This window comes from Pseudoalteromonas sp. HL-AS1 (assembly GCF_031198785.1).
Classification (GTDB): domain Bacteria; phylum Pseudomonadota; class Gammaproteobacteria; order Enterobacterales; family Alteromonadaceae; genus Pseudoalteromonas; species Pseudoalteromonas distincta.
This window is the reverse complement of record NZ_CP133570.1, coordinates 173,015-403,700: the sequence shown is the minus strand read 5'-3', so window position 1 is coordinate 403,700 and position 230,686 is coordinate 173,015. Positions and strand designations below refer to the sequence as shown.

Sequence of the window (230,686 nt, the reverse complement as noted above, 5' to 3'; positions counted from 1 at the left end):
TATTACCGCGCTCATAAATGCAAAGCAAACCATTGGCAGTGCAGCACATCGCGAAATAGAAGCGCAGCTTGCTGTAGAGGCAATAACGCAGGTTAAAAATAATAACAGTACTTTGCCACTTAATTTTAAAGCAGGAAGTAATGTTCATATTATTATGCCCGACACGCGTAAATGTATGGCAATGCAGCAAGCGATTGAGGCTATTAGCCAGAACAAACTAAACTATACCTGTAGCAGCCTACAAGGGTTTAACCCTGCACACGCAAAAGCACAGATACACGCCGCTGATGTAGTTATCGCCGGTAATGCAACACCTAATCAAAGTGCGGTCGAAATTGGCGGTATGGATGATTTAAAAGATGATTCAAATTTTGCACTTAATAATGCAGAGCAGCCCAAAGCACTTGAGTCATTATTAAATATGGCAAAGCAGAGTAATAAAAGCACTGTTTTTATAAGCCTGAGAGCCCCTTATGACATTGCTAAATTTGGCGATTATGCAAATGCCGTACTGGCATCGTATGCATATAATATTGATGTAGATAAAAACGATATTGTATCTGGCCCTGCTTTTACCGCACTTGCAAAAGTGTTATTAGGAGAAGCACCGGCTAACGGCGTATTACCTGTCACAATAAAACCGCAAAAGGCGCACTAATTTGAAACTCAATTGTGATTTAGGCGAAAGCTTTGGCGCGTGGAAAATGGGGCTAGACGATGACGTTATGCCACATATTGATATGGCTAACATTGCGTGTGGGTTCCATGCAGGTGATGCCGACGTAATGGCAAACACTCTTGTACTTGCCAAGCAACATAACGTACAAATTGGTGCTCACCCAAGCTACCCAGACAAGCAGGGCTTTGGTAGACGCTCAATGACACTTAGTGAAAAAGAGCTTACAAATTGCCTGCACTATCAAATAGCCGCTATTGAGGGCATGGCAAAAGTACAAGGTTTAACACTTAGCTACGTAAAGCCGCACGGCGCACTTTATAACGACATGATGGCTGATGAGCAAATATTACAAACCGTTATAAATGCAATTGCCAGTTACCCAATAGATTTAAAGCTAATGGTTTTGGCGACTAAAAATGCCAATAAGCACATTCAAATAGCTAAAGATTCAGGAGTTGAGGTAATACTCGAGGCATTTGCCGACAGACAGTACACCGACGACGGGCATTTAGTTTCACGACAGCTTGAGGGTAGCGTTCACAACAAAGCTGCATTACTAAAACAAGTAACTCAGCTTTTATCCGATGGCAGCGTGACAACACGAACTGGAAAAAAACTAACGCTCAACGCCCATAGCTTATGCGTACATGGCGACAACGCTGATGGCATAGCGCTTATAAAAGATATAAAAGCCCTTTGTAACTCAGCTAACTAAACTTTTACACAACCTCAAATAGAAGCTGTAAACCCCCTTTACAGCTTTAACTCATAGAGTTAAATAAGAGCTTCATCGCATCCTACTGTTAATTTAATAATCCCTAACATATAACTACTCAGCAAATTAAAAAAGTAACAACAGGGATTAAAATGAAAAAGCTTTTAACACTTAGCCTCATTTTAGGCTGTAGCAATTTAGCCTACGCTGAAACAAATACACTACAACTGCAAGACGTGTTTAATTTAGAATATGCCAATCAAATAGATATAACCGAAGACGGTAAAACTGTTTATTTTGTGCGTAACCGCATGGATATAAAAACAGATCGCAAAGTTGGTAATATTTGGTCTGTTGATTACAAAACCAAACAAATGCAACCGCTAACCTCTGGCGTGCATATGGATTATTCGCCAGTCCTCTCTCCTGATGGTCAACGCCTTGCGTTTATATCAACTCGCGATGGCAGCAGCCAAATATATATAAAATGGCTTAAAACAGGTGCTATGGCAAAAATTAGTAACTTAACGAGTAGTCCACGTTCGATTACATGGAGCCCTGATTCTAACCAATTAATATTTAGCATGTTTGTTCCAAGCGCTAATTCAGCGCCAGTGAGCTTACCAGGCAAACCAAAAGGCGCAACCTGGGCAGAGCCCGCAAAATTTATTGATGATGTGTATTACCGTTCAGATGGTGGCGGTTACACGCAAAAAGGTTTTAGCCAATTATTTTCCATAGATGCTAACGGTGGTAATGCCAAACAACTCACTGATGATGAATTTGATAACGCAGGCGATGTAAGTTTTAGTAACGATGGTAAATCACTTTATTTTTCTGCGAACAGGCACACAAACAACCAGCTAAAACCCACAAACAGTGAAATCTATCAACTCGAGTTAGCCACACAAAATATAACTAAAGTTACTGACCGAAACGGACCTGATGAGCAGCCTAAAGTATCTCCCGATGGTCGTTACTTAGCGTACACAGGTTACGATGATAAACGCACTAACTACGAAAACGCTCAGCTTTATATTCATGATTTAAAAACAGGCAACACAACTAGCTTAACGCCAGATTTTGATCGTAGCGTAGGTCAAATAAAATGGAGTGCAAACTCAAAAGGCATATACTTTAGCTATGCAGATAAAGGTCAAACCGCCCTCGCCTATCAACCACGCAGCGGCAAGCGTAAAATAATAACAACTCAAATTGGCAGTGTTGCCTTTGGTCGCCCTTATTCTGGTGGTGACTTTGATGTAAGCGAAGATGGCGAAGTAGCCTTTACCCTTGCCGATACTCAGCGCCCTGCTGATATAGCAACAATTAAACGCGGTATAGCGCAGCGTTTAACTACCCTTAATGCTGATGCTCTAGGTGATAAAGCTTTGGCTAAAGTGGAAGAAATTTGGATTAAATCAAGTCACGATGAGTTACCTATTCAAGGATGGATTGCTTACCCACCCGAATTTGATAGCAGTAAAAAATATCCGCTAATACTAGAAATACATGGCGGTCCAGTAGCTAATTATGGCCCACATTTTAGCGCTGAAATTCAACTGTTTGCAGCCAAAGGTAATGTCGTTTTATACATGAACCCACGTGGTAGTGATTCATACGGTAAAGAGTTTGCACAAACTATTCATCACAATTACCCAAGTAACGATTTTGACGACTTAATGACGGGCGTTGATGCGCTAATAGAGAAAGGGTTTATTGATGAGTCTAAATTGTTTGTAACTGGCGGTTCTGGCGGCGGCGTGCTAACAGCTTGGATTGTAGGTCATACCGATCGTTTTACTGCGGCTGTAGTTGCCAAACCGGTTATTAATTGGATCAGCTTTGTACTAACTGCCGATTTTTACCCGTTTTTTGCTAATTACTGGTTTCCGGGTAAACCGTGGGATCACATTGAGCACTACATGAAACGCTCGCCCATTAGCTACGTAGGAAACGTTAAAACTCCTACTATGTTGCTCACTGGCGAATCTGACTACCGTACACCAATATCAGAAACTGAGCAGTTTTATCAGGCATTAAAGTTACAAGGTGTTGATACTGCAATGGTGCGAATACCTGATGCATCGCATGGTATTACAGCCCGCCCATCAAACTTAATGACTAAAGTTGCTTATATTCAATGGTGGTTTGATAAACACACTAAATAATAAACTTATAACTCAAATAAAAGCCACTTTAAATAAGTGGCTTTTATATTTACCGCCGTAGCATTCGAACTGTAAACCCCCTTTACACTTCTGTGACAGTTAAATATCGGACTTAGCTAAAACTTCAGTTAGTAAAATTTCGGTTTATAGCATTTTTTGTAACTTGAGTTGGTAAAAAATCGGTTTGAGTCACTGTTTATAGTCTCTCAGTTAGTAAAATTTTGTTTTATCGCACGGAGAAGTTAGTAAAAAATCGGTTTATAAATTCGCTAAGTTTGTCTATTAAAGCAAAAATCAGTCACTTACCTGCCTTTTAAAGTTGTTGTAAACGCTTTTTACAGCAAAATCACCCCAAATATGCCGTTTTATGAAAGGTTAGTTAAACTCTGATCTGTAAATTCACTCAGGTAGTTAAATAGTGATCCAACATGATTTGGCAAGGGCGTGTTGAACTTTGGTGGGTTAATTTGCAGCAGTATGTTTGGTTTTTAGGCAAGGCGGAGCTTATGTAGTGTGGTTATTCCCCATGAATAGGCGATAACGTAGTATAAATACCAAACATGCGCTGCCCTTTGGGTTCTTTCTAGGGACGATAAACTCTTTGTTGCTCGGTTTTTACTTAGCCCACTAGGTTACAAACCTCGCGCCGCGATTTAATCGCCCCTAGATTGAACAAATTTCAATCCACAAAGATCAACACGCCCTAGTTAAAGTCTGATCTGTAATTGTGCTTCAATGTTTAAACTTTGTTTAAAACAATAAAAAAGGGCCTATTGGCCCTTGAGTAACACTATCTAGTTAGGAATTAAAACTGGTTCATGGTGTTGTCTTCACCACCGGCTTTTAGCGCGTTATCACCAGAGAAGTATTCTTTGTGTGTATCGCCCATGTTAGACCCTGCTAGGTCTTGGTGCTTAACAGAAGCTTGCTCGCGGCGAATTTCTTGGCGTTGTACATCACGTGCATAAGCCAGCATACCCATATCGCCAAAGTAACCTTCTGATAAAATATCAGTGCTTAGCGCAGCTGTATGGTACGTAGGCAGAGTAATTAAGTGATGGAAAATACCTGCTTCACGTGCGCCATCGCGCTGGAAGTTTTGCACTAGTAAATCGGCTGCTTGTGCAAGCTCTGTTGCATCCATTTCTGGTGCCATAAGGCCTTTATTATCGCCAAGGCTTGGGTAAGCACTAAGGTCACGGCCTGCTTCTTCCCACTCTTGATACACTTGCTCACGAAACTTAAGCGTCCAGTTAAATGAAGGCGAGTTGTTGTATACCAGTTTTGCATTTGGCACGTGTTCTTTTACACGATTTACCAGTTCTGCAATTTGCTTAACATGAGGTTTTTCTGTTTCAATCCACAGTAAATCAGCGCCCGACTGCAAGCTAGTAATACAATCTAATACTACGCGGTCTTTTTCAGTGCCTTCGCGGAACTGGTATAAACCGTTATCTAGGCGAGTTGGTTTACATAACTGGCCATTAATTTTCATTGCCGTATCGCCTTCATTTAAATCATCAACACCGTTAATTGGCGTAGTTTCTAAAAATGCATTGTATTGGCTTGCTAAGTCACCTGGTGTTTGCGACACAGGTACTTTTTGAGTAAGGCTGGCGCCTAATGAATCTGTACGTGCCACAATAATGCCGTTATCAATACCTAGCTCTAAAAAGGCGTAACGTACTGCGTTAATTTTTGCTAAAAAGTCTTCGTGTGGAACGGTCACTTTACCCGCTTGGTGACCACATTGTTTGGCGTCAGATACTTGGTTTTCTATTTGAATGGCACATGCACCGGCTTCAATCATTTTTTTAGCCAGTAAGTAAGTTGCTTCTTCGTTACCAAAACCTGCGTCAATATCAGCAATAATTGGCACAACATGGGTTTCAAAGTTGTCTATTTTATCAATAACAGCTTGAACATCGCCTCCGTTCGCTTTTGCTTCATCTAGGTCGTTAAACAAGTGATCGAGTTCACGTGCATCTGCTTGCTTTAAAAATGTGTAAATTTCTTCAATTAATGCAGGTACCGATGTTTTTTCGTGCATGCTTTGATCTGGCAGCGGACCAAATGCAGAGCGAAGCGCTGCAACCATCCAGCCACTTAAGTATACATAGCTGCGTTTAGTTGTTTTTTGATGGCGCTTAATAGCCATCATCATTTGTTGGGCAGTAAAGCCATGCCAACACCCTAAAGATTGCGTGTATTGGCTTGTGTCGGCGTCATATGCAGCCATATCTTCACGCATTACGTCTGCTGTGTATTGCGCAATTTCAATCCCAGTACGGAAACGGTTTTGTAAACGCATGCGGCTTGCGTATTCAGGGTTAATAGCTTTCCATGCGCTGCCTTGTGTTTGGCAAAGAGTAGAGAGTGTGTCTGTTTCGCGTTGATATGTTGTCATAATAAAATCCTTCGAACGAGTGTGTAAATTATTTTAATGTTGTGAGAGTGGCTAGGAGTGTGTTCCGTAGCGCTTAATTCAACATTAGGCTCATTTTTTAGATTTAGTAAATTTATAGTTGTTATTGTGGCTATACATTTTGTGAATGGCTAAAAAGCACTCAACATTGCTTTTTTGAGTTATTGTTGCCTTACGCACAAGCACACAACAACATCGCGACCGTTTAAAGGAAGGCAACTATGTCCCACACTCTCACACATTCAGGACTCAGCGTAGATACACAACTCGCTGATTTCGTTAAAAATCAATTACTCCCTGGCACTCACTTAAGTGAGTCACAATTTTGGCAAAGTTTTGCACATATCGTTCAAACACTTACCCCTATTAATAAGGCACTGCTTGAAAAGCGAGAGCTGCTTCAACAGCAAATAGACGACTACCATCTTGCTAATAAAACCTGGGATAGCGCTAAATACCAAGCCTTTTTGAAAGATATTGGCTATTTAGTTAAAGAGCCTGCCAACTTTACAATTGAAACCCAAAATGTAGAGCCCGAAGTGGCCCTTACAGCAGGCCCTCAGCTGGTTGTGCCTGTAAGTAATGCACGCTTTGCACTTAATGCCGCTAACGCACGTTGGGGTTCGTTATACGACGCTTTATACGGTACAGATGTGTTAAGCGAAGACGATGGAGCCGAAAAAGGCAATACCTACAATCCTGTTCGTGGTTTTAAGGTAATGGCCTACGCTCGCCAGTTTTTAGATAAAGCATTGCCGCTGACCAATGGCTCGCATATAGAAAGCACTAATTATTCAGTAGTAGATGGCGCACTTTTAATTACGTTACGTGATAGCTCTCAAACCACATTAGCTGACCCATCTCAGCTTATTGGCTATCAAGGTGAAGCACAAAACCCAACCGTAGTGTTATTAAAAAACAATGATTTACACATAGAGCTACATATCGATCACCACCACATTATTGGCCAAGCAGATAAAGCAGGCTTAAAAGATGTAGTGTTAGAGGCCGCGCTTACAACCATTATGGATTGTGAAGATTCTGTAGCTGCGGTAGATGCAGAAGATAAAGTACAAGTTTATAAAAATTGGCTTGGTTTGATGCAAGGTAACTTAGTTGAATCGTTCAAAAAAGGCGATAAAACTGTAGAGCGTACTCTGCAAAGTGATAAAACATACACCGCACTTGATGGCGGCACCGTTACTTTAAAAGGCCGTAGCATGATGTTTGTAAGAAACGTTGGCCATTTAATGACGAACCCTGCTATTACCGATGTGTTTAATCAACCGGTGTTTGAAGGCATTATGGATGCGATGTTTACTGCCACCGCTGCCCTGCACGACCTAAATAAAAAAACAGGTATCAAAAATTCAAGCGCGCAAAGTATTAATATAGTAAAACCAAAAATGCATGGCCCTGAAGAGGTAGCGTTTACTAACACTTTATTTAGCTTAGTAGAGGAAGCGCTAAGCTTACCTAAAAACACGCTTAAAATGGGTATTATGGATGAAGAACGCCGTACTTCTGTAAACCTAAAAGCCTGTATTTATGCAGCTAAAGAGCGTGTTGTATTTATAAATACTGGATTTTTAGACCGCACAGGCGATGAAATTCATACCTCTATGCAAGCGGGCGTTGTGCTTCCAAAAGCACAGATTAAGCAGCAATCATGGATACAAGCTTATGAGGATCGCAACGTCGATATTGGCCTTGCTTGTGGCTTAAGTCATAAAGCACAAATAGGTAAAGGCATGTGGCCAATGCCAGATAAAATGGCATTAATGATGGAGCAAAAACAAGCTCACCCTAAATCAGGCGCTAATACAGCATGGGTGCCCTCCCCTACAGCCGCTACTCTGCATGCAATGCATTATCACGATATAAACGTATTTACCGAGCAGCAAAGTATAGCTAAACGTGCTATTGCGAGCCTTAATGACCTGCTTACACCGCCGCTAATGACAGATGCTAAAACGCTTTCAAAAGAAGATATTCAAAGTGAGCTAGAAAACAACGCACAAGGTATTTTAGGTTACGTTGTACGTTGGATTGATCAAGGCGTTGGTTGCTCAAAAGTACCCGACATTAACCATATCGGGCTAATGGAAGATAGAGCAACACTGCGTATTTCAAGCCAGCATATGGCTAATTGGTTGCTAAATGGCGTGTGTTCACAGGCGCAAATAAAATCAACAATGGCTAAAATGGCCAAAGTAGTTGATGGTCAAAACGAGCACGACACTGCGTATACACCCATGGCAATAAACGAAGAAACCCTTAATAACAGCATTGCGTTTCAAGCTGCACTTGCACTGGTTTTGGAGGGTGTAACACAACCTAGTGGTTACACTGAACCACTACTACATAGCTACCGTATAAAATATAAAGCACAAAAAACGAATACGCTTTAACCGCTTAAGCAAAGTTCAGATTAAGTGCTAAACCAGCTTTTAAGCTGGTTTTTTATCGCCTAAAATTAGAATAACATCACTTTTAAGGCATTTTAAAGGTATATAGATAATACACATGAATATCTAACATTTATTCAAACGTAAAAAAGCGTGTTTTGCATACACAAAACACGCTTTTTAAATCTTTTAGCTAGGGCGTGTTGATCTTTGTGGTATGAAAAACAAACAGCATGAAGATAAGGTATAATTGAATTCGCCAGAAAACTTTACACCGAACCTACATGCCAAGATTAATGTTAACAGACGGGACATGGAATGTCTTATCAAAAGTAATGTACTTAAGTGGTCGAATTTATAATAAGCCCGACCATAGAAAAACGCTCGAAGGCATACTGTATAAGATGCGCACAGGTATTCCATGGCGAGATTTACCTTCTGATTTTGGCCGTTGGAGTGCTATCTACAGACGGTTTAATTTATGGTCCAAAAAAGGGATTTTGAATGAACTGTTTCTCGCATTATCTCGTGATGCGGACATGGATTGGGTCTTCATTGATGGCAGTATTGTCAGGGCTCATCAACATAGTTGCGGTGCAAGAACTGCTGACAATGAATCAATTGGAAAGAGCCGAGGTGGAAATTCTACGAAAATTCATCTTGCAGTCGATAGCGGAGGGTTGCCTGTTTATTATGAATTATCCTGTGGAAATACGCATGATATCGTCCATGCAGAGTCACTCGTAGCTAATTGCCCAACAAGTAATATGGTTGTCGCAGATAAAGGCTACGACAGTGAAAAACTGAGAGCGTTTGTTCGTGATAATAACGCTACACCCGTTATTCCACGTAAGGGCAACAGTTTAGTAGGCAATGAAGATATTGACTGGTGCATGTACAAATATCGGCACTTGGTTGAGAATGCATTTGGCCGTATTAAGCAATATAGAGGGATAGCCACGCGGTATGAAAAGCTTGAACGAAATTATCATTCAATGCTCGCTTTAGCATTTACTATGATGTGGCTACCAATGTGGGCTGATTGATATATGTACTACAAAGATCAACAGCCCCTAATTAAATCTAATTTTTTACAATAGCATTGTGATAAATATTTTGTACATCGTCACAATCTTCAAGCATATTTATAAATTTATCAAAGTTAGCAATAACTTCTTCGTCTTCAATTTCAATATTAACTTGAGGAATAAACGTAATTTCGTCTACTTCAAAGTTAATGCCTTCAAATGCGTCTTCAAGGGCTGTTTTAGCTTTAAAGTATTCTGTTGGCGGTGCAAATACCGATATTTTACCGTCCTCGGCTTCAACATCGCTAACATCAACATCAGCCATCATTAATGCTTCTAATACTATTTCGTCGTCATCACCCGCAAAGCCAAGTACCGCATAATGATCAAACATATGTGCTACACAGCCAGGAGTACCAATTTTTGAGTCTGTTTTAGTAAATGGCAAACGTACATCTTTAATTGTACGGTTCGGATTGTCAGTTAAACAGTCAACAATAACCATGCAATTACCTGGGCCATAGCCTTCGTAACGGGCAACAGAGTAATCTTCCCCTGCACCACCGGCTGCTTTTTCAATTGCTTTATCGATAACGTGCGCTGGTACTTGGTCTTTTTTAGCTTTTTCGATTAGACGGCGTAGTGTTTGATTTACTTCGGGATCGGGATCGCCACTTTTTGCTGCAACGTAAATCTCTTTACCATACTTTGAGTTTACTTTTGTTTTTGCATTGGCTGTTTTGATCATAGAACTTTGACGAACTACAAATGCTCTGCCCATTTTGTGCCCCTAATGAATACGTTACGTTTTGCGGTATTTTACCAATTCAAAACGTATTGGGCTAGGAACAAACGTTATTTTGTAATTTAAATAACATAGCACTTATTCTTAAATAAATTTAATAGCACCCTATTTAACATAACTCTATTTTTTCAGAATAACTCTCAACTAATGTCACTAATTCAACAAAGTCATGTAAAACGTAATCTGCCTGATCGGCATAAGCAGGCGTTGACTCTGGAGCGTATAAACACGCGCGCATATTTGCATTGTGCGCAGCTTGAATGTCGTAAAGGTAATCGCCTACATAAAGTAAATTTCTGGCGTTAATGTTCCAAAGTGTAGCAATGGCATTTAAAGCGCTGGGATCTGGCTTTGCTGGGGCATCGCTTCGCGTTAAAACTGTGCTGATAGGGAGTGGATTATTTTGTAATTTAATTGCCGCTGCTTTATCAAAATTGCGAGTAACAATCGCCATCGGAATATTTTTAGACTTTAAAGCATGAATAGCTTCACTCACACCAGGTAATATACTGGCATGTTGTGCATCTATTAATTCGTGTTGGTGAACTATATTCATTGCCTCTTCACGCATATACGGTGAGGGCAACTGAGCAATGTAATCAAGTAAGTCTTGCTCGCAAGGGCAACCTATTTGGGCCTTTATTAATGCAAAATCTAATTTAGATGAAACCAATGTTCCATCTAAATCAAAAATCACTCCAAAAATAGCCTCAACCTGAGTAGTCATATCATTCCCTGAATTTAGTTATTACTAAATGAAATTTAAACATAAAATTCTCTACTGCTTATGCCCTAGGCCGGTAAATACAAAGGGATAAATGAAACTAACTATATTTAAATATTAATACGCACCATTATCAATCTATTGATAACAAAGTAATTTAAGTGCTTGATATATCATGCGCAAAAAAAGGTAAATATACAAATTGAACTCACAAATTTTACGTAAATTTACAAATAACAGATCAAACATGAACGCAGTTTAAACGTATGAAGAAAACGCGCACATAAACAACTGCTGTGCGCGTCGGTTGGGGAAGTTTTAAATATTAATTTTGCTCAAAGCGGGCTTCGAGCCAAGTATCATCTTGAGCAAAGTTTAAAGTTTTAATCTTACCTTTGCCCTCAACGTTTACCATATTTACCTGAGATGGCCATAAATCACGAAGTGCGCCATTACTCATTTTAATTCCTTCAATTCCTGCAGGAATTGGTGCTTCTTGGTAAACCCAAAAAAACTTACCATCAACTTGTGCCCCTACAAAGCTAAGTGGTAAAGGTTCGCCACTTAACGTTTGTAGAGCAACATGCGATTCAACATACTTAGCAAAACGTTGTTGGTCGGCTTTATTACTAATAATATCAATTTTGCCTTTAAACAATGTTCCTACGGCGTGTTCAGTATCATGTAAATAAAAGCGATGCATTAATTCAACATTATGCGTTCGTTTATTAAAAAGTACGGTTGTAACTGACGACTTTAGTTGATGCGCCATACTTGGCGCAGCAACTAAAAGGCAAACAATAATAAGCAAAAAGCGCATTATTGCTGCTCCTCACCGTCATCCTTTTCGTCTTTCTTCTCATCAGTTTTAAGCTCAGTTTTAATATCTTGCATGATATCGCGACTTACTTTAGCTTTACTCTTTTCCTTTTTAAACACTTCAATACGTGAAGGAATAATACGACGAGGGTAGTTATTGTTTTCAACATCTACGTCAGCTGTTTCCCAGCCTGGGTCAACAGTAACTGATACAAGCGGTTTGTTTTTATCGGTAACAATCAGCTTTTGAACGTTTTTATAATTACGACGCCAAATTTCAGCAGGAATATAGCGCTCTTCTTTAGTGCCATCTTCATATGTTAGCTCTAATAAAATAGGCATTACCAAACCACCAAGGTTTGAAAATTCCATAACGTAATAGTTTTTATCTTCTTCTAAAGCACGCTCAAGCGTTTTACGCTCCCACGGCTCTAAGCCTTTTAAAAACTTATTGTACGAGTTACGTTCTTTATTGGTTACAGTAAAACGGTCGTTTTCGTCATAAAAATCGGTAACATCAGAGTTTTTCTCAACCCATGTTTTTTTACCCTGTGCGCGGTTACGCTCAACAAATAATGAAGTAGGTTTGTCTGCTTCAATATCACGTAAACGGCTGTAATCAATATCAGGGTTTTTAGTGTCTAAACGTAGTTGATATACTTTATCTAAAGAGATATCTACATGGTCTGTGGTGTAAAACCAGCCACGCCAAAACCAATCTAAATCAACACCAGAGGCTTCTTCCATTGTACGGAAAAAATCAGCTGGAGTAGGGCGCTTGTATTTCCAGCGCTGAGCATACTCTTTAAATGCAAAGTCGAATAAGTCACGACCTAAAATTACTTCACGTAAAATATTAAGGGCTGCTGCAGGTTTAGTATAAGCATTAGGACCTAAGCGTAATACACTGTCTGACTGAGTCATAACAGGTACTTGGTTTTCAGACTTCATGTAGCTCACTATATCGCGAGGCTCAACACCCCAAGGAATAGTAGGATCCCATTCACGACCAGCAACGCCATCTAAAAAGCTATTTAAGCCTTCATCCATCCACGTCCATTGGCGCTCATCTGAGTTAACAATCATTGGAAAGTAAATATGACCCACTTCATGAATAACTACGCCAAGTAAAAAGCGTTTTTCAGCTTGAGAATAAGTACGTGTACCATCATCTTGTAACTTAGTACGCGGGCCGTTAAAGGTAATCATTGGGTATTCCATACCGCCAACAGGGCCATTTACCGATTGCGCAGTTGGGTATGGGTAGTCAAAAGAATACTTAGAGTACACTTCCATTGTGTGTACTACCGCTTCAGTTGAGTACTTCTCCCATAAGTCACCACCTTCTTTAGGGAAGAACGACATTGCCATAACTAAAGGTTGAACGTCACCACCTTGCTGATAACCCTTTGCATCCCACATAAACTTACGAGACGACGCCCAAGCAAAGTCACGTACGTTTTGCGCTTTAAAGTGCCACGTTTTAGTTTTGTCGGTGCCTTCTTTTTCGTTTTCTAGCGCTTCTTCTGCGTTAACAATAAACACAGGACGCTTAGATGTTTCGGCTTGCTTTAAACGTTTACGCTGAGTACTTGTAAGTACTTTGCTCGCGTTATCAAGTTTACCTGTTGCCGATACAATGTGATCTGCCGGAACAGTAATCTCAACATCGTAATCACCAAACTCAAGCGTAAACTCACCAGAGCCTAAAAACGGCTTGTTTGTCCACGCTTCGTAATCGGTATAAGCCGCTAAACGAGGAAACCACTGAGCAATTAAGAATATGTCGTTGCCGTCTTCTTCAAAGTGCTCGTAACCAGAACGTGCACCCACTGCATCTTCTTCAACAATGTTGAAGGCAAAGTTCATGCTAAATTCGACTTCTTTACCTGGTTTTAATGGCTCGTTTAAATCGATGCGCATTAAGGTATCAACTACAGTTACGCGTAGCTCTTTACCATCGTCATCTTTTACGCCACTGATTGTATAACCCAGTTCGTTGTCGCTCATAAATTGCTGACGACGTAATTCACCTAAACTTAATTTAGCGGGCTTTTGAGCTGGTAGGATTTCTAAAGTGCTTTTAAATGTTTTAGTTGTTTCGGCAATAGAGTCACTTTTAAAAATATTTTGATCTAACTGTAACCATAAATATTTAAGCGTATGTGGTGAGTTATTTTTATATTCAATGCTTTGGCTACCGGTAATGCGGTGCTTTTGTTCATCTAGCTTCACATCAATATCGTAATTTACACGTTGCTGCCAGTATTTTTCACCTGGTTCGCCAGCGGCACTACGATAAACATTGGGTGTAGGAAGTGCTTCGTCTAATTGACGAAATTTATCAACAAAAGAACCTTTTGTTTGTTCAACCGAAGACGCCATAGCTGCACTCGATATTGCGAATGGCAATACAAAAGCACTTAGCGTAAGACTTATTTTTTTCATTGTTAGTCCTAATATAATTTTGTGAGCGTACTTTGACAAATATACCAGTTAGCTTCAATAAATTAGCGACCAAGTACCGTATTTTTAGGGTGATGTTCACTTAGTTTTTTAGATTGAAAAATACAATTATTTTGTAACAAAATACGAATAGATAAAAACTGTAAAGGGGGTTTACAAAATTGGGTTTTAATAATGGTTTTGATCGGTTAAATACAAAGTCCCAGAACTTAAAAAAATATCATTCATTTTATATATATTGCTAAAAAAGTATTGCTTTGACATTACCAGGTAAACCATTAATCCTACGTATAAGTATTACTAATTCGCAACAAGTAAAATGGCCTAAAAGCCCTTTCTACTGAACAAAAACACAGTGAAACGAGTAAATAATTGGCTCAAATATTGCCGAACTTCATTAATATTCGCTATTTGTACGATAAATGACAAATAGTGTAATTTTAGGTTGATCTTTAGCGCTGTTTATATTTAAAATCGCCAACCTTTTTATTTGAGGCAAATAAATTCGTCACATTTATCCTCAAATTAATATCGATTACTAGCAAGAAATGCGGTGGGCTTATGGATTTTTACATCCTAAAAAAACAACAAGAACTAATTGCGATTCCAGCAAGTGAGAATAACTGTAAGCAGTATCTCGATTCGGGTTATTTTTATATCGATAAAGTAGCAGCGTGCAACGAAACTAATGCACTAAAGGCGCTACACGCAAAACAAACTAAAACGTTAAAAATTCCATTATTAATGGCTCTTTTAGCATTACCGGTTGTTTTTTCAGCTTGGTACAGTTTAACCTAACGTAATGCATGTCTTAGGCTTGCATCTTTAACAGCCTTGGGTATATTGGCGCTCTTACGGTTTTATTAAGAGCGCGACATGAAAGTCCTCCACACCTCAGATTGGCACCTTGGCCAACAATTTTACGAACACGATCGCCGTGTTGAACATCAAGCTTTTTTTACATGGTTATTAGCCACTCTTGTTGAACAACAAATAGACTTACTTCTAGTTGCTGGCGACATTTATCATACAGCGACTCCAAGTGCTAGCGCCGAAAATCAGCTTTATCAATTTATTAAAGACGCCAAAAAAGCATGCCCATTATTACATGTAGTGATTATTGCGGGTAACCACGACTCTGCAAATCGTATTTTGGCAGCTCAGCCATTACTTGCACAGTTTGATACGCACGTAGTAGGGCGCTTTGATGTCGCAACACACGATGAAACTGTTATTACCATAAATACCAATGGTAAACGCGCTGTAATCGTCGCTATGCCATTTTTACGTGCAAGCGATGTAAGTTTACTTAGCCAAACCGAAAGCGGCCCTAGTTATGCTCAAGGCGTTGCAAAAGCTTATGAACTTGCATTAGAGCAAGCTACTAATATAAACGAGCAAAACTCACCATTAATAGTTATGGGGCATTTACACGCAAAAGGCGGGGATATCTCAAGTGATTCTGAGCGTAACTTAGTAATAGGTGGTGAGGAGTCTATTTCAGCCAATGTATTTGGTAAACAAGCCAACTATGTTGCCCTTGGGCACTTACACAAAGCGCAACAAGTCGCTAAAAGCGATATTATTCGCTACAGCGGCACACCTATACCTATGTCGTTTTCAGAACGTAACTACACGCACCAAGTAAATGTTGTTGAGTTTATTATTGATGAAAAACAACACATTAGTACAACTGTAAACCCCCTTTACATTCCGCGCTCTGCCGATGTAATTATTTTACCAAAAGGGGAGTGCGTGCCATTAAGCGAACTATGCGAGCAAATTAAAGCGCTCGACACCGCACAAAATACAATAGCGCCTTATTTACGGGTAAAGCTTAAATCAAGCGATACCGACACCACCTTTAGAGAACAAATAGAACAAGCACTTGAAGGCAAGCATATTAAATTTTGTGGTATTGAACGTGTACGTGAGCAATCGACTCAAAATGACGACAACACCGTATTTGAAGATTTAAGCGAAGTTGAAATGCTCAACCCGCTTAACTTATTAGAACAAGCATTTGCAAACGATAAAGATATGGCAGGGCAAAGCGTACCCGATGAGCTAAAAGCACTTTTAAGTGACGTGATAAACGAGCTTACGGAGCAAGAGCAACTATGAAAATAACCGCAGTTCGTATTCATAATTTAGCTTCAATAGTTGATGCTGAAATAGACTTTACTCAAGCCCCATTAAAAGATGCAGGCTTATTTGCAATAACAGGCGATACCGGCGCTGGTAAAAGTACCTTTTTAGATGCGATTTGTTTAGCCCTTTATACAAAAACAGCGAGGCTACGCGGCGATAAAGGTAACTTAATTGAGTTTAATGGCGACAGCATTAAGCTTAATGATGCGCGAAACCTACTACGCAGAGGTACATGGGAAGGCCACGCCGAGGTTGACTTTTTAGGGCAAGATAAACAGCTTTACCGTGCGCGTTATACAATTGCACGGACCCTTAAAAAAGTAACTGGCAAACTTAAAGTAGCAGAGCACACATTAGTAACCCTGCCAGACGAAACCCTTATAGCTGACAAAAGCCACACAATAAAAGAAGTTGAGAGCAAAATAGGGCTTAACTTTGAGCAGTTCTCCCGTGCCGTACTTTTAGCGCAACATGAGTTTGCTGCATTTTTAAAAGCCACTGGCGATGAGCGAGCGCAGCTTTTAGAGTGTTTAACAGGCACCGATAAATTTAGCCGTATTGGCGTGCGTATTTTTGAGCGCCATAAAGAGCAAGTGGCAAAGCTTGAAGCGCTTAAAGCAGGCCTTGAAAGCTATACCTTATTAACGACCGATGAACTTGAGTTACAACAAACCAAGTTAACCGATTTAAAAGCGCAAACCGAACACACTAAAAAAGAGCTAACCAAAACCGAAAAAGCACTTAACTGGTATCAGCAAGCTACAGTGCTTGAGCAAAGCTTACTGCAGGCACAGCAAACCCAGCAACAAGCAAGCTCAGCGCTTGAAAGTATCGTTGATCAAAGCGAGCAAGCAAAACAAGCCAAGCAGGCGCTTGAAATAAAAGATAACCGCAGCCGTTTTACTCAATTAACCGATCAAAATACGGCGTTAGATCAGCAAATAACATCACTTAAAAGTGTTGATCACTTAGCGGTAATTAACGAGCGTAACACCGCGCTTGCTAAGCATACTGAGCTACTTAATAACGCCAATGAGCAAAAACAAAATGCAGCGCCCGTTATAGCAAAAGCGAGAGAGCTCGACAGCAGCATTGCTTTGCAAACTCAAGCTGTAAAAGGCGCAGAGTCGCAAATAACCAAAGAGCAAACTCAACTTGATGAGCTCACGCAGCAGCTTAAACAAAGCAATAACGAGCTAGAACTCGCTAATACCGACTCAACTAAAAGCCAGCAATGGCTTAGTGAGCATGCACAGCTGCACGTTTTAGCAAAAGACTGGAGCTACTATCAGCAAAGCTTTAATACCTACTTAAATGCACAACAGCAATTAACTGCAAACCTTGCACAAAGCCAAACTCTTAATACCGAGCTTGCAGGTCAGAGCAAGCATTTAAATACACAAAGTAATAAAGTGCAGGAGTGCGAGGCGTTACTTACGAGCGAGCAGTCAGCTTTGCAGGTTTTAAACACTCAGCTTAATGAATTTAATGCAGAGCACTGCGACGCGCAGCTAAAAAGTATTGATTACTTAAAAGAGCAGCGAGAGCGCTATAAGCAATTTAATGCGGACCTAAAACAAAGCACTCAACGCCAGCAAGTGCTCAATCAGCAGCTAAATGAAAGCCAGCAAGTCCATGTTTTACTTAATCAGCATTTAATAACCAGCGAGCAAGCACTTAAAGGCAGCGAGTACGCACTTAACCAAGCGCGCTTAAGAGCCAGCGAAAACGTAGAGCATTTACGCACTGAGCTTCGCCCTAATGAGCCTTGTTTAGTGTGCGGCGCAACGGAGCATCCGTATGCGGTAAACCAAAATCAGCAATTAAATAACTTAATTACCGATTTTGAAAACGCTTTTAATGCCGCTAAAAAGCAATTTGACCATGCACAAAGTGAGCTGCATAAGCATCAAACTCAACATGCTGTATTAACTGCTGAAAACGGACAACTTGAGCAAGTAATTCAAACGGCAAAAACCAAACAGCTCGACATTAGAAATACCATGCTAGGCGCACGTAGTGAGCTTAACGACTTAACGCCTGATCAGCTTGAAGTAACTTATAAGCAACTAACGCAGCAAAAAGCGCAATACTTTGAGCAACAAAAACGTCAACGTACACTGCAAACTAAAGTAAATGAGCTACAAGCAGCACTTAAAGCAGAGCAGCAAGTACAGCAGCAACTGAGTAATAAACACCTTGAGCTTACACACCAGCAAAACCAGTTAACGAGTAAGCATAGCGAACTAAGCGCGCAAATTAACGAGCTGGGTACAACGCTTAATAGCCAATTTGAAAACAGTGATTTTTGGCAGCAACTACAAGCCAATACGCTTGAACTTACCGAGCTGCACGAGCAGGTTTCGCAGTATCAGCAAACTCAAACGCAACTTGAGCAAAGCCAAAAGCGCCAAGACACAGCTAGTGAGCAAATAAAGCAGCTCACACCGCTTGTTAGTAAAAGCGAGCAATCGTTAAAAGCACTTAATGAAGAGCTTGTTAAAGCTAAAAATTTACTAAGCACTGTGCAAAGTGAGCGCTTAGCTTTATTTAATAACGAGCAAATAAGCGCAGACGACTACCAAGCAAAACTTACAAGTGCGCAAGAGCAAATGCAATCGCAGGTTCAAGCGAGTCAAAAAGCCTATGACGACGCTATAAAACAACGAGATGAGCACGCTATAACGCTTAAAAATGTGGAGCAACGCTTACTTGAAAACAGCCAAGAACTAGCAACACTTGAGGCACGTTATAACCAGTGGTTTACTGACTTTAAAGCGCAATACAGCGATGTAACGCACGAACAGGTCAAAATTTTACTAACGCTCAGTAGCGATACTATTAAAGCACATTTAAATCAACACGAGCAGTTAACTCAAGCGTTAACAGATGCAAATGCCGCATTAAAACAGCAGCAACTTACGCTTGAAAAACACAACAGTAGCGATAAACCAACTCAAAGTGCAGAGGCTTTAAGTACGCAATTAAGTAGCTTAAATGAGCAACAAACGCAGCTGCAAAATTCATTACTAGCAACTAATACCGCTATTGAGCAACACAACCAAAACGCAAAGGCGCTTGAAGGCAAACAAGCCGAGTTAACTACGCTTAAAACACAGGTAGAGCAGTGGCACTTGCTTAATAAAGTATTGGGCGATGCAACGGGTAAAACCATGCGTAACTTAGCGCAAACACAAACGTTAAAAATATTACTGCACTATGCCAACAGCCACTTAAAAACACTCAACAAACGCTACGAATTAACCGCCATAGCGCAAACGCTCGACATTGCAATTATCGACCGCGACATGGCCGACGAGCAACGCTCTGTTAATACGCTCTCGGGCGGTGAGTCATTTTTAGTATCGCTAGCGCTTGCACTTGGTTTAGCATCGCTTTCGTCTAACAAAGTACAAATCAATTCTTTGTTTATTGACGAAGGGTTTGGTACGTTAGACAGCGAAACCCTAAGCATTGCAATGGACGCTTTGGATTCTTTGCAAGCACAAGGCAGAAAAGTAGGCGTTATATCGCACGTAACACAAATGAGCGAGCGTGTAGCCACTCAAGTGCATGTAGCCAAAAAGCCAGGTGGATATTCCACAGTTGAAGTTTTATAAGCAACATTACTGAAAACAAGGAGATACAATGCCAACGTTTACAGGCGAGCAAGCAACACAATACGATAGCCGCATAACCCGTTTAGTGCCTGGTTATGAATTATTACATCAGCTCACTAATGCGCAATTACAAGCAACGCTAAGCGACAATGCGCATATTTTGGTAGTAGGGGCAGGCACAGGCAAAGAAGTACTTGCACTGGCTGCACTAAACCCTACATGGCAATTTACTGCGCAAGATACATCAGCCGATATGCTTGCTATCGCACAGCAGCAATTTGATGAACAAGGCATAACAAGCCGCGTAGATGTACATAATGGCCCAGTTGATAAGTTATCGGTTAAAGCCGATGCCGTTTTATGTTTATTAGTAATGCATTTTTTAGAAGATAACGGCGATAAAAAAGAGTTATTAAAAGCAATTAAAGGAAGTCTTAAAAAAGACGCAAACCTTTTTATTGCAGATTTAATGCGCCCCGAAACTTCATTTGAGCGCGAAGCCCAGCTCACAACGTGCGCGCAATTGGGTTTAACCGAAACAGGTAAAACACAAACAGGGCACGACTTAGAAAATGAGTTTTACCCGCTTGATAGAATGCGCTTTAGCGAATTGCTAAATGAGTGCAAATTTGGCATTCCGAAGCTGTATTTTAAAGCCCTAGGTTTTAGCGGATATGTAGTTTAAGTTTCACAAGCTAAACAAGCACCCGCTATTTAGCACCAATAAAAACACCGAGTGAACAAACTCGGTGTTTTTATATAACCCTCTCTACACCCCGAAGTTTCTCTAAGCGTAGGTCGGATAAGTGAAGCGCCACCCGACGCTCTAATATCCACATCACTCAGATCATTACTGTGCCAGCAATCCTAACCAATCTCTCCAAGCGCTTTCATCGCGGCTTGTGCTTTGTCTGTTTGTACAAAAATATGGTCGTGATAAAACGCAGCTACCACATTAGCGCTAATGCCATGCTCAGTTAGCTTTGCAGATACCGCAGCTGTTAACCCAACGGCCTCTAAGCTTGAATGTACATTAAGAGTAATTAAATTATATTTACCCTCGTAAGTAATACCTGCTTTATCGGCGGTTTCAGCTTTTAAAATAAGGGTTAGGCCTTCCTCTTCAACGTAAGTGGCAAGTGGCTCTAAGTGAACATAATCAGCCAATTTCCCTGCCAAACAGCAAAATATGTATTCACCTTGTTTAAGCACAGGCTGCATTGATTTTAATAATTCGTTTAACTCTAAAATTCCGGCCATGGTCGTTCCTTACAATGTGTTATTTAGTGCCTTTTAGCTGCGCGACTAGCTCGCTTAATCTCGCAATTTTTATATTACTTAATTGCCTGTAATCAAAATACGGGCACACAATAATGTTGTTACTGGTGTCTATTGCAAACTCGTCGTCGAGCCAATCAAATTGTGCATGCAACTTACCTTGTTGTAATAAGTTTTTAGCGTGCGTACGCCCAGCAATTATGTGTAGCTGATTTTGATTGCTAGTAGCTTTATCTGCGCAAGTAATAGTAGTGTCAGGCGCGCTAAATAGCAGGGCGGTTTTACTACTTTTTTGTAGTAAAAACTCATCACGATAATGCTGCCAAGTAGGGGCTTGTTTAGCAAATGAGTAATGCTCACTTGGTAGGGAAAATAGCACTTTGGCGTATACGTTAAACACTTTGCGCCAACCATTACCACAGTGCTGGTTTATGGTATTTATTTGCTCATTTATAACAGGCTCAAGGCATTCAAGTGTTTCAAAAAAAGGCATTGGCGGCGCTTTTGCTACGTATACCGCCACGCTAAATTGCGTATCACCTAAGCCAACTAATTGGGTATTCAAGTTAGTTAGCCTTGTTTTGCGCTAAAATACGGTCGAGGTTATTTGCAAAGTTTTGGCGATCAGTTTGACTAAGTGGCGGCGGCCCACCACTCATTTCTACGCCACTTGAGCGCATGGTATCCATAAAGTCGCGCACGTTAAGTATTGAACGGATATTCTCGGTGGTATAAAGCTCGCCACGCGGATTGAGCGCTTGCCCGCCGTTATCAATTACTTCACTTGCTAGCGGAATATCGCCCGTAATAACTAAATCGCCTTTTTCAACACGTTTTACTATTTCGTCGTCGGCTACATCAAATCCCGACGATACTTGAACGCGGCTTATGTATTTTGACGGCGGAATACGCATTGCGTGATTCGCTACTAAAATAGTCTCGATTTTCATACGCTCTGCAGCTCTAAAAAGTATTTCTTTTATAACAACAGGACACGCGTCTGCATCTACCCAAATTTTCATGCTATGGTCATTTTTATTGCTTTAGAATTAATATGATCCTATAGCAAATTTTTTTAATCGGCTAGCAAACTTTATATCCATCTATATTTAGATAATACGTACGATTTATGTAATTAAAAAAGGAGCTTACATGAAGGCTATTAAATACGGTTTACTTATTACAGGGTTATTTTTTCTTAGTGCCTGCACCAGCCCTCCTGAGGGAATAACACCCGTTAAAAACTTTGATATACAAAAATATAAAGGCAAATGGTTTGAAATAGCGCGTCTTAATCACTCATTCGAAGAAGGGATGGAGCAAGTTACCGCGACTTATTCAATTAACGACGACGGCACAGTAAAGGTCCTTAACAAAGGGTATTTAACGGATGATAAAAAATGGGATGACGCCGAAGGCTTAGCCAAGTTTGTTGAGGGCACCGACACAGGGCATTTTAAAGTCTCGTTTTTTGGTCCATTTTATGGCGCTTACGTGATTTTTGAACTTGACCAACCCGATTATCAATATGCATTTATAACCAGTTACAACAAAGATTACTTGTGGTTTTTGTCGCGTACACCAACGGTTAGCAAAGAGCTTAAAGAACATTTTTTAACTAAAGCTAAAGAGTTAGGCTTTGCTACCGATGAAATAATTTGGGTAAACCAAGAGACTATGTAAAGGGGGTTTACAGTTAGTTATATACGTTTTTAAAGTAGTAATAAAAGAGTAATTGAACTGTAAAGTAACTTAAATATATTATGGTTATATTGTGTGTACTTGCCGTGAGACAGCAAGTATTGGAAACACTGAATATCCCCTATTGTTGGCAAGCTATATAGCTTGCCATTTTTGTTTGCCCAGCGAAGCTGGCAAACCCGATAGGCTGAAAGATGCCTTATCACCCTGACTAAGGGGAAGATAATCTGAATGGCAAGGGCGTCACTGGCCAACGGTGGGGTCTGAAGGAAGCCATAAGAAGTTAGAGGTACACAACTAACCGTAACCTGTTTCGGCAGTATTGGTGGGTCAGCGTGCAAAATAGCGCAACGCCCTATACTTAGTCAGACCAATACTGTGCTTGAGGGTGGGATTTCTAACAGGGAGCCAGTGCAGTAACTGGGGAAGCCTGGCATCTAAACTTAATGAGAGTAAGTGGCCTAAATACAAGGTGAAAGCCAAGATTTAGTGTCGGTGTGAGGTGGCAGATGAACCCGTAGTAGTGAGTAAGGCTAGGCCGATGAAAGCCAGTAATGGTGTGGAGGGGAAAACCAAGCCGACCATCAACATTATGTTTGATGGGGTCAATTTTAGCCAAAAGCTTTAATTGATTGCGAAGGGGGGAAGTATTCTTTAAGCGTATGAAAGACGAAGACTTTTGTTTATTGGCTCACAAGTATTTCGACGGAAATAGCCAAGACATGACGGCCAAGCAGGAATGTAGACGCTGAGAATTGAAGGGCGAGCAATGGAGTAATGGCTGACCACTTAGGCAGATTGCCAAAAAAAAGGCTAGCACACCTAATGTCATCATGAAGATTCAGCGATAAGTAGAATGACACGAGCAGACATACCGCAAGCAAAGGCAGAAAATGACAGTTTACTACAGCTTGTACGGACAATTATTAGACATTAATAACCTGTACAAGGGATTCAAAAAAGTGAAAGCAGCTAAAGGAGCGGCCGGAATAGATAGGCAGTCCATAGCCGCGTTCGCCTTGAATTTAGAAGAAAACTTGAAACAACTGCAAGGTGAACTGCAAAGCAAGCAGTATCGCGCACAGCCAGTCAAACGGATAGAAATACCGAAAGATGATGGTGGTGTGAGACTGCTGGGAATTCCAACAGTTCGCGACCGCATAGTACAACAAACACTATTGAACATTCTCCAACCGCTCTTCGACATCGACTTTCACCCATCAAGTTATGGGTACAGGCCGAAACGAAGTTGTCATGACGCCATCAGCAAAGCCACGGTATTTATTCGTAAATATCACCGTGAGTGGGTGGTTGATATGGATCTGTCGAAGTGTTTTGACCTGCTTGATCATGCTTTGATAATTAGCAGTGTTAGACGCAAAGTGACGGACAGTAGTATTTTAAAGCTGATTAATCAGTTCTTAAAAAGCGGGGTAATGATAGGCGAACACTGGGAGGCTAGTACGATAGGAAGCCCACAAGGTGGCGTAATTAGCCCGTTATTGGCGAATATCTACCTAGATGCTTTCGATCAAGAAATGAAAAAGCGTAATCACCGAATAGTGAGGTATGCAGATGATATCTTGATTTTGTGCAGCACAGAAAAAGCAGCGCAAGAAGCACTTAAGGCATCCACCCAAATACTAGAGCGAGACTTGAAATTAACCGTGAACCAAAAGAAAACCCATATTGCTCATAGCAGCAAAGGTGTGAAGTTTTTGGGAGTAGAGATAGGTAGCCAGTGGACACGGATACAAGCATCAAAACTCATCGTGTTTAAACAAAAAGTGAAGCAATTAACAAAACGTAACGGCGGCATAAATTTAGCAGAAGTAATAAAGCGGCTAAATCCAGTTGTGCGCGGTTTTGTAAATTATTTTAGTATAGCCAATTGTAAGCGAGAGCTAAAAGCCTTGGCAGGTTGGATCAGACGAAGACTAAGGGCAATACAGCTGAGGTTGTGGAAGAAGCCATCAAGGCTACATCGACGACTAAAGCAGTTAGGGAAAAAGCCACCGTTTAAGTTCATAAAGATGAACTCGTGGCGTAACTCACTAAGCCCTTTATCTTGTGTATCGATGCCAAACCAATGGTTTGAGGAGCTTGGTTTATATCCAATAGAAAAAGTGAATACGGGATGGCTTGCTTTATCAGCGTTTAGGAAATAAGTTGATAAAATGTGAAGGGTACAGGAGCCGTATACGAGGTCCGTACGTACGGTTCTGTGAGAGGGATGAGGCATAAGCCTCACCCTACTCGATTTTGCCTAGGGCGTGTTGATCTTTGTGGATTGAAATCTGTTCAATCTAGGGGCGATTAAATCGCGGCGCGAGGTTTGTAACCTAGTGGGCTAAGTAAAAACCGAGCAACAAAGAGTTAATCGTCCCTAGAAAGAACCCAAAGGGCAGCGCATGTTTGGTATTTATGCTGCGTTATCGCCTATTTATGGGGAATAACCACACTACATAGGCTCTGCCTTGCCTAAATACCAAACAGTCTGCTGCAAATTCACCCACCAAAGATCAACACGCCCTAATCTATGAGAAAGTAACGGATCACGTTTTTACTAACTAAGGCTAGTTTAATGCTAAAAACAACCCACTTAGTACAACTAACACGCTATTTAAAACACTAAACCACTTCACGTAGCCTACTAAAAAATTATAAAAAACCATTATAATTAAGATACTTAGGCTCATAAAACCGCAAAATAGTAATGTGCCATACCCACCTTGAGTAACTATACAAAGCACCAAGCTTAGTAAAATACTGATCCAAGCAGCTAATAGCAGCTTTTTACGTTGGGATTCTGTAGGGCGTTTTTTAAATACATCTTTAAAATGATTATACTTAGCCAGCGCAAAACAGTTAAAACTGAGCAGGCATAGGCTAAACCCAAGTAAATCAATCATGGTTTTTGCCTTTTAAGGTTATTAGATTGACTAGGGCTGATTATTTTTGAGTTGTTTTTAGCAGTACGTAATTTTTCGGTTTGCATAAAAAACAATATACTAAATAACAAAAACAGTGCATCAAAAGTAAATAAAGCCCACTGTTTGTGCATCAAATAGCTAATTAGATTACCGTTAGTTGTAAGTGCATTAATAACCGGTACGCTTAAACATGCAACAGCATTTATAGCTGCCATAACTCGCCATTGCAGTGTGTCGCGCTTTATAAGTGCTAAAAGAGCAACCGCTAGCCATGTTAAAAAGAACGCGAGTATTTCTTTATCGGCGCGCTCTGCGGTAGTTGGGCTAAGTAGTCTGTTAGCAATAAAAAATGCACACGTTGCCAGTGGAAGTCCCATTATAGTGGCTAGGTTTAACCCCTCAACTAGTTTTAAACCAAACGAAGGTTTAACGTTATTTTTAGTTCGCTCGCGAATTCGCTTAGCCCACATAATACAGCCAGAGCCAATCATTACACAGCCTGCAATACCGCCTAATACGTATAACCAACGCAGTAACCACGTAGCTAAACGCCCTGTATGCATTGAATTAAGTGATTCGTAAAGCGCTTTGCTGCTAGTTAGCTCGTCATCAGTTTTAGCGACCATTTGCCCTGTAGCACCACTAAATATTAAGCGTGGTGCTTGGTCACGCAGTGTTTTACCTGCGCTTACCAATATGGTAATTGTTGAAGCTGCCATATTTGGTTGGTTAACTTGTACGCGAGTAATATCTGCATGAGGCCACTTAGTATAAACCTGATCCAAAATGCTTTGAATCGGCACCATTGACGATTCGCCTTGGGCTTTATCGGTCATGGTGTTGCGAGGGGTTACATCGTTAAAAAAGCCACGCATGCCGTTATCGTAAGACGTTTGCGCAGGGTAGGGAAACAACATAAATATAAGTGTAATTATACCCGTGTAAGTAATCATTAAATGAAAAGGAAGGGCAAGCACAGAGCTTAAGTTATGGGCATCTAACCATGTACGGCTACCTTTGTTACGCCTAAAGCTAAACATATCTTTAAAAATACGCTTATGAATAACCACCCCCGATATAATGGCAATCAGCATAAAAAAGCTAGCAAAGCACACAATCCAGCGTGCGGTTATTGCATCCATGTAATGTAAATCATAGTGCAGCCGATAAAAAAAGTTACCGCCTTTAGTATCTACAAAGGGCTCAAGCTCTTGCATGGTATTAGGGTTTAGCTGTGTGTTTTCAAACCGGCTGCGGCGCTGACCTGGCTCTTTTGGTTTTGCATAACCATAAATTAAATAAGGAATGCGTGGCTCGGGTAATGTAATACGCCAGCTTGATGAGTGAGCTCCATGGTTAGCTAAGTAATCAAATCCGGTAATTATTTGTTGTTTTTGCGCTTCTATACGCTGTGTTTGGGCTTGCACATTATGAATGGCTGGTTGATTCCACAACGTTATTTCGTCTCTAAAAAAGCTAAGAGTCCCTGCAAAAAATATTAAATATAATAACCAACAAACGAGTAACCCTACCCAAGTGTGCAACCAAGTCATCGATCTGAAAAAGCTGTCTTTCATACCGAACCCTTCAGTAATGCAAGCAATCCAATGAACGCTCCTGTACTTAGTAAAATACTGATCCATGCTGTTTTTAATGATTTAACGCTAAAAGCATAAATAAATACAACGGCATAAATTAAAATGCTGATTGAAACACTAAACAGCACAGCGTCTTGTTTAGCTATTGGCAATACAAAACTTAATAACGCAGTGCTTGCAGAGGTAAAAGCATAGCCACCAATTATGGCAATAAAAAAACGTAAAAATACCAAAACTCGATAACTGCTTACGCTTTTTACTATAAGCGCAATCACGTTAACCTTATCGAATGGCGCACTGTGCAAAGGTGCCTGCATAGTTAATTAATCCCTTTATTTAAAGCTGAGGATAAAACAAAGGCGCTATTATATATGTTACAAATACAAAAGATAGTTATTCTCATTTGTGATATTTAATTTTTAAGTAAGTTATGCTTACTTAATTACTTAGTAAAATACTGATCTGATATTGTTTAATGATATTGCACTGGCTCTATGTAAAGCTTAAGGTTAATAAACTGAGTAAAAATAAAGAGTGAATAACGATGAGCGATCACGAAAAACTAAACTACGTTGAGTTTCCTGCATGCGACTTATCCGCAACTAAGGCCTTTTTTAGTCGTGTATTTAATTGGCAGTTTACTGACTACGGCCCAGAATACATGGCGTTTAGTGGCCAAGGGCTCGATGGTGGCTTTTTTAATGCGCCGCTTAAATCGCTAACTCAAAATGGTGCTGCGTTATTGGTTTTTTATAGTAACGACATTCACGCTACGTATAAAAAAGTACAACTCCATGGTGGCACAATATTAAAACCTATTTTTGAATTTCCGGGTGGTTGCCGGTTTCATTTTGCAGAGCCGAGCGGCAATGAATTTGCTGTATGGGCAGAGCAACACTAGGTTTTACAAGGCTTGTAGCGCGAATGAGCTTAAAGATCACGATTTTACTAACTAACGCTCGTTTTAATTAAAATAAACCGATTTTTTACCAACTCATTTATCCTAAATGGCCATTTAGGATAAATATTAAGCATTTAAGGCCAAATAAGCATGAATAGTCACCAATTAATAGAGCAAGTTAGTAAATGCGTGATCTGTGAACCTCATTTACCTTTAGGGGCTCGCCCTGTTATACAATTTAACCAAAACGCACGTATTTTAATTGCAGGGCAAGCACCTGGAATCAAAGTTCACGAAACAGGTGTGCCGTTTAACGATGCAAGCGGAAACCGCCTGCGAGAATGGCTTGGGCTAACACGTGATGAATTTTACGACGCTAATAATATAGCCATTTTACCTATGGGCTTTTGCTACCCGGGTAGGGGGAAGTCGGGTGATTTACCACCGAGAAAAGAATGTGCGCCTGCATGGCGCGAGCAATTATTGGCTGCACTACCAAATATTGAGCTGACAATAGTGCTTGGTAAATACGCGCAGGCGTATCATTTACCAGAGGCTAAAAAAATGCCACTTACGGAGTTAGTAAAATCGTGGCGTGAGTATTGGCCAAATTATTTAGTGCTTCCACATCCGAGTCCGCGTAATAATATATGGCTTAAAAAGAACCCATGGTTTGAACAAGATGTACTTCCAGAACTAGATAAGCACGTGGCTGCTATTTTAAATAAGTAATACTTCTAGTTATTGTAAAGGGGCGTTACAGTTAACTTAAAAATTAACACTCTAATTAAAAACAATAACAAACGAGGCTGTCTAATTTGAATGCATCTATATTAACCGAGGTAATACTTCCGCTCGCTCTTGCACTTATTATGTTTGGTATGGGTCTTGGGCTCACAACAACCGATTTTACTCGTTTATTTAAAAGCCCGCTTGGCATTGTCATTGGTTTAATAGGCCAACTTGTAGCAATGCCTTTATTAGCATTAGGGCTGTGTTATTTACTAAACCTACCAACGCCTATCGCTATTGGTTTAATGATATTAGCTGCTTGCCCCGGCGGTACTATGTCAAATGTAGTAAGCCAGCTTGCTAAAGCTAATTTAGCGCTTTCGGTAAGTTTAACCGCTGCCTCTACTGCAATTAGTATAATAACCACACCGTTTATTATTGGCTTTGCTATGAGTCAGTTTGCCCCAGCAGACGATGCTACTTTTTCTATTTTAACTACTTCATTAGGGCTATTTTTTTTACCTTAGTGCCAGTTGCTATAGGCATTTGGTTACGTCACTTTAAAAGTGATTTTGCCATTAAAGCAGAGCCGTTTTTTAGACGCTTCTCGTTGTTTTTTATGCTTATGATGATTGCCGCACTAGTAATAAAAGAGCGCGATTTATTAGTTAGCTCATTTAACGATGTATTTTGGGCGTGCATAGTGCTTAATATTGGCTCAATGGTTGTTGGTTGGTTAATTGCTAAGTGTTCAAAATTAAATTTAACTGATTCGCTGACGCTTTCAATTGAGGTTGGAATTCAAAATGCATCGTTAGCTATTTTAATTGCTATTAGCTTTTTGAATAAACCAGAATACGCGGTTACCAGTGGCGTGTATGGCCTTGCTATGTTTATAGGGCCACTGCTATTAATTGGCGGGTTAAAGCTTAAAAATAAACGTACCGCTAGGGCTGTTAACTAGGACTTTTAATTAGGGCATGTTGACCAAGTTACTTTAATTTATGGCTGCGGATAACGTAGCCGTAAACTCCAGTCTAAAAATACCACCTGTTAAATGTATGCTCAGCACCCATCGCGTCAACAAGTTGTAGGCTTACAAAAGACTCTCAAGCTTGAATATTGCACTAGGCGCTGAGCTTGTTTGCGTGAGGAGTGAAGCTTCTAATTACTAAGGCGCATTTTAGGATGGGATAAGAGTGTAAGTAATACGGTGAAAAACAGCGCCTCAAATATGAGGCGCTACTTTAAAACTTACTATTTGGTTTGCATGTTTTTAGCGCGTTCTTCTGCATCTATTAATGCTTGCGATTTAGGCGCGCGTTTTTTCTCTTCTATTTTGGGCTTTTCAGCCGAGTCAGGATCCCAGCTTGAGTCTAACGATAAGTTAGCAAATGGATTGTTACTGTCTGCTTTTTTAGGCTCAATTACTGGCTCATCAACTAGCGGTGTTGTTTGTGCTTGCTCAGGTATCGCGTCTTCTTTTTTAGGCATCGGCTTTTCACCAGGTAATGGTGCATCTGGGTTAAATGTACGCACTTCTGGTTCTTTAAAGTCTTGCTCTGTTGTATATGTAGTCGATTGAGCGTCAGCTATTTGCTCTGGTGCGTGTAAATCTACAACAGGCTCACTCGCTGTTACTGGCTCAGGAGTACTAATAACCGGCTCTACAGTGTTATGTTCGGCTTCTATTGGCGCAGGTTCCATTACTTGCGCTGTGTGGTGCTTACGTTGTTTTTTTACAGGCTTTGCATCTGGATCAAAGTCGCGTACTTCTGGCTCATTAAAGCTGCTGGCATTTTTAATACGCTCTAAGGTTGTTTTGGCGGCGGCTTCAAATTCGGCTGTATTAGGCTCTGGTTTTTGTTTTACTTCGTTAAATGTAGCGGTACTTGTTTGCTCTAAAGTATCTGCTGGCTCTATTTGTGCAGGCTCAATTTCTCTTGTTTGCGATGGTATAACTACGTTGTTTTGCTCATCTGAAATTTGCGGTGGTGTATGTTCAATATCAGCATTTTGTGCAGTGTTCGTAGGCTCTAAAGGCTCTTCATTTGCCTCTACGCTGCTCTCAACTGGTTTATTATCTTGAGTTACTTCGTTGATGACAACAGGCTCAATCTCTGGCTCTTTTGTTGTTTTAGTTTCAGGTTTCACTGGCGTAGCAATTTTTTCTGATTCAACTTCAGGTGGAGCCGCCATAGTAGGTTCTGCCATCGCTTTACTTTGTTTTGCACGGCGCAGGCGCACGACGACCATAGCGCCAATAAGTACCACTATAACAAGTATTAAAGTGGGTAAAAGTAACGAGCTTGGGCTCTGCGCTACAGGTTGCGGCGCAATTACTGGCGCTGGTTTAGTTAACACAGGTGCTGGTTTTACAGGTACAGGCTTTTCAGGCGTAGGTTGAACGCTTTGCTTTGGCGTTGCCGGTTGTACTTGCTCTATTGCGGCTTCGCTTTTTTGTTCTGTAACTACTTGCTCAGGTACTGTTTTTGTTGGCTCTGCATCAATTACTATTTCGTTACTGTTGGTATTTAGCTGATCGTTTATTTGTTGTTTTTGATCATTAGTTAAATTAAGTGTTTGCTCGTTGATGCTTTCTTTAACAGCTTCTTCAGTGGGTTTAATTACAGGGGCAGGTTCAACAATTTTAGGTTGTGGCTGAGTAATAATAGTCGGCTCAGGCTCTATTATTTGGGGCTTAGGTTGTGCTTGAATTTCTTTTGGCTTATTACAGTTATTTTTGTAATCACGCGCAGCTTTACGATATTTTTGACTCGCTTTATTATTACTATTTTGCTGCATTTCTTGTTTAATTAAAATGCACATAGCTTCGTTGTATGCAGCACTTTGCGCACTATAAAATAAGGCAAAGCAAAGGGTAAATCTAATTAGTTTTGATATCATGAAGTTATGCGCGCTTAAATATTAATAGTTTGATTTTAAGCGCAAAATTAAAAATTATCCAGAGTAATACAACTAATCAATAACCATAAGGCTGCGATATTCATCGTAAGCAAATTGGTCGGTCATACCGCTTATATAATCTTGGATTAATCTACAACGATAATAAAACTCGTATGCCGCAAAGTGATCGGGCTCTTCTTGCATCGCATCTATTGCGTGTTGGTAACTATTTAAGTGCTTTTTAGAGAGCTTTTTAACAAGTCGCGACTCTATTAATAAACGTGAATCGCCATTTAGTGCACGCTTAAAGTCATCCTTGTTTAGTAGCAGTAATGGTTTATAGCAATCGAGCAAACCATTAATTATACGATACCCTTGCAGCTCTAGTTTTTCGACTTCTTTGTTTGAAAATACATGTTCAAGCGCTACTTGCTTTAGTGTTTTAGTTACTGCATGCAAGTGGCTTCTATCTTCTAAAAGCGCTTGGTTAAAGTCGCCATGATAAATAGGTTCTATGTTTTCAATAAAGCGTTTTGCGGCGTGGTTTACTAGCGGATGTAGCAATGCAACTCGCAGGTATATAAAAAATTCACTATTAAAATTATACGGTTGTGCTTGTGCACGCTCTAGTGCGTAGTCTACGGCTTTGTCTACAAAATTTTGATGTTGAGCGTCGTCGATTAACAGATTTATTAATACTTTTTTGTAACTACTTTTAAGTTTTTCGCACAGTAGCTCGGTGCTTATTATGTCTTTCTCTACGGCGTCTTCTATGTCGGCTAGGCAATAAGAAATATCGTCAGCGGCTTCCATTATATAACTTGCGGGATGGCGGCAGTAAGGCTCAATAGTGAGCTCTTTTTGTAGTGCCTCAACAAAGTTTTTTTCGCTGTAGTAGTAACCTACTTTTTTCATTAAGTAGTTTTTATTTTGCGGAATGTCTTTTACATCAAGCCCAGCAGGGCGAGTGTATTTTAAAATACCGGCGCTTTGGCTATAAGTTAAATTAAGCGTTAGCAACGAATGAATTATACGTATGCCTTGAGCGTTGCCTTCAAAGTTACAAATATCAAGTGCAAGGTGTTTAAAAACAACACCTATACCGGTGTTTGGCTCTTTACAGCGCTCGGGTGTTACGCTTGCTAGGTTATTATTAAACCAGTGGTTAATAGCCGCTTCGCCAAAATGCCCAAATGGTGGGTTGCCAATGTCGTGCATTAGGCAGGCCATTTCTACTAAGCTTTCTAGGGGGCGTTCTAGGTCGGTTAAGCCGTGATCTTTTTGTTGCTCGTAACTTAAATTAGCAAAAATACGTTGCACTATAAAACGACCAACTTGTTGAACTTCAAGCGAATGGGTAAGACGAGACCGTACCGCAGCGTTGCGCTCAAGCGGAAACACTTGTGTTTTTTGCTGTAAACGACGAATAGCGGCACTATTTATTATTCGACCACGATCGCTTTCTAGCGCCATTTGTAAGTTTGCTGTGGTGCGATACATTCGTGCTGGCGTTATTTTTTTACTAAAATCTATGGTCATCTTTAAACTTGTCCTTTTTACAATTGATGACTGGCATAGTTTTTAGCACATAGTCATTTGTCTTTAATATACAGGGTTTAATCTATCAGTTTGTATCATAAAGTAACAACTTGCTTTAAAATAATTTTTTGAGTAATTGTTGTGCATTTATAGGTGTTTATAATGAAACAGTGGATTTTAAAGGCAGTATCAATTTGCCTAATGTTAGGAATGAACAGCGCGTTTGCTGCAAAAGAGCAAACTGTGGTGCTTGTATCAATCGATGGCCTGCGTTGGGATTATATTGAAAAACACGGCGCGCCAAATTTAAAAGCAATGGCCGAGCGCGGTGTTCGCGCACAAAAACTAATACCTGTTTATCCGACTAAAACGTTTCCTAATCATATTTCTATTATTACGGGCTTACTGCCAGTAAACCATGGCATTGTTGATAATAGCTTTTGTGATAAAGCGCGTAAAAACGATTGTTACAGCATGGGCAAAGCATTGGGCGATAGCACATGGGTAAAGGGTATTCCGCTTTGGAATTTAGCAAAAATGCAGGGACTTAAATCGGCTACATATTTTTGGCCTGAGTCAGATGCACTATTTAACGGCATGACACCAGATTACTTTTATCACTATTCTAAATACAGCGATTACCAGAGCCGTGTTGATCAAATTATTCAGTGGTTAAGTTTACCAAAAGCACAGCGCCCACGTTTTATTGCGAGTTACTTTTCGCTAGTTGATAGCATGGGCCATGAATTTGGGCCAGACGCACCACAAACGCGTGATGCAGTTAAACAGCTTGATGAATTAATGGGGCAATTACAAACTCGCTTAAGTAAATTAGAGCAAGAGGTAAACTTAGTTATTGTCTCGGATCACGGTATGACGAGTATAGATCCAGATAAAAGCATTGATGTAACCACACTACCTAAAGATGAAAACTTTTTAGTTAAAAATACGGGCCCACGTTTACTTATATATACTCAGCCTGATGCTAAAAACGCTGATATTGAAGGTTACAAAGCACGTTTACGAGATGCGTCAAACGGTCGCTATATAGTATTAACAGACGAGCAATTAGCAGCGTACCATTATAATAAAGGCACTCGCGTCGGCGATATTGTGGTGCAAACTACAGCGCCAGCGGTATTTAGCAATGGTAAAAAACCAACCTATTTAGGGACTCACGGTTATGCATATACAGAGGATATGGCAGCATCATTTATTGCTGTAGGCCCTGCATTTAAACAAGGTGTAAGCCTTAAAGAAGTAAATAACCTTGATATTTACCCAGTACTTGCAAAAGTGATGGGACTTAAATTGTTAAACAAAGTAGATGGCAATGGTAAAACATTAATGCCAGCAATTAAGCAAAAAGTGGTTGTGCATTAGCTTAATTTATAAGAGCGCGTAAGCGCTCTGCAGGGAAGAACATGTTAATGGTTAAAAGTGACTTTTTGACGTTAATTACAATGAAAAATAAAAAGTGAATTTATTTCACCTTTTGTAAACCAATCGCTAATTGCAATGTAATTATTGGGCACGTATGTTGTGTGCTGCATAAATGCATTACGAGGAATTTATGAAGGTGTCTGATCAGTTGCTTAACCGAATTACAGCAGGACTTGTGGCGGTAATTATTGGTTTTTCGAGTTCTATTGCATTAATTTATCAGGTAGTAATAACCCTTGGTGGTACGCCCGATTTAGTAGCTAGTTGGATTTTAATGCTCGGTTTAGTGATGGGCACAACGTCAATTGGTTTATCGTACTATTACAAAGTACCTGTTTTAATTGCGTGGTCTACCACGGGAGCTGCATTACTTATTTCAAGTGCCCAAGGGTATAACTTAAACGAGGCTATTGGCGCGTTTATGCTCAGTGCATTGCTCGTGTTTTTGTCGGGGGTTACGGGCTGGTTTGAAAAAATAATGAACCGTATTCCAAGTGAGCTTGCATGCGCCATGTTGGCCGGCGTGCTTGTTACCTTTGGTATCGATGTGTTTAATTTTATGAACGACATGCCTTTAGTAATTGGCTTAATGGTCGTTATGTACTTTATTGGTAAACGCTTTTTTGCCCGCTTTGCTATGTTAAGCGTGCTTATTATAGGTGTATTACTCGCTTGGCAAATGGGCCATATTGATACCAGCGCACTGCACTGGAAAATGAGCGAATTTGCTTATATTGAACCCGCTTTTCACTTGCAAGCATGTATTAGCATAGGTTTACCACTTTATATAGTTACCATGACTTCGCAAAATTTACCGGGCATTGCTGTTTTAAAAGCGCACAAATATAAAGCGCCTATATCTGCATCTCTTAATGTGACTGGTTTTGTAAATATGCTTAGTGCCCCGTTTGGAGCCTACTCTATTAATTTAGCCGCTATTACCGCTGCTATTTGTATGAGTGATGAAGCGGATGAAAATCATGATAAACGTTATTGGGCAAGTATTGCCGGTGGTGTATTTTATATTTTAATGGCGCTGTGCGCGGCTACATTGGTTGGGTTGGTAGCAAGTTTACCGCAGGCACTTATTTTAGCTTTGGCGGGCATTGCGCTATTTGGCACTATTGCTAATAGTTTGCAGCAAGCCCTTAGTAGTACTAAATATACGGAGGCCGCAATTGTTACTTTTTTAGTAACAGCATCTAACTTAACATTGCTATCAGTGGGGTCTGCTTTTTGGGGAATTATAGCGGGTGTACTTACGCTCCTTATCACCCAAAAAGACTAAAAGCTTTATTGTGTACAAAGAGCTGCTGGTGAGCATTTAAAACAAAATTATAGTTTATTTATATCATTAAAATAGTTTAACCAAGCTTATTAAAAAGGCTGCAATTGCAGCCTTTAGTTTTACATAACAGGGTTTATCAATCATAAGTATGATGGCGAGTTACGCTAAACCGATTAAGTATATGGTGCATAACATACACAACACATAAGCTTGAGATTATAGCCACAGATACCGAACTAAACCGGTACATTGCACTATAAACAAGATCTTGGCCTGGCCCGAGTGAATTTCCAAACAAAATACCAAATGTAGTCAATACACCAAAACCAATGCCAGGTATGCCTCCGCCTAAAATATGAAAGCGCGCAAAAACAAACGAAAGTATCCATAAAATAGCCATCGGAAAAAGTAAAAAATCAGAGTGACTATACAAAAATAGTTGCGATAGTAACGCTGCATTACAGCCTATAAGCGTTCCAATTGCTCGCTGCCAACCGGCCATACCTGCAGCTTTCCAGCACAACGAAAATAAAATAAGCACAGAAGCTGCCTGCGCAGATATTGAGTCCTGTAAATCAAGAACCTGAAAAACAACAAAAGAGAGCGTAGCCACGGTTGAGCATAACAATACCTCATGGCGAATACTTTCTTTTGCTTTAGCTGGCATTACTCGCCCGGGCCTTGCGGTTACATCAGGGAATAGGCCATGCATTAATGCTCCAATAATAACGGTTAAAAATATAGCCAAACCATTAGTTAAGATTAACGGATAAATACTGCTTCCTTGATCAACATAGCTGGAAAAATGTAGCTGAATAGAAAGACTAATCACGCCTAAAGCGCCGAATAAAAAGGCACTACCGCTACTCATTTTATGAAATAAAAAGCAGAAAACACCAAACACTAACAATGTCATAACGACTGGCAAGTGAGAAAACAATCCCTGCATTATCAGCACTATAAGTGCGCTAAATGCAGCAGATGCTATAAATTGATTTATAAGCCCACGACTTAACGTAGGTACCATGCCCAATATCAACATAGGATAAACGGTAAAAAATATACCATTGGGCCAGTTCATTAATTTACTAATAGTAAAGCCAAGGGTACAGCCACCTGCAATGCGCAGTGCTTGGCGAAGGCCGTTGGAGTCTAATTGTGGGCCTTGGCTAACAATTTGAGTCATAAAGCCTCCATTAATAAATGTAGTGTAACCAGCTAATAAACCTGATTTGTGCAGAGCCAAACCATTGCCCAATTGTTGATTCTGGTAATAATTGTACTGTTGCACGTGAGCCACTAGGCATGTTTGCTATTAAGTCTTGATGATTTATCAGCTTTAAGTGAATGCGTTGACGCTGTGCATCACGCACCCAACGATTACTGGTTTCTGTTGTACTTAGTAAACCATTAGCACTAAGTTGACCACTGCTAACGCCTGCTTCAAATGTTTCAAGTATTGCGTCGTAAATTTCACCTGGACGGCTATCAAATACTACGCGCGCTTGGGTGCCTTGCTTCATATTTGAGAGTGACTTTTCTCTAAAGTCGGCAACTAAATCTGCCTTTTTAGCAACAATAGCTAATAATGGGCTGCCTGCAACTGCGTATGCGCCGTCTAATAATTGTAAGTTAGCAACTACGCCGTCACTTAATGCGCGCACTTTTGTGTAGGATAAATTTAGCTCAGCTTGCGCTAACTGGTTTGCAGCGTGGCGCATGGCTAAGTTTTTGTTACCTGAGTCACCTCTAGCTAAAACCGCTTCAGCTAACTGCGCTTCAAGGGCTGCAACATTTGCTTTACTCGCTTCAAAATTAGCACGAATGCTTTCAAGTTCTTGCTCCGATATAGACTTTTGCTTATAGAGCTTTTCGCCTCTGCTTTTTAATAGTTTTTGCTCATGCTGTTTAGCGTTTGCTGCACTTATTTGTGCCTCAAGCGCTTTAACATTGGTATCAAGGCGTTTATTTTGTAATTTGGCATCATCAAGGGCGAGTTGAGCTTGTTCTTTAGCTAAATTATATGGGCCTTCATCGATACTAAATAATATATCGCCTGCTTTAACTGATTGGTTATTACTAACTTGCACACTAGTGACTCGGCCACTAATTTGCGGTGATATTTGCACAACAGGGTGATAAACACGTGCTTGTGGTGTCACAGGCAAAACCATATCGGCCACTAAATAGTAAATAAATACTAAGATAAACCCTATGAGAGAAAACCTTACATAGCGTGCAAACTTTTGATCCGGTGTCATTTTTAGCCTTACTTATTAACTTGAATACATTTAAGGGCGTTTTGCTCCATTTTGATCAAACCAAATGCAATCGCATCTAGTTGCTCAACAGATAAACCGCTGTATAACTGATTTTTTATATCGGAAATAGTCTCTTGCAATGAATGTAAAATGGCATCACTTTGCTCAGTAAAATAGAGTCTTTTACTGCGCTTATCATGTTTGTCTACACGGCGAACAATTAACGATTGCTCCTCTAATTGCTTAAGCGTACGAGTCAATGAAGGCATTTCTATCCCTAAGCTATTAGCAAGCTCAAGTTGTGTTAGTCCCTCACCACGCATACTAATATGCATTAGTGCAGTCCAGCGCGATTGAGTAAGCCCTAAAGGCTCAACCGCAATGGTTACCGCTTCGCGGCATAAGCGATGAACTCGGCCCATATTACCGATAACAGTTAAATCGAGCGTTTCGTGAAAAGGTTTGTGTGTAGGCATAGCCATCCCAACATAGTTAGCAAGCTAACTATTTTATCATTACTTAGCTTGCTAAGTAAATATATGAAAGAGAGGGAAATGGTAAAATATTTGCCAAACCTCACTTGTAAAAATGGTGAGGTTTAGCAGGAGTTTAAAAGTTAAGTAAATTAGCAGGGGAGTATTGATCGGTAAGTACTTTTGTATCTGCGGGCCAATCTTGGTCGTTTTTAGTAAATTGCATAAATTGGCTAATCGCTTTTATGTCTATACCGTATTTTACTAATTTAGGGGCGAGAGCATTTACACGCGTGTTAATTTGCGCTTCGCTCGGCATTGATTTAAGTCCCGCTAAAATAATACGATTACTACGATTTTCGCGGCTTACATTTATAAAGTCGCCAAATACAGCGTGGTAAGTTGCCGACTCATGTTCATAAAGTTTACTACTTGAAAACGTATTTGCAGCTATAACACCGCCTTCGGCTAATACGCTTTGTACTTCTTCAAAAAACTCTTTAGTAAGCAAATGCTCCGGAATATAGTCGCCGTTAAATGCATCCAAAATAATCCAATCATACTTTTGCTTTTTAATAGCGGCACGTTTTATAAAAATACGGCCATCTTGCACGCTTGATGTCACTAAATCGTTTTCTATAAAGTTAAAGTAATCGCGTGCAACTTTAGTTACTGCAGGATCTATTTCAACATTATGAATATTTGCAGTGGGGTATAGCTCATGAATAACGTTAGAAAGTGTACCGCCACCCAATCCTATAATAAGTACACTTTTAGGGTTGTCGGCTACTAAAAGGCTCGCAAACGTCAATTTTGTGTAATTAAAAACAAGTTTGTCGGGATTGCTTTTATACATGCAACTTTGGCTTGTTTGGCTACTTTTAGTATTAAATTTAAGGCAACGTAAGTCGCTCGTTTCTTCAACAATAATATTGCGATAAAGCGAGCGTTCTTCATGAATAACCTTACTAAACGCAGAACCTGACAACACAATTAATGGCAGTAGCAAATATTTAAGCATGAGCAAGCCCCTTATTATTAACCAAGGTATTAATAACAATCGCGACTAAACCCAGTGCCCCAAGTGTTAAAGCAAAGGCGCTAATAATTGTATTCACGTCAAACGCGAGTACAAAGTAAAAAGAAGTAATAATAGTACCCAGGGCACTGCCAAGCGTACTTACAAAGTATAAACGCCCAGCCACTTGGCCGCTTTTATCGCTATCTGTTACCAGTAAGCGCACAGAGTAGGGCGAGATCATGCCTAAAATAACGGTAGGTATAAAAAATAAAGCAGTTGACGCTAAGAGTGAGCCGTAGCGGCTATCTTCAATATGGGTAAATATAAATTCCATTATAGGCTGCGAAAATAATGTAATAGGCACAACCATAATGCTGGCAATTAAAAATATTAAACCATATTTGGTAAGGGATGCATTTTTAGTGCTGAGTTTACCACCAAGTAAATACCCAAAAGATAAACTAAGCATAAACACAGTAATTATACTGCCCCAAATATGCACGCTACTGCCAAAAAAGGGGGCAAGAATTCTCCCACCTAAAAGCTCAATGCCCATTATGCAAAAGCCGCTGCAAAAAGCTAAAAAGTAAATTAACGCGTTTGTTTTTATGCTCATGTAATTATCGTTATGTAACTTAAGTAGAACACTATACTAACGTGATGCATACAAAGCTGCTAGGGCCTTATATGGACTCCCCGTAAATGTCAAAAAGAAAAAGTTAAAATAAATTTAGATGCTAGCTTATATACGGGCTCAAATGAGGGGCTACCTCTGGCCTCTTATGTATTCGCACCTTCATGACTATTCTGTTGAGCAGTTTATGAAACTTCAGACCCTAACAGTCTATTGAAGGTTGGTCTTACCTATTTTAAGCGCTCTTATTGACAAATTTTAAGCCGCAAGTAATTGTGGCTGGTATTCTTTATTATGCTTTTGCATTGCAAAAGCCGTTCTTATCGTTTTATTCGCTAAAGCAATTGCTGCGACTTTCTTTCCTCGACGCGCGGTTAATGCTTTTAACCATACATCTTTTTCACTGCGACTTTCTCTTTTTTCTAGTTGGGAAACAACAGCTAATGCACCTTTAAACAAAGCACTTCGCAGCTTCTTATTTCCTATCACTTTAGATATCGAGCCTATTTTTTCTTTACCACCACTGCTATGTTGTACAGGTGTTAGACCAAAGCAAGCGGCGGCTTCTCGACCACTTTTGAAATGTGTCGCATTACCTAGCGCTATTTTTATCAAGATTGCACAGACTGGGCCGACTCCCTCTAAGGCTTGTAAGCGATTGCAGGCTTTATCTTCTTTAACTATTTCATGCAGTTGTTTTTCAATCAGCTTTGCTTCTTCAATTGTCTCCTTAAAGCGTTGAAAAAGGAGGTGAATTGAAAAGCGAAATGAGGATGTTAAACTATTTTCTGCGTCTTCTAGTATCTCTGGTATAGCGTGAATTAATGGGGTATCACCTTGAGCTATTGGGTACCCTAACTCCAAAAGCAAGCCTCTGAGTTGATTACTTAAACTTACTTTTTGTTTGACCAATAAATCACGCATACATTCAATGCCTTGCAGGCATTGGTCCTGCACTGAAAGTAATCGGCTTTCTTTAATATGAGGCTGACGAGCGGCAACAGAAATAGCCAGTGCATCATTAGCATCTGTTTTTTGTCCTTGACGAAATGCTTTTACTTGTCGTGCATTAATTGCTTTTACTTGATGACCAGCTTGTTTAGCAAAGCGTGCCCAATAATGTGTTCCGCCACACGACTCCATAGCAACTAAAGATTGCTTCTCTTTAATTAACAACTCTTTAAGTTTAGCTCTTGTGATTGCTTTGTTATAAATAACGTTTCCATTTTTATCTGTTTTGCAGACCTGGAATAAATTTTTTGCTAAATCAATTGCGATTACATTACAATCAAACATGTATGGGCTCCTTGGTAAAAGTTTGGTCGCTTATTACGTTACTCCTGAGGGAAGTGGGAGTCCATACATCTGTTGACCTTTCAGGATTAAAATTTGTTCTATCTAGGGGCGATTTAATCGCGGCGCGAGGTTTGTAACCTAGTGGGCTAAGTAAAAACCGAGCAACAAAGAGTTAATCGTCCCTAGAAAGAACCCTGAGGGCAGCGCATGTTTGGTCTTTATGCTGCGTTATCGCCCATTAATGGGGAATAACCACACTACATAGGCTCTGCCTTGCCTAAAAACCAAACATACTGCTGCAAACTCAACCTCGAAAGATAAATAGGCCCTGGGGTAATAATTAACCTAAGTTTAATTTTAAAAAAGAAGTTTTGTTATAGCAATTTGTTAGTTAGTTGAATTCTGATCTATTTAGCTTGCCTAGGCCCTCGCGATTTAACACTTAAGACGCTTTTTCATTTAAATTAATTTTCTTAAGTTTTCTTTAAGTTTCACTCGTTAAGTTTAAACCCTGAAATATAAACAGGTTTAAATGAGCGAGCTTATGCAATTAGCCCACACTTCTACATCATTAGGTTTAACACAAAATAACAGTCAATTTATTAGTGCTCGTATTGATGATGTGCATCGAAAAAATCTCGAAAACACAGTGAAAGAAGGTTTTTTAGTTGCGTATAACGCTAAGCTTACTTCTTTTATGCCACTACTTTGCCAATACGTTACCGAGCAAGGAAAGTGCACGTTAGGGCTAAGGCAAGCAACTTCGCCATTGTTTATTGAGCAATATTTAGCATCACCCGTTGAAGATTTTTTAGATGAGAGCATTTCTCGCAATAAGATTTTTGAACTTGGTAATCTCTGCTCTACAAACCGAAGAGCAACACTTGCACATTTTATTATTGTTAACGAAGCTCTGCAAAGTGTGGGGGCAAAACATTTAGTGTTTTGTGCAACCAACAAAGTGCGTGCTTTATTGCGCTTACTTGGTGTTACGTGTACTGAAATTGCACTTGCGAGCAGTTTTGTAGTTGAGAACCCATTAAAGTGGGGCAGCTATTACGCCAACCAACCAACAGTATGCATTGTGAGCCTAGAGCAAGCTCACCAACAAGTATTAAATACCCCAATGCTTTATAGTTTGACGCAGCAAAACCACTCAAATATCAATTCTTTGGTAAATGCATTGGTGAACGTATGAATTACTATAATACACATTCAGTACCGCCATTAATTATTGCCCATAATAAAGAGCAAATACTTGAAATTAACGGTGATGAGTTTAACCAGCAAATACAAAAAGTAGTAAAAATACTATATAGCTTTAACGGCAAATGTGTTGCTTATAAGCTCGATAATACGCCAGCTTGGCTTGTTATTGATGCCGCTGCTGCAGTTTCTAATAAAGTGGCTGTGCCAATTGCTCACTTTTTTAGTGAACAACAAACTCAATATGTACTAGCTCAATGTGGCGCTAATGTATTTATGAGCGACACACTAAACCCTTTATTTGGGGAGCCGGCTGCATCAATTACTTTATTTGAGTGTTACACATTATATATTTACGAAATCGTTGTAGCTAAACCCGTCAGTTATTTCCCAGAAACTCAAAAAGTAACATTTACATCAGGATCAACCGGGCAACCAAAGGGCGTGTGTTTATCTGCAAAGAGTCAAATGCAGGTAGCGCAATCTCTGTGCGATAAAATTAACATTAAAAAGCCTGTTCATTTGTCTTTATTACCACTTGCTGTATTGCTTGAAAATATAGCCGGTGTGTATGCCCCTTTAAAAAGTGGCGGTACAGTGCATTTAATGCCGTTAAATGAATTAGGCTTTGTTGGTACTGCATTAAAACAGCCCGCACAGCTTATAGCTGCTATTGATAAAGTTAAGCCAAATACGCTTATTTTAGTGCCTGAACTATTAGCATGCTTAGTTACTTTTGCAGAAGATGGGTGGCAACCGCCTAGTTCGTTACAGTTTATTGCCGTAGGTGGTGCGCTTGTCAGCGAAATGCTATTAACCAAAGCGCGTAGCTTAAATTTACCAGTATACCAAGGTTATGGACTTTCTGAGGCGGCATCTGTCGTTAGTTTAAATACGTCCACAAACGATAACCTTCACAGTGCAGGCTCTGTGTTACCTCATATTCAAACCAAAATTGAAAATGACCAGCTTTTTATAAAAGGCGATTTGTTTTTAGGTTACTTAAACCATCAACCTCACAATAAAAACCAGTGGTATGCAACCGGCGATCTAGTCGAGCAGCATCAAAATACTTTATTTATTAAAGGCCGATTAAAAAACCTAATTATTACCAGCATGGGTCGCAACATCAGTGCCGAGTGGCCTGAATCACTATTACTCAGTCAAAGCGGTATTTTACAAGCGGTTGTGTTTGGTGAGGGGCGACCTTTTCTCAGTGCCATTATTTACGCCGATACAAAGCTAAGTAACCCAGTGTTAGCGCAGTACATTAGCGAAATTAATAAACAACTACCCGACTATGCTCGAATTCAAAAGTGGCATCGTTTAGCTGCCCCATTAAGTGTGCAACAAGGATTATTAACAACAAATAATCGCCCAAAACGAGATGCCATAAGTAAGCAGTACCATGCTGTGTTTGAGCAATTTTACCGACTTGGAGAAGTAATTAATGAGTGATTTTTTTAACACCCTTAAAGAGCAAACTAAACAAGAGCAAAACTACCTGCTTGCAGCGCCGATTATCCAGCGTGTTTTTAAAGGCGAAGCATCACTTGAAGAATACGCCTCGTTTTTAGCGCAAGCGTATCACCATGTTAAGCACACTGTGCCATTAATGATGTCGGTTGGTGCACGATTAACCGACGAACAAGAATGGCTGCGCGAAGCAGTCGCAGAATATATTGAAGAAGAGATTGGTCATCAAGAGTGGGTACTTAATGACATTGCAGCCTGTGGTTTTGACAAAGAAACAGTACGGTGTAGTCAGCCGCAATTTGCTACCGAAATGATGGTGTCGTATGCGTACGACTCCATTGCACGTAAAAATCCGTTGAGCTTTTTTGGCATGGTGCATGTGCTTGAAGGCACTTCTATAGCGCTTGCGGATGGCGCGGCTTCAAATATTGCAAATGCTGTGGGTTTACCTAAAAAAGCATTTAGTTATTTAACCTCTCACGGCGCGCTTGATATAGAGCATGTAAAGTTTTTTGAAAACCTAATGAACCAAATAACAGACGAGGCGGATCAGCAAGCCATACTTCATGGTGCAAAGCGCTTTTATCGTTTATACGGCGATATATTTCGTGGACTCGATGACGAACCATTTTTTAAAGCAAGTGCACAAGGCAAATTGGCATGAGTAGTTCTTTGTGTGTGCTCACTGGTGCAACAGGCGGAATAGGGCAAGCGATTGCTAAAGCCCTATATGCAAAAGGGTGGAAGTTACTACTTGTAGGGCGAAATACCCAAGCTCTTGAAAAACTGAGCCGTGCATGCCCAGACAGTGAAATATTTACGGGCGATTTAACCGACGATACAGCACGTATTAACCTAGCAATAAAAGCCAAGCAACTCGGCGGCGTTAAATTACTTATTAATAACGCAGGTATAAATACGATGCAAAGCATTGAGCACACAAGTAATGAGCAAATAGATAATATGCTCATTACTAATCTGTCGGTGCCTATTAAATTATGCCAGCTATTTTTAGGACAGTTAGCGTATACCAAAGGCACCATTGTTAACGTCGGATCATCGTTTGGCAGTATTGGCTACCCGTTTCAAACGCTTTATTGCGCCAGTAAATTTGGTTTACGTGGCTTTACAGAAGCGCTCTCGCGTGAGCTTAACGGCTCAGGCATTAAAGTGACCTATTTAGCACCAAGAGCAACAGATACATCTATTAATAGCAGTAAAGCGAGGGCAATGAATAAAGAGCTCGGTAATAAAATGGACTCGCCAGAATTAGTTGCTCAAGAGTTATTAGCACTTATAAGTTCAAACCAAACAAGGCGCTTTATTGGTTTTCCTGAAAAATTATTTGCACGCATAAATGGCGTATTCCCAAGCGTTGTTGATAACGCTATTGCAAAGCAACTTCCTAAAATTAAACGTTTTTTAAGTTAACAAACACACAAGGGCAAAATTATGTATAAATTTACACTCGCATTTTATTTAATACTAACCTCTGTATTTGCAACTGCAGTACACGCAGATGAAGCGCAAGACTTAACCGATATTCAACAAAAGTGGGCAATTGCTAATTACGAACTTGAAGGCGATGCGCAAATAGACGCGTTTACGCAACTAAGTGAGCAAAGCGCATTATTTGTTAAAAACTATCCAAGCTCAGCGCAAACACATATTTGGAATGGTATTGTGTTAGCCAGCTTTGCTGGCGCAAAAGGGGGCTTGGGCGCACTTGGTTTAGCAAAAGAAGCAAAAGCGTCACTCGAAAATGCACTCTCGATTGATGGCACTGCATTAAATGGCTCAGCTTACGCAAGCCTTGCAACGCTTTATAGCAAAGTACCTGGTTGGCCAATTGGTTTTGGTGATGACGACAAAGCTGAAAAATTATTTAAACAAGCGCTCGCTTTTAATCTCGAAGGCATTGATACTAATTACTTATACGGTGAATACTTGTATGACGAAGGCGATTATAAACAAGCTAAAGTGCGACTAGTTGTAGCACAAGCTGCTGGGATTCGTGATACTCGGGCAAAAGCAGATAAATATCGTCAACAAGCAATAAGTCAGCTATTGGCAAAAGTAGATAAAAAATTAAAAAGATAAACAGATAATGCATTTATTACTCGTTGAGGACGATCATTTAGTGGCGCAAGGGCTTATTCGCTCTTTGCGCCAAGAGGGCTACAGCGTAGAGCACAGTGGCACAGTAAAGCACGCCTTAGAGTGCCTTTCTAGTGGTGAGATTGAGCTTGTTATTCTCGATTTAGGATTGCCTGATGGCGACGGTTCGCAAGTTTTAAAGTATATTAAAGCACAAAAAAAAGTAATACCGGTGGTTATTTTAACTGCTCGCGGCAGTATTGACGACAAAGTCCAAGGGCTCGATATGGGGGCAGATGATTACCTTGCAAAGCCGTTTGACCCCGCTGAGCTATTTGCCCGTTTACGTGTAGCAAGTCGGCGTATTAACCAAACACAATCAAGCTTATTACGCTGTGGTGATGTAGTAATGGATACTTCTGCTCATACAGTTAAACTAAGTGGGCAGTCACTTACACTACCGCGAAAAGAATACATGCTTTTAAAAGCGCTAATGGAAAATCAGGGAAGGGTACAGTCAAAACAACAACTCGAAAACAAACTTTACCAATGGGGTGAAGAAGTCGGCTCTAATGCCATAGAGGTGCATATTCATCATCTTCGTAAAAAATTCCCTAGTGATTTTATTAAAACCTTACGTGGCATTGGCTACGTGGTTGGTAAGCGTTAGAGTGTATTTGTTTTTCGAGGTTGAAAATGTCAATTCGTAAACGTCTGACCTTAATTTTACTTTCAATGATGGTGCTAACTTGCTTTTTAGCATTAGTAAAAGGCTATCAAAAAAGTATGCACCACGGCGAAAGTTTGCTTGATGATGAACTTAAAATAGTGGCTGGCGTTTTAATTGAGCAACCATTGGCACTAAGCACAGATGCAGTACAAGTAAATAATAATAGCGCTCAGTTGTTGTATCAAATTTGGCAAAATAATAATTTACTTAGTGGCTCATCGAGTTTAACGAATAACCAAATTAGTTTTAGCGAGGGCTTTCAAACGGCCAATCTAGCAGGGCAGCGTATGCGGGTATTTGTGATGAGTAAAAACACCCGTAAAGTCATCGTTGCTGAACCTATGGCAAAGCGTTTTGAATTAGCTGAAGCCGTTATTTTATCTGCAATGTTACCTATGCTATGGGCAGTCCCTCTGCTTGCTATTTTTATTAGCTTTTTTGTTAAATACGCATTAGCCCCTCTTACTCGATTATCTAAGCAGTTGGCGTCTCGCCAAGCGAACGACTTTACGCCAATTAACTGGCAAGTAACCGACGAGGAAATTAAACCGGTTATTAATCGTTTAAACGACTTATTTAAACGCGTAGAAACTGCCTACTTACGGGAGCGCTTTTTTGCCTCAGATGCAGCTCACGAATTACGTACCCCGCTTAGTAGTTTAAAAATTAATGTACATAATTTGGCTAATAAACAAAGTAATCTGCAAGACCATCAAGAATTACAAGCTATGTCGCAGGGCATTAATCGCTTAAGTAATATTGTTGAGCAAATGCTAATTTTAGGACGCACTCAGCCTGAACAATGGCAAAAGCAGTTTAGTGAACAGTCATTGCTAACGATTACTCAGCAAGTCGTATCGGAGCAATATGACAAAATAGATGAAAAAAACCAAACAATTAGTCTTGAAGGCGATGATTTTATTATTAATGGTGATGAGTTTACATTAACCACACTCATCGCTAATTTACTTAGCAACGCCATAAAGTACACACCTAATAATGGTCAAATTATAATTAAATTAGTATCAAGTAATAACGGCTTTAGTTGGCAAATTGATGATTCTGGTGCGGGTATGACTGAAGAGCAAAAAGAGCGAATATTCAATCGCTTTTATCGCGTAGGTGGCGATCAGCATCCATCAGGCGAGCAAGGTGCCGGTTTAGGTATGGCGATTGTTCAACATATAATTGCTATTTATGGCGCAAGTATTCATTTAGCGAATAGCCCTTTAGGCGGACTAACCGTTAAGGTTACTTTTACAGGAGTAAAAAGTGACTAAACGTTTATTTAATTGGTGCCTTTGTTGTTTGCTATTTTTGTCGTTTAACGCGGCGAGTAAAGAGTACCTTATTATTTTAAAAGATCATTTGTTTTATCCCTCGCAAATTACCATTCCCGCGAATAAAAAAGTAAAACTATTGATAGAAAACCAAGATAGCACACCAGAAGAGTTTGATAGCTTTGATCTAAACAGAGAAAAAGTACTCTACCCAAACCGTAAAAGCATTATTTATATAGGGCCGCTTAGTAAAGGGTATTACGAATTTTTTGGTGAGTTTTCGCCCAATACAGCAAGGGGCGTTGTTATAGTTAGCGATGAAGGGGCGCAGCATGCTAATAACTAGTTTAGTCATGAGTCTTAATCAATTGCTACCTGTGGCTATTTTATTAGTGCTACTACAAGTGGTTAAAAAACAAAGCGCTTTAAAAATAGGATCTGCTTTACTAATTGGCGCGCTCATGTCGTTTATGTACATGCAAAGTGCATCATGGGTGAGCCAGTGGTTTGAACACCAAGGGCTAGAGTACTCACAAATAGGGCTATGTATTACTATATTTATAGCCGTATTAGTATTTGCAATAAAGCAACAATCAGCGGCTTTTTATATTGCTGTTATAAGCACAATAACAATGTATTTAAGCCACTATATTATTTACCTCACCAGTTTTTGGCAAAGTAATGATGCAGGGCAAAGCTTATTTATTGGCACTTTATTAGGTGTTGGAATTTGTTTAAGTTTTAGCGTATTGCTGTACTTTTTAATGAATGCAATTAAGCACCGCTTTGGTATGTATCCGCTTTTTACTTTGCTTGCTTTTAACAGCGCGGCTAAGTTATTAGTTGCACTGGATTTGGCAAGCCAAATAGACTTAATTACCAACACCGCAACCGTGTGGGATTTACGCGACGTATTAAGCGAAAACTCTGAGCTAGGCCGCGTATTGCGTGCCCTTGTTGGTTACGAGGCCACTCCTGATTTAATGAGTGTACTTATATATAGTACAAGTAGCGTGATATTTTTATCACTTTGTTATGTTATTTTGGCTTCAATATCTAAGGAACGTGTATGAAAGCACTCAACCTATATTTAGCGCTTAGCTTTACCGTTTTTTGTTTGTTGGTACTTTCAATCCCAGCAAAGGCCGATGGAATTGTTGTTGATAAGGTATATCACCCCTATGTTTTACCTTTTGAGCGAGAGTTTGAATGGCGGTTAGTGTCGCACCAAACAGATAGTGGCAACATACTAGCGCAGCGTTTGGGTGGTGGTGGAGCTATTAACGATACAATGGCACTAGAAGGTTACATAGTTGGTGAGCGAGATGACAACGGCGACTTTGGTTTAGAAGCTTATGAGCTTGAACTACGCTGGCAATTAATTGAGCAAGGTAAATTATGGGCTGATTGGGGGGCATTATTTGAGCTTGAAAAAAAACATAATGAAAATGTGTATGAAGCAACTTCGGGTTTTGTGATAGAAAAAGAGTTTGGCAAAACAAGCTTAACTATGAATGCCTTTTTAGTGTACGAGTGGGGGCAGGGTATTCAAAATGAATGGGAAAGTGAGTTTAGAGCGCAATATCGCTATCGCTACCGTTCTGCTTTTCAGCCATCTATTGAGGTGTACGTAGGAGAAGACTTTGTAGGCATAGGGCCTGGGTTTATAGGTTTGCAGCGTTTCGATGGACAAAAGCAGTTAAAATGGGAAGCGGGTTTCATCACTGAGATAAGCCAATCAGAAAAAAATCATAGTTTTAGGCTCGCATTAGAATTTGAATTTTAATAACCAAGGAAAGCGGTTTTGGTTGTTTATCACTCTGATTATAGATAGGTACTTGACATATTTTAAAAAATCTATATAGTGGGCTTCAGCTAGAAAGAAAGCATGTAAGCTATAAATCTCCATTTCGATGTTGTATAAGTAATACTTGTAGTACCGTCCTGAAGTTTTTAAAGTACCATCTCATTTTTTGCTACACCCGCTCTTATGAGCATATTTTTTATTTTATATCAGGATATTACAATGTCTAACATCGTATCAGGTACAGTTAAGTGGTTCAACGAGTCTAAAGGTTTTGGTTTCATCGAGCAAGAAAATGGCCCAGACGTTTTCGCACATTTCTCAGCAATCAAAAGCGAAGGTTTCAAAACTTTAGCTGAAGGCCAACGTGTAGAGTTCACTCTTTCACAAGGTCAAAAAGGTCCACAAGCTGATAACATCACAGCTGTATAATTTTACTTTTTAAGTAAAATGAAAAAAAGCGCTTAAGGCGCTTTTTTTGTGTCTGAAATTTGACATAAACCAAGCAACGCCTGTTATTAGCCCCTCCTAGTATTTGTTTTTCTATTCTTCTAAGCCATTCTTTTAAGCAATTGTGTTAATGCAAGTGAGTTTAAGCTTGTGATTAATACCGCCCATTTCTCTTCTTATAATTTTTTAAAAAGAAAATAGATCTAATTCTTGGCTCATATTTACAGTAATGCATTAGCTGGGACCTTTGACTATAAAGTGGGAAAGGTGCTGTAAGGCTGCAAAAATTACCTATTTGTGCGCATGCTAAATTGCATCGTATTTAATAAGTAAGTAGTTGTGTGTCATAAAGCGATTTAACAAAGAATATAAAAAGTTAAAAATGAAAGATGATTTTGTCGCCCATAAGCATACTTACCTTCAATGATTTATCTTTCATAAGGGAGCCCTTTTATTTGCTTTATTTTTAAAAATGCAGCTTGCAGTGCTTCTATTAAATGCATATCTGTTTTTTTATTCGCAGCTAAATAAGCATCAATTGTTAGCTCATCTATTTTATAAATAAACTTTAAGTGTGCTGGTTTGAGCTTTAGATAATCACTCATCTGCTGCATGAACAAAGGATCATCTACAATTAAATCTACTTTTTTAGCTAGTAGTAAAGAGTATGACTTTTGAATATCAGAGGTTAAAACAACTTCAAACCCCAGTTTTGCGAGGGTTTGTGTTGAAAAGTCATTGCGCTGCATAGCAATTTTGTACACTTTGGCTTGTTCAGTAGTGTTTATAATAAGATCATCTCGCTCTGATAGGCCAATAAAGCCTAGTTCAAAACGTCCGACAGGTCCTATCCAATAAAATTTGTCTTCTCGCTCTAGAGTGCGTGCAAGGCTGTATATAAAGGTATTTTTAAGCTCATCTGCAATTTTATAAGCACGTGCCCAAGGGTACATTTGAATGTTAGGTGTTAGATCAGCCTCAGCAAATATATCTCTGATAAATTGAGTACCTTCACCTGCTACCTCACCATTAATCAACACCTGATTTGGCGGTGCTAACTCTGTAACAACAAGGATGGGCTCCTTTGCTTGAACATATACAGAACAAATTAAAAAAAGAGAATAAAGAATATATTTCACAATAGCGGATCGTTAATCGGTTAGCTTAAGTGATATAAGTGTGGCTGAAAATACGAAAAACACAAAAAATATTTATGTGAATTTGTTACTAAGATATTGGTTTATTTAAGTTATGTATAACCATAAATAAGGTTAAATAGCTTGAAGGTTGTGGAGTGTATTAATATGGAAGGCTTAAAACGATAAAAGGGCCTTGCGGCCCTTGGTGAAGTATCGTTCAAGTCAGATAGAGCTTTAACCCCTTAAAGCGCTATCCTCTTGTTTTGCAACACCGGTGTTCATCTCAATAAGTTTCTAAGCTAGCGAGAGGAAAAACCCAGCAATTGCTGCGCTCATAAGGTTAGCCATAGATCCTGCTAACACTGCTCTGAGCCCTAAGCGTGCGATATCCTTCCGCCGACTAGGCGCCATACCGCCTAACCCACCTAGTAAAATGGCTATCGATGATAAGTTAGCAAAGCCACATAGAGCAAAAGTAACAATTGCTTGTGTGTGCGCGCTTAACGTATCGCGATAATTTATAAAGTCTAAGTAAGCAACAAACTCGTTCACTACTATCTTTTGACCAATAAAGCTGCCGGCTATAATTGCTTCATCCCACGGTACACCGAGTAACCATGCAACAGGAGCAAATAAATAGCCTAATATTTCTTGAAGCGTTAATGTTGGGTAATCAAACCACCCGCCAATACCACCTAATAAACCGTTTAGTAGTGCAATTAGCGCTACAAAAGCAAGTAACATTGCACCTACATTAAGTGCTAAATGCATACCGTTTGCTGCACCTGATGCAGCTGCATCAATTACATTTACAGGCTTATCTTCGTCATCTAAATCTAAATCAGCTAAGTTATCTTTAGGCGTTTCAGTTTCTGGCACAATCATCTTGGCCATTAAAAAACCACCTGGAGCAGCCATAAAGCTCGCTGCTATTAAATACTTAAGATCTACGCCAATAATAACGTAACCGGCCATTACAGAGCCTGCCACAGTGGCTAAGCCACCTACCATTACTGCGAACAATTCCGATTTAGTCATTGTTGCTATAAATGGCTTAACTATCAGCGGTGCTTCAGTTTGGCCAACAAAAATATTTGCCGTCGCTGAAAGCGATTCTGTGCGAGAGGTTTTCAATAACTTTTGTAAACCGCCACCTAAAATCCTAATTATCCAATCCATAATGCCAAGGTGATACAACACAGCAACAAGTGCTGAGAAAAACACGATAACGGGCAAAACTTGAATCGCAAAAATAAAACCTAATGTGTCTTGTGAGGCAAGTGGGCCAAACAAAAAACCAATACCGTCGTTTGCATAACCAATAACCGACGATACGGCTGCTGACATGCTCGTTAACACATTTTTTCCTGCTTCAAAAAACAGGACAAAACCGCCAATAACTACTTGCATCGCAAATGCTATACCAACGGTTCTTAAATTAATTGCCTTGCGATTAGTTGATGCCGCAAAGGCAATGCTTAGCAGCACACACATGCCCACTAAGCTCATAAATGTTGTCATACAAATGTTTCCCGTTGTTATTCTTGTAGTAAATATTTTATCTTACTTTTTATTATATCAATCGCAACGCGGTTCATACCGCCTCGAGTCACAACTAAATCTGCGTTATGCTTAGAAGGCTCAATAAATTGATAAAACATCGGTCTAACAGTTGCTTGGTACTGCTCAACAACAGATTGTAATGTTCTGCCTCGTTGCTCCATATCACGTTGCATACGACGCATTAAGCAAATATCTAAAGGCGTATCTATAAACACCTTAATATCAAATTCTTTATTAAGCGCTTTGTCACTCAATAATAAAATACCTTCAACAATGAGTATTTTAGCAGCAGGCACTCGGCGGGTTTTCTCGCTACGTGTATGCTGTGCATAATCATACGTTGGTACTTCAACTGAATTTCCACTACGAAGCTGTGTTAAATGCTCAAGCATTAACGCATGTTCAAATGCATCAGGATGGTCGTAATTCGTTTGCGTACGATGCGCCATTGGTAAATGCGACTGATCTTTGTAGTAAGCATCTTCTTCAATAATGGCGATAGCGCCTGGTTCAAGCTCATTAACCAATTCATTGTATATAGTTTGGCTAAAAAGAGATTTGCCCGACGCAGACGCGCCTGCAATAGCTATAATAGTAGTTCGTGTCACTAAAGTTCTCACCCACACAGAAGGATATATTGTTGGTAGATCACAATAGCAAAAAAGACACGATTAATCTCTTTTGCTTCGCTTAAGAATGCAAATTTATAATGTTTAGGTTTTATGAAACAGGACTTTTGTCCTGTACGGAAAAATCGATCAGCGGATAAAGTAACCACCTAGAATCAAAGTGAGGTCAAAATGGCAAGAGCAATTATCTTAATGGCAGATAGCCTAGGAATCGGTGCAGCACCAGATGCAGATAAATTCGGCGATCTTGGGGCTAATACATTCGCTCACTTACTAAAAGCATATTACGACGAAACAGGCGCTGCATTATCGCTTCCTAACCTATCAAAACTTGGGTTAGTGGATGCATGTGAAGCTGCCGGTGGAGAACCGTGTTTAATTTCAGACCGCCAAGCTTCTCAAGGAGCATGGGGTTACGCTAAAGAATTATCTAGCGGAAAAGACACGCCATCAGGTCATTGGGAAATGGCAGGAGTACCTGTGTTATTTGATTGGGGATATTTCCCAAAAACACAGCCAAGTTTCCCACAAGAATTTATAGACGAGTTTATAGCTCGTACTGGTATTCCTGGCATTTTAGGCAACTGCCATGCATCGGGAACAACCATTTTAGAACAGCTAGGTGAAGAGCACGTAAAAACAGGTAAACCAATCTGTTACACCTCAGCTGATAGCGTGTTTCAAATAGCCGCGCATGAAGAGTCATTCGGCCTAGAGAAGCTTTATCAAGTTTGCGAAATCGCACGGGCGCTACTTGATGAAATGAATATAGGGCGAGTGATTGCGCGGCCATTTTTGGGTTCAAATAGCCAAGACTTTGCCCGCACAGGTAATCGTCGCGACTATTCAGTGCTTCCGCCAGCACCAACATTGCTAGATGTGTTAGCAAAAGACGGCGGCGAAGTAATTAGTATTGGTAAAATTTCAGATATTTACGCGCATCAGGGCATAACCCAAAAGCATAAAGCACCTGGGCTTATGAACTTGCTAGAAAAAACCAGCGAAGTAATGAAAAGCGCACCAGAGCATAGCTTAATCTTTACTAACCTAGTTGATTTTGATGAAAAATTTGGTCATCGCCGTAACCCAGTAGGTTATGCAAAAGCATTAAAAGAATTTGATGACTATTTACCAACTATACTAAAACAGTTAAACGCAGATGATATATTAATGATCACTGCAGATCACGGTTGTGACCCAACCTTTCCAGGTTCTGAGCACACTCGCGAATACGTACCGGTTATTGCATATAAACCAGGTATGAGTAACACACCACTAGGTGAACGCAACAGCTTTGCAGATATCGGTCAAACACTGGCACAGTGGTTTAACTTATCTGCGCTTGATTACGGCGACAGCTTTTTAAATGAGCTAACAACGCCAAATAAAAAGGAAAACAATTAATGAGTACTCCGCATATCAGTGCAAACGTTGGTGATTTCGCCGAAACAGTATTAATGCCAGGCGATCCGCTACGTGCGCAATATATTGCTGAAAACTTTTTAGATGATGCAGTACAAGTTACAGGTGTTCGTAACATGTACGGTTTCACTGGTACTTACAAAGGTAAGCCAGTAAGCATCATGGGTTCAGGCATGGGCATTCCATCAATGTCTATTTATGCACGTGAGCTAATTGTAAGCTTTGGCGTTAAAAATATTATACGTATTGGTACGTGTGGCGGTATTGGCACAGATATCAAAATCCGTGACGTAATTTTTGCACAAGGTGCAAGCACAGATTCAAACGTAAACCGTGCACGTGTTCGTGGCTACGATTTTGCTGCTATTGCTAACTTTGACTTACTTTTAAACGGTGTAAACGCCGCTAAAGAGCTAGGAATAGAAGCAAAAGTAGGTAACGTATTTACAACCGACACTTTCTACCAAGCAGACGACTCGTTCTATAAAGACTTAGACAAGTTAGGCATGCTAGCTGTGGATATGGAAACTGCCGGTTTATATGGCGTTGCAGCTGAATACGGCGCAAATGCAATGGCATTATTTACAGTAAGTGACCACGTAATCACCGGTGAAGCAACACCTGCTGATGAGCGTCAAAGCACGTTTAACGAAATGGTTAAAATTGCATTAGAGTCAATAGCTTAAATAATACATAACAGTTCCTTGGTAACGTATTCACTAAGTTTTGGAGACACGCCCAAAGTGAAGTGAGACTAACCTCCAAAGCCGCATTTTATGCGGCTTTTTTTATGCCTGAAGAAAATGGGTAGCAGCTTCTAATTACTTATACCAATTCGCTTAATTAAGTGATCTATTTTGAGGATGGAAAAACGTGTTGATAGCTAGGCAAAAAATTCGCTATTTAGTTGTTCTAAATGAGAATTTTTTAACGCAGGTAGCGACACGTTTAGCCCCTAAAAATGATTAAGTATTATTGCGGGTTGGTATTAATTCAACCATCTAAAAACTGCGTTTTTAAACGCCTGCAAGCAGCGCGCCTTGTATCTCTCATTGATAAATGATTAGCTATCATTTATCACATCGAAGTCAGTGAGCTTGCCTGTGCGCCTAGTATTTAATACTGCTCGGTAGATCAAGCCCTGACTTTCTATTCTCAGAAACTGAATGGTATCCAAGCACACTTTTATTTAAGTAGATGCTGTATGTACAAGGGGAGTAAGTAGAGATGATGTTTATCGGCATTGATATTAGTAAAGAGAAGATTGATTTATCGTGGTTGAGAGACCAGCTTACAAACAAAATTAAAACAAAAGTCTTTAAAAACAAGCATCAAGACTTTTTAGCAATAGAAAAATGGCTTTTAAATACAACTAAAAGCGCTGCTAGTGAGCTCGTTATCACCCTCGAACCAACGGGTGTTTATCATGAAGCTCTGATGTATTTTTTACACGAGCAAGGCTTTAATATTATTTTAGCGAATCCCGGTAAAGCTAAAAAGTATGCAGACGCTTTAAACATAATTCATAAAACAGACAAATCTGATGCAACGATGCTTGCGCATTACGGCTGTGCTAAGCACGCAGTCGTTAGTTATTGGCAACCTGAAGCGTTAGAAATTAGAGAGCTTAAAGCCCTTATTCGTCGTTTAGATGCGCTTGAGAGTAACCGACAACGAGAAGCTAACCGATTAGAAGCAAGTGAATTCAGCAACGTTTCCGCGCGTGTTTGCCAATCGATAAAAGTGACAATCGCGTTTTTAGATGATGAAATTAAACAGCTTAAATCTGACATTGATAACCACATAGATAATGAACCTGATTTAAAAAGAAACAGGAAACTACTTGAGTCTATCCCTGGCATTGGGCCCGTATTATCGAGAGAGCTGACGTATTTGTTTGCGGCTAAAAAATTTAATAAAGCCAAAGAAGCGGCAGCTTATTGTGGATTAATTCCACGGCACAATGAATCGGGTAAATTAAAAGGGCGAACATCAATCAGTAAACTTGGGCCAGCCAGAATTCGATGCAAACTTTATATGGCAGCCATTGTCGCCGGGCAATGGAATAAAACAATAAAACGACACAAGTTAACGTTAATAAATAATGGTAAAACACCGATGCAAGCTGTGTGTGCAAATATGCGAAAGCTAATTCATATATGTTTTGGTGTAATAAAAAACCAAGAAGCGTTTAAGCTCCAAGAAAGTTAAATACGACCTTGAAGCTTAAAATGAGAGATGGTATCTACAGGTAAATTAAACTGCTGAGTGTAAGTTTTCCACGTAGGCGCTAAGCTTGCTCGCGCGAGAAGCACTTAAGCTAACTACTCTAAAAGCGCAGCGTCTCTAAACCTCTTTGTGTATAACAGCCCTAAAAAGCAATATGCACGCAGAGAAGAAAAGGAGGAGCAAATGAGAAGAGCAAAACCAATGCTGACTCGCGGTGTTTTTCAAGTTAGTTGTCGCATCAAATTAAATTTTATGCCGCCCGCACTTCTTCTTTTTTCTCTGGATTTAAATTTACTTCATTGATCATCGTCCAATCTCGAGACTTTCCTGACCAACGAATTGGATTTTGTAATTTCGCCATCTCATTTACCTGATGACGTTTCGCTAGTATCGCTTCATCTAATCCTAAATGACGCTGGTTTGGCGTGACAAATTTAATACCGCTGTGCAAGTGCTCATCGTTGTACCAATCAACAAATCCGCTAACCCACTTTCTTGCGCTACTCATGCTTTCAAAGGTTTTCTCAGGGTATTCCGGGCGATACTTTAACGTCTTAAATAGCGATTCAGAATAAGGATTATCATTACTCACAGACGGTCGGCTAAATGAAGGAACAATACCTAACTCCTGCAATGTCGCTAATAACGTTGCCCCTTTCATTGGACTACCATTATCCGAGTGCAGCGTGACTTGCTCAGGCTTTACCTGCTCTCGCCTGCAAATATCTACCATTAAATCAGCCGCCAGTGTGCTTAGTTGTATGTCATGAACCTGCCAACCAACTATTTTTCGACTATAAATATCCATCACTAAATATAAGTATAAAAACTGACCTTTAACAGCTGTTGGCAAATACGTGATATCCCATGTATAAATTTCGTTTACACGTGTTGCCCTGAGTGCTTTTGGCTTTTTTATCTTTTTATTTGGTTTAACTTTTTCTCTGTGTGTTAATAATTTATGTGATTTCATAACGCGATAAAACGAGCTCTCTGATGCTATCCACACACCTTTATCCAATAGTTTAGGGACTATCTTGCTGGGTGGTAAATGTCCATATTCTATTGAATTAACAGTCTTAATTATACGCTGTTGCTCTAATTCAGTTAGCCTGTTAGGTGGTCGCTTTATCGTACTTGTTCGCTTATCTGTCATATCATCAGCTTCAATCCAGCGTTGAATTGTTCTTGCCGTTAGACCAAGTAACTCACATGCTTTTTCTTGCCTTGCCCCTGATTTCTGCGCGTCGGTAATGAGCTTTATCAATTCATGACGCTCAGTTGAGCTGGTTAATCGTCCTCGTTGAAACCCCAAAGCGCATCTGCTTTTTTTTTGAGTACGAGTAAGGCGGCTGTTTCTGCTAACGCTTTGTCTTTACGATTAAGCTCTTTTTGAAGCTGCCTAATTTCTTGTTTGAGCTGTTTGCTGTCTGATTTTACGGGCTTCGTTGAAGGCCCTTTAGCAAAATCTTGCTTCCATTGTTTAATATGATGCGGGTAAAGCCCCTTAGCACGGCAATATTCATTAAGAGCTGCTTCATCTAAACTCGCACATTCAATAATGGCGTTAAGCCTTTCTTCTAAGCTCCAGTCATGAGGGCGTTTTTCTGTTGTCATGTGACTACCATTATTTTTAGTTTCAAGTTCATGGTTTTTAGCAAGCGCGATCCATCGTTGCAAGGTTGAATAACCGATGCCTAAATCAAGCGCAATATCTTCTAGGCGAACATCATCACATTGAGATAATGCTTTTTCAACAGCTTGAACTTTAAATTCTTGTGTAAATCGACGTCTCATTTTATCTGCCTCTATTAAAAGTTAGAGGCGACAACTATCCTGACACAGGGGGACAATGAGAAGTAAAAGAGGGGTAAATGAGAAAAGTCAAAACCAGTATTGTTATGTTTTATCACTCACTCTAAAAGCGCTGCGCCTCTTAACCTCTTTGTGAATTAATTAACTAAATATTTTAAAAGCATTAAAAACAAAAAAGCGGTGTTAATTTTAACACCGCTTAATGCGTAATATATTTAGCTTTAGTAAGCTTGGATTACAACATAGGTTTTATAACATCAAACACAGCTTCTATATGGTCGTCTCTGTCGTTTAGTGCCGCTATGTAACGGTATTTTTCGCCGCCTGCGTTTTCGAATATTTCACGGTTTTCACCTTCTAGCTCTTCAAGTGTTTCTAGGCAGTCGGCGCTAAAGGCAGGACTTATAATAGCTACATCGGTAATACCTTCATCAGGTAAGGCTGCAAGGGTTGCGTCGGTATAGGGCTTTAACCACTCTGCTTTACCAAATCGACTTTGAAAAGTACTAATTACTTTGTCTTTATCAAGGCCTAGTTTTTCGACAACTAAACGCGTGGTTTGTAAACATAGGCAATGGTACGGATCGCCGCGCTCTAAAAACAATTTAGGCATACCGTGATACGAAAAAACAATTTTTTGTGGCATACCATTCGCTTCTAAATCCTCACTAATACTATTAGCAAGCGACTCAATGTAACGGGTGTTTTTATGATAGCCATTTATAAAATGTAGTTCTGGCACCCAGCGCCATTTACGCAGTACGCTCGATACAGCATCAAACGTAGAACCCGTAGTTGGGCTAGAATATTGCGGGTACATTGGTAAAATAATTATACGCGTTAAGCCTTTATCACGAAGCTCTTCAAGGCCTGCCTCTATTGAAGGGTTGCCATAACGCATTGCCATTACTACTTCAGTATTGGTATAACCTTGCTCTTTTAATAAGGTATTTAACTTTACACTTTGCTGGCGAGTAATGTGGGTCAGTGGTGAGCCGTTTTCGGTCCATATACTCTCGTATAATTTAGCCGAACGTTTTGGGCGTACCCGTAAAATAATGCCATGTAAAATTATCATCCATACCAAGCGTGGTATTTCTACAATGCGTGGATCTGATAAAAATTCGCGTAAATATGTACGAAGCGCAGCCGCTGTTGGTGCATCAGGGCTACCTAAGTTAGTTAGCAGTATTCCCGTTTTTTGGTTAAAACGCCCATCATGGGGGTTGTCAGTAACCGCAGAAAATCGCGACACAGAGTGCTCCTTCAAGCAAATTCAATAATCTATTTTATGCACATTGTAACGAAAAAAACTGCGGTTTAGATCAATCATTTAGCAGTTTTCACCATTATTCTGAACGGAGTTGGTTTTTTCGATTCTAGCTGTTGGAGTTTTTCTATCGATTTACTGCCAAATACATGACCTTTGGGCAGCAACATTATGCCCGTATGGCTGTGTAGAGCATGGCCCAGTACCATTTGCTCTTTGAGTTCATGGGCGTTACAAATTAGCACTGATCCTGCTGAACTTTTTTGTTCGTGTAGTTTTGCATGGCTTGCTTCAAGTGCACGTACAATTTTAGGATGGTAAAACGATCCACTATAAAGTTTTACACTTTCAAGTGCGTCATCGTGGCGCTGCTTTTCATCACTTGCATTGCTCTGCTCAAACGCATCCCAATAGTCGCGCGCTAAACCTAGCACCATAGCGCCTATTGGTATGTCGTTTCCGGCAAGGCCTTTGGGCATTCCGTTTCCGTTAAAGCGCTCAAACTGATAATAAATAGCATCCGATAAGTCATGTAAATGTATTGCTGGCATTAACATTAATTGTGCAGTACTTGGGTGAGTATAAAAGGTTTTGCGTTGTTGCTCATTTAAGCGGTTAACTGGTTTTTTATAAAGATCAGGATCCATAGCAAGCAAGCCTATTTGCGCCAAGTAACCAGCCATAGGGGCAAGATCAATGCTTTTTTGCGACAAGTTTAAATAAAGTGCTATTTGTGTACAGGTATTTGCAATATTTTGTGCTTTGTTGCCATCTAGGTAAGGGTTTGCGTTAACAAAATTATATAGCAGCTCTACGGTCGATTTATGCTCTTGCTTTTCGCGCTCGTTGGCGTCTTCAAGCTTTTTTAAAACCTGTTTGATTTGTAAGGTGCGTTTTTCTACCCGTTGCTCAAGCGAATTATTAAGCTCTAGCAACTCTTGGTTTTGCGCTTTAACTTGTGCCTCTAATTTTTGATTTTGTTTTTTTAGTGCAAATTTTTCTAGGCTATCTCTAATGCTACGAAGTAATAAATCGTTTTGCCAAGGCTTTTGAATATAACCATTTATTTGGCCCTGGTTAACAGCCGCTAAGGTGGTTTGTATGTCGGCGTAACCGGTTAATAAAATGCGTTGGGTGTCGGGCGCCAGCGCACGTGCTTTTTCTAAAAACTCGGCACCGTTCATTACCGGCATACGCATATCGCTAATAATTAAACCAAACTCATGATTTTTAAAAAGCGTTAGTGCACTTTGCGGGTTATCGCAAACAATAACCGACAGGCCATTTACTTCAAGTAGCCGTGTTAACGTGCGTAGTACTATCTCATCATCATCAATGCAAAGTACATCAACCTGATTTATTGGTGTGCTTGGTGTTACTTGAGTCATTGAGTCGCCTTTAAATTACTTCTGGTTAAATAATAGCTTAAAAAAATATTCTATGGTGTGTTTGTGACTACCTTTTATATTAAGTGGTATTTATATAATGGGGTTATTAGCAATAAGTGGATAATTACTCATACATAAAATTAGGCCTTGGCCACACTAAAGTTGCAAATTTGCATGCAGACGACTAAACGTTAAGTATAAAGTTATCTATATGGATGAAGGGAATGGATGGATCAGATGGTAATTTTGAACGTGCTTTTTTAAACGAACAAAAGCTGCGCTTAGCTGCAGAGCAATTACTCAAAGATAAAAGTAGCGTTTTAGTTGCCATAAATAATGAACTACAAAAAAAAGTAGCCGACTTAGAACACCAACAAATGCTGTTTGTGCAAACAGAAAAAATGGCAACCTTAGGTACACTGAGCGCAGGCGTTGCCCACGAAATAAATACCCCACTTGCCTATGCAATGAGTAACGTAGAGAGCCTACAAAACGCAAGCCCTTTACTTGTAGCGCTGCTAAAACTTAACGAACAATATTTAAATAACGAAATTAAAGAGAGCCGTTTTAAACACGAAATCGACATACTCAATTTACAGTATCCGTATGCGTGGATTTATAACAATTTGCAGGGGCAAATTAACGACAGCGTTGAAGGACTTAAACGTATAAAACAAATAGTGCATGACTTATTAAACTTTGCCCACCCCACCTCTTCTCAAGATAAACAATTAGCCGATGTAACAACGGGTGCTAATAATGCTTTAAGGTTATTGAGTAGCAAACTTAAATTATGCGAAATAAAAACGCGGTTTGAACCCCTACCACTCATTTGGTGCAATTTATCGTCAATTAATCAGATTTTTGTAAACCTTTTAATGAATGCTTGGCAAGCTTGCGAGTTAGATTTAGAAAAAGGCTGCATTATCGAAGTGAATATTTTTGAACTAAACACAAATATTTGTATTGAAATAAAAGATAACGGTTGTGGAATGAATGAAGACACAATAGCGCATATGTTTGATCCTTTTTACACAACAAAAGAAGTCGGAAAAGGCACCGGTATGGGTATGACACTTGTATACGCTATGGTGAGCGATCACGGTGGAAAAATAGAAGTTAACAGTACATTAGGCACAGGTACGACCATTCGCTGCCTATTACCTTTAAAAGTGTAAAATAACGAGCAAAACCACATTGTAAATAAAGCGTTAAACGCTCTGCCTTTTGATGTTTAACCCTTTCTTAGCACGTATTTTAACCAATTTGATATGGTTTTTTCTTATCTTGAAGTTTATTTGCATACTTAGACCAAATATTTCGTTTTTTTCATTTCTTTTTGCTTGCATATGTTGCTAGGATGTTTACAAAAGGTTATGAGCATCATAACCACACACATATTATTAAGAATATAAAAAAACAGGGTCGTCACTATGTCAACATACCGTTTAAACACACTTGCTGTAGCCGTTGCTTTCGCGTTTAGCGCACCAAGCATTGTTAACGCTGAAGAAGCACCAGTGCAAGCTGCTAAAAACATAGAGCAAATATCTGTATTAGGATCGCGTGTATCTAACCGTACCTCTACAGAGTCTTCTTCTCCTATTGATTTAATTGACGCGGATGATTTAACTAAAGGTGGTTTTACCGAATTAGGCCAAAGCCTTCAAGCGACAGCGCCTTCATTTAACTTTTCGCGTACACAAGTATCAGACGGTTCTGATTTATTTAGACCAGCAACACTTCGCGGCTTACAACCAGATCAAACTCTTGTATTAGTAAATGGTAAACGTCGTCATAACCAATCAATTTTTGGCCTTAACGGTACAGTAGGCGCAGGCGCTGCGGGTACCGATATGAATGCCATTCCGCTAACAGCGCTTAAAGGCGTTGAAGTATTGCGCGATGGCGCAGCGGCGCAGTATGGCTCTGACGCGATTGCAGGTGTTATTAATTTATCTCTTAATAACTCAACCGGTATTACAACGGGTTTTGTACAATACGGCGGCACAAGTGAAGGTGACGGCGACACTATTTCAGCAGGTTTAAACCGTGGTTTTGAATTAGGTAACGAAGGCGGCTTTATTAACCTATCGCTTGAGTACCGTGATGCCGACGGCACTAATCGTGCAGAGCGCGATACGGGGGGGTCGCTTAATGTTGAACCAGGTACGCTAAGTGAAGATGTACGCTGGGGCCAAGGTAACTCAGAAAGTGAATTTACGTCGTTATTTTACAACATGGCATTACCAATGGGCGATGGCGAGCTTTACTCGTTTGGTGGCTACTCTGAGCGCACGGCGCTGGGTAATGGTTTTTACCGTAACTTTAACGAAGCCTCTAAAAACGTAACCCAAGTATACAGCGATGGTTTTTTACCGCGCATATATAACGAAGCACAAGATATTTCAGTCGCGCTTGGGTTTAAAGGCGATATAAATACAGATTGGACTTACGATGTATCGGCCGTTTATGGTGAAAACCAATACGATTTTACATCACGCAATACATTAAATGCTTCTTACGCGGCTGAGTATTTATTTAATAACCCAGATGCAAGCGATGCCGACATTGCAGCAAACTCAGGGCCTACTGGCGGTTACTCAGGTGGTTTTAGATTCGATCAAACAACGGTTAACCTTGATGTAAACGGTATTGTAGATATTGGCCGTAGTGAACCTTTATATGTAACAGTAGGCGCCGAATACCGTAAAGAAAACTACGAAATAGTGCCTGGCGATGAAGCATCATACGCGTGTGGACTAGCAAATATGGATACCTCGTACCCATCAGTAAACGATCCGGATCAATTTGCACAGTGTGGTTTTCAGGCTTATAACGGCCTACGCCCTGAAGCGGCTAACGACAGCGACCGTAACAGCTACGCAGTTTATGTAGACGTAGAAACTATGATCACCGACGCATGGAACGTAAGTGGTGCGCTACGTTATGAAGATTTCTCAGATGCTGGGGATGATTTAATTGGTAAATTAGCAACACGTTATGAATTTTCAGATGACTTTGCAGTACGTGGTGCACTATCTACTGGTTTTAGAGCGCCATCACTTCAACAAAGTGGTTATACAGCCTTTACAACTAACTTAGGCTCAGATGGCACGTTAACGCAGTCGTTCACGGCAAACACTGGGACCGCTTTCCCAAGTGCGCTAGGCGTAGATAGCTTAGAGCTTGAAACATCAACAAACTACAGTGCAGGTTTTGTTTACGATGTAACAAGCGAGCTTTCGTTAACGGTTGATTTTTACCGTGTAGAAATTGAAGACCGTATTACACTTGGCAGCTTACTTTCGGTTGACGATGTATCGTTTAGCTCAGAAGCGGTTGCAGCGCTACAAGCAACGGGTGCAGTGCAAGCTAACTACTTCTCAAACTCGGTTGATTCTACTACGCAAGGTGTTGATATTATTGCATCGTACCGCACTGAAGTTGAAGGCGGTAATTTAGGAGTAACCTTTGCAGGTAACCTAAACGATACTAAAATTGACAGCGTAAATGCAGAAAACGGTATTCCTGAAGCGGTTGCTTTTGACGATTTACAACGCAGCTTTTTTACCGACGGACAACCAAGTGAACGTGCAACGCTTACGTTTGACTACGAACGCGATGCCTACACATCAACCATTCGCTTTAACTACTTTGGCGAAACAGATGTAAAATACTTTGGTAACGACCATATTTCATTACCAGGTGAGCTTTCGCCTACGGGTTCATTTAAACCAACAAGTACGGTTGAGTCTGCTGTGTTAGTTGATTTAAATGTTAGTTACCAAATTAATGACATGTTTGCGCTTTCGGTGGGTGCCGATAACGTATTTGACGAAACACCAGATGAATTAGGCGACGACGAAGTACTTAACTTTATCACCAACGGCGCATTTAAATACCCAGTACGTGCATTGCCATACGGTTTTGACGGCAGAACGTATTACGCAAAAGTAAGCTTTAGTTTTTAATTTATAAAGTAAACTAAGTAATTATAAGCGCAGTTATTAACTGCGCTTTTTTATGCTTTTTTATTATTAAAAAACTACCAAATGGATGTTAAAAATACTTGCGCGGTTGAAAATTAAGCCTACAATCGCCATCTCTTAAATAGGCCAATATAAAAGCCTCTTTATTATTTAACTTAAAATAACATTGGGACCTGTTTATCTTTCGAGGTTAAATTTGCAGCAGTATGTTTGGTATTTAGGCAAGGCAGAGCCTGTGTAGTGTGGTTATTCCCCATAAATAGGCGATAACGAAGCAAAAATGCCAAACATGCGCTGCCCGAAGGGTTCTGCCCAGGGGCTATTTACTCTTTGTTGCTCGGTTTTTACTTAGCCCACTAGGTTACAAACCTCGCGCCGCGATTAAACAGCCCCTAGATTGAACAAATTTTAATCCTGAAAGGTCAACAGGCCCTAGTTGATAGGAAATATATGACTAAAAAATCTAAAACAAAAACCGCAAACACCAGCGCGGTAGACACAGGACGAGGCGTTATAAACCACAATGCACTAGCAGCGTTGGTAACCTCTAAATTATTTAAACCACAAGTAGTTAAAGCTAAAAAAGGCAAAGGCTCGTTTAAACGCAACAACAAGCATTCAGGACAAGAGTCCTATTTAATCGCGGCTTAAATAGCACCGATCAAATAGGGCTTTTGAATATAGTAAGCGAGGTTTTATACCTCGCTTTTACTTTAAAGCATTTAAGCCACGTTACATGAGCGCGAAGTAAATTCGCACCTACGGGTTTGGTGTTTGCACGATGTAGGTGAGGTTTTATACCTCGCTTTTACTTTAAAGCATACAAGCCCCGTTACATAAGCGCGAAATAAATTCGCACCTACGGGTTCGGTGTTTACACGGTGTAGGTGAGGTTTTATACCTCGCTTTCACTTTTAGTTCTTTATTATTTTAACTCCCAAGCAATCCTCTAAAAGCGCAGCGACTCTAAACCTCTTTGTGAATAACAGCCCTTAAAAATATGAATGCACAAAGAGAAGAAAAAGAGGAGTAAATGAGCAGACAAAGTCCATTTGTTTAAGTTATATGATATTTCACCACCGAGCTCACCTAGGCGCTGTGCGCTACACAAAGAAAACACGAGTAATGGTTAGTCACTGGTCCTTGTTTTCTCCTTCATTTCTCGGTGATGATTAAGTTACTTGTTTACTTATGCATCCAACTAAATGTAAAAGCGGTGTTTTTAAACGCCAGCAAGCTGCGCGTCTACAGGTGCTTATACTCAGGTTAGAGTATGATCTGTAGAAAGTGATTTGTTTACTAATGCATCCGACTAAATGTAAAAGCGGTGCTTTTAAACGCCAGCAAGCTGCGCGTCTACAGGTGTTTTCACTCACGTTAGAAGTGTAGTTTTTAACCTTTAAAACTATTATTTTTAACTGTTTGTGATGGGTTTTCACGATGTAGGTGAGGTTTTATACCTCGCTTTCATTTTTAGTTCTTTATTTTTTTAACTTCCAAGCTGTCCTCTAAAAGCGCAGCGCCTCTAAACCTCTTTGTGAATAACAGCCCTTAAAATATGAACGCACAAAGAGAAGAAAAAGAGGAGTAAATGAGCAGACAAAGTCCATTTGTTTAAGTTATATGATATTTCACCACTGAGGCGCTGTGCGCTGCACAAAGAAAGCACGAGTAATGGTTAGTCACTGCTCCTTGTTTTCTCCTTTACTTCTCGGTGGTGATTTAATTACTTGTTTACTAATGCATCCGACTAAATGTAAAAGCGATGCTTTTAAACGCCAGCAAGCTGCGCGTCTACAGGTGCTTATACTCAAGTTAGAGTATGGTCTGTAGAAGGTAACTTGTTTACTAATGCATCCGACAAAATGTAAAAGCGGTGCTTTTAAACGCCAGCAAGCTGCGCGTCTACAAGTGTTTATACTCAAGTTAGAAGTGTAGTTTTTAACCTTTAAAACTATTATTTTTAACTGTCTGTGATGGGTTTTCACCAAATAGTTGCGTGTAATCTTTAGCAAATTGTCCCGCATGCCAAAATCCCCAATTGGCTGCTATTACTGAAATGGGCTTATCTTGGTTTGGTTTTTTTAGTTCCCGCCTTACATTATTTAAGCGGGTTAAACGTAAAAACCGCAAAGGGTTAATTCCTAAAATACTCTCAAAGCTATACTGAAGTGTGCGCCTACTTACAAAGGAAAGCTCGCACAGCTCAGTTATGGTTATTGGGTTTTGTGGATTTGTGGCCACGTAATCTTTTACCTTATCTACTACGGCTTTTCGGTGTTTATAACTTGGTGCAATATTTTGCTGCGGATTGTCTGCTTGTAATAAGTGTAGTGCCAACATGTTTAGCATATCTTGCTGTGATTCGGTTCTAAGTCCAAAGCCCTTGCCTATAACCATGCTATTAATTATTTGTCTTGCCGTTTGCAAAGATGAGTTGCTCACCGATAAACGAGCTGATTGTGCAGATGCCAGGTTTTTCAATGTTACGCCTTGAAGCTGCGCCATATATTCAATTGAGTTCCAATCGATTACCAAACCATAAATATTAAATTGCTCAGGGGTTATCAACTCAAAGTCGTTATCACTTGTACGGCACATAAATTGATTACTTGCCACACTTAAACCATTAATTTTACTTTGCTGTGACTGACAAGGAATGCCAAGCCAAACCGAATTAGGGGCTATGTTACATTGCTGACGAAGCGCTCGCTCAGTGTATTCTTTAAACACATGAATATTGGCGTAATCCGTTTCTTCAATACAACCATAAAAGCTGCCGTCGCTCATTTGATCGTATTTTTGCTGCCATTGAGTAAGGCTATGCGCTTGCTCGTCTATATCGTGTGTTTGCACCTTGCTCTTTAGTGGTGCGTTAAAGCTACTTTGCTGCGCCATATCGGGGATGCTCTTTTTCGTTACACTTTCATTATGCTTAAGTTAACACCGCTTTGCGTGTGTAACCAATTGAATTGGATTAATAAATAATCTTTTGCCGAAATTCGATAGTTACTTGGTACAAAATAAGCTGTCTTGTAACTATTCAATATTGATTTATAGCTAAAGATGCAGCAAAACCTATACCAAGGTTGATCATATTAGTTATGTGGAGTAAATCATGGGGCAAGCGTACAGTTACACTTTAGGTACACATACTTATAAATTCAAGAACTTAGCCCAGTTAATGGCTAAAGCTACACCGCAGCGTTCGGGTGATCGCTTAGCGGGCGTAATTGCACAATCAGCACAAGAACGTGCTGTGGCACAAATGACATTGGCCGATGTACCTCTTAAAACATTTTTAAATGAGGTACTTATTCCCTACGAAGATGACGAAATTACACGCTTAATTATTGACGAGCACGATGCAAATGCCTTTATGGCTATTGCACATTTAACCGTAGGCGATTTTCGTAATTGGCTTTTAAGTGACTTTGCAACACCTGCTGTACTTGCAAGTATAAGGCAAGGTATTACGCCCGAAATGGCTGCTGCTGTTAGCAAAATAATGCGCAATCAAGATCTCATATTAATTGCTAAAAAGTGCCATGTTACGAGTGCTTTTAGAAATACTATTGGCCTCCCCGGGCATTTATCTACACGTTTACAACCAAATCACCCAACTGACGATATTAATGGTATTGCTGCGTGCATGCTTGATGGTTTGCTATACGGTAATGGCGATGCAGTAATAGGTATAAACCCTGCAACCGATAACGTTGCCCAAGCCATTAAATTAATGACGTTAATGGATGATGTTATTCAAAAGTACGCCATACCAACCCAAAGTTGCGTGCTCACCCATGTTACTAACACCATTGAATGTATAGAAGCTGGCGCACCGGTTGATTTGGTATTTCAGTCGATTGGTGGCACAGAGGCTACTAATTCAAGTTTTGGTTTTAATTTAAATACCTTAGCTGAAGCGCAAGATGCGGCTTTGAGTTTAAAGCGTGGCACTGTTGGCAATAATGTGATGTATTTTGAAACTGGGCAAGGCAGTTCGCTTTCAGCAAATGCGCATCATGAGCTTGATCAGCAAACGTGTGAAGCTCGCGCTTATGCAGTTGCGCGTAAGTTTAACCCGTTACTGGTAAATACCGTGGTGGGGTTTATTGGCCCTGAATATTTGTTTGATGGAAAAGAAATTACCCGAGCAGGACTTGAGGATCATTTTTGCGCTAAGTTACTAGGCATACCGATGGGATGCGATGTGTGTTACACCAATCATGCAGAGGCTGATCAAAACGATATGGATAACTTGCTTACGCTATTAGGTGTTGCTGGTTGCTCGTTTGTAATGGGAATACCTGGCTCTGACGATATTATGCTTAATTACCAAACTACGTCGTTTCATGATGCATTATATGTTCGCCGTGTACTTGGCTCTAGACCTGCCCCTGAGTTTGAAGCATGGCTAAGCAAAATGAAAATAATGCAAAGCACTACCGATATTACACTTTCAGATACCTTGCCTCCCGCTTTTGCTAAACCTCTGGGTGCAATTACTGGAGGTGGCTCATGAAATCACGTTCAAAACAGAGCACTCCTTTAGATGACTCAGTAAACGAGCATAAAAATAACGGTAATGTAGTGCATAACCCTTGGAGTGATTTACGCCGTTTTACCGACGCCCGTATTGGGCTTGGTCGTGCGGGTATAAGTTTGCCAACCTCAGAAATGCTGGCTTTTCAGCTATCTCATGCACAAGCGCGCGATGCAGTGAGTTTTCCGCTTGATATTAACGAAATGACTGAGCAACTAGGCAGTATTAGCGTATTAAAAGAGGTTGCCCCTCCCCTGCATTTACAAAGCCAAGCAGTTGACAGGGTTACTTACCTTCAGCGACCCGATTTAGGCCGCAAGCTTGATGAAAATGGTAGGCAAATACTTCTCAGCTATATGAATAAACAAAAGCACACTACACAGGCTAAATACGATTTAGCGATTGTAGTGGTTGATGGACTCTCCTCGTTGGCGGTACAAAAAAATGCATGCCCATTTATAACAGAGCTATTAGCGCACCTTACAACAGACAAGCAATTTAAAATTGCCCCCATTACTTTGGTTGAGCAAGGGCGAGTAGCTATTGGCGACGATATAGGTGAGTTGCTAAATGCGCAGGTGGTTATGGTGTTAATAGGAGAGCGCCCAGGACTTAGTTCGCCAGATAGCCTTGGCTTGTATTTAACATGGGAGCCTAAAATAGGACTTAACGATGCATGTCGTAATTGCATATCAAATATTCGCCCAGCAGGCCTACCTTATACAGAAGCGGCTAGGCGTGCGCTGTACTTATTACGTGAAGCTAAAAAACTAAAACTAACTGGGGTTAATTTAAAAGACCGTACACAAGATGATGTAATTGAGCATCAGGTTTCAACCACTAACTTTTTAATTGCTGAGTAATTTTAATTAAAAACACGTGAAATAAAACAATAAAAACTAAACATCAACGGAGAAGGGTTATGTCTACTAATAATACAGAGTACCTTGCTAAAAGACAGTTAAAACGGGGTACTGCGGGGTGGTTATTACTCGCAGGTTTGGGTGTGTCGTATGTAATATCGGGTGACTTTGCAGGTTGGAACTTTGGTATTGCCGAAGCGGGTTGGGGTGGCTTTGCCATTGCTGCAGTGTTAATGGCAGTTATGTATTTGGCGCTGGTATTGTCGCTTGCTGAAATGTCAGCTGCAATACCTGCAGCAGGCGGTGGTTATAGTTTTGCGCGCCAAGCTATGGGACCAGCAGGAGGCTATTTAACCGGGCTTGCGGTATTAATTGAATACGCTTTAGCGCCCGCTGCTATTGTTATTTTTATAGGCTCTGCAGTTGAAGCCCTCACTGGGTTTAATGGACCATGGGTATATGCATTATTTTACTTACTATTTGTGGGAATTCATTTAGCAGGCGTAGGAGAAGCACTTAAAGTAATGATGGTAATAAGTGGTTTAGCAGTATTAGCTATTATTGCAACGGCTTTTGTTTTAATTACAAATTTTGATGCATCACGCTTATTTGACGTCCCCGTAACTGATGCAGTGGGAGCCAGTGAGTTTTTACCTTTAGGTTGGTACGGGGTTTGGGCTGCATTACCGTTTGCCATGTGGTTATTTTTAGCGGTAGAAGGTGTACCGCTTGCTGCAGAAGAGGCAAAAGATCCCGCTAAAGATGTGCCAAAAGGCATTATTGGTGCAATGATCTTTTTGTTATTTACTGCTTTTTTAGTTGTTGTTTTAGTGCCTGGCGCTGGCGGTGCTGCTGCAATGGGCGCAAGTGCTGTACCTTTGGTTGATGCATTAAATGCATCGGGTAGTGAGGGCTTAGCAACTGTAGTAAATATATTAGGGCTTGCGGGTTTAGTTGCTTCGTTTTTCTCTATTATTTATGGTTATAGTCGCTTAGTGTTTGCTTTATCTAGAGCCGGATATTTATCGCGTTCGTTGTCGATTACGACTAATCGCAAAGTGCCAGCACGTGCGTTGATTGTACCTGCCGTATTTGGTTTTTTAGTATCACTTAGTGGCGAGGGTGATTTAATACTTGCAATGGCTGTAGTAGGTGCAACGGTATCGTATGCATTAATGGCACTGAGCCATATTTTGCTACGCGTTAAACAACCTGATTTACCTCGTCCGTATAAAACCCCTGGTGGTGTAATAACTTCAAGTATTGCTTTAGTGCTTTCGCTTATAGCATTAACCGGTGTGTATGCGTTCGACCCTCGTGCATTTTTATACACTATGATGCTGTTTATTGTGGGCGCCGTATATTACTTTGGCTACAGCTCCAAACACTTAGTTGCTAAAAGCGCTGATGAAGAGTTTGCAATGTTGGCAGATGCAGAATCTGATTTAGAAATGGCTAAGTAAATATTAATAGTTATTATAAGTGAGGCTAGCCCTCACTTATATTTTTATACAAGCAACACGGTGTAAAAATAGTGCCTGCATGTAAACATCAAGCCCCTTCTCTACTTTATTAATACCATTTAAAGCTAAAACTTTATGCTGCCGCGTAGTGCTTTGTTTTGCCCATGTTTGGTTTTTTTGTCCATGCGCTTTCGCTGTGAATTACGGCTGGGCTTGGTGGCTCGACGCGCTTTATTAACTACCGTAGCACTAAGAATTAAATCCTTTAAACGCTTAAGGGCATCTTCTCGATTTAGCTCTTGGGTACGGTGGCTTTGCGCTTTAATGATTAAGACGCCGTCTTTGGTAATTCTTGTATCATTTAAGGCAAGTAAGCGTTCTTTGTAGAAGTCAGGTAATTTAGAGCGGTTAATGTCAAAACGTAAATGAATTGCACTTGCGACTTTATTAACATTTTGACCACCGGCACCTTGCGAACGAATAGCTGTGAGCTCTAGTTCCCATTCATCGATAGTGACAGTATTTGAAATTGTTAACATTGTGTTCAGCTCTATTTGTCAAAAATACATTATATCATCAGTACATTAGCTTGTGGTGAATCAACTAAATTCTTAGAACTTAAATAAATTCTCATAAATTGTACTATAAATCAGCCAATATTTTATTTTGTGTTGGCAAGTGTTGCTTATTAGTTTCTAATTGGCACTACTTTAATACTAGGAAATGCTCAATGAAAAAAATACTTGTATCACTTAGCTTATTAGCGATGAGTTTCTCAAGCCTTGCAGAGGATATTAACGAAGGTCAACTTCAAAGCTATATGAAAGCACTGCCAGCTGTAACGAGCTGGGCAAGCAGCCAAGAGTCGTTAAAAGACTTAGATTTAGCAAGTATGCTAGGTGGTTCTGCAGATCAAAGTGTTGGCGAACAAAGCTCTTTAGCTAACAGTGCATTAAGCATGATTAAAGAACAAGACCTATACAAAAGCTTTGCGAGTGTGACAAACCGTTACGGTTTTACGCCAGAGCAGCTAGTAACTGTAGGTTCTGAAGTATCAATGGCTTATATCGAAAATCTTAAGTCGGGCCTTTCGGCTGATAATCAAGAAACTGCTAATAAAGTAATGGCCGGTTTTCAAAGTATGAAAAGTGCTAAAGATAAAGGCGCTAGCTCATTAATGGGTTCGTTTGGTAAATCATCAAGCGCAGCTGAGGAGTCTACAGAATCTTTAGTAAGCGAAAACAACCTTGAACTTGTGAGCGAATATATGCCACAACTACAAAAGCTTTTTGCACTTTTATAAGTTTTATTGCTTTAAAAAAAGCGGGCTTATCTAGCCGTGAAATTAAAACGCATAAAAAATGGGGGAGTATTCAATACTCCCCCGTTTTTATTTAGCGTACAGATTATTTAAGATCGAACCTGTCTGCGTTCATTACTTTTACCCATGCATTTACAAAGTCATGTACAAAACGTTCTTTATTATCGTCTTGTGCATAAAACTCACTTAGCGCACGTAAAATAGAGTTTGAACCAAACACTAAATCTACGCGTGTGGCAGTCCATTTAATGGTGCCTGTTTTGCGCTCAACAATATTATATATACCTGGCTCTAGTGGCTTCCAGTTGTTGGCCATGTCGGTTAGGTTTACAAAAAAGTCGGTAGATAGCGTGCCTACATTATCGGTAAATACACCATGTTTAGTGCCTGCGTAGTTTGTGCCTAGTACACGCATGCCGCCCATAAGTGCAGTCATTTCTGGTGCTGTTAAGCCCATTAATTGGCTGCGCTCTAGTAATAACTCTTCGGCTGATACTGCGTAATCTTTTTTCAGCCAGTTTCTAAAGCCATCGTGAATTGGTTCTAGTACATCAAACGATTCTGCATCAGTCATTTCGTCTGTTGCGTCTCCTCGTCCTGGTGCAAATGGTACTGTTACATTAACACCGGCTTGTTTTGCAGCTTGCTCTACAGCCGCTGTGCCACCTAATACGATTAAATCGGCCATGCTTACTGGTTTAGATAAACCCGCTTGTACTTTTTCAAGGGCACCAAGCACACTTGCTAAGCGCTCTGGTTCATTACCTTGCCAATCTTTTTGTGGTGCTAGACGAATACGTGCGCCATTTGCGCCACCGCGTTTATCAGAACCACGATACGTACGCGCACTATCCCACGCTGTATTTATTAAATCACTTGCGCTTACACCGCAATCAAGTAGCTGTGCTTTTAAGCTTGTGATTTCATCGTCTGATAATGTGTAATCAACTGCTGGAATTGGATCTTGCCAAATTAGGCCTTCGCTTGGTACATCTTTACCTAAGTAACATGCTTTAGGACCTAAATCGCGGTGAGTTAGCTTAAACCATGCGCGTGCAAATACATCAGAGAAGTATTCAAAGTCGTTATAAAAACGCTCAATAATTTTACGGTACGCAGGGTCCACTTTCATGGCCATATCGGCATCGGTCATCATTGGGTTTAAACGAATTGATGAATCTTCTACATCTACTGGTTTGTCTTCTTCTTTAATATTTACAGGTTCCCACTGATGAGCGCCAGCTGGGCTTTTTGTTAATTCCCATTCGTAATTTAAAAGTAAATGGCAGTATCCGTTATCCCATGTTGTTGGGTGTGTGGTCCATGCGCCTTCAAGGCCTGAAGTTACAGTATGACGACCAAAGCCGCCTTCTTTGGTACTGTTCCAACCTAAACCTTGCTCGTGTACGTCTGCAGCTTCTGGCTCTGGGCCTAAATGCTCTGCTTTACCATTACCATGAGTTTTACCCACTGTATGGCCGCCCACTGTTAATGCTGCTGTTTCTTCGTCATCCATTGCCATGCGAGCAAATGTTTCACGTACATGAGCCGCTGTTTTAAGAGGATCTGGTATACCATTAACACCTTCAGGATTAACGTAAATTAGGCCCATTTGTACTGCGGCTAATGGATTTTCCATTGTGTCTGGTTTTTCTACATTGTCGTAGCGCTCATCACTTGGTGCTAACCATTCTTTTTCAGCTCCCCAGTAAATATCTTTTTCTGGATGCCAAATGTCTTCACGGCCGCCCGCAAAGCCATAAATTTTTAGGCCCATTGATTCGTATGCCATGTTACCTGCAAGAATAAATAAATCGGCCCATGAGAGTTTGTTACCGTATTTTTTCTTAAGTGGCCATAAAAGTCTGCGTGCTTTATCTAAGCTTGCGTTATCTGGCCATGAATTTAAAGGCGAGAAACGTTGGTTACCCGTACTTGCGCCACCACGACCATCAGATAAACGGTACGTACCCGCTGAGTGCCATGCCATACGAATCATTAAACCACCGTAATGACCCCAATCGGCAGGCCACCAATCTTGGCTGTCGGTCATAAAGGTTTTTAAGTCGGCTTTAACTTCGTCTAAATCTAGAGATTCAAATGCTTCTGCGTAGTTAAAATTAGTACCATATGGATTTGATTTAGTATCGTGTTGATGAAGAATGTCTAAGTTGAGTGTGTTTGGCCACCAATCGGTGTTTACTTTAGAAACAACTGAATTACTACCGTGCATAACAGGGCATTTACCCGCTGTTGGCTTGCTCATTGTGAAATCCTTAAAATAGAAAAGTAAAATACTTAATCAATCAGTATTATTGCTTATGTGTTTATAACTTTTAAAAAGTAACGGTTATTTTTATTTAATAGGCTTACTTTTTACTCAGCGTGCCTACCCAAGTGCTTACGTATCCTTAATATAGGCGTATAAATTATGCTAAGCCAGCCTCAACATACTATTTAAAACGATTGCTCCAATTTATATTTTTGATTGCCCTTACGTTAATGATGTATTTAACAATAGGCTTAAAGTCGCGTTTAAAATAATAGTAAAAAAGTCAGATGGCGCTCATATAAAGCATTACGCAAAATAAAAATTTAAATATCGGTGAATTAACCTTAATCTTTTTACTAGACCTGTGATCGAATTGAAAAATTTCGGCGTAATGGTATGTGAAGGGTTTGAAAGTGGCTTTAGTTTACTAAAGCGCACATTGGAATACCCCCCTTCACCATGAAATTGTAGTTAGATAGTTATAATGATAAAGGTGCATTACTTAAGCCCAATGCACCTTTCTTTATTTTTAACTAATTGAATTAAGTTAAGTAATTGTTCAGATAAATTCAGTTAGTATGAAGTTGTTCTCCTGTGAACCCTTACGACATATTGTTGTTTTAAGCAGTTTTTGCCAGCTCTCCTTGAGCTGGCTTTTTTTTGCCTATTTTTACTCAAATTACCTGAGCATGGGTAATATGCTCACGCTTTACCCTATTATTGCTAAGCTCACTAGGCTAAAAAAAATTTACAACTATTGCTCCTATCTAAATTAGGTCAATTTTAATCCACAAAGAACAACACGCCCTAGTGCCATTAAGCCCTGCATGCTAAAGTTATTACAGTAATTAATTTAATTAGGCGTACCAATGCGTTATTACCTATCTGTACTTTTTGTTTGTTTAACTTTGTTTTCGGGCATAGTGAACTCTGCTGAAAAGCAACCAGCTTCACCTACAGCACAACAAGAGCAACAAGCTCTTCAACAACTCAAAGAGCCTATGTATAAGCCGCTAATGGAGCGTTACATATTAGATGAGCTAAAAGCAGTTAGGCAAGATCAGCAAAAGCTTCGTGAAGATGTAACTAAGCAGGTTACTCATGCGCAACTTGATACTGCAGATCGCGCATTAACGTACACTACAGATACCATTAATAATGTGTTTTTTATAATTACCGCTACGGCGTCGATTTTAGTTTTAGTGGGTTGGAACTCGTTGCGCGATGTTAAAAATAAAGTAGAAGATATTGTAAATACGCGTGTGAGTGTAATTACAGACGAGTATGAAGACCGATTAAAAATTCTTGAAGAAAAACTACGCGTTCGCTCAGAAGAAATACTCAGCAACCAAGAACGCATATCGGTGACTAACGAAGTTCATTCGTTGTGGATGCGCGCAAACTTAGAAAGTGATTTTGCAAATAAAATTGAAATTTTTGATGAAATACTCAATCGCAAACCAGAAGATGTGGAAGCCATTGCTTATAAAGCCGATGCACTACTAGAAATTAATGAAACAGCACAAGCCATTGAGCTGTGTAACCAAGCAATTGATATAGATAGTGACTATGGTTATGCCTATTGGCAACGAGCCTGTGCTTATGCATTAACACATAAGCATGCTGATGCATTAGCCGATATTAAAATGGCACTTGAATACTCTCCAAACTTACGTAATGAATTATTACATGAGAGCGCTTTTGCAAGCCTGCATGACAACGACAGCTTTAATACGATAGTGGCTGGTGAAGTTGTTTAAGCACTCAGAATTTGGCCTGTTTGATTAGGCGCAACATCATAAAAAAGGGCCTTGGCCCTTTTTTTGTTTTTAATGGTAAAGTTTGTTGTGTAATTAGAAGCTTAACTGCGCTCTACAAACTCAGCTCTAGCGTAGAGCTAAGATCAAAAATGATTAATTCACAAAGAGGTTTAGAGACGCTGCGCTTTTAGAGAAGAGCTTAGAAGTTAAAATAATAAAAACAATCAGAAACTGTGCTTCTAACATGAGCAACAAGTCATACTCTCTAAACTTGGTATAAACACAGCTATTCGCGCAGGTTACAAGCTTTTAAAGCAACGCTTGTACTTTTATAATGCCGAGCCCCCTGTGTCAGGATAGTTGTCGCCTCTAACTTTTAATAGAGGCAGATAAAATGAGACGTCGATTTACACAAGAATTTAAAGTTCAAGCTGTTGAAAAAGCATTATCTCAATGTGATGATGTTCGCCTAGAAGATATTGCGCTTGATTTAGGCATCGGTTATTCAACCTTGCAACGATGGATCGCGCTTGCTAAAAACCATGAACTTGAAACTAAAAATAATGGTAGTCACATGACAACAGAAAAACGCCCTCATGACTGGAGCTTAGAAGAAAGGCTTAACGCCATTATTGAATGTGCGAGTTTAGATGAAGCAGCTCTTAATGAATATTGCCGCGCTAAGGGGCTTTACCCGCATCATATTAAACAATGGAAGCAAGATTTTGCTAAAGGGCCCTCAACGAAGCCCGTAAAATCAGACAGTAAACAGCTCAAACAAGAAATTAAGCAGCTTCAAAAAGAGCTTAATCGTAAAGACAAAGCGTTAGCAGAAACAGCCGCCTTACTTGTACTCAAAAAAAAAGCCGATGCGCTCTGGGGTTTCAACGAGGACGATTAACCAGCTCAACTGAGCGTCATGAATTGATAAAGCTCATTACCGACGCGCAGAAATCAGGGGCAAGGCAAGAGAAAGCATGTGAGTTACTTGGTCTAACGGCAAGAACAATTCAACGCTGGATTGAAGCTGATGATATGACAGATAAGCGAACAAGTACGATAAAGCGACCACCAAACAGGCTAACTGAATTAGAGCAACAGCGTATAATTAAGACTGTTAATTCAATAGGATATGGGCATTTACCACCCAGCAAGATAGTCCCTAAACTATTGGGTAAAGGTGTGTGGATAGCATCAGAAAGCTCGTTTTATCGCGTTATGAAATCACATGAATTATTAACACACAGAGAAAAAGTTAAACCAAATAAAAAGATAAAAAAGCCAAAAGCGCTCAAGGCAATACGTGTAAACGAAATTTATACATGGGATATCACGTATTTGCCAACAGCTGTTAAAGGTCAGTTTTTATACTTATATTTAGTGATGGATATTTATAGTCGAAAAATAGTTGGTTGGCAGGTTCATGACACACAACTAAGCACACTGGCGGCTGATTTAATGGTAGATATTTGCAGGCGAGAGCAGGTAAAGCCTGAGCAAGTCACGTTGCACTCGGATAATGGCAGTCCAATGAAAGGGGCAACGTTATTAGCGACATTGCAGGAGTTAGGTATTGTTCCTTCATTTAGCCGACCGTCTGTGAGTAATGATAACCCTTATTCTGAATCGTTATTCAAGACGTTAAAGTATCGCCCGGAATACCCTGAAAAAGCCTTCGAAGATATCGCGAGCGCAAGGAAATGGGTTAACGGGTTTGTAAATTGGTACAACGATGAACACTTACACAGCGGTATTAAGTTTGTCACGCCAAATCAGCGTCATTTAGGGTTAGATAAAGCGATACTAGCGAAACGTCATCAGGTAAATGAAATGGCGAAATTACAGAATCCAAGTCGTTGGTCAGGAAAGTCTAGAGATTGGACAATGATCAATGAAGTAAATTTAAATCCGGAGAAAAAAGAAGAAGTGCGGGCGGCATAAAATTTAACTTGATGCGACAACTAACTTGAAAAACTCCGTTTTAGAGTAGTGATAAAACATTACAATACTGGTTTTGACTTTTCTCATTTACCCCTCTTTTACTTCTCATTGTGCAAATAAAGGCTTTTAAAGAGCTAATTATTCACAAAGAGGTTAAGAGGCGCTGCGCTTTTAGAGTAAATGATACATATTGGCTGATCTGGTTTTTCTCAGTTATTACTGATTACCTTATCTTTGTGAAAGAAATTATTTATATTTTTAATAGTAATTAAAATAAATAAAAATGTACGTTTGAGGGGAGGTAATACCTAAGCTACAGCAATTAAACGCTATCGCTTAAAGTATAAATCAATCGCTTTTGTGAGGAGCTCGTCGAGTTGTTCTTCAAATTCTTCAATATTAATATCAAAGTGCTTTAAGTAAGCCCGAGCTTGAGCAAGTGATAAATTGCGGCTGTTAACGCTGTATTGTCGCTCGTCTATGGTTTTATCGTAACGTGGTAAAAATACAAATTGGCCATAAAAGGGGGATTTAATATGCTTGTTTGCAAAACGACAAAAATCTTCAATATGCTCAGCACCCTTAGGTCCAAGGCAACCTGGCTCAATGCGATACATTAAGCGAATTTTTTTGTCGTCATTTATTTGCATTTAAAGCCTTTATCTAAAAAATAGTACGCGTACTATTTTCCCATCTTTAATTTGATAACTCGAAATAAGTTCTGAGCGTTTATCAACTACGTTTTCGTCAGTTGAACAAGTTTCTGAAAGTTCGTGATCAATCACTATATCACCGTGCACTATGCGCTTAATTGGTGATGAGTGAATACACTTTAACTTTTTAAACATTAGCCCGTAACGTTCTATTAGTTTTTCTTTACCTTTAAATAATAGCTCATTAGGGAAAATATAAAACTCAACATCTTCGGCATATACACGAAGAAACTCTTCAATGTTACGTGCGTTATATGCTTTAACTAGCTGCTCTACCACAGCAAGTGATTCGCGCGATTGTTTAGCTTTAGTTTGCTGCTTAACTGTAAGTGCTTCTTTTGCTTGCGTTACTGCTTTTTCAGCTTCCGCTACAGCCACTGCTTTTTCTATTTTATTTTTAGGCTTTTCAGCAGGTTTAATTTGCTCGTTACCTAATACTTTTGAATCGTCTGGTTTAGTCGCATCAATTGTTGGCTTTTTAAGCTCTGGCGCTTTGTATTCTAGCGTATTTACTTTGTCGTCAGTGTTGGTTTGAGTTACTGATTGCTCATTTTCAACTTTTGGCTTTTCAACGCTTGTTTGAGCTTCAACTTGCGGCTCTTTTTGCTCAGGCTCGCTTTGCTCTGCGGCATAAGTAATTAGCGCAACGGTAGTGACTAATGAGGCTAAAATAATAGATAACGGTTTCATAACTTTCCTAAAATGAACACTAAATACGTGTAATACCAATTACATTAAATAGGCGATCTATTATAGCGTTAAAAAATAGCGCAATAACAACGCAAAAATTGTGACATATAGTTGTTCTATATGAATAACCTTTAACGCAGTTAGTGAGTTATCTAATGCGATAGAATGATCATATTTTTGATAAAATTGGTATAAGGGTGCAACATAGCAAATTTTAACGTTATCGGGTAGTTAATACCACCACTGAAGCCTACCAGTACTGCTCTACCGTAATGTTGCCGGGGTTTTTACGGCGGTTACGCGTAAAGTTTTTATCGAGAAGTAGCGCGGTTGTGTCTTTTACCATTTGTGGATTTCCGCAAATCATAAATTGCGCGTTACTAGGCTCAGGGTTTAATTTTACATATTCAAACAAGCGGTTGCTCTCAATTGCGTTAGTAATTCGCCCACTTAAGCCTTGTAATGGCTCCTCTCTACTTACAACAGGAATATAGTTGAGTTGTGCTGGGTACACTCTTAATAGCTCGTTAATAAGTGCCTGATAGCTTAAGTCGTTATTAAAACGTACGCCATGCACTAAATTTATAGTTTTGTATTTTTTCCATACATCGGGCTGTTGTAAAATCGATAAAAAAGGGCCTATGGCAGTGCCAGTCCCTAACATCCAAAGCTGATCACTTTGTGGTATTTCATCAAGGGTAAAAAAGCCGGTTGCATGTTGTTCTATTAATACTGTGTCGCCAGGTTGTAATGTAGCTAAACGAGGAGAAAGCAAACCGTCAATTACGTTAATAAGATAAAACTCGAGATCGGGGTTTTCAGGGGCATTCACATATGAATAAGCCCGAGCAATACGTTTGTCGCCATCCATTATTGAAAGCTTTGTAAATTGGCCAGCTTTAAACGGCTCTACATTAGCATTAACGGTTAAGCTAAAGAGCGTTTCGCTCCACCATGTTACGCTTTTTACTGTTGCTTCAACCCAATTAGACATAGTTACCTCTTGGTTTAGCCATTAAAGTTTTAAATAACTCACTCCATAAACATTAGCATTAAGCGACAAAGACTTACAGGAGAATATGACTAGGTTTAAAGCAATGGTGTATGCAGTATTTACCAATAAAATAATGTGAATAATTAGCTCTACGATAAGAGCCATTAATTGCATAAGGGAAAGCGAAGCTGCAGTAACTAAGAAAAATTAAGTCAAAAAACAGTGTTTTTTATTTTATCACTTACTTTAAAAGCGCTGCGTCTTATATCACCATTAGTGAACTATTTACTTGAAAAACTATTGCACTAGGAGAAGCCAAAGAGGAGTAAATGAGAAGAACCAAGCCAGAAACGAGTATTTTATCACTGACTTGTACTAGCGCCTCTTAACCTCTTAGTGAATTATTTATTTAAGCCTTTATTAGGGTCTGTTGATCTTTGCGGATTAAAATTTGTTCAAACTAGGGGCTATTTAATCGCGGCGCGAGGTTTGTAACCTAGTGGGCTAAGTAAAAACCGAGCAACAAAGAGTAAATAGCCCCTAGGAAGAACCCCTTGGGCAGCGCCTGTTTGGCATTAATGCTACGTTATCGCCCATTTATGGGGAATAACCACACTACATAGGCTCTGCCTTGCCTAAATACCAAACAGACTGCTGCAAATTCAACCTTGAAAGATCAACAGACCCTAATTAATTTTATAGTTAAACTCAAATTCCACACATAAAAAAACGGCGCTAAATTTAGCACCGTTTTTATAAGCAATAAGAAAAAGTTTACGCTTTTTTCTCTTCACAACTTGCTAGGTATTCGTCAAACGTACCTTGGAAGTCGATTACTTTTTTATCTTTAATATCAATGATACGTGTAGCTAATGACGAAACAAACTCACGGTCATGGCTTACAAAAATAAGCGTACCTTGGAAATCTTTTAACGCATTATTAAGCGCTTCAATGGCTTCCATATCCATGTGGTTAGTTGGTTCGTCCATAACAAGCACGTTAACGTCTTGCATCATTAACTTACCAAATAACAGGCGATTTTTTTCACCACCAGAACAGTTACGCGCTTTTTTGTTTGAATCGTCAGCTGTAAACAACAAACGGCCTAACATGCCACGAACCATTAAATCGTTGTGCTTAGCTGTACGCCATTGCGACATCCAATCAAACAACGTCAAATCGTTATCAAAATCTTTAGTGCTGTCTTGCGGGCAATAACCAAAGCTCGCATTTTCAGACCATTTAATTTCGCCTTCATTACTTTTAAGCTCGTCTACTAAACAGCGTAAAAATGTAGTTTTACCCACACCATTTTCGCCAATTACAGCAAGCTTAGCGCCAGCTTCAAGTAAAAAGTCGCCGCCGCTAAATAACGTTTCGCCATCAAAACCATGGCCAAGCTTATTAACTTCAAGCGCCTGACGATACATTTTTTTACCTTCGTCAAACGAAAGCGATGGGCTCATACGGCTTGAAGATTTAACTTCATCAAGCTTAATTTTATCCATTTTTTTAGCGCGCGAACTTGCTTGCTTAGCTTTTGAAGCGTTAGCACCAAAACGGTTAACAAAGTCTTGTAGCTCGTCAATTTCAGCGCTCTTTTTAGCGTTTTCAGCTAAAAGTTGCTCGCGTTGTAAGCCCGCAGCTTCTAAAAATTTCTCATAGTTACCAGGGTAAATACGCAGCTCACCGTAATCAATATCGGCCATGTGTGTACATACCGAGTTTAAAAAGTGACGGTCATGCGAAATAATAATCATCGTACATTTACGTTTGTTAAGCTCGTTAGCTAACCACGTAATGGTATGAATATCCAAGTTATTGGTAGGCTCATCAAGTAGCAAAATGTCAGGGTTTGCAAATAACGCCTGTGCTAAAAGCACACGTAGTTTCCAACCTGGGGCAACGTTTGCCATTAAACCGTAATGAAATTCTTTATCGATACCCGCTTCAAGCAAAATTTCTTCAGCGCGGCTTTCTGCCGTGTAACCGTCCATTTCAGCAAATACACTTTCAAGATCGGCAACTTTCATACCGTCTTCTTCGCTCATTTCTGGTAACGAGTAAATTCGTTCGCGTTCTTGCTTTACTTTCCAAAGCTCCACGTCGCCCATAATTACCGCGTCTACAACGCTGTATTGCTCAAAAGCAAACTGGTCTTGGCTTAGGTTACCTACTTTTAACCCTGGAGTAATAGATACATTACCCGCACTTGGAACAAGCGCACCGCTTAAAATTTTCATGAAAGTCGACTTGCCGCAGCCGTTAGCGCCAATTAAACCGTAACGGTTACCGTTACCAAATTTAGCTGAAATGTTTTCAAACAACGGCTCTGCGCCAAACTGCATCGTAATATTTGCGGTGGAGATCAAAAAGGGTAATCCTAGATTAGTACTGACAGGAGTACGCTGCAGCAATACGCCACAAACAAGAACCAGACAATAGGGTAAATTAGCTGGCGAATTATACAGATCAGCCACAACGAATGAAAGATAAAAGGCAGCTAATTTATAACCAAGCGAAAATAACGGCAATTCTCAATTTTAAGCCACTATTTTTAGCGTGAGCGGTGGTGCTTAGTTACAGCGGGGAATGTAAATAAGCACTAACGCCAGGCAATATTAAATAAGTGTTGCAGTCAAAGAGCTAAGTTATTACCCATGCTTTAATGCACAGGTTGATAAATTGACTTTATAGCCGCCTTATTTTTGGTAATTAACTGATTAACAGTCGCCACGTCATCGAGTGTTAGCGACTCCTTGCTTAGCATAAAGTGCACATTGTTAACGTTAATCGATGTAATAGTTTTTACCTGCGAAATTGAGGAGTGTTTTTTCACAAAGTACTGCGCAACCACAGAGTCTTCAACAACATAGTCGATTCGTTTTTTATCTAACATGCTAAATCGATTATTTGCTTGAGCAGTAAGTACGACCTGTTTTGAATATTTGGTTTTGAGTTGTTCAAGCTCGTTACCAAAAAAGCTTCCTCGGTTAATACCTGCTGTAAAATCTTGACTAAAAAGCTCAGGTAAGCTTGTTACATCAGCCGAATCTTTGTGTTTATAAAGCAGCATTATTTCTTCGCGATAAGGCAAACTAAAGTGCGCATATTGAGCACGTTGTTCTGTGTAACTTGCAGCGTAGGTTATATCTACTCGGCCATTTTTAAGCTCAGCCTGAACACGCGAAAAACTCGGAAAATAAGTCCATTTAATACAAAATTTTGAATCTTTAAAAATAGCGTTTACAGCATCCACTTCTGTGCCTAAAAATGTATCACCTTGCTTAACAAGGTAAGGCGGCCAATTAGTTTCGTTAGTGCCCATCACTAATGTTTTTGAACACGCAAGGGCGTTAAACTGAGTAAATAGCAGTGTAGTAAATGTTAAAAATAAAGTTTTTAGTATTCAAACAGCGCTTTTAATGCTGTTTTGTTTTTGTTTATGTGCTCATTAATTATTGCAAGCTCAGTAGCCGACACCGTTTTTTTGCTAAACATTAAATAAATATCGTCTTTATTTACATACTCAATGTTGGTTACTAATTTTATACTTGAGCCTTTTTGACCAAAATAAGCCCCCACCAACTCGTCTTCAATAGCAAAATCAATACGTTGTTTATTAAGCATTTCAAAGCGTTTACTGGTTGCACTCGTGTATTCAATCTGCTTTTTATATTTGGTTTTATATTGCTCAAACTCCTCACCGTAATAGCTTCCAAAGTTAGCGCCAACAGTAAAGCCTTGTTTAAAAATATCTTCGAGGTTTTTAACGCTATGCTGATTATTTTTGTTTTCGTATAAGCGCATAACTTCAGTTCGGTAGTTATCACTAAAGTGCACGTATTTAGCGCGTCCGTCTGTATAACTTGCAGCCCATCCTAAATCAATACGGCCGTATTTAAGCTCAATAAAAGCCCGCTTAGAATTTGGCAGTAACTTAACTTCAAAACAAAAAGGGGAGTCAGCAAATATAATGTTGAGTGCATCAACCTCTGAGCCTTGCAGCTTACCGTTAATGCCCATTACATAAGGCGGCCAAAAAGCATCGTGCGATGCCACGCTAAAGGTTCTTTCACAAGCAAATACATTAAATGGAGCCGTAAACAGCAAACATAAAAATACGGTAATTAATTTATTCATTACGCCTCATAGTTATTATTTTGCTCATTATTACAACAGTATAAACCAGCTTTTGTATTTTAGCGGCACGGGGTTGTTTGAATTTGTAAATAAATCGTTAAAAAATAATTTAAGGATAAAACAACCAAACTAGCGTTGTTGGTAACCTTATCTATGGGTACACTAATAATAAATTTATATATAGCAGGGCACGTTATGTCGCCAACTAAAATTCGCAACAATGTTATAAAGCTTAGTGAATTAAGTACTAAACAACCAAACTACTATTTTATACAAGGTTATTTAATGGGGTTAGGTGTATTACCTCAACTGCTTCCCCCAAGCGAGTGGCAACCTGATTTATTTGGAGATATTAACCTTCAAAAAGAGAGCGAGATAAAATACCTCGAAAGCTTAATGGCGTTGTATAACCAAAGCATGGATAAAGTAATTCAAAACGAATTAAAAATGCCAGCAAAATGCAGCCTATCTAAGCAAGACTATCGGGATTCGCTAAAGCCGAACATGCCCCTACCAAGTTACTGTAAAGGGGTTTTACAGGCGCTTAAAAATATAAATAAACGTATGCTCAATACAGAACAAAAACGTTCTATAAACAGCTTTACTACAGTGTTAAAAGCATTTACAAGCCCCAAAATCGCCGCAAAAGAGTTTGGTGAATTTGCCCAATACAACGCCCAAGAATATAAACGTAATTATGTTTATTTTATGGCCGACGCTATTTTTGAATTGCGTTTTAGTAACGAGCGAGCAGTATTTGATGAAAACGAAGCCGAATTTAACAACCACTTTTTAGACGAAGAGCCAAATGAATTAGATGAATTTGATGAACTACTTGAACTAGTACTTGCCGATACCGAGCTAAAAGCACTTGAGCCAATACAAATGTTGCTAGACATAATGGAAAGTGGGCTCATAACAAAGCAATTTATTAAAGACAACACCGGGTACTTTTGGGGCTTGCACGAAACCCGCCCTTATATGATGCTTCGCGCGCATCGAGCAAAAATACATGCGCTGCATGGTTATACCCAAAAAGCGCAGTCAGAACTCGAAGAGTTATTAACGCTAAACCCAAACGACAATCAAGCAAACCGCTTTTTATTAATGAACTGCCTAATCATCAATAAACAATGGGACAAGTTGGATGCTCTATTGGCCGACTTTGATTTTCAAGAACTACATGCAACAGCCAGCCGAGCGCTAAGTGCTTTTGTAAAGCATGGTGATTCAAAACCCGCTAACGCATATAAAAAAATGCTCCAGCAGCAAAATAAACACTTTAGCAAAATACTTACAGGGCAAGAAAAACTAAAAGAACAACAGCCGCCATACTTCAGCCCAGGCAGTAAAGAAGAAGTCGCTGTTTACCTTGATTCGTTAGGTAAACAAGCATGGATTTCGGTTCCCGCGAGTCTTTTTTGGCTAAGAAAAAGGTAACAAAAAACGTTTAGCGTGATTTATATCGCGCTCAGTGCTCAACATAAGCACTTAATAATAACAGCGTATTAATTTAAAAATTTCTACTTATTAAGCCTATATTTAATGCGCTTGTTCCTGTAGATTAAATAAATAATGAATGCAGTATTAACAGTATCTTAGCTGTTAAACGATTAGCCAAGGAGCGGTGAGTCTCGTGTCAAACACCACACTTACTTATTACAACCAAAATGCCAAAGCTTTTAGCGACTCAACACTTAACGTTGATATGTCGGCGCTTTATGCTGAGTTTTTACCGCACGTTGCACAATATGGGCGTATTTTAGATGCCGGTTGTGGCAGCGCTCGCGATGCCGCATTTTTTAAAGCGCAGGGTTTCACTGTAAATGCGTTTGATGCAAGCCCAGAGCTGGCAGAGTTGGCAAGCAGTTACTTACAACAACCTGTAGCGGTTAAAACATTCCAAGAGCTAAATTGTGTAAATCAATACGACGGGATTTGGTGCTGCGCTAGTTTATTACACGTTCCAAAAGCTGAGTTACCGCAGGTATTTTTAAACCTACAAAATGCACTTAAACCAAATGGTGTTTTGTATGTATCGTTTAAATATGGCGATACAGAGCGTGTGCATAATGGTCGTGAATTTACCGATTTAAACGAAAATGCTTTAACGCATTTACTTAGCCATACGCAGTTAAAAGCTATTAAACAATGGCAAAGTGTTGACAAGCGCCCAGAGCGCGAAAGCGAAGTATGGCTAAATGCGCTTATAAAAGTAGTGCACGTTTTATGATTGGAGCAATGCAGCAACAGCTCGACTTTATTGCATATATTCAGCGAATGTTAGTTGAAGGTGAATTCACAGCTACTTATAAATATGCATTGTTACATGCAATTGCTGATGTGTGTGTAGAGCATAAAAATAGTAATCCCGAAGCTCCAATGGAAATTGAAATCGACACTCTGGTTGATAAGTTTATTCAACTGTATTGGAATCATTCAGTGCCCTATGCGTTGGGCACAACAGATATAATAACCAATGCCGAAGATATGTTACTTAAGCAAAATAGCTTAGGCCAAGCAAAGTTCATTACCGAGATATTTAAGCTGCAAAATGCAGGTATTAAAAGTTATAACGCATTCAAAAATCATCAGCAATACAGCAAAGTAATAAGCTCATTACGGCGTACATTTATTGATGGGCCTCTTTGGCGCTTGCAGTTACTTTCGGGAAAAGAAGAGTGCTTTTTATATCCTCATACACTTTTAGGTAAAGGCAGAGAGCCAAAGCGAATTGTTTTAAATGTAGGTATTGCTCAGTGCTTTAGGCGTTTTTACGATTTGGTTGTGCATCTTAGTGTTACTGAATGGGTAGAAAAAGTACAAACAATAAAAGCGAATCAAACGTTATTGGGATCGCAAAGCCAGCTACAAGAATTTTTGTTCGGTACTAATAGAACTGCTTTAAAAGTAGTTGCGCCGCTGCTTATTGATATTCAAAAAGGGCTTTGCTTTTATTGCCAAAAGCCAATGAATCTAAAAAACGAAAAAGAAACTAAAAAAACACCAGAGATCGATCATTTTATCCCGTTTAAGCGTTATCCAAACGACTTAGCACATAACTTTGTTGCTGCGCATGCTGATTGTAATAACAATAAGCGAGACCACCTCGCAGCATTCGCTCACCGCGACCGCTGGCTAGAACAAAACCTCGATACTCATAAAGCCGAAATCGCCAATAAACTCCAACCTTACTTTTATTGTGATTCAGATAAGTCACTGGCAGTCAGTAATTGGGCATATCAGGTGGCACAGGCTAACAGTGCAAAGTTATGGGTAAAGAAAGGTTATTTTGAAGAGGCGGCTGGTTTTAAATATCAGCAACCAAGTACTGGGCTGGATTTAGTAGCGGAAGAAAAGCCAAGGTATGACGTGTAATACAGAATTTGTAGTTCGTGCTGTAGGCGTGAGTTTATCTCGCGCTTTTGGGTTGTAGGCGCAGAGCTTGCTCGCGCGAAAAGCGAAGCTTTTAAACTTCGGTGTAATTAATGTGTAGATGCGATTTTATATTGCGCTTATAAGTTGTTTTTTGCGTGGAATTCAACGGATTCAATGGATTAAAAACCTCTATTCGAGGTTATATCGCGTTGGCGATGGCAACCAAAGGGCGGCTGCCGCCGACCGCCCTTTGGAATCCCACGGCGCACCCGAGGATCACACTGTATCTTCAACTTACGTTAATAATGTGAACGTAACCAGCGTAGATAGGCCATCCATGGCCAAGCTACGCTTTGTACAGCATTGCCTAAAGGGATTTAGGTACTTGGAATTTGTCGGGAACAAAATTCCGCCATGCTGTAAATTACTCATCATTAACTAAGTTTCAGGTGTGAACACGGGGAATTGGTGTGTGTTGGTAGATTGGTGTTTTATTCTAATCTAAATATTTGAGTATGGAGTTGATATATGGACGCTGAAACGAATAATAAATACCCAGTGGCATTTTTGAATTGGGCAGGCTCTAAGCAAGGTGGTGTTAGAAATCCATTTAAAAATAACTCCGGTAGGCCTGCTGGGAAGAAAATAGAAACGCCGTTAACAATGAAACTTAAAAGCTGGGTTGATGAAATTGTAAGTGCTGAATCAGAAAATACGCCTAAAGCAATTTTATTAATAGGTGGCCCCGGTAATGGTAAGACAGATGCTGTTGAAGGTTGTATAGAAGATTTTGATAAAGCTATCCAAGCTAATGGCGAATTGGTTAAACGTTTCGCCAAGCAATACGCGATTCAAGAAGGTACCTTACCCCCTCGTAAGTCAACAGTTAACTTCCCCGATTTATGGAGTTCAAAAATAGGTATTAAACCTGAAATTCATTTAGTGCAAGATGCTACTGAAAAAGACACCGAACAAAGTAATTCTAGCCCTGAAAAGCTTTTAAATAATGAACTCGATAGTATTGTAAAGGGTGCTTATAAAGGCATTTATATTTGTTGTATCAACCGAGGGGTTTTAGCAAATGCATCTTCACTTGCACATAAAGAAAATAACTTCCCATTAATTCACTTAATTAATGAATTAGTAAAAGCTGCCAGCGGAGGACCTAACTCACCTAATTGTTGGCCTTTAGAAGGGCAAAGTATTGCAATTTGGCCAATGGATGTTGAATCGCTAGTATCTCCAACACCTGAAAAACCAGATACTGTTATGCATAAAATTCTAAATCAAGCTCTGAAAGATAATTTATGGCAAACCCCCTGTGAAAATAGTTCAATGTGCCCTTTTTGCCAAAATAAAGTGCTGCTTGGGGAAAAAGATGCTCAAAGTAATCTAGTTAAACTTTTACATTATTACGAATTATGTGCCGGTAAACGATGGACGTTTCGTGATTTATATTCACTCATATCCTATTTGTTTATAGGTGATCTTGAAGAGTTGACTATCGGGAAAAAACTGTATACGCCATGTGATTGGACAGCCAAGCAATTGGAGTACATAAATAAAGAAAGAGATGATTTAAACTTCGCTAAAGCCCCGTATTTACTAATGAGTAAACTGTACCATCATCGTTTGTTTTCCTTATGGCCAAAACTGAATAGAGGAGATCATCGTAAAGCTAAACAATCAGCACTTAAAAAACCAAAATCGAATCAATTTTATAAAGAGTATACAAGCACAGTTAATCACTTTAAAACTCTTGCTAATTTAACCAACAACGATAGTAATTATATTCGCAAGATTCTTGCAGAAAGCTTCTCTCAAAGCCTAGATCCTGCACTATTAAGTGGAGAGGCAATATTCTTTGAGGGTACTGTAAATAACGAAAAGATTAATATTACGGCTGGTTTGATTGATGAACGTTTTGGATTATCAATTAATGATGGTCTTAAACTAGTATCCAGACGATTACCTGAAGCTGAAAAAAGAATTTTAAAGAACTTAATATTAGCGGATGATTTTTTAATGGAGCATAACCATAGCCCATTGATTTATAAAGATGTTCGTTTCTTGCAAGCTTCTATTAGGCAATTTTCCTCACGATTAGTTAAACGCAGTTTAGGTGTTAAATATGGTGTATGTAAAAATATTGATGCTTTGATTAATTATTCAAAATTCCATGATGACAAAAAGCAAATTAAAAAAACAGAGAGTCAAATTCGTGGGTTGATTAATGAAAATGAGAAGTTTTCAATTCCACTATCTACTACTTTTGGCCAACCTGTAGCCCATAGAGATAGAGATATCTCATTACTTGTATCCGAAATTAAGCCTCGAATGGTTAAGTTCTATCAAGGAACAGCTAAACCACGAGAACACTTACCATATATATCAATCCACAAAGATCGTTGTTTACCTGTTACTTTTAACTTATTTCAATCACTAAGAGAAATAGATAAAGGGTTAAATGAAGCTTCATTACCGGAAGAGATATTTGCAATGCTTGATGAAGTTAAATCAATTGTTGCTGGTGAAATAGTTAGGGATGATGATTATCTTGACGTTAGCGCTAAGATAAAAATCGGCTCTAATATATTTGAGATTGATACAGATGAAGAACTAGCATTTACGGGAGCAAAATCATGAGTCAGTTATTAGACTTCATTGAAGCACCTTGGAAATCAGAAAAATTACGTAAAAAATATACTAAAAGTTTTATTCATTTAAGTCCATTGCCAGAAGTAGCAACGGGAGAGGTTTTACTCGCTTCACTATACAGAAATGTAGGATTTAATGGCGTAATTTCTGAAAAACAAACCCCTATATTAGGAAGAAAACTAACCAAACATTTAGATAAAAGAAAGCGGCCAAATAATGCTGAAAGTGCAATAGGTGTAGATGATGATTTATGGGTTCAAATTGTCACTAGGTCAATTACTAGCCCCAAGCAAACGAACCAATCTAAAAAGCAGTTCTTACAATTGAGTCCTTTAGTACCTGACTCAACTATTTATTCTATGTCAGCTAGATTAGCTGGAAATCCTTGGAATCCAGGTCGCCTAATCGCAAAAATGATAAGTATGGGGTCCGAGACTAAAGCAGATGCTCTGGCTCTCTGGCAGAATATATTTGAAAAATTATCAGTGACAGAAGATGATGATGTATGGGCACGCTTAATTCAGAAAGAATTAATGACTTGGCGAGAAAAAGAGTTTCTAGGGAGTTGGTCTAAACCTGAAAAGCTACCTTTGAAAGAAGATGAGTTATTTGACAGTCTTACTTTAAAAAGCCCAGCATTACGATTTGTGAAAGACTTAAAATCAGTTTTAGCATTGAAAGGTACTCTCACTCGAAGACAGTGGATTTCGATGATGGAGTCTTTGTGTAGAATAGCAGCATGCTCACACGTAATGTGGTTGTGTACTATAAATAAAAAATTATCTGAAATGTTCGAGCAAGCGTTAAAAAATGGTAAACATTTTACAGATGAAGAAGTCAGTGATGAATTATCACAAACGGATTGTTTTTGGTCTTTAGATCAACCAACGAATAAAACAATTGAAGAAACTGTACGTGGTTATATTTTAGGGAGGTGTGCTCTTAATTTAATATTAAGTGACATTGCAGAGAATAATTTTTTTGATGATGAAGAAATCAATTTAACCTCACCTAAAAGGATCACTAAAACGTTAAATCACCTTTCACAACAAAAAGAGTATTTTGATTATTCCAAGTACAGGGAAAACTTGCGAACAATTCTAGAAATGGAACCTAAAATTACAGCATGTAAAAAAGGTACATCTAAAAATATTCTAGAATTTATTAGTTATGTTGTTAGACAAAGACAAACCTCTGAAGCAGGGTTAGAAAGTTATGATCAAGGCTATTACCTTAGAAAAAGAGGCGCTTATTCAAGTGCGCCTTGGATTGTAGGACTCGGGCCAACTGCATTATTACTCATGGTACATTGCACTGCAGTCCAATCAAATGGCCCTTGTACTATTGCAGACCTTATCAAGCAACTTTCTTTTTATGGTTTAGAAGCCGAAATCCAACAAGATAGTAATAGTATATTTTACAAGTTATTAAGAAGTTTAGGTCTTGTAATTGAAAGTCCTGATGCCGAAGGTGGCATGGTTATTAATTCTCCGTTCAAAACATAGCTCTCAGTTTAGGAAACAGCAATGAATACTTTTTATGAATTTGTAATAAAAGAAATTAGAAATGATATTAGTACGCTTCTAATTGATGAAAAGGCTCCTATTCGAATACTATTTTCTGGGCTACCCAAGCTAATGCTTAATTCAGTATTTACTTATCTTTGTGATGGAGAAAAACAGTTACAAATAACTAGAGATGGATTAACTAAATATATTCCCATTCTCCTTGTTGATTCATGTATTGATATTGATCCCGTAAATTTGAATTCAGGTCGATGTACTAATAATCATCTAGTGACTGTTAGGAATACAGAAGAGGGGTCCTATTTTGCACTTCATGCTATTGATGATGCAACACACTTGTCTTCTGAAACAGCGGCAGAACGAAGAGGAATATCAACTCAACATCATAAAAGTATTATTGAATGGTTAGAAGAACCATTTGTATCTAATATTTTAAACTCCATAATTTCAAACTTTCACATTAATGAACAAGAAAGTGTGAGGGGGGGCTATTAACGAGGCTTTGGCGCAAGCATGGGATGGAGATCAAAGGCATCGTGATAGACGGGCAGTTTGGAAAATTATTGAAGATGTTTATGTTCTAACGTCAAAGAATCAGAACAGTACTTACTTATATGAAAGTCTAGGAATACCTAGCATCGAAGATGGAGATATTACAGAGGCACTTAAATTACCACAAAAGATTGCAAGTTATTTTGTAGAGCATGGCTTTGATAATGGCTCAGATCTAATGGTTAATGAATTAACGGATGAGGAATCGGATATAAAAGAAGCCTTAAAGACCTTTATAAGTGCTATATCGGTAAATTGCTTAATGCCCTCAGAATTCCTTGATAACCCAATGGCCAATTATGCCAGAGCAAATGAGTATGAAGAGTTCATCTGGTGGCATACTTTAACAAATAAAATTTGGGTTAAATTACTCGGAGGGTATTCCGAGCCACAGGAATATTCAATTTTAAAAATTGTATGCCAAGATACTCTTTATAATCCTGTTTCGAAAAGTCATCCGGAGGTAATTCAAAAAGGAGCTTCATTTATTATTACTCCGGCAGAAGGTCAAGGTGAAGTAGAGCTTGAAATCAGTAAAGCTTCTGGTAACAAAACCTTACAAGGCGTAGAAAAAATAATCATAAAAGATGAAGAAATAACTTGGACAGATAATGTTGGTTATTTAGAACATGATTTTTTTATTAAATATCAATTTTCGTCAGAGTCACTGGCCAAACCGATTGTTCACAAAGTCATTGAGTTAGAGTCGTTTAAACCTCAAATTACAACTAATTGTCGCTCAGCAACAAAAATAACACCCTTTAAGTTTAAAGCGAAAAAAGGGAAGAAAGCGAAACAAAACAATGAAGGTCATTACGAATGCCAAATTGAATTAAATGGTATTGGCTCCCACACTTTAGATTTATACCACGTTAATGGTCTTACATTAGATTCAACCATGACTGGTTTTTTCTATAACGATTCAGATATTGACGGTATTCAAAAAAATATAACTCCTTCTTCAGATGGTCATGCGGTTTGTTTAATCGAGGCTGACGAAGATTGTACCTATGAATTCGAACTAGATGATAAAGATAGTAATGTTACTCAAAGTTATAAAATCAATATCACGGTTAGTGAATTTATCCCAAAAGGTGTTTCTAGTGAGTTTCGTAAACTGGTAATTGCAAGTTGCGGAGGTAGAACGGCATTAAAAGTTGATGTCAGACAAACCATGCTGTCCAATTTTGAGCACTGGATATTGAATGACTCTGAATCTTATTGTCCAGTTGCACTTGGTCCTGGAGTTAAAAATAAATGGACAAAACCATCTTGGAACACTAATCCTGTCATATCTGAGATGAAATTATTTTTAGATCCTAGACCAACATATGAAACTCTAAATGCTAACATTCCTCAGACCTATGTTGAAAGCCGAGAACATTTACGTATTTTGATAAAAGGCTTATGCGATAAAGATGGAGATTCAATAGAGTCTTTAAATTTTGGTTTGCTTTATTTAGAAGATAAATTTAAATTAGCTTTTAATTCGTATATAAATGAATATTTCAAGTGGTTGAAAAGTGATTATGAGACGGCTATTTGGAGTGACATATTAACGGTACATGGAGAAGAGTCTAGTAACAACTGTTTGAAATCAATACCCGATGCAGTGTTACTATCTCCTTTTCATCCAGTAAGAATAGCTTGGCATTGTAATGCACAAAGTTTACTTGAAGATGCTAGAAAACATGATCTTTGTGCGCCTTCGACAGGAGTAATTGATCCATCGGTATTTCCGGATTGTCTTGCGCTCCCTTGCTTAAATGCCAATTCAACACCTGAGTATAAAGGTTACGCAGTAGTTCGAGCATCATCAGATTATTGGAGCGTTCTGTGGAGCACAGATAGTATATCGAATGTAAACAATGAAAATTACGATTCAATTTTCGGTGATGAGTTTGGAATTACTATAGATGGAATGGCACAAGGCTTTAGTATTCAACAAGTAAAAAGATCACTAGACGATGTGCGTCAACTAGCTTGTGCAAAATCGACATTGTCTATCTCTCTTACTAGTGATACATCAGGTCAAAGCTCTTGTAATGCTGGAGTGGAAGAATGGTGTGAAGAAAACCTCGGTTTTGAACAGGATGAATGGTCCACAGCAGGAGCTAATTCTCTGAGGGTATATGATACTAGGCCTACAAGATCTCAGCCAGAACCTGCTATTCTAGCTGCATTAACTGCCCGTTCAGGAACTAACGTTCGATGGTATACGAAAGAAAATAATGAAGACATTGAAAAAAGAGATCTTGCCATAATAGATCATTTACAGACCATGAGTAACACCTTTGAAAAACATCATTTTTATTCAGCTGTTGATCCAACTTGTTTATACCGAAAAAGTATTAAACATAGCTTTTCAAAACAGAACAAGTTTTTAGCTGAGTCTAGAGTTGGTCACTTTATTACACCAGCGTTCCAAGCCGATGAGACGATAAGAAATTCCTTAGTAAGCTCTTTGCAGCTAATGGAAAATTCATGTAAAGAATATGACCTATTCGATAGCTTAGTATTCGCTCCTAATTTAAAAACACTAGAAGACTCTCTTAAAAATACAGACTTTTGTGCTGTTTCATCATCTACAGTTGATGCTTCATGTTTTCATATGCCTGAGCAAACATCATTATTATGGGATTATGAACTACCTAAATATTCTGCCGAACAAGGGCAATCAAGTGGATTTTATTTATTAGCACGTGAATCAGAAAATATGCACGAAGCACTTAAAAATGCATTGATCGAATTTCAAGACAAAACACCAGTAAGTAAAGAGCAAAGCAAAGGTTTATTACAAGAAATATCTTTAAGGGGTATGCCTACATTAAAGAAAATAACGAGTGGTGGGACCTCAAGTCTTGGTGAAATAGGGATGCTTGTAGCATTAAGGCTGTTGCAAACAGAGTTTCAAACAAATCATACGTGTGACGGTTTAATTCCAGTCTCAAAAGATTCACATATCAACTTGATTATTCCTGCAGATATATTTCAGCCACGGTTTGATAGCTTGAGAGCACATTTAAAGACAGGCAGCATGGAGCGACCTGATCTAATAGTTATCAGCCTTGGTATATTTGAAGATAGTATAAAGTCGATGCGGATAACACCGGTAGAGGTTAAAGCTAGATCTGGAAAAATGCTTGCGGATGAAAGAGTTGATGCAATTAAACAAGCTATAACGTTTTCAACTTTTTTAGAAAATATGCAATCGGAATCTCAAAAAAATGAGATTTGGGGAATCGCATGGAGAGAGATGCTTACATCCTGGATTGATTATGGTTTTAGGGTTTATGGCGAAATTGACAGTATTAAGAAAATAGGAAGTGAATGGTCTAAATTACATCAAGCAACACTGATTAATATAATGTCTCAGGATGTCGAAATTGAAATCGATAAAGTTGGACGTTTAATTAGTTTAGAAAACTGTTTGAATGGTCAAGTGATATCAACTGTCGATAAAAGCTTTAAAGACACAATTATTCTCTCCCATCAATCAGCAGCATCTCTTTTAAGTGATAAGCAAGAGTCAGTGATAGAGAATATATTCGCCAGTGTTGGAAATTGGGGCTTTCTTAGTAAAATAACGAATGAAAAAACTCCTGTCACCACAGTGCTAGTAGGTAATACAGACAACGTTAACAACCCAGCTAACTCATCAACTGAACAACCTGATGATAAAATATCTACCGAAGAGGTTTCTTCAGGTATACATTTTAAAGTAGGTGAAAGTTTAGATAAGTTTGAAAATAAAGATATTACTTTTTACCCAGGGAATACCGCTTTAAACAATATTAATATTGGTGTTGTTGGTGATCTTGGTACAGGTAAAACGCAATTGCTAAAGTCTTTAGTTTATCAATTAGTCAACAAACCTGAAAACAACAGAGGTGTAGCTCCCAAAGTTCTTATTTTGGATTATAAACGTGACTTTAGTGATCTTGATAATGAGAACTGTGAATTTATATCTAAGACGAACGTTAAGGTTATCAAGCCTAAAGATTTACCGCTTAATATGTTTAATACATCTGATTCATCGGCAGCTACACCATGGTTAGATAGGTACTCATTCTTCCGTGATGTTCTTAGTAAAATATTTAGTGCACAGAAACCTCTACAAGATAATTTTTTGAAAAAAGCAGTTAAAAAATGCTTCAATGAAATAGAGGGCAGAGATCCAACTGTTTATGAAGTATTTGAAGCTTACGAAGAGCTGGTTGATGGTAAGGTTGATACTACTTATACAATAATGAGCGATATTATTGATTACGAAATATTTGAAAGTGACCCAAGTAAAATTAAGACATTTGAAGACTTCTTTGACGGGACAATTGCCCTTGATTTAAGTGGCTTTAGCGATGATAAAATTAAAAATATGATCATTGTAATCTTCCTCAATTTTTACTACGACTATATGAAAAAAGTTAAAAAGCGCAAGTTTTTAGGTGAAACACTTCAAACAAGGTTTATCGACTCATATTTACTGGTGGATGAAGCACACAATATAATGCCCTATGAATTTCCAGTATTGAGTAAATTATTACTACAAGGCCGTGAATTTGGCGTAGGTGTAATATTGGCTTCTCAGTATTTCTCGCACTTTAAAACCAATAAAGAAAATTATATGGAGCCAATTCAAAGTTGGTTTGTACATAAAGTACCAGGGATTAAAGTAAGTGATTTAGATCGAATCGGCTTGCCAAACGAAGTGCAAAGTACAATTAACCGTATAGCTTCTTTAGAAGTATTTGAGTCCTTATGCAAAACCTTAAATCATAATGGTGAATTTATTAAAGGTGTACCATTTTATAAGCTGGATTAAGTTGCGATTTAAAGTATCCTACCTGATATTAATTATGAGAATAATATATTACACTGTTTTTATATACAGTTTTTGGGGTTTTTGCTTTGACCGTGGTAGATGATAATAAAAATTTTAAGTCAGTAGGGACGTATATTGACCTTTTCTCTGGATGCGGTGGATTCTCTCTCGGCCTTGGTAATGCCGGCTGGAGAGGGCTTTTTGCCGTTGAAAAAGATCCTATGGCATTTGAAACTTTTAAACATAATTTAATTGATGGCGATAAATATAACCATTTTGATTGGCCGGAGTGGCTACCAAAAAAAGCAACTACAATTCAAACGTTACTTGAAGATTATGCCGATTCGCTGAAGGCGTTAAAGGGAAGTGTAGACTTGATTGCGGGGGGGCCACCATGCCAAGGTTTTTCACTAGCAGGTAGACGAAATTCCTCAGATCCAAGAAATCAGCTTTCTGAGCAATATATCAAAATGGTAAAAATTGTAAGCCCTAAATATTTAGTCCTTGAAAATGTTCGTGGCTTTAACGCGACATTTAAAGATTCGAATGGTGTAGCTGAAAAGCAGCCGTACTCGATGGTTGTAAAAACTAAGCTAGAAAAGCTTGGCTACAAAGTTTTTACAGATTACGTGCACAGTGAAATGTATGGTGTGCCTCAAAAGCGTACCCGTTTCATTATGATTGGTATTAGAAAAGACATTTTCAAACATGATGTTGACCCTTTTTCAGTGCTTGAGTCATTAAGATGCGATTTCCTTAAGAAGAAAAAATTACCTAAAACACCTATTTCCGTTAAAGCGGCAATAAGTGATCTTGAACACATTGGTGCAAAAAAAGTTTATCACTCAGGAAATGAAAATACAGGTTTTAAAAAATTAGATTATGTACTTCCTGACAAATTGACAACGTTCCAAAAGGCGATGAGAAATGGGCTTAATAATTCGAAACCAAATGGTTTGAGAATCGCTAGGCATCGAGACACTACAGTCGCAAAGTTTAAACACATACAACAAGTATGTCGCCCAGGACTAGGTCTAACAAAAGAGCAGAAAGAAGAAATAGGAATGAAAAAACAAGTAATAAGTGTTTTGGATCCCGGAAAGCCATCTAGAACTTTAACCACGTTACCTGATGACTTGTTGCATTATTCTGAGCCTCGAATTCTAACTGTTCGTGAGAATGCAAGAATACAGTCCTTTCCTGATGATTTTAAATTTTTGGGTAAATATACAACAGGTGGACATCGAAGAACTCAAGAATGTCCGAGGTATACTCAGGTAGGGAATGCGGTTCCACCATTGCTAGGTGAAGCTTTAGGTGTTCTTATTTACAGTCTGGAAAAGTTTGAAAACCGCGGAAAGTATTCTCTAAAAGGCTAACGTAACTTCGATACTATAAGCAGTTAGAGTCGGGTGGAATAGTTTAATAAGGTGAACTTTAAATCGCGTTTATAGAGTTTTAGTAAGTTCCACGGCTCATTAATATTTAATTGGTTTATAGTGCTCTGAATAAAACTTAGTAGCTCTGGCTGAAGTGCTGTTTCAAGCGAGCTTTTATGTAAATAAATAGCGGTAGGTAATGATTTACCATGTTTGAGTTTTTTAACTAAGTCACGGTATTTAGGAAAGCTTAATGATGAGGGTAAATTGGAATCCATTAAATTGACTCGAGCAGCTAAGATAATTAAATATACATAACGCTATAACCAACGACAAATATGAAAGCAGTTGCTAAGGCAATTTCCCCGTGATCACACCCGAAATTAAATTAATGATGAGTAATTAACAGCATGGATGCTGTTAAAAGCGTAGCTTGGCCATGGATGGCCTATCTACGCTGGTTACGTTCATATCATTAATTTAAATTGAGGTAATAGTGTGATCCTCGGGGCGCCGTGGGGTTCCAAGGGGCGGTCGGCGGTATCCGCCTCTTGGTTGCCATCGCCAACGCGATATAAGTAAATTATTTTAAAAGCTACGCTTTTCGCGCGAGCAAGCTGGGCGCCTACAGGTATTTAGGTGAGCTTTGCATGTTGATTGGGGTAATGAGCTAGTTATTAAAGAGAAAGCGCGATGTAAAATTGCACCTACGCTTTTGTTGAGTGCGGTGGTTTAATTATTGTAGGTGAGGTTTTATACCTCGCGGGTGCTTTATAAAAACCAGACACAAGGTGCACTCCCACCCACAGCTTTAATTTTTGCTTTTTGGATTAGTAATGTTGATGTGTTTTTTCACATTTATAGGTACACTCTTTTAAAGTTTTAATTCAGGGAATGAATAATGATTAAATGGATTTTACTGGTATTTATTAGCGTATTTACAACTTTTCCTCAAGCTGGTGAGGCTTACACACAAGCCCAATGCGATAGCATTAAAAAGCAGCGCGAAGCTATTCGCTCTCAATTTAGAAGTGGCTACAGTAATAAAGAAGGTGAGCGTTTAACTGCGCGCGATAAAACGCTATTTACCTTACTTGCTAACAACTGCAGTAAGCCTAAAAAGAGTGGTAGCGCTTATCAGGCTACTTCTTCTACCCCAACTCGTAGGCCTGTAGTGGTAAAGTAATTTTGGCCACCCATTAAGAAAGAATTGTTATGCTGATAAGCATACAAATTTGGGTGAAAAAATGACGAAATTAAAACGTGCAACGTATTCTGCAGCAATCAAATTAGAAACAGCTCAGCTTGTAGTTGACCAAAGTTATACTCAAGAAGAAGCAGCCAAAGCGATGGGTGTGGGTAAATCAACCGTTAGTAAGTGGGTTACTCAATTAAAGCAAGAGCGTAATGGCCAGCCACCATCGGCTTCGCCAATGACGCCCGAACAAATTGAAATCCGCGAACTTAAAAAGCAAATCCAACGCATCGAATTAGAAAAGGATATATTAAAAAAGGCTACCGCTCTCTTGATGTCCGACTCCCTGAACAATTCTCGTTAATTGAGAAACTAAATCAACGAGAGCGTTACCCAATTAGCGTGCTGTGTAACGTATTCAATGTGCATCGTAGCAGTTATAAATATTGGGCTATAAGGGATACAACGCCGACACCAGAACAAATAAGGCTAGAGGCTGAAGTTAGAGCAATACATGCAATGAGCGGCGGCTCAGCTGGGGCGCGGACAATCGCGGCAATAGCAACGAACAATGATTTTGAATTGAGTCGTTATCGTGCTGCTAAGCTAATGGTTAAATTAAAGCTTGAAAGCTGCCAAGTACCTCAACATTCATATAAACGCGGCGGTAATGAGCACCTTGAAATTCCAAATCTGCTTGATAGACAATTTGATGTTGTTGAGCCAGATACCGTGTGGTGCGGTGATGTGACGTATATTTGGGTAGGTAATCGCTGGGCTTATTTAGCCGTTATTATTGATTTATTTGCACGTAAAGTAGTTGGCTGGGCCATGTCGTTGTCGCCAGATACTAATTTAACGCTAAAAGCGCTTGAACTCGCGTATGAAAGCAGAGGAAAACCGACAGGACTGATGTTTCATTCAGACCAGGGTAGTCACTATACCAGTTTAAAATATCGTCAACGTTTATGGCGCTATAAAATCAAACAAAGTATGAGTAGGCGTGGAAACTGTTGGGATAATGCACCAATGGAGCGATTTTTTAGAAGCTTTAAAACGGAATGGATGCCAAAGGTTGGATATGGAAATTTTATAGATGCTAAATATAGCGTTAGTGATTATATCAACGGATATTACAACAACGTTAGGCCGCATCATTATAATGCCGGTTTAGCGCCAAATGAATCTGAGGTTAGATATCAAGATTCTAAAACTGTGGCCAAATTTTATTGACCACTACAGCCTAATAGCAATTGGTTACTCAATCAAAAAGTATCAAACATGTCTTTGCACAGCGATAGCTATAAAGATGCCGCTAAGCTTGATGCTTGGTCAAAATTTTATAAATTGCCCAAACGTTGCCGTAAGAAAGGTATGGAGTCGGCCGACTTTGTATGGTGTAGCGAGTATCGGGGTAAGCAAAAAGAGTTGTTTGAAGCACAGTGGCAAGAGCGCCCATAAAGATGTTTAAAACAAAATTGCGCGTGGTGTTTGTATTTTTTGTGCTGCTAATAGCATCGGCGCTCATTGCTAATCATTTTACTGGGCGGGTATTTAATTATTACGATCCTATAGGCGAGGTTAAACGAATTTATAATAGTTTATCGTCGCAGATAGCTACTGAACCGTTAGCAACTAAACAGCTCAAAAATGTAAGCTCGGCAACTTTACAAAATGCATCAGTACCTGTCGATAATCATTTATCGCAAGCTAACAATACTCGCTGCGTGGATGTGTCGTTGGGTAAGGTTAAATATAAACGTAATGGCGATATATTTACATGGACAGACAGTGACGGTGTACCGCATTTTAGTGATAAAAAACCGGACTTCGCAGTAGCAACTTACGATACTGGTTTTATTGAACCGTTAGATTACTTTGATCTCACTTTAAATACACCTAATTTACCTTCGTCATTTAACCAAGAGTTACGCATAAAACTCAATACTGTATTTAAAGTATACGGGCAGATTATTGGCGTGCATGCACTTAAAAAGGTAAAGCTTAATTTAACGGTATTGCCTACGCGCCGCGCTTATGAGGCCGCAATAAAGCAACGCGGTGGTGACCCTACAAACACTGCGGGTATGTATTTTCACGCGAGTAATTCTGCTTTTATTCATTATGATAATGCACACAGTGCAATGCGAACTGCGGTACATGAAGCAGTGCACGCCATTAATAAAGCAGTTTTAGGTTACACCCCGAGATGGTTTAATGAGGGGTTTGCTGAATACTTTGAGCTTACTAAAAATAATATGCAAACAGCTATTGTTGAGCCGAATAGTTCATGGACGAAAAATAACAATATTACTAAAAGTGTATTTTCGATTGATTCGTTAGTGGGTTTGGATGACTCATGGAAAAAAGGTGACATCAGTAAGTTGTATGCAAGCAGTTGGGCTGCAATTTACTTTTTAATGGATACTCAAGCAGGGAGAGCGTTACTTAAGAATATAATGCTTGCTGAGCAAGAATTCCTCTGTAATAAGCTATCTGAAAAGCAATTAAAAACGATGATGTATAAGCAATTTCCTAATCTTAATCGTGAATATTCTCAGAGGTTAAAAAAGCCTTTAAAAGCGCATATATTTTAAATAAGGTAAAAATTTAAAAGCTTCGCTTTTCGCGCCTACAGGTGTTTAGCTTGGCTATTAAGCTCAAAATGTCATTAACTTTCCATAAGTAACTTATGCTTTACTTATGGGGTTGTGTTTTATTTTACTTCCTATAAGTAAGGTAAGGTTTACTTATAGGCAGTAAATATATGTTCAAACTTAAAAGTAAGTTATATTTGACTTTTGGGTTGGCTACCCTAAAATAAATTGTATAAGTAAACTATAGTTGACCTTTCATGAGTGAATTACCAGCAAAAAAAACACTTGGAAGAGTTGTTAAACGCACTGAAATGCCTGATCTATCAAAGCCATTTTCGTCGGTGCGGCTCGCTAAAGCGATTACTTCAAAGCGAACTGGCATGAAGCTTACGCTGGTTGATGTATCGCAAGCACTTAATATTTCAAAGCCTACGCTGATAAAAATAGAAAAAGGTGATGTGAATGTGCAGTTTTTTAATGTACTCAAAGTGATGGAATACTTGGGGCTGTCGTTTAGCCTTGTCAGTGATGACGAGTCGCACCACAATAACAAGGATGAGGTGAGCGATGAGCAGTGGTATTAAAAAAAATAGCTTAGATGTATTTATTGGGCATACGCAGAAGATAGGTGCGATAACTCTTGATATAGGCTCTGAAAATGAAATTGCATTTACCTATGAGCCTGAGTGGATTAATAAGGGTTTTGCTATTTCACCACACTTACCGCTCAATGGTGATTTTGACTCACGTGATGTGCGCAATTATTTACAAAACTTATTACCCGAGGGCAAAGGTCTTGATGAAATTATAAGTAGTACTACTATCTCTAAAAATAATACGTTTGGTTTGATTAAAGTAATTGGCGAGGAAACGTCAGGCGCTTTGTCGTTTAGAGCAAGTAACAATACTTTAAAGCAAACATCTTTTCGTGAAGTAACTAATGACGAGCTAAGCCAAAAACTTAAACGCTTTGTACAAGTTGGAGAGCCAATTACTCATTGGGATGGCCGAACTCGGCTCTCTGTTGCTGGCGTTCAAGACAAACTAAACCTACTCGAAATCAATAATAAATTAGGATTTGGTGAAGGGGAGCTATGTTCTAATAAAATTTTTAAATTCGAAACAGGTACCGCGCCTTTCATTGCAGTAAATGAACTTTTTACCATGCTTTTGGCAAAAGAGTCGGGGCTCAATGTTCCCCATGTTGAGTTGCGTACTTACGCAGATGTAAGAGTATTTGTAATAGATCGTTTTGATAGGCGCGTTACACAAGATCAAAGCCGTGTATTACGTCGTCATATTATTGATGGTTGCCAAGCCACTAATTTACCTCCTTCTTATAAATATGAGCGTCAGCATGGTGATGATGGGGATGGTATTTATATTAGAGATGGCGTTTCTTTTGCAAAACTATTTAATGTTAAAACAACGAATGTACAAGCGTATGAGGCTCAGCTTATTCGTTGGATGACATTTAATATTTTAGTACGTAATTACGATGCTCATGGCAAAAACATTAGTTTTTTTGTTGGCAAAAATGGTTTAGAGCTTACGCCGTTTTACGACTTGGTAAATATAGAGGCTATTATTGAGCAGGGAAGCATTGACCGTGATATGGGCTATTTACAGCCCAAAATATCAAGGTGTTATGCTATGTCAGTGGGTGAGCATAATTCGCAAAGTGCAGGCAATTTTACTAATGAGATTACAGCTTACATGTTAGCTGATCTTGCTGATGAATTTGCTATTTCACTACCACGGATGCAACTACTTATGAGTCAAACCGTTGACTCTGTATTAGCCGCAATTGATACTGCTAAAGTTTCTGCTGTTAAAAATAACTTGTCTACTGCTGAATTAGCACACATTGATTTGTGCATAAAAATAATTAATAAAGCTGCAAATAAGCTGAGTGAGCAAATAATACAACTACCAAATATGGATGCATTTATTTAAATATTAGAAAATAAATACATGCATTTTGAGTAAGTAATTCATATTTTGGTTGTCAGCATCAACGCGATATTTGCAAATTAAAATTAAAAGCGAGAGATAAATTCCGGCTTACAATTTAAAAGCTACGCTTTTCGCGCGAGCAAGCTTCGCGCCTACAGGTGTTGAGCTTGGCCTTATTTAAAAGCCAAAGCGCGATATGAAATCGCACCTACGCTTTTGTTAAGAGCGATGTTTGCATTAATGTAGGTGAGGTTTTATACCTCGCTTAAAAATACATTTTTTACCACAGGAAAGTGAATTACTGTTCAATGTAGCGCTTAAAAGTAATGAGGCAATTAACTCTACTATTCGCCTCATTGCATGAGGCAAATAAATAACATAGACTGAAGCTAATTACCTTTAGGACTAATGATTATGTGGATATGGCAACTGCAAAACTGGCCAAACTTTACGTGGGATGCTGCAGCGCTTGCTCCTTTACTAAGGGATCTTTCATATAATCAAGGTTTATTAGTAGGGCGTATGGGCGCGCAAAGTGCTCAACAAAAGCAGCAGGCCCTTGATACCTTACTAGCAAATATTATTCACTCCAGTGCGATTGAGGGCGAAAAGCTCAATGCATTTTCGGTTCGCTCTTCTCTTGCTAAAAAGCTCAATATTAATGAGCAACCTTACCCAACAACAGTGCAAAGCGATAATCTTGCAGAGATTATGCTTGATGCAATAAATAACACAGATTCTGCGCTTAATTTAGAGCGAGTGCTTAATTGGCATCGCTTATTGTTTGCAGGTGAGCAAAGCTTATTTACTAAAATTGAGGGCGGGCAATTGCGTGGTGACGAGCCAATGCAAGTGGTATCGGGGCGCTTAGATAAACCGGTATTACATTTTACGGCGCCTCCTAAAGAGCGAGTAAATAAAGAGCTTTCGCTATTTTTTAACTGGTTTAACAAAACGCAAAACGGACCTCAAATAGATCCTTTTATTCGGGCAGCTATCGCACACTTATGGTTTGTAACAATACATCCACTTGAGGATGGTAATGGGCGTATTACACGGCTTATAACCGACCTAGCATTAGCGCAAGAACATGCTGAGTCAATTCGGTTTTACGCTATGTCGGTGGCTATTTTAGAAGACAGAAAAAGCTACTACGAGGTGCTTGAAGCCACTCAACGTGGAGAGCTTTGTATTACAAAGTGGATTAAGTGGTTTTTACGTACGCTTAATAATGCGATACACCATACGCTTAATAATATTGAGCAAACAATTTTTAAAACCAATTACTGGGCAAGTAAAGATCAAACAAAGCTAGGTGAGCAGCAAGTAAAAGTGCTTAATAAGTTACTTGATGGCCAATTTGAACAGGGTATTAGTGCGAGTCAGTACCAAAAGGTAGCTAAGGTTAGCCGTGCAACCGCAACACGCCATTTATCGGACTTGCAAACGCTTGGATTTTTAACAAAAACCGCCGCAGGTGGGCGTAGTACACGTTACAAAATTGCCTAATGAGGCAATTACACATATTATTCGCCTCATTGTGTGAGGCGAATAGGTGTTTGAATTGTTGTAGGTGAGGTTTATACCTCGCGGGTGTTTTTATAAGAACAAAGTGCGATGTAAAATCGCACCTACGGTTTTGTTCAGTGCAGTGGTTTAATTATTGTAGGTGAGGTTTTATCTATGAATCTTTGTTTAGCTCTGTAATCGCTTTAATACTAAATGCGTGCATAGTTGTGTAGTGTTGCTTTTTAATGATTGTTTTAACGATACTTTGGTCAATATTTAAGTAATCGTGAACAAGAGCATTTCGTAAGCCTATAATTTTACGCCATGACAGTAGTTCTGCCTCGCTCAAAAAGCCCAAATTAGTAAGTTCGCTAAATGTTTGATAGGCGTTGCTACTGGTACTACTTTTGTGCTGCTTTAGCCAATGCTTTGATAAACCAATACACACCTCGGTCATTAACTGTAGTAATCGCTCTGCAGCTCGGTAGTCTCTACTATTAAGTGAATCGATTTGACTGAGTTCGTCGAGTTCTTGCATATATTCGTCAATATGGCGTGTTACTTCACTTAAATAAAGTGTAATTCCGGTATCAGTCATGTTTACTCGCTATGGTTTCAAATTCGAACTGGCTATATATACGCTGCTGCTCTCTCATCGCTCTAACACTATTATTGCTTATAATTATTTTTCCATATTCAATAACGTTGAAAGCTAAATAACTTGGAATAATATTTATATCAACAATCGAAATAAGTTGTTCGTTAAGATTAAGTGCATTACTTATTTCAAGCTCAAGCTCTTTTGGCCTAAGGCGCTTATCGAACGATTCCAGATCAAAGTTTTTAAATGCTATGGCTAAGTCAATGTCACTATGAGGCTGAGCTGTCCCTTTTGCATGGGAGCCATATAGCCAAACTACATCAATGTCGGTGTTTTGATGTAAATACTCAATTATTTTTTGTATAACTTCATTTGCCACGAAAAAGTAACCATTGATAAAAACAGTAATAATAACCTATCAGTTTTATAGTGAACATTAAAACTGATATTTGTTTTATTTAATTTAAAAGCTTCGCTTTTCGCGCGAGCAAGCTTTGCGCCTACAGGAGTTTAGGCGGGCTTTGTAGCGTTGATTGGGAGTTATGATCCGTTACTAAAGAGCTAAGCGCGATGTAAAATCGCACCTACGGGTTTGTTGAGTGTGGTGTTTGAGTTGTTGTAGGTGAGGTTTTATACCTCGCATGGTGTTTTTATAAAGCCAAAGCGCGATGTAAATTCCAGCCTACAATTTAAAAGCCTCGGTTACCTCTTATTCCAACCGCGTTACTTTCACTTTTATTTTTCCGGCATTAGCGCCATAAAAGCGGCTTAAGTCGTTTGCAAATGGGCAAAACTCGCCAGATCTATCCATTTTAATATCGGCGCCGTTGGCTATTTCAAAAAGGTGGTCGTCGTTTTTATTTATAGCACCAATGAGTGAAAACCATTGTGCGCGAGGAAACCGTCTAAATGGTTCAAGCACGGCCATGGGGATTTCTTTTACGCCAAGTTGTACGTTGTCGCGGTTCCAGCCTAATGGCGTGCACTTTATGCCATCGTCAAACCAGTATTGATTTGGATATGGGGTAAAGCGGTACGTAGCGCCTTGCTCTAGCATGAGCCCGGTTGCGTTGTATTGCTCAGAGGCAAATACCATTACATCTTGGCTTTGGTTAATGCTCAGCACACTCATGTTTTGATTAGCCAGTTCTATATGTTGGCTTAAACCAATAAAACTGAGCGTGGTGTTGTCGTTGTAGCTAATTTTGTAATGCAGTTTTTTAAGCGATTCAGGGCGATAACTGGTTAGCTTATTAATACGTTCGGCTACGCTGTAGTGCACTAAAGGCTCAAGGTTGCTGGCTTCGTCATCAATTAATACATAGCACTCTCTATCTACTAATTTAAAAAACGGGTTAAACCAAAAGTAATTTTGTTGATGACTTAATGCGAGCGGATCGGGCGTTACGGTTACGTCATCTTGTGCTACTAAGTTGCTATCGGGGAGCAGGGTTTCGTAATCTATATCGTGGCTAGTAAGTAACGATATATTAAGCGGTTGCTCTATTAACCACTCAAGTGCGTAGCGCAAGCAAATATCGGCTAGGCCATCGCGGTAGTAACCGCCGCCAATGTCTGAATGCGCTCCTGCAAACCATAGCTCGGTAATATTGCTTTGATGGTTCATGAGTGTGGGTTCAAAGGCGCGGCGTTTTTCGTCAAGGGCTACGCAGTGCAGCGCGTGAGTAATGTTGTTGGCAATGGTGTGGTTTTCAAAAATAACGTGCTCTGCGCCGCGTGTGGCTTTACTTACTTTTGATAAGCTAATAGAGGCGACGGTATCAAACACACATACGTAAACATTATCAGCAATTAAAGGCTCTAGGATTTTGGCAAAACGCCTAGCAAGTGCACCGCCTCGGCTAAAACCCGTTAGCAGTATGGTATCGCCTATTAGGTAGTGAGCTTTAAAGTCGCTTAATGCTTGATTTAAAATACTGGCTACGTCGTCACCACGAGGTGCAAGGGTTTGGTTTAAAATACGTTTAAGGCGGCTGCCTTTAGTGCCAATACCTTGATAATAAAAACTGAGTTGGTTAGCAAAAGGAGTTATGGGGGAGTCTTCTAATTTACCGCCAAGCAGTAAATGCAATTTTAAAATGTTGGTAATATTAGAGTCTTCTTTAAAATGCTCTGAGCTAAATTGCTCTGCATCACGGGGCTCGTTTCCTGTGCCGTCAAAATTAAAAATTAGCGTTTTACCCGTCATAACCCAATTTCCTTAGTTGTTTTAAATACTCTACACAGACAATGTTAAATATTAAAGACAGTGATAACGCTCACTGTCTTTAATTTAGTATATATAGATTAGTGCAACTTCATTTTAGGACGCACTACACGCAACACTTTTTCGCTTATCCATAATGCAAAGGTTTTTGCGCTGCCATGTATGGCGCGTTGGTGCATACGGTATAAAGATATATACATAAAGCGAGCAATTTTACCTTCAATAAAAAAGGTATTGCTGGTTAGGTTACCCATTAAGTTACCCACGGTGCTGTAGCTCGATAAGTTAACCAGCGAGCCATGGTCGCTGTATTTAAAGCCGCGTAATGGTTGCTGCTTTAATGTTGCTATGAGATTTTTTTCGACGCACTGCGCCATTTGATGCGCCGATTGTGCGCGTGGTGGTACTTGCTTGCCATCGGCTTGGGTAAATGCGCAGCAATCACCTAATACAAAAATGCTTTCGTCAACGGTGCTTTGTAAAAACTCGTTTACCTGAATTTGATTGCTGCGAGTAAGCTCAAAAATACCTAAGTCTTTTATAAAATCAGGTGCTTTTACGCCTGCTGCCCATACCATTATATCGGCATCAATGTGTTCTTCGTCTTTGGTGATAAAGCCTTGTGCGGTACCTTCTTTTACTTGCGTTTGTTCGCGTACGTTTACGCCAAGTTTTAATAGCTCACGCTTAGCACTTACGGCAATGCGCTCAGGTAGTGCAGGTAATATACGTGGTCCGGCTTCAATCAAATGAATATGTAATCGCTTAGACGACATATTTGTTAAGCCATAAAGCTTTAATAGTTCAGACACATGATAAAGCTCAGCCGAGAGTTCAACACCGGTAGCACCGCCGCCTACAATGGCAATATTAAGTGATTGCTGTTGGTTATCGTCTTGATGAAGGCGGGTAAAGCTATCTAGTAATGAATGCTGAAAGCGCTCTGCTTGTTGGTTTGAATCTAAAAAGTAGCAGTGATCTTTTATACCTGGCGTATTAAAGTCGTTACTTACGCTGCCAATAGCAATAACAAGGTGGTCGTAGCGCACGGTGCGCTCGGGTAAAATTGTGTGGCCTAGCTCATCTAAAAGTGGTGCAAGGGTAACTGTTTTATTGCTTTGATCTATATTGCAAAAAGTACCAAGTTGAAAGTTATAGTGGTGTTTTGCAGCATGGGCTGAATACACAACGCCATCTAAATCGGGGTCAATAGAGCCTGTCGCTACTTCGTGCAGTAACGGCTTCCATATGTGGGTACGGTTTTTGTCTATTAGTAGAATTTCAGCTTGTTTTTTCTTTCCTAATTTATGACCTAATTGCGTTGCGAGTTCTAATCCGCCAGCACCACCGCCAATAACGACGATTTTAGGTGTAGTAATATTCATAACGTTGCCCTCAAAAATAATATACCCAAGTGATCTGTATTTTTATTAGTTTTTTAAGATGACTTGGGTATCAATAAATTATTTTGGCAACAAGCAGTTACTACTCATTTTATAGTGCTCTAGTTTGCGCTTAAATAAAGGTGATGTCAGCAAAAAATGCTGAATAAAGGCATATAAGTTATACTCACTTTCTTATAGTTTAGCTGTGCAGTTAAATTGCTGTTAAAAACACCGAAAAGGACATTTATGACCACGCCATTAATTCAATCACTTGAGCAGCACTTTGGTTTTAGCCAATTTAGAACAGGGCAACAACAAACTATAGAGCAGCTTTTAAATGGTCAATCGTCGTTGGCTATATTTCCGACCGGTTCGGGTAAATCGTTGTGCTATCAATTAACTGCGTTGCATTTACCAAATTTAACGTTAGTGGTTTCGCCTTTGCTTGCATTGATGAAAGATCAAATTAGCTTTTTAAATAGCAAAGGCATTTATGCTGCCAGCCTTGATTCGAGCCAAGATCAAATGCAAAGCAGCACCGTAATGAATGATGTGCGAAATGGTAAAATTAAAGTATTAATGGTGTCGGTTGAGCGTTTTAAAAACGAGCGTTTTAGAGAGTTTATAAGCCAGGTGGCGCTTTCGATGTTAGTGGTAGACGAAGCGCACTGTATATCTGAGTGGGGCCATAACTTTAGACCCGACTACCTTAAACTGCCACGTTACCGCGAAGAGCTTAATATTCCTTTAGTGTTGTTACTTACGGCAACGGCCACTAAAAAAGTAAAACGCGATATGGCAGAGCGCTTTGCTATTGCGCCTGAGTGCATTGTGCAAACGGGCTTTTACCGTGCTAATTTAGATTTAAGCGTGCTGAGTGTTAAAACCGCCGATAAAAACACCGAACTTGCCAATATTGTACGTGCGCAAAATGGCCCTGGTATTGTGTATGTAACGCTACAGCAAAGCGCCGAGCAAGTTGCTAATGTGCTAAGTGCACAAGGTGTGCACGCGGTGGCGTATCATGCGGGGCTTGAAGATACGCTACGCTGGCAAATTCAAGATGACTTTATGGCGGGTAAAATTAACGTAGTGGTGGCAACCATAGCCTTTGGTATGGGCGTTGATAAATCGGATATTCGTTTTGTTATACATTACGATTTACCAAAATCGATTGAAAACTACAGCCAAGAAATTGGCCGAGCAGGGCGCGATGGCAATCCATCAAACTGCTACACCCTTGCCAATTTAGATGGGCTAAATACGGTTGAAAACTTTGTATATGGCGACACCCCAGAGCTTAGCGGTATTGAATACGTAATTAACGATATTCGCCAAAGCCACCAGCAATGGGAAATGCAAGAATATAGCTTATCGAGCGAAAGTAATATTAGGCAACTGGCACTTAAAACCTTACTCGTACAACTAGAAATGCAAGGCGCTATAACGCCGCAATATGCCTACTACGCCGATTTTAAATACAAATTTTTGGTTGATAAAAACGAGCTACTAAGCCAGTTTGACGAGCAACGCCAAGGATTTTTAACACAAATATTTAGCCATACCGATTTTAAAAAAATATGGGGCACGCTTAATTTTGACTCCCTTACGCAAGCCGCGCAGGTTGATCGAAAACGCGTAGTGGCAGCCCTTGATTACCTAGCCGAAAAAAACCTAATAACGCTCGAAACCAAACGTATTACCCAAGTATACAAAGTGCATAGCGAGGTTATAAATAACCCAGAACTTGCCCAGCAACTTCACGACTACTTTAGTGATAAAGAACAGGCCGAAATTAAACGTATTGCTGCACTGGTACGCTTTTTTGAGCTACAAAGTTGCTTAAGCAATAACTTAGCGCGCTATTTTGACGATCAAAATGCACCACAGCAATGTGGGCATTGTAGTGTGTGTAGAGGCCATGCGGTTAAGCTTGAATACTCTATAGAGCCTGTATATATTGACGAGCAACTTATTTATCAAAAGGTAGATGAGTTTTTAGCGCATATGGCAGACAAAGGTAATCATAATGTGGGTATTGAAACCCAATGCCGCTTTTTAGCGGGGATGAGTGTGCCATTATTTGCGCGTAATAAAGTGCGCCAATTGAGTGGTTTTGCACTGTGCGAGCAAATGCGTTACAGCGATATTAAAGCAAAACTACTAGCGCGTTAAATTAGTTACTGTATCCTAGTGGCTTATTCAAAAAAGTAAGTCACTATGCCTCATATTGTTATTCCCGTTGAAAATATTTCTACTACCCCAGAGCCTGTTACGTGTGCTAACTGCCAAGCCTGTTGTTGCCAATTAGAAGTGCGTATAGTAACCGACACCGGCGTGCCTTTTAACTACATTGAATACGATAAATGGGGCAGCGAAGTAATGAAACGCGCTGACGACGGTTGGTGCCAAGCACTCGACCGCAATACGCTTATGTGCTCCATTTACGAAAACCGCCCATTAGTTTGCCGCGAGTTTGAAATGGCCTCAGACGAGTGTATTACTGAACGCGATTTAGCGGGTATATAGTCCGCTATTATTAAAGTACATAAACAACAAAGGGGCTTAAAAGCCCCTTTGTTTATTACTTACTATAAAAATTAAACTTTAAAGTAGCTAATATACTTTTTAAGCGTGTTTGAAAGGTCGGCTAATGCAACAGCTTCTTGAGCGTTACTGTTAAGCGACATGCTGGTTTCTTTGGACATACTGGCAATTTCTTCAACGCCGGTACTAATTTGCGCCACGGTGGCTACTTGGTTTGATGTTGATTCAACAATTTCCAGCACGTTACTTAATGAGTCATTAGCTTGTTGTTGTATTTGATGCAGTAACTCGTTTGCCTCATGGGTAAGCGTTAGGCCATTTTCTACTTGTGGTACTGTGGTTTCCATAGCTGTTACCGACGCTTGCGTGTTTTCTTGTACTTGCAAAATCATCTTTTCAATATCGCCTGTTGCATCACCAGTACGCTGGGCAAGTTGCCTTACTTCGTCAGCAACAACAGCAAAACCTCTGCCTGTTTCGCCTGCTCTTGCAGCTTCTATTGCCGCATTGAGTGCAAGCAAGTTTGTTTGATCGGAAATACTGCGGATCACACTTAAAATATCGCCAATGTGTTTTACATGTTCTTGCAAAACATTTACTTGGGTAACTGTGGCTTTTACGGTTACTGAAATTTGCTCAATTTCGGCTGCTACTTTTTGCACAGCAATACTACCTTGCTGCGATAATTGCGCTGTTATTTTTGAGTTATCTTCTGTTTGCCTAACTGAATCGGCTACGGCATGAATACTTTGGCTCATTTCTTCTAGGCTACTTACTGCCGAGTTTGTGTAAGTTACTTGTGCGTCAGCGGCACTAAGTGCTTGCTGCGAGCCAGACGCTACGCTTGCAGAGTGCGTAGAAAGCTCTTCAGATGAGTTAATAATGCTATCTACAATGGTTTTTAATTTAGATTGCATAACCCCTACAGAAGCCATCATGCTATTTGGGCAACACGACTGAACATCACCTCTTAAATCGCCTTGGGCAATAAGGGCAATTACTTCGGCGGCTTCTTGTGGTTCGCCACCTACTGACTTTCTGATCAGTTGGCTAATAACATACGCAACGCTTGCACCTATTAAAATTGCAAGCGCGGTGAGCGAAATCATCCAAATTTCAAATGAACTGGCAATATCGAGAGTATCAATAGTAGTGGTTTGATTTGCTTGCTCTTGCAGGTTTATAAATTGGTTTATAACATTTAGCCACTGGGTAAACGCAGGGCGCGCATCGGTTAATAAAATGCGTTTAGCTTCGTTTAGGTTTCCTGCATTTTTAGCGTTTATTACACCTTGAATAAAAGGCTGAGTGCGCTGCTCTATTTGATTTATTTTATTAATTAAAGCGCGCTCTTCACTATTCATATCACCCATTAGCTTAGCCATAGCGCGGCTTGACGTTTGGTAAAATGCGTTTAGCTCTTGTATGTTATTTAACACGGTACTTAAACTGCTTTGCTCGGTAATTAGCACTACGTCGCGCACGGCTATTGCTCTGTCGTGTACGCTGCCTCTGAAGTTAATTGCGTAACGTTGCTTTACCGAATTTACGTCGGTCATGTGGGTAATATTATTATTAATAAGGCTAACGCGCGAAATTCCAATAATGGTTAAAATAATCATCATTGATAAAATTACGCCAAAGCCGGTCGTTAAACGCATGTTTATGGTCATGGTTGATCCCAAGGCTGAGTCAATACGCGCAAGAGCAGCTTGTATTATTAGTGATTATTCTAAAACAATAGCAGCATTATGCCTTATTAATTAAAGTTTTATTAGCAATAAGGGATTGTTTGTTAATTTAGTTTACAAGCGTAACTTTAATGAGGAGTGTTTTTCAGGCATTAAAAAAGGGGCTAAATGCCCCTTAGTGTTATATATATATATTATAAAAGTAGTTAGTCGTACTTTGCTTCTAGCTCATTAGCTGTATGAAACTTCTCATGACTTTGTAATTGCTCGTCGTATTTAACGAGGTTTTTAAAGTGCGCTAATTGACCTGAGTTTTTAACTATTTCAACAATAAACGACATCATAAAGTCAGCGCCCGTTAGGGTATCGCCCACTAAATAACGTTTACCTTCAAGGCGGTCGTTAAAGTAGCTAATTACTTTAGCTGTTTCAGCGTCAGCATAGCCTTCTAAAAACTGCGTTTTAGCGCCGTCTTTTAGTACAAACATTTTAAGTAAAAGCGGTAAAATTGCTGAGCTTTCTGCAAAGTGAAGCCATTGCTGGTAGTCAACATATTCAGCGGTATCTACTTTTGGAGCAAATTTACCATTGCCGTATTTAGAAATAAGGTAGTCGGTAATAGCGCCTGATTCAGCAATAATTAAACCGCCATCTTCAATTACCGGTGACTTGCCAAGTTGATGAATATGCTTTAGTTCGTCAGGTGCTAGGAATGTGTCTTTATTACGCTGATAAGCCACAATTTCGTAGTCAACATCTAGCTCTTCTAAAAGCCAAATTATACGTTTAGAGCGGGATTTATTTAAATGGTGTAGTTTAATCATGTCAGTCCTTTTGTGGCTTGTAAGGGCTTTGCCTTACAAGCCGTATAAAATTAAAGTGGGTTATTAATTTTAACCACAGTTTTACCAAAGTTTTTACCGGATATCATATCGTTGAACGCGTCTACTGTATTTTCGATGCCTTCTACCATGTGCTCCCGGTATTGAATTTTTCCGTCTTGTAGCCATTTTTGCATGTCTTGTGCAAACTCGTCGTAACGGTCGCCGTAATCATCAAAAATGATAAAGCCTTGCATTTTAATACGCTTAGTAAGCAATTGACCCATTAGCATACCTAAACGGTCTGGGCCTTCTGGTAAGCTAGTTGCGTTATATTGCGATACTAAACCACACAATGGTACGCGCGCTGCTGTATTTAGTAATGGTAATACGGCGTCGAATACTTTACCGCCCACATTTTCGTAATAAACATCTATGCCGTTATCACACGCTTTTTCTAGTTGGTCTGCAAAGTCATCAGCTTTGTGGTCAATACAGGCATCAAACCCTAGTTTTTCAACGGCGTGTGCACATTTTTCGCTACCACCAGCAACACCCACTACTTTACAGCCTTTAATTTTAGCTATTTGACCAACCGTTGCACCTACTGGGCCTGTTGCTGCTGCAACAACTACGGTTTCGCCTTCTTTAGGCTGGCCAATATCAAGTAAACCCATGTAAGCAGTAAAGCCAGGCATACCCATAATACCTAATGCGTATGAAGGGTTTGCAGGCTCTTTACCTAACTGCATTAAGCCTTCGCCGTCGGTAATGGCGTAGTCTTGCCAACCTGTGTAGGCAAGTACCCATTCGCCTTCGTTAAACTTATCGTTTTTAGACTCTTCTACTTGACACACAGTTGCGCCAACCATTACATCGCCAATATTAACAGGGTCAGCGTACGACTTAGCATCACTCATACGACCACGCATATACGGGTCTAATGATAGGTAAATAGTGCGTAGTAAAACTTCGCCATCTTTTAATGCAGGAAGCTCTACCGTTTTAAGTTCAAAGTTTTTTTCGTTCGGGGCGCCATTAGGGCGTGATGCTAAAGTAAGTTGACGACTAGTTGCAGACATAAAAATCTCCTCTTAAAGTGAATGTACTTAGCGAATGTTTATGCGTTAAATTAATATCTAACCTAAACAATAGTGCGCGCTAAGTAGTGTAAATATATATTTTTACCTCAATACATTAGCTTTGGGCGAGGTACTGGTAATTCAAGCTTTGCAGAGTATTTATTCTAAATGGTTTATTTTAGCTTGCTAAAAATATGGCTATTGTAAAATACCCCGTTTTTATAAATGGCCTGTTTAAGCACAGCCTCTTGCTCAAAGCCGCTCTTAGTAAGTGCTTTCATAGAGCCGGTATTACCAGCAAACACGGCACCAAAAATTCTGTTTAAGTGTGAGCTTGCAAACGCTTCATTGCATATAAGTTCAATAGCGCGAGTAATAATACCTTGCCCCCAATAGGCTTTATTAAGCCAATAACCAATTTCGCCATTGTGGCTGTATTCAAATTCGCCGGGAGTTATACCAATACAGCCCGCAAATTGCCCATTTACAACAATGGCCTTAGCCGTTGCATCAATTACGCCGTTTTTTGAGCCTTGGTTTATCCACCAATCAGCATCGGCTTTCGTATACGGAAACGGAATTTTTGACGATAGAAAACGCGTTACCTGTTCATCATTTAAGGTGTTAATAATAAAAGGCGCGTCTTGGGCTTTAAACTCTCTGAGGGTGATCATATTTTTTCATAAATTTTTAGTATGCACACTAACTTAACAATCATTTAAGAGTTAAACAATCAGAACCTAAATTAAACGCTTTACGGCTATTACTTTGTTTTAAAGTCCTCTAATATAAGCAAAATATTACACCTATTTTAGATGCCATTATGCACCCTCATATTAAAGCGCTTTATAACAGCGCCCTAAAACCAAGCCGTTTAATTATTGGTTTAATGAGCGGCACCTCGTTGGATGGGCTTGATGTTGCACTGTGTAAAGTAACGGGCGCGGGCTTAAATACTCACATTGAGGTTTTAAATTTTACCACCGTTGACTACAACGACGATTATAAAGCTAAAATAAAGCAGGTATTTGCCAAAAGAGAGTGCGATTTAGAACTTGTAACTTTACTGCACCCGTGGGTAGGTAAACTCCATGGCAATATGGTTAATCAGTGCTTAGCTAAGTGGAATATAAACCCAGCAAGTATTGATGTAATAGCAAGCCACGGGCAAACCATTTACCACTGCCCGCAGTCGCAGCATAACCACAAAAGCTTTACTAATGGCACCTTACAAATTGGCGATAGCGACCAAATAGCCGTTACTACGGGTATTACAACCATTGGTGATTTTAGGCAAAAACACATAGCCGCAGGAGGCGAGGGCGCACCACTTGCTGTGTATGGCGATTATTTGTATTTTTCGAGCGCTGTTGAGAGTCGGGTTTTGCTAAATATGGGCGGCATAGCTAACTTAACGTTTTTACCCAAAAATGGCGATGCAAACGGTGTGTTTAGCTCCGACATTGGCCCCGGTAATACCATTATGGATGCCTACGTACAGCAACATTTTAAAGATATGCATTATGACGATGGCGCAAAAATAGCAAAAGCAGGCAAGGTAAATACACCATTATTAAATACATTATGTAATAACGCATTTTTTAACCTCCCAATGCCTAAAACTACAGGGCCAGAGGTATTTAACTTAGCGTATTTAAACGCCGCACAGCAGGTTACAAATACACAGCACTTAAGCCATGAAGATGTAATGGCCACCTTAAATACCTTTACTGCAACCGCTATAGCAAACGCATTAAACGAGTGTGCAGAGCGCGAACAAAATTGTGTGGTGTATGCAAGTGGTGGGGGTATTCATAACCCATTACTAATGGCGCAACTTACAACGCTTTGCCCACGTATTAAGGCTTTTAAAAATACCGACGATTTAGGTATAAATCCTGATGCAAAAGAGGCTGTACTATTTGCTATTTTAGCAAACGAATGCCTAGCAGGAGAGCAGCAACACCTAAGTAATACTGCACAAGGTATTGCGGGAGTCACTATGGGTAAAGTGAGTTTTGCAGATTAATAACTTGTCGCATCGCGTAATTTGGGTGCAGTTAGCACTAAAACAGCGATAAAAACGTAGAACCCATACTTGCAAAGTAGCTACGAACGCCCTGTGACTTGGTATGTTCAGTTTTTATTTGCTCAGGAATATAGCCTTGCTCAAATGCTTTAATGTACACATCGAGTTGCTGGCTTTCTTTTAAGGTCGTATTTTTTCCGTGCAGCATCATTTGCACTACAAAACACTGGCTTTGTGTAATGTTACTTAAAGTTAGGTTTACAGTACCAGATTCAAGATCCGCATTGCTCAGCGTTTTTTCAGTAAAATACTGCGCCCCACGCGCACTGGGCTGCGTTGCACTTAGTGAAATAACATCGCTCTCATTTGCGCCATCAGGCAACACACACTGCAGCGTAATGTTATGCTCAGCATTGGCTTTTAGCGATAGCTTTTCATATTCCATAGCGTGGCTCATCGCCGCAGACATAGAATCATCAAATGATTGCAGTGCAAATGTTAGTTGCACTAAGGGTGTACTCATCTTACTTAGTCTTCTTGAGTCTATTCATTTATCGGATAGAGATTATCGCGGATCAAAGTTACAGATTTATGACTAATTGCATTAATTAGTACAATTATTGAGTGGTTTGATCAAAGAGGATTTTTGTTGAAATTTTATAATGCTAGAAGGTGATTCCAGGTGATATTTCTAAAGGTACGTTCTTAAATGCGTTAAGTAATTTAGATATTCATTTACACCAAAATTTCATTGATGGCTTGAATGTATTAAAAATTATAAATTCAATAACAATTAGTGAGCCTATTGCGCATTCATTATATTTTTAAGTTTTTATTACGACAAAAAAGCAGATACCTAATTAGTATCTGCTTTTTAATTTTAAAAACCACTGCGTTAAATGCTGCGGTCTTTAATACTTACTTAAGCCTATTTATTAAGCTTGAGGTTTAATTAAGTACTTTTCGCCTGTTGCTTGTTTAGAATAAGCGGCAATTGACTGTAAGTGTAATACCTCAGCTAATGACACTTCGTGCGTGTAGTTGCTCGCAAATGTAGTGGTGATTTCATCAGCAACGCGTTTGCGCATTTTCATTACTGTATCTGTGCCTAATTTACCTAAAGCATTAAATAACAAGAACCCGTTTACAGCCCAAGCAAAGCCAAAGTTACGATTAAGTGTAATAGGCCCGCGGTCTAGTGCGCCATAAATGTACACTTGTTTGAATGTATCAGAGCCATAAATTGTGTGCTCTTTCATATCGCGCGCAGCTGCAACTTCCATACAGTTAAGAATGTCACTTGTTAGTTGGCCGCCACCGATTGGGTCAAACGCTATCGTTGCACCAGTTTCGATTATTGCAGCTGTTAGGTCAGCAAGAAAAGTGTCGCTGCTTGAGTTAACAATATATTTTGCACCCATATCGCGCAGTAATTTTTCTTGTTCTGGTTTGCGAACAATATTAATTAAATCAACGCCATCGGCAATACAAATACGGTTTAGCATTTGGCCAAGGTTAGAAGCCGCTGCGGCGTGAATAATGGCTTTATGGCCTTCAGCGCGCATGGTTTCTACCATTGCTAGTGCGGTAAGTGGGTTAACAAAAGACGATGCACCTTCTTTAGCGGTAGTCCCTTCTTTTAGCTCTAGGCAACTTTGTACATTGGCACATATAAATTGACGATACGTACCGCCGCCAATTACTGCAACGGTTTTACCCATTAATGCTTGTGCGGCTGGTGATGAGCCCGCAGCCACTACGGTGCCTGCGCCTTCATTACCTACAGGGGTTGCTTTTCCAACACGTGTTTTAAGTGATGGCATAAATTGAGCTGGAACATCAGCAGTAATTACTGGGTTTTCATCAGTACCTGATTGCTTTGCAGTAGACATATCAGCTGCGCTGAATAAAACGCCTAAGTCTGATGGATTTAATGGTGCAGCTTCAATGCGAATAACCACTTCATCGGCATTCGGCTTTGGCATCTCGATGTTTTTTAAGGCAAGTGTAAGTTTATTGTCTTCGCTGATAGTTGAAGTAAGTTGGATATTTTTATCTGTCATAATACTGTTCCTATAAATTGAGAATGGGTAGCGTATAGCGTAATTACTTGCTTTGAGCTGCCTGTATTTGTGCTGTTACCTTTTGCATAAACTCAGGCATATTTGCTTGGCGATCTGCCTCTATTTGCTGTGCAATAGTCGATTGGCTCATTTTTACTTGCCATTCTTTCATACCTGGGATTTCGGCCAATACATCCCAATTAAGCTCTTTTGGCGTGAATGCGTTAACCACTGTATTTACGTAGTAAACGTAAATATCTGCCATGCTAAATTGTTCGCCTGCTATCCACGGCGAAAAATGCGTTAATTCACAAAGGGCGTTTACACCGCGCGTTAATAGCTTGCGAATGTCGTCTTTTACGTGTTCAGGTGCAGGGGAGCCTGTAAATACATACGGAATTAAGCGTCTGCTTGGCAATTCAAAGTAAAGCTCACTTATTTTCATAATTTGGCGAACAAAAGCACGCTCGGCTGAATCTTCAGGGTATAGCATGTTGCTTGGGTAGGTTTCTTCAAGGTAGTCGCAAATAACGCTCGATTCTGCAATATTTAGCCCATCAGCGGTGGTAATAGCCGGTACTTTTCCCATAGGGTTTATAGCTAAAAACTGCTCGTCGTTGTTGTATATAAGGTGCTCATTAAATGGCAGCTCTTTGTGTAAAAGTACATGCTTAACCAAGTTGTAATAGTTACTAGCTGCGAAGCCGTGCAAAGTAATCATAATGTAGCCTTTGGTTTTAAGCTTTAACTATTGGCGTTAAATAAATTAAAGCGTGTAGATAAGTTAAGATTATTATTACTTGTTTTAATTTGCTTATATATAGGGGAAAATGCGAATCACTTTTGCTTTTAAAGCAATAATAAGGCTTATTTAACCCAGAGGTAGCATGGATCAACTAAAAGCCATACGGTATTTTATAAAAGTAGTCGAAACAGGCAGTTTTACTAAAGCTGCAAAAGCTTTTGATGTGCCGCCTTCGTCGTTGTCGCGTCGAGTAGCCGATTTAGAAAAAAGCTTAGGCGCTACGCTTTTAAAACGCTCAACCCGTATTGTTAAGCTTACCGAAGTTGGTCATATTTACTACAACGATATGCAGCAAATTTTGGGGCAACTGGCGCAAAGCCAAGAAACAGTGCGCAGTTACCAAACTACACCCATGGGGCGATTATCAATTAGTTGTATGGTTGGCTTTGGCGACAAAATTTTAATGCCACTGCTAGATGAATTTAGCGCGCTATACCCCGAAATTATATTAGATGTTAGCTTAAGTGATGAGCTGTCGACACTCGGGCGTGACGACGTTGATATAGCCATTCGTGGAGGGTATGCACCTAACGAGCGCGTGCTAGCAATAAAACTAATGGATAATAGCTTTATACCTGTTGCATCGCCTGGCTATTTGCAAAAATACGGGACGCCTAAAAGTGCTATGAAATTACAGCAGCACCGTGGCCTTTATTTTAAAACGCCAGCGGGGCCAACGCCTTGGTTATGTAAAGTAGATGATCAATGGCACGACGTTTCTGGGCATGCGGTCGCTATTTCAAATAACGGATCGTGGCTGGCTAAAAAAGCGTGTAATGGCGAGGGCATTTTAATGTCAACTCGATGGGCGCTCGACTCATACCTTGAGTCTGGCCAGTTGCAAGAGCTTAAGTTTGAGCATGAATTAGCTATAAGCCAAAATGCGACTATGGCGGTTTATTTGTTGTATCAAAAGCAGCGCTATTTAGTGCCAAAGGTAAAAGCGGCGGTCGATTTTTTAGTACAAAGAATAAAAGAAACAGGTGGAAGTGTTAAGCGAATAGAATAGTGAATTGTCGGATGGCGTTGTGCTTATCCGACCTACACTTATCCGATTTATTAATGGGTTGTTTGTATAAATAATAGGTAAAAAAACGTCTCCTTAAGCTAAAGCTTTTAATGCTGCGTCCGATAAATTACTTAATAGGGTTTAGCGATTAAGGATAATCATGGTTAATAATGCACTTGGCAGCCACGCTAATTTAAGCACTTTACTTGCCCAATCAGTTAATAACGCTAACCAAAGCTCTGTGAGTCCTTCGCTACACACCAGCAGCGACCTTCAAGCTATTAATTATTTACAAACTAACGCGCCAAAAATAACCGGTGGGTTATTAAGCCAGTTAAATAATAAAACTCTTGATGAAGCACTAGCCAGTAATCAAAAAGTAGAGGACGTTTTAAAGCAGCAACTTACCTCGTTATTTACAATTTCAAGCACGCCGAGCACGCTTAACTATAAACTCTCCGATGAAGAACTCGCCCTGCGCACCATAATAAGTTCTCAGCATGAGGGGTTATTAAAAAACGAAAACAGTACCCAATTAATTGAGCGATTAAATACATCAGTTAAAAATATTCAGGGTGCTTATGCTAATACCAGCGATATTTTATCGAGTTTAGGTCAGCTTGGGCATGAGCAAAAAACGTTTTTAGCCTCAAGCCAGCAACGTGTTGAGCGCTCGCTTAATCCTTATATGGAAAGCCTTAATCGCGCAAAATACGAGGATGACGATAACTACCTGTTTGAGCTCTCGGTAAAAACTAAAGAAGGTGATGTTATAAACATTACCTTTAACTCATCGCAAGGTTATGACGAAGAAACAGGTGAAGCGATAGATGGCTTTGGCTTAAGTTACGAAGTAAATGGCAATTTATCTGAGGCTGAACATGCGGCTTTAACGCAGGTTATGGCGGGTGTTGGTGAAATGGCCGATGAATTTTTTAAAGTGAGTGAAAATTCATTCAACCCTCTTATAGTGCCAAATCAAACAGACATGAGCTTAGATTTTTTAGCGGGCTTTAATAGTGAACAGTTAGCCGGTTTTAATGTGTCGTTTTCAACAACGCAAAATGATGCGCTTGATACTGCCCAGAACACGCTTGATTTAAGTTACTCTATTGATGAAGCATCAAACCAGCAAGCACTTGTGTTTAAAGTAGTAGGTGGGCAAAACGACATTGATTTTGCACTTGATATGTCAACCATTGGCGCTAAAGACACGCAGCAAATGCAGCAGTATTTAGCGTCGCTAGATCAAAGCCTAGAAGATAGCCGAGTAAACAGCACCCAGGACGATAAAGAGTCGGCATTTGGGCGCAAAGGCGATGAGACAATGCAGCAAGGTTTCTCGCTGTTTAAAAGTGCTTTTACAAGTATGTCGTCAGCGGCTGAGCGTTATAGCAATTTGGAGTCGCTTGCAGATCAGAAGTTTAATGACGGGCGCGCCATGGTTGCCGATTTAGTTGATAACATGATTACAAACGATGCCCGTTACCAAGGGCTCGGTAATAGAGCACCCAATACTTTAGGGGCGGGTATTTCTAAGCTCGCTGATTTTGATGCTACGTTTTCTTATGCGCTGGATAATGGCGACTATCAACCTAAAAACACTATTGAGCTAAGCCAAGCGACTGAACAAACCCAATTAGGAGATCTTAGCGGTGTAACGCAAAGTAAAAATGTAAGTAGCCACTTTGATTATCAATACAGTCGCCCTGACTATTACGACAAAGAAGAGAGTTATAACGTAGGTACCGCCGTTAAAAATAAAGAACTTGTGGGGCTAGAACAGTCACACGAGGTTGATGTTGATACAAAAATGTTTGAGTTTAACCCGCAAACAAATCAATACGAGCTGCAAATGACGATGCAAGAGCAAACAGTTAGTAAAAGCGACATTCGCTTAATTGACGATATTTGGCTTGAAGAAAACGAAAACAGCTACAACATGAATAAAAAAGAGCGTGTTGAGAGTGACGAAAAGCAAGACGAGTTTGAAAAAACAAGCAGCCATTCTCATAATAAACTAGTTACCTTAATTGGTGACTTAGATAAGCTAGCTGAGAATAAAGACGTAAGGCGAGAATATTTAACTAACTTATCGCAAGTAAACTTTTTTATGGATAAAAAGTAACGCCTGAGAGCTGTTCACTCCACACTCAATATTGGGTATAGTCATTTAATACCTAAATTAAGAGCAACCTTATGTTTAAACAATTAATTTTACTGTGCGCTTTAAGTATGCCGCTTGTAAGCTGCGCTGCTACGGCGCCATTTTCTGGCGAGATAAGTACGCAAGCACTGCTAAGCGACTACGACAAGTTTAACGAGCACTACAAGGCGTATACACCAACAGCACAAGACATTTTATTAATGCAAAAGCTAGAAGGCAAAGAGCTAATTGTATTATTTGGAACGTGGTGCCACGACAGCGAGCGCGAAGTGCCAAAGCTTATTAAGTTAATTGATGCATCGAAAGTACAACTTGCAAGCATTGACTATGTGGCCGTGGGTTACAACAAACGCGATGATGCCGGAATAGCCGAAGCTAACGACTTACAATACACGCCAACGTTTATTGTTAAACAAAATGGCAAAGAGTTGGTACGCGTAATTGAAAAGCCAACGGGTACGTTAGCGCAAGACTTAACTCAGGGTTTGTAAGGTCTATTCTTATGTTATGGCAATTCAATTAAAAGGATGTATAAAGGTTGGTTTTCTGTGATTTGTTGCTAATTATAGCCTGTCATTTAACGTCAATTAAGTAAGCGTTTTGTGAGCATCAACCCGCGATTTTATTTATAATTAATATGGATATTTATGAAGTGCAAAAAGTGTAAATCAGGAATTACCTCCCCAATTGTTAAAACGACAAATATTAACGGGACTCCAATCGCGTCATCATCTTGCCCAGTCTGCGGTGAAAATTTAGATGGTTCAAAAAGATATTGGGTTTTATTAATTATTTTACTTATCGGCATTGGTGTAGCATCAAGGTATTTTTCTTAACCTTGGTTATATTACCCACACATGTGAATGAGCAAGACTTTGGTTTTGATTATTAGTCTTTTATTTTATCCGACTGATTTAGTCTTTTACTTTAAAGTTATGTGACCTATGAAATTAATGCGAACTGAAAAAGTTCAATTGTGGTTTATGATAAATGCCAAAAAATTGTATGTAGCTACCGCTGTTTTTGGTGCTATTTTTGTATTGATTTGGGGGGATGCTTCTCAATGGAAATACGAGGAAGATAAAAATCACTTCAGCACCTTTTTTTCATCCATTAATAGCCGAATTAGTTTTGTAAGGCATGGTTATTCAGGTACCAGTTTAAGAGTTATTGTGAATTTTGATGCCGAAGGGCTCACTCTGGATGAAATCAAAAATATAACTCCAAAATATAAACATGTGATTCTTGAGCGCATTTGCAATGATTTAGAGAGTTTGAAAGTTTTAGAAGACGGCTACTATTTTGATGTGGATTTAAGGGATACCAGCTCTGAACACATGTTTAAAAATTATTTTAATTTAATAGTAAAGCATGAAAGGTGTATCACGTAACACAAGTGAGTTTTAACTTAGCTAATAGGCATTAGAAAGACTAAAGGGCTCAAATTTTGACTTCAAAGATTAAACTTTATGTAAATTTGCTACTGGTGCCTTACTACTTACAGATTGCGAGCATTATTCACTAAACAGGCTTTTTTCGAACGCTTGCGCAGCGTGTGAAGACGGTCTGTCTTTATAATGCAGTTGATAAAGTGGCCGAGAAAGCTGCTCGTTATTTTTTTGGCTCAGGCGTGTTAATTTGCCTAGCTGCACTAAATCCTCAGTAACTACATTTGGCAATAAAGCGACCCCCATACCTTGAGCAACAGCCCTTGCTATGGCTTCATTGCTGCCCAATTGCATACTGCGCTCTGCTATTACACCATGTTGGGCTAATAACTTTACCGACATTTCTAAAGTGCCCGAGCCCGGCTCGCGCAGTAGCCAAAACTGTTTGTTTAACCATGCTTTTAAGTCTTTCGTGGGCTTAAAGTTACTCGGTATAACAACACTCATCAAATCGTTTTGCCAGTGCTTACTTATAATATGCGGCTCGGTGGGTGTGCCTTCAACCAGTGCTAAATCGATAGTGCATTCAAGTAGAGCGTGCTCAATTTGCGCGGTATTAGCAACTTGTACTTCTACTTTTATATGGGGGTATTGTGCGCAAAAATTGGCTAAATAGGGAGGTAGCCAATAGCTGGCAATGGTTGTACTGGTGCCTATAACGAGTGTGCCGCGCTTAAGCCCTGTGCGTGATTTAATATCTTCAATGGCGGCTTTTTCAATGGCAAAAATGCTACGTGCATGATCATACAAGGCTTGGCCGCCGTCGCTTAAGGTAAGTTTTTTGCCTTTAGATGCACGCTCTATAAGTTGAATATTTAATTGGTGCTCAAGCTCTTTTAGCGCTTTAGATACAGCGGGTTGGCTTATAAAAAGCGCCTCGGCTGCGCCTGAAAAACTGCCAAGCTTTGCTACCGTATAAAACACCCTAAGTGCATGCAAGTTCATTGTGTCTCTCAAATTACATAACTTTAAGTTATCGAATCATGATTTTAATGTATTGGAGTTATATTTTGCGCTTTCTTAAAATGAAGTCAACAGTTTAACGTTGTTCAATTGAGAGAATATTATGCTTAGCGCTATTAAAAATTTGGGTATTAATACTAAGCAATACGGCGATGCGCGCTGGTGGCTAGGTATGCTGCTGGTGGTTGTTTTGGCGGGGGCATCTGTTGCATTAAGTAAGTTACCCATAATGCAAAGTGCGCAATTTAGCTCTTTAACTATTGGTATAGTGCTTGGCATTATTGTGGGTAACAGTGTGTTTTCGCGCATTGCTACGCAAACCGATATAGGTGTTGATTACGCTAAAAGTATATTGCTTAAAGCGGGGGTTGTGTTGTTTGGGTTTAGAATTACCTTTGCGCAAGTAGCGGGCGTAGGCTGGGAAGGCTTATTAACCGATGTTGTAATGCTGTTAGGCACATTTATTTTGGCAGTGCAGCTAGGTAAGCGCGTATTTAAGCTTGATGAACAAACAACCATATTAATTGGCGCGGGTAGCTCTATTTGTGGTGCCGCTGCGGTTATGGCAACTGAGCCGGTTATAAAAGCGCAGGCGCATAAAGTATCGGTAGCGGTGGCAACGGTGGTGGTGTTTGGCACGTTAAGCATGTTCGCCTACCCAATTATGTTTGATTACATGGGGCTGAGTGAACACGCTTACGGTATTTTTGTAGGCTCAACTATTCATGAAGTAGCGCAAGTGGTTGCAGCGGGAACAGCAGTAAGCGCCAATGCTGCAGATACCGCCGTTATAGAAAAAATGCTAAGGGTGATGATGCTTGCGCCATTTTTAGTGGGCTTATCGTTTTGGCAAAGTAAAAAGCATGCTAAAACAAACAATAACGTGCATGGCGGCGAGCAAAAAGCGGGTATTACAATCCCTTGGTTTGCTGTGTTATTTATTGTGGCAAGTGGTGTGCATTCACTCTCTATTATTCCTCAAGTGGCTACAAGCGCAGTTGTTTGGTTTGATAATATATTACTCACCATTGCGATGGTGGCTTTAGGTTTACGCACACATGTTGGCGCTATTCGCCAAGCGGGTATAAAACCACTGTTATTAGCAGGCTGTTTATTTTTGTTTTTAACCTTGGGTGGTTACGCTATTAATATAGGCATTGCTGAGCTGTTTTAAACGTTACTTGGTAAAAGTTGATTGGCGGCTTAAATTGGCCAATCAACTTCATTTAAGTTATCGAGTTGTGTACTTGCATTTTTATTACCCTGCCATTTATTAGTGTAAACAGCGTGCGGGTCAAACTGTAACGTTTGTTTTTCAATATTAAAGTGCCTACCACCACGCGGATCTACGCCTACACCTGCTATATATTGCCAATTACCCCAATTAGCGGCTACATCGTAATCAACCAGTTGCTGTTCAAAATAAGCTGCGCCATAGCGCCAATCAAGGCCAAGTTCGTTAACTAAACAACTGGCTGCAATTTGCCTTGCTCTATTTGATATATAACCCGTAGCGTTAAGCTCATTCATAATGGCATTGACTAATGGGTAGGGTGTTGCGCCATTACACCATGCAGCAAATCGGCTTGGCATAAATGTAGTGAGTGGTCTGGTTTGCTTTTGGCCTTTAAAGCTAAACAGGCTTTTACCTGCCTTAAGTGCATGCCATTTAAAATATTCTCGCCATAGCAATTCAAATTTAATCCAGTAGGTAGACTCGTTTGTTATATAGCTTTGTTCGTACGCCTCAACTGCTTTATAAACTTGCCGCGCACTTACACAGCCAAAAGCAAGCCAGGTACTAAATTTTGTGGTGTTATTAAAGCCATCAAGCTCGTTTCGAGTTATTTTATAAGTACTTGGCAGCAAGCCTGAAAAGTATTGCTCTAAGTGTGTTTGCGCACTTTTAAACCCGCCATGCATTACGCCATTATTTGCTATACGCTCTAAAGGTTTTTTAGCGCACAAGGTTATTGGCTGAGGGAGCAAACCGTTTGGTAATGTTGAAAGTGAAATGGGGCTAGTGGCGGCCTCTACCTTTTTACGAAACGGGGTAAAGTGTTTAGGTAATTCGCTTAAATCAAAGGGTAGGTCACTTTGCTTAAAGAGCGTGTCTTGCTGGTCCCCTGTAATCTGTACATTAGGGCAATGTGCTTTGAGTAAGTTTATTTGGCGTTGCTCGTACAGGCCAAATTGCTCGCTGTATACAACTTCATCTATATTTTGCTCATTAATACGCGCTTTCAAAAGCGATACAGGTTCGCCTTCAAGCACATGCAGGGTTTGCCCGCGCTCAATAAGTGCTTGTTGTAGTTCGTACAAGCTTTGCATTAAAAACTGCTGTTTGTGCACGCCATATGGCTTTTGTTGATAGTTATTATTTTTAAACCAATGCGGGTTTATAACAAATACAATATCAAGCGCGCATTGCTCAGTAGCAAGTTCGCTTAAAATAGGGTTGTCGTCTATTCGTAAATCGTTTTGTAGCCAATATAAAATGCGTTTGCTCATAGGTTTGCTCAGGTTTTTGTAATCATTAACTTTACGAAGCAAAAGCGGGTAGGGATTAGTTTTGAGGTGTTTAAGAGGGTTTTAAAAAGAGGCGGCAAATAATACCGCCTCCTTGAATGTTAAATAGCCGATTTTTGTTTTGCTATCCAATCGTTTATTACGTCTTCTAATACTTCCATAGGCAGCGAGCCTTGGCCGATTACGGTGTCGTGAAAGCTGCGAATATCAAACTTAGCCCCGAGTTCTTTTTCAGCTTTTGCGCGCAGTTCGCGTATTTTTATTTCGCCCATTTTGTACGAAAGCGCTTGGCCTGGCCATGAAATATAACGATCTATTTGATCCTCCACCGCACTTTGTGGCAAAGCAGTGTGATCTGCCAAGTAGTCAATAGCCTTTTGGCGGCTCCAACCAAAGGCATGAATACCGGTATCAACAACAAGTCTTACTGCACGCCACATTTCGTAGCCTAAACGACCAAAGTCGCTGTACGGGCTTTGATAAAAGCCGGCTTCTTTACCTAAGCGCTCTGTGTATAGTGCCCAACCTTCGCCAAATGCTGAGTGGCTAAGTGTGCGTCTAAATTCGGGTACATTTAACTCCATAGCAATAGCGTTTTGTAAATGATGCCCTGGTATTGCCTCATGTAAGCTAAGTGCTTCTAAATTATACAAAGGTTGCAATTTAGGTGTTGAGGCTAAAAAATAAGTGCCGGGGGATCGGTTATCAGCAGGTGGCATATAAAACGCGCCGCGACTCGCTGAGCCTTTAATAGTAAAGGTATTACGCGGTAAATGATTAAAGTAGGTTGGTAACTTGCCATACATTTTTTGCGTTATAAAAGCGGTTTTTTCTAGCAGGTCTTGTGCGTCTGTTGCGTAAAATTGCTCATCGGTCGCTAAAAATTCTAAAAAATCGCTGTATGTGCCATCAAAACCTACTTCATCAATAATGTTTTGCATTTGCGTTTTTATACGCGCCACTTCTTTTAAGCCAAGCTCATGTATTTGCTTTGGTGTGGCATTGGTTGTGGTGTAATAATTAACTGCATATTTGTAATACTCAAGCCCGCCTTTAATGCTTGCAATACCCGGCTGGGCTCTACAGTTAGGCATGTAATCGTTTTCAAAAAAGTCGTAAAAATGCTGATAAGCAGGGACTACTTTTGAGCTGATTAAGGCCTTTGCTTTATTTTGGTATGTGGCTTTTTGCTCTGCTGTAAACGTGTTTGGTATACGTGTAAAGGGCTCGTAAAGGGCACTGTTTTCAGGTTGTTTAACAATATGCGCGCTAATGCTTTGGCTGTAATTTTCAAAGGTTTTGCAGTAATGAGTAAAGCCTGTTTTTATACCTTCTTTCATTAAATCAATATTTTGCTGATTAAAGCGCGGGTAGTCGGCAAGGCTGATTAAAAATGCGTTGTAATCATCAGGCGTTAAAAATGCCATATTAGCCGGTGCTTCGGCAAAGTAGGTATGCCAGCCACTTAAAAAATTAACCTGAAAATACTTATCTTGAAAAAGGTAGCTTTGCTGCTCTGTTTCTCGCTCGTATTTAAATAAGCGGTAGTTCATTAGCTGCTCGCTATTGAGCGTTTTAGGGTCAATACTAGCTAAGTTTTTTAACACACTGTCATTGTAAGCTTGGCGCTTTGCAATGGCTTGCTCGCTCCAACTTGGTAGTGTGCCACTGGGTTTCCAACCGTCAGGGTCGGTACGAAAGAATATTTTTTCGGCTTTTGCGTTTTGCCAATGGTTATCAATAATCGTTTTTAAGTCACTGTTACTATCGGCAATGCTTGGCAGTGATGCAACAGCTAAGCAAATAGCTAAAATACTTTTTTTAAACATAGTCATCCATTTATTGCGCGTTAATTTTTATTAGTTTTCGCGTATTTATCGTTTTTGTTTTTAATATAGTACCAACTTAACTTTATTAATGCGCTTAATTTTATAACCTGTAACTATTGGTTTTTATTTTTGATTGAACAAATTTCACTGTACAACTGAGTGGCGCACTAGTTTATTGTTTTATCAGCGTTTAGAATGATTAAAACTAATTATAATAAAGGTCGTCATGTTTAATAAAGTAATAGCGCTGATTGATGAAGCGAATAATCAAGACCCTAATAGCGAACAACACAATGGCGAAAATTTCCCAAAAGAAAGTTTATACGCCTTACGCATGAGCGAAATGCTAACTCGTTTTAAACCAGCTGCCAATGAACTTATGCAAATTGCAGTGCGTGCACAGCATATTCAGCGTTGGAAGTCGCCACGAAGTGACTTTGAAATGAATAAGCAGGGCTATCATCAGTGGCGCAGTGCTCTTTATATATTTCATGCAAGTAGTGTTGTTACGCTTATGCAGCAAGCTGGTTACGGTGAGGCTGAGCAAAACCGTGTTTACGATGCGGTTGCTAAAAAAGATATTAAACGTAACCCAGACAGCCAATTAGTAGAAGATGTAGCAAGCCTTGTATTTATTGAGCATTACATGCTTGGTTTTGCCAATGCAAAACCAGATTACAATGAAGAAAAGTGGATTGGTATAATTCGTCGTACTTGGCAAAAAATGTCAGGTGAGGCACATGAATTTGTACTTGCAGGTAATATTACATTACCCGCACCACTTGTTGGGCTTATTCATAAAGCACTTGAATAAATAATAAAAGTATAAAAATAAAAAAGGAATTTTAAATGCATTGCCCTAGAACTAATACGCCACTTGAGCCTTTACTTGTTGGCGGGATTACTGTTTTTACGTCAGCTCAAGGCGGCGTATTTTTTGATAACAGCCAAATTTTTAAGTTTAGCTCTCCAGAGTTAAAGCACGGTCAGGTATTGCTAAAATATTTGAGTGATCATATCGAGAGTGAATACGATGTATCGCTACGAATAAACTGCCCACAGTGCAAAAGTATTGTGATGATGCGCAGGTATTTTTCGCCAGTTAAGGCCGTCGAAATAGATGAATGTCCAGGTTGTGCAGGAATATGGCTTGATAGTGGCGAGCTGGCAAAAATACACGAAAACCACTTAACACCCCGAGAGCGAAAGCTGTTAGCACATGAAATGGCAACCAATCATGGGTTTATAACTATTAAGCCGCCAAAATCAAAGTATTACCCTAAAGCGCCTAAAAACGTTCAAGGCACCACTGTTGAACGGCTGGTGCAATTGGCATTACTTAATTTTGAGTAATAAATTAGTCTCGAATGCTACATTAATTTTAAGCATGCAGGTGCTGCTAATAAAAGCATGACTTGCAAGAACAAATTTTAAAACCAAGGAAGGCTGAGTATGAAGGATTATAAGAGTAAAGTAGCACTGCAATTTTACTGTGTGCTACTGGCGTGTTTTTTGACATCAGGCTGTGATTTTTTATTTGATAAAGCGCATGGTTATCGTGGACCCATTGTTGTGACGATTGAAACAGAAGATGGCTCAGTGCCAGAATTTCCTTTTTTGATAAAGTCGGCCTATTCAGAATCGTGTGGTCATAGTAGTTGTGGTATTGATTTTGGTTATAAGTATTTTAAAGCTGCCTATGCTAATGAGCCAATTACCTTCCCACGGGAGCGTTTGGATTTATTACAGCCCAACGCCTATGCATCGATTGAGTTTACGGTTACTCATCCTAATTATCACCAAGGCGGATTTCCGCGAGGTTTTGCGCCCACCGATGCCGATGACCCCATTCATATCACGTTTACCGTTAAGCCGTTTGCTGAACAAATGAGTAAAGTAGCTGGCTGGGCGACTGGCCCTAAACAAAACATGCAAAACTTTACACCTGATAGCAGGGAATATAAAAAAGCAGACATAAGGTATCGCCAAGCGCGCTTTAATTTAGGAAAGACGATTAAAAGGCACATTACGGTGATCAAAACGTTTTACTTACCTCATTTTTCAAAACGTATGCAACAACGGGTGATTGAAAAGTATCAACCGATTTTTAGAGCCTGGTATTACGGCGTACCTGAAACGGATTGTTGGGATATGGTTGACTGTAGAAAGCAAATTTTAAAACCAAGGAAGGCTGAGTATGAAGGATTATAAGCGTAAAACTGCACTGCAATTTTACTGTGTGCTACTGGCGTGTTTTTTGACAACAAGTTGCACTAGGGTATTCGATAAGGCTCATGGTTATCGTGGGCCCATTGTTGTGACGATTGAAACAGAAGATGGCTCTGTGCCAGAATTTCCTTTTTTGATAAAGTCGGCCTATTCAGAATCGTGTGGTCATAGTAGTTGTGGTATTGATTTTGGTTATAAATATTTTAAAACGGCCTATGCTAATGAGCCAATTACCTTCCCACGGGAGCGTTTGGATTTATTACAGCCCAACGCCTATGCATCGATTGAGTTTACGGTTACTCATCCTAATTATCACCACCGCGGATTTCCGCGAGGTTTTGGGCCCACCGATGCCGATGACCCCATTCATATCACGTTTACCGTTAAGCCGTTTGCTGAACAAATGAATAAAGTAGCTGGCTGGGCGACTGGCCCTAAACAAAACATGCAAAACTTTACACCTGATAGCAGGGAATATAAAAAAGCAGACATAAGGTATCGCCAAGCGCGCTTTAATTTAGGAAAGACGATTAAAAGGCACATTACGGTGATCAAAACGTTTTACTTACCTCATTTTTCAAAACGTATGCAACAACGGGTGATTGAAAAGTATCAACCGATTTTTAGAGCCTGGTATTACGGCGTACCTGAAACGGATTGTTGGAACAAAATGACTTGCCAAGAACATATTTTAAAGCCAAGGGAAGCTGAATATGAAGGATTATAAGCGTACTTACCTGCAATAATACGTAATCATTTTGCACAGCTAAATGTGTCGCTATCTGCGTTAAAAAATTCTCATTTTGAACCATTGAATAGCGAAATTTTTGCCTAGCTAGCAACACGTTTTTCAAATCTCAAAATAGATCACTTAATTAAGCTAATTGGTATAAAGCATAAAAAACGGCGTACTAAATAGTACGCCGTTTTTTGTAGTAAATTAACTCTAACAAATTTATTTATTACGGTTTTCTTTAGCAAACGCACGTATTTTACGCTTTTGCGACAGTGTTACTTTATTAACACGGCCAGCAAATGGGTTTTCACCTTCTCTAAATTCGATTTTGATAGGTGTGCCCATAATTTTAAGCGCTTTACGGTAATAGTTCATCAGGTAGCGTTTATAGCTATCTGGTAAATCTTTAACTTGGTTACCGTGAATAACAATACGTGGTGGGTTATAACCACCGGCATGTGCATATTTAAGCTTAACACGACGACCACGAACAAGTGGCGGCTGGTGATCGGCTTGAGCCATGTCCATAATACGGCGTAACATTGCAGTACTTATACGCTTAGTCGCTGATTCATACGCTTCGTCAACAGACTCAAACAAATGACCAACACCTGTACCATGCAGCGCAGATATAAAGTGTAAGCGTGCAAAGTCTATAAAGCCTAAACGGCGATCGAGCTCTGATTTAATACGATCTTTAACGTAATCGTCTAAGCCATCCCATTTGTTCACGGCAATAACCAATGAACGACCTGAGTTAAGCGCAAAGCCTAATAAGCTTAAATCTTGATCTGAAATACCATCGCGAGCATCAACAATTAATAACACTACGTTACAATCTTCGATTGCTTGGAGCGTTTTAATTACTGAGAACTTTTCAACTACGTCGCTTACTTTTTTACGTTTACGAACACCGGCTGTGTCAATTAACACATACTCTTTTTCATTTCGAGTCATCGGAATGTAGATAGAGTCACGTGTTGTGCCTGGCATATCGTATACAATTACACGCTCTTCACCCAATATGCGGTTTGTAAGCGTTGACTTACCAACGTTAGGACGGCCAATAATTGCAAGCTTTACAGGTTTGTCTGCAAATGCTTGGTGATCGGTATCGCTGTCTTCATCTTCTTCGTAAAGATTAACAAGCTCTTCGTCATCGCCTGTTACGTCTTCGTCTTGTGCAGCTAATTCAGCAATAAGCGGCTGAAGTGTTTGCTCAAGCAGTAACGTAATACCACGGCCATGCGATGCAGCAATATGATGTATTTCACCTAATGATAATTGGTAAAATTCAGCACAGTTTGAATCTGCATCAATACCATCGGTTTTGTTAGCAACAACAAAACACTTTTTATCTTGCTTGCGCAAGTGATTAGCAATTGCTTGGTCAGCGACGGTCATACCTACACGAGCATCTACTAAAAACAGAACAATGTCGGCTTCTTCAATGGCTAGCAGAGATTGATCTGCCATTTCGATTTCGATGCCTTCTTCAGTGCCATCAATACCGCCCGTGTCTACCACGATAAATTCATAGCCATCGTAACTAGCTTGGCCATATTTTCTATCTCGTGTTAAACCTGGGAAATCGGCTACGAGTGCATCACGAGTACGTGTTAAACGGTTAAATAATGTGGATTTGCCCACATTGGGTCGCCCAACTAGAGCGATCACGGGAAGCATAAACTACCTCTTTAAAAAACAACAAAAGGCTTCGCAGTGCGAAGCCTTAAAAAAACCATATGACTATTAGTAACTTAGTTTGGTATTTTTACCATACTAACTTCACCATCACGGGTGTATAAAATTAGCTTATCGTCGGCAACAACTGGCTCAACAAAAAAGCCCGAGCTGTCAAAGTCTTCACGAGATACTAGCTCGCCAGTTTCTTTATTTAGCCAATGTAGGTTACCTTCTTGGTCGCCTAAAGCTAAGTGGCTACCTGCAACTGCAGGGCCTGTTAGGTACCAACCGCGTAGAGCGGGTTGGCTCCAACGTTCAATACCTGAATCTTTATCTAATGCGTAAATAACACCATCGCTATCTACTAAATAAATTGTTTGTGCATCCATCGCAAGGTCGCGGTAGCTGCTGTATTCACGTTTCCATACAACATTGCCAGAGCGAATATCAACAGCAGCTAAGTTGCCGTTATACGCAATAGCGTAAGCATATGGGCCACTAATAAGTGGTTGAGTGTCTACGTCAACTAGGCGTTCAAATTCTGATGCGCCTTTGGCAACCGCAATTTCTGCGCTCCATGCTGAGTAACCACTGTCTGAAATTAATACGCTTAGCTTACCTGTTTCTAGGCCAACTAATACACCACCGTTAGCAACGGTTGGCGAGCTTTGTCCGCGTAATGTTAGTGGTGGAACTTCTTGTTCAAAATTCCAACGCTCTTCGCCTGTATCTGGGTGAAGTGCTAACAGTTTACCTGAGCCTAAATTAACAAATATTAAGCCATCACCAGCTGTCGGTTTAGACAGTGATTCGCCTGGTACATTTTTACGCCAAACTTCTTCACCGGTTTCGCGGTCAAGGGCAATAATAAAGCCGTGTTCAGAACCAATATAAATTTTACCATAGGCTTGCAAAATACCACCTGATAATTTTGCATTACCGTTATCAGCCCATGGCCAAAATGATAAATCTTGGCGTACATCGGTTTCCCACTTGGTATCGCCATTAGCAAGCGAAAGCGCTTCTACTTGGCCTTCGCGGCTAGCAACATATACGGTATCTTTATAAACAGCGGGTGTTAAACGAGAAAAATAATGCTCTACGCCATCACCTACAGACTCTTGCCATACAACGTCAGTTTCAAACTGATTTACAATTTCAGGAAGTACGAGCTCTTCTTCATCATCACTTGATGAACAACCCATCAATGTTGCCATACATAGGGCAAGGGCTGCTGTTGTTAATTTTTTCATGCCTAAAACCTTATGCCGCTGGGCTAGTTACTGCTAGGTCATCTAACTTAATTTGTAATAGTGGATTACTTGTTAATCCACCCGCATCTATTGCTGCTTGATATGCAGTACGTGCTTGATCTTTATTACCTTGCTCAGAGTAAATGTCGCCTTTAAGTTCGGCAACGTTTGCGTTGAATGCTTCAGGTAATGGTGCATTTAATGTAGTTAATGCATCGTCATAGTTAGTTTGTGCAATTTGAATACGCGCTAAACGTGTAATCGCAATTGCTTTTAATTCTGTATTTGATGTATTAGACACTATCCAGCTTAGCTTTTCGCCAGCTACGTCTAGCTTTTGTGCTTCTACTGCATCTTTTGCTGCTACAAATGCTGCAAGTGTTGCGTAGTTTGTATCTTTATTTTCGCTAATAAACGCATCAGCTGAAGATAATACATCATCGCTTTCAACAAGTGTTGTATATGAATCTGATGCTTTTTCAGCTGTCGTAATTTGATTTTGGTTATATGCTTTCCAACCATATAAGCCACCTAGGCCAACAAGTATGCCTAGCGCAAGTGAAATACCGTTTTCACGGAAAAAGCGTTTAATGGCTTCTGCTTGTTGTTCTTCTGTTGAATAAATGTCCATTCTTACCTCTAATGTTCGCTTAGCCGTTAATAAGCTCAGCTAATAGCGCTTTAGCTTGTTCTAATTCTAATGTGACTTGTTCTTTACGCTCGCGTAAATACTTGATGGTCACAACGCCTTTTTCTAATTCATCTTCGCCAATAATCACTGCAACAAGTGCATCGCTTTTATCAGCACGTTTTAATTGTTTTTTAAAGTTGCCGCCACCCGCATGTACCATAACGCGCAAACCTGGTACGTCTTTGCGTAGTTGCGCTGCAATTGCAGGAGCTTGAATGCTTGCTTTGTCGCCCATTGCTGCTAAATATACATCAGCATTACGACGAATGTCACCTACACACTCAAGTGCTTGTAGTAATAACACTAAGCGCTCTAGACCCATTGCAAAACCAACAGCTGGCGTTGCTTTGCCGCCAAGTTGTTCAACTAAGCCGTCGTAACGTCCGCCAGCACATACAGTGCCTTGTGCACCTAAACTGTCGGTTACCCATTCAAATACAGTGCGGTTGTAGTAGTCTAAACCACGTACTAACTTTTCATTAACCGTGTATGAGACGCCAGCCGCGTCTAAACGTTCACATAAATTTTCAAAATGTTCTTTTGATTCAGCGTCTAAGTTTTCAGATAGTTTAGGCGCATCAGTTAAAATTGCTTGTACGTCTGGGTTTTTGCTATCAAGTACGCGTAATGGGTTTGAATACATACGACGTTTTGAGTCTTCATCAAGCACATCAATGTGTTGCTCAAGGTAGGCTACTAACGCATCACGGTAATCTGCACGCGCTTCGTTAGATCCTAAAGAATTTAGCTCTAAACGAACGTGGTCAGTAATACCAAAGGCTTCCCATAATTGCGCTGTTAATAAAATAACTTCTGCGTCTATGTCTGCTGTAGCAATACCAAATGTTTCTAAACCAAATTGGTGAAACTGACGGTAACGACCTTTTTGCGGACGCTCGTGACGAAACATTGGACCCATGTACCAAAGGCGTTGTTCTTGATTGTATAGTAAGCCATTTTGGTTGCCAGCACGTACGCATACTGCGGTGCCTTCTGGGCGAAGTGTTAATAAGTCGCCATTGCGATCGGCAAAGGTGTACATTTCTTTTTCTACTATATCGGTAACTTCACCAATAGAGCGTTTAAATAAGTCGGTTGATTCTACAATAGGAAAACGAATTTCTTGATAACCGAACGATGCTACTGTCTCGCGTAAAATGTTTTCTACTTTCTGCCAAACTTGTGTATCGCCCGGCAGACAATCGTTCATACCGCGAACTGCCTGAATTTGTTTTGCCACTGATAAATCCTAAATGCTGTTTTTGTGTAATAAAAAATGCTTACACAACAAGAATGCTAAAAATTGACCCGCTATTATAGCGTTCTGGTCATAAAGGTAAACGCCAAACACCGCTGTTTGGCGCTTTATACGGTATTTATTCGACTATTTTAATATCGATAGGTGTTTGCTGCTCTTTTTGAGCAATAAAGTCGCGCACGTAGCTTTCGAGCTGGTCAACAATATTGTTGTTGTCAATACGTGCTTTTTGGCGTTCGCCATTAATGTATAAACCTGAGCGACGGTTTGCACCGGCAAGGCCAATATCACTCACAAGGGCTTCACCCGGGCCGTTTACAACACAGCCAATTACCGAAACCGATACAGGTTCAATAATATCTTCAAGGCGCTCTTCTAGCTGGTTCATGGTGCTTACTACATCAAACTCTTGACGAGAACAGCTTGGGCAGGCAATAAAGTTAATTCCGCGCGAACGTATGCGCAGCGATTTTAAAATATCAAAACCTACTTTAATTTCTTGAACAGGGTCAGCTGCAAGCGACACTCGCAGTGTATCGCCAATACCTTCGGCAAGTAGCATACCTAAACCTACGGCTGATTTAACCGAGCCAGATCGCATGCCGCCCGCTTCGGTAATACCTAAATGCAGTGGTTGGTCTATTTCTTTAGCGAGTAAGCGATAGGCGCCTACCGCTAAAAATACGTCTGATGCTTTTACCGATATTTTAAATTGGTCAAAATCAAGGCGGCGTAATATATCTACATGGCGCATTGCTGATTCTAATAAGGCTTCAGGTGTAGGCTCGCCATATTTTTCTTGTAAGTCGCGCTCAAGTGAGCCACCATTTACACCTATACGAATAGGAATGTTATGCTCGCGAGCCGAATCGACCACAGCTCTTATACGCTCTTCGCTACCTATATTACCTGGATTTATACGCAGACAATCTACGCCGTACTTTGCCACTTTTAAGGCTATACGGTAATCAAAGTGAATATCGGCTACTAGCGGAATAGTCACTTGTTCTTTAATACTTTTAAACGCTTCAGCTGCGTCCATAGTCGGTACTGATACACGCACTATGTCGGCACCGGCATCTTGTATTGCCTGAATTTGTGCAACGGTTGCATCAACATCCATGGTGTCGGTGTTGGTCATTGATTGCACAGCAATAGGGGCGCCGTCACCAATAGGGACATTACCTACATTGATACGGGTGGATTTTCTGCGTTTAATTGGGGATTCTGAAAACATAGCGACTACTCTGCTAGTGGTAATGTAAATTTGGCTAAACGGTTTTTAGGAAATGCAGAAACATCTACAGGTTCGCCGTTTAAAGTAATGTCTACAGCGTCATGCTTACCAAGCACAACTGAAAAAGGAGGCGTTCCGCTTACGGTCATAATGTAGCCTGCTTTTTTAACGCCGAATGCTATTTTTTCGCCTTCGCCATCGTAAATTTCAACCCAACTTTCGCCGTTAAAGTTCATAACAATTGTACTGCTAGCATCTTCTTGACTTTCGTTGTTAGATGTAATAGGAGCCGTTTCTGTAACGGCTTCTGAGCTTGTTGATGTTTCAAGCGTATCTTTTGATTCTAATAGTGATTCGTCGTTAATTTCAGCTTGTTGCTGTTGCTGTAAAATACTGGGTTGAGCTGCTTGTCGTTCACTCATTATTGAGTTGGCAACGTTTATTTTACTGGTTTGCTCTTCAATGGGGGTGGCGTTTTGCCAAAACCATAAAGCAGATGAGCCAATAACAATCGCTAAAATTAAATAACTAAAAAACATTAAACGGCTGTCGCTTGCTTCTTTTTCTGTTCGGCGCGAAAAGCTTTGCATATTAGCGGGCTTGGTCGGCTCTGGTGGGGCCGGCATCATTGCTAATATAGGTGCGCTATCGACTTTTAATTCACGGCAATAATTTTTTATATAGCCTTTAACAAAAGTGATAGGGCCTAGTAACGCAAATTCATCATTTTCAAGGCGTTTAATTTGAAGTTCAGACAGCTTTAACGGTGCAGCGATAGTTGCGATGCTAACGTTTGCTTGCTCTCTATGATTTTTTAGTATTTGGCCTACAGTTGGCTGTTCGCTCTGTGTTTGCGTATTTTCTTCATTCATAATGTGTATGAGTTTGGATCCACTAGTAAAAGTCTGTGCCCTGGTTTTAATGCTATATCAGGACTTAATTTATTCCATCGCATTAATTCATCAATTAATACATGCCGCTGGGTAGCTATATCGTAAAGGGAATCACCAGCTTTAATTTCGTAATAAATATTAGGATCGTTTAGGTATATTTTACTTCCATTCATTACCCGATCCGACTCTTTTAAACCATTCCATTGCAGGAGTTTTTGTAGTTTAACATTGTATCGCACCGAAATGCTAAATAGGTTTTCGCCAACAGCAATTACATGAAATGGCACGCGTAAAGGCGGTACTTTAGGATTAAGCATTGGAAGCTCAGTTTTCTGCACTGCTTCGTAGCTTTTAAATTCAATATCAGCATTATTTTGATAGTTGCTGTTTTCAAAAACGGTTGTGTTTTTAGTCGCTTCGTAGAATACCACGTCACTACTGTTTTTTTGATTTGTAACTGCAGGTGCAGAATTACTGTAGTTACTAGTTTGCTGCGAATTAAACTGGCCTGTTTTAGGTGCGCCAAACGAGATTATTGTTACCTCGTCATCGGCTTTATCCGGTTGTTTTGTCGGTATAACTTCTTTTTGAGGTTCTAAAACGGGCTGTGCTTTTTCAGGCGCTGCTACTATAGAATCTGCAGAGTCGTGCTTAGTAGTAAGTGCAAGCATAACAGCCGATGTATCGGTAGGATTGCTTGGCGCGACGACTTTAGGAGCCTCTTCTTTTTGGGTCGTTACTTGTTTTGCTATTACGGTTTCTTCGTCGGCTTGCGTACTGAGCGTATTTGGCAATGCTTGAGCTTGCTCTTCTCTTGCTATAACTGGATTTACATCTTGGTTATTTGCTGTTGCGAGCTTTTTATCTGTTTTTTGCTCGTTGTTTGTTACCAAGCTTGTTGAACCGTCTTCTGGCGAACGTTTCTTTTTAATAACTTTTATTTTTGGTTTTGAACTAACGTGCGCGCCGCTTGCATCATTTTTTAGTTCTTTTAACTGCGCTTTACGGTATTTTTCTCGCAGTATTTCAAACTCATTAAAACGTGTTCTTTTCTCTTTTAACGCGTAGGCTTCGTTGCTGGTAGAGTAAGTTTGCAAAATAGTGTTGGAAATTTTTTCAGCTTCTTCAATTCTGCCCATTCGGTTTTTTACAAGATAGCTAAGCATTAATGCGCGAGAAGATACTCGGCCCGTACTTTCATAGCGCTTTAAAAGTTCACTGGCTTTGTATAAGTCACTTTTTGCGTAATACAGTGCGGCTAAGCTAATTAATGTAGATGTACGCTGAGAGCTGTGATTAAGTGCCTGTTGAAAGTAGCTTTCTGCATTTTCAAAATCATCAAATTCAATAGCACACAGGGCTAAATTTTCGTAACTTTCGGCAACGCGAATATAACTTGGTACTTCAATGGCTTTTAAAAATTGATCAGTTGCACGATCGTATTCATCAATACCACATAAAAACACACCGTAGTTATTGAGGGTGTTAGGATCATCTGGCTTGATTTCAAGTGCTTTTTGGTAGGCTTTATCAGCTAGCGGGTTTTCGCCCACTTGTTGGTAGTAATAAGCAAGAGAGTAATGTACTTCAGGTAGGTCAGGAGCAAATGCTGCTGCACGTTCTAAATTGTATTTGGCTTGAGAATTATTACCCGTTTTTAAATACTGTAGGGCTAAAGCAATTCGTGTTCGTGCTGCGCCAGTATTATTAACTTTATTTTCGACGACGGGTTTATTACTGCCGTTATAACTACTTTCACTCACACAGCCACTTAGGGCAAGTGTTGATAGTGTTATAGCAAGTATAGATCGCATTACCTTATCTCTTTATTTTTAGTCCATGTCGCCTATCTTACCTAAAAGCTTTACTCTTGCATCATTTATTTAAAAATAAACAACTTAACAGCCTTATATGGTTTATTCATATAAGGCTGTTACAGATTATGCTTGGTGGATATTAACGGCAATCGCGTTATCGTCGCGGATTTTCTTTTTAGCTAAACGTTTAGTACGGTCAACTACGTCACCGACTAACTGACCGCAAGCTGCGTCAATATCATCGCCGCGAGTACGGCGCACAATACAGGTTACACCTGCAGCTTGTAGTACTTTTGAAAAGCGGTCGATACGGCTATTACTTGAGCGTGTGTACTCGTTACCCGGGAACGGGTTAAACGGAATAAGGTTTACCTTAGACGGTGTGCCTTTTAACGTTTGTACTAATGCATGCGCTTGGTCAGTGCTGTCGTTAATGCCATTAAGCATAACGTATTCAACAGTCACGTCTTTATTAGCCTTTGAACCGTCGATATAACGACGACACGCCGCTAAAAACTCTTCAATAGGGTACTTTTTATTAACAGGTACTAAAATATCACGCAGTGCGTTATCTGGTGCGTGAAGTGATATAGCCAGTGCTACGTCAATTTTTTCTTTTAGTAAATCAAGAGCAGGTACAACGCCTGAAGTACTTAATGTTACGCGGCGCTTAGATAAACCAAAGCCCCAATCGTCCATCATTAGTTCCATTGCTGGCACTACGTTTTTAAGATTAAGTAAAGGCTCGCCCATACCCATCATTACAACATTAGTCACTGGGCGCTTTTCGCTATGACCATCAAGGCCTATATCTTTAGCTACACGCCAAACTTGGCCAATAATTTCAGATACTTTTAAGTTACGGTTAAAGCCTTGTTGAGCAGTAGAACAAAAAGTACATTCAAGCGCACAACCCACTTGTGATGATACACATAACGTAGCGCGCTCTTTTTCAGGGATCCAAACGGCTTCTACTTCTTGGCCGCCTTCAAGAATAAGCGCGTACTTAATAGTGCCGTCGCTTGCTTGCTGGCGAACGGTGATCTCTGGCGCTACAATTTCGCATTCAGCTTTAAGTTTTTCTTTAAGCTTTTTATTTACGTTGCTCATATCGTCGAAGTTATCTACGCCAAAATGATAAATCCATTTCATCACCTGGTCACTACGAAACGGCTTTTCACCGAACGATGCAAATAGCTCGCGCATTGCTTCTCGGTTTAAATCTAATAAGTTAATCTTTTTTTGCTCGGTCATGAAACAACCTCAATCGGTGACGGTGGAGATAAAATTTACGAGGACGAATTGTACACAATTCACTCACTTTAATCATTAAGTAAAACATCATGAGTTTCTGATTAATACTTTACGTAATGACTAAAAAAGGGCCCGAAAGCCCTTTTCAATATGTTAACGAATTCGAATTAACGAGTACGTGAACAAAGCTCTTCGTCAGCGAAGAAGTACGCGATTTCGCGAGCAGCAGATTCAACAGCGTCAGAACCGTGAACAGCATTTTCGTCGATGCTATCAGCGTAGTCTGCACGTAAAGTACCAGCTAGTGCTTCAGCAGGGTTAGTAGCACCCATGATTTCACGGTTTTTAAGAACAGCGTTTTCGCCTTCAAGAACTGTAACCATTACTGGACCAGATGTCATGAAAGATACTAAAGCGCCAAAGAAAGGACGTTCGCTATGTTCTGCGTAGAAACCTTCAGCTTTCTCTTGTGAAAGGTGAACCATTTTAGCTGCAACGATTTTAAGGCCAGCAGTTTCGAAACGGTTGTAGATAGCGCCAATGTGGTTTTTAGCAACTGCATCAGGTTTTACGATTGAGAAAGTACGCTCTAAAGCCATCTTTATGCTCCAATAATTTTAAGTAAAAGTGTGAATATTAACGGGCGCGAATTATACGCGTTTTAAGTGAAAAATCCTAATTTTATTAAAAACCAGTTTGATTGCTGTTTTATGATCTCGATCAAATTTAAATTATTAGCCATATTTATACTGCTGCGCTTGTGTTTATGTATTTTTCAATAACACCAATTTCACTGGATTAATGCTTAATTTTTCAATCAAATTGGTAAAACTCATGCAACTGGTTTAAACCCAGTTCGATGTATGGAGCGCACATGTTACCCGTTATTTCTTCAATCCCTTTTATTCCTGAATTATTATGCCCCGCAGGCAGTTTAAAAAACATGCGCTACGCGTTTGCTTATGGCGCAGATGCGGTTTATGCGGGGCAGCCTCGTTATAGCTTGCGTGTGCGTAATAATGAGTTTGACCTAGACACTCTGCAAGTCGGCATTAGTGAAGCCCATGCGCAAAATAAAAAGTTTTATGTGGTGTCTAATATTGCGCCGCATAATGCCAAAGTTAAATCGTATTTACGTGATATAGAACCGGTTATTGCGATGCAGCCCGATGCGCTGATTATGTCAGACCCTGGTTTGATTATGCTTGTTCGTGAAAAATGGCCAGCCATGCCTATTCACTTATCAGTACAGGCGAATGCGGTAAATTACGCAAGTGTACAATTTTGGGCAAAACAGGGGATTGAACGTGTTATTTTATCACGGGAGCTGTCGCTCGAAGAAATAACCGAAATACGCACACTCTGCCCAGACACCGAACTTGAAGTGTTTGTACATGGTGCGCTTTGTATGGCGTATTCGGGGCGTTGTTTGCTCTCTGGTTACATAAATAAGCGCGATCCAAATCAAGGCACGTGTACTAATGCATGTAGATGGGATTATGATGTAAAACCAGGGGTTGAAAACGAAACCGGCGAAATGGTGCATAAAATTGACCCCAAACAGGTGATTCCTACTCTGGGTGAAGGCGCGCCAAGTAACGATGTATTTATGCTAGAGGAACAAGGTCGCCCTGGTGAGTATATGCCTGCGTTTGAGGATGAACACGGCACGTATATTATGAATTCAAAAGATTTACGCGCAGTACAATACGTAGAGCAGTTAACAGAAATGGGTGTACATAGTTTAAAAATAGAAGGGCGTACTAAGTCATTTTATTATGTAGCGCGCACAGCACAAGTTTATCGCAAAGCAATAGACGACGCAGCTGCGGGTAAACCATTTGATAATAACTTATTTAAAACTCTCGAAAATCTAGCGCATCGTGGTTATACAGAAGGCTTTTTAAAACGCCATGCCCATCAAGATTATCAAAACTATGAGTACGGTCATTCTGTATCAACTAAACAGCAATTTGTGGGTGAAGTACTTGGGCGCTGCGAAAATGGATTAGTTGAAATAGACGTTAAAAATAAATTTTGTACAGGTCACTCCTTAGAGCTTATGACACCACAAGGTAACTTTACTTTTAAGCTTGAATATATGGAAAACAAAAAGGGCGAAAGTATTAGCGATGCTAAAGGCTCTGGTCACATTGTAAAAATACCGCTAAATGAAGGCATTAACTTAGCGCATGCTATTTTAATGCGTAATCTTGAGGAACACCAAGATACTCGTAATCCATTTAAACAAGCTGTTTAGCTACAGCTGAATATAGTTTTTTCAAAAAACTCGGGGTTATAAAAACCCCGAGTTTGCGACTTTATTTAAAATAATATTAATTATTTTTCAAGTTGCTTTAGCTTATCTCTTCGCTCTTTACGTTTTTGTTTTAATGTTTTGCTTGCATGTTTTTTAGGTTTTTCTTTACTCATTACAAATAACTCCAATTAAATATATAAAATTAATAAATAAAAATTGAAATAATTTACTCTATATTTCCTCCTTAATATTAATGGCTATTATTTCCCAAAGGTGGGATTCCCCAGCTTCTTTATATTCAATAATATGATTTATTTTATGCCCTAAAAGAGCGACCCCAAGAGGAGAGTGAAATGATACGTCACTAATAAAGTGCCTTCGTTGGCTTGGAGGCACTAAAGTTATGCGGCGCTTAAAACCGGTGGTTATATTTTTAATGACCACCGTGCTATTAATTTGTACATGCGGATTGAATTTTGACCAAGGCCGCTGTGAATACTCGACTTCTTGTAGTAAATACGCAAGCTTCAGCGGTTGTAATAGTACCGCTGCGTCTGTGAAGTCATTTTTAGACAGGAAAGATTTTTTACGCTCGAACAGAAAAGAAAGCACGGACTAATCCCCACAAAAACTAAATCGAATTTAAATATATAAAGGTACAGTGTAACTGCCGAGTGTAAGGGTTACACTCGGCTTAAATTCCGAAGGTGGTATTTGTTTTTAGCAGGTATGTGATTAAATTAAACATATTATCCTCTTTGTTTAAATCAATCATATTGAGTTTAAAAATAAAGTCAATTGAGTTTTAGGTTAAAAATATATTGTCGATAAAATGACAGTTTAAAACTGTTTTTTATGTTTTTATAAATTCGTTTTTTTCACTAAGTTGTTGTTATTTCTGTGTGTTAGTTGCTCACTATGTAATTGAAGTTAAACGACTAAATAGTTAAGTGCTATTTATGGGATCTATAGTGCCACTTATGCCTATTTATAATATTTATAGATTGAATATACTGGTGTTGTTGTTTATTAATGTGTAATTGTGTGGCTAGTATTTTATTTTTTGAAGCTTAAGCTGCTTATTTTATAGAGTAGAAGCTAGGTATCGGGTAACGCTCTTGTAGTGGCTACGTGTTTTACAGCTGAACCTTTATGTAATAGTCATTGCATTCAACAATGTTAAATAACCACTTTTTATTCAGGTTTATCGAAGTAAATTATAAAGGGTCTCATTTATATGTGGATAATTTTTGCATTACTCGCCACTGTTTTTTTTGGTGCGCGAGGAATAATGTACCAATGGACGTCACAAAAAAAGATTAATCGTAATCTATTATTATTCGGTGTTTTTTTTGTGGGATTTATAATTAGTGCGCTAGGTACTGTGGTGTTTGAGCACACATGGTACGGCTGGGCTGATATTACGGTTGGACTCGCTTTAGGTTTTGGATCTTTTGCGGCTAATGGGTTTTTGCACAAAGGGTTTTCGGTTGGGAAAGCGTCTTTAATTAGCATCCTGTCGGGGTTAACGCCTTTATTTGTACTTTTATTTGCCTTTTTATTATGGAAAGAAACCTTAACTGTTATTCAATTAATCGGCTTTTTTATTATTTTTGGCGGCCTTTATATTATTCGCTACTCCAGCGATATCTCATTAAGTAATTTACAAGGCGCGCAATGGGGGTTACTGGCGGCACTGTCCTTTGCATTTAATGATTTAATGGGTAAGCAATCAACGCTTCTTGAGGCGGATACGTTTGCAACTTTAACGTCTATGTTTGGTTTTGGTAGCTTTCTTTTTGCCGTCAGTTGGTTAGTAAAGCGTAAAAAAATGCTAGCAGAGCAAGGCTCTTCTCAAGCGTATTGGTCTGCCGGTAAAACATTTTCGTGCGGGTTACTTATTGGTTTAACAAATGTAGCTGGCATGGTTGCAATAATATCGGCTTTTGCTATTGGTAATACAGGGCTAGTTTCAGCGATTTCAGGTATGAATATTTTAATTATTTTGTTGTATTCACGCATCATTCTAAAAGAGTCTTTTACACGCCAAGAAGTTATAGGATTAACAACGGCATTTTTAGGTGTAATCGTACTAAGGCTTAGTTTTTAAAAGATGAATTAGCTTAATTACTTTGCTGTGAAAAGCCTACACTGCTACATTTTAGTGAAGTGTTGCAGTGTATGCTCTATAAGTAATCGCACTCGATAAGGGATTTGTTTTCTGTCGCGATAAAGCATAGAAAATGGCTGCCCTTTGCTTTGCCAATCAGGAAGAATGTGTTTAAGCTTTCCGGCTTTAATAAGTGGTAATGCTATATAATCAGGGATGTAGCTAATACCCACACCAGACTCAACTGCTTGTTTCATCATTTGAATTTCATCAGCTTCTAATCGAACATGTGTGTTTGGATTAAAACAGTACTCTTCACTCGTTTGCTGATTTTTTAATTGCCACGGTACCAACCCAACGCACGTAACTTTTGATTGCTCTTCTAATTGCTCAGGATGAGTGATGGATTGATAATCATAGTCAGGATGAGCACACAATACATTATGAGTAAGCTTTAGTTCTCTAATAACCCAATTATCAATAGCAGGGTTTCTTACTCTAAACGCTATATCAATCCCTTCTTTTTCAATATCAATAAGGTTATTTGAAAAGCGTAAATCTAGTTGAATATCGGGATACTGCAGTAAAAAATTACAAAAAATAGCACTTAAAAAATGTTTACCCATGTAAATGGGTGCACAGATCCTAATTTTCCCTTTAGGTTGGTCTTTCTCATCACGCAGTGCTTGCTCTATACACTCTACTTCATCAAACAGTTTACGATAGCGATCGTAATATAATTCGCCAGTATGCGTAAGTGTAACTCGATGGGCATCTCGATTTAGTAACGTTAATTGCAGAGCTTGCTCTAATAAACGTATTCTACGGCTTAAAGTTGATAGTGACATATCAAGGCTTATTGATGCTTTTTTAAAGCTACCTAATTTTACTATGGTGCAAAAGTAACGTAAATCATCGAGAGAATAATTAGCTGCCATCAGAACTATTTTATTGTTTAGGATGTAGACAATATTAACAGCGACGCTTTAAAATTTCATTAGAGAAGCCAGAAGTTTTTATTGATAAAGATCAACAAAGAAAAAGTCAATAAAATGCATAATCTAACGCTGTTAATCATATTATTTAAAATACAGCAGTGAATGCTCTATTTTTTCATTGCTTGTTTTATATGGACTTTAATGAACGAGGCTTATAAGTGGCTCTACTCATAAATAGTAAATGCATTAACTGCGATAGTTATAAGGTTTTCAATTAAAGTCTTTAAAAACAGCTCGTTACTTTGTCGTGCTATAGCTTGTGCTACGATTTTACGTAACTCGTTAGCACTTGGTTAGTATCTTAAAAAGAACCTTAGAAGGCAAATTGTATTAACTAAAAAATTAAAAACACAAACTACCATAAACTTTGAATCGATATTATTTAAATCTAATAACGCTTAAATAAGATTCCAAGTAAGTAAGAGTACTGGTAGATAACGTAACTCAATCTGATCAGCTAAATGAATTAAACGTAGTTTGAAGTCATGTTTGCTAGGGGCATTGAAATAGACATTAGAAATGTCAATTAGAAATAAAGTTGCCGCTGCCTTTTTAGAGTTATAAATAAATCAATACTATTAGCTTAATACAATTAACTGCCTATTAAATGCTTATTTATGGCGTACGTATTATCAAGCTGTTGCTCTATTAAACTAATCGTTTGCTTATTTACGTCGAGCGCTTTTGCTGTGTTTTTAAAGTTTAAAATAATCTCTGCTATTTCAGATATGATAACTTGTACCTGCTTCCAATTTGCGTAACCAGCAGCAGAGGCTAGCTTTTGAATCGCTTTTAGTGGCGGGTTTTTTCCAAATCCAGCAAACGAAGTAGCATGCTCATTAAAAGGGTGAGGACTAAAAGTGACATCATAAAAAGGCGCTAAATCCCACTCACCAGAATCTTCTTGTAAAAAAGCCCAGTTTTTACTGTGGTCGTCTTGGTTACAGCTAAATAAATTAAACATAGCCCGACGAAATTGTAATTGCCCTGCAGCAGGTGATTTGCATAAAACACGGCTCGCTTTAATTAAATCTTCATAATCTAATGTAGGTGTGCGAAAATCAGCATCAAGCAAGCCACATGCACTATGCATATGTTTGCAGCCCATTTTATTACCCCTTAATTTAAACCTATCGAATCGTTTTAGGGCAAGCCATTGTTTTGCACCGGTCCCTTCTGGGGCGGGTACCAGTAATCTCTGAGGAGGGTTTAATCCCGCTTGTTCAGCTAAATCCAAATACACAGCTTCACATAACCCTTCCTCATGTCCTAAAGCGAGGTTTTTGGATGTGAATTTTATTAACCAAGCATCATCACCTGTTTTAGGTTTTGTTCTACATTCTTGTATATTATTGTCAGAAAAATAAATTTGGGCTTTTGGGCGTGCACCGCCGGAGCTACCAGCAGCCACTAACGCAGAAAGTACTTCTTCTGTTTGTCCGTCAAATATTGCTTGGGCTTGTTGGCCTAATGTAGCAAGACCAGCTTCATCGTCATTTGTGCCATCATAATGAGTTTCAGGTGTAAACGATAATGCTCCCATAGCCGAATGGCCAACAAAAGATAAGCGGTCCATTGCTGTAACAAAGTTAGGCATTATATTATTTTGTCTGAATACACGATCCTGTAGTAATAGCCCCCACCCATCAGGTAAACAATCAGAAAAGACCCCATGCAATCCATTATGTGGGCTTTTGGGTGCTAACTGAACATCTCTATTGAAGGCGAGTGAAAATGGTGAAAGATTACCATATGTGTCTAAATAACCTTGATCGAATTGAAAGTAAACACCTTGTCTATTTTGAGCAAGTACACCAACCATTAACTCTGTTGAGTCTGACAGTGTACGTTTTACTTCTAGCTTTTCTATGGGTTTAAAGGCCATTGTTTAATACCTGAGCAATTGACGTTGGCGCATTCTTACCTTGAGTTGGCGCTTTTGTTAATTCATATAAACGAGTCAAATCGTCGAGAGATTGCCACAAAAGTAATAGCTGCCTGAATGAAATAAGTCCTGTAACCTCAAACTTTTTTATTGTAGAAGCAGGTACCGTACTTTTTTTAGCTAACGCCTCACGTGACATCTTTGCTTTTTTGCGGCGTTCTTTTAGATGCTCAGCAAAAGCTAGCTGCACATCACCTTCGCTTAATAATAAATAATTAATAATAGAACCTCAAAAAAGACATGTGTGTATCTAAAGTGGATTTTAAATAGGGTTAATGGATACTATAGTGTCTATTTTGTTGCGAGTAAAGCGTTTGATACGTGTTAATGCCAAGCAAAGTAGATACTGGCTAATTTTGTTCAGGTTCCTTATACAATAGAGTGTAAATCAAATTAGAAGCGTAAAAAATTAAAACGCATTTTAGTGTTTTTCACTTTTCACCATAAAGTGCCTTTTAGGGATCTTTAAGCTGCATTTTGGGCCTTAAAGTGACTTATTGGTCACTTTAACTGGCGACGGTTATACCCAAAAGTTTTGTATTTTTTTACTTAATTTACTTTCTTAGCTTGTGTATTTGTCTTAAAAGCAAAGCGCCCAATTCCAGCGCGCTTTTTTAGTGTCGTCATTTTTATAATGCCAAAAATCATATTATAATATCTTAAAGTCTGTTGCAGTAAATGTAGGCTTAAATTAGGCTCGGACTATGAACCCTTATGATGATATTTTTGAAACTGTATTAGCGTTAAATGAGCCTAATAGCAACGTAGCTGATAGTGATTATAACCTCAACTTAAAAGAGGTTAATTCTCCATTGCATTTAAATCAACTTCAAAACTATCGAGAATATGCACTCAAAACTTATGACAACCACAAAATAATATTAATAACCGCTACTTCTTTTCAGCACGCTCAAAAGCCTGATGCCGCATTATGTTGGGAGGAAATTTATAAATGCTTAATAGTTTTGGCTGATAAAATAAATGATGAGCACGCGAGTTGGGCAATCGAAGATTTCTTATCATTACTAAAATCAGAGGGATTAGGGCCAAAAACGCCAATGAATCGCTTCTCAATTGCTAATTATTTAGAGGCCGTGAAGTTTAATGAACAAGTTGACTCTATCTTCAAAGAGGCTCAAAAACTAGTATGGCCGCTACAAAGCATAGGAATGGAGCCTGTATTTAAGCGCCAAGGAACTGAGTCAAGAGTTGGGCTAGAATTTTGCCCTACGATTAAAGATAAAGACAGGCAATGGCTTCCTGGAATATTTTGTGGTGTGTTACTCGATGGTGCGGATCACGGGGTTAAAAACTTTACAAACAATGAACTAAAATTATGTTTAGTTTTTGACTTTAATCGAACAGGCCAAGAAACGATTAAACATTCAGAGAATTATAAAAAATTTAAAGAGGGACTTAAATCGTTTGTTAATGATTGGGAGTATATAGATACGGCTGTAGAGCCAAACGCAAAACACAATAAATGGCACCCAATTATTATTTTAAAGCCAATGCTCCCTCTGTTTGAGAGTACCAATACTCACCAAGAACAAGTAAATATAGTGCTTGGGGTGTTTAGCGAATTACAGAAAAACCTTATTGAGAGACCCGAATTTATAAAATTAGTAGAAGAGCTTACAGTGACAAAATCAAGTGTTACTAAGTAGGATTTAACAACCCCATTTTGCAACATGTAAAGTTAGCAAAAGGTAAAGAAGCAGGTTATTCATTAAGCTAAAATAACCTAGCTTTCTAAATAAATGACATGCGGGAAATTTTATTACTAGAAGCCGAAGATCTTCCTCTTCTTTATTATAATACCCATATTATTTCCCTTAATAATAGCTAAAATCGACATCTGAGATGTACTAAAGTACTAGTATTTTAAATTTATATTAGAGGTTTATTTGATATGTATTAATTTAATTAGATATTTGAATTGATTGATATTAATAACACATTATGAAAATTAGATAATTTTGTCCTAGCTGGTAAGACTAATAAAAATGAAACCTTTTCGATACCTAACTCTTTTAGAATATATACCTATCAGCCCTTTAAGTATTTCAGTCAAACAGCTACAAGATGATTTATCACAGCGAGGTGTTGAATTATCAACCCGCATGCTCCAGCGTGACCTGCAATCACTTTACGAGCAAGGTTGCTTTGGGCTTGAAAAAGATACCCGCAGTAAGCCCTATGGCTGGTCTATCAATGCTCAGTGGCGAGGTGGTAACGCAAAAGTTATGAGCAGCGAAGTTGCTGAGCATTATTTGCTTCTAGAGCAGTTACTACCACAATCGGCCCCCATAGATGTTAAGCAGTCGGTACATATTAAAGCAGAGCAGGCACTAAAACGTGTTAATGGCCATGTGCCTGAGTGGTTTTCGACTCTGCCTAAGCCTTCGTTAAAAGTGAATATTGATAATCAGTTAGTTGCGCAAATTGAGCATGCGATTAAGCATAAGCGTGCAGTGAGCACTGAGCTTTATAGAGTACTTTACGATGAGGCACATTGGCTTAAGTTTGCTGAATTGAGTTTTTATAACTTAGTTGAGCAAGGCGGAGTGTTGATGGCGGAGTTTATGGTGGGGTCGCTTCACGATAAATGCTATCAAATGCCGGTTTATCGCATTCGTAATGTACATGTACTACAAAAAAATCGTAGAGAACCGAGTGCTGAACAACTAAAAACGTTGCGCAGTGCTATTAATAAATGCATGAACCAAGAGTGTATTGAACTTATTGTAAAAGCTCCCAAACACTCTGCTGTTAATCAAGGATTTATTGAGCTTGGTGAGCTGACTGACAAGCAAAGTATTGATGAAAAAAACGTATTACTTACCTACCAAACTATTGATACCGAGCAATTAACCGATGAGTTGCTTAAATGTGCACATTGGCTTGAAGTGATTAAGCCGGAAAAGCTGAGACAAAGAATTATTTCTAAGCTTAAAGCGGCTGCTAGTAACTATCAATAACGCTAATTAACTTGGGTGCGTCAATTTTTGACGCACCTATTTGTTATGCTCCTTTAAAAGTTAAGGAGTGATTAGATTATGTTTCAATTAATTCAGCAAAATGATGGTTTATCAATCGGTGTATTTGGTATTGGTGGGTGCGGTTGTAATACCCTTAACAGTATTTTTGAGCAACGCGAGTCTGATCAGGCGCACTTGTACAGTGTTAATACCGATAAAGTAGTACTTGAGCATACACAGAGTGATGAAGCAGTGCTTATAGGTGCTGAGCTAACTCATGGTTATGGTGCAGGAGCCGACCCTAAAGTTGGACTACAAGCGGCAGAAGAGAGTAAAGAGCAGCTTTTATCGCTCATTAATGGCTGCGATATAATTCTGTGTGCAACAGGGTTGGGGGGCGGTACTGGGACTGGCGCTAGCCCGTATATTGCACAACTTGCTAGTGAGCAAGGTAAGCCCATTATATTTGTTGCTACATTACCATTTAGTAGTGAAGGGCAGTTTAGAAATAATATAGCGCAAGCAGGTTTAAATGAGCTTAAAGAGCATGCTAATGCGGTTATTACTCTCCCAAACGATCAACTGATTGAGGTGCTTGGTAACGATATAGGATTATTCGATGCGTTTAAACATTCAAACCAAATACTCCACTCACTGATAAAATCACTCATCGACATGCTTTGCTATCAAGGCTTAATAAACGTTGATTTAAATGATTTTGCGAAAATTATGGATTGCCAAGGCGATGCTGTACTTGGCGTAGGCAAGTGTAATGATGAGAGCGAGCTCACTACTGCACTTGATAGTGCACTCAATAACCCACTGGTTAATCAGGTAGATATGTCATCAAGTACTGGCGTGATAATACAAGTAAATTGCAAAGATGAAATTTCACTCGGTAGTTATAACCTCATTACCGATACAGTACGTCAGCAGGTAAGCCCAAACGCGTTAGTTATTTGTGGTGTATCAAAAATAGAAACCTTAGCAACCAATTATGAGCTGCTAGTTATTGCTACGGGCGCGAGTTCAAAAATGATACTTGATGACACTAAAAATGAGTCAAGTTCTAAAGTAGTCGCCACTAAACCAAAAGCATCTGATATTTTTGACATCCCTGCTTTTATAAGAAATCAATCTGCACCACCTAGTAAAAGCTCTTTATAGGTTTGTAAATAACGACAACGCTGTATAGCAATATGTAAGCGCTACTCTAATATTTGCAAAGGGCGGCTCTTTTTAAGCTTTTGGGTTTGCTGGATTATATTACTCCAGATAGTTGAATATGCATTTATTGTGCTTTTGACGTTGGCGATAAATGTATTTGAATTATCAAATTTAAAAAATGATTTTTGTGTCGTTTTGTTTTTTAACTTAGCCTGTATTTTTACTTCTTTAAGTACTTCCTTCTCAAATAGTGAGAAGTTTTTATAAAGTGCTTTAATATCAGTATTATATAATTTATTCGAGTGGTCATAATGTTTACTCATTGGATCGTGCTCTGAAACAGAGTGATGAAGCATTTTTTTAGACTCAATTTCAGCAATTGTTGATGACCCAATTTTTTTAGTTAGCACTTCTTTCATGTGCGATTTTAAAAAGCTGCGCAGTAGTGTTGGAAATGCTCCGGCAGATCCTTTTATATTTATGTTATCTCGCGGGGCCGCCACCATGTTCTTTGGTGCATGATATTTAAGAGTTCGGTTTAAACTCTCTTTACTTATTGGGCTTGAGGCGTTTTTAACCTTGCAGAATAAATAGGTGCGGTTTATGTCTGGGTTTAATTTTAATTCTTGTTGTATCGCTTTTTTCATTTCGGATGTAAGTTGTATTTTAAACTCTTTTTGGTTTTTCATAGCACCGCGAGTGGTATGAGTTGTTTCAGGAAACGTCAAAAACTTAGGGTTATCTAAATCATCTATATACGATAGACGCAGGTTGCAAATATTTATGGGTCTTAGCCCAGTAAACATCATCAGTAGTACGGCATTTATTAATGTATTATTTTTAGCTGTTTTTAGGTTTATGTATAGCTGAGAAACAAGAGATATATCAGTATAGGCCTTACAAGGAATAGGCTTCGCCGTTCGAGAAGATATATAATTATTGTCTATTTCTAGGAATGGATTAGTGCCATTATTATATTTATTTTTTGCGAATACCCACAGTTTTTTCATTTGCTCGAATAGCTTAGCCACATGCGGGCCACTTTTCTCTGTTAGTAGTTGGTCAAGCGTTGCTTCTATTATCTCAGGCGTAATAGTCTGAAATAACGTATTTTTACCAAAGGCATTTTGAATTGAATTAAGGTAAGAGGTGTATGTTGTTACTGTGGTTTTAGCTAACTTGCCAGGGCTATGCTTATTAATTGACTGTAAGTTTTCTATTTGTTTACTCACAACAAATTCGAATGTGTAATCAGAGGTGTTCTTTTTGTATATTTCAGCCGCTTTTAATTTAGCTGCTGAAAAACTCATATTTTTAGAATCACCTATCTTTACATTTTTTATGCCATGTTCTTTTTTAAAATGAGTAAAAAATTTAATGATGCCATCATGCTGGAATACAATTCTTATTTGATCTTTAAGCTGATACTTTGAAAGCCTTTTTCCTTTTTCTTGCGCCAATATAATAGTGGCAAGACTGGCTAGCTCTTCCATTGACTCGTCATTGTATGGAGGCTTATTCGCATTAAATTCAGCCATGCAAAGATCGCGACTTTTAATCGTGACCTCACATGGTTTTATTGAATTTAATACTGATGTTGCCATTAATATATAAGCCTTAAAAAGTTAAAATCATCAAATAACTGATGAGGTATCGCTCTAATAAGGCAATGATATGAAATTAATTTTTTTACAAAAACTTTGGTAAGTCGAAATTAAACTTTTTTTAATTATTTTTTGCTTTGGCTTCTTGGTCAGTTAAATACCTCTCAACAATAGCTCTTCCCTCTTCGGTTAAGATCAAATCTTTTGCTATTCTACCTGTATCACCAAGTGGTTGATTAATGAAGTTACATAGCTGCCTTTATGAACTAAATGAACTTTAACTCTATCTCTCAGTGCTTTTTTTCGTTATTTTCTTTTAGGTTTTTAGCTTGTTTACTTTGCATACCTGTGAGTCTGAGTTGTTGGCTTTCGAGTTCTTTGGCTCTTTTTAAAATACTGGCTTCATGAATTTTAAAAACATTAAATTTTAATTTTGTAGAGGTTCCAAATAGCTCTTCAGATTTATCATAATTTAAGCCGTTTGGATCGTCTTCTTTTCTAAGGTGATGAAGTGCGAGTCTTGTGAGTTCTTCTGCATGCTTAAAATGATAGCCGTTGGCAACCATAATCGCTTTTGCGTTGGATTTAAAAAAGCTTCGGCACATTGTGCAAAATGCACCTGCAGATCCTTTCATTACAATATTTCTTTTATCTCCTTTTACTGCATCAACAGGTGAGTAATCTTTAATGATTTTGTCTAGCGACCTTTTAGCAAATGGTTTGTTAAGATCGCGAGGCTGAAGAAATATATGGTCAGGGTTACAGTTGGGTAATGCATTTTCCATCCAGGCTCTCTGCTCTAAAATAATGGCACGCATGGCTTTGGTTAATGGCAGCTTATATTCTTTTTGGTTTTTCATTTCTCCACGAACCCCAACAACAGATGCCGGAAAGGTAATTATGGTTGGAAAGTCGATACTATTGAGCCACTCCCACCTCATTTGTGGAATATTAATAGGGCGAATGCCTGTCAAAATCATAAATCGCGCAGCATTTTTTTGATGTACATTTGGGGCCGATGCTAGATTTATCCATAATTCAGCTATCGAATCTAAGTCTGTATAAACTTGGCAAGGACGGGGGCTTTCTACACGGTCAGATACGTAAAAGTCATCGATATCAGCAGCTGGGTTTTTACCTGAGTTAAATTTGTTTTTAGCAAATCGCCATACTCTTCTAATTTGTGCAAACAGCTCGATTGCTTGGTTATTGGACTCTGCTTTGATAATTATATCAACAATCTTTTCTAACTCTCCAGCTGTAAGAGATTGGAACGCTCTCTTAAGCGGAAAGCGATGCCTAAGCTTTTTTATTCTGCATTGATATGTTCTGAGCGATGAAGCTGCAAATTTGGTAGGTGCGGTATTATGGCGCTCTATTAAGCTTTGTTCATACTCATCAAACACAGTTTTAATATTATGATTATTTAAAACGCCATATTTCATTTGTTCAGTGAGCTTACGCGCTTTTGCTATTGTTAATTCAGGTGCTTCACCTAACTTGGTATTCGCTATACCAGATGATTTTGGGAAGTTAGAGTAGAAAATAGCGGTGCCAGACTTGTTGAAAATTAGTCGAATATGGTGTTGTGCTTCGTATTTCGATAATCTTTTAGTCCGACTAGGTCTAAGGCCTTGTTTATCTGCACTTTTTTCTTCAAAAAATATGATATTTTGAGCCAGCGTAGCACACCGATTTATGTGCTGCATAGAAAATGGAGGTTTGAGCTGGTTCCATTCTAGTTTAGCTTTCGTGTATTGAACTTTGGTAAGCGTTGATAAAGAGTGCTTCACTTTGTAATAACCTATATAAATAAAGGCCTTGCGGCGATTTTTATTGATTGAGATCAACAAAGCAACAGAGAAAAATAGGCATAATTCGTGGCTGCAATTTACACCTAAAAATAAAATGGTGTGTTACGAATGTGTGCTACGATTTAAAGAAAAATAAAGGTTTATTATTGAACTGGACTTGTATCAAAAGTAGTCAAAAAACATTTGGTTTAACTCTATCTTTTTGTTTTATAATGATATTAATTGAAAAGGCTAAACAGTGGCTCTACTCATAAATAGTAAATGCATTAACTGCGATATGTGTGACCCAGAATGCCCTAATGAGGCTATTTATATGGGCGCTAAAATATACCAAATAGATGCAAACAAATGTACAGAGTGTGTAGGGCATTATGATAAACCTACTTGCGTAAGTGTTTGCCCTATTGACTGCATAAAGCCCGATCCGAATAAGCGTGAAACTTTGGACGATCTAGCAGAAAAATTTGTGCGGATAACTGGCAAATAACTCGTCAGGTATTTTGCTAAGCAGCTTTTAATTTAGGCTAAAAACACTACTCACATTACTTATTTAGGTTGTAGCTAAGGTCCTCTGCCATGCATTTTTAGTTTCAATCAAATCTTATTACCTTCATTAATTATCAACTATATTGTGTTACCTTAAGGCTTTATAAACTCAAGCATTAATCTAAGTTTTAGATTGCATTCTATAGGAGTCTATTTTGGATATAGGTATTAACGCTATTCAGGCTGTATCTTCAAAACAAGCCATATTTATTAATGATGAGTGCCGAGTATTTGTAATTGGCGATCTTGATGGTGATTTACCGGCCTTAAAAAACGCACTTAATAACGTAAATTTTGACCCTGAAAGAGACACTTTGTTTTGCCTAGGCGATTTTGTTGACCGCGGGGATAAAACATATGACTTATTTACATACTTACAGGCCATTAGGGCATGTATGATATTAGGTAATCATGAGCATTTAATGTTGGAATCATTATTAAGTAATGATAAAGCGGCTTTTAATTTATGGACTGATAATGGTGGTAATTGGCACAAGTCGGTATCAAGTGAAAAGCTCAGTGTCATGTGCGATGAGTTACTAACTAAACCGCTTTCAATAGTACTTGAGTATCGTGGTTATACAATAGGGTTGTCTCATACATTTGCACAATCGTGGGATTGGGAAAATTACCCTGATGATAAATCGCTAATTGTGCAATCTTTATTGTGGGATCGCGAAGTAGTTAAACAAAATAAGGTAGTTAAAAGTCATGGGGTCGACTTTTCAATACATGGACACAACTCAACTAAAGCGCCTTTTTGGGTTGGCAATAGTTATCATATAGATACCAATTATTACGGTGGAAAGCCTACACTCTTAGAGCTTTCAGAGGTTATTGCTACGCTTGATTAATCAAGCGCTATTTAGCAATTGTTACTTCTTTCAAATATCATCCGGCAGTTTTGCTTTTTAAAGTATAAACTGCTGACTACCACATCTAATTATCCCCTTCGTTTTTTTGTATACACTTTATGATGATTTGTGCACTGTAATTATTTTATCAAGGTATTAAATTCAACAAAGTCTCTCTTAGTTTGTTAATTAAGAGAGGCTTTGATGTATGGGTTGCATTTTAAGTTTCATCCAATAGGTATTAATACAGTTATATGAGATGTTTATTTAGTTTAATATTGATGGTTAACAAACGGTTAAGTTTGGCTGTGTAGAATTGGCGCAAATTTGCCATTACGTAACATAATTACGTAAAAGGATTAACTATTTGCTTTAGCTTGTGCAAAGCAAGTTTAAATGGAACAGCCTCTCTCATGTTATTAACACGCCATTTTTCTCTCCCTTTTTCAAAACTATCTAAATCATCATTTTATTTATCTGTACTTTCAGCGCTTGGTTCAGGTTACGCCTATGCAGATCAAGAAGCTCTAAATGCAATAAATAAAAAAGAGATGGAAGTAATAGAAGTGCGCGGAATACGTTCCAGCATGGCCGAAAATTTAGATGTTAAGCGTATGTCTGGTTCAGTGGTGGATGCAATTACTGCGGAAGACATTGGTAAATTCCCTGATAAAAATGTGGCTGACTCATTGCAACGTGTTCCAGGTGTGGTAATTGAGCGTGATGGTGGAGAAGGTTCATCTGTCAGTATTCGTGGTTTATCGTCAGAACTTACCTTTACACAGCTTAATGGTAATTTTATAGCATCTTCTCCAGGGGAGCCTTCGCGTTCGTTTGATTATGCTTTGTTACCGTCTTCAATGATTGAAAGCGTTGAGGTTTATAAATCGCCAGAGGCACGCTTAGATGAGGGTGGGGTTGGTGGCACTGTAATAATGCATAGCCGAAAACCTTTGAGTATGGATGCAAACTCAGGTGTATTTAATGTAGAGAGTACTTACGCTGATGTTACAAAAGAATACGAACCACAGTTTACAGGGTTATATTCATGGAAAAACGATGACGAAGACTTCGGTGTATTGGTAGGCTATACGTATCAGGAGCGAACAAACCGAACTCTTTCGGGCGGAACTGATGCAAATGTTTGGCGTTACACTGGTGGCGGCCAACCTACTGATGTTAATGGTAACGCAGTTGATAACAATAACGGTTGGGATACTATTAATGATGTAAACGGTAATAGTTACAATGGCGTTTGGTTTCCGCAAGTTGTTCGTGGTTCTGTTCTTAACGAAAAACGTGAGCGCGAAGGGATTCAATTTAGTACACAGTGGCGACCAGCAAATCGTTTAGAGCTTGGCTTTAGTTATTTTGGTTTTACACTTGGGCAAGACAGAACAGAATCTGTGATTGATATACCAGAGTGGTCTTTAAATCCTAATTTTTTAACGGATGTAAACCTTGATGAGTCGGGCACTATTGTTACTAGTATGCAATACGATGCAATGGCAAGTGGCGTCGAAAATGATATGCAGTTTCCGTGGATGCGTGGCAGCTACGTACGTGAGGAATCTACCTCCGATACCTTTGATTTTAATTTAACCTATGAAGGTGATAATTTTAAAGCGCGCTTTGTAATTGGTAATACACAATCAGAGGGCGGCCCAGAAGAAAGCTGGGAAGCCGCATATAAAAGTTCTAACGCTGGTGAAAACGCAGCCACTATACAAAATGCAGCTCAAACGGCTGGTTGGTCACTAGAGCAAGATAACGTATCACTTAATATTGCTCCAAACACACTCGCTAACTTACAAAATGGCATTGGTGGTGGGCGTGATGCGGGGTCATCAAACTCAAGCTTTGTACGCAGCGAGCTTGAAGAAGGCTACTATCAAGCAGATGTTGATTTTTATGTTGACTGGGGCTTTTTAAAAACTATTAGAACAGGCGCTAAATATCGCCATGCGACACTTCATAGAGAAACAGGTAATACGTTTTTTTTAGATCCTAATTTTGATATTGCTGCAGGTGAAGCGAGTGAGCAAGGAATAACGCAGTTCGATAGTTATCAATGGAATGATGGGATGCCGCTGGCACAAGATGTATTTACCAATCAAACAAATATAATAGGTGGGTTTAGCATAAACCAAATGCCAAGTGTTGACTGGGACAAGTATCGTGATTTAGTGACCGCTAACTACAACCCTTATACGCGCATTGAAGATAACTTTGTTTACGATATAGAAGAAAAAATATCGGCTTTTTATATACAAGGTGATTTTGAATTTAGTGAAGTAAGAGGTAATTTGGGCGTGCGTGTTGTGCAAACAAAAACACTTACTTCATCTACTGACTTATATACCTACCAATTAGATCACACCAATGACGAAACAGGCGAGCCAGTAACAGGTGACGCTCGGTTTGTAGAAGACTATCAATTAGTCACTCAGCAAAACAAAGACACTCAAATATTACCAAGCTTTAATATAGCGTGGGATGCAACTGACGATTTAGTTATTCGTGGGGCAATAGCAAAAGTAATGTCTCGTCCTGATTACAGCGATTTAGGTGCGCAGCAGCGTATTACGTTTGTATCGGATGAATGGGCCGATGATAGAGCTGCATTTAATGAACAGCCAGGTTTTAGCGGCAGTGGCGGTAATAAAAACTTGAAGCCATTTGAATCAGTTCAAGCTGATTTATCTATTGAGTATTATTACGGCGAAGGTTCTGCTGTTGGATTGGCGCTTTTTCATAAAAAAGTAGATAACTTTGTCGTGCCATTGGTGATCGACGTAGAGCAAAACTTTGCTGGTAAAAATAATATAGTGGATGCAGGGGCTATTAATATAGCCCCTTACAGCACTGTAGGTAATGGCACCGATGCAGTATCAAAAGGCGCGGAAGTATTTATTCAGCATGCCTTTGATAGTGGTTTTGGCTTTTACGCAAATTACACTTATAACAAAACCAATAAAGCAGATGTAACAATTAATGGTGAAGAATTTGGTCAGTCGGCCTTAATAGGTAGTGCAAAGTATCAGTACAACACCTCTGTTTATTATGAAGGAGGTGATTTTAATGTACGTGCTTCTTATAATAAGCGCGGCGAAACAGTACTCGGTTTAAATAGCGGATTAAATGTATACCAAGAACCTTACGAACAAATCGATGTAAATGCATCTGTAAATTTATACGACGGGCTTAGCCTTACCGCAGCGGTTATTAATTTAACTAAATCTGAATCAGTAACGCGTTTAGGAAATGACACCGATGCGCGATTACTCAATACTAGCTACTCAGGTCGTCGTTTTTACGCGGGCTTTAACTATAGCTTTTAGATAAATGACTTAATAGCTGGTCTGTAGACAGTATTTTTTGATAGCGCAGGCCATAACAAACACTTTAATAGGCGTTAAATGTTAATAAAGTGCTAGTTATGTTGTGCTTTTAATGCGTTTAGCTCAAATTCTCAGCGAACAGTGCTTTATTTAAAGTTTTGTCAATAAAACGCTTGCGTAAAAAATCTGTTCTCCCTATAATGCGACCCCACTGAGACGGGAAACGCCAACGCATAGCGAGGCACGAACTACTCAGAGAGTTAAATAAAACTTTGTTTTAAATCTTCTAAAAAGAAAGTTTAAAACAAAGTGTTGACTCAAAAAATAAAGGGTGTATTATTCGCATCCCTTGAGACGCTAAAGCGACTCAAAACGTTCTTTAACAATATAAAGCAATCATCTGTGTGGGCACTCGTACAGGTTGAGTTCTAACAGCCAAGCTACTTAGGTAGCGAGGCAAACAAATTAGAGTCTCAATTGAAAACTGAGTGACCAACAGAATAGTTATTTCGGTAATTATTCGGCACAGTCAATTCAATATCGAAAGATATTAAAAAATTCAGAATTCATTGAGCTGTCGAAAGACATAAAACTTTTTAATTGAAGAGTTTGATCATGGCTCAGATTGAACGCTGGCGGCAGGCCTAACACATGCAAGTCGAGCGGTAACAGAGAGTAGCTTGCTACTTTGCTGACGAGCGGCGGACGGGTGAGTAATGCTTGGGAACATGCCTTGAGGTGGGGGACAACAGTTGGAAACGACTGCTAATACCGCATAATGTCTACGGACCAAAGGGGGCTTCGGCTCTCGCCTTTAGATTGGCCCAAGTGGGATTAGCTAGTTGGTGAGGTAATGGCTCACCAAGGCGACGATCCCTAGCTGGTTTGAGAGGATGATCAGCCACACTGGGACTGAGACACGGCCCAGACTCCTACGGGAGGCAGCAGTGGGGAATATTGCACAATGGGCGCAAGCCTGATGCAGCCATGCCGCGTGTGTGAAGAAGGCCTTCGGGTTGTAAAGCACTTTCAGTCAGGAGGAAAGGTTAGTAGTTAATACCTGCTAGCTGTGACGTTACTGACAGAAGAAGCACCGGCTAACTCCGTGCCAGCAGCCGCGGTAATACGGAGGGTGCGAGCGTTAATCGGAATTACTGGGCGTAAAGCGTACGCAGGCGGTTTGTTAAGCGAGATGTGAAAGCCCCGGGCTCAACCTGGGAACTGCATTTCGAACTGGCAAACTAGAGTGTGATAGAGGGTGGTAGAATTTCAGGTGTAGCGGTGAAATGCGTAGAGATCTGAAGGAATACCGATGGCGAAGGCAGCCACCTGGGTCAACACTGACGCTCATGTACGAAAGCGTGGGGAGCAAACGGGATTAGATACCCCGGTAGTCCACGCCGTAAACGATGTCTACTAGAAGCTCGGAGCCTCGGTTCTGTTTTTCAAAGCTAACGCATTAAGTAGACCGCCTGGGGAGTACGGCCGCAAGGTTAAAACTCAAATGAATTGACGGGGGCCCGCACAAGCGGTGGAGCATGTGGTTTAATTCGATGCAACGCGAAGAACCTTACCTACACTTGACATACAGAGAACTTACCAGAGATGGTTTGGTGCCTTCGGGAACTCTGATACAGGTGCTGCATGGCTGTCGTCAGCTCGTGTTGTGAGATGTTGGGTTAAGTCCCGCAACGAGCGCAACCCCTATCCTTAGTTGCTAGCAGGTAATGCTGAGAACTCTAAGGAGACTGCCGGTGATAAACCGGAGGAAGGTGGGGACGACGTCAAGTCATCATGGCCCTTACGTGTAGGGCTACACACGTGCTACAATGGCGCATACAGAGTGCTGCGAACTCGCGAGAGTAAGCGAATCACTTAAAGTGCGTCGTAGTCCGGATTGGAGTCTGCAACTCGACTCCATGAAGTCGGAATCGCTAGTAATCGCGTATCAGAATGACGCGGTGAATACGTTCCCGGGCCTTGTACACACCGCCCGTCACACCATGGGAGTGGGTTGCTCCAGAAGTAGATAGTCTAACCCTCGGGAGGACGTTTACCACGGAGTGATTCATGACTGGGGTGAAGTCGTAACAAGGTAGCCCTAGGGGAACCTGGGGCTGGATCACCTCCTTATACGATTTAGAACTTATTTGTTCGTAGTGTCCACACAGATGATTGTTAATTAGTGCGTGTCCTTCGGGATAACTAATTAATATGCTCTTTAAAAATTTGGAAAAGCTGATAATAAAATTCTGATAGATACATTGTATTTATCAAGAGTTTTCAAAAGTAAAAAAAATGGTAGCAGTACCATTCAGTGCCATTTAATTAACGTTTTACGTTGATTGATTGGTATCTACTTTAGTATTCAATATTAACTTCTGGCGAAGTTAAACTGTCACGAAACAAAGACCCGTTTGGGTTGTATGGTTAAGTGACTAAGCGTACACGGTGGATGCCTTGGCAGTTGGAGGCGATGAAGGACGTATTAACTTGCGATAAGCCTAGTCAAGCTAGTAAAAAGCGCTTGAGACTAGGATTTCCGAATGGGGAAACCCACCTGCTTGCAGGTATCGTTAACTGAATACATAGGTTAACGAGGCGAACGCGGAGAACTGAAACATCTAAGTACCCGTAGGAAAAGAAATCAACCGAGATTCCGAAAGTAGCGGCGAGCGAAATCGGAACAGCCCTTAAGCTTATTATGTGTTAATGGAAGGCTCTGGAAAGTGCCACGATACAGGGTGATAGTCCCGTACATGAAAAGACATTTTAAGTGAAATCGAGTAGGTCGGAGCACGTGAAACTTTGACTGAATATAGGTGGACCATCATCTAAGGCTAAATACTCCCAACTGACCGATAGTGAACCAGTACCGTGAGGGAAAGGCGAAAAGAACCCCTGTGAGGGGAGTGAAATAGAACCTGAAACCGTGTACGTACAAGCAGTAGGAGCCCACTTGTTGGGTGACTGCGTACCTTTTGTATAATGGGTCAGCGACTTATATTTTGTAGCGAGGTTAACCGAATAGGGTAGCCGTAGGGAAACCGAGTCTTAACTGGGCGACTAGTTGCAAGGTATAGACCCGAAACCCGGTGATCTAGCCATGGGCAGGTTGAAGGTTGAGTAACATCAACTGGAGGACCGAACCCACTAACGTTGAAAAGTTAGGGGATGACCTGTGGCTAGGAGTGAAAGGCTAATCAAACCGGGAGATAGCTGGTTCTCCCCGAAATCTATTTAGGTAGAGCCTCGGACGAATACTTACGGGGGTAGAGCACTGTTAAGGCTAGGGGGTCATCCCGACTTACCAACCCTTTGCAAACTCCGAATACCGTAAAGTAATATCCGGGAGACACACGGCGGGTGCTAACGTCCGTCGTGAAGAGGGAAACAACCCAGACCGCCAGCTAAGGTCCCAAAGTCATAGTTAAGTGGGAAACGATGTGGAAAGGCCCAGACAGCCAGGAGGTTGGCTTAGAAGCAGCCATCCTTTAAAGAAAGCGTAATAGCTCACTGGTCGAGTCGGTCTGCGCGGAAGATGTAACGGGGCTAAACTATGCACCGAAGCTGCGGATTCAGAATTTATTCTGAGTGGTAGGGGAGCGTTCTGTAAGCGGTTGAAGGTGTACCGGGAGGTATGCTGGACGTATCAGAAGTGCGAATGCTGACATGAGTAACGATAATGGGAGTGAAAAACTCCCACGCCGGAAGACCAAGGGTTCCTATCCCATGTTAATCAGGGTAGGGTAAGTCGACCCCTAAGGCGAGGCCGAAAGGCGTAGTCGATGGGAAACAGATTAATATTTCTGTACTCGATATAATTGCGATGGGGGGACGGAGCAGGCTAAGCAAGCATAGCGTTGGTAGTCTATGTGAAAGTGAGTAGGGCGTTTGTTTAGGTAAATCCGGACAAACATTAAACCTGAGACACGAGACGAGTCACTACGGTGATGAAGTTGCTGATGCCATACTTCCAGGAAAAGCCTCTAAGCTTCAGATTATATGGAATCGTACCCCAAACCGACACAGGTGGTCAGGTAGAGAATACTAAGGCGCTTGAGAGAACTCGGGTGAAGGAACTAGGCAAAATCGTACCGTAACTTCGGGAGAAGGTACGCTCCTATCTGTGATGAGACTTGCTCTCTAAGCGGACGGGAGCCGCAGTGACCAGGTGGCTGGGACTGTTTATTAAAAACACAGCACTGTGCAAAATCGCAAGATGACGTATACGGTGTGACACCTGCCCGGTGCCGGAAGGTTAATTGATGGGGTTATCCTTAGGGAGAAGCTCTTGATCGAAGCCCCGGTAAACGGCGGCCGTAACTATAACGGTCCTAAGGTAGCGAAATTCCTTGTCGGGTAAGTTCCGACCTGCACGAATGGTGTAACCATGGCCACGCTGTCTCCACCCGAGACTCAGTGAAATTGAAATCGCAGTGAAGATGCTGTGTACCCGCGGCTAGACGGAAAGACCCCGTGAACCTTTACTACAGCTTGGCACTGAACATTGAACCTACATGTGTAGGATAGGTGGGAGACTTTGAAGCAGCGACGCTAGTTGTTGTGGAGTCGTCCTTGAAATACCACCCTTGTAGTTTTGATGTTCTAACGTTGGCCCCTGAATCGGGGTTACGGACAGTGCCTGGTGGGTAGTTTGACTGGGGCGGTCTCCTCCTAAAGAGTAACGGAGGAGCACGAAGGTTGGCTAAGTACGGTCGGACATCGTACGGTTAGTGTAATGGTAGAAGCCAGCTTAACTGCGAGACAGACACGTCGAGCAGGTACGAAAGTAGGTCATAGTGATCCGGTGGTTCTGAATGGAAGGGCCATCGCTCAACGGATAAAAGGTACTCCGGGGATAACAGGCTGATACCGCCCAAGAGTTCATATCGACGGCGGTGTTTGGCACCTCGATGTCGGCTCATCACATCCTGGGGCTGAAGTCGGTCCCAAGGGTATGGCTGTTCGCCATTTAAAGTGGTACGCGAGCTGGGTTTAGAACGTCGTGAGACAGTTCGGTCCCTATCTGCCGTGGGCGTTTGAGAATTGAGAGGGGTTGCTCCTAGTACGAGAGGACCGGAGTGAACGAACCGCTGGTGTTCGGGTTGTCATGCCAATGGCATTGCCCGGTAGCTACGTTCGGAACTGATAAGCGCTGAAAGCATCTAAGCGCGAAGCAGGCCTCGAGATGAGTTCTCACTAGACTTTTAAAGTCTCTGAAGGGCCGTTGAAGACTACAACGTTGATAGGCAAGATGTGGAAGTGGTGTGAGCCATTAAGCTAACTTGTACTAATTACCCGTGAGGCTTAACCATACAACGCCAAACGCGTTTTATGCGACAGTTTAGACAGAAGTTAATATAACTAAAGTAGATATTACTGAAAAGACTTAAAAAATATTATCAGATATTTTCCAAATTCAGTTAGTGCGTAGAGATACGAATTAACGCCCAAATTTGCTTGGTGACAATAGCGTTTTGGACCCACCTGACTCCATGCCGAACTCAGTAGTGAAATGAAACAGCGCCGATGATAGTGTAGCATTTGCTATGTGAAAGTAGGACATTACCAGGCTTCAAATTGTAGAGAGCCCGACTAGAAATAGTCGGGCTTTTTTGCGTCTGCAGAAAAGTGAAATACGCGCAATTAACATACACTCATACCAACACCATCGAGTAGGGCGGAAAAATAGATCACTTAATTAAGCGAGTTGGTATAAAAACAAAATTGTGAACTACCGAATTTACTTTTTCGGTTTGTGTAAGCAGTTGTTTAGGTGAAGTATCAAACAGAATTTATAAATTAGTTTGATTAGTTCATTATAACTCGTTAACTAACCACAGACTTAGCTTGTTTATGAGGGCAATGAATACTAATATGATTTCATGATCTTATAACTAAATCTATTGGCTTAGTTGTTTTAAAATTACTACCAATAATGATTGTGAGCTGTAACTTAAATGCCTTATGAAACATTTGTAGATGACTCTGCATCGCTAGTTGAATTTACCCGAGTTTACTTAGCTATTTTTTATACTTTTGTTGCCGGATTTTATACATTTAGAATTATTTATAAAAATCGAAATACACCATCAGGCGTTATTTATCCCGGTGATAAATTTTGTACTAGTTGGTGGAACCATATGGTTTTTAAATTTTTCAGGGCTGCTATTTGGTTTGTATGTGTAATTAGAGTGTTTGTACCTGAGTTAGATAGCTACCTTGGGCTATTCCCAATACTCAATGGGTGGCCAGGCGTATTATTTGGCGATGTATTATTGACCGCAGGCTTTATTTTAACGATGTTTGTACATTTTCATATGGCAGCACTTTGGCGTTCAGGAATTGATCCTAAGGGACCACATGAACTTAAAACATCAGGATTATATGAATACTCTAGGAATCCGATGTATTTAGGCGTTGTAGCTGCACAGGTGGGGTTCTTTTTAGCCTTACCTAGTATATTTAGTTTGATCTGTTTAGTTATTGGTTTTACAGCTATATATAGACAAACATTAGTTGAGGAGGCTCATTTAGCTCATTGTTTTTCTACACAATATAAAGAGTATAAACAACTAGTCCCTCGCTGGTTATAGCTTGGGATTGAGCTTTAAATACATGGATTTTTAAGGCAAAAAGTAAAGAAGTGTTCTGTATTGGCTTGCTAAAATCTAGCATGATAGACATAAATGAGATCACTTCTTTTTGTTTTATACCAATTCGCTTAATTAAGTGATCTATTTTGAGGATGGAAAACGTGTTGATAGCTAGGCAAAAAAATTGCTATTTAGTTGTTCTCGGCAATTGCTCCTGCATTGCTCTACCTTCTGCATCCATGCAGTCGTAAATGAGAATTTTTTAACACAGGTAGCGACCCGTTTAGCCCCGCAAAATGATTAAGTATTATTGCGGATTGGTATTATATACTTTTCCATAAACTCTTGTTTAGTAATTGCCTTTGAAAAAATGTAGCCTTGAATATAATCACAAGCAAGCTGCTTTAATAGGTCATACTGTTTTTGTGTCTCAACTCCTTCAGCAACCACCATTACGTCTAGATTGTGAGCCATAGTGATAATAGCTTTCACGAGAGCAATACTATTATCGTTTGATTCTATATCGTTGATAAATTAGCGATCTATTTTTAAAATATCTATATCTAAGCGTTGTAAATACGCCAAAGAAGAATAACCAACACCAAAGTCGTCTATCGCAATATCTATATTAATAGTGCTTAAGCGTTTTAATTGTCGTTGTATTGACGAGTCGGGATCCATTAAAGTATTTTCAGTGACTTCAATTAAAATTGTGTTTGCAGGTAGTTGATACTTTTTACTTGCTACAATCCATTCATCCACCCAGCAACCAGCACGGTCAATTTCAAGAGGTGATGTATTTACACTGACTTGAATTGTCTTTTCACTTAAAACATTGAATTGGACGGTATCTTGAATTGCTTGAGATTTTACCCATTGGCCGATATCGTTTATTAATCCGTTTTTTTCAGCGACAGGTATAAATTCATTTGGCCCTATTAGGCCTCGTTCAGGGTGATTCCAACGAATTAGAGCTTCAGCTTTTGGTACTGATTTCCCGTCAATTGAAAATATAGGTTGGTAAAATAATTCAAATTGGTTTTTAACAATTGCAGTGCGTATTTCCTCTATGAGACGACGCTTTTCTGTGGCTTTTTCTTCTATAGCATAAGAGAAAAATTCATAGCGATTCCGCCCTTTATTTTTAGATAAATACATTGCTTGGTCAGCGCGTCTAACGAGCTCTTCTACTGTTAAACCATCAGAAGGGAAAAATGTTAAACCTATGCTTGCGGTAACATAGACTGTCTCTTTTTTTACTTTAATGCTCTGCATTAAGCTGCTGTTTACTGCTTCGGCAACTTTTGATGCTTCATCAGGACTATTTACACCCTCTAAAATTAATGTAAATTCGTCACCACCTAAACGTGCGACTGTATCTTTAGTCGTTATACAACTTTGCAGTCTTGTTGCTACTTGGTGTAAGAGTAAATCACCGTAGTCGTGACCTAGGCTGTCATTTACTTCTTTAAAGCCATCCAAATCTATGAATATAAGGGCGAACTTCATTCCCTTAATACTTACTAAGCTTTGTAGTTTTTCGTAAAAATAACGCCTGTTCGGTAAGTCGGTTAATCCATCTTGGTAGGCATATTGTTGCAACTGAATATTCGCATTTTCAAGTTCATTAGTACGCAGTCTAACTTGGTTTTCTAATGAATTTTCTCTTTGCTCAATGTTGTATAACATCGCATTAAAACAAGAGGTTAATTGTCCTACTTCATCTTGTGATAGCTGTTTAGCGCGTAAGCTATAATCGTGTGATGTAGTTATTTTATTTGCTGTTTGAGCTAGATATAAAATAGGGTTTAAAAAGCGACGCCTTAATAAAAGAGATAAAATTAGGCTGATGGCAAAGGTGAATACCATCAAAATCATTATAAATTTAAAGTAAAAAGTAATTCTGTCTTGAATGTAGCTGTTGTTAGCGCGTATTTTTAATATACCGTAATCATGCATATCGAGCTGAAGGGGTGTACTTACTTCAATACTTTGCTCCATATCTTCATCTTCGGATTGCGCAATAACAAGTTCCTCACCAGTCATACTTGTTACCATTATACTAATAACATCTGATCGTATAAGTATTGGGTTTATAAGCTCTTGCACTGCATCTAAATCATCAAACATAAGTGCTGTAGTTATATTCGGTGAAAGCATTTTTGACAGAGAGCCCAAGCTTTCTATTTGTTCCTCTTTAGCGCTAGTGATTTCATAAGCACTAAATACAATGGTTACTGTCGCGGTTGATACAAGTGCAACACTCATTAAGATTAATAGTAATTTTTTGCTCATCGTATTTAATGCAAATAGTTTTTTCATTGCACTACCTATCTACAACGCGGGCAAGGCGTAGCACTTTTGAGCTCATAGTAATGCCTGCATCTTTAAGCTGTTTCGGAGCAATTTCAAAGCGAATTTTACCACTGGAAAGAAAAAACCTAATATGACCGCCATTTTCAATAAATGTGTCTGTTTCACCAATGAGCATAACGTTTTTCAGCTCTAAAGGTGTTACGTTTTGCCATTCGATAAATGTATCAGAGGTAATAAATAGCATGTTACACGCCGAGGTTGTTACTTCATCAAGAGTGATTAATTTATTGTATAGAGGTAAGTTTTTTATAGTGCGACTTTTTAAAGCTTTGTTAGCCGCATCAATAAAGTATTTATCAGGGCTACAAATAATAAATTCATTAAGAGATTCTAAATGATAATCCCAGTGTCCAAAACGTGCAAAGTTATATAAGAAGCCTGCTTTTAGCATGTATTCTTTTTCAACAGCACAAACGCTGGCACTAAGAAGTGTCAACGTTATTAAGCTACTGTGAATTAAACTCGCGGATTCAAATCTGAAGTGCATAACGTTTAGGCGGCTTTAGCCGCCAAGTGATCCTGCATCAATTTTGCAGGCGTTTCAAATCCAAGTGTCTTCCTCGGACGATTATTAAGTTGCTCAAGTACTGGTATAACTTGCGCTGGTGTTACCGCCTTAAAATCGGTGCTCTTCGGCCAATACTGACGTAGTAATCCATTCGTGTTTTCATTCAATCCGCGCTCCCATGAGTGATAAGGGTGAGCAAAATAAACAGGAACACTTAAAGCCTCTGTGATTTGCTCGTGATAAGCGAACTCTTTTCCATTGTCAGCCGTGATGCTATGAAGCGCTGACCTATATGGCCTTAATAGCTCTATCGTCGCCGCAGTGACGGCTTGTGCTGTTTTGCCTGCCACCTGAGTTGATACAGTGAATTGGGTGACCCGCTCTACAATCGTAACAAGGGCGCCTCGATGACCTTTGCCTATGACGGTATCTATTTCCCAATCTCCGATACGGCCTTTCTCATCAACTATTTGTGGGCGCTCTTCAATGCTAACGCGATTTTTTATTTGCCCTCGGTTTGTTTTACCATGACTGCGCTTGTGATATTTCTTACCGTGTCGGCGCAGATGTAGGTATAACTCACCACCTGCTTTTTTATCTTCCCAGATATACAGATAAATGCATTCATGGCTGACAGACAGTTCACTTTCTTTGCGTAACCATCCCGTTATTTGTTCAGGACTCCACTTCTCATTAAGCTTCTGGGTAATTAAAGCTATCATTTCAGGTGTCATCTTAAGCGGTTTTCTTACACTTCTTCGGCGAAACAAAGCCCGCTCATGAGCTTGTTTGTGTCTGTAACCTCGCTTACCTGTATTTCTAGAAAGCTCTCTTGAAATCGTAGATTGCGATAAATTAGTTAGCTCAGCAATACTTTGTTGCGTAAAACCGCTTTTCTTTAGAACGGCGATCTGGCATCTTTGCGCATAGGTCAGTTGTTTGTAATGTCTCATTGTAAAATCTCTTGCCGGAGAAAAAGCAGTTAGTTTATGAGCAACTGACCACTTAATCTAGCCAAAACAAGTTATGCACTTACAATTTGAATCTAGGACTTCTTAATTTAATCATCTAATTAACTTAGAAATTTGCTGAAATTGTAAATGTAATACATTCATCAATATAGTTTGGTAATGTATAGGTTTCGCGCGTATTATTGTACTCAATATGTGAACCTGCAAAGAGCTTTTTACCCGAAATTGCAGTAGACCAGACAGGTGTTGCTTGCCAATTCCAACTAACATCTAACGTTGTGTAATTATCAGTGTTATATGCGTTTGAGTTTATTGCGCGCAATGTCGCAAACACATTATGGTTGGTTAAAAAAGAATAATCGGCTTTTGCAAATAACTGCCTGTTTTTAGAGTCATAGCCGATTGCGGGCTCTACTCGAGGAGGTAAATCGTAGTTATAATCGGTGTAACTATAACCAAACTCAGTATTGAGATTATCAACAGGTTGCCACGATACAACTAGGTCGAACCCTTTAGTGGTCGTGTCTGCTACAGATGCAAAGTCTAAATCTATGCGAGTCATTGTTAGTGCTTGAAATACTTCTGGGATTCTCCCTGCTAGAAATAATTCAAGTATAGGAGTGAATTGTTCAGCATGTGTATTCATATCAATAACCGCTACGTTATTAGCATCGGTATAATAAGTAGAAAGATCCAATGACCAATCGTTAGCAGTAAAACGGTAGCCTAACTCATAAGATAGATAGTTTTCAGATTTAACTTTGTCGTTACCATTTAGGTAGGTTGCAATTCGATAGTCGTCTATTTGTCCAAAGCCAGAGCTTAAACCGGTAAGATCTTTAATTTCTGTACCATTAACTTTAAAGTTGTCGTTAAATTCAATCAATGTTGGTGTACGTACACTTCGCGATATAGCACCCCAAGTAAGGTGGTTATCTACTGGCTTGTATATAAGCCTTGCTGACGGTTGATTTTCCCAGCCTGTTAAATCGTTATGATCAAGCTTAGTACCAATAATAAAATCGAGTGTATCGGGCGTCACATTGTATTGAGCTTGAACAAGTGCACCAAACTGTTTGAGGTTATCAAAGTTTTTATCGCTATCTAAAAATACACTTTCTGCGAAAGAGATAGAGTTATACCGGTAGTTTAATCCCCAATCTAGCTGTAGAGATTGATATATGAAGTTCATTTGATAATCAATATCTATCGATTCAAAATCTTCTTTAATATAATCTTGAGAACCATTTTGTTTCAGCCAAGAAATTTGTAGCATTTGATTGGCATCGGGCGACACTCTGTTTTCAAGGCGCGCCATTATGCGTGAGTCTGTTCGCTTTAAATCATCTGAGAATGAAATGTTTTCGTTGGTTTCATCTATAACACCTCGGTAGTTTTGACCAAGTGTTGAGTGAGTAACGTCCCCCTGAAGTAGCGCAGACCACTCATCATTAGGGGTAAAGTCAGCCCGAAAACCTAAAGAATTTTGTTTAGTTGTATCGTTAGGTGCGAGTAAGATCCCTTTTTTTGATTCATTCGCATCTTTTACATGACCATACGGTAGCTGCCTATGTTACTTATATCACCACCGTAACGAAGATTTGCATCAACATTTATTTGATTACCAGTTGTTACGTTTGCGTATCCACCGCGAGTATCAATACTGTTTTTAGTAATGATATTAATCACGCCATTATTTGCGTTACTACCCCAAAGTAATCCGCCTTGTCCGCGTATTACTTCAATGCGTTCAATGTCATACAAAGGAGCGTTGAGTGTTTCCCAATAAACTGCAGCAAATTTTGGGGTATATAAGCTTTGTCCGTCAATCATAACCAATAGTTTGCTAGAAAATCGAGAGGCAATACCTCTTGATGAAATAGCCCATTGATTGTTATCGAGCTGACGTACAATTAAACCAGGCACCATTTTCAGTGCTTCAGGTACTGATGTAGCACCAGAGTTAGTAATTTGTTCTTTACTTAATACATAAATAGATGAAGCGGTATCAAATGCTGATTGTGCTCTTTTCATCGCAGAAGTTGCTTGTACATCCATGCCCATTAAAGCATCAAGATCGAGGTCTTCATCTTCAAACGGCTCGGCCGTTAAGAGAGGGCAAACAAAAAGTAATGGCCAAAACAAACGTTGTGATATTTTCACCCAAAAGTCTCCTGCGCAATCAAAAAATCAAAAACAGTCTTTGTTTTTGCAATACATGTGATATCACACAATATTAACATACATTAACAGTGTAAAAGCATAAATGAGATTAAATCAAGGTAGCTAATTTTGTAGTAGTTAAAAGGTCTAATTTCGCCCAATTGAACTGTAAAAATATAGTTAAATGAACTTTATAAGTATATTTATTAAAGAGTCAGTAAAATGTAAATAGCTGATAGCTATATGTTTATATACAACTTAAAATTTAGTCTACTTCAGAATAACTCCAAAGTATTTACGGTTATTAAATATTTAATCTTAACTATTTCGTGTCATGCTTCTCAAAGCAATATTAATTATATGGGCACAATTTATACCTAGCCCTGTGTTATCTGCGATTGTGGTTTAATTATCTTTGCTTTTGTTAAAGCTATATAGAATACTTAAATTTGCTTGGTTTTGCTTTGAAGACACCAAAGTATGATAAAAAATGAATTAATTAATATAGAAGCAGTACTCGATTTAATGCTTGATGCCGTTTGTGTGGTAGATAAACAAGGCACATTTGTTTTTGTAAGCGCAGCATTTGAGCAAATTTTTGGTTATACGGCCGACGAAGTTGTAGGCAAAAAAATGATTAACTATGTTTACGAAGGTGATCATTACAAAACGCATAACGCCGTAACTTCGCTATTGTCTGGCGAAACGGTAAACCCTCGCTTCGAAAACCGCTGGATGAGAAAAGATGGTCAAATAGTCCATATATTATGGTCTGTTCGTTGGTCAGAGCAACATCAAGTAAGAATTGCAGTTGCGCACGATATAACTGAGCGAAAAGTAATGGAAGAGCAGCTCCATTACATGGCTCGGCACGATGTGTTAACTGGTTTGCCTAATCGCTCTTTATTGATGGAGCGATTTGAAAAAGTAATTATTAGTGCAACTACAAACAACACATTTTTTTCTTTACTGTTTATAGACATAAATGGCTTTAAAGCAGTAAACGACACCCACGGACACGAAACTGGCGATAAGCTTTTATGTGCTATAGCAAAAAGGCTCTCAGCGTCGGTTAGGCATTACGACACAGTAGGGCGTTTAGGCGGAGACGAATTTTTAATTATTTTAGATAACTTAAGTTCTAGCCACGAAACCGTCAGAATAAAAAATAAAGTCCTCACTGAGTTTAAAGCTGTCTTTAAGTTAGATGATGTACTACTAAATATTTCCCCCAGTATTGGCATTGCAAACTACCCAGAGCACGGACAAACAGATCATGAACTTATAAAATATGCTGATCAAGCTATGTACAAAAATAAACAACAAGGCTTAGATAACGTAACCTATTTACCTTAAAAAATCATGCTGAACTACCACCTTAGACAACTTACCTTCACAACGCCCTTTACTACAATACATTACTTAGCGCCACATTTTTAATAGCGGTTTTCCAGTGCTGCGTTAAAAATCTATAAATGCTCTTACAGCAGTTTGTAGGTAGTTCCTTGATAAATGAACTGCACAAGCTATGCCTGGTTGATAATGAAGGCAATTACCGTATAGGCAGTAATACATTTTTTACTAATGATGCAGGCGAAAGCAAGGTATCTGTCACTGATTATACAACCGCAATGGTTGATGAAGCGCAAAATGCGGCGCACATTAGTAACCATATTAGTATTGCCTACTATATGGTTACTAATCAAAAGCGTTTGATTATTTAGATATAACAATACTGGCTCACAAGGCTAAAATAATTTAATCTGAGCGTATTAATTCTTATTAAATTATTTGCCTTATGAGCCTTCTTTTTTCTCTTGCGTTAGCAAGCCTTCCCGCTTTACCTGAGCCTGTTGCAAATAATGCTGTGGCTAAAGTTATTGTTAAAAATCAGCCTTACTTTTTAAGCTTTATGGGGCTGGGGCGCGATAAACAATACTCGTCAGTGCATAATAAAGTGTGGGCGCTTAAAGTTGGCGATTCACAGTGGCAATCTAAAACTGGTGTGCCTTCAAGCTTGCCATTAAAAGGGCGCTTAGCAAGCACCGCAGCCGGTTTAGGCGAATACGCTTATGTGTTTGGCGGCTATACGATAGCAGAGGATCATACTGAAGTTTCAAGCCCCGACGTATATAGGTACGACGTAATAAAAGATACCTACACTCACCTTGCTAGCATGCCAGTACCCGTAGACGATAGCGTAGCGCTGAGCTATAAAGCGCGTTACATTTATCTAATTAGCGGTTGGCATAACGACGGCAACGTAAACATAGTACAAGTATACGACACGCAAAATAATACATGGCAACAAGCCTCGCCATTTTTAGGTGAGCCTGTATTTGGCCAAGCCGCTGCTATTAGTGATAACACCATTGTTATTTGTGATGGCGTTAAAACACAAGCTAATCCTGATTCGCGTCGCTCGTTTGCAGGTGTAGCACAGTGCTTAAAAGGCACAATAGATTCAACTAATCCACAAAAAATAGATTGGCGTACCTTGCCACATCCAACAGGCACTGCTCACTACCGAATGGCAGCCACCAGCTATAATGGCAATATTTATATGATGGCAGGCTCTAATAACCCATATAACTACAGCGCAATAGGTTACGACGGCAAACCTGCACCAGCAAGTGACCATGTTTGGCGCTTTAGTATCGAAAAAAACGAATGGCAGATTTTATCCCCAGTGGAAGTAAAGAGCATGGATCATCGTGGTTTACTTGAGTACAGTGGGGTTTTATATCGAATTGGCGGCATTGATAAAAGTCAGCAAGTAAGCGCTAACGTGCTCGGTTACGAGGTTGAAAAGTGAACACTCTTTACATTACAGGAGCGGGAGTCAGCGCAGCCAGTGGTATTCCGACCTTTAGAGGGGAGGATGGTTATTGGACCATTGGCAGTAAAAATTATACGCCTATGGAAATGGCAACGCGCGCAATGTATCAAAACGCCCCAAAAGAGTTTTTAGCATGGTATTACCATCGCTTTGCAACGTATCGCAACCATGGCCCAAACGACGTACACCATTGGCTAAGTGACAAAAACCTAATTACTCAAAACATAGATGGGCTTGATGGCAAAGCGGGTAACAAAAATTACATATCTATACACGGCAGGCTTGATCAAATGACCTTATTTCATGAGCAAGGTGAGCCAGTCACGCCACTTGCCACCCCGTGGGATAGCGTAGACGAAAGCTGCCTGCAAGAGTCTCTTTTTGAGCTATTTAATATTCAAAACCAAACGCCTGAGCTAAACCATTCATTTAAGCCCTTTGTTTTATTATTTGACGAATACTACACCGAGCTTTACAGAATAACACAAGCACAACAGCGTATGCTCAACGCCGATAAAATTGTATTTATGGGCACCTCGTTTAGCGTTAATATTACGCAAATGGCAATTGAAATAGCCCGAAATTACGACATTCCTGTTGAAGTGGTTGACCCTGAACCTGCACATATTTTGCACGCTAACGTCACATATAAAAAAATGAATGCATTAGATTACATTCAATCTAATTAATAAGTGCTATATTTTAAAGGGGTTGGTAATGTTTTCTTAAATATTACAATCTCTTTATATAATATTAACGAGTCAAAAATGTTATTATTATCCTGATTATAACAATACTAAAGAGATCTGAATGAGCGACTTAACTGCAATAGCAAACTTGTCCATTTTACTTGTAGAGCCTTCAGAGGTTCAGCAAAAAATAATAATAAAATCGCTTTTAGAAAGTGGTGTAAAACAAGTTGAAACTGCATCTACACAAACACAAGCACTTAGCTTATTAGCAAGTTATCACCCTGATCTAGTTATAAGCTCTATGTATTTATCTGACGGGACAGCCGACTCACTATTGCAAGAAATAAGATCAAACCCTATCACCGAGCATCAACCTTTTATGCTTATATCGAGCGAGCGTAATAAAAAATACCTTGAGCAATTACGCCAATCGGGTGTGCTGGCTATTTTGCCTAAGCCTTTTAGCGCAAAAGCCATTACCCGCGCACTCAAAGCAACCCTCGATATTATAAGCGAAGAAGAAGTAGAACTTGATCATTTTGACGTAACGTTGCTGCGAGTTTTAGTGGTAGACGACAGCCGCTTTGCGCGTAAACACATAATACGTGTACTTGCGGGGATGGGAATACCTGCACCAATAGAAGCTGAAAACGGTAAAGAAGCTATTGAGCACTTGAATAACCAACCGTTTGACTTAATAGTAACCGACTACAACATGCCAGAAATGGACGGGCGAGAACTAACAGAAGCCGTTAGAAGCTCAAATAGCTACTCACATATTCCTATTTTAATGGTGAGCTCAGAGGCAAACGACACTCACCTAGCTAATATTGCTCAAGCGGGAGTTGATGCTATTTGTGATAAACCGTTTGAACCAGCCACAGTGCGAGAATTACTGTATAAAATAATGTCTTAAAAGTAAGTACAAGCGTAGGTTGGTTATTATTTGGCCTACGCTCATCTTTAAAATACATTTACTATTACAGTTTTCCTAATCTATAAATGAGTAATGCCGTTTTTTTAATGTTTTTATCAAGGCTGGTTAAATCGGCTGTTTCGTTTTTAGTGTGCGCGCCGCTGCCCATCAAACCTAAACCATCAAGTGCCATATCAACATGATTTGCCGCAAACGAAATATCAGCCGCACCTGCATTGCGTGGATTGGCGGCTACTACTTTGTTAAAGCCTAAATCATGGCTTGCGTCGCTATATAATTCTAATAGCTTTTTATTGCCATCAGTTAATGCCATTGGCGGGTAACCGTCTTCAAAAATAAGCTCTGCTTTACTGCCATCTAAGTTTTTAGCCACAATTTGTAGCATAACCCTTTTAGCGCTTTCTACCTGTTTTGGCGAAAGTGCGCGTAAATCACCTGCTACATGCACGGTTTGTGCTATTACATTACTTTTACCAAACGCCGTTGCTGACGAGTTAGCACTGTCGTAATCGGCATTTGTACCGCCCACAATAAGCCCTGGGTTAAATGTTAAATTAGGTTGCGTGGCAAGTTGCTCTCTAAAATCATTTAAAATGCGTGATGCTTCGTAAATAGCGCCATATCCAACGCTTTCGCTAAATATTTGTGACGAATGCGCTGCATTTGCCGTTACGTTTAGCGTCCAGCCGGTATAACCACGGCGCGCCGCCATAGCTGTTTTTATATTGTTATCGCCATTTTCGTAGCCAAGCGCTACGTCGGCCCAAATTGCTGCATCAACAATAGCTTGTTTAGATAAGCTAAGCGGGCGACCGCTGCTTTCTTCATCGCCAGTCAATAATACTTTTATGCTTACATTTTCGAGTAAATTAAGGGCTTGTAAGCTTTTAAGTGCGGTAATTATAATCGTGTTACCGCCTTTCATATCGGCAACGCCTGGGCCACTGGCTGTATCGGCATCAAGCTGTTTATAAGTTGTAAAGTTATCGTTTTTGGCAAATACCGTATCTAGATGGCCGATCATCAGTATTTTTATTGCATCGGGATCATTGCTCTCATGGGTTGCTAATACATGCCCTGCGCGGTTAAACGCACTGCCATCCAGCCATTCTACTTTAAAACCAATAGCTTTAAGCTGTTCACTTGTCAGCGCGCCTACTTTTTTTACACCTTCAATATTAAGCGAACCGCTATTAATATTTACGGCTTGCTCTATTTCTTTAAGTGCTTGGGGAATATTTTTATCGACCTGTTTTACTATTTCACGCTCATTTTTATCAAGCGCAGCATGGCTTGTAAGCGGTAGGGTACTAGCAAGTGTGAGGATAAGTGCATGGCTAAATTTTAAAAATGACATAACAGTATAATAAGTGAGAAATAAGAGTATTTAATATGAATTAAAAATACAGAGGATTCAATAGAAGTAGATTGTGATTGTTAACTAATTTTATAAGTAATAACGAGTTACAAGTTTAAGGGGGACAGGGGGGCGCGTTATTGGTTTAAACACAAGTATTTAAGAGATAACCACCTAGCTAATAATTAAGCTGTGCAACTAAACAGCAATTTGCCTGATATTACTGATCTCCACCATTTTGGAGTTTTGCTGCATTTAGGAAAGGAAAGTCGAAGCTAACTATTTGTTTACAGGTGTTTATTATATAGTTAGGATGAAACTATTATAAAATAGGGACATTTGCCGATTTGTAAAAAGAAAAATGTCGTAAACTAAATTGTTATGTTTGTAGGAGAGTTTAGTGCAACTGGATGCTTTGATTTTTGTAGATACAAATATTTTGCTAGATTTATATCGAATAAGGAAAAGCGATGTGAGCCTTGCATACCTCGACAGGTTAGAAGATTGCAAAGATCGCCTAATAATAGGCTCTCAGGTTGAAATGGAATTTAAGAAAAACAGACAAAAAGTAATTCTTGAAACATTAAAAACTTATACCTCTCCTGATTGGGGGAAGCTTACCCCTCCAGCTTTATTAGCTGACTTCCAACCATCGAAGATGATTGAGAAACACAAAAAAGAAATATCTACACAACAAAAGAAAGTAAAAGCTAAGGTTGAAAAGATATTACAAAACCCATCTTCTAACGATCCGGTTTTTCAAAAATTAAATAGAATTTTTAAACGTAAATCTGATTACAATCTAGATCGAGAATCGGATGACCGCTTTAAAATTAGAAGGTTAGCTCGAAAAAGGTTTTCCCTTGGCTACCCTCCAAGAAAAGATGCAGATAATTCATTTGGTGATGCAATAAATTGGGAGTGGATTATTGAGTGTGCAAATCAAACAGATAAGGAAATTATCATAGTTACTAGGGATACTGATTACGGTGCAATTCATGGTGGAAAATCTTATTTAAATGACTGGCTTAAAAAAGAGTTTCAGGAACGGGTGAGTAAAAGGCGTAAAATAATTTTGACTGACAAGCTATCATTTGCACTTAAAGCCGTAGATGAAGTTGTAACAAAAGAAATGGAAGAGGCGGAAGAGCAAATCAAAGCAATTATAGCATCCTTAAATGAAAGCCTCGGATTAACTGGTTTTGAATGTGAAAATTAAAAATATAACAAGCGCATGAAATCTGACTCCGCAAACTTTCCGATTTTTTGCATAAAACAAAGGGCGCAAAAAATCGTCCAGCTTGCTCCGCAGGTCATGTGGCGTTAGGGCTAAACAAGAATCGAGCTTATGAATATAACTGAAAAATTTGGATTAGTGCTCCTTGGTGTTGTTATTAGTGTCATTGGATATTTGTTTAAACGCAAGATTGAGAGTAAGCCTCAACTTGAAACGTTAGATAAACAGAAGAAGCTTCTCGATATTCATAAGCAAATGAATGAGCAAAGAATAGATATTAATGGTTTAAAGCAGCTAGAAGCTATGATTACCGGAAAATCTGAAGCTATCCTAACAAAAAATCGGGCTCTTCAAGCCGAAGCTTCACCTCTAATCGAAGAGAACGAATCAGAAGATTTTACCCAGCTTGAATTGAACAACAGAGCGGCGAAACGACTGGAAGTTGCAAAAGAGAAAATGCAACGTGCCATTGCTGGAATAGATAGTCGAGTAGGTGATTTTGTGAGTCAATCTTTAATGAACAGCCAAACAGAATGGGAAAGCTACAGCATCAGTCAGGCAGAGGCTGCTTCAGCTCGTTATCAAGGCGGTAGCATTTACCCATTTATTTATGCTTCTGAACTTGAGTCATTAACTAACGAGCGTACAGCGAGACTTCAGGCGGAATTAGATGAACTTATTGGGCGATGCAACTATAGTTGAACGGTGGAGTGCCCTAACTGAATGTTAGGGGCAAAGGAACTTAAATGAACTTAAATCAAATTACATTACCCGTTAAAGACATGGAAATTTCGACTAAATTTTATCGCGACTTAGGTTTTACTCAAATTGTAGATACCCCACATTATGCTCGCTTTGAATGCCCAGATGGAGATTCAACTTTCTCATTGTCTTTAGATCGAGGTGAGTTTGATTGTGGCACGGTAATATATTTTGAACATGAACAATTAGATGAACTGGTTGAGGCTTTAAAAGTTAAAGGTTTTGTATTTATACAAGAACCTACAGACCAGAGTTATTTATGGCGAGAGGCCGTACTGCATGATCCGTCAGGTCATAAAATTAAGCTTTATTGGGCTGGTGAAAATAGGATTAATCCACCTTGGCGTGTAGAAGTACGCAGCTAATCTGATCTTTAATTATGCAGTGTTCAACTTTACGCTATTAAAATCTAACCTCAAAATACAAACTGTACTAGCTCAGACTTGATCTGACAGTTACCCGTTTTTTAATCGGTGACTGTCAGTCTAGATTTGAGCTAAATTTTTCTCAGCCCAGATCAATTTTCCATCTAATAAAGTTTCTAATGGCGTTCTGCCACAGCATATTTTTCCTTGATGAGTTCGGTCATTATTGTAATAAATCATCCATTCGTCCAGATCCTTTTGCAATTCCGCTAATGAGCTATATAGCTTTTTACGGAATGTAACTTGATAGAATTCATTGAGTATCGTTTTGTGGAAGCGTTCGCAGATACCATTTGTTTGCGGTGACATAGCTTTGGTTTTTGTATGATCGATATCATTAATAGCCAGATATAACTGGTAATCATGATGTTCGACTTTGCCACAATATTCAGTGCCTCTATCGGTTAGAATACGTAGCATGGGAAGCTCGTACTGTTCGAAGTACGGCAGTACTTTGTCGTTGAGTATGTCAGCCGCAGTAATTGGCGTTTTCGTGGTGTAGAGCTTAGCGAACGCTACTTTGCTGTATGTATCAACGAAGGTTTGTTGGTAGATACGCCCAACGCCTTTGAGATTACCCACGTAAAATGTATCTTGAGAGCCTAGATAACCTGGGTGAGCCGTTTCAATTTCACCACACGCTTCGTCATCATGTTTTTTCTTTTCAAGCGCAGCTACTTGAGCGTCGGTGAGAATGATACCTTCGTTAGCAACTTTATTTTCTAGTGCCTTGAGACGCTTTTTGAAGTTCTCTAGGTCATGACGTAGCCATATTGAACGAACACCGCTGCCAGAAACGAATACGCCTTGTTTTCTGAGTTCATTACTCGTTCTGTGTTGGCCATGAGCTGGATAATCGACAGCGTATTTAATGACGGCTTGTTCAGTTGCTTCATCAACTCTATTTTTTAAGTTTGGCGCTCTACGACTTTTATCAATTAACGCATCAAGTCCACCGTCTTCGACGAGTTCTTGATATCGATAAAATGTATCACGGGATACGCCCATCACTTTGCAGGCTCTTGATACGTTGCCAAGTTCTTCTGCAAGATTAAGTAAACCCGCTTTGTGTTTAATAATTGGATTGTTAGTATGTAGCATGAGAGTTACCTCTTATATGTTTTGATTTAAAGATTCGACACCTTTTATCAAAACGGGTAACTCTCACTTTTTCAAGTTGATGTGTCAGATCTTGTCTGAACTAATACATACAAACAACCATCAGGTTTAACGCCATTGGCATTAAACCTGACAGCTCAAATTTAACCAATCAACGTTAATTAGTCGGCATTAAATATATCTCGCGTACGTTGTTGCGCTGGTTCGCTTCAATGGTAAACAGTACGGCGTCGGCTACATCTTGTGGGTCGAGTTTGTCGGGTTTAGCTTTATCAAAAAATGGGGTGTTTACCATGCCAGGAGCTATAGTTGTGCAGCGGCCGTTCCATTCGCTCATTTCCTCAGCTAAGTTTTGTCCAAAGCCATAAGCAAACCATTTAGTTGCACCGTAAATAGAGCCACCAATTGGCTTACGGCCAGCGGCAGAGCTGGTTAATATAAAGTGACCTTTATTTTGGCGTAAATGCGGCAGGGTTAATTTTGCAGTCCACAGTAGGGCTTTAATGTTTATGTCGATCATAGTTGACCATTCATCGGGGTCGCCTTTTTCGGTGCCTGCGGTTGAAACCCCCATGCCTGCGTTAGCAAAGGCTACATCTAATCGGCCAAACTTTTCAATGCCTTTGGTAACTACGTTTTCAAGCGCGGTAAAGTCGGTTGCATCTGCGGCTACGCTCAGTGCGTTATCTGATCCTAGTTCGGCAACAAGTTGGTTAAGTTGCTCTTCTCTGCGGGCGGTTAATATAACTTTATGACCGTTGTTTACTAAGGTTTTTGCCGTTGCTTCACCAATGCCACTAGAAGCGCCGGTTATGAGTACTATTTTTTCTTTTGCCATATATAACCTCTTTAATGAACGTTAAAAACTTAAAATCACCATAACAATAAACGATTAACCTACATTGAATAGTCGCTATAAATTAGCGATAAATAGCTGTGTTTTGTACTTCAATCATCATGTTTTTTAGGCCGTTATTAAAATTGAAATAAGTGATTAAAAAAGATAGGTTTAAATTTTTTATTCTATATACTCGCGCCACTTCTTTTGAAGTCGGTTTTTATTAGATTTAACCATTATTTTGCTGAGTTTCAGCCACATTTATCGGAACAAACATGAAAGATAAACTTTTAGCGTTTTGGCAAAGCCATTCAGAAACAATCATCACTTTAGGGTACAAAGTGATTTTAGCGTTGGTGATTTTAATTGCGAGTGCCTTAATTGCGCGCTCGGTTAAAAAAGCGATTAAAAATTCTAAATCGCCATTAAAAAAAGTGGATAGTACGCTGCTTCCTCTTTTATCGAGTATTGCTGGTTATTTAGTTTATATAATTGGTGGGCTATTTATTTTAGATATTTTTGGTGTTAATACGGCAAGCTTAATTGCGCTAATGGGTGCTGCTGGTTTAGCGATTGGTTTAGCCCTTAAAAATACGCTGAGCAATATTGCTGCGGGTATTATGCTGCTAATACTCAGACCTTTTAAAATAGGCGATTTTGTTGATGCCAGTGGCACACTAGGTACTGTGAGTGAAATAAACCTGTTTACCACTATTTTTAAAACCACCGACGGCCTTTATATCGCATCGCCTAACGGCAAAGTGTGGGGTGGCAATATTAAAAACTTTACCCGTAATGGCAAAAGACGAATGGATATAGTGGTGGGTATTTCGTATGCCGACTCTATTGACGTTGGCTTAAATGTACTTAAAGAATTAGCTGCATCAGAGAGCCGATTACTCGCAGAGCCTGCACCTAAAGTAATGGTGACATCAATAGGCGAAAGCGCAGTGAACATTCAATTACGTGCATGGGCTGTTAATGGTGATTATTGGCAAACCGTGTGGGATTTAAATAAACGTGTTAAAGAAGCAATTGAAGGCGCTGGGCTGAGTATTCCGTTTCCGCAGCGTACGCTGCATATATCTGAGTCTATGGCGTCGGCAATAACTGTTAACAAAGATGCTTAAATATGTATTAGCATAAACACAAATAAAAATAGCGAGCCTTGGCTCGCTATTTTCGTATAAGCCTTTGTGTAGGCTGAGGTATTAACCTTCTAATTGAAAGTCGTACACTGAGCCTAAATTTAGTAGCTGCGTTAGCTCATCAAGTGCTTGGTAGCTTTCGGTGAGTAGGGCTGAGTCTGCAAAGTCACTTGCACCTAATTTGTCGCGGTAGTTACGTTTTGCCCAGTCACACAGTTGTGTGTATTTAGTATCAGTTAAAATAACCTCTGGGTTTACTGCAGCAAGTTCTTGCTCGTTAAGGGCTACACGTAAACGCAAGCAAGCTGGGCCGCCGCCATTTTGCATACTTTGGCGTAAATCAAAAAACTGTACTTGGTTTACTGGGTTATCAGCCATAATCATTTCTTCAATGTAGGCGTTAACCGCGCTGTTGCGTTTACATTCTTGTGGTGCAACTAACAGCATTGAACCATCTTCAAGGCTCACTAGCTGGCTGTTAAATAAATAGCTACTTACAGCGTCGGTAATGCTTACTTTATCGGTAGGTACTTCAATAATGTAAAATTCTTTATTGCCCACATACGCTTCGCGAATATCTTGCAATGCCAGAGCTTGGTTTAAAAATGCTTGCTGGTGGCACAGTAATACATTGGCGTTACCTACTGCAATTACATCGTTATGAAACACGCCTTGGTCTATTACGTCTGGATTTTGCTGTAGTAAAATTTGGCTTGAATCTTTTAAGTTATGTAAGCGACAAATTGCTTCTGAGGCTTCGAGTGTTTGCCTTGCAGGAAATTTAGCTGGTTTTGGTAATTGACTATTAAACGCGCTGGCACCAAATACAAACATTTCAAGGCCTTGCTCGCCGTGGCTGTCACAAAAACGAGTATGGTTTGCTGCACCTTCGTCGCCAAAAAAGCCTTGGTCTGGTAAATGGGTATGGTGCGCAAAGTATTTGTCGTTGTTAAACATCGCTTTTAATAAGCGTGTAGTGGTTGCAGGCTCTAATGAACGATGAAACTTATTATTTAAATTAGCTGAAGTAAAATGTACTTTGCCGTCGGTTGTATCTGGAGATGGCGATACTGTAGCGGCATTGGCTGTCCACATTGCAGATGCTGAATAACACGCGCGTAATAAAATAGGATCGGCTTTAAATGCTTTATGAATGACTTGTGCATCGTTACCGCTAAAGCCTAAGCGGCGCAGTACGTTTAAGTCGGGGCGTGCATGAGGGGCAAATACACCTTGAGTTAGGCCTTTGTCATGCATGGCTTTCATTTTTTCAAGGCCTTGAAGTACAGCCTCTTGAGGATTTGAAAAGCTTGCTGCGTTATTCAACGAGGCAACATTACCATACGATAAACCAGCGTAGTTGTGAGTAGGACCCACTAAGCCATCAAAATTAACTTCCAAAGCGTTCATACACGTTCCAACTAAAAAATTTTAATAGGATGCAACAATACAATGCAATAGGGTTGCTTGCAAAGTTATAAACGCAGTGTTTTTACTAATTTTTTGATGTTTCTAAATGTGGGGTTTATTGCAAGGGGGTTGTTTTTATATTGAGCGCTTAATTTGAGTTTAATAAAAATGTACGCATAAATTTCATAGTGCGCAAAAGCTCAGCCTAAAGTAAGTTTATACAACTAAGCTTTAAGCCAAGCCTTTACACAATACGATGTTACTTAACATAGGCGCGTTCTTTATCAGCGGTAGTGCGGGTATTTGTAGGGTCGTTAACTTGCCAAACGCTAATGTCTAAACGCCATAAAAGATAAAGGGTATGATATAAATTGAACATGGTTTTTCCTTGGTATTTTTACTGAACACATCAGTATATAAGGAAGAATTATGCCAACATTAACTTGAATATTTTATGAATAAAAATCAGGTGTTTAGTATTTAAGTATAAATATATACTTAAGGATTAGCACCAAAGAGGTGAAGTATTACTAAAAGATGCACCAGTGTGGCGTATTTTTAAAAAAAGCCCTGCAACTATTGGGTCACTTAAATGTGCAAGGCTTTTTAAAAAATACAGTCACTCAAAAAGCAAATTAGCGGCCCACTTTTCCTTTTACTAAAGGCTCAAACGACATTACTTTAAACTTATCGTGGCTTTGATTTTTGCCATTATTAAGTACAGGCGAATTGTGTAAATCGTCAACGGTAAAGTATATTTTATGATCGGCTCCGTAGCTAAAGCCATCAGGCCAGCTTAAGCGTTCGTCTTTAAATAATACTTCGTAGTCGCCAGTAGGTTTAACTACGCCAATTGCGCTATTGGTTATGTCGGTTACATATACGTTACCGCCGCCATCAACAATAATACCGTCTGAAATTGGTTTAGTGCCGTAACGCGTAACTTTGTTTTCAAGCGCTTTAGCCGAAAGGCTCTCGTTATTTATATCGCTGGTGGCAATGCGGTAAACCGAGGTGCCCGACATAGAGCCAAAGTAAAGCCAGTCTTCGTTAGGGTCAAGCGTAATTGGGTTAACACCTAAGCGGGCAGGTTGTCCGCCAAGGCTCATTGTGCGCCCATCAATAACCATATCGATATTTTCGGCTGTGGTGTAATGGCTATTTTGTAATACTCTGCGTGCAACACCTGTTTTAAGGTTTACCGTAATAATAGCGGCTTGGCTGCCTTGGGCTGTGTCGGCAATGTATACAACGCCATGTTTATTATCGATGACTAAATCGTTTAAAAACGAGGTGTCGGTAATGGTCGGTTTAGCCAGATAAATAATTTTGTGCAGTTGCTCTTTGTTTGTATCCCAACCTACTAAGCGCCCAGCGTGATCGGGCCCTGAAGTATCAAGCATCCATAAAACGCCATCGCTTGATACGTTTATGCCAAGTACGTCGTAAAAACCTTTACCGTTATTGTACGCGTATGCCCATTCTTCATTAGGGTAGGGCTTAGTTGTACCATCGCTTAAAAGCTCCATAACTTTTTGCTTTTGGCCAAAAAAGCCATGCACAGATAAAAACTTTCTGCCTGATGGGGTAATAGCAATGTTGCCCGGTGGGTGCTGCGCATCAAATGTGGCTACTGTTTTTAAATCAGCATTTTGGCCAGCGGTGTTAGCAAATACAGCATTGCTGCCTAAAAGTGCCGTGCTACATGCCGCCGCTAATAGTAGTTTTTTTATATGAGTCATTTTAAAAGCCTTCTAAAACAAGTTTACCGCGTGATGTATGCGATTCTAAAATTTGATGTGCTTTGTATAGGTTTGCAGCGTTAATAGTACCTAAGTGCTGGCCTAACGTGGTTTTAATTGTCCCTGCATCTATTAGTTCACTAATTTCATTAAGCAAAGTGTGCTGCGCTGTTATATCGGTTGTAGTAAATAATGAACGCGTAAACATAAACTCCCAGTGTACAGATATACATTTACGTTTAAATTTTAAAATATCGAACGATGTAGGGTCGTCTATTAGCGCAAATTTACCTTGGGGTTTTATACACTCAACTATTTGGTCTTGGTATTGGTCGGTGTGGGTTAAGCCAATAACGTAATCGAACTCAGCTAACCCCAGTTCTTTGCGCTGCTCGTTTAAGTTTTTAGAATGATCGAGTACATGATCGGCACCTAATTCTTTAAGCCAGGTTACGCTTTGATCGCGCGATGCCGTACCTACCACGTTTAGCCCAGTAAGCTGCTTGGCAAGCTGTACTAAAATAGAGCCAACGCCACCTGCGGCGCCAATGACTAAAATAGATTGCTGGGTATTTTGCTTATTTTTAGGCACTTGCAAGCGGTCAAACAGCATTTCGTAAGCGGTAATACTGGTTAGTGGAAGCGCTGCGGCTTGAGCATCGGTTAATGTTTTAGGTGCACGTCCTACAATACGTTCATCAACTAATTGAAATTGCGCATTACTGCCTTGCCGCGATAAATCGCCAGCGTAAAATACACGATCCCCAATATTAAATAACGAAACCGACTTGCCAACAGCTTTTACTATGCCTACGCCATCCCAACCTAATACTTTGTAACCTTGCTCAGGCGCTACATTTGCACGTATTTTTGTATCTACCGGATTTACCGAAATAGCATTCACTTCAATAAGTAAGTCGTGTCCGGTGGCAGTTGGGGTATCAAGCTCAATAACTTTAATTGACTCAGAGCTGAGGGTTTTGGAGTTTTGGATGTAACCAAATGCTTTCATAGCGATTCCTGATGAATATTTATGTGTATGTATTTTTTATATGTTTGTACTATAGCGCAGTTGAAAAATAGAAAAAGACATGAAAAACTAAAGCACTTTCAAATTTAAATTGAAAATATGCGATCATTTAACGATATTCAAACTTTTATAGATGTAGCGAGTTGCGCCAGCATTTCTGAAGCCGCACGGCAAAACGCGCAAACCCCAGCAGCGGTAAGTGCAGCCATTAAACGGCTAGAAAAAGACTTAGGAAACGTGTTGTTTATTCGCTCTACCCGCAGCTTACGCTTGAGTGTGGCGGGGGATCAGTTTTTAAGTTATGCCAAAGATTCGCTTGCGCTATTGCAACAAGGCGTTGCAGCAGTACAAATATCAGCAGGGCAGGTTAACGGTACTTTACAGGTGTCGGCGCCATGTGATTTAGGGCGTAATAAGTTAAGCCTTTGGCTAAATGAGTTTTTAGCGCAATACCCGCATATAAAACTAAAGCTGCATTTAAGTGACGAAGTAAGCGACATTTACAGCCAATCAATAGATATTGCGCTGCGCTTTGGTGTTCCAAAAGATTCACAGCTTATTGCTATTCCTTTATATTTAAATAATGCGCGTGTTTTAGTGGCGTCTCCTGATTATATTGCCAAACATGGGCTTTTAACTCATCCACTAAATTTAGCCGATCACACAACAATTACTTTTATGCGCTTTGGCGAAGTATTTAAAGAGTGGCGTTTTTATAAAAGTGGCGCGGTGCAAAAAGTGCAGCTAAATTGCCAACACATAGTTAACGATGGAGAAATGGTGAGGCGCTGGGCTATTGAAGGTAAAGGCATTGCCTATAAATCGTATTTAGATGTAATAGAAACTTTGGCTAGTGGTGAGCTTGTACATTTATGCCCTGACTGGCAAAGCGATCCACTACCGCTATACATGATGTACGCTGATAGACGCCAAATGACCCCGGTTATCACCGCATTTAGAGATTTTATTCAGCAAAAAATAGCAACATTAGTGGGCTAAGTAATAGTCTTAGTATTTAAATCATTTACTACTAAATCGAGCAGCTGCATAAGCTGTGTGGCTTGTGTGGGGTCTACACTTTCAAACTTACATAATATATTTTTTGGAATATCAGCGGCTCCGTTTTTAAGGGCTTGTCCACTTTGGGTAAGCTGAATTAGGCGTTTACGCTTATCGTGTTCGTCTTTAATTACTGCTAGCAGAGACTTTTCGGTCATTTTTTTGAGTATTTGGGTCATAGCGCCGCCATCAATAGCGGTTTTATCTATTAGCTCTGCAATTGTTATTTCGTCTTGCTCCCACAGTGCCATCATTACTACGTATTGCGGGTAAGTTAAATTTAGCTCGTTTAAAGGCTCGCGATACGCACGCGCAATGCTGTTAGATGCCATGTATAAACGATGACATAACTGATTTTTTAACTTTAATTGCTCAAACGGCATAACGTTATCCTTTATTTTAATACATGCTATTTTAATTTGCATGCAAAGTATTTGCAATCTCTAATTACTTGTTCTATTATTTTGCACACAAACTAAATTAACACCCTATTTTAAACTTTGGAGTTCATTATGAATGTATTACAAAACGTAGCTTACACAGCAAAAGCAACTGCAACTGGCGGCCGCGAAGGCGTAGCTAAATCTGATGATGGCCGTTTAGATGTAAAACTATCAACACCTAAAGGTTTAGGCGGAGACGACGGACAAGGCACTAACCCAGAGCAGTTATTTGCCGCAGGTTATGCAGCATGTTTTATTGGCGCACTTAAATTTGTAGCAGGTAGCGAAAAAATAGATTTACCAAGCGACACGCATATTAATTCAGAAGTGTCTATTGGCGCGATTGAAGGCGGTTTCGGTATTGCGGTAAAACTAGCTGTATCACTAGGTGATATGGATAAAGCAGCAGCGCAAGAGCTTGTAGATAAAGCGCACTTAGTATGCCCATATTCAAACGCAACACGCGGTAATATTGAAGTTGAGCTGTCGGTTATTTAATAACAAAACTCGCTAATATTTAAAAAGCACACAATAACCTTGTGTGCTTTTTTGTTTTTGAGGTCAAAAAAATAAATATACGAAAAATCGTATATTCACTATTCCATATGTTGTTATTTTGTTTTATTGTCTATGCATAAGCACAGTGAGGACAGTATGGAACAATTCAACCCACTTCAATTTTATAAATGCCTAGCGGACGATACACGTTTAAAAGCAATGCTGCTAATTAGCCACGAAGAAGAGCTGTGTGTATGCGAGCTTGTTGCTGCACTTAAATTAAGCCAACCTAAGGTATCTCGCCATTTAGCGCAGTTAAGACAATGCGGATTATTAAGCGACCGTAAACAAAATCAATGGGTGTACTACAGTATTAATAAAGCACTGCCAGAGTGGGCTAAAAATGTATTAACGCAAACGCTCAATGCTAACCCTTTATTTTACAAAAACGATTTAACGCGCTTAAACGCTATGGGTAATCGCCCTGAACGTGCGGCTAGCTGTTGTAACTAACTAATAAATTAACTTATTAAAGGTATTTAATTATGACTATTAAAGTAGGTATTAACGGTTTTGGCCGTATGGGGCGTTTAACACTGCGTGCAGCAGTTGATTGGCCAGAAATAGAGTTTATTAAAGTAAATGATGTAGCGGGCGATGCTAAAACACACGCACATTTAATTGAGTTTGACTCAGTACACGGACGCTTAGCGCAGCAGGTTACTAGTGATGATAATAGCTTTAGTGTGGGTAAACACACGATTGCAGTTACCAACAACAAAACCATAAATGAAACTGATTGGTCAGATTGCGATGTAGTAATAGAAGCCAGCGGTAAAATGAAAACCACTGAGCTGTTAAATCAATATTTAGCGCAAGGTGTTAAGCGTGTTGTGGTAACAGCACCAGTAAAAGAAGACGGTATTTTAAATGTAGTAATGGGTGTAAACGATGACCTATATAACCCAAGTGAGCATAAAATTGTTACAGCTGCTTCTTGCACAACTAACTGTTTAGCGCCAATAGTAAAAGTACTGCAAGAAAAAGTGGGCATTAAACACGGCTCAATGACTACTATTCACGACATTACTAATACCCAAACGATTATTGATGCCCCTCATAAAGATTTACGCCGTGCGCGTTCGTGCGGTACTAGTTTAATTCCTACTACAACCGGTAGTGCAACGGCTATTACGCATATTTTCCCTGAGCTTAAGGGGAAATTAAACGGCCATGCTGTGCGTGTACCTCTTACTAACGCATCCATTACTGATTGTGTTTTTGAGCTTGAGCGCGGTGTTACACAAGATGAAGTAAACACTTGGTTTAAAAATGCTGCAAAAAACGAGCTAAAAGACATTTTAGGCTACGAAGAAAGACCGCTTGTATCTATAGATTATAAAACAGATCCACGTAGCTGCACCATAGACGCGCTTTCAACTATGGTAATTAACAATTCTCAGCTTAAATTATACGCTTGGTATGATAACGAGTGGGGTTATGCAAATCGTACGGCTGAGCTAATGCTTAAAGTTGCACAAAGTGATGTGGTTTAATCTCGTTTAAAAAGGTTTAAATTCATGCTTGCGCAGTTAGCTAATTTACCAAGTTCTATAAAACAATATTTAATAATTACCGGTAATTACTGGGCATTTACTTTAACTGATGGTGCACTGCGCATGCTGGTGGTGCTGTACTTTCATCAGTTGGGATATGGCGCATTTGCGATAGCCATGTTGTTTTTGTTTTATGAAATTTTTGGCGTAATCACCAATTTAGTAGGTGGATGGCTTGGGGCATATTTAGGGTTAAACAAAACCATGAATGTAGGGCTTGGGCTGCAGCTTGTAGCTTTAGCTATGCTTTGCGTGCCTGGGGATTGGCTAACCGTTGCCTATGTTATGGCAGCGCAAGCACTGAGTGGCATAGCAAAAGACTTAAATAAAATGAGTGCAAAGAGCGCCATTAAGTATTTAGTACCGCAAAACGATGCAGGGCAAAGCCAATTATATAAATGGATTGCCATACTTACGGGCTCTAAAAATGCTTTAAAAGGGGTGGGCTTTTTTTTAGGCGGCTTATTACTAACTGTATTTGGTTTTGTGGGGGCATTAATAAGTCTAATTATTTTACTTAGTGTTGCGTGGGTTATTAGTTTAATTTTTTTAAAAGGCGATATTGGTAAAGCTAAAAACAAACCTAAGTTTAAAGAATTATTTTCTAAATCGCGGGCAATTAACTTACTTAGCGGAGCGCGTTTATGCTTGTTTGCAGCGCGCGATGTATGGTTTGTAGTTGCACTACCTGTTTACTTAGCAGCTCAGTTTAACTGGGATCACTGGTGGGTAAGCGGCTTTATGGCTTTGTGGGTAATTGCGTATGGATTGGTGCAGTCGCAAGCACCGCGTATAACAGGGCAAAGTGATTCAAACTCACATTCAGTCAAAAAAGCGTATTGGTGGGTTGCTCTATTAAGTGGCGTAACTGGCATTTTAGCGTTGTTGATGCAATTTGATGTAGCGGTACATTTTACGCTTGTAATCGGCTTACTTATTTTTGGTGGTGTATTTGCTGTAAATTCATCGCTGCATAGTTACTTAATAGTAAGTTTTGCTAAAAACGATGGGGTGTCGCTCGACGTTGGCTTTTATTATATGGCCAATGCGATAGGGCGTTTGCTTGGTACGGTGCTTTCTGGCTGGGTTTTTCAAGTATATGGGCTTAGTGCGTGTTTATGGGTAAGTGTATGTTTATTAATTGCAGCCTCAATTACAACGGCACGTTTGGCTAAACTTTAAAAAACTCAACGTATTGTATTAAATTCAATTTGTTTAACGATATTCATAGCTTCATTGATTAGATCTACTAAACTGTATCAGTAGTTTTAATTTAAAGGGTGTGATGAATGCGAGAAATATCGTTAGCAAAAAAGTTACTCTGGCTAAGTGTCGGTAGTATATTTATAACTGTACTAGTGCTATCAGGCATTTTGTGGTGGCAGTTATCATCAAGTAATAAGCAGTTAGCGACCAAATCCGAAGAGTACATTATTGTAGAAGTAGAAGAAAAGCTTAATGCTCATGCGGCTGGATACGGAGAAAAAATTGCTGGCTTTATTAATGAAGCTTACCGTGTTCCTTATTCATTAGCGGCATTACTTGGCGATGCAGCAAAACAAAGCACTTTAGACCGAGATACAGTTGTCAGTATAAATAAAGCGGTTTTAGAACAAAACACTCTCTTATCATCTATTTATTCTCAATTTGAACCAAACGCTTTTGATGGGCAAGACTCTCAATATCAACAAGGGTATAAGCATTCAGTAGATAGTGCTGGTACGTTAGAGGTATACATAACTCGCGATCAAAAAGGCATAATTGAACAACAAAAAGTAGCGAATGCCGCCGATAAATACATAACAACGCTTAATGAGTTTAGTATTCGCGAAGCGCAGTGGTATTTGTGCGCAAAAGACACACTTAAGCCTTGTATTATGGAACCGTATTTATACGAAATCCCATCGGGCGATTCGGTAATGCTAACTTCGTTAACCGTGCCTATTTTAAAGTCAGGCCAGTTTATTGGTTTAGCAGGCGTTGATTTAACTCTACCAACCTTTCAAGTAATGACTGAGCAGCTTTCTAAGCAGCTTTACAATGGTCAAGCTAAAGTAACCTTATTAAGTGATTTAGGTTTAGTTGTAGGCAGCAGTCATTATAAATCTAAATTAGGGCGCCCAATTAAAGAGGCTGTTAGTTCTACTATATTTAATGATATTGAAAAGTCTAAAGGGCAAAGCGGTATTTTTAAAACAAATAGTGAATATTTAGTAAATTATCCAATTGATATAAAACTAGCAAACACTCAGTGGTCATTAATCATAGAAGTACCTACAGACCTAGCACTTGCAGGGCCTGAAGCGCTAGAAAAAAACATGCAAGAAACAGCAGCATCACTCGGGTTTATTATTTTAATTACAGGCTTAATAATTGCTGTGGTTGCTTTTGTTATTATGAAATTAGTAATTGCAGGTGTAATAGCGCCGCTACAACAAATTCAACAGCGGGTTGATAACCTCGCAAGTTCTGAGGGTGATTTAACGCATACATTGCATGTTGATAGCCACGCAGAACTTATTGCATTAGCTGGTGGGTTTAATCGATTTTTAGCAAAACTACGTGATTTAATTTCTGAACTAAAAGCGGTGTCTGAGCAAACTAAACAGCAAGGCGAAATAGCACAACACATCGCTATTGATACTAAGCATAATGTTCAATCTCAATTTCAAGAAATTGAAAGTGTGGTAACGGCTATGAACGAAATGAGCGCAACAGCACTCGAAGTCGCCAGAGCATCAGAGCAATCAGCCCAACAAGCCGATGAAATAAATAGCTTGGTAGTAAGCAGTGAGTCGAGCTTATCGTCAGCGATGACACAAGTTAAAACGATGTCTGAAGAAATTAAAGAAGCAAACCAAGCAGTTGAAAAAGTTGCTTCGCGTAGTAAAGACATTACGCAAATATTAGATGTAATTCGTACTATTTCAGAACAAACAAATTTACTTGCACTTAACGCTGCTATTGAAGCTGCGCGCGCAGGTGAGCATGGGCGAGGCTTTGCCGTTGTTGCTGATGAAGTACGTGCACTTGCTTCTAAAACGCGTTCATCAACAGATGACATAAGCCAGTTAATTGATAGTTTATTATCTGAAGTAGGTAACGCATCTACCGTTATTGAAAAAGGCGTAGTACGTGCACAAAATGCCGTTGATGAAACATCGGTAGCTTTTGATGCTCTGCACAGTGTTGTTGTTAAAGTTGATGAAATAACCAATCAAATTACGCATATTGCAACTGCTGCTGAAGAGCAAAGTTCGGTAACAGAAGAGATAAATCGTAACTTAACGCTTATATCTGATGCTGCTTCGCAACTGGCTGATTTATCTGCACAGGCGGGGGATAGCAGCGAAGCGCTTAATGCACTTGTTGCCCAGCAAGATAATGAACTAAATAAGCTTAAAACGTAACTTACAAATTAAGCTTTAAGCACAAAAAAATGGCCAGTTAATACTGGCCATTTTATTTAGTAGAATAAATATAACTTGTTGAGAATGCTCGATAACTGCTATTTATAACTTTTTAATCAACATAAACATTTGGTTGATCATTGGCTCAGCAAATTGCTCTACATTAGGACGATTAAAATAACCGCGTAAACCTGTAAATTGCACTTGAAAAAAGCGCGCATATTCAATAGCGGTCAACGTGTTACTTAACTCACCTTTGTTTATTGCTTGGGTAAATAATTGCGTTAAATAAGCTTCAAATTGAGCCGTTAAATCTAAGCTTAGTTCATACAGGTTTGAATCTTTTTCTGCAAACTCGCTGTTTGCTTTAACTAGCATACAAATAGCGCTTGGACTGCAATCTTTTGTTTTAATTACCACGTTTTCAACAAACGCACGTAATCCACCAAGTACTGTATCGACATTTGATAAAAACCCTTCTATTTGGGTTTTCATTTGTACGGTGTAATCTTTCAGCGATTCGCAATATAGACCTTCTTTAGAGCCAAACGCAGAGTAAATACTACCCGGGCGCATATTAACGGCTTCTTGTAAGTCACGCGTTGAGGTTGCATGAAAACCTTTTTGCCAAAATAGCTGACTAGCAACGCGAACTACATTCTCGCGTTCAAATTTAACCTTATTAGCCATATCATTCTCAATCAATTTGAACATTTGCTCAATTTTAACTTGAACAGTCGATCAAAATCAAATGCTATGTGTCTCGAAGTTACTTAAAACTATTAATTATTAGGAGCTAACCATGGCCGAATTTACTTTATACACTCAAGAAAACGCACCAGAAGAAGCAAAACCGTTACTAGCTGATTCAGTAGCAGCATTTGGTATGCTTCCTAACTTACATGCAGTAATGGCTGAAGCACCAACATTACTTAAAGGTTACCAAGTACTGCATGAGTTGTTTCAAAAAACATCATTCAACACAGAAGAGCTAACAGTAGTATGGCAATCAATTAACGTAGAGCACGACTGTCATTACTGTGTTCCTGCTCACAGTGGCATTGCAGCGGCAATGAAGGTTGATCAAGGTATTGTTGACGCACTTGTTAACAAAACACCACTTGAAAACCCTAAGCTAGAAACTCTTCGTGAAACTACACTTGCAATGACACGTGAACGTGGCGTGATCAGCGATGAGCAAATCGAAAAATTCTTTGCCGCAGGTTACGCTAAGCAACAGCTACTTGAAATTATTGTAGGCTTGTCTCAAAAAGTAATGAGCAACTACACTAATCACCTTGCTGATACACCAGTAGACGCTGCATTTAAAAAATACGTAAAATAAATACGGTTTTATAAATGACAAAAGGCAGCCTAGGCTGCCTTTTGTACTTTTAAATTACAGCTATTTAAACTTAACCGTTTTTGTACTGCGTGTATAAATACGTTGTTCGGGCTTTGTCCACTCACCTTTTTTTAAATAAGAGGTCGATACAAGAAATTTATCGTCTTTTAGTTCACTCATCGATTTAACCTTTGTAATACCATCTTGGCTACCAGTTACATCTTCATAAGCTACAAATTGAGTGGGGCTGAGCACTTTCATAGTGCCTTTTGTATAAAATCCTGCGGTTGTGAAATAGTAAAATACCAAAGACTCTTTTTTACTGTCGTAAAAAATCATCGACTCGCCGCCATACTCACCTTCATTAATAGAGTGCTTGGTATGTATCGCTTTACCGTTTAAAGCACGCTCCCAACGGCCAACATCTTGTATTTTTTTAGCACCTTCAGGTACTTTAAAGTCAGCCTGCCAAGTTCCTAAATAGGGCTTAAATACGGCAAGTTCTTTATCAAGGTTGGTGGATGTATCGGATGCATAGCTATTAAATGTTGATAAGCATAAGACTAAGAATATCGCTTTAAAATATGTCATAATTTGGCTCTTGTTTTTGTAATACCAATGCCAAGTATAGGCGATAATTAATTGATAAAGAAAATATTAATCACATTCTCATTACTTTATTTAGCCGCCATTTGGCTGGCTTACCTACTGCAATACTTACCTGTTTATATACCTATATATGTACCTGGTTATATAAGTGTATTAAGTGCTATCACTTTTTTAATGTACGCGTGGGATAAGCGACAAGCTAAGCGCTCTTCACATAAAAAAGTAAATCGTACGCCAGAGCGCACACTGCAACTACTTGCATTATTTGGAGGATGGCCGGGGGCATTACTTGCTCAACAATTACTTCGCCATAAATCACAAAAGCGGCGTTTTATAGTGGTGTTGTGGTTATGTATTTTAATAAATGCGGGATGCAGTATTATCGCTATTTATTTTTCAGATTTATTGTTAGGTTAAAGTATAAATAGGAAAAGGACTTTTTATGACTAATACAAGATCGGCTGGCGTGACCTTAACGCTTATTTTATTTTTATTAATACCATTGCAAGGATGTGCAGACATGTTTGGGTTTTTTAATAAACAAAACGTTACGTTGTCGTTGTCTGTAAAAGGCAGACTATTAAATAATGGTGAGCCCCAACAGGGCGTTAAAGTAACAAGAGAGCTGATTTACGGTGATACTTATATTGATGAAGCCATAAGTGATAACAATGGTTACTTTTATTTCGATAATAAAACAATACGTAGTTCAAAGCCTTCAAACATGTTTTTTAATAGCTCTTTGCTACAAAGTATTTATATTGGAAACAAAAAAGATGAAGATTCAATCTTGTGGTATACCACAATACAGTTCACCGAAGAGCAAGCACTGCTGTCTGATATATTTAATAACTTTGAATGCGAACTTAGTGAAGAGGCTACAACGTACGATATACCGATAAAAAATACGGGTCAATTTTATACAGTTTATACACGTTGTAAAACCAATTCGCTTAATTAAGTGGTCTATTTTGAGGGCTGAAAAACGTGTTGACAGCTAGGCAAAAAATTCGCTATTTAGTTGTTCTAAATGAGAATTTTTTAACGCAGGTAGCGACACGTTTAGCCCCGCAAAATGATTAAGTATTATTGCGGATTGGTATAAGTTATAGAAATTAGTGAGAAGTTTGATAAAGCCACTAATGTTCATCTATTAGTGGCTTTAATATGATGATTAACGTTTTAACTGTGCTTCTTTTTGGTTTAGTAAACGAATTATAGGGTTTTGCTCTAATATTTTACTTTTCAAAATATAACCAATAATTAGTCCAGCTATAAAGCCACCAATATGTGCACCATAATCAATGCCATCAGGGCCTGTTACTGCACCAAAAATGTTAAATCCTAACCAAATAGCAAAAAACCATACCGCAGAAAGTTTCTTCTGATAAATTACAAACATAAAAGTAAGGCTTGCGTGCCTAAACCACATCAGATACATACCAAATAAACCGGCTATCGCACCACTGGCACCCACGCCTGGAATATTCGACATAGGGTTTACAATGTAGCTAGCAAATGATGCGAGTAGACCACAGGCCAAGTACCACAACAAAAAGCGCTTGTGTCCTAAAACATCTTCTAAGTTATCGCCAACGATATATAAAAAGTACATATTGCCAACTAGATGCATTATGGAACCATGTAAAAATACGCAAGTTAATACAGTCCATAGCTCATTACCTTTACTTAAATCTGCAGGTGTCATGGCAAAGTTATCAATGACGTAGCTAAATGAGCTTGGGTTTAAAAAGTAAAGTGCAAAAATCAGTGTGTTTAAGACAATAAGACCGCGAGTTACCCAGGGGGGCTTTTGTGGCTTAATATTATATTCAACAGGCATTTGCGTTAAAAATTGGAACAAGTAAGTTTTCCAACTTACTTTTTGATTTAGCTCGCCTAAACTCGCTTTTATTTCAGGGCTATTTTCAACACTTTCAAGCTCATCTTTATCAATCCATGTTCCATCGCAGTGTCTACAAACATCTATTTCGGTATGAAAAGCTTCAAGTAAGTGAAAGCGTTCCAAGCTTTTCTTACAATCAGGGCAGTCAAGCTCAGAAATTCCTAATGGTTCACCAAAGTGAGTTTCAAATTTATCACCTTCAGGGCCTTCATTTATTTCGGAAATCATCCGATTTACTTCATTTTTTTCGAACCATAAGCCACCACATTCACGGCAAATATCTATTTCTTCGCCTTGATAATTGGTTACTTCTAATGGATGGTCTTTACAATGTGGGCAGCTCTTAGTTGGCATTTTCTAGCTCCTTTAACGAACCAACAGAAATGTCATTCTGCTGTAATTCCATTTTTAATTGTTTAGCGCTATTTTTTAGTGCGGGTAGCGTTTGAGTTTTAATTGAGTCTGTTATTTTTGCTAATTCGATAGAAGCCTGCTTAGCAGACATTTTTCTTTCTATTGCGGCATTAATGATAAAATCAGCTCGAGAATAAAATCGACGTATTTTAGTCAAAAATTCACTTGGTGTTTCAAGCGTAGTAGGCGAAAACTGCATGGTTTTCCATATGTACTGCTCAAGTGTGGGCTTAAAAAATTCCATTTCTGATTTTGGCGGGCTCTTCGCTAAGCGTTCTGCATACTTAGCTACCGTATTTGCGTTATCATTAACTTCGTCATAGAGCGATGTACGCAAATAGTAGTTATCTTCCATTTTGCTAAATGAATCGAACTTAAGCGCTTGTTCTAAACCGCTTTGAGCAGCCAAATAAACACCAAATACGGTAGAAATAACCATAAAAAATTGATTTAACCAAAAACCAGTGCTTTTGAGCTCTTCATGATCGACCGTTTTAAGGGCTTGAGTGAGTTTCTGAGTAACTACAGGTGGTTTTGTATTGTTGTCAGGGGTGGGATTAGTTGGTTCCAACTGTTTGTTCCTTGAATATTGCTTCCTTTTTAAGCGCACAGGAATGCTTAAAAATTAACCAGTTAGCAATACTACTATCCGTATTGAATATACTTTTTTACGTTTCGACCTGCATGTACATGCAGACGTAAACTTTACTCATTTCCTAAGGAGAGTGGGTAATGAATCTTTAGTAATTATACTTTAAGTGCACAACTACTAAAATCCCCATATCAAAACCGTTAAAGGTTTCAATTGATTACTTTGTGATTAAAAATAAAACAAGCAGCCATGGCTCTCCCTCATTTGGCAGTTAAAGCAAATAAGAATTCTGTGCTAGAAAAGCTATGTTTTGCTCATGAGGTAAGTATATTGGTATATATAAAATTGATAATACTAAGTTATGGCTAATTAGTTTTTATTTTAAATATATAACAAAGGTCATTCTTGAAAAATACTTTCAACCTTTGAATTTAAAAATACTGCACCGTTTTGTGTGTCGCCTAAATGGTCGTCTTTATTATAAATAGGGCAGCTTTTCAGAGATAAACAGCCACATCCTATGCAGCTGTCTACCTTGTCTCGCAAGTGCTGCATATAGGCTATACGTTCATCAAGCTGTGCTTGCCATTGCTTTGAAAGGGCTGCCCAATCTTTTTGCGTGGGTGTGCACTGATCAGGTAATGTGGCCAGTGTTTGTTTAATTTCATCGAGGGTTATTCCCATTGCTTGTGCGGCTTTTATTACCGCTATACGGCGCAGTACATCTTTTTTATAGCAGCGTTGATTGCCGCCATTACGCCAGCTACGTATTAGTCCTTTGGTTTCATAAAAATGCAGGGTTGATACTTTTACGCCGCTACGCTTTGCTACATAACCCACGGTTAAGTTGGCCTCAGTTAGTTTTTTTGATCTATTGGCATTATTTTTAATTTCCGTTTGACCTCAATATAACTTGAGGTTTTAAGCTTTTTTCAACATTAAAAAAGGAGCTAACTAAATGCAACAAAAACTTGAGCGTAGCACTGTTATTATTTATTCAAGCGCACGCAAAAATGGTAATACACAGGCGCACGTTAATGGATTTGCAGAGCAAAATAATGTGCGTGTAATATGCTTAGATGATTATAAAATTGCGCAGTACTGCTATAACAAAAACTATAAAAATGATGATTTTTACGCTGTGTTTGAAGCACTTTTAAAATATGATCATTGGGTGTTCGCGTCTCCTGTTTATTGGTACAGCACCACGGTACAAATGAAATTATTTATCGATAGAATAACCGATTATATGGACGATGAAGTATTAATACCTAAGCTTCGTAATTTACGCAGTAAGCATTTTTCAGTGCTTTCTAATGCGTCATCAAGTGAAGCCCCCGCCTGTTTTGTAGAGCAGTTTAAAAATACGTTTAGTTATTTAGGTATGCAGTTTATTAACCACAGCCATAAAAGTACCCAAAAGGTTGCTTAAATTGCAGCCTTTTTTGGTTGTCTCTGGTAGTTTAGTAATAATCTTAAAAAACACAGGATTGTTTTATGAAATATTTACTATTGTTAGTGCTGCTTTTTAGCCCTTTTATATATGCAACAGAGCAACCAATTAAGGGGTATGGTAATTATTACAATGTACCCGAGCATGATGAAATTAATGACGCTACGGTATTTAAAATAGCATTTGATGTTGCTGATGGCGCTGAAAAAGGCGCGCAAAATAATTCAATAAATTCGCTAGCGCGTTTTATTAACATGCATGTGGCGCATGGCGTAAAGCCTGAAAACATACAACTTGCATTAGTTGTGCACGGCAGCGCAAGTGTTGATGTGTTAGCTAATAGCGAATATAAAAAACGCTTTAACGCTGACAATAAAAATAGAGCATTAATTGAGCAGCTACTAGCAAACAACACTAAAGTGTATGTTTGCGGGCAATCTGCTACTCACTTTAAAGTAACGCCAGCGCTTTTAATTGAGGGTGTAAAGATGTCGCTTTCAGCTATGACCGCTCACGCCCAACTTCAACAACAAGGCTATACGCTCAACCCATTTTAATGACTCAAATAATAAAAAACATTCTCTGCTTTGGGGATTCAAACACATGGGGCTTAAACCCTGTAACGGGTAAACGTTTTGATGAAAATACCCGTTGGACATCACTTTTAAATAAACACTTAGGGTGTGGCTTTAACGTAATAGAGGCAGGGCAACCTAATCGCACTTTAGTGCATAATCCCCCGTTTGACGGTGTGCTCAATGGTGTTAGCTATTTAAAACCTTATTTGGATAAGCGTGATCTCGACTTTATTATTATAGCTCTTGGTACAAACGATCTTAAAAAACGTTTTAATTTAACACCTAGTTTAATAGCAGATGGCTTGAATGATTTAATTAACTCAATACACTTTTATTATCAGCAAGGTAGTACTTTAAAATCCCCTAAGGTTATTATTGCTAGCCCACCTAAAATAAGAATTACCGGGCAGTATTCACGTATTTATGAAGAGGCTGATACAAAAGCAACAAAGCTCTCTAGTGCATTTAAAAGCGTTGCAGCTAATAATAAGTGCGCTTTTATTGATTTTAACTCGTTCATTAGCATAACAGATGGTGATGGGATTCATTTTGATGATATCCAACATTTGGCAATAGGCTTTAAAATAGCGCAATTGGTTCAAAATTCACTCAATAATTGTTAAATCTATCTGTGTGAATTTAATGCGACTTATGCAATCATCTAATAAAGTAGTGATATAAATTAACAACTTCGAGATGCTATGAAAAAGTACCAACAAAAATCTATTATAGCCGTTCTAACCGGAGTGTTAGTTTTTATAACTGGCTGTATTATTTTACTTAATTTTGCAGCGCAGCAATTAACAGCACAAACAAAGTCAGATGCTGAGTATATTCTCACTCATGTAGAAGGTGCAATTGCAGAGCGGCGTCGAATACTTACCCCATTAAATAAGCTTGCGTTTAAACAGTGTGACAACACAACTCTTCTTGAGATGCGCCGCGCTTTATTTGACGCAAAATATGTAATTGATATAGGTTTTTTTAAAGATAATCAGCTAGTTTGTACTACGGGTGCAGGCTTATTAAGTAAACCAATTAACGACAAACAGCCTGACTTTATTCGAGATGATGAACAGGTGAGGGTTCGTTTTGAGCCAGAGCTTTATCTATTATTATTTAGTGAGCGCCCTATGGAGGTAATTATAGTCAGACAAGGGGACTATAATTTAATTATGCAGAGTACTCCCTTTACCAACATTGGCATTACTGTGCCAGATTGGGAAGTTGTTTATAAAACACCAAATACTTTGCATCATTTAGCAGGTAAAGAGGATCTCTACCTTCAAGTAAAAAACAATGTTTTCTTTCCTTACGAAACTAATTTAGTTTGCAGTTCTACAAGTAGTCAATATTGTGTGGTAGTGCACTTACCTTGGAGTCTGTTTTTTTCTAATAACCACTTATTATTAATAATTTCGTTAATTTTAACCTGTTTAGCGGGAATATCGAGTGCGTTAATAGTTGATGCAAGAATTGCTGCACGTCGCTCTATTAATCAGCGTATTCGTAAAGGACTCAAAAAGGGATCATTTTATTGGACTTACCAGCCTATTATTTGTTTGCAAAGTGGCAAGCTGATTGGTTGCGAGGTACTTGCACGTTTTGAAGATAAGTACGGTGTTTTATTTCCAGATGAGTTTATTCCGGTTATTAGAAAAAACAATTTAACCTGGACTTTTACTGAGGCCATGATTGCCACCACAATCAAAGAGCTAACCTCTATAGAGGTATTGCCTGAAGGCTTTAAAGTGTCGCTTAATATATTTCCGTGTGATGTAGAGCTGGGTAACGTGTCGTTGCTGCCACAAATTACAGAGCTTACCAATTCACGCTTTATTATTTGTTTAGAGATAACTGAAGACGAATACCTTGATACAAGCATCGCGCATGCTCATTTTAGAACCTTGGTTGAATCGGGATTTAACTTATCATTAGATGACTTTGGTACGGGTTATTCAAATTTAAGAAACTTACAAAATTTGAGCTTTCATCAACTTAAAATTGACCGTACGTTTGTTCAAGATATAACAACTGAGGGCTTAAAAGCCTCTATGATCCCGAATATTATGGAACTTGTGCATAAGTTTAATTATACCTGTGTAGCAGAAGGAATTGAAACCACTGAGCAAGAAGCCATTTTAAAAACAGCGGGTGTGCATTACGGACAAGGCTGGAAGTACGGTAAGCCCATGACTGCGTCTAAATTTAAAAATTATATAACTAGTCAGCATTTTTAAATCTCAGCTGCCATACTAAACGTATCGGTATGAAATTTATAAATATTAGGTTTATTATGATCAAATTAACATTAAGTGCTTTTGCACTTTTACTACTTAGCGCATGTACAACACAGTACCCAAACCAGCAATTAACAGGTAAGCAGTTCCCAAGCATTAGTGGCGAAAGCTTAGAGCAAAGTATGGTAACTATACCTAGTGATTTTCAAGCAGATAAAACACTGCTGCTTATTGGTTACAAGCAAGACAGCCAGTTTGATATAGACCGTTGGTTAATTGGTTTAGATATGGCGGGTGTAACGCTTCCAACTTACGAACTACCAACCATTGCAGGTATGGCACCACGTATGTTTAGCACATTTATAGACAGCGGTATGCGCAAAGGCATCCCTAAAGAATTATGGGGTGGGGTAATCACTATTTATAAAGATGGCGAGACAGTTCAAAAGTTTACAGGTAATCAAAGCCCAAATAACTCTCGTGTGGTACTTATAAATAGCAGCGGCGAAATTTTATATTTTTATGATCGAGGTTTTTCGGTTGATGCGCTGAATAAATTAAAAGCGACGATAGAATAATTACCCCTAAAGCTTAGTTTACGATAATGTATATTTAAGGTTTTAAGAATTACTGAGCTACTAATCCAGTCTGTTATTCATTTAATTGCACAGGGTGTGCGAATAACAATACAATCGCTGATAAACTTAACATTAGCGACCACACTGTAAAAACACATTTATACAGTGCGTTTAAAAAAACTAACTCACGCAACAGGGTGGAGCTTGCTAATTGGGCGCAGCGCTATATATCTGTTTTGCTGCCGATGGGGAAATAGTTTTTTGAATAATTTTCACTACTCCTAAAGTGACTTTAAGCCCAGCATTACTGGGCTTTTTTATGTTTTAAAAAATATAAACTATGCTTTTTTATACGGGTGAGTTTTAAGCCAGTGCTCGGCTATTTGTTCACGCGTGGCAAACCAAACCTGCTCATGCGAGCGGGCATATTCTAAAAACTGTGCTAATGCTTTTATTCTTCCTGGTCTGCCAATTAGGCGACAATGCAAACCTATCGACATCATTTTAGGGGCGTTTTCACCTTCTGGGTCGCCTTCCTCGTATAGCGTATCAAAGGCATCTTTTAAGTAATTATAAAACTGATCGCCTGCATTAAAACCCTGCACGGCAGCAAAGCGCATGTCGTTTACATCGAGCGTGTAGGGCACAATTAACTGTGGTTTACCTTCTTTAATACTGTAAAAAGGTAGGTCGTCGCTGTAATCGTCGGCGTCATATAAAAAAGTGCCATTTTCAACTACAAGTGCTGCAGTGTTAGGGCTTGTGCGCCCTGTGTACCAACCTTTGGGCTTTTTACCGGTAAGCTTTTTAATGACATCAATGGCTTGTTGCATATGCTCGCGCTCGGTTTGCTTATCTATATTTTGATAATTAATCCAGCGCAGGCCATGGCTTGCAATCTCGTGGCCCGCTTCAACAAAGGCTTTAGCTACATCGGGGTGGCGCTCAAGGGCCATCGCCACTGCAAAAATGGTGACCGGTGTATCGTATTTTTTAAATAAACGCAGTAGCCTCCACACGCCAGCGCGTGAGCCATATTCGTAAATAGACTCCATGCTTATATGGCGGTCTTCAACATGGGGAGCACTGACTATTTCAGATAAAAATGTTTCAGCGGCTGCATCACCATGTAATACACAATTTTCGCCGCCTTCTTCGTAATTTAATACTACTTGCACGGCAATGCGGGCTTTATTAGGCCAGTTTGCATGGGGTACATCTGGACCATAACCAATTAAATCGCGCGGGTAGTGTTTAAAATGCTCACTCATTTTATTGCTCCTTTTTAAGTGCTGAGAGCCAAGCGCCTAGCGTTTCGCGCTCTGTGTCTGTCATTTTTGTCATATTGGCCAGTGGCATATCTTTGGTTATAACCGCGCGAGTATGAATAAGCGTGCTGGATTTTTTTACATCACTAATAGAGTCGAGCTTAAAGCCTAGCGGCGCTGTTTGAAAAAGCTCAGAGGTGGGTGTTTCGCTGTGACACCCAGTACAGTGCTTATTAATTATATCCCACGCTTGTGCGTCGGTAATACTTGCTTGTAAAGGCGCGCTTTCGCCTGCATTTGTTGGTGTATTAGGCCACGGAGCTATTGCCAACATAAGGGCAAAAAAGGCGGCGATACCGCTTACAAGTACTGAGGGTTTATTAATGCCTTGGTGCTTTAAGTTAAAGTAATGGCGTATCCACATACCAATACCAAACAGCGCAATTAAAATAAGCCAGCCAAAGTTGTGGCTATATGTGTAAGGAAAGTGATTGCTAAGCATTATAAATACTACAGGTAATGTGGCGTAGTTATTATGAATAGAACACAGCTTTGCCTTTAAACCTGGCGCTGAATCAGGGATTCTACCAGCTTCTACTTCACTTACCATGTAGCGTTGGCCTGGCATAATAATGTGATACACATTACCCACCATACACGTGCCAATAAGTGCACCTACATGAATATACACAGCGCGGTCGCTAAATAATTGATCAACCCCAAAAGTCCACAGAGCTAATAAACCAATAACTACAGTAATAAACACTTTGCCGTTTTCAACCAGCGAGGTTTTACACAATAAACGATAAATACCATAACCTAAGCCAATAAAACCAAGGGATGCGGCAATAGCTGCAAATTTACTCAGCTCACTTTTACTGTTATCAATTAAGTACACATCGGCGCCAACATAATAAAGTAAGCTAAATAGTAATATACCGGTGATCCACGTTGTGTAGACTTCCCACTTAAACCAATGCAGGGTATGAGGCATTTGTTCAGGCCCATTTTGATACTTAGCCACTTCGTAAAAGCCACCGCCATGCACGGCCCATAAATCGCCTTTTATGCCTTTATCTATTTTCCATTGCGGTGGTGTTTGTAGGTTGTTATCAAGCCATGCAAAATAAAATGAAGCGCCAATCCAGGCTATACCAGCAATAACATGAAAGTAACGCAGTACTAAATGAGCAAGCTCAAATAAATAGTTTTCCATAACGGTTAAGCCTCTTCTAATACCGGTGAGCGGGTGTCTGAAAATTGATTGTTATCATCGCGCTTATACACACTTTTACCCATAATGTAGGTCTGCTCAACGCAGCGGTCGTCGCCTAACATCATCATTGCAAATAATTTTTCATGCAGGGTTTTGGCATGCTGTATCCTAAATTTTAAAAATGAAGTTGCTGAACAATCCATTACAATAAAATCGGCTTCACAACCGGCTTCAAAATTACCAATTGTTCCTTCTAAATCGAGCGCTCTAGCACCGCCGAGTGTTGCTAAATACAGCCCTTTAAATGCTGAAAACTTTTGACCTTGTAATTGCTGAATTTTATAAGCTTCGTTACCTGTTTGTAACATAGAAAAGCTTGTTCCTGCGCCTACATCGGTACCCATGCCTACGTTTATACCGTGCTCTTCACAGGCTTTTAAATTTAAAAGTCCTGATCCTAAAAATAGGTTTGAGGTAGGGCAGTGCGATATTGCCGCATTGTTATCTGCAAGGCAGCATAGCTCGCGCTCAGATAAATGAATACTATGGGCAAATACTGAGCGTTTACGTACCATTTTTGCTTGCTCGTACACGCCTAAGTAATCATCAAACTCTGGAAATAGCCCTTTTACCCATTCGCACTCGTCTTTGTTTTCAGATAAGTGTGTATGCAGGTAGGTGTCTGGGTATTCTTCAAGCAACTGAGTACATTTTTGAAGTTGCTCAGGGGTTGATGTAGGAGCAAAACGCGGTGTAACTGCGTAGCTTAGCCTGTCAACATTGTGCCATTTTTCGATGAGGGCTTTAGATTCGTCATAACTTGTTTGCGCGCAATCAGATAAGTCGTCTGGGCAGTTACGGTCCATCATTACTTTACCGGCAATCATGCGTAAATTGCGTTTTTGTGATTCTTTAAAAAACGCATCAACCGATTGCGGATGCACTGTGCCAAATACAAGGGCAGTGGTTGTGCCATTACGCAGCAGCTCGTCTAAAAAGCGGTTAGATATCTCTTTTGAATAATGCTCACAGGTAAATTTTTTCTCTGTCGGAAACGCATACTCGGTTAGCCAACTTAGCAGTTGCTCGCCATACGCGCCTACCATTTCGGTTTGCGGCAAATGTATGTGGGTGTCAATCATACCAGGCATAACGAGTTTGCCATCGTGGCGGATAACACGCGCTGATTTATCAAGCGTAGGTAATATGTCTTGCTCGTAACCAAGTTTAACTACTTTGCCGTGCTTGATAACTAATGCGCCTTTTTCAAAAAAACGATGGGCGCTTTCGCCAGCAATGGCAGGGTCGTCAATAAAGTCGAGTATATCGGCACAAACTACTGTTAAGTTATTATTGTTTTGCGTGCTCATTATTAGCTACCTCTGTATGTAGAGTAGCCAAACGGACTAAGCAACAATGGGATATGATGATGTTTAGTATCTTGTAATCTAAACGTTATTTGCGCCTCTGGGTAAAACGCAGGGGTAGGTTGGTTTTGGTAATAACTATCTAAATCAAATACTAGCTTATAAGTTGCAAATTCTACTTCTGTATTTAGCCAGTCGGTAATACGCCCATCGGAATCTGTTTTGCCTTGGGTTAGTTGTACCCATTCGTTATTTGTAAGTTTAAATAGCTTAACAGCAACGTTTGCTGCTGGTTTTCCGGTGCTGGTATCAAGTATGTGGGTGGTTATAGAGCTTTTGCTCATACCTTTATTCATAGCAGTGACTCCAATCTTATTTTTGTTATTTTGGCTTGTTCGCCCGCGGCTATATTTAGCTCTGTACTGCGGGTGTTGTGTATGCGCTGCTCTATGAGTTCGAGCATTTGTTCGGCCGTTTTACCGGTGGCGCACACAATAAAAATAAAGCCAAACTTGTTCAGGTACTCTTTATTGAGGGCAATCATTTTGGTAAGTACGGCTTCGTTTGCTTTGCTCATACCCGATTGCTCATGCCCCGCTTTTTGTGCGGTAGCAGCGTATTTTTTGCTAAGGGTTGATAAGTCGCCTATTTGCGGGTGGCCTTCAAAGGCAGCTAAATAGTCGCTTTCGCCAAGGTTATCCCATGTGCTTTGTGCGCATTCAAACAGCTGCTGAGCACTTTTAAATGGCATTGCTTTTACCATGCCCGCCACCCAGTTAGGGGCCGCGCAGCAATGCTCAAGTGCTTGTTTTACTTGTGCATCATTTAGCGAATTTATTTGTAAACTGCTCATGCGTCTACTTCCTCCTGCGTGGTGCTAATTAATGCATTTTTTAGTGTGCGCCATTGCAAGCCTTGGCGTTTTGGCGCTTGGGTTTGCATAGCCTGATAAAGGCCAATTAGCTGTCCACTAATCGAAATAGCCACTTCCATTGGTAATTTGCCCGTAATGTTATTAAGCCCAACAGGGCAGGTCATTTGCTGTATTTGATCTGCTGTAAAATCGCGATGTGCTAGGCGCTGCTTAAAGCGTTTGGCTTTAGTGTCAGAGCCAATTACACCAAGCCAATTGGCATCGGCGCGTTTAATAATGGCTTGGGTGAGTGCAAAGTCGAGCTGGTGGTTATGGGTCAATATTAAGTAGTTGTTAGCTTTAGGCGCACGTTTTACTTGCTCTGTTGGTTCTTCATCAACCACTTTTACTACGTTATTTGGAATAGCCTGTGGGAATACATCGGCGCGGCTATCTATCCAGCGTATGCGCATAGGTAGTTGTGCCAATATACCAATAAGCGCCTGTGCTACGTGGCCTGCGCCATAAATGTCTAAGGTAAAGCGCTCGCATTGCATGCATTCAAGCATAACGGTGGCAGCCCCGCCGCAGCACTGGCCTAAATTTGCACCTAGGTTAAATTGCTCAATTACTTGGGCGGCATCGCCTTTGGAAAGTAGTTCGCGAGCTTTTTCTATTACTACGTATTCAAGGTGGCCACCGCCAAGGGTGTCGTAAATATGCTCGCCGCTTATTACCATTTTTGAGCCTGTACCACGTGGGGTTGAGCCATTGGTGCCAAGTACCGTGGCAATTACATAATTAGTGCCGCTTTGTTCGTGCTCGTTTATAGCCTGCGCCCAATTTTGCGTATGAAAACCCTGAAACGACTCATTTAAACTAGTCATGTTGATGCTCCTTAAACCAGCTAGCGGTTTGCTCAATTGCACTCAATACTCGCTCTGGGGTTGCGGGTGTATCCAGTGGTGCGGTGTATTTGTAATCAGCCACACTACTTATGGCATTACGAATAGCGCTCCATACACTAAAGGCCAGCATAAATGGCGGCTCGCCTACGGCTTTTGATCTAAACACGGTGGTTTCTGGATTTGCTGAGTTATAAAGATTGATGTTAAATTCGGCAGGGGTATCGCCAATGGCTGGTATTTTGTAGTTGGCTGGGCCAAAGCTTGCAAGCTGGCCTTTATCATTCCATTGTAAGTCTTCAGTTGTTAGCCAGCCCATACCTTGCAAAAAGGCGCCTTCAATTTGCCCTATATCAAGTGCTGGATTAATTGAACTGCCTACATCGTGCAGTATATCAACGCGGGTTACCGTGTTTTCGCCCGTAAGCGTATCTACTTCTACTTCGCTGAGTGCTACGCCGTGAGCGTAGTAAAAAAACGGACGGCCTTCGCCTTTGGCTCTGTCGTAATGAATTTTAGGTGTGGCGTAATAACCCGTTGATGAAAGCGATATACGATTCATGTAAGCAAGGTTTGCAAGTTCACTAAAGCTTATTTCACCTTTACTAAAAGTAATGAGGTTATCTTTAAATGTAATACTTTGACTGTCTACTTCAAAGTGCTCGGTAATAAAGTTTATTAAGCGCTCTTTTATTGTGTTTACTGCATTTAGCGCCGCCATACCGTTTAAGTCGGTACCGCTTGAAGCCGCTGTTGGCGAGGTGTTTGGCACCTTGTCGGTACGCGTAGCGCTAATACTTACCGCGTTAAAATCGACCCCAAAACCATGGGCTACAATTTGCGCAATTTTGGTGTTTAACCCTTGGCCCATTTCGGTGCCGCCATGGTTTAAATGTATAGAGCCATCGCTGTATACATGCACTAATGCACCGGCTTGGTTTAAGTGTTGTACCGTAAACGAAATACCGTATTTAACCGGCGTCATCGCAAGGCCTTTTTTGATAATAGGTGACGATGCGTTGAATGCTTTAATAGCATTTTTACGTGCCCAGTAGTCACCCGACTGCTCAAGCTGAGCAATCATATCTATTAAAATATGTTGCTCTACGGTTTGATGATACGGCGTGGTGTCGCGGCCTTTTTTATATAAATTGAGTTTTCTAATTTCAAGCGGATCTTTACCTAATTTGGCGGCTATATCGTCCATTATTAGCTCGCCCATAATCATTCCTTGCGGGCCACCAAATCCTCTAAATGCGGTATGGCTTACGGTATTTACTTTACAGCGATTACCCTTAATTGTGGCGGCTGGGTAGTAGTAGGCGTTATCGGCATGAAACATGGCTCGGTCTACAATTGCATCTGATAAATCGGGGGAGTAGCCACAAAATCCGTTTACGGTAATGTCGGCACTTTCTATTAAACCATTTTCGTCAAAACCAACATGATAGTGATTATAAAAAGGGTGGCGCTTACCGGTTAATTTAAAATCGTCGCTACGGGCTAGGCGCATTTTTACTGCGCAGCCAAGGTGGTAAACCGCTAGCGCTGCAAGGCATGCCCATGGCGCGCCTTGGGTTTCTTTGCCGCCAAAAGCACCGCCCATACGGCGGGTTTCTACGTTTACAAAGCTAAATGGCTTTTTTAAAATTTTAGCAACTAAATGCTGCACCTCAGTAGGGTGTTGCGTAGAGCACTGAACATGAATGCCCCCGTCGTTATCAGGTTGCGCCAGCGCTATTTGGCCTTCTAAATAAAAGTGTTCTTGCCCGCCTATGTTTATTTCGCCTTTAAGCTGGTGGGCTGCGTTATTAATGGCTTGTTCGCTGTTACCACGGTCAAGTGAATGGGGCGGCCTCACCCAGTGCTCTTTGCTAATGGCTTCTTTAATATCAAGTGTGGGCGTAGTTTGCTCGCACTCTATAACCACCAAACGTGCAGCGCGGCGCGCTATTTCATAGGTGTCGGCAACTACTACCAACACAGGTTGTCCGTGGTATTGAATTTCATGACTGGTCAGCAGTACATCACCTGGAAATACCGGGCCAATATCTAATTTACCCGGAACATCTTCGGCCGATAAAATACGTTTAACGCCTTCAACTGCCAGTGCGAGACTGGTATCTATTGATTTAATAAAGCCGCTTGTAGCAGGGGCGAGCACTGGGTAGGCATGCAGGCAACCGTAAGGCTCAGGGTTATCGTCGGCAAAATTTGCACTGCCACAAACTTGTTTAATAGCGCTTTCGTGATATTTAGATTGTCCAACGCTACCACCTTGCGCTTTTAGTTTATCCATTTCAAAGTGACGCATGTGAGATCCTCGTAATGGCAATGTTGTTATTGTTGCGTGCTTGCGGCTCACAAAACTCAATACCAATGCGTTGTAATAAGTTTTTGCTTACCGTGGTGCGATAATGCGCACTGCTTCTTACATCGCTCATGGGCGTAAAGTCATCGTTAATAGCCGTTGCTGCGTCTATAAAGCTACTTACTTGTAACGATTGAGATATCAGCTTTTGCTCAATATGCTGCGCGCGCTTAGGAATAGCTGCCATACCGCCCATAGCGCAGCGGGCTTGAGTAATCATGTTTTGTGAATGCTCTATAGCAAGTACCAAACAAACGGTAGATATATCGTCTTCAAAGCGTTTTGATATTTTATGACAGGCCAGTTTTAGCGACTCTGGGCGCTTTGGGATGGTGAACTTGCTAATTACTTCATCGCTTTTAAGAACTGTTTTTTTGTAATCAATAAAGTAGTCGGCAACTTTTATAGTGCGCGTACCAGCGCTGCTTAATAAATCCATTGATGCATTAAGAGCGATTAAAAGGGGAGCTGGATCGCCAATCGGAGAGGCATTCCCTATGCTGCCACCTAGTGTGCCGCTGTTACGTACTTGGCTTGATCCTAAGCGTTCAAATAGCTCTTTTGACTCTGGGTAATGGTTATAAAATACCTCAACAAATTGGCTATAAGGGAGTGCTGCACCAATGTGTAGCTCACCGTTATTATCTGCCAAGGTGCAAAGGTCCTTTACTTGGCTAAGGGAGATAATTACATCCGGTAAGAGCATGTTTTGGCTAAGCTCAATGGCAAAGTCGGTGCCACCAGCAACTAAATGTGCATAAGGATAAAGCGCTTTTAGCTCAACAAGTTGCTGGGCAGTTTGTGGTAAGTAAAATTTGCGAGAACCATTTTTTAAAAATGGAATATCGTCATCATATTGCGTATTAAGTGATGCTTTAAATTGAGCGGCCATTGCTGAGTAAGGTTCAGCTTTACGCTCATAGCTATAGGCTTTTTCGGCTGTAAGTAATATAGGGCTATAACCTGTACAGCGGCATAAGTTACCACCAAGTGCATGAATAACCGCTTTTTTACCAGGGTACGTTGGTTCATTAATATAAAGAGCCAACAAGCTCATTATTATACCAGGCGTACAAAAACCACACTGCGAACCATGGCACTCTACCAGTGCACGTTGTACGGGGTGTAAATCGGTTAAGTTTGGGTATAAGCCAGTAGTCACAGCCTCTACCGTTACTATATGTTTTGCATGCGCATTACCTAATAACAATAAACAGCTGTTCATTGTTTTGTATTGCCAACTAGTTTGCCCGTTTGCATTTATACGCTCTTCACCCACTAAAATTGTGCACGCGCCACAGTCGCCAGTTGCACACCCTTCTTTGGTGCCCACTTTCCCTTTTTTGGTGCGAAGCCAGTCCAAAATGGTGAGACTTGGCGAGCATTCTTGTACTTCAATTGGTGTGTTATTTAATAAAAATTGAATCACACAGACCCCCTTAATTTTTATAAAGCCCTGATACATAAAGGCTTGGCGTATGTTTTTTCTTGTTGTTTGCGCACGGGTAACAAAAATACTTTTTAGTATTAGTAAGTTTATTGCAGTTACTATGCCATTGTTGACCGTTTGGTCAGTCAGTGGTTTTGGGCGGCTAAATTATCGAGGCGTAGGTAATAACGGTGTAGCCTTAAAAATTGAGCATGGTGAAGTGCATGCCTTATTAGGTGAAAACGGTGCAGGTAAAAGCACATTAATGAAAATGCTTTATGGTGTGGTTAAACCTGACCAAGGGGACATGTTTTTTAATGGTCGTTAATACCAATAAGCAGCGAAAAATTAGGAGAACACTCACTCTAATTACCAACACAATAAACTCTTATTTTTTGTTTATAAGTTAATTGTCGGATAGCATGGCTTCGCCATTTATCCGACCTACGTCAACAATAAAATTAGGGTAGATGTCAGCGTTATTTTTTATGTAATTCTGTAAGTTGGATAGGTATAAAATTATTAATCTTTGATTCAATATTTGTGAGCTATTTCGCTTATTTTGAGTGTATAAATAGCGCCAGCTTAATTTATGGGCCTACTTATAAACAACGTGTAAAAAATACCTACTTTTAAAATAATTACCTTCTCAAATGTTACCTTTCATAAAACCTAACCTCAAACTGCATTCAGTGTGAATTACAGCGTTGTTTTTAAATGTATTTTTTAAAGTTAATTTAACTTTTGAAGGATGTTTTTTGGCACGTAAGTTGATACAACTCCTTATAAATTTTAAAAAGGAATTACCATGACTGCTGAATACTTTATGGTACTAGGGTTACTCGGTGTTGCATTTTTTGCTGTTGCAGGGGCATTGCTTGGGTATGAAAAAAACATTAGTGGCTTTGGCGTAGTAGTGGTTGCAACCGTTACAGCATTAGGAGGCGGTACCCTCAGAGATATACTTTTAAACAAACCGGTATTTTGGATTGCTACCCCACAGTATCTATATTCGACCTACGGGGCCGTTATAGCAACAATTGCATTTATTCGATACTTACCGCGCGTTAATAACTACTACTTTTTATTGGTAGACGCTGTGGGTATGGCGCTATTTAATATTATGGGGATAGAAAAAGCACTCATTAATGGCTCCGGTATGGTGGTCGCAATTACCATGGGTATCACTACAGGTATATTTGGTGGTTTAATACGTGACGTAATTTGCCGTGAGGTACCAACTGTTATGCGCAGCGAACCTTACGCCTCTGCGTGTTTAGCGGGTGGTGCAGTCTATGCTGCTTTATTTAGCCTTAATGTAGATTACATTTGGTGTATTTTAGGATCATTTTTCACGACTATCTTTTTAAGATTAGGCTCTTTGCATTGGGGTTGGCATTTAACTATTTTCAGAAAAAAAGACTTCAGAGATCAAAGCGACTAATTTTAGCTACTAGTAGCTCGCGTTTGCATGTGGTACTCGTAATTATCTTCATCAATAATGGTAAAATTGAGTCGTTTATAAAGCTTTAATACTTCCTTATAATAGCCCTAAAGTTTATATTTTTAGGGCTATAGCGCTTTTAATTAGGTACGACTAAAACAAGCGCATAGAGTTAAACATGCTGGTTAAGCTAACAAAGATATTACTACCTATACACAGCACTACCAATACCCAAGTGCTTTCCACCAAAGCCCGCCAATAATTCCCCATACACTTAAATTAATAATGCTCATTATAAGGCCCATTACCCACCAGTCTTTTAATGATACATAGCCTGAGCCAAACACTATGGGTGATGTGCCTGTTGCGTAATGCGTTAACGACATCATCAGTGATGAAGCGCCAGCTAACAGTAAACCTAAAAATAAAGGCGGAGCGCCAAGCGCCAAACCTGCGGCGTAAAATGCGGCAAACATAGCAGTAATATGTGCTGTGGTACTGGCAAAAAAGTAATGAGCGTAAAAATACACAGCTACCAATATAATAGCCGATACAATCCAGTCAAAGCCCAGTTGCGCAATGTTGCTCTCAACAAGTGTTGAAAACCACGTTACCAAACCTAATTTATTTAAAAAAGTGGCCATCATTACTAATGCTGAAAACCAAACAACGGTACCCCACGCAGACTTTTCTTTAAGTACATCGTCCCAGCTTAATACACCAGTCACTAATAAAACCGACAAACCTAAAAAAGCCACTGCGGTTGTGTTAACTGCGTAGTCAGCCCCTAAAATCATTGCAGGTACGCCGGCCCATAAAACAAGCAGCATAGCAAAAACACCCACCATTATTTTTTCGCCATAACTCATTGGGCCCATTTCAGTTAATTTAGATTCTGCGTAGGTTTTAGCGTCGGGTGTACTTTTAACTTCAGGTGGGTAAATGGCATAAACAACCAAAGGCACAAGGGCAATACATAGCAAACCAGGAACAAGCGCTGCCAGCGCCCACGTACTCCAAGTAATACTGATATTTGCACCGGTAGCATCAGCAATCAGCTTTACAATTAGCGGGTTTGGCGCAGTTGCTGTAATAAACATAGCTGATGTAATAGGGTTTATATGGTAGCTCACTAAAGCAAGGTAGTGCCCAATTTTACGAGATGTACCTTCCTCAGGAGACGAGCCAAAACTTGTTGCTATCGACTTCATTATTGGGTGAATAATAGCGCCGCCTCGCGCGGTATTACTTGGCGTTACAGGCGCTATAACAAGTTCAGAAAGTGCGAGTGCATAGCCAATACCAACTGTTTTTTTACCAAAAAGAGAAATAAAATTATAGCCAATACGATTTCCCAAACCAGTTTTAGCTAAACCCCGAGAAATAATAATAGCAATACCAATCAACCAAATTAATGAATTAGAAAAGCCACTTAATGCATCTTTAATAGCGCCTGATGGGCTGTCATTAGTTACGCCGGTTAATGCAACAGAGGTAATAGCTAAAATAGCAATGGCGCCGATTGGCATTGCTTTACCAATAATGGCAACTACAGTACCAATAAATAAAGCGAGCAAATGCCATGCGTTTTCGGTAACACCTTGCGGAGGCGGTACAGCAAACCAAAGTAGTAAAACAATGGCTATAGAAATCAGTCCAGAGGTAACTCGAATATCAGTACCCTTCATTAAAAAATGTCCCTAAGTTTTAGAAATGCATGCATTCTGTTTATTGAAAAGGCAACGTTATTCTACTTCATTTAATAATAAAAAAGATGACGCACATCATATGAATATTAGACTTATTTAATTTTATTAATAAAGAGGAAATAAACTATAAACTAAAGTGATTGATTACATTACCCGATAAGAGCATCAAACGCACCGCCCTAAAAACAAATTAACTAAGAGTCAAATAACAATACTTTAGTAAACGCTAGTTCATATTGCGTGACGTAATATCCATACAGAACTTTAAGTTAAACATACGTTCGTGCAGCGTTCCCATTTTTATTTGACTCAATTTATTGGACATTCTTTTTATGAAATTAAAGTTATTTATCGCAATTATTTTTAGCACTTCGATGTCGTCCTACGCGACAGAAGCAGTAGATAAAACGCAGTTTTCATTCGAAGACTTAAAAGCGCTGGCAAAAGCCTCAGCCGAAAAGCCCTATACGCCAACTAAGGTGCCATCGCCGGAGTTAATCGATAAAATTACGTATGACGAACACTGGAAAATACGCTTTAAAGAAGATGAAACTTTATATCCAAGTGGAAAAAAGGCGCCCGTACAATTATTTTACCCTGGGCGATATTTTCCTGAGCCAGTAAGTATTTACATCAGAGACGATAAAAATCAGGTTCAAAATGTACCTTTTAGTAATGATGTTTTTGATATGCCTGATGACAGCCCAGCTCACGATCTCCCAGAAGGGTTTGGATTTGCAGGTTTTAGAATAATGCGCCCAGATATGAAACCAGATTGGATATCTTTTTTAGGTGCGTCTTATTTTCGTACCGACGGGCCAGAGGGGCAATATGGACTGTCGGCTCGAGGTATTGCAATTAATACGGGTATGAATCAGGCAGAAGAATTTCCGCGCTTTTCTGCATTTTGGATTGGCCCCGCAGAGAAAAAAGGTGAAAGCGTGTCTGTTTGGGCATTGCTTGAAGGGCCTTCTATCACTGGTGCTTATCGATTTGGTTTAAGTAAAGATAACAAAGAAGCCAAAGGCCATATTACCTCTGTAACGGCTAATTTGTATATGCGCGCCGATGTTGAACGCTTAGGCGTAGCACCGTTAACCAGTATGTATTGGTACTCACAAAAAGATAAAACAGAAGCTAAAGATTGGCGCCCAGAAATTCACGATAGCGATGGCCTTGCGATTCACACAGGATCGGGTCAATACGTTTGGCGCCCATTAAATAATCCTCAGTCGGTGTCGACCAATAGTTTTATTGATGAGAACCCAAAAGGGTTTGGCTTAATCCAAAGAGATCGTGACTTTAATAACTACCAGGACGACGGCGTATTTTACAATAAGCGTTCATCAGCGTGGATAAAACCTACTGACGATTGGGGCAAAGGCGCAGTTCAGTTAATAGAGATTCCAACAAAAGATGAAACGTTTGACAACATTGTGGCCTATTGGGTGCCCGAAAAAGAGGCGCGCAAAGGTGATGAGTTTACCTTTTCTTATGATATTGAATGGCGTCCACTCGATCCAAAATCAAAAACGCTTGCAAGCGTTGTAAATACTCGCCAAGGCTTAGGCGGAATTCCCGGCCAGCCTATTCCTGAAAGCGTTAACAAGATGGTGATTGATTTTGAAGGTCCAGTATTTAAAGGCTTAGATAACAAAAGTGGTATAAAGCCGATTGTTGAAGCCAGCAACGGTGAAATACTAGAACCTATTGGAGTTTATCCGGTAGTTGGTACAAACCAATGGCGATTAGCGTTTGACTACAAACAAGCTAACAACAATCCGGTGAACATACGCGCGTATTTAGTTGATAAAAATGATGAAGCTATAACTGAGACATGGGTAAGTGATGCAAAGGTAACGATTAAATAAGACCTTAAAGTAACTGTTTAGCATATTGTTCTTAAATGAACTCAGGCGCTTTTTATCCTTGTTCTTTTTAATGCTTGGCTTTATGTATGCTTTAATTAAATTTATAATTCAAGCATACAAATTACGTGCATAAAAAGTAATGGATATAAATTTTAGTGGAACTTAATATGACATTTTTAAAAAATGTAAAGCAACAAGCGGCGACTAAAACGCCTTCTGAATTAGAGCGTTTATGGCTGCGAATTGAAAAACATACTAAGCGTAACGCAAACTTTGATATTAAAAAGCAGATCCTGTTTTCTCAATTTCAAGAACAAGTAGAGCACCATGAGCAAATTCAAGCTCAAATGATTGCAGAACAAATTATTCATTTTAGTAAGTTTATCCAACGTAAAAGCTTAACTATTGAACAGCGTAATGAACTTGTGGATTGGATAAATGAAGATTTAGATTATTTGTCAGAACATCCATTCATTGGCGAGTTGAATGTTGAGGAAGTGTCTCAAGTTTTTCAATCTTACCTAAATAAGTATAACCAAGATACGGTTAGTACAATCCCTTCTTCAGAGTTAAACATATTACGTAATATGTTACAGCAAGATTTCCCCGGTTTAGAATTAACAGATGACGAACTGAGAGAAATAACAGCTGATCCTTCATTGCTTTATAAGCACCTTGACGAGCAAGGTTTTGGTGAGGAGAAAGATGATGAAGCGTTTAGTGCAGATAATATGCACTATGAACAAGATGAAGATTGGGATGACTTTTTTGACCAACACGAGCGATTTGATCGCGATGAAATTAAACAACAAAAAAACAACTCAAAATTAGAAAAGTTATTTAAAGGCTCGCAGCTAAACAAAATGTATAAACGTTTAGCATCTAAGTTACATCCAGATAAAGAATCTGATCTTGCAAAAAAAGCAGAAAAACACGAACTAATGCAACAGTTAGTACAAGCTCGAAAAGAGAAAGACGGTTTTACTTTATTACAACTTTACATAAGCCATTTTGACGACGATGTCGATTTTGACGAAGAAACCAAAGCAAACTTAATTCCGTTACTGCAAAATAAAATAATCGAGCTAAATGAACAGCATCGGCAACAAAAAGAAAGTAATGACCAATATACAATTGTGTGGCGTAAGTTTAATGGTCGTAGTAAAGCGCAAATTAAAGATAATTTTGTAAACCATTTAGCGGCGCTAAATAATGAATGTGATGAAATTGCTAAACGTTTAGAGTATTGCACTACGGTTAAATCACTTAAAGAAGAGCTTAACAACCGAATTATGAATAAACGTCATATGCCCATGTCTTTAGAGGCGGCTCTGGAAAACATGTTCAATTTTTGATGAATTAACAGTGACGCCAGCCTAAGTTTTTTCATTAAGTTAGAATGGCTGTCCTGTTTAGCTGTTTCTTTACGCTGCGGCAACTGTATTGCCTTGTTCATAATGTAGAAAAGCTGCAAAACGCGATGTATTAAGAAAGATAAGCCCTTAGTACCTCAATAAAGTCACTCAAACACCAGTGTTCCCTTCTAAAATACTAATTTAAACAACACCGAACACTTTTTGTATTTTACGTAAAATACAGTAATCGATTGAATCAAAATATGAACTCGGCTATGGTTTGTTTATCAATAAAAATAAAAAAACGAGTTAACCTGCAGCTTGTTAGCTGTTTCGAGGGATTGTATGTTTTTTTTGAGTAAATTATTTTGTTGGGAGCGAGGCAGGCAAAAATCAGGCTACGATAAAATGTTGATTTGTGGTGCTACGTGGCCAATTAAATTTGATACATATTTGCTTAAATTCCCGCAAGGAAGTGAAATAGCACCACACACAGACAAAGTTGGATCTGGTAAACACTATCGATTGAATATAGTACTGAAAAAAGCAGATTTGGGTGGTGAGTTTATTTGCAGTGATCCGATATTTGAAACAAAGCGGGTTAAGCTATTCCGCCCTGATGTAAGTGAGCATCAGGTATCAAAAGTTATAAAAGGTAATCGATATTTACTCAGCATTGGGTGGATAAAAGGGAGCGCTAAATGCTAGATTTAAGACCTAATTGTGAATGTTGTGATAAGAATTTACCTGCACAGTCCACAGAGGCTTTTATTTGTTCATTTGAATGCACATTTTGTTTTGGCTGTGCTCAAACGGTATTAAATAACGTGTGCCCAAACTGCTCAGGTAATTTGGTTCAGCGGCCAATTCGCCCTTTGGCTGCACTAAAAAATTACCCAGCATCGACTAAACGGGTATTAAAAGAAAGTGCTTGTTCGCCAAACACATAAAAACATAAAGTATAATAATTACATTTCTGGGTATGGAGATCTGATGAGAAAATCCTTTGAATTTACTGTTAAGTCAATCAAAGTTAAAATAATTAACACTTGGTTTAGTGGTGCTAAATTATATGTAAATGGTGACTTACGAGATACTGACAAAACTTTGTTAGCTATTAGGAATAATACTTTACTATCTGCAAATTTAGGTGAGTTGGGTGTTCTAGAAATCAAGCCATTATCGGGTTTAATTACCGTCGAAATGGATGCATATTTGGTTAATGGTACAAACATTCAACATGTATATAGCTCACATAAACGCCTTAGCCTAAAAGAGCAAAGGGCAGCCCGATAAAGCTACTTTAAATAACGTATATTCCTGCATTTACCTGCCTTCAGTAATAACCTCCAAATGACTTTAAGGAGGTTTAAGCCCCTAAGCATACCAAGTTAATATACTTGGTTTACTCGATTACCTTAAATCACTCACACTCTTTCACATAAAGTAAAAGCGCGCTGTACATTACACTGAGTGCCTTTGTTACATCGCTGTCGATAACCGCTTCTGCTGGGTGATGGCTTATACCGCCAGGGCTGCGTATAAACAACATTCCAACGGGGCAAATTGGAGCGATTGCCATTGCATCGTGCCCTGCGCCTGAGGCAAGTGAAGGCGATGCTTGGTTATTGAGTTTACATGCGCTTGAAAACAAATGCTGAATTTTAGTGTCGCACGCTACGGCATCGGCGGCATGCGTCCATTGCCAATCAAGCGTTAAATTGCGTTTGCTTGCTATAGATTGTGCGCTGCTTTGTATGGCGCTTAGTAAGTTAGCGAGATCGGTGTCGCTTTGTGCACGTGCGTCTAGGCTAATGGTCGTTTTACCTGCAATCACGTTTGTAGCCCCAGGGCGAGACTGTATTTGCCCTACGGTGGCAACTTCGCCATTTTTAGCATTACTTGCTAGTTTTTCAATTTCGGTTACTAATTCTGCGCAGCCTGCTAACGAATCCTGACGTAAATTCATAGGGGTTGTACCCGCATGACCGCTTTGCCCTGTTAGGGTAAGCATGGCGCGTTTTGCTCCTGCGATTGCAGTTACAACCCCTAACGCCTGATTAACCGATTCGAGTACAGGACCTTGTTCAATATGAGTTTCCCAGTAACCTAGTAATTCGTTTTTGTTTAGTGCGGCCTTTGCGTAGTCGTTAGGGTTTAGGCCAAAGTCGAGCATGGCTTGGCGCATAGTTATGCCGTTTGTGTCTTTAATGTTTAGCCACTGTGGATCAAATTCGTTAGCGAGGGCTTTTGAGCCAATTAAAGTTGTGGCAAAGCGGGTGCCTTCTTCATCGCAAAAGCCCACTACATCTAAATGAAAGGGCAGGTCGAGCTTTAACTTATTTGCAAGCGCTGCAATTTCTATCCCCAGTAGTACACCTAAAATACCATCAAACGCACCTGCGTTTGGTACGGTGTCGAGGTGCGATCCTATAATTAAACGTTTAGCATGTGGGTTTGATGATTTTAGTCGTCCCCAAAGGTTGCCCACTTCGTCTTGCCACGATTGCATGCCAGCCTCAACCATCCACGATGCAGTAACGGTGTTACACTCTTTGTGCTCTTTTGATAAGTACACACGGTGAATGCCACCTTGCATTTGCGATAGTGTGCTGAGGGTTTTACAGCGAGATAAAGCGCGTGTTGCGTATTCATCAGCAAGCTCTTTATCTAATAAAGGACTGTGTTGTGGGCTTACAATCGTCATGCTAAATCCTTTTTTTATTTATAGTGAGCAAGGGCGGCAATGGCGGCTTCGCCTTTAGGGCCTTTGTAACCGTTGGCATGTAGGCAAGCGTCTAAGCTTGCCAGTGTTTGTAATACGGTATCTTTTCGGGCGTTGTAGCCCATAGTGCCAATACGCCAAATTTTTCCATGCAATGGTCCAAACGAGGTGCCAATTTCTATTCCGAAATCGGTTAGCATTTGTCCGCGTACGTGATCGGCATTAATGCCCTCGGGTATATACACACCCAGTACGTTGTTCATTTTATGTGTTAAATCACCAAATACATTTAAGCCGAGCGCTTGAATGCCTGTTAGCATGGCATCGCCATGTAATTTGTGGCGCGCTACGCAGTTATCCACGCCTTCTTCAATTACTATGCGGGCGCATTCTGAGGCGCAGTACAGCATGCTGGTGGCTTCGGTATGATGATTTAGGCGCTCCTCTCCCCAGTAATTCATGATCATGCCTAAATCAAAATAGTTTGAGCGTACAAAGGGCTCTGTGCCGTCGGTATGCTCCGCTGTGCGAATACCTGCTTCTACCTTTTTACGTTTTTGGATCCACTCGGCGCATTTGTCGCTAAGCGTTAATGGCGCAGACCCAGAAGGACCGCCTAAACAC

General features: G+C 39.5%; 192 protein-coding genes, 3 rRNA genes and 5 pseudogenes (2 of these 200 cut by a window edge). 109 read left to right on the top strand and 91 right to left on the bottom strand.

The window, feature by feature from the left end:
- From RB214_RS18780 to RB214_RS18770, 3 genes are all read left to right on the top strand, one after another.
- On the top strand, positions 1–658 hold the final stretch of the coding sequence (locus tag RB214_RS18780; protein ID WP_309169077.1) for a glycoside hydrolase family 3 protein. Its footprint begins 1,154 nt before the window's first position; 658 of the gene's 1,812 nt are visible here — the last part of the coding sequence; its start codon lies beyond the left edge, outside the window; it ends in the stop codon at positions 656–658.
- A 1-nt stretch (position 659) separates the two neighbouring features.
- Positions 660–1,394, top strand: a complete 735-nt coding sequence (locus RB214_RS18775) for a 5-oxoprolinase subunit PxpA (protein WP_309169461.1) — start codon at positions 660–662, stop codon at positions 1,392–1,394.
- Positions 1,395–1,546: 152 nt separating this feature from the next.
- Positions 1,547–3,565 (top strand): S9 family peptidase, encoded by a 2,019-nt coding sequence (locus tag RB214_RS18770; protein ID WP_309169460.1) that lies wholly within the window; start codon positions 1,547–1,549, stop codon positions 3,563–3,565.
- Positions 3,566–4,370: 805 nt separating this feature from the next.
- On the opposite strand, the gene RB214_RS18765 is transcribed toward RB214_RS18770, so the two are convergent.
- Positions 4,371–5,972 (bottom strand): isocitrate lyase, encoded by a 1,602-nt coding sequence (locus tag RB214_RS18765; protein WP_309169459.1) that lies wholly within the window; start codon positions 5,970–5,972, stop codon positions 4,371–4,373.
- A gap of 239 nt (positions 5,973–6,211) precedes the next feature.
- Here RB214_RS18765 and RB214_RS18760 point away from each other — a divergent pair, with 239 nt between their 5' ends.
- Together RB214_RS18760 and RB214_RS18755 are read left to right on the top strand one after the other, a co-directional pair.
- Positions 6,212–8,401, top strand: coding sequence for a malate synthase G (locus tag RB214_RS18760; protein ID WP_309169458.1), 2,190 nt, complete (start codon positions 6,212–6,214; stop codon positions 8,399–8,401).
- Between the two features lie 281 nt (positions 8,402–8,682).
- Complete coding sequence (locus tag RB214_RS18755) at positions 8,683–9,444, top strand: IS5 family transposase (protein WP_309169457.1); 762 nt, start codon at positions 8,683–8,685, stop codon at positions 9,442–9,444.
- 37 nt (positions 9,445–9,481) lie between these two features.
- Here RB214_RS18755 and RB214_RS18750 read toward each other — a convergent pair whose 3' ends face one another.
- From RB214_RS18750 to RB214_RS18735, 4 genes are all read right to left on the bottom strand, one after another.
- Positions 9,482–10,207 (bottom strand): YebC/PmpR family DNA-binding transcriptional regulator, encoded by a 726-nt coding sequence (locus RB214_RS18750; RefSeq protein ID WP_024591562.1) that lies wholly within the window; start codon positions 10,205–10,207, stop codon positions 9,482–9,484.
- A 133-nt stretch (positions 10,208–10,340) separates the two neighbouring features.
- A complete protein-coding gene (locus RB214_RS18745; RefSeq protein WP_024605825.1) occupies positions 10,341–10,958 on the bottom strand; it encodes an HAD family hydrolase in 618 nt (205 codons plus the stop codon).
- Positions 10,959–11,280: 322 nt separating this feature from the next.
- Positions 11,281–11,775 (bottom strand): DUF6702 family protein, encoded by a 495-nt coding sequence (locus RB214_RS18740; RefSeq protein WP_024605824.1) that lies wholly within the window; start codon positions 11,773–11,775, stop codon positions 11,281–11,283.
- Entirely contained in the window at positions 11,775–14,222 is a 2,448-nt protein-coding gene (locus RB214_RS18735) for a M1 family metallopeptidase (protein WP_309169456.1), read from the bottom strand. The genes RB214_RS18740 and RB214_RS18735 overlap by 1 nt, the downstream gene beginning before the upstream one ends.
- A 579-nt stretch (positions 14,223–14,801) precedes the next feature.
- Here RB214_RS18735 and RB214_RS18730 point away from each other — a divergent pair.
- The 4 genes from RB214_RS18730 to RB214_RS18715 all read left to right on the top strand — a co-directional run bounded on the left by RB214_RS18730 (position 14,802) and on the right by RB214_RS18715 (position 20,696).
- Positions 14,802–15,038: a hypothetical protein gene (locus RB214_RS18730; protein ID WP_002959190.1), complete on the top strand. Its 237-nt coding sequence runs from the start codon at positions 14,802–14,804 to the stop codon at positions 15,036–15,038.
- A 78-nt stretch (positions 15,039–15,116) separates the two neighbouring features.
- A complete protein-coding gene (locus RB214_RS18725; RefSeq protein ID WP_024603764.1) occupies positions 15,117–16,364 on the top strand; it encodes an exonuclease SbcCD subunit D C-terminal domain-containing protein in 1,248 nt (415 codons plus the stop codon).
- Positions 16,361–20,011 (top strand): AAA family ATPase, encoded by a 3,651-nt coding sequence (locus tag RB214_RS18720; protein WP_309169454.1) that lies wholly within the window; start codon positions 16,361–16,363, stop codon positions 20,009–20,011. Before RB214_RS18725 ends, RB214_RS18720 begins: the two co-directional genes overlap by 4 nt.
- A 28-nt stretch (positions 20,012–20,039) precedes the next feature.
- The gene (locus RB214_RS18715) at positions 20,040–20,696 is read left to right on the top strand and encodes a class I SAM-dependent methyltransferase (RefSeq protein WP_024596051.1); all 657 of its coding nucleotides are present in this window, start codon (positions 20,040–20,042) and stop codon (positions 20,694–20,696) included.
- A 182-nt stretch (positions 20,697–20,878) separates the two neighbouring features.
- On the opposite strand, the gene RB214_RS18710 is transcribed toward RB214_RS18715, so the two are convergent.
- From RB214_RS18710 to RB214_RS18700, 3 genes are read right to left on the bottom strand one after another with little or no spacing between them, the layout of a single operon-like run.
- The gene (locus tag RB214_RS18710; RefSeq protein WP_024596052.1) at positions 20,879–21,271 is read right to left on the bottom strand and encodes an ACT domain-containing protein; all 393 of its coding nucleotides are present in this window, start codon (positions 21,269–21,271) and stop codon (positions 20,879–20,881) included.
- A gap of 19 nt (positions 21,272–21,290) precedes the next feature.
- A complete protein-coding gene (locus tag RB214_RS18705) occupies positions 21,291–21,854 on the bottom strand; it encodes a DUF6942 family protein (protein ID WP_024603766.1) in 564 nt (187 codons plus the stop codon).
- 1 nt (position 21,855) lies between these two features.
- Positions 21,856–22,311 (bottom strand): YaiI/YqxD family protein, encoded by a 456-nt coding sequence (locus tag RB214_RS18700; protein WP_002959175.1) that lies wholly within the window; start codon positions 22,309–22,311, stop codon positions 21,856–21,858.
- 130 nt (positions 22,312–22,441) lie between these two features.
- On the opposite strand from RB214_RS18700, the gene RB214_RS18695 reads away from it, so the two are divergent.
- Complete coding sequence (locus tag RB214_RS18695; protein ID WP_024605217.1) at positions 22,442–22,972, top strand: lipocalin family protein; 531 nt, start codon at positions 22,442–22,444, stop codon at positions 22,970–22,972.
- Positions 22,973–23,883: 911 nt separating this feature from the next.
- Positions 23,884–25,158: a group II intron reverse transcriptase/maturase gene (gene ltrA / locus RB214_RS18690; protein ID WP_309169453.1), complete on the top strand. Its 1,275-nt coding sequence runs from the start codon at positions 23,884–23,886 to the stop codon at positions 25,156–25,158.
- 408 nt (positions 25,159–25,566) lie between these two features.
- Here the strand turns inward: ltrA and RB214_RS18685 are convergent, their stop codons facing one another.
- Genes RB214_RS18685 through RB214_RS18675 form a run of 3 tightly spaced genes read right to left on the bottom strand, consistent with a single transcriptional unit; the run spans position 25,567 to position 27,838 of the window.
- Positions 25,567–25,902, bottom strand: coding sequence for a DUF3325 domain-containing protein (locus RB214_RS18685; RefSeq protein ID WP_010555203.1), 336 nt, complete (start codon positions 25,900–25,902; stop codon positions 25,567–25,569).
- Positions 25,899–27,500 carry a PepSY-associated TM helix domain-containing protein gene (locus RB214_RS18680; protein ID WP_309169452.1) on the bottom strand — a complete coding sequence of 534 codons (1,602 nt, stop codon included), beginning with the start codon at positions 27,498–27,500 and terminating at the stop codon, positions 25,899–25,901. The genes RB214_RS18685 and RB214_RS18680 overlap by 4 nt, the downstream gene beginning before the upstream one ends.
- A complete protein-coding gene (locus RB214_RS18675) occupies positions 27,497–27,838 on the bottom strand; it encodes a hypothetical protein (protein ID WP_024605215.1) in 342 nt (113 codons plus the stop codon). The genes RB214_RS18680 and RB214_RS18675 overlap by 4 nt, the downstream gene beginning before the upstream one ends.
- Positions 27,839–28,065: 227 nt before the next feature.
- Here RB214_RS18675 and RB214_RS18670 point away from each other — a divergent pair, with 227 nt between their 5' ends.
- The 3 genes and pseudogenes from RB214_RS18670 (at position 28,066) to RB214_RS18660 (ending at position 30,118) form a co-directional block, all read left to right on the top strand.
- Positions 28,066–28,422, top strand: a complete 357-nt coding sequence (locus tag RB214_RS18670) for a VOC family protein (protein ID WP_024605214.1) — start codon at positions 28,066–28,068, stop codon at positions 28,420–28,422.
- Positions 28,423–28,572: 150 nt separating this feature from the next.
- Positions 28,573–29,154, top strand: a complete 582-nt coding sequence (locus RB214_RS18665) for a uracil-DNA glycosylase family protein (RefSeq protein ID WP_024605213.1) — start codon at positions 28,573–28,575, stop codon at positions 29,152–29,154.
- 86 nt (positions 29,155–29,240) lie between these two features.
- Positions 29,241–30,118, top strand: a pseudogene (locus RB214_RS18660) (bile acid:sodium symporter family protein).
- A 293-nt stretch (positions 30,119–30,411) separates the two neighbouring features.
- On the opposite strand, the gene RB214_RS18655 reads toward RB214_RS18660, so the two are convergent.
- Both RB214_RS18655 and dgt read right to left on the bottom strand, forming a co-directional pair.
- Complete coding sequence (locus RB214_RS18655) at positions 30,412–32,061, bottom strand: cell surface protein (protein ID WP_309169450.1); 1,650 nt, start codon at positions 32,059–32,061, stop codon at positions 30,412–30,414.
- Between the two features lie 72 nt (positions 32,062–32,133).
- The gene (gene dgt, locus RB214_RS18650; protein WP_309169449.1) at positions 32,134–33,600 is read right to left on the bottom strand and encodes a dGTPase; all 1,467 of its coding nucleotides are present in this window, start codon (positions 33,598–33,600) and stop codon (positions 32,134–32,136) included.
- Between the two features lie 162 nt (positions 33,601–33,762).
- Between dgt and RB214_RS18645 the strand changes: the two genes are divergently transcribed.
- Positions 33,763–34,983: an ectonucleotide pyrophosphatase/phosphodiesterase gene (locus tag RB214_RS18645; protein WP_309169448.1), complete on the top strand. Its 1,221-nt coding sequence runs from the start codon at positions 33,763–33,765 to the stop codon at positions 34,981–34,983.
- A gap of 190 nt (positions 34,984–35,173) precedes the next feature.
- Positions 35,174–36,331 carry a benzoate/H(+) symporter BenE family transporter gene (locus RB214_RS18640; RefSeq protein ID WP_309169447.1) on the top strand — a complete coding sequence of 386 codons (1,158 nt, stop codon included), beginning with the start codon at positions 35,174–35,176 and terminating at the stop codon, positions 36,329–36,331.
- A 136-nt stretch (positions 36,332–36,467) separates the two neighbouring features.
- Here the strand turns inward: RB214_RS18640 and RB214_RS18635 are convergent, their stop codons facing one another.
- The 6 genes from RB214_RS18635 to RB214_RS18610 all read right to left on the bottom strand — a co-directional run bounded on the left by RB214_RS18635 (position 36,468) and on the right by RB214_RS18610 (position 42,016).
- Complete coding sequence (locus RB214_RS18635) at positions 36,468–37,517, bottom strand: DUF2955 domain-containing protein (RefSeq protein WP_309169445.1); 1,050 nt, start codon at positions 37,515–37,517, stop codon at positions 36,468–36,470.
- 10 nt (positions 37,518–37,527) lie between these two features.
- Entirely contained in the window at positions 37,528–38,592 is a 1,065-nt protein-coding gene (locus RB214_RS18630; protein WP_309169444.1) for an HlyD family secretion protein, read from the bottom strand.
- A gap of 8 nt (positions 38,593–38,600) precedes the next feature.
- Positions 38,601–39,068, bottom strand: coding sequence for a MarR family transcriptional regulator (locus tag RB214_RS18625; protein WP_002959150.1), 468 nt, complete (start codon positions 39,066–39,068; stop codon positions 38,601–38,603).
- Between the two features lie 133 nt (positions 39,069–39,201).
- Positions 39,202–40,086: a fused MFS/spermidine synthase gene (locus tag RB214_RS18620; RefSeq protein ID WP_309169443.1), complete on the bottom strand. Its 885-nt coding sequence runs from the start codon at positions 40,084–40,086 to the stop codon at positions 39,202–39,204.
- Positions 40,079–40,702, bottom strand: a complete 624-nt coding sequence (locus tag RB214_RS18615) for a fused MFS/spermidine synthase (RefSeq protein ID WP_007583564.1) — start codon at positions 40,700–40,702, stop codon at positions 40,079–40,081. The genes RB214_RS18620 and RB214_RS18615 overlap by 8 nt, the downstream gene beginning before the upstream one ends.
- Before the next feature lie 276 nt (positions 40,703–40,978).
- A complete protein-coding gene (locus tag RB214_RS18610) occupies positions 40,979–42,016 on the bottom strand; it encodes an IS110 family transposase (protein ID WP_309167389.1) in 1,038 nt (345 codons plus the stop codon).
- Positions 42,017–42,560: 544 nt separating this feature from the next.
- Between RB214_RS18610 and RB214_RS18605 the strand changes: the two genes are divergently transcribed.
- From RB214_RS18605 to RB214_RS18555, 11 genes are all read left to right on the top strand, one after another.
- Positions 42,561–43,214, top strand: a complete 654-nt coding sequence (locus tag RB214_RS18605) for a thermostable hemolysin (protein ID WP_309169442.1) — start codon at positions 42,561–42,563, stop codon at positions 43,212–43,214.
- Entirely contained in the window at positions 43,211–44,680 is a 1,470-nt protein-coding gene (locus RB214_RS18600; protein ID WP_309169441.1) for an AMP-binding protein, read from the top strand. The genes RB214_RS18605 and RB214_RS18600 overlap by 4 nt, the downstream gene beginning before the upstream one ends.
- Positions 44,673–45,362: a TenA family transcriptional regulator gene (locus RB214_RS18595; protein WP_182720258.1), complete on the top strand. Its 690-nt coding sequence runs from the start codon at positions 44,673–44,675 to the stop codon at positions 45,360–45,362. Before RB214_RS18600 ends, RB214_RS18595 begins: the two co-directional genes overlap by 8 nt.
- Entirely contained in the window at positions 45,359–46,129 is a 771-nt protein-coding gene (locus RB214_RS18590; RefSeq protein ID WP_182720259.1) for an SDR family oxidoreductase, read from the top strand. Before RB214_RS18595 ends, RB214_RS18590 begins: the two co-directional genes overlap by 4 nt.
- Positions 46,130–46,150: 21 nt before the next feature.
- The gene (locus tag RB214_RS18585; protein WP_182768638.1) at positions 46,151–46,798 is read left to right on the top strand and encodes a hypothetical protein; all 648 of its coding nucleotides are present in this window, start codon (positions 46,151–46,153) and stop codon (positions 46,796–46,798) included.
- Between the two features lie 7 nt (positions 46,799–46,805).
- Positions 46,806–47,465, top strand: a complete 660-nt coding sequence (locus tag RB214_RS18580) for a response regulator transcription factor (protein WP_002959133.1) — start codon at positions 46,806–46,808, stop codon at positions 47,463–47,465.
- 26 nt (positions 47,466–47,491) lie between these two features.
- Positions 47,492–48,805, top strand: coding sequence for an ATP-binding protein (locus RB214_RS18575; RefSeq protein ID WP_309169440.1), 1,314 nt, complete (start codon positions 47,492–47,494; stop codon positions 48,803–48,805).
- Entirely contained in the window at positions 48,798–49,151 is a 354-nt protein-coding gene (locus tag RB214_RS18570) for a cupredoxin domain-containing protein (RefSeq protein ID WP_290192978.1), read from the top strand. The genes RB214_RS18575 and RB214_RS18570 overlap by 8 nt, the downstream gene beginning before the upstream one ends.
- Positions 49,138–49,878 carry an iron transporter gene (locus tag RB214_RS18565; RefSeq protein WP_309169439.1) on the top strand — a complete coding sequence of 247 codons (741 nt, stop codon included), beginning with the start codon at positions 49,138–49,140 and terminating at the stop codon, positions 49,876–49,878. The genes RB214_RS18570 and RB214_RS18565 overlap by 14 nt, the downstream gene beginning before the upstream one ends.
- The gene (locus tag RB214_RS18560) at positions 49,875–50,591 is read left to right on the top strand and encodes a hypothetical protein (RefSeq protein WP_309169438.1); all 717 of its coding nucleotides are present in this window, start codon (positions 49,875–49,877) and stop codon (positions 50,589–50,591) included. Before RB214_RS18565 ends, RB214_RS18560 begins: the two co-directional genes overlap by 4 nt.
- Positions 50,592–50,831: 240 nt before the next feature.
- The gene (locus RB214_RS18555) at positions 50,832–51,041 is read left to right on the top strand and encodes a cold-shock protein (protein ID WP_002959120.1); all 210 of its coding nucleotides are present in this window, start codon (positions 50,832–50,834) and stop codon (positions 51,039–51,041) included.
- Between the two features lie 446 nt (positions 51,042–51,487).
- On the opposite strand, the gene RB214_RS18550 is transcribed toward RB214_RS18555, so the two are convergent.
- From RB214_RS18550 to udk, 3 genes are all read right to left on the bottom strand, one after another.
- Complete coding sequence (locus tag RB214_RS18550; RefSeq protein ID WP_309169437.1) at positions 51,488–52,198, bottom strand: transporter substrate-binding domain-containing protein; 711 nt, start codon at positions 52,196–52,198, stop codon at positions 51,488–51,490.
- Positions 52,199–52,492: 294 nt separating this feature from the next.
- Entirely contained in the window at positions 52,493–53,719 is a 1,227-nt protein-coding gene (locus RB214_RS18545; RefSeq protein WP_290192974.1) for a NupC/NupG family nucleoside CNT transporter, read from the bottom strand.
- Between the two features lie 17 nt (positions 53,720–53,736).
- Positions 53,737–54,369 (bottom strand): uridine kinase, encoded by a 633-nt coding sequence (gene udk, locus RB214_RS18540; RefSeq protein ID WP_024596281.1) that lies wholly within the window; start codon positions 54,367–54,369, stop codon positions 53,737–53,739.
- Positions 54,370–54,561: 192 nt separating this feature from the next.
- Here udk and RB214_RS18535 point away from each other — a divergent pair, with 192 nt between their 5' ends.
- The 3 genes from RB214_RS18535 to RB214_RS18525 all read left to right on the top strand — a co-directional run bounded on the left by RB214_RS18535 (position 54,562) and on the right by RB214_RS18525 (position 58,023).
- On the top strand, positions 54,562–55,794 hold the full coding sequence (locus tag RB214_RS18535) for a phosphopentomutase (protein ID WP_149592761.1): 1,233 nt from the start codon (positions 54,562–54,564) through the stop codon (positions 55,792–55,794).
- A complete protein-coding gene (gene deoD / locus RB214_RS18530; RefSeq protein WP_024596283.1) occupies positions 55,794–56,498 on the top strand; it encodes a purine-nucleoside phosphorylase in 705 nt (234 codons plus the stop codon). The genes RB214_RS18535 and deoD overlap by 1 nt, the downstream gene beginning before the upstream one ends.
- A gap of 541 nt (positions 56,499–57,039) precedes the next feature.
- The gene (locus RB214_RS18525) at positions 57,040–58,023 is read left to right on the top strand and encodes an IS110 family transposase (protein WP_309169436.1); all 984 of its coding nucleotides are present in this window, start codon (positions 57,040–57,042) and stop codon (positions 58,021–58,023) included.
- Between the two features lie 268 nt (positions 58,024–58,291).
- On the opposite strand, the gene RB214_RS18520 is transcribed toward RB214_RS18525, so the two are convergent.
- The 3 genes from RB214_RS18520 to RB214_RS18510 all read right to left on the bottom strand — a co-directional run bounded on the left by RB214_RS18520 (position 58,292) and on the right by RB214_RS18510 (position 62,514).
- Positions 58,292–59,838, bottom strand: a protein-coding gene (locus tag RB214_RS18520; RefSeq protein WP_309168576.1) for an IS3 family transposase whose coding sequence is annotated in 2 segments (ribosomal slippage) — positions 58,292–59,379 and positions 59,379–59,838 — 1,548 coding nt in all. Because the reading frame shifts where the segments join, the coding sequence is not laid out codon by codon here.
- Positions 59,839–60,091: 253 nt separating this feature from the next.
- On the bottom strand, positions 60,092–61,111 hold the full coding sequence (hemH, locus tag RB214_RS18515) for a ferrochelatase (protein ID WP_024604224.1): 1,020 nt from the start codon (positions 61,109–61,111) through the stop codon (positions 60,092–60,094).
- Positions 61,112–61,185: 74 nt separating this feature from the next.
- On the bottom strand, positions 61,186–62,514 hold the full coding sequence (locus tag RB214_RS18510; RefSeq protein ID WP_182725023.1) for an HD domain-containing phosphohydrolase: 1,329 nt from the start codon (positions 62,512–62,514) through the stop codon (positions 61,186–61,188).
- A gap of 224 nt (positions 62,515–62,738) precedes the next feature.
- Here RB214_RS18510 and RB214_RS18505 point away from each other — a divergent pair, with 224 nt between their 5' ends.
- The 3 genes from RB214_RS18505 (at position 62,739) to arfA (ending at position 67,157) form a co-directional block, all read left to right on the top strand.
- Positions 62,739–63,692, top strand: a complete 954-nt coding sequence (locus tag RB214_RS18505; protein WP_002963108.1) for a sensor histidine kinase — start codon at positions 62,739–62,741, stop codon at positions 63,690–63,692.
- Between the two features lie 255 nt (positions 63,693–63,947).
- Entirely contained in the window at positions 63,948–66,488 is a 2,541-nt protein-coding gene (locus RB214_RS18500; protein WP_309169435.1) for a TonB-dependent receptor domain-containing protein, read from the top strand.
- A gap of 468 nt (positions 66,489–66,956) precedes the next feature.
- The gene (gene arfA, locus RB214_RS18495; protein WP_193227026.1) at positions 66,957–67,157 is read left to right on the top strand and encodes a ribosome alternative rescue factor ArfA; all 201 of its coding nucleotides are present in this window, start codon (positions 66,957–66,959) and stop codon (positions 67,155–67,157) included.
- A gap of 1,290 nt (positions 67,158–68,447) precedes the next feature.
- On the opposite strand, the gene RB214_RS18490 is transcribed toward arfA, so the two are convergent.
- Positions 68,448–69,404, bottom strand: a complete 957-nt coding sequence (locus RB214_RS18490; protein ID WP_309169434.1) for a helix-turn-helix domain-containing protein — start codon at positions 69,402–69,404, stop codon at positions 68,448–68,450.
- Between the two features lie 220 nt (positions 69,405–69,624).
- Between RB214_RS18490 and RB214_RS18485 the strand changes: the two genes are divergently transcribed.
- Genes RB214_RS18485 through eat form a run of 3 tightly spaced genes read left to right on the top strand, consistent with a single transcriptional unit; the run spans position 69,625 to position 73,378 of the window.
- Entirely contained in the window at positions 69,625–71,031 is a 1,407-nt protein-coding gene (locus RB214_RS18485; protein WP_278381590.1) for an ethanolamine ammonia-lyase subunit EutB, read from the top strand.
- Positions 71,028–71,915, top strand: a complete 888-nt coding sequence (eutC, locus tag RB214_RS18480; RefSeq protein ID WP_309169433.1) for an ethanolamine ammonia-lyase subunit EutC — start codon at positions 71,028–71,030, stop codon at positions 71,913–71,915. Before RB214_RS18485 ends, eutC begins: the two co-directional genes overlap by 4 nt.
- A 59-nt stretch (positions 71,916–71,974) precedes the next feature.
- Complete coding sequence (eat, locus tag RB214_RS18475) at positions 71,975–73,378, top strand: ethanolamine permease (protein ID WP_149603419.1); 1,404 nt, start codon at positions 71,975–71,977, stop codon at positions 73,376–73,378.
- A gap of 125 nt (positions 73,379–73,503) precedes the next feature.
- On the opposite strand, the gene arfB is transcribed toward eat, so the two are convergent.
- Positions 73,504–73,917, bottom strand: a complete 414-nt coding sequence (gene arfB, locus RB214_RS18470) for an alternative ribosome rescue aminoacyl-tRNA hydrolase ArfB (protein ID WP_002959105.1) — start codon at positions 73,915–73,917, stop codon at positions 73,504–73,506.
- 191 nt (positions 73,918–74,108) lie between these two features.
- Here arfB and RB214_RS18465 point away from each other — a divergent pair, with 191 nt between their 5' ends.
- On the top strand, positions 74,109–74,681 hold the full coding sequence (locus RB214_RS18465; RefSeq protein WP_309169432.1) for a short-chain dehydrogenase: 573 nt from the start codon (positions 74,109–74,111) through the stop codon (positions 74,679–74,681).
- A gap of 103 nt (positions 74,682–74,784) precedes the next feature.
- Here the strand turns inward: RB214_RS18465 and katG are convergent, their stop codons facing one another.
- Positions 74,785–76,965, bottom strand: coding sequence for a catalase/peroxidase HPI (gene katG / locus RB214_RS18460; protein WP_309169431.1), 2,181 nt, complete (start codon positions 76,963–76,965; stop codon positions 74,785–74,787).
- 875 nt (positions 76,966–77,840) lie between these two features.
- Here katG and RB214_RS18455 point away from each other — a divergent pair.
- Positions 77,841–78,731 (top strand): tetratricopeptide repeat protein, encoded by an 891-nt coding sequence (locus RB214_RS18455; RefSeq protein WP_002959108.1) that lies wholly within the window; start codon positions 77,841–77,843, stop codon positions 78,729–78,731.
- A gap of 394 nt (positions 78,732–79,125) precedes the next feature.
- Positions 79,126–80,672, top strand: a protein-coding gene (locus RB214_RS18450) for an IS3 family transposase (protein WP_309169429.1) whose coding sequence is annotated in 2 segments (ribosomal slippage) — positions 79,126–79,585 and positions 79,585–80,672 — 1,548 coding nt in all. Because the reading frame shifts where the segments join, the coding sequence is not laid out codon by codon here.
- Between the two features lie 329 nt (positions 80,673–81,001).
- Here RB214_RS18450 and RB214_RS18445 read toward each other — a convergent pair.
- From RB214_RS18445 to RB214_RS18420, 6 genes are all read right to left on the bottom strand, one after another.
- Positions 81,002–81,322, bottom strand: coding sequence for a hypothetical protein (locus RB214_RS18445; RefSeq protein WP_002962108.1), 321 nt, complete (start codon positions 81,320–81,322; stop codon positions 81,002–81,004).
- Positions 81,323–81,331: 9 nt separating this feature from the next.
- Positions 81,332–82,075, bottom strand: a complete 744-nt coding sequence (locus RB214_RS18440; RefSeq protein WP_002962106.1) for a nuclear transport factor 2 family protein — start codon at positions 82,073–82,075, stop codon at positions 81,332–81,334.
- Between the two features lie 250 nt (positions 82,076–82,325).
- Positions 82,326–83,069: a ferredoxin--NADP reductase gene (locus RB214_RS18435; protein ID WP_309169428.1), complete on the bottom strand. Its 744-nt coding sequence runs from the start codon at positions 83,067–83,069 to the stop codon at positions 82,326–82,328.
- Between the two features lie 774 nt (positions 83,070–83,843).
- Positions 83,844–85,442, bottom strand: a complete 1,599-nt coding sequence (locus tag RB214_RS18430; RefSeq protein ID WP_076914907.1) for an ABC-F family ATPase — start codon at positions 85,440–85,442, stop codon at positions 83,844–83,846.
- A gap of 293 nt (positions 85,443–85,735) precedes the next feature.
- Positions 85,736–86,398, bottom strand: a complete 663-nt coding sequence (locus tag RB214_RS18425; RefSeq protein ID WP_309169427.1) for a transporter substrate-binding domain-containing protein — start codon at positions 86,396–86,398, stop codon at positions 85,736–85,738.
- Positions 86,399–86,472: 74 nt separating this feature from the next.
- The gene (locus RB214_RS18420) at positions 86,473–87,213 is read right to left on the bottom strand and encodes a transporter substrate-binding domain-containing protein (RefSeq protein ID WP_309169426.1); all 741 of its coding nucleotides are present in this window, start codon (positions 87,211–87,213) and stop codon (positions 86,473–86,475) included.
- A gap of 195 nt (positions 87,214–87,408) precedes the next feature.
- Here RB214_RS18420 and RB214_RS18415 point away from each other — a divergent pair, with 195 nt between their 5' ends.
- From RB214_RS18415 to RB214_RS18380, 8 genes are all read left to right on the top strand, one after another.
- Entirely contained in the window at positions 87,409–88,653 is a 1,245-nt protein-coding gene (locus tag RB214_RS18415; RefSeq protein WP_309169425.1) for a UPF0149 family protein, read from the top strand.
- 196 nt (positions 88,654–88,849) lie between these two features.
- Positions 88,850–89,446 (top strand): class I SAM-dependent methyltransferase, encoded by a 597-nt coding sequence (locus RB214_RS18410; RefSeq protein WP_309169424.1) that lies wholly within the window; start codon positions 88,850–88,852, stop codon positions 89,444–89,446.
- Positions 89,443–90,591 carry an HNH endonuclease domain-containing protein gene (locus tag RB214_RS18405; protein ID WP_309169423.1) on the top strand — a complete coding sequence of 383 codons (1,149 nt, stop codon included), beginning with the start codon at positions 89,443–89,445 and terminating at the stop codon, positions 90,589–90,591. The genes RB214_RS18410 and RB214_RS18405 overlap by 4 nt, the downstream gene beginning before the upstream one ends.
- Before the next feature lie 528 nt (positions 90,592–91,119).
- Entirely contained in the window at positions 91,120–93,237 is a 2,118-nt protein-coding gene (locus tag RB214_RS18400) for a hypothetical protein (RefSeq protein WP_309169422.1), read from the top strand.
- The gene (locus RB214_RS18395) at positions 93,234–94,754 is read left to right on the top strand and encodes a hypothetical protein (protein ID WP_309169421.1); all 1,521 of its coding nucleotides are present in this window, start codon (positions 93,234–93,236) and stop codon (positions 94,752–94,754) included. The genes RB214_RS18400 and RB214_RS18395 overlap by 4 nt, the downstream gene beginning before the upstream one ends.
- Before the next feature lie 21 nt (positions 94,755–94,775).
- Positions 94,776–95,270 (top strand): hypothetical protein, encoded by a 495-nt coding sequence (locus RB214_RS18390; protein ID WP_309169420.1) that lies wholly within the window; start codon positions 94,776–94,778, stop codon positions 95,268–95,270.
- A gap of 7 nt (positions 95,271–95,277) precedes the next feature.
- Positions 95,278–100,149, top strand: a complete 4,872-nt coding sequence (locus RB214_RS18385) for a helicase HerA domain-containing protein (RefSeq protein WP_309169419.1) — start codon at positions 95,278–95,280, stop codon at positions 100,147–100,149.
- A gap of 92 nt (positions 100,150–100,241) precedes the next feature.
- On the top strand, positions 100,242–101,528 hold the full coding sequence (locus RB214_RS18380; RefSeq protein WP_309169418.1) for a DNA cytosine methyltransferase: 1,287 nt from the start codon (positions 100,242–100,244) through the stop codon (positions 101,526–101,528).
- Between the two features lie 23 nt (positions 101,529–101,551).
- Here RB214_RS18380 and RB214_RS18375 read toward each other — a convergent pair whose 3' ends face one another.
- Entirely contained in the window at positions 101,552–101,806 is a 255-nt protein-coding gene (locus RB214_RS18375) for a hypothetical protein (protein WP_309169417.1), read from the bottom strand.
- A 623-nt stretch (positions 101,807–102,429) separates the two neighbouring features.
- Here RB214_RS18375 and RB214_RS18370 point away from each other — a divergent pair.
- From RB214_RS18370 to RB214_RS18340, 7 genes are all read left to right on the top strand, one after another.
- Positions 102,430–102,714: a hypothetical protein gene (locus tag RB214_RS18370; protein WP_309169416.1), complete on the top strand. Its 285-nt coding sequence runs from the start codon at positions 102,430–102,432 to the stop codon at positions 102,712–102,714.
- A gap of 61 nt (positions 102,715–102,775) precedes the next feature.
- Positions 102,776–103,956 (top strand): IS3 family transposase gene (locus RB214_RS18365; RefSeq protein WP_165723895.1). Its coding sequence is split into 2 segments (ribosomal slippage): positions 102,776–103,034 and positions 103,034–103,956, totalling 1,182 coding nucleotides; the frame shifts between segments, so codons are not numbered across the junction.
- A 48-nt stretch (positions 103,957–104,004) separates the two neighbouring features.
- Positions 104,005–104,184, top strand: a complete 180-nt coding sequence (locus tag RB214_RS18360) for a hypothetical protein (RefSeq protein ID WP_309169415.1) — start codon at positions 104,005–104,007, stop codon at positions 104,182–104,184.
- Between the two features lie 2 nt (positions 104,185–104,186).
- On the top strand, positions 104,187–105,320 hold the full coding sequence (locus tag RB214_RS18355; RefSeq protein WP_309169414.1) for a DUF1570 domain-containing protein: 1,134 nt from the start codon (positions 104,187–104,189) through the stop codon (positions 105,318–105,320).
- A gap of 257 nt (positions 105,321–105,577) precedes the next feature.
- Positions 105,578–105,904 carry a helix-turn-helix domain-containing protein gene (locus RB214_RS18350; protein ID WP_029753647.1) on the top strand — a complete coding sequence of 109 codons (327 nt, stop codon included), beginning with the start codon at positions 105,578–105,580 and terminating at the stop codon, positions 105,902–105,904.
- Entirely contained in the window at positions 105,888–107,276 is a 1,389-nt protein-coding gene (locus RB214_RS18345; protein WP_309169413.1) for a HipA domain-containing protein, read from the top strand. Before RB214_RS18350 ends, RB214_RS18345 begins: the two co-directional genes overlap by 17 nt.
- A 414-nt stretch (positions 107,277–107,690) precedes the next feature.
- Complete coding sequence (locus tag RB214_RS18340) at positions 107,691–108,785, top strand: Fic family protein (protein WP_309169462.1); 1,095 nt, start codon at positions 107,691–107,693, stop codon at positions 108,783–108,785.
- Between the two features lie 172 nt (positions 108,786–108,957).
- Here RB214_RS18340 and RB214_RS18335 read toward each other — a convergent pair whose 3' ends face one another.
- From RB214_RS18335 to RB214_RS18320, 4 genes are all read right to left on the bottom strand, one after another.
- Complete coding sequence (locus RB214_RS18335) at positions 108,958–109,383, bottom strand: DUF86 domain-containing protein (protein ID WP_002962076.1); 426 nt, start codon at positions 109,381–109,383, stop codon at positions 108,958–108,960.
- Complete coding sequence (locus RB214_RS18330) at positions 109,376–109,765, bottom strand: nucleotidyltransferase domain-containing protein (protein WP_165744182.1); 390 nt, start codon at positions 109,763–109,765, stop codon at positions 109,376–109,378. The genes RB214_RS18335 and RB214_RS18330 overlap by 8 nt, the downstream gene beginning before the upstream one ends.
- A 330-nt stretch (positions 109,766–110,095) precedes the next feature.
- The gene (locus RB214_RS18325; protein ID WP_309169412.1) at positions 110,096–111,595 is read right to left on the bottom strand and encodes a DUF2235 domain-containing protein; all 1,500 of its coding nucleotides are present in this window, start codon (positions 111,593–111,595) and stop codon (positions 110,096–110,098) included.
- 98 nt (positions 111,596–111,693) lie between these two features.
- Complete coding sequence (locus tag RB214_RS18320; protein ID WP_002962796.1) at positions 111,694–112,998, bottom strand: NAD(P)/FAD-dependent oxidoreductase; 1,305 nt, start codon at positions 112,996–112,998, stop codon at positions 111,694–111,696.
- 246 nt (positions 112,999–113,244) lie between these two features.
- On the opposite strand from RB214_RS18320, the gene RB214_RS18315 reads away from it, so the two are divergent.
- Both RB214_RS18315 and RB214_RS18310 read left to right on the top strand, forming a co-directional pair.
- Positions 113,245–115,173, top strand: coding sequence for a RecQ family ATP-dependent DNA helicase (locus RB214_RS18315; protein ID WP_309169411.1), 1,929 nt, complete (start codon positions 113,245–113,247; stop codon positions 115,171–115,173).
- A 45-nt stretch (positions 115,174–115,218) separates the two neighbouring features.
- Complete coding sequence (locus RB214_RS18310; RefSeq protein WP_002962790.1) at positions 115,219–115,527, top strand: YkgJ family cysteine cluster protein; 309 nt, start codon at positions 115,219–115,221, stop codon at positions 115,525–115,527.
- Between the two features lie 71 nt (positions 115,528–115,598).
- Here RB214_RS18310 and RB214_RS18305 read toward each other — a convergent pair whose 3' ends face one another.
- The 4 genes from RB214_RS18305 to RB214_RS18290 form a co-directional block, all read right to left on the bottom strand.
- Positions 115,599–117,218 carry a methyl-accepting chemotaxis protein gene (locus tag RB214_RS18305; protein WP_309169410.1) on the bottom strand — a complete coding sequence of 540 codons (1,620 nt, stop codon included), beginning with the start codon at positions 117,216–117,218 and terminating at the stop codon, positions 115,599–115,601.
- A 224-nt stretch (positions 117,219–117,442) separates the two neighbouring features.
- Positions 117,443–118,060, bottom strand: a complete 618-nt coding sequence (locus RB214_RS18300) for a glutathione S-transferase family protein (RefSeq protein WP_002962787.1) — start codon at positions 118,058–118,060, stop codon at positions 117,443–117,445.
- Positions 118,061–118,110: 50 nt separating this feature from the next.
- Positions 118,111–119,139, bottom strand: coding sequence for an NADP-dependent oxidoreductase (locus tag RB214_RS18295; protein WP_309169409.1), 1,029 nt, complete (start codon positions 119,137–119,139; stop codon positions 118,111–118,113).
- Between the two features lie 173 nt (positions 119,140–119,312).
- A complete protein-coding gene (locus RB214_RS18290) occupies positions 119,313–119,813 on the bottom strand; it encodes a GNAT family protein (protein WP_309169408.1) in 501 nt (166 codons plus the stop codon).
- Between the two features lie 149 nt (positions 119,814–119,962).
- Here RB214_RS18290 and RB214_RS18285 point away from each other — a divergent pair, with 149 nt between their 5' ends.
- The gene (locus RB214_RS18285) at positions 119,963–121,168 is read left to right on the top strand and encodes an anhydro-N-acetylmuramic acid kinase (protein WP_309169407.1); all 1,206 of its coding nucleotides are present in this window, start codon (positions 119,963–119,965) and stop codon (positions 121,166–121,168) included.
- 37 nt (positions 121,169–121,205) lie between these two features.
- Here the strand turns inward: RB214_RS18285 and RB214_RS18280 are convergent, their stop codons facing one another.
- From RB214_RS18280 to RB214_RS18270, 3 genes are all read right to left on the bottom strand, one after another.
- Positions 121,206–121,691: a hypothetical protein gene (locus tag RB214_RS18280; RefSeq protein ID WP_309169406.1), complete on the bottom strand. Its 486-nt coding sequence runs from the start codon at positions 121,689–121,691 to the stop codon at positions 121,206–121,208.
- Positions 121,692–122,103: 412 nt separating this feature from the next.
- Complete coding sequence (locus RB214_RS18275) at positions 122,104–123,231, bottom strand: zinc-binding dehydrogenase (RefSeq protein ID WP_182720700.1); 1,128 nt, start codon at positions 123,229–123,231, stop codon at positions 122,104–122,106.
- 43 nt (positions 123,232–123,274) lie between these two features.
- Positions 123,275–123,952, bottom strand: a complete 678-nt coding sequence (locus tag RB214_RS18270) for a glutathione S-transferase family protein (RefSeq protein ID WP_024596119.1) — start codon at positions 123,950–123,952, stop codon at positions 123,275–123,277.
- A gap of 166 nt (positions 123,953–124,118) precedes the next feature.
- Here RB214_RS18270 and RB214_RS18265 point away from each other — a divergent pair, with 166 nt between their 5' ends.
- From RB214_RS18265 to RB214_RS18250, 4 genes are all read left to right on the top strand, one after another.
- Positions 124,119–125,045, top strand: coding sequence for a LysR substrate-binding domain-containing protein (locus RB214_RS18265; protein ID WP_309169405.1), 927 nt, complete (start codon positions 124,119–124,121; stop codon positions 125,043–125,045).
- A gap of 160 nt (positions 125,046–125,205) precedes the next feature.
- On the top strand, positions 125,206–127,173 hold the full coding sequence (locus tag RB214_RS18260) for a hypothetical protein (RefSeq protein WP_309169404.1): 1,968 nt from the start codon (positions 125,206–125,208) through the stop codon (positions 127,171–127,173).
- A gap of 71 nt (positions 127,174–127,244) precedes the next feature.
- Entirely contained in the window at positions 127,245–127,703 is a 459-nt protein-coding gene (locus RB214_RS18255) for a thioredoxin family protein (protein WP_309169403.1), read from the top strand.
- 453 nt (positions 127,704–128,156) lie between these two features.
- On the top strand, positions 128,157–128,603 hold the full coding sequence (locus tag RB214_RS18250) for a hypothetical protein (protein WP_309169402.1): 447 nt from the start codon (positions 128,157–128,159) through the stop codon (positions 128,601–128,603).
- A gap of 123 nt (positions 128,604–128,726) precedes the next feature.
- On the opposite strand, the gene RB214_RS18245 is transcribed toward RB214_RS18250, so the two are convergent.
- Positions 128,727–129,605: a LysR substrate-binding domain-containing protein gene (locus RB214_RS18245; RefSeq protein ID WP_309169401.1), complete on the bottom strand. Its 879-nt coding sequence runs from the start codon at positions 129,603–129,605 to the stop codon at positions 128,727–128,729.
- 121 nt (positions 129,606–129,726) lie between these two features.
- On the opposite strand from RB214_RS18245, the gene RB214_RS18240 reads away from it, so the two are divergent.
- On the top strand, positions 129,727–130,797 hold the full coding sequence (locus RB214_RS18240; RefSeq protein WP_309169400.1) for a YeiH family protein: 1,071 nt from the start codon (positions 129,727–129,729) through the stop codon (positions 130,795–130,797).
- A 29-nt stretch (positions 130,798–130,826) separates the two neighbouring features.
- On the opposite strand, the gene RB214_RS18235 is transcribed toward RB214_RS18240, so the two are convergent.
- Together RB214_RS18235 and RB214_RS18230 are read right to left on the bottom strand one after the other, a co-directional pair.
- Positions 130,827–132,134 carry a DASH family cryptochrome gene (locus RB214_RS18235; RefSeq protein ID WP_309169399.1) on the bottom strand — a complete coding sequence of 436 codons (1,308 nt, stop codon included), beginning with the start codon at positions 132,132–132,134 and terminating at the stop codon, positions 130,827–130,829.
- 119 nt (positions 132,135–132,253) lie between these two features.
- On the bottom strand, positions 132,254–133,981 hold the full coding sequence (locus tag RB214_RS18230; RefSeq protein ID WP_309169398.1) for a DUF885 domain-containing protein: 1,728 nt from the start codon (positions 133,979–133,981) through the stop codon (positions 132,254–132,256).
- Positions 133,982–134,207: 226 nt separating this feature from the next.
- On the opposite strand from RB214_RS18230, the gene RB214_RS18225 reads away from it, so the two are divergent.
- The 4 genes from RB214_RS18225 (at position 134,208) to RB214_RS18210 (ending at position 136,937) form a co-directional block, all read left to right on the top strand.
- Positions 134,208–134,795, top strand: coding sequence for a DUF4202 domain-containing protein (locus tag RB214_RS18225; RefSeq protein ID WP_309169397.1), 588 nt, complete (start codon positions 134,208–134,210; stop codon positions 134,793–134,795).
- A 35-nt stretch (positions 134,796–134,830) separates the two neighbouring features.
- Positions 134,831–135,334 (top strand): zf-TFIIB domain-containing protein, encoded by a 504-nt coding sequence (locus tag RB214_RS18220; protein WP_309169396.1) that lies wholly within the window; start codon positions 134,831–134,833, stop codon positions 135,332–135,334.
- A 99-nt stretch (positions 135,335–135,433) separates the two neighbouring features.
- Complete coding sequence (locus RB214_RS18215) at positions 135,434–136,192, top strand: hypothetical protein (protein WP_309169395.1); 759 nt, start codon at positions 135,434–135,436, stop codon at positions 136,190–136,192.
- The gene (locus RB214_RS18210) at positions 136,179–136,937 is read left to right on the top strand and encodes a hypothetical protein (RefSeq protein ID WP_309169394.1); all 759 of its coding nucleotides are present in this window, start codon (positions 136,179–136,181) and stop codon (positions 136,935–136,937) included. The genes RB214_RS18215 and RB214_RS18210 overlap by 14 nt, the downstream gene beginning before the upstream one ends.
- Positions 136,938–137,165: 228 nt before the next feature.
- Here RB214_RS18210 and der read toward each other — a convergent pair whose 3' ends face one another.
- The 9 genes from der to ndk form a co-directional block, all read right to left on the bottom strand.
- On the bottom strand, positions 137,166–138,632 hold the full coding sequence (gene der / locus RB214_RS18205) for a ribosome biogenesis GTPase Der (protein WP_309169393.1): 1,467 nt from the start codon (positions 138,630–138,632) through the stop codon (positions 137,166–137,168).
- A gap of 74 nt (positions 138,633–138,706) precedes the next feature.
- Complete coding sequence (gene bamB / locus RB214_RS18200) at positions 138,707–139,885, bottom strand: outer membrane protein assembly factor BamB (protein WP_309169392.1); 1,179 nt, start codon at positions 139,883–139,885, stop codon at positions 138,707–138,709.
- Positions 139,886–139,895: 10 nt separating this feature from the next.
- Positions 139,896–140,516 carry a tetratricopeptide repeat protein gene (locus RB214_RS18195; RefSeq protein WP_309169391.1) on the bottom strand — a complete coding sequence of 207 codons (621 nt, stop codon included), beginning with the start codon at positions 140,514–140,516 and terminating at the stop codon, positions 139,896–139,898.
- 19 nt (positions 140,517–140,535) lie between these two features.
- Positions 140,536–141,816, bottom strand: a complete 1,281-nt coding sequence (gene hisS / locus RB214_RS18190; protein WP_024591179.1) for a histidine--tRNA ligase — start codon at positions 141,814–141,816, stop codon at positions 140,536–140,538.
- Positions 141,817–141,952: 136 nt separating this feature from the next.
- On the bottom strand, positions 141,953–143,071 hold the full coding sequence (ispG, locus tag RB214_RS18185) for a flavodoxin-dependent (E)-4-hydroxy-3-methylbut-2-enyl-diphosphate synthase (protein WP_309169390.1): 1,119 nt from the start codon (positions 143,069–143,071) through the stop codon (positions 141,953–141,955).
- Between the two features lie 5 nt (positions 143,072–143,076).
- A complete protein-coding gene (locus RB214_RS18180) occupies positions 143,077–143,943 on the bottom strand; it encodes a RodZ domain-containing protein (RefSeq protein ID WP_002961292.1) in 867 nt (288 codons plus the stop codon).
- Positions 143,940–145,778: a type IV pilus biogenesis/stability protein PilW gene (gene pilW / locus RB214_RS18175; RefSeq protein ID WP_309169389.1), complete on the bottom strand. Its 1,839-nt coding sequence runs from the start codon at positions 145,776–145,778 to the stop codon at positions 143,940–143,942. Before pilW ends, RB214_RS18180 begins: the two co-directional genes overlap by 4 nt.
- A 126-nt stretch (positions 145,779–145,904) precedes the next feature.
- Positions 145,905–147,035, bottom strand: a complete 1,131-nt coding sequence (locus tag RB214_RS18170; RefSeq protein ID WP_165744160.1) for a bifunctional tRNA (adenosine(37)-C2)-methyltransferase TrmG/ribosomal RNA large subunit methyltransferase RlmN — start codon at positions 147,033–147,035, stop codon at positions 145,905–145,907.
- A 167-nt stretch (positions 147,036–147,202) separates the two neighbouring features.
- On the bottom strand, positions 147,203–147,634 hold the full coding sequence (gene ndk, locus RB214_RS18165; RefSeq protein WP_002961288.1) for a nucleoside-diphosphate kinase: 432 nt from the start codon (positions 147,632–147,634) through the stop codon (positions 147,203–147,205).
- Between the two features lie 275 nt (positions 147,635–147,909).
- On the opposite strand from ndk, the gene yegQ reads away from it, so the two are divergent.
- Positions 147,910–149,295: a tRNA 5-hydroxyuridine modification protein YegQ gene (gene yegQ / locus RB214_RS18160; protein ID WP_309169387.1), complete on the top strand. Its 1,386-nt coding sequence runs from the start codon at positions 147,910–147,912 to the stop codon at positions 149,293–149,295.
- A 231-nt stretch (positions 149,296–149,526) separates the two neighbouring features.
- On the opposite strand, the gene RB214_RS18155 is transcribed toward yegQ, so the two are convergent.
- Positions 149,527–149,907: a GreA/GreB family elongation factor gene (locus RB214_RS18155; RefSeq protein ID WP_024604280.1), complete on the bottom strand. Its 381-nt coding sequence runs from the start codon at positions 149,905–149,907 to the stop codon at positions 149,527–149,529.
- Positions 149,908–150,532: 625 nt separating this feature from the next.
- Here RB214_RS18155 and RB214_RS18150 point away from each other — a divergent pair.
- Complete coding sequence (locus tag RB214_RS18150) at positions 150,533–151,405, top strand: DMT family transporter (protein ID WP_165744906.1); 873 nt, start codon at positions 150,533–150,535, stop codon at positions 151,403–151,405.
- Between the two features lie 44 nt (positions 151,406–151,449).
- Here the strand turns inward: RB214_RS18150 and RB214_RS18145 are convergent, their stop codons facing one another.
- The 3 genes from RB214_RS18145 to RB214_RS18135 form a co-directional block, all read right to left on the bottom strand.
- Positions 151,450–152,343 (bottom strand): LysR family transcriptional regulator, encoded by an 894-nt coding sequence (locus RB214_RS18145; protein WP_309169386.1) that lies wholly within the window; start codon positions 152,341–152,343, stop codon positions 151,450–151,452.
- Positions 152,344–152,995: 652 nt separating this feature from the next.
- Positions 152,996–154,288 (bottom strand): type II toxin-antitoxin system HipA family toxin, encoded by a 1,293-nt coding sequence (locus RB214_RS18140; RefSeq protein WP_309169385.1) that lies wholly within the window; start codon positions 154,286–154,288, stop codon positions 152,996–152,998.
- Entirely contained in the window at positions 154,278–154,538 is a 261-nt protein-coding gene (locus RB214_RS18135; protein ID WP_217644048.1) for a helix-turn-helix transcriptional regulator, read from the bottom strand. The genes RB214_RS18140 and RB214_RS18135 overlap by 11 nt, the downstream gene beginning before the upstream one ends.
- Before the next feature lie 514 nt (positions 154,539–155,052).
- On the opposite strand from RB214_RS18135, the gene RB214_RS18130 reads away from it, so the two are divergent.
- The 3 genes from RB214_RS18130 to RB214_RS18120 all read left to right on the top strand — a co-directional run bounded on the left by RB214_RS18130 (position 155,053) and on the right by RB214_RS18120 (position 158,496).
- The gene (locus tag RB214_RS18130; protein WP_309169384.1) at positions 155,053–156,015 is read left to right on the top strand and encodes a hypothetical protein; all 963 of its coding nucleotides are present in this window, start codon (positions 155,053–155,055) and stop codon (positions 156,013–156,015) included.
- A gap of 339 nt (positions 156,016–156,354) precedes the next feature.
- The gene (locus RB214_RS18125; RefSeq protein WP_309169383.1) at positions 156,355–157,329 is read left to right on the top strand and encodes a WYL domain-containing protein; all 975 of its coding nucleotides are present in this window, start codon (positions 156,355–156,357) and stop codon (positions 157,327–157,329) included.
- A gap of 78 nt (positions 157,330–157,407) precedes the next feature.
- Positions 157,408–158,496 (top strand): cell division protein FtsZ, encoded by a 1,089-nt coding sequence (locus tag RB214_RS18120; RefSeq protein WP_309169382.1) that lies wholly within the window; start codon positions 157,408–157,410, stop codon positions 158,494–158,496.
- Between the two features lie 41 nt (positions 158,497–158,537).
- Here the strand turns inward: RB214_RS18120 and RB214_RS18115 are convergent, their stop codons facing one another.
- Both RB214_RS18115 and RB214_RS18110 read right to left on the bottom strand, forming a co-directional pair.
- Entirely contained in the window at positions 158,538–160,100 is a 1,563-nt protein-coding gene (locus RB214_RS18115) for a tyrosine-type recombinase/integrase (RefSeq protein WP_309169381.1), read from the bottom strand.
- Positions 160,101–160,390: 290 nt separating this feature from the next.
- Entirely contained in the window at positions 160,391–161,893 is a 1,503-nt protein-coding gene (locus RB214_RS18110) for a hypothetical protein (protein WP_309169380.1), read from the bottom strand.
- A gap of 259 nt (positions 161,894–162,152) precedes the next feature.
- Between RB214_RS18110 and RB214_RS18105 the strand changes: the two genes are divergently transcribed.
- From RB214_RS18105 to RB214_RS18075, 7 genes are all read left to right on the top strand, one after another.
- Positions 162,153–162,401: a YfhL family 4Fe-4S dicluster ferredoxin gene (locus RB214_RS18105; protein ID WP_309169379.1), complete on the top strand. Its 249-nt coding sequence runs from the start codon at positions 162,153–162,155 to the stop codon at positions 162,399–162,401.
- Between the two features lie 214 nt (positions 162,402–162,615).
- Positions 162,616–163,314 (top strand): metallophosphoesterase, encoded by a 699-nt coding sequence (locus RB214_RS18100; RefSeq protein ID WP_309169378.1) that lies wholly within the window; start codon positions 162,616–162,618, stop codon positions 163,312–163,314.
- Positions 163,315–163,727: 413 nt separating this feature from the next.
- Positions 163,728–166,655 carry a TonB-dependent receptor gene (locus tag RB214_RS18095; protein WP_309169377.1) on the top strand — a complete coding sequence of 976 codons (2,928 nt, stop codon included), beginning with the start codon at positions 163,728–163,730 and terminating at the stop codon, positions 166,653–166,655.
- Positions 166,656–167,252: 597 nt separating this feature from the next.
- Positions 167,253–168,788, top strand: a 16S ribosomal RNA gene (locus RB214_RS18090).
- Between the two features lie 295 nt (positions 168,789–169,083).
- Positions 169,084–171,973: ribosomal RNA gene (locus RB214_RS18085) — 23S ribosomal RNA — on the top strand.
- 144 nt (positions 171,974–172,117) lie between these two features.
- Positions 172,118–172,232, top strand: a 5S ribosomal RNA gene (rrf, locus tag RB214_RS18080).
- The 16S, 23S and 5S rRNA genes sit together here, the layout of an rRNA operon.
- A gap of 386 nt (positions 172,233–172,618) precedes the next feature.
- The gene (locus tag RB214_RS18075; protein WP_309169376.1) at positions 172,619–173,254 is read left to right on the top strand and encodes an isoprenylcysteine carboxylmethyltransferase family protein; all 636 of its coding nucleotides are present in this window, start codon (positions 172,619–172,621) and stop codon (positions 173,252–173,254) included.
- Positions 173,255–173,554: 300 nt separating this feature from the next.
- Here the strand turns inward: RB214_RS18075 and RB214_RS18070 are convergent.
- The 4 genes and pseudogenes from RB214_RS18070 to RB214_RS18055 all read right to left on the bottom strand — a co-directional run bounded on the left by RB214_RS18070 (position 173,555) and on the right by RB214_RS18055 (position 179,272).
- Positions 173,555–175,576 (bottom strand): annotated as a pseudogene (locus tag RB214_RS18070) (putative bifunctional diguanylate cyclase/phosphodiesterase).
- A gap of 4 nt (positions 175,577–175,580) precedes the next feature.
- Positions 175,581–176,117, bottom strand: a complete 537-nt coding sequence (locus RB214_RS18065) for a YfiR family protein (RefSeq protein ID WP_309169375.1) — start codon at positions 176,115–176,117, stop codon at positions 175,581–175,583.
- A 5-nt stretch (positions 176,118–176,122) separates the two neighbouring features.
- Positions 176,123–177,091: an IS30 family transposase gene (locus RB214_RS18060; RefSeq protein WP_309168378.1), complete on the bottom strand. Its 969-nt coding sequence runs from the start codon at positions 177,089–177,091 to the stop codon at positions 176,123–176,125.
- Positions 177,092–177,215: 124 nt separating this feature from the next.
- Positions 177,216–179,272, bottom strand: a pseudogene (locus RB214_RS18055) (TonB-dependent receptor plug domain-containing protein).
- A 480-nt stretch (positions 179,273–179,752) separates the two neighbouring features.
- Between RB214_RS18055 and RB214_RS18050 the strand changes: the two are divergent.
- From RB214_RS18050 to RB214_RS18030, 5 genes are all read left to right on the top strand, one after another.
- Positions 179,753–180,628 carry a diguanylate cyclase domain-containing protein gene (locus RB214_RS18050; RefSeq protein WP_309169374.1) on the top strand — a complete coding sequence of 292 codons (876 nt, stop codon included), beginning with the start codon at positions 179,753–179,755 and terminating at the stop codon, positions 180,626–180,628.
- Positions 180,629–180,777: 149 nt separating this feature from the next.
- Positions 180,778–180,996, top strand: a complete 219-nt coding sequence (locus RB214_RS18045; protein ID WP_309169373.1) for an epimerase — start codon at positions 180,778–180,780, stop codon at positions 180,994–180,996.
- 74 nt (positions 180,997–181,070) lie between these two features.
- Complete coding sequence (locus RB214_RS18040) at positions 181,071–182,087, top strand: kelch repeat-containing protein (RefSeq protein WP_309169372.1); 1,017 nt, start codon at positions 181,071–181,073, stop codon at positions 182,085–182,087.
- Positions 182,084–182,800, top strand: coding sequence for a Sir2 family NAD-dependent protein deacetylase (locus RB214_RS18035; RefSeq protein WP_309169371.1), 717 nt, complete (start codon positions 182,084–182,086; stop codon positions 182,798–182,800). The genes RB214_RS18040 and RB214_RS18035 overlap by 4 nt, the downstream gene beginning before the upstream one ends.
- A 121-nt stretch (positions 182,801–182,921) precedes the next feature.
- The gene (locus RB214_RS18030) at positions 182,922–183,719 is read left to right on the top strand and encodes a response regulator (protein ID WP_004334468.1); all 798 of its coding nucleotides are present in this window, start codon (positions 182,922–182,924) and stop codon (positions 183,717–183,719) included.
- Between the two features lie 64 nt (positions 183,720–183,783).
- Here the strand turns inward: RB214_RS18030 and RB214_RS18025 are convergent, their stop codons facing one another.
- A complete protein-coding gene (locus RB214_RS18025; protein WP_309169370.1) occupies positions 183,784–185,097 on the bottom strand; it encodes a M20/M25/M40 family metallo-hydrolase in 1,314 nt (437 codons plus the stop codon).
- Between the two features lie 400 nt (positions 185,098–185,497).
- On the opposite strand from RB214_RS18025, the gene RB214_RS18020 reads away from it, so the two are divergent.
- The 3 genes from RB214_RS18020 (at position 185,498) to RB214_RS18010 (ending at position 187,461) form a co-directional block, all read left to right on the top strand.
- On the top strand, positions 185,498–186,316 hold the full coding sequence (locus tag RB214_RS18020) for a PIN domain-containing protein (RefSeq protein ID WP_309169369.1): 819 nt from the start codon (positions 185,498–185,500) through the stop codon (positions 186,314–186,316).
- 129 nt (positions 186,317–186,445) lie between these two features.
- Positions 186,446–187,036 carry a lysozyme inhibitor LprI family protein gene (locus RB214_RS18015; protein ID WP_309169368.1) on the top strand — a complete coding sequence of 197 codons (591 nt, stop codon included), beginning with the start codon at positions 186,446–186,448 and terminating at the stop codon, positions 187,034–187,036.
- Between the two features lie 44 nt (positions 187,037–187,080).
- The gene (locus RB214_RS18010; RefSeq protein ID WP_309169367.1) at positions 187,081–187,461 is read left to right on the top strand and encodes a VOC family protein; all 381 of its coding nucleotides are present in this window, start codon (positions 187,081–187,083) and stop codon (positions 187,459–187,461) included.
- Between the two features lie 120 nt (positions 187,462–187,581).
- Here the strand turns inward: RB214_RS18010 and RB214_RS18005 are convergent, their stop codons facing one another.
- Together RB214_RS18005 and RB214_RS18000 are read right to left on the bottom strand one after the other, a co-directional pair.
- The gene (locus tag RB214_RS18005; RefSeq protein WP_138488686.1) at positions 187,582–188,622 is read right to left on the bottom strand and encodes an IS481 family transposase; all 1,041 of its coding nucleotides are present in this window, start codon (positions 188,620–188,622) and stop codon (positions 187,582–187,584) included.
- Between the two features lie 175 nt (positions 188,623–188,797).
- The gene (locus RB214_RS18000) at positions 188,798–189,478 is read right to left on the bottom strand and encodes an SDR family oxidoreductase (RefSeq protein ID WP_309169366.1); all 681 of its coding nucleotides are present in this window, start codon (positions 189,476–189,478) and stop codon (positions 188,798–188,800) included.
- A 275-nt stretch (positions 189,479–189,753) separates the two neighbouring features.
- Between RB214_RS18000 and RB214_RS17995 the strand changes: the two genes are divergently transcribed.
- Positions 189,754–190,608, top strand: coding sequence for a mechanosensitive ion channel family protein (locus RB214_RS17995; RefSeq protein ID WP_182671916.1), 855 nt, complete (start codon positions 189,754–189,756; stop codon positions 190,606–190,608).
- Between the two features lie 81 nt (positions 190,609–190,689).
- Here RB214_RS17995 and astB read toward each other — a convergent pair whose 3' ends face one another.
- The 3 genes from astB to RB214_RS17980 form a co-directional block, all read right to left on the bottom strand.
- Positions 190,690–192,036 (bottom strand): N-succinylarginine dihydrolase, encoded by a 1,347-nt coding sequence (gene astB / locus RB214_RS17990; RefSeq protein WP_309169365.1) that lies wholly within the window; start codon positions 192,034–192,036, stop codon positions 190,690–190,692.
- A 635-nt stretch (positions 192,037–192,671) separates the two neighbouring features.
- Positions 192,672–193,778, bottom strand: a complete 1,107-nt coding sequence (locus RB214_RS17985; RefSeq protein WP_309169364.1) for an L-dopachrome tautomerase-related protein — start codon at positions 193,776–193,778, stop codon at positions 192,672–192,674.
- Position 193,779: 1 nt separating this feature from the next.
- Entirely contained in the window at positions 193,780–194,790 is a 1,011-nt protein-coding gene (locus RB214_RS17980) for a zinc-binding alcohol dehydrogenase family protein (RefSeq protein ID WP_309169363.1), read from the bottom strand.
- A gap of 117 nt (positions 194,791–194,907) precedes the next feature.
- Between RB214_RS17980 and RB214_RS17975 the strand changes: the two genes are divergently transcribed.
- Positions 194,908–195,807, top strand: a complete 900-nt coding sequence (locus RB214_RS17975; protein WP_149593265.1) for a LysR family transcriptional regulator — start codon at positions 194,908–194,910, stop codon at positions 195,805–195,807.
- Here RB214_RS17975 and RB214_RS17970 read toward each other — a convergent pair.
- Positions 195,804–196,250, bottom strand: a complete 447-nt coding sequence (locus RB214_RS17970; protein ID WP_197099138.1) for a MarR family winged helix-turn-helix transcriptional regulator — start codon at positions 196,248–196,250, stop codon at positions 195,804–195,806. The two genes, RB214_RS17975 and RB214_RS17970, sit on opposite strands and share 4 nt — an antisense overlap.
- Before the next feature lie 129 nt (positions 196,251–196,379).
- On the opposite strand from RB214_RS17970, the gene RB214_RS17965 reads away from it, so the two are divergent.
- The 5 genes from RB214_RS17965 (at position 196,380) to RB214_RS17945 (ending at position 201,834) form a co-directional block, all read left to right on the top strand.
- The gene (locus tag RB214_RS17965; RefSeq protein ID WP_309169362.1) at positions 196,380–196,808 is read left to right on the top strand and encodes an organic hydroperoxide resistance protein; all 429 of its coding nucleotides are present in this window, start codon (positions 196,380–196,382) and stop codon (positions 196,806–196,808) included.
- 156 nt (positions 196,809–196,964) lie between these two features.
- Entirely contained in the window at positions 196,965–197,321 is a 357-nt protein-coding gene (locus RB214_RS17960; protein WP_024594484.1) for a metalloregulator ArsR/SmtB family transcription factor, read from the top strand.
- A gap of 32 nt (positions 197,322–197,353) precedes the next feature.
- Complete coding sequence (locus tag RB214_RS17955) at positions 197,354–198,364, top strand: ArsJ-associated glyceraldehyde-3-phosphate dehydrogenase (RefSeq protein WP_309169361.1); 1,011 nt, start codon at positions 197,354–197,356, stop codon at positions 198,362–198,364.
- A gap of 24 nt (positions 198,365–198,388) precedes the next feature.
- The gene (arsJ, locus tag RB214_RS17950; RefSeq protein WP_309169360.1) at positions 198,389–199,606 is read left to right on the top strand and encodes an organoarsenical effux MFS transporter ArsJ; all 1,218 of its coding nucleotides are present in this window, start codon (positions 198,389–198,391) and stop codon (positions 199,604–199,606) included.
- A 107-nt stretch (positions 199,607–199,713) separates the two neighbouring features.
- Positions 199,714–201,834, top strand: a complete 2,121-nt coding sequence (locus RB214_RS17945) for a methyl-accepting chemotaxis protein (RefSeq protein WP_309169359.1) — start codon at positions 199,714–199,716, stop codon at positions 201,832–201,834.
- A gap of 102 nt (positions 201,835–201,936) precedes the next feature.
- Here the strand turns inward: RB214_RS17945 and RB214_RS17940 are convergent, their stop codons facing one another.
- Positions 201,937–202,524, bottom strand: coding sequence for a TetR/AcrR family transcriptional regulator (locus RB214_RS17940; protein WP_309169358.1), 588 nt, complete (start codon positions 202,522–202,524; stop codon positions 201,937–201,939).
- Between the two features lie 112 nt (positions 202,525–202,636).
- Here RB214_RS17940 and RB214_RS17935 point away from each other — a divergent pair, with 112 nt between their 5' ends.
- Entirely contained in the window at positions 202,637–203,179 is a 543-nt protein-coding gene (locus RB214_RS17935; protein WP_309169357.1) for a carboxymuconolactone decarboxylase family protein, read from the top strand.
- A gap of 60 nt (positions 203,180–203,239) precedes the next feature.
- Here RB214_RS17935 and RB214_RS17930 read toward each other — a convergent pair whose 3' ends face one another.
- Positions 203,240–203,770: a hypothetical protein gene (locus RB214_RS17930; protein WP_309169356.1), complete on the bottom strand. Its 531-nt coding sequence runs from the start codon at positions 203,768–203,770 to the stop codon at positions 203,240–203,242.
- A 51-nt stretch (positions 203,771–203,821) separates the two neighbouring features.
- On the opposite strand from RB214_RS17930, the gene RB214_RS17925 reads away from it, so the two are divergent.
- Together RB214_RS17925 and RB214_RS17920 are read left to right on the top strand one after the other, a co-directional pair.
- Positions 203,822–204,205, top strand: a complete 384-nt coding sequence (locus tag RB214_RS17925) for a DUF1294 domain-containing protein (RefSeq protein ID WP_309169355.1) — start codon at positions 203,822–203,824, stop codon at positions 204,203–204,205.
- A gap of 25 nt (positions 204,206–204,230) precedes the next feature.
- Positions 204,231–204,749 carry a DUF6795 domain-containing protein gene (locus RB214_RS17920; RefSeq protein WP_309169354.1) on the top strand — a complete coding sequence of 173 codons (519 nt, stop codon included), beginning with the start codon at positions 204,231–204,233 and terminating at the stop codon, positions 204,747–204,749.
- Positions 204,750–204,962: 213 nt separating this feature from the next.
- Here the strand turns inward: RB214_RS17920 and RB214_RS17915 are convergent, their stop codons facing one another.
- The 3 genes from RB214_RS17915 to soxR form a co-directional block, all read right to left on the bottom strand.
- Positions 204,963–206,048, bottom strand: a complete 1,086-nt coding sequence (locus tag RB214_RS17915; protein ID WP_309169353.1) for a rhomboid family intramembrane serine protease — start codon at positions 206,046–206,048, stop codon at positions 204,963–204,965.
- Positions 206,038–206,679, bottom strand: coding sequence for a hypothetical protein (locus RB214_RS17910; protein WP_309169352.1), 642 nt, complete (start codon positions 206,677–206,679; stop codon positions 206,038–206,040). The genes RB214_RS17915 and RB214_RS17910 overlap by 11 nt, the downstream gene beginning before the upstream one ends.
- A gap of 420 nt (positions 206,680–207,099) precedes the next feature.
- A complete protein-coding gene (soxR, locus tag RB214_RS17905; protein WP_029752146.1) occupies positions 207,100–207,591 on the bottom strand; it encodes a redox-sensitive transcriptional activator SoxR in 492 nt (163 codons plus the stop codon).
- A gap of 67 nt (positions 207,592–207,658) precedes the next feature.
- Between soxR and RB214_RS17900 the strand changes: the two genes are divergently transcribed.
- From RB214_RS17900 to RB214_RS17875, 6 genes and pseudogenes are all read left to right on the top strand, one after another.
- Positions 207,659–208,132, top strand: a complete 474-nt coding sequence (locus RB214_RS17900) for a flavodoxin family protein (RefSeq protein ID WP_309169351.1) — start codon at positions 207,659–207,661, stop codon at positions 208,130–208,132.
- Between the two features lie 65 nt (positions 208,133–208,197).
- Positions 208,198–208,710, top strand: a complete 513-nt coding sequence (locus tag RB214_RS17895) for a DsrE family protein (protein WP_309169350.1) — start codon at positions 208,198–208,200, stop codon at positions 208,708–208,710.
- Between the two features lie 8 nt (positions 208,711–208,718).
- Positions 208,719–209,354 carry an SGNH/GDSL hydrolase family protein gene (locus RB214_RS17890; protein ID WP_309169473.1) on the top strand — a complete coding sequence of 212 codons (636 nt, stop codon included), beginning with the start codon at positions 208,719–208,721 and terminating at the stop codon, positions 209,352–209,354.
- 78 nt (positions 209,355–209,432) lie between these two features.
- On the top strand, positions 209,433–210,971 hold the full coding sequence (locus RB214_RS17885) for an EAL domain-containing protein (protein ID WP_309169349.1): 1,539 nt from the start codon (positions 209,433–209,435) through the stop codon (positions 210,969–210,971).
- Between the two features lie 56 nt (positions 210,972–211,027).
- Positions 211,028–211,549: a hypothetical protein gene (locus RB214_RS17880; protein WP_309169348.1), complete on the top strand. Its 522-nt coding sequence runs from the start codon at positions 211,028–211,030 to the stop codon at positions 211,547–211,549.
- Positions 211,550–211,615: 66 nt separating this feature from the next.
- Positions 211,616–211,806: pseudogene (locus RB214_RS17875) on the top strand (response regulator transcription factor); the annotation flags it as partial.
- 81 nt (positions 211,807–211,887) lie between these two features.
- On the opposite strand, the gene puuE reads toward RB214_RS17875, so the two are convergent.
- The 8 genes from puuE to xdhA are packed head-to-tail and all read right to left on the bottom strand — an operon-like array spanning position 211,888 to position 220,958.
- Positions 211,888–212,820 (bottom strand): allantoinase PuuE, encoded by a 933-nt coding sequence (gene puuE, locus RB214_RS17870; RefSeq protein WP_309169347.1) that lies wholly within the window; start codon positions 212,818–212,820, stop codon positions 211,888–211,890.
- A gap of 1 nt (position 212,821) precedes the next feature.
- A complete protein-coding gene (locus tag RB214_RS17865; RefSeq protein WP_309169346.1) occupies positions 212,822–214,033 on the bottom strand; it encodes a urate hydroxylase PuuD in 1,212 nt (403 codons plus the stop codon).
- A gap of 5 nt (positions 214,034–214,038) precedes the next feature.
- Positions 214,039–215,403: a guanine deaminase gene (gene guaD / locus RB214_RS17860; protein WP_309169345.1), complete on the bottom strand. Its 1,365-nt coding sequence runs from the start codon at positions 215,401–215,403 to the stop codon at positions 214,039–214,041.
- A gap of 2 nt (positions 215,404–215,405) precedes the next feature.
- A complete protein-coding gene (uraH, locus tag RB214_RS17855; protein ID WP_309169472.1) occupies positions 215,406–215,744 on the bottom strand; it encodes a hydroxyisourate hydrolase in 339 nt (112 codons plus the stop codon).
- Positions 215,745–215,752: 8 nt separating this feature from the next.
- Positions 215,753–216,253 carry a 2-oxo-4-hydroxy-4-carboxy-5-ureidoimidazoline decarboxylase gene (uraD, locus tag RB214_RS17850; protein ID WP_309169344.1) on the bottom strand — a complete coding sequence of 167 codons (501 nt, stop codon included), beginning with the start codon at positions 216,251–216,253 and terminating at the stop codon, positions 215,753–215,755.
- Positions 216,250–217,140, bottom strand: a complete 891-nt coding sequence (gene xdhC / locus RB214_RS17845) for a xanthine dehydrogenase accessory protein XdhC (protein WP_309169343.1) — start codon at positions 217,138–217,140, stop codon at positions 216,250–216,252. Before xdhC ends, uraD begins: the two co-directional genes overlap by 4 nt.
- Positions 217,133–219,472, bottom strand: a complete 2,340-nt coding sequence (gene xdhB / locus RB214_RS17840) for a xanthine dehydrogenase molybdopterin binding subunit (RefSeq protein ID WP_309169342.1) — start codon at positions 219,470–219,472, stop codon at positions 217,133–217,135. The genes xdhC and xdhB overlap by 8 nt, the downstream gene beginning before the upstream one ends.
- Positions 219,459–220,958: a xanthine dehydrogenase small subunit gene (gene xdhA / locus RB214_RS17835; RefSeq protein WP_309169341.1), complete on the bottom strand. Its 1,500-nt coding sequence runs from the start codon at positions 220,956–220,958 to the stop codon at positions 219,459–219,461. The genes xdhB and xdhA overlap by 14 nt, the downstream gene beginning before the upstream one ends.
- A 121-nt stretch (positions 220,959–221,079) precedes the next feature.
- Here xdhA and RB214_RS17830 point away from each other — a divergent pair.
- Positions 221,080–221,283, top strand: a pseudogene (locus tag RB214_RS17830) (ATP-binding cassette domain-containing protein); the annotation flags it as partial.
- 483 nt (positions 221,284–221,766) lie between these two features.
- Entirely contained in the window at positions 221,767–222,402 is a 636-nt protein-coding gene (locus tag RB214_RS17825; protein WP_096794333.1) for a trimeric intracellular cation channel family protein, read from the top strand.
- A gap of 221 nt (positions 222,403–222,623) precedes the next feature.
- On the opposite strand, the gene RB214_RS17820 is transcribed toward RB214_RS17825, so the two are convergent.
- Positions 222,624–224,090 carry a DASS family sodium-coupled anion symporter gene (locus RB214_RS17820; protein ID WP_309169340.1) on the bottom strand — a complete coding sequence of 489 codons (1,467 nt, stop codon included), beginning with the start codon at positions 224,088–224,090 and terminating at the stop codon, positions 222,624–222,626.
- A 353-nt stretch (positions 224,091–224,443) separates the two neighbouring features.
- Here RB214_RS17820 and RB214_RS17815 point away from each other — a divergent pair, with 353 nt between their 5' ends.
- From RB214_RS17815 to RB214_RS17795, 5 genes are all read left to right on the top strand, one after another.
- Positions 224,444–225,982, top strand: coding sequence for a glucan biosynthesis protein (locus tag RB214_RS17815; RefSeq protein ID WP_309169339.1), 1,539 nt, complete (start codon positions 224,444–224,446; stop codon positions 225,980–225,982).
- Between the two features lie 167 nt (positions 225,983–226,149).
- Positions 226,150–227,337 (top strand): hypothetical protein, encoded by a 1,188-nt coding sequence (locus RB214_RS17810; RefSeq protein WP_309169337.1) that lies wholly within the window; start codon positions 226,150–226,152, stop codon positions 227,335–227,337.
- Positions 227,338–227,682: 345 nt separating this feature from the next.
- Positions 227,683–228,045, top strand: a complete 363-nt coding sequence (locus RB214_RS17805) for a 2OG-Fe(II) oxygenase (protein ID WP_309169336.1) — start codon at positions 227,683–227,685, stop codon at positions 228,043–228,045.
- On the top strand, positions 228,039–228,287 hold the full coding sequence (locus RB214_RS17800; protein ID WP_309169335.1) for a DUF1272 domain-containing protein: 249 nt from the start codon (positions 228,039–228,041) through the stop codon (positions 228,285–228,287). The genes RB214_RS17805 and RB214_RS17800 overlap by 7 nt, the downstream gene beginning before the upstream one ends.
- 43 nt (positions 228,288–228,330) lie before the next feature.
- Positions 228,331–228,633 (top strand): hypothetical protein, encoded by a 303-nt coding sequence (locus RB214_RS17795; RefSeq protein ID WP_024596154.1) that lies wholly within the window; start codon positions 228,331–228,333, stop codon positions 228,631–228,633.
- Positions 228,634–228,760: 127 nt separating this feature from the next.
- Here RB214_RS17795 and RB214_RS17790 read toward each other — a convergent pair whose 3' ends face one another.
- Together RB214_RS17790 and RB214_RS17785 are read right to left on the bottom strand one after the other, a co-directional pair.
- Positions 228,761–230,044, bottom strand: coding sequence for an allantoate amidohydrolase (locus RB214_RS17790; protein WP_309169334.1), 1,284 nt, complete (start codon positions 230,042–230,044; stop codon positions 228,761–228,763).
- Between the two features lie 14 nt (positions 230,045–230,058).
- Positions 230,059–230,686, bottom strand: partial view of an alanine--glyoxylate aminotransferase family protein gene (locus RB214_RS17785; RefSeq protein WP_309169333.1) — the 3' portion only. It continues 602 nt past the right edge of the window; the window shows 628 of its 1,230 coding nt (coding positions 603–1,230); its start codon lies beyond the right edge, outside the window; its stop codon occupies positions 230,059–230,061.

Bases quoted from the DNA above. Each gene is read 5' to 3' on its own strand.
- RB214_RS18770 (WP_309169460.1), top strand. From the start codon at position 1,547: ATGAAAAAGCTTTTAACACTTAGCCTCATTTTAGGCTGTAGCAATTTA.
- RB214_RS18765 (WP_309169459.1), bottom strand. From the start codon at position 5,972: ATGACAACATATCAACGCGAAACAGACACACTCTCTACTCTTTGCCAA.
- RB214_RS18760 (WP_309169458.1), top strand. From the start codon at position 6,212: ATGTCCCACACTCTCACACATTCAGGACTCAGCGTAGATACACAACTC.
- RB214_RS18755 (WP_309169457.1), top strand. From the start codon at position 8,683: ATGCCAAGATTAATGTTAACAGACGGGACATGGAATGTCTTATCAAAA.
- RB214_RS18750 (WP_024591562.1), bottom strand. From the start codon at position 10,207: ATGGGCAGAGCATTTGTAGTTCGTCAAAGTTCTATGATCAAAACAGCC.
- RB214_RS18745 (WP_024605825.1), bottom strand. From the start codon at position 10,958: ATGACTACTCAGGTTGAGGCTATTTTTGGAGTGATTTTTGATTTAGAT.
- RB214_RS18740 (WP_024605824.1), bottom strand. From the start codon at position 11,775: ATGCGCTTTTTGCTTATTATTGTTTGCCTTTTAGTTGCTGCGCCAAGT.
- RB214_RS18735 (WP_309169456.1), bottom strand. From the start codon at position 14,222: ATGAAAAAAATAAGTCTTACGCTAAGTGCTTTTGTATTGCCATTCGCA.
- RB214_RS18730 (WP_002959190.1), top strand. From the start codon at position 14,802: ATGGATTTTTACATCCTAAAAAAACAACAAGAACTAATTGCGATTCCA.
- RB214_RS18725 (WP_024603764.1), top strand. From the start codon at position 15,117: ATGAAAGTCCTCCACACCTCAGATTGGCACCTTGGCCAACAATTTTAC.
- RB214_RS18720 (WP_309169454.1), top strand. From the start codon at position 16,361: ATGAAAATAACCGCAGTTCGTATTCATAATTTAGCTTCAATAGTTGAT.
- RB214_RS18715 (WP_024596051.1), top strand. From the start codon at position 20,040: ATGCCAACGTTTACAGGCGAGCAAGCAACACAATACGATAGCCGCATA.
- RB214_RS18710 (WP_024596052.1), bottom strand. From the start codon at position 21,271: ATGGCCGGAATTTTAGAGTTAAACGAATTATTAAAATCAATGCAGCCT.
- RB214_RS18700 (WP_002959175.1), bottom strand. From the start codon at position 22,311: ATGAAAATTTGGGTAGATGCAGACGCGTGTCCTGTTGTTATAAAAGAA.
- RB214_RS18695 (WP_024605217.1), top strand. From the start codon at position 22,442: ATGAAGGCTATTAAATACGGTTTACTTATTACAGGGTTATTTTTTCTT.
- ltrA (WP_309169453.1), top strand. From the start codon at position 23,884: ATGACAGTTTACTACAGCTTGTACGGACAATTATTAGACATTAATAAC.
- RB214_RS18685 (WP_010555203.1), bottom strand. From the start codon at position 25,902: ATGATTGATTTACTTGGGTTTAGCCTATGCCTGCTCAGTTTTAACTGT.
- RB214_RS18680 (WP_309169452.1), bottom strand. From the start codon at position 27,500: ATGAAAGACAGCTTTTTCAGATCGATGACTTGGTTGCACACTTGGGTA.
- RB214_RS18675 (WP_024605215.1), bottom strand. From the start codon at position 27,838: ATGCAGGCACCTTTGCACAGTGCGCCATTCGATAAGGTTAACGTGATT.
- RB214_RS18670 (WP_024605214.1), top strand. From the start codon at position 28,066: ATGAGCGATCACGAAAAACTAAACTACGTTGAGTTTCCTGCATGCGAC.
- RB214_RS18665 (WP_024605213.1), top strand. From the start codon at position 28,573: ATGAATAGTCACCAATTAATAGAGCAAGTTAGTAAATGCGTGATCTGT.
- RB214_RS18655 (WP_309169450.1), bottom strand. From the start codon at position 32,061: ATGATATCAAAACTAATTAGATTTACCCTTTGCTTTGCCTTATTTTAT.
- dgt (WP_309169449.1), bottom strand. From the start codon at position 33,600: ATGACCATAGATTTTAGTAAAAAAATAACGCCAGCACGAATGTATCGC.
- RB214_RS18645 (WP_309169448.1), top strand. From the start codon at position 33,763: ATGAAACAGTGGATTTTAAAGGCAGTATCAATTTGCCTAATGTTAGGA.
- RB214_RS18640 (WP_309169447.1), top strand. From the start codon at position 35,174: ATGAAGGTGTCTGATCAGTTGCTTAACCGAATTACAGCAGGACTTGTG.
- RB214_RS18635 (WP_309169445.1), bottom strand. From the start codon at position 37,517: ATGACTCAAATTGTTAGCCAAGGCCCACAATTAGACTCCAACGGCCTT.
- RB214_RS18630 (WP_309169444.1), bottom strand. From the start codon at position 38,592: ATGACACCGGATCAAAAGTTTGCACGCTATGTAAGGTTTTCTCTCATA.
- RB214_RS18625 (WP_002959150.1), bottom strand. From the start codon at position 39,068: ATGCCTACACACAAACCTTTTCACGAAACGCTCGATTTAACTGTTATC.
- RB214_RS18620 (WP_309169443.1), bottom strand. From the start codon at position 40,086: ATGCTTAAATATTTGCTACTGCCATTAATTGTGTTGTCAGGTTCTGCG.
- RB214_RS18615 (WP_007583564.1), bottom strand. From the start codon at position 40,702: ATGAGCATAAAAACAAACGCGTTAATTTACTTTTTAGCTTTTTGCAGC.
- RB214_RS18610 (WP_309167389.1), bottom strand. From the start codon at position 42,016: ATGTTTGATTGTAATGTAATCGCAATTGATTTAGCAAAAAATTTATTC.
- RB214_RS18605 (WP_309169442.1), top strand. From the start codon at position 42,561: ATGCAATTAGCCCACACTTCTACATCATTAGGTTTAACACAAAATAAC.
- RB214_RS18600 (WP_309169441.1), top strand. From the start codon at position 43,211: ATGAATTACTATAATACACATTCAGTACCGCCATTAATTATTGCCCAT.
- RB214_RS18595 (WP_182720258.1), top strand. From the start codon at position 44,673: ATGAGTGATTTTTTTAACACCCTTAAAGAGCAAACTAAACAAGAGCAA.
- RB214_RS18590 (WP_182720259.1), top strand. From the start codon at position 45,359: ATGAGTAGTTCTTTGTGTGTGCTCACTGGTGCAACAGGCGGAATAGGG.
- RB214_RS18585 (WP_182768638.1), top strand. From the start codon at position 46,151: ATGTATAAATTTACACTCGCATTTTATTTAATACTAACCTCTGTATTT.
- RB214_RS18580 (WP_002959133.1), top strand. From the start codon at position 46,806: ATGCATTTATTACTCGTTGAGGACGATCATTTAGTGGCGCAAGGGCTT.
- RB214_RS18575 (WP_309169440.1), top strand. From the start codon at position 47,492: ATGTCAATTCGTAAACGTCTGACCTTAATTTTACTTTCAATGATGGTG.
- RB214_RS18565 (WP_309169439.1), top strand. From the start codon at position 49,138: ATGCTAATAACTAGTTTAGTCATGAGTCTTAATCAATTGCTACCTGTG.
- RB214_RS18560 (WP_309169438.1), top strand. From the start codon at position 49,875: ATGAAAGCACTCAACCTATATTTAGCGCTTAGCTTTACCGTTTTTTGT.
- RB214_RS18555 (WP_002959120.1), top strand. From the start codon at position 50,832: ATGTCTAACATCGTATCAGGTACAGTTAAGTGGTTCAACGAGTCTAAA.
- RB214_RS18545 (WP_290192974.1), bottom strand. From the start codon at position 53,719: ATGACAACATTTATGAGCTTAGTGGGCATGTGTGTGCTGCTAAGCATT.
- RB214_RS18535 (WP_149592761.1), top strand. From the start codon at position 54,562: ATGGCAAGAGCAATTATCTTAATGGCAGATAGCCTAGGAATCGGTGCA.
- deoD (WP_024596283.1), top strand. From the start codon at position 55,794: ATGAGTACTCCGCATATCAGTGCAAACGTTGGTGATTTCGCCGAAACA.
- RB214_RS18525 (WP_309169436.1), top strand. From the start codon at position 57,040: ATGATGTTTATCGGCATTGATATTAGTAAAGAGAAGATTGATTTATCG.
- RB214_RS18510 (WP_182725023.1), bottom strand. From the start codon at position 62,514: ATGACTCAAGTAACACCAAGCACACCAATAAATCAGGTTGATGTACTT.
- RB214_RS18505 (WP_002963108.1), top strand. From the start codon at position 62,739: ATGGATGGATCAGATGGTAATTTTGAACGTGCTTTTTTAAACGAACAA.
- RB214_RS18500 (WP_309169435.1), top strand. From the start codon at position 63,948: ATGTCAACATACCGTTTAAACACACTTGCTGTAGCCGTTGCTTTCGCG.
- arfA (WP_193227026.1), top strand. From the start codon at position 66,957: ATGACTAAAAAATCTAAAACAAAAACCGCAAACACCAGCGCGGTAGAC.
- RB214_RS18490 (WP_309169434.1), bottom strand. From the start codon at position 69,404: ATGGCGCAGCAAAGTAGCTTTAACGCACCACTAAAGAGCAAGGTGCAA.
- RB214_RS18485 (WP_278381590.1), top strand. From the start codon at position 69,625: ATGGGGCAAGCGTACAGTTACACTTTAGGTACACATACTTATAAATTC.
- eutC (WP_309169433.1), top strand. From the start codon at position 71,028: ATGAAATCACGTTCAAAACAGAGCACTCCTTTAGATGACTCAGTAAAC.
- eat (WP_149603419.1), top strand. From the start codon at position 71,975: ATGTCTACTAATAATACAGAGTACCTTGCTAAAAGACAGTTAAAACGG.
- arfB (WP_002959105.1), bottom strand. From the start codon at position 73,917: ATGTTAACAATTTCAAATACTGTCACTATCGATGAATGGGAACTAGAG.
- RB214_RS18465 (WP_309169432.1), top strand. From the start codon at position 74,109: ATGAAAAAAATACTTGTATCACTTAGCTTATTAGCGATGAGTTTCTCA.
- katG (WP_309169431.1), bottom strand. From the start codon at position 76,965: ATGAGCAAGCCAACAGCGGGTAAATGCCCTGTTATGCACGGTAGTAAT.
- RB214_RS18455 (WP_002959108.1), top strand. From the start codon at position 77,841: ATGCGTTATTACCTATCTGTACTTTTTGTTTGTTTAACTTTGTTTTCG.
- RB214_RS18445 (WP_002962108.1), bottom strand. From the start codon at position 81,322: ATGCAAATAAATGACGACAAAAAAATTCGCTTAATGTATCGCATTGAG.
- RB214_RS18440 (WP_002962106.1), bottom strand. From the start codon at position 82,075: ATGAAACCGTTATCTATTATTTTAGCCTCATTAGTCACTACCGTTGCG.
- RB214_RS18435 (WP_309169428.1), bottom strand. From the start codon at position 83,069: ATGTCTAATTGGGTTGAAGCAACAGTAAAAAGCGTAACATGGTGGAGC.
- RB214_RS18425 (WP_309169427.1), bottom strand. From the start codon at position 86,398: ATGGGCACTAACGAAACTAATTGGCCGCCTTACCTTGTTAAGCAAGGT.
- RB214_RS18420 (WP_309169426.1), bottom strand. From the start codon at position 87,213: ATGAATAAATTAATTACCGTATTTTTATGTTTGCTGTTTACGGCTCCA.
- RB214_RS18415 (WP_309169425.1), top strand. From the start codon at position 87,409: ATGTCGCCAACTAAAATTCGCAACAATGTTATAAAGCTTAGTGAATTA.
- RB214_RS18405 (WP_309169423.1), top strand. From the start codon at position 89,443: ATGATTGGAGCAATGCAGCAACAGCTCGACTTTATTGCATATATTCAG.
- RB214_RS18400 (WP_309169422.1), top strand. From the start codon at position 91,120: ATGGACGCTGAAACGAATAATAAATACCCAGTGGCATTTTTGAATTGG.
- RB214_RS18395 (WP_309169421.1), top strand. From the start codon at position 93,234: ATGAGTCAGTTATTAGACTTCATTGAAGCACCTTGGAAATCAGAAAAA.
- RB214_RS18390 (WP_309169420.1), top strand. From the start codon at position 94,776: ATGAATACTTTTTATGAATTTGTAATAAAAGAAATTAGAAATGATATT.
- RB214_RS18375 (WP_309169417.1), bottom strand. From the start codon at position 101,806: ATGGATTCCAATTTACCCTCATCATTAAGCTTTCCTAAATACCGTGAC.
- RB214_RS18370 (WP_309169416.1), top strand. From the start codon at position 102,430: ATGATTAAATGGATTTTACTGGTATTTATTAGCGTATTTACAACTTTT.
- RB214_RS18360 (WP_309169415.1), top strand. From the start codon at position 104,005: ATGTCTTTGCACAGCGATAGCTATAAAGATGCCGCTAAGCTTGATGCT.
- RB214_RS18355 (WP_309169414.1), top strand. From the start codon at position 104,187: ATGTTTAAAACAAAATTGCGCGTGGTGTTTGTATTTTTTGTGCTGCTA.
- RB214_RS18350 (WP_029753647.1), top strand. From the start codon at position 105,578: ATGAGTGAATTACCAGCAAAAAAAACACTTGGAAGAGTTGTTAAACGC.
- RB214_RS18345 (WP_309169413.1), top strand. From the start codon at position 105,888: ATGAGCAGTGGTATTAAAAAAAATAGCTTAGATGTATTTATTGGGCAT.
- RB214_RS18340 (WP_309169462.1), top strand. From the start codon at position 107,691: ATGTGGATATGGCAACTGCAAAACTGGCCAAACTTTACGTGGGATGCT.
- RB214_RS18335 (WP_002962076.1), bottom strand. From the start codon at position 109,383: ATGACTGATACCGGAATTACACTTTATTTAAGTGAAGTAACACGCCAT.
- RB214_RS18325 (WP_309169412.1), bottom strand. From the start codon at position 111,595: ATGACGGGTAAAACGCTAATTTTTAATTTTGACGGCACAGGAAACGAG.
- RB214_RS18320 (WP_002962796.1), bottom strand. From the start codon at position 112,998: ATGAATATTACTACACCTAAAATCGTCGTTATTGGCGGTGGTGCTGGC.
- RB214_RS18315 (WP_309169411.1), top strand. From the start codon at position 113,245: ATGACCACGCCATTAATTCAATCACTTGAGCAGCACTTTGGTTTTAGC.
- RB214_RS18310 (WP_002962790.1), top strand. From the start codon at position 115,219: ATGCCTCATATTGTTATTCCCGTTGAAAATATTTCTACTACCCCAGAG.
- RB214_RS18305 (WP_309169410.1), bottom strand. From the start codon at position 117,218: ATGACCATAAACATGCGTTTAACGACCGGCTTTGGCGTAATTTTATCA.
- RB214_RS18300 (WP_002962787.1), bottom strand. From the start codon at position 118,060: ATGATTAAACTACACCATTTAAATAAATCCCGCTCTAAACGTATAATT.
- RB214_RS18295 (WP_309169409.1), bottom strand. From the start codon at position 119,139: ATGTCTGCAACTAGTCGTCAACTTACTTTAGCATCACGCCCTAATGGC.
- RB214_RS18290 (WP_309169408.1), bottom strand. From the start codon at position 119,813: ATGATCACCCTCAGAGAGTTTAAAGCCCAAGACGCGCCTTTTATTATT.
- RB214_RS18285 (WP_309169407.1), top strand. From the start codon at position 119,963: ATGCACCCTCATATTAAAGCGCTTTATAACAGCGCCCTAAAACCAAGC.
- RB214_RS18280 (WP_309169406.1), bottom strand. From the start codon at position 121,691: ATGAGTACACCCTTAGTGCAACTAACATTTGCACTGCAATCATTTGAT.
- RB214_RS18275 (WP_182720700.1), bottom strand. From the start codon at position 123,231: ATGACAGATAAAAATATCCAACTTACTTCAACTATCAGCGAAGACAAT.
- RB214_RS18270 (WP_024596119.1), bottom strand. From the start codon at position 123,952: ATGATTACTTTGCACGGCTTCGCAGCTAGTAACTATTACAACTTGGTT.
- RB214_RS18265 (WP_309169405.1), top strand. From the start codon at position 124,119: ATGGATCAACTAAAAGCCATACGGTATTTTATAAAAGTAGTCGAAACA.
- RB214_RS18260 (WP_309169404.1), top strand. From the start codon at position 125,206: ATGGTTAATAATGCACTTGGCAGCCACGCTAATTTAAGCACTTTACTT.
- RB214_RS18255 (WP_309169403.1), top strand. From the start codon at position 127,245: ATGTTTAAACAATTAATTTTACTGTGCGCTTTAAGTATGCCGCTTGTA.
- RB214_RS18250 (WP_309169402.1), top strand. From the start codon at position 128,157: ATGAAATTAATGCGAACTGAAAAAGTTCAATTGTGGTTTATGATAAAT.
- RB214_RS18245 (WP_309169401.1), bottom strand. From the start codon at position 129,605: ATGAACTTGCATGCACTTAGGGTGTTTTATACGGTAGCAAAGCTTGGC.
- RB214_RS18240 (WP_309169400.1), top strand. From the start codon at position 129,727: ATGCTTAGCGCTATTAAAAATTTGGGTATTAATACTAAGCAATACGGC.
- RB214_RS18235 (WP_309169399.1), bottom strand. From the start codon at position 132,134: ATGAGCAAACGCATTTTATATTGGCTACAAAACGATTTACGAATAGAC.
- RB214_RS18230 (WP_309169398.1), bottom strand. From the start codon at position 133,981: ATGTTTAAAAAAAGTATTTTAGCTATTTGCTTAGCTGTTGCATCACTG.
- RB214_RS18225 (WP_309169397.1), top strand. From the start codon at position 134,208: ATGTTTAATAAAGTAATAGCGCTGATTGATGAAGCGAATAATCAAGAC.
- RB214_RS18220 (WP_309169396.1), top strand. From the start codon at position 134,831: ATGCATTGCCCTAGAACTAATACGCCACTTGAGCCTTTACTTGTTGGC.
- RB214_RS18215 (WP_309169395.1), top strand. From the start codon at position 135,434: ATGAAGGATTATAAGAGTAAAGTAGCACTGCAATTTTACTGTGTGCTA.
- RB214_RS18210 (WP_309169394.1), top strand. From the start codon at position 136,179: ATGAAGGATTATAAGCGTAAAACTGCACTGCAATTTTACTGTGTGCTA.
- der (WP_309169393.1), bottom strand. From the start codon at position 138,632: ATGCTTCCCGTGATCGCTCTAGTTGGGCGACCCAATGTGGGCAAATCC.
- bamB (WP_309169392.1), bottom strand. From the start codon at position 139,885: ATGAAAAAATTAACAACAGCAGCCCTTGCCCTATGTATGGCAACATTG.
- RB214_RS18195 (WP_309169391.1), bottom strand. From the start codon at position 140,516: ATGGACATTTATTCAACAGAAGAACAACAAGCAGAAGCCATTAAACGC.
- ispG (WP_309169390.1), bottom strand. From the start codon at position 143,071: ATGTTTTCAGAATCCCCAATTAAACGCAGAAAATCCACCCGTATCAAT.
- RB214_RS18180 (WP_002961292.1), bottom strand. From the start codon at position 143,943: ATGAATGAAGAAAATACGCAAACACAGAGCGAACAGCCAACTGTAGGC.
- pilW (WP_309169389.1), bottom strand. From the start codon at position 145,778: ATGCGATCTATACTTGCTATAACACTATCAACACTTGCCCTAAGTGGC.
- RB214_RS18170 (WP_165744160.1), bottom strand. From the start codon at position 147,035: ATGACCGAGCAAAAAAAGATTAACTTATTAGATTTAAACCGAGAAGCA.
- ndk (WP_002961288.1), bottom strand. From the start codon at position 147,634: ATGGCTTTAGAGCGTACTTTCTCAATCGTAAAACCTGATGCAGTTGCT.
- yegQ (WP_309169387.1), top strand. From the start codon at position 147,910: ATGTTACCCGTTATTTCTTCAATCCCTTTTATTCCTGAATTATTATGC.
- RB214_RS18150 (WP_165744906.1), top strand. From the start codon at position 150,533: ATGTGGATAATTTTTGCATTACTCGCCACTGTTTTTTTTGGTGCGCGA.
- RB214_RS18145 (WP_309169386.1), bottom strand. From the start codon at position 152,343: ATGGCAGCTAATTATTCTCTCGATGATTTACGTTACTTTTGCACCATA.
- RB214_RS18140 (WP_309169385.1), bottom strand. From the start codon at position 154,288: ATGGCCTTTAAACCCATAGAAAAGCTAGAAGTAAAACGTACACTGTCA.
- RB214_RS18130 (WP_309169384.1), top strand. From the start codon at position 155,053: ATGAACCCTTATGATGATATTTTTGAAACTGTATTAGCGTTAAATGAG.
- RB214_RS18125 (WP_309169383.1), top strand. From the start codon at position 156,355: ATGAAACCTTTTCGATACCTAACTCTTTTAGAATATATACCTATCAGC.
- RB214_RS18120 (WP_309169382.1), top strand. From the start codon at position 157,408: ATGTTTCAATTAATTCAGCAAAATGATGGTTTATCAATCGGTGTATTT.
- RB214_RS18115 (WP_309169381.1), bottom strand. From the start codon at position 160,100: ATGGCAACATCAGTATTAAATTCAATAAAACCATGTGAGGTCACGATT.
- RB214_RS18095 (WP_309169377.1), top strand. From the start codon at position 163,728: ATGTTATTAACACGCCATTTTTCTCTCCCTTTTTCAAAACTATCTAAA.
- RB214_RS18075 (WP_309169376.1), top strand. From the start codon at position 172,619: ATGCCTTATGAAACATTTGTAGATGACTCTGCATCGCTAGTTGAATTT.
- RB214_RS18065 (WP_309169375.1), bottom strand. From the start codon at position 176,117: ATGCACTTCAGATTTGAATCCGCGAGTTTAATTCACAGTAGCTTAATA.
- RB214_RS18060 (WP_309168378.1), bottom strand. From the start codon at position 177,091: ATGAGACATTACAAACAACTGACCTATGCGCAAAGATGCCAGATCGCC.
- RB214_RS18050 (WP_309169374.1), top strand. From the start codon at position 179,753: ATGATAAAAAATGAATTAATTAATATAGAAGCAGTACTCGATTTAATG.
- RB214_RS18040 (WP_309169372.1), top strand. From the start codon at position 181,071: ATGAGCCTTCTTTTTTCTCTTGCGTTAGCAAGCCTTCCCGCTTTACCT.
- RB214_RS18030 (WP_004334468.1), top strand. From the start codon at position 182,922: ATGAGCGACTTAACTGCAATAGCAAACTTGTCCATTTTACTTGTAGAG.
- RB214_RS18025 (WP_309169370.1), bottom strand. From the start codon at position 185,097: ATGTCATTTTTAAAATTTAGCCATGCACTTATCCTCACACTTGCTAGT.
- RB214_RS18015 (WP_309169368.1), top strand. From the start codon at position 186,446: ATGAATATAACTGAAAAATTTGGATTAGTGCTCCTTGGTGTTGTTATT.
- RB214_RS18010 (WP_309169367.1), top strand. From the start codon at position 187,081: ATGAACTTAAATCAAATTACATTACCCGTTAAAGACATGGAAATTTCG.
- RB214_RS18005 (WP_138488686.1), bottom strand. From the start codon at position 188,622: ATGCTACATACTAACAATCCAATTATTAAACACAAAGCGGGTTTACTT.
- RB214_RS18000 (WP_309169366.1), bottom strand. From the start codon at position 189,478: ATGGCAAAAGAAAAAATAGTACTCATAACCGGCGCTTCTAGTGGCATT.
- RB214_RS17995 (WP_182671916.1), top strand. From the start codon at position 189,754: ATGAAAGATAAACTTTTAGCGTTTTGGCAAAGCCATTCAGAAACAATC.
- astB (WP_309169365.1), bottom strand. From the start codon at position 192,036: ATGAACGCTTTGGAAGTTAATTTTGATGGCTTAGTGGGTCCTACTCAC.
- RB214_RS17985 (WP_309169364.1), bottom strand. From the start codon at position 193,778: ATGACTCATATAAAAAAACTACTATTAGCGGCGGCATGTAGCACGGCA.
- RB214_RS17980 (WP_309169363.1), bottom strand. From the start codon at position 194,790: ATGAAAGCATTTGGTTACATCCAAAACTCCAAAACCCTCAGCTCTGAG.
- RB214_RS17975 (WP_149593265.1), top strand. From the start codon at position 194,908: ATGCGATCATTTAACGATATTCAAACTTTTATAGATGTAGCGAGTTGC.
- RB214_RS17970 (WP_197099138.1), bottom strand. From the start codon at position 196,250: ATGCCGTTTGAGCAATTAAAGTTAAAAAATCAGTTATGTCATCGTTTA.
- RB214_RS17965 (WP_309169362.1), top strand. From the start codon at position 196,380: ATGAATGTATTACAAAACGTAGCTTACACAGCAAAAGCAACTGCAACT.
- RB214_RS17960 (WP_024594484.1), top strand. From the start codon at position 196,965: ATGGAACAATTCAACCCACTTCAATTTTATAAATGCCTAGCGGACGAT.
- RB214_RS17955 (WP_309169361.1), top strand. From the start codon at position 197,354: ATGACTATTAAAGTAGGTATTAACGGTTTTGGCCGTATGGGGCGTTTA.
- arsJ (WP_309169360.1), top strand. From the start codon at position 198,389: ATGCTTGCGCAGTTAGCTAATTTACCAAGTTCTATAAAACAATATTTA.
- RB214_RS17945 (WP_309169359.1), top strand. From the start codon at position 199,714: ATGCGAGAAATATCGTTAGCAAAAAAGTTACTCTGGCTAAGTGTCGGT.
- RB214_RS17940 (WP_309169358.1), bottom strand. From the start codon at position 202,524: ATGGCTAATAAGGTTAAATTTGAACGCGAGAATGTAGTTCGCGTTGCT.
- RB214_RS17935 (WP_309169357.1), top strand. From the start codon at position 202,637: ATGGCCGAATTTACTTTATACACTCAAGAAAACGCACCAGAAGAAGCA.
- RB214_RS17930 (WP_309169356.1), bottom strand. From the start codon at position 203,770: ATGACATATTTTAAAGCGATATTCTTAGTCTTATGCTTATCAACATTT.
- RB214_RS17920 (WP_309169354.1), top strand. From the start codon at position 204,231: ATGACTAATACAAGATCGGCTGGCGTGACCTTAACGCTTATTTTATTT.
- RB214_RS17915 (WP_309169353.1), bottom strand. From the start codon at position 206,048: ATGCCAACTAAGAGCTGCCCACATTGTAAAGACCATCCATTAGAAGTA.
- RB214_RS17900 (WP_309169351.1), top strand. From the start codon at position 207,659: ATGCAACAAAAACTTGAGCGTAGCACTGTTATTATTTATTCAAGCGCA.
- RB214_RS17895 (WP_309169350.1), top strand. From the start codon at position 208,198: ATGAAATATTTACTATTGTTAGTGCTGCTTTTTAGCCCTTTTATATAT.
- RB214_RS17885 (WP_309169349.1), top strand. From the start codon at position 209,433: ATGAAAAAGTACCAACAAAAATCTATTATAGCCGTTCTAACCGGAGTG.
- RB214_RS17880 (WP_309169348.1), top strand. From the start codon at position 211,028: ATGATCAAATTAACATTAAGTGCTTTTGCACTTTTACTACTTAGCGCA.
- puuE (WP_309169347.1), bottom strand. From the start codon at position 212,820: ATGAGTGAGCATTTTAAACACTACCCGCGCGATTTAATTGGTTATGGT.
- RB214_RS17865 (WP_309169346.1), bottom strand. From the start codon at position 214,033: ATGGAAAACTATTTATTTGAGCTTGCTCATTTAGTACTGCGTTACTTT.
- guaD (WP_309169345.1), bottom strand. From the start codon at position 215,403: ATGAGCACGCAAAACAATAATAACTTAACAGTAGTTTGTGCCGATATA.
- uraH (WP_309169472.1), bottom strand. From the start codon at position 215,744: ATGAGCAAAAGCTCTATAACCACCCACATACTTGATACCAGCACCGGA.
- uraD (WP_309169344.1), bottom strand. From the start codon at position 216,253: ATGAGCAGTTTACAAATAAATTCGCTAAATGATGCACAAGTAAAACAA.
- xdhC (WP_309169343.1), bottom strand. From the start codon at position 217,140: ATGACTAGTTTAAATGAGTCGTTTCAGGGTTTTCATACGCAAAATTGG.
- xdhB (WP_309169342.1), bottom strand. From the start codon at position 219,472: ATGCGTCACTTTGAAATGGATAAACTAAAAGCGCAAGGTGGTAGCGTT.
- RB214_RS17825 (WP_096794333.1), top strand. From the start codon at position 221,767: ATGACTGCTGAATACTTTATGGTACTAGGGTTACTCGGTGTTGCATTT.
- RB214_RS17820 (WP_309169340.1), bottom strand. From the start codon at position 224,090: ATGAAGGGTACTGATATTCGAGTTACCTCTGGACTGATTTCTATAGCC.
- RB214_RS17815 (WP_309169339.1), top strand. From the start codon at position 224,444: ATGAAATTAAAGTTATTTATCGCAATTATTTTTAGCACTTCGATGTCG.
- RB214_RS17810 (WP_309169337.1), top strand. From the start codon at position 226,150: ATGACATTTTTAAAAAATGTAAAGCAACAAGCGGCGACTAAAACGCCT.
- RB214_RS17805 (WP_309169336.1), top strand. From the start codon at position 227,683: ATGTTTTTTTTGAGTAAATTATTTTGTTGGGAGCGAGGCAGGCAAAAA.
- RB214_RS17800 (WP_309169335.1), top strand. From the start codon at position 228,039: ATGCTAGATTTAAGACCTAATTGTGAATGTTGTGATAAGAATTTACCT.
- RB214_RS17795 (WP_024596154.1), top strand. From the start codon at position 228,331: ATGAGAAAATCCTTTGAATTTACTGTTAAGTCAATCAAAGTTAAAATA.
- RB214_RS17790 (WP_309169334.1), bottom strand. From the start codon at position 230,044: ATGACGATTGTAAGCCCACAACACAGTCCTTTATTAGATAAAGAGCTT.